General features: G+C 61.9%; 202 protein-coding genes and 3 tRNA genes (2 of these 205 cut by a window edge). 66 read left to right on the top strand and 139 right to left on the bottom strand.

What is annotated here, in order from left to right; all coding sequences use genetic code 11:
• Both ACIQWO_RS15100 and ACIQWO_RS15095 read left to right on the top strand, forming a co-directional pair.
• Positions 1-19 carry the 3' portion of a hypothetical protein gene (locus tag ACIQWO_RS15100; RefSeq protein ID WP_402825320.1) on the top strand. It extends 206 nt beyond the left edge of the window, so 19 of the gene's 225 nt are visible here — the last part of the coding sequence; its start codon lies off the left edge, out of view; it ends in the stop codon at positions 17-19.
• A gap of 146 nt (positions 20-165) precedes the next feature.
• Complete coding sequence (locus tag ACIQWO_RS15095) at positions 166-975, top strand: class II aldolase/adducin family protein (RefSeq protein WP_402825317.1); 810 nt, start codon at positions 166-168, stop codon at positions 973-975.
• A 10-nt stretch (positions 976-985) separates the two neighbouring features.
• On the opposite strand, the gene ACIQWO_RS15090 is transcribed toward ACIQWO_RS15095, so the two are convergent.
• The 3 genes from ACIQWO_RS15090 to ACIQWO_RS15080 form a co-directional block, all read right to left on the bottom strand.
• Positions 986-1,912: a LysR substrate-binding domain-containing protein gene (locus tag ACIQWO_RS15090; protein ID WP_402825314.1), complete on the bottom strand. Its 927-nt coding sequence runs from the start codon at positions 1,910-1,912 to the stop codon at positions 986-988.
• A 120-nt stretch (positions 1,913-2,032) separates the two neighbouring features.
• On the bottom strand, positions 2,033-3,421 hold the full coding sequence (locus ACIQWO_RS15085; RefSeq protein WP_402825311.1) for an MFS transporter: 1,389 nt from the start codon (positions 3,419-3,421) through the stop codon (positions 2,033-2,035).
• Positions 3,422-3,786: 365 nt separating this feature from the next.
• The gene (locus ACIQWO_RS15080; protein WP_402825308.1) at positions 3,787-4,782 is read right to left on the bottom strand and encodes a hypothetical protein; all 996 of its coding nucleotides are present in this window, start codon (positions 4,780-4,782) and stop codon (positions 3,787-3,789) included.
• 266 nt (positions 4,783-5,048) lie between these two features.
• Here ACIQWO_RS15080 and ACIQWO_RS15075 point away from each other — a divergent pair, with 266 nt between their 5' ends.
• From ACIQWO_RS15075 to ACIQWO_RS15050, 6 genes are all read left to right on the top strand, one after another.
• Positions 5,049-6,881: a lysostaphin resistance A-like protein gene (locus tag ACIQWO_RS15075; protein ID WP_402825305.1), complete on the top strand. Its 1,833-nt coding sequence runs from the start codon at positions 5,049-5,051 to the stop codon at positions 6,879-6,881.
• A gap of 103 nt (positions 6,882-6,984) precedes the next feature.
• Positions 6,985-7,656, top strand: coding sequence for a DUF1345 domain-containing protein (locus ACIQWO_RS15070; RefSeq protein WP_402825302.1), 672 nt, complete (start codon positions 6,985-6,987; stop codon positions 7,654-7,656).
• Between the two features lie 260 nt (positions 7,657-7,916).
• Positions 7,917-9,305: a cytochrome ubiquinol oxidase subunit I gene (locus tag ACIQWO_RS15065; RefSeq protein WP_402825299.1), complete on the top strand. Its 1,389-nt coding sequence runs from the start codon at positions 7,917-7,919 to the stop codon at positions 9,303-9,305.
• Complete coding sequence (gene cydB / locus ACIQWO_RS15060; protein ID WP_402825296.1) at positions 9,296-10,294, top strand: cytochrome d ubiquinol oxidase subunit II; 999 nt, start codon at positions 9,296-9,298, stop codon at positions 10,292-10,294. Before ACIQWO_RS15065 ends, cydB begins: the two co-directional genes overlap by 10 nt.
• The gene (locus ACIQWO_RS15055; protein WP_402825294.1) at positions 10,278-10,487 is read left to right on the top strand and encodes a hypothetical protein; all 210 of its coding nucleotides are present in this window, start codon (positions 10,278-10,280) and stop codon (positions 10,485-10,487) included. Before cydB ends, ACIQWO_RS15055 begins: the two co-directional genes overlap by 17 nt.
• Positions 10,488-10,497: 10 nt before the next feature.
• Complete coding sequence (locus tag ACIQWO_RS15050; protein ID WP_402825291.1) at positions 10,498-11,094, top strand: YbhB/YbcL family Raf kinase inhibitor-like protein; 597 nt, start codon at positions 10,498-10,500, stop codon at positions 11,092-11,094.
• 108 nt (positions 11,095-11,202) lie between these two features.
• Here ACIQWO_RS15050 and folE read toward each other — a convergent pair whose 3' ends face one another.
• Positions 11,203-11,769: a GTP cyclohydrolase I FolE gene (gene folE, locus ACIQWO_RS15045; protein ID WP_150663278.1), complete on the bottom strand. Its 567-nt coding sequence runs from the start codon at positions 11,767-11,769 to the stop codon at positions 11,203-11,205.
• A 252-nt stretch (positions 11,770-12,021) separates the two neighbouring features.
• Between folE and ACIQWO_RS15040 the strand changes: the two genes are divergently transcribed.
• From ACIQWO_RS15040 to ACIQWO_RS15025, 4 genes are read left to right on the top strand one after another with little or no spacing between them, the layout of a single operon-like run.
• On the top strand, positions 12,022-13,014 hold the full coding sequence (locus tag ACIQWO_RS15040) for an HlyD family secretion protein (RefSeq protein WP_402825288.1): 993 nt from the start codon (positions 12,022-12,024) through the stop codon (positions 13,012-13,014).
• The gene (locus tag ACIQWO_RS15035; protein ID WP_402825285.1) at positions 13,011-14,036 is read left to right on the top strand and encodes an ABC transporter ATP-binding protein; all 1,026 of its coding nucleotides are present in this window, start codon (positions 13,011-13,013) and stop codon (positions 14,034-14,036) included. Before ACIQWO_RS15040 ends, ACIQWO_RS15035 begins: the two co-directional genes overlap by 4 nt.
• A complete protein-coding gene (locus tag ACIQWO_RS15030; RefSeq protein ID WP_402825282.1) occupies positions 14,033-15,190 on the top strand; it encodes an ABC transporter permease in 1,158 nt (385 codons plus the stop codon). Before ACIQWO_RS15035 ends, ACIQWO_RS15030 begins: the two co-directional genes overlap by 4 nt.
• Positions 15,191-15,194: 4 nt before the next feature.
• Complete coding sequence (locus tag ACIQWO_RS15025) at positions 15,195-16,766, top strand: efflux transporter outer membrane subunit (RefSeq protein WP_402825279.1); 1,572 nt, start codon at positions 15,195-15,197, stop codon at positions 16,764-16,766.
• On the opposite strand, the gene ACIQWO_RS15020 is transcribed toward ACIQWO_RS15025, so the two are convergent.
• Positions 16,738-17,673: a LysR family transcriptional regulator gene (locus ACIQWO_RS15020; protein ID WP_402825276.1), complete on the bottom strand. Its 936-nt coding sequence runs from the start codon at positions 17,671-17,673 to the stop codon at positions 16,738-16,740. The genes ACIQWO_RS15025 and ACIQWO_RS15020 overlap by 29 nt on opposite strands.
• A gap of 168 nt (positions 17,674-17,841) precedes the next feature.
• Here ACIQWO_RS15020 and ACIQWO_RS15015 point away from each other — a divergent pair, with 168 nt between their 5' ends.
• Both ACIQWO_RS15015 and ACIQWO_RS15010 read left to right on the top strand, forming a co-directional pair.
• Entirely contained in the window at positions 17,842-18,261 is a 420-nt protein-coding gene (locus ACIQWO_RS15015) for a VOC family protein (protein ID WP_402825273.1), read from the top strand.
• Between the two features lie 118 nt (positions 18,262-18,379).
• A complete protein-coding gene (locus ACIQWO_RS15010) occupies positions 18,380-19,084 on the top strand; it encodes a fumarylacetoacetate hydrolase family protein (RefSeq protein ID WP_402825270.1) in 705 nt (234 codons plus the stop codon).
• A gap of 672 nt (positions 19,085-19,756) precedes the next feature.
• Here the strand turns inward: ACIQWO_RS15010 and ACIQWO_RS15005 are convergent.
• Positions 19,757-20,728: a LysR family transcriptional regulator gene (locus ACIQWO_RS15005; RefSeq protein WP_402825267.1), complete on the bottom strand. Its 972-nt coding sequence runs from the start codon at positions 20,726-20,728 to the stop codon at positions 19,757-19,759.
• 350 nt (positions 20,729-21,078) lie between these two features.
• On the opposite strand from ACIQWO_RS15005, the gene ACIQWO_RS15000 reads away from it, so the two are divergent.
• From ACIQWO_RS15000 to ACIQWO_RS14990, 3 genes are all read left to right on the top strand, one after another.
• Complete coding sequence (locus ACIQWO_RS15000; protein ID WP_402825264.1) at positions 21,079-22,098, top strand: porin; 1,020 nt, start codon at positions 21,079-21,081, stop codon at positions 22,096-22,098.
• Between the two features lie 88 nt (positions 22,099-22,186).
• Positions 22,187-23,380, top strand: a complete 1,194-nt coding sequence (locus tag ACIQWO_RS14995) for a M20 aminoacylase family protein (protein ID WP_402825405.1) — start codon at positions 22,187-22,189, stop codon at positions 23,378-23,380.
• Positions 23,380-24,693: an MFS transporter gene (locus ACIQWO_RS14990; RefSeq protein ID WP_402825261.1), complete on the top strand. Its 1,314-nt coding sequence runs from the start codon at positions 23,380-23,382 to the stop codon at positions 24,691-24,693. Before ACIQWO_RS14995 ends, ACIQWO_RS14990 begins: the two co-directional genes overlap by 1 nt.
• An 82-nt stretch (positions 24,694-24,775) precedes the next feature.
• Here ACIQWO_RS14990 and glpK read toward each other — a convergent pair whose 3' ends face one another.
• From glpK to ACIQWO_RS14970, 4 genes are all read right to left on the bottom strand, one after another.
• Positions 24,776-26,278 carry a glycerol kinase GlpK gene (gene glpK / locus ACIQWO_RS14985; RefSeq protein WP_402825258.1) on the bottom strand — a complete coding sequence of 501 codons (1,503 nt, stop codon included), beginning with the start codon at positions 26,276-26,278 and terminating at the stop codon, positions 24,776-24,778.
• A 71-nt stretch (positions 26,279-26,349) separates the two neighbouring features.
• Positions 26,350-27,870: a glycerol-3-phosphate dehydrogenase gene (gene glpD / locus ACIQWO_RS14980; protein ID WP_402825402.1), complete on the bottom strand. Its 1,521-nt coding sequence runs from the start codon at positions 27,868-27,870 to the stop codon at positions 26,350-26,352.
• A gap of 215 nt (positions 27,871-28,085) precedes the next feature.
• On the bottom strand, positions 28,086-28,919 hold the full coding sequence (locus tag ACIQWO_RS14975) for a DeoR/GlpR family DNA-binding transcription regulator (protein WP_402825255.1): 834 nt from the start codon (positions 28,917-28,919) through the stop codon (positions 28,086-28,088).
• A 113-nt stretch (positions 28,920-29,032) separates the two neighbouring features.
• Entirely contained in the window at positions 29,033-29,536 is a 504-nt protein-coding gene (locus tag ACIQWO_RS14970; protein ID WP_402825252.1) for a hypothetical protein, read from the bottom strand.
• A 501-nt stretch (positions 29,537-30,037) separates the two neighbouring features.
• Between ACIQWO_RS14970 and ACIQWO_RS14965 the strand changes: the two genes are divergently transcribed.
• A complete protein-coding gene (locus tag ACIQWO_RS14965; protein WP_402825249.1) occupies positions 30,038-31,189 on the top strand; it encodes a glycerate kinase in 1,152 nt (383 codons plus the stop codon).
• Between the two features lie 9 nt (positions 31,190-31,198).
• Here ACIQWO_RS14965 and ACIQWO_RS14960 read toward each other — a convergent pair whose 3' ends face one another.
• Complete coding sequence (locus ACIQWO_RS14960; RefSeq protein WP_402825246.1) at positions 31,199-32,092, bottom strand: LysR family transcriptional regulator; 894 nt, start codon at positions 32,090-32,092, stop codon at positions 31,199-31,201.
• A 164-nt stretch (positions 32,093-32,256) separates the two neighbouring features.
• On the opposite strand from ACIQWO_RS14960, the gene ACIQWO_RS14955 reads away from it, so the two are divergent.
• The gene (locus ACIQWO_RS14955; RefSeq protein ID WP_402825243.1) at positions 32,257-33,513 is read left to right on the top strand and encodes an MFS transporter; all 1,257 of its coding nucleotides are present in this window, start codon (positions 32,257-32,259) and stop codon (positions 33,511-33,513) included.
• A 52-nt stretch (positions 33,514-33,565) separates the two neighbouring features.
• On the opposite strand, the gene ACIQWO_RS14950 is transcribed toward ACIQWO_RS14955, so the two are convergent.
• The 5 genes from ACIQWO_RS14950 to prpB form a co-directional block, all read right to left on the bottom strand.
• Positions 33,566-35,023: a bifunctional 2-methylcitrate dehydratase/aconitate hydratase gene (locus tag ACIQWO_RS14950; RefSeq protein WP_402825240.1), complete on the bottom strand. Its 1,458-nt coding sequence runs from the start codon at positions 35,021-35,023 to the stop codon at positions 33,566-33,568.
• 49 nt (positions 35,024-35,072) lie between these two features.
• Positions 35,073-36,269 (bottom strand): 2-methylaconitate cis-trans isomerase PrpF, encoded by a 1,197-nt coding sequence (prpF, locus tag ACIQWO_RS14945; protein WP_402825237.1) that lies wholly within the window; start codon positions 36,267-36,269, stop codon positions 35,073-35,075.
• A gap of 11 nt (positions 36,270-36,280) precedes the next feature.
• Entirely contained in the window at positions 36,281-38,881 is a 2,601-nt protein-coding gene (gene acnD / locus ACIQWO_RS14940; RefSeq protein WP_402825234.1) for a Fe/S-dependent 2-methylisocitrate dehydratase AcnD, read from the bottom strand.
• A gap of 181 nt (positions 38,882-39,062) precedes the next feature.
• The gene (gene prpC, locus ACIQWO_RS14935) at positions 39,063-40,214 is read right to left on the bottom strand and encodes a 2-methylcitrate synthase (RefSeq protein WP_402825231.1); all 1,152 of its coding nucleotides are present in this window, start codon (positions 40,212-40,214) and stop codon (positions 39,063-39,065) included.
• Positions 40,215-40,241: 27 nt separating this feature from the next.
• Positions 40,242-41,132, bottom strand: a complete 891-nt coding sequence (prpB, locus tag ACIQWO_RS14930; RefSeq protein ID WP_039397405.1) for a methylisocitrate lyase — start codon at positions 41,130-41,132, stop codon at positions 40,242-40,244.
• A gap of 397 nt (positions 41,133-41,529) precedes the next feature.
• On the opposite strand from prpB, the gene prpR reads away from it, so the two are divergent.
• Positions 41,530-43,533, top strand: coding sequence for a propionate catabolism operon regulatory protein PrpR (gene prpR, locus ACIQWO_RS14925; protein WP_402825399.1), 2,004 nt, complete (start codon positions 41,530-41,532; stop codon positions 43,531-43,533).
• Between the two features lie 32 nt (positions 43,534-43,565).
• Here prpR and ACIQWO_RS14920 read toward each other — a convergent pair whose 3' ends face one another.
• From ACIQWO_RS14920 to ACIQWO_RS14905, 4 genes are all read right to left on the bottom strand, one after another.
• A complete protein-coding gene (locus ACIQWO_RS14920) occupies positions 43,566-43,727 on the bottom strand; it encodes a hypothetical protein (RefSeq protein ID WP_174984361.1) in 162 nt (53 codons plus the stop codon).
• 177 nt (positions 43,728-43,904) lie between these two features.
• Positions 43,905-44,705, bottom strand: a complete 801-nt coding sequence (locus ACIQWO_RS14915; protein WP_150739907.1) for a MetQ/NlpA family ABC transporter substrate-binding protein — start codon at positions 44,703-44,705, stop codon at positions 43,905-43,907.
• Between the two features lie 455 nt (positions 44,706-45,160).
• Positions 45,161-45,763, bottom strand: a complete 603-nt coding sequence (locus tag ACIQWO_RS14910; protein WP_402825225.1) for a hypothetical protein — start codon at positions 45,761-45,763, stop codon at positions 45,161-45,163.
• A gap of 410 nt (positions 45,764-46,173) precedes the next feature.
• The gene (locus ACIQWO_RS14905; RefSeq protein ID WP_402825222.1) at positions 46,174-47,121 is read right to left on the bottom strand and encodes a GlxA family transcriptional regulator; all 948 of its coding nucleotides are present in this window, start codon (positions 47,119-47,121) and stop codon (positions 46,174-46,176) included.
• Between the two features lie 227 nt (positions 47,122-47,348).
• Here ACIQWO_RS14905 and ACIQWO_RS14900 point away from each other — a divergent pair, with 227 nt between their 5' ends.
• The gene (locus ACIQWO_RS14900) at positions 47,349-48,176 is read left to right on the top strand and encodes an SDR family NAD(P)-dependent oxidoreductase (RefSeq protein ID WP_402825219.1); all 828 of its coding nucleotides are present in this window, start codon (positions 47,349-47,351) and stop codon (positions 48,174-48,176) included.
• A 70-nt stretch (positions 48,177-48,246) separates the two neighbouring features.
• On the opposite strand, the gene ACIQWO_RS14895 is transcribed toward ACIQWO_RS14900, so the two are convergent.
• Positions 48,247-49,203 carry a LysR family transcriptional regulator gene (locus ACIQWO_RS14895; RefSeq protein WP_039397396.1) on the bottom strand — a complete coding sequence of 319 codons (957 nt, stop codon included), beginning with the start codon at positions 49,201-49,203 and terminating at the stop codon, positions 48,247-48,249.
• A gap of 272 nt (positions 49,204-49,475) precedes the next feature.
• Between ACIQWO_RS14895 and ACIQWO_RS14890 the strand changes: the two genes are divergently transcribed.
• From ACIQWO_RS14890 to ACIQWO_RS14875, 4 genes are all read left to right on the top strand, one after another.
• A complete protein-coding gene (locus tag ACIQWO_RS14890; RefSeq protein WP_402825215.1) occupies positions 49,476-50,822 on the top strand; it encodes an MFS transporter in 1,347 nt (448 codons plus the stop codon).
• Positions 50,819-51,607: an SDR family NAD(P)-dependent oxidoreductase gene (locus ACIQWO_RS14885; RefSeq protein WP_402825212.1), complete on the top strand. Its 789-nt coding sequence runs from the start codon at positions 50,819-50,821 to the stop codon at positions 51,605-51,607. The genes ACIQWO_RS14890 and ACIQWO_RS14885 overlap by 4 nt, the downstream gene beginning before the upstream one ends.
• A gap of 61 nt (positions 51,608-51,668) precedes the next feature.
• A complete protein-coding gene (gene ilvD / locus ACIQWO_RS14880; protein ID WP_402825209.1) occupies positions 51,669-53,411 on the top strand; it encodes a dihydroxy-acid dehydratase in 1,743 nt (580 codons plus the stop codon).
• Entirely contained in the window at positions 53,411-54,313 is a 903-nt protein-coding gene (locus ACIQWO_RS14875; protein ID WP_402825206.1) for an NAD(P)-dependent oxidoreductase, read from the top strand. Before ilvD ends, ACIQWO_RS14875 begins: the two co-directional genes overlap by 1 nt.
• A 92-nt stretch (positions 54,314-54,405) precedes the next feature.
• On the opposite strand, the gene ACIQWO_RS14870 is transcribed toward ACIQWO_RS14875, so the two are convergent.
• The 3 genes from ACIQWO_RS14870 to ACIQWO_RS14860 all read right to left on the bottom strand — a co-directional run bounded on the left by ACIQWO_RS14870 (position 54,406) and on the right by ACIQWO_RS14860 (position 58,248).
• A complete protein-coding gene (locus ACIQWO_RS14870; RefSeq protein WP_402825396.1) occupies positions 54,406-56,028 on the bottom strand; it encodes an ABC transporter substrate-binding protein in 1,623 nt (540 codons plus the stop codon).
• A 150-nt stretch (positions 56,029-56,178) separates the two neighbouring features.
• The gene (locus tag ACIQWO_RS14865) at positions 56,179-57,063 is read right to left on the bottom strand and encodes a hypothetical protein (RefSeq protein WP_402825203.1); all 885 of its coding nucleotides are present in this window, start codon (positions 57,061-57,063) and stop codon (positions 56,179-56,181) included.
• Between the two features lie 270 nt (positions 57,064-57,333).
• On the bottom strand, positions 57,334-58,248 hold the full coding sequence (locus ACIQWO_RS14860) for an IclR family transcriptional regulator (protein WP_402825200.1): 915 nt from the start codon (positions 58,246-58,248) through the stop codon (positions 57,334-57,336).
• 228 nt (positions 58,249-58,476) lie between these two features.
• On the opposite strand from ACIQWO_RS14860, the gene ACIQWO_RS14855 reads away from it, so the two are divergent.
• Positions 58,477-60,846, top strand: coding sequence for a cytochrome P450/oxidoreductase (locus ACIQWO_RS14855; RefSeq protein ID WP_402825197.1), 2,370 nt, complete (start codon positions 58,477-58,479; stop codon positions 60,844-60,846).
• Between the two features lie 91 nt (positions 60,847-60,937).
• Here the strand turns inward: ACIQWO_RS14855 and ACIQWO_RS14850 are convergent, their stop codons facing one another.
• Positions 60,938-61,387, bottom strand: coding sequence for a hypothetical protein (locus ACIQWO_RS14850; RefSeq protein ID WP_402825194.1), 450 nt, complete (start codon positions 61,385-61,387; stop codon positions 60,938-60,940).
• Between the two features lie 149 nt (positions 61,388-61,536).
• Positions 61,537-62,067: a GbsR/MarR family transcriptional regulator gene (locus ACIQWO_RS14845; protein WP_402825393.1), complete on the bottom strand. Its 531-nt coding sequence runs from the start codon at positions 62,065-62,067 to the stop codon at positions 61,537-61,539.
• Positions 62,068-62,202: 135 nt separating this feature from the next.
• On the opposite strand from ACIQWO_RS14845, the gene ACIQWO_RS14840 reads away from it, so the two are divergent.
• Complete coding sequence (locus ACIQWO_RS14840; RefSeq protein ID WP_402825191.1) at positions 62,203-62,664, top strand: thiol-disulfide oxidoreductase DCC family protein; 462 nt, start codon at positions 62,203-62,205, stop codon at positions 62,662-62,664.
• A 25-nt stretch (positions 62,665-62,689) separates the two neighbouring features.
• On the opposite strand, the gene ACIQWO_RS14835 is transcribed toward ACIQWO_RS14840, so the two are convergent.
• Together ACIQWO_RS14835 and ACIQWO_RS14830 are read right to left on the bottom strand one after the other, a co-directional pair.
• Positions 62,690-63,907 carry a multidrug effflux MFS transporter gene (locus tag ACIQWO_RS14835; RefSeq protein WP_402825188.1) on the bottom strand — a complete coding sequence of 406 codons (1,218 nt, stop codon included), beginning with the start codon at positions 63,905-63,907 and terminating at the stop codon, positions 62,690-62,692.
• Positions 63,908-64,093: 186 nt separating this feature from the next.
• Positions 64,094-65,461 (bottom strand): MFS transporter, encoded by a 1,368-nt coding sequence (locus tag ACIQWO_RS14830; RefSeq protein ID WP_402825185.1) that lies wholly within the window; start codon positions 65,459-65,461, stop codon positions 64,094-64,096.
• A gap of 578 nt (positions 65,462-66,039) precedes the next feature.
• Between ACIQWO_RS14830 and ACIQWO_RS14825 the strand changes: the two genes are divergently transcribed.
• The gene (locus tag ACIQWO_RS14825) at positions 66,040-66,720 is read left to right on the top strand and encodes a hypothetical protein (protein WP_402825183.1); all 681 of its coding nucleotides are present in this window, start codon (positions 66,040-66,042) and stop codon (positions 66,718-66,720) included.
• Between the two features lie 55 nt (positions 66,721-66,775).
• Here the strand turns inward: ACIQWO_RS14825 and ACIQWO_RS14820 are convergent, their stop codons facing one another.
• Both ACIQWO_RS14820 and ACIQWO_RS14815 read right to left on the bottom strand, forming a co-directional pair.
• On the bottom strand, positions 66,776-67,054 hold the full coding sequence (locus ACIQWO_RS14820) for a hypothetical protein (RefSeq protein ID WP_402825180.1): 279 nt from the start codon (positions 67,052-67,054) through the stop codon (positions 66,776-66,778).
• Positions 67,055-67,232: 178 nt separating this feature from the next.
• The gene (locus ACIQWO_RS14815; RefSeq protein ID WP_402825177.1) at positions 67,233-68,828 is read right to left on the bottom strand and encodes an EAL domain-containing protein; all 1,596 of its coding nucleotides are present in this window, start codon (positions 68,826-68,828) and stop codon (positions 67,233-67,235) included.
• A 210-nt stretch (positions 68,829-69,038) separates the two neighbouring features.
• On the opposite strand from ACIQWO_RS14815, the gene ACIQWO_RS14810 reads away from it, so the two are divergent.
• Complete coding sequence (locus tag ACIQWO_RS14810; RefSeq protein WP_402825174.1) at positions 69,039-69,356, top strand: hypothetical protein; 318 nt, start codon at positions 69,039-69,041, stop codon at positions 69,354-69,356.
• A 1-nt stretch (position 69,357) separates the two neighbouring features.
• On the opposite strand, the gene ACIQWO_RS14805 is transcribed toward ACIQWO_RS14810, so the two are convergent.
• Positions 69,358-70,260, bottom strand: a complete 903-nt coding sequence (locus tag ACIQWO_RS14805; protein ID WP_402825171.1) for a LysR substrate-binding domain-containing protein — start codon at positions 70,258-70,260, stop codon at positions 69,358-69,360.
• Between the two features lie 203 nt (positions 70,261-70,463).
• Here ACIQWO_RS14805 and ACIQWO_RS14800 point away from each other — a divergent pair, with 203 nt between their 5' ends.
• Complete coding sequence (locus ACIQWO_RS14800) at positions 70,464-71,960, top strand: acetyl-CoA hydrolase/transferase family protein (RefSeq protein ID WP_402825168.1); 1,497 nt, start codon at positions 70,464-70,466, stop codon at positions 71,958-71,960.
• A gap of 250 nt (positions 71,961-72,210) precedes the next feature.
• On the opposite strand, the gene ACIQWO_RS14795 is transcribed toward ACIQWO_RS14800, so the two are convergent.
• From ACIQWO_RS14795 to ACIQWO_RS14785, 3 genes are all read right to left on the bottom strand, one after another.
• Positions 72,211-73,806, bottom strand: coding sequence for a methyl-accepting chemotaxis protein (locus tag ACIQWO_RS14795; RefSeq protein WP_402825165.1), 1,596 nt, complete (start codon positions 73,804-73,806; stop codon positions 72,211-72,213).
• A 232-nt stretch (positions 73,807-74,038) separates the two neighbouring features.
• Complete coding sequence (locus ACIQWO_RS14790; RefSeq protein ID WP_402825162.1) at positions 74,039-74,395, bottom strand: GFA family protein; 357 nt, start codon at positions 74,393-74,395, stop codon at positions 74,039-74,041.
• Between the two features lie 209 nt (positions 74,396-74,604).
• Entirely contained in the window at positions 74,605-76,485 is a 1,881-nt protein-coding gene (locus ACIQWO_RS14785; RefSeq protein ID WP_402825159.1) for a methyl-accepting chemotaxis protein, read from the bottom strand.
• 478 nt (positions 76,486-76,963) lie between these two features.
• Here ACIQWO_RS14785 and ACIQWO_RS14780 point away from each other — a divergent pair, with 478 nt between their 5' ends.
• Entirely contained in the window at positions 76,964-78,139 is a 1,176-nt protein-coding gene (locus ACIQWO_RS14780; protein WP_402825156.1) for a hypothetical protein, read from the top strand.
• Between the two features lie 31 nt (positions 78,140-78,170).
• Here ACIQWO_RS14780 and ACIQWO_RS14775 read toward each other — a convergent pair whose 3' ends face one another.
• On the bottom strand, positions 78,171-79,088 hold the full coding sequence (locus ACIQWO_RS14775; protein ID WP_402825153.1) for an MBL fold metallo-hydrolase: 918 nt from the start codon (positions 79,086-79,088) through the stop codon (positions 78,171-78,173).
• A 298-nt stretch (positions 79,089-79,386) separates the two neighbouring features.
• Between ACIQWO_RS14775 and ACIQWO_RS14770 the strand changes: the two genes are divergently transcribed.
• From ACIQWO_RS14770 to ACIQWO_RS14760, 3 genes are all read left to right on the top strand, one after another.
• Entirely contained in the window at positions 79,387-80,301 is a 915-nt protein-coding gene (locus ACIQWO_RS14770) for an RNA polymerase sigma-70 factor (RefSeq protein ID WP_402825150.1), read from the top strand.
• Between the two features lie 132 nt (positions 80,302-80,433).
• Complete coding sequence (locus tag ACIQWO_RS14765; RefSeq protein ID WP_402825147.1) at positions 80,434-80,868, top strand: cupin domain-containing protein; 435 nt, start codon at positions 80,434-80,436, stop codon at positions 80,866-80,868.
• A gap of 181 nt (positions 80,869-81,049) precedes the next feature.
• Positions 81,050-82,066 (top strand): LysR family transcriptional regulator, encoded by a 1,017-nt coding sequence (locus ACIQWO_RS14760; protein ID WP_402825144.1) that lies wholly within the window; start codon positions 81,050-81,052, stop codon positions 82,064-82,066.
• 86 nt (positions 82,067-82,152) lie between these two features.
• Here the strand turns inward: ACIQWO_RS14760 and ACIQWO_RS14755 are convergent, their stop codons facing one another.
• Positions 82,153-82,632, bottom strand: coding sequence for a carboxymuconolactone decarboxylase family protein (locus ACIQWO_RS14755; protein WP_402825141.1), 480 nt, complete (start codon positions 82,630-82,632; stop codon positions 82,153-82,155).
• 147 nt (positions 82,633-82,779) lie between these two features.
• Positions 82,780-83,706, bottom strand: coding sequence for a LysR family transcriptional regulator (locus ACIQWO_RS14750; RefSeq protein WP_402825138.1), 927 nt, complete (start codon positions 83,704-83,706; stop codon positions 82,780-82,782).
• Between the two features lie 163 nt (positions 83,707-83,869).
• Between ACIQWO_RS14750 and ACIQWO_RS14745 the strand changes: the two genes are divergently transcribed.
• Positions 83,870-84,982 carry an agmatine/peptidylarginine deiminase gene (locus ACIQWO_RS14745; protein ID WP_402825135.1) on the top strand — a complete coding sequence of 371 codons (1,113 nt, stop codon included), beginning with the start codon at positions 83,870-83,872 and terminating at the stop codon, positions 84,980-84,982.
• Between the two features lie 82 nt (positions 84,983-85,064).
• On the opposite strand, the gene ACIQWO_RS14740 is transcribed toward ACIQWO_RS14745, so the two are convergent.
• Positions 85,065-85,141 (bottom strand) — tRNA-Ile (locus ACIQWO_RS14740).
• Between the two features lie 28 nt (positions 85,142-85,169).
• The gene (gene rpoD, locus ACIQWO_RS14735; protein ID WP_402825132.1) at positions 85,170-87,275 is read right to left on the bottom strand and encodes an RNA polymerase sigma factor RpoD; all 2,106 of its coding nucleotides are present in this window, start codon (positions 87,273-87,275) and stop codon (positions 85,170-85,172) included.
• Between rpoD and ACIQWO_RS14730 the strand changes: the two genes are divergently transcribed.
• Complete coding sequence (locus ACIQWO_RS14730; protein ID WP_402825408.1) at positions 87,232-87,867, top strand: hypothetical protein; 636 nt, start codon at positions 87,232-87,234, stop codon at positions 87,865-87,867. The genes rpoD and ACIQWO_RS14730 overlap by 44 nt on opposite strands.
• 20 nt (positions 87,868-87,887) lie before the next feature.
• On the opposite strand, the gene dnaG is transcribed toward ACIQWO_RS14730, so the two are convergent.
• The 4 genes from dnaG to ACIQWO_RS14710 all read right to left on the bottom strand — a co-directional run bounded on the left by dnaG (position 87,888) and on the right by ACIQWO_RS14710 (position 93,504).
• The gene (gene dnaG, locus ACIQWO_RS14725; protein ID WP_402825129.1) at positions 87,888-89,771 is read right to left on the bottom strand and encodes a DNA primase; all 1,884 of its coding nucleotides are present in this window, start codon (positions 89,769-89,771) and stop codon (positions 87,888-87,890) included.
• A gap of 69 nt (positions 89,772-89,840) precedes the next feature.
• Positions 89,841-90,287 carry a GatB/YqeY domain-containing protein gene (locus ACIQWO_RS14720; protein WP_402825126.1) on the bottom strand — a complete coding sequence of 149 codons (447 nt, stop codon included), beginning with the start codon at positions 90,285-90,287 and terminating at the stop codon, positions 89,841-89,843.
• A 377-nt stretch (positions 90,288-90,664) separates the two neighbouring features.
• The gene (locus tag ACIQWO_RS14715; protein WP_402825123.1) at positions 90,665-91,939 is read right to left on the bottom strand and encodes an NAD(P)/FAD-dependent oxidoreductase; all 1,275 of its coding nucleotides are present in this window, start codon (positions 91,937-91,939) and stop codon (positions 90,665-90,667) included.
• Between the two features lie 194 nt (positions 91,940-92,133).
• A complete protein-coding gene (locus tag ACIQWO_RS14710) occupies positions 92,134-93,504 on the bottom strand; it encodes an NAD-dependent succinate-semialdehyde dehydrogenase (RefSeq protein ID WP_402825120.1) in 1,371 nt (456 codons plus the stop codon).
• A 114-nt stretch (positions 93,505-93,618) separates the two neighbouring features.
• On the opposite strand from ACIQWO_RS14710, the gene ACIQWO_RS14705 reads away from it, so the two are divergent.
• Together ACIQWO_RS14705 and tsaD are read left to right on the top strand one after the other, a co-directional pair.
• Positions 93,619-94,089, top strand: a complete 471-nt coding sequence (locus tag ACIQWO_RS14705; protein WP_402825117.1) for a winged helix-turn-helix transcriptional regulator — start codon at positions 93,619-93,621, stop codon at positions 94,087-94,089.
• 99 nt (positions 94,090-94,188) lie between these two features.
• Complete coding sequence (tsaD, locus tag ACIQWO_RS14700) at positions 94,189-95,220, top strand: tRNA (adenosine(37)-N6)-threonylcarbamoyltransferase complex transferase subunit TsaD (protein ID WP_402825114.1); 1,032 nt, start codon at positions 94,189-94,191, stop codon at positions 95,218-95,220.
• 103 nt (positions 95,221-95,323) lie between these two features.
• Here the strand turns inward: tsaD and folE2 are convergent, their stop codons facing one another.
• From folE2 to ACIQWO_RS14680, 4 genes are all read right to left on the bottom strand, one after another.
• Complete coding sequence (folE2, locus tag ACIQWO_RS14695; protein WP_402825111.1) at positions 95,324-96,133, bottom strand: GTP cyclohydrolase FolE2; 810 nt, start codon at positions 96,131-96,133, stop codon at positions 95,324-95,326.
• 199 nt (positions 96,134-96,332) lie between these two features.
• Positions 96,333-98,249, bottom strand: a complete 1,917-nt coding sequence (gene dxs, locus ACIQWO_RS14690) for a 1-deoxy-D-xylulose-5-phosphate synthase (protein WP_402825108.1) — start codon at positions 98,247-98,249, stop codon at positions 96,333-96,335.
• A gap of 248 nt (positions 98,250-98,497) precedes the next feature.
• Positions 98,498-99,394 carry a polyprenyl synthetase family protein gene (locus tag ACIQWO_RS14685; protein ID WP_150578214.1) on the bottom strand — a complete coding sequence of 299 codons (897 nt, stop codon included), beginning with the start codon at positions 99,392-99,394 and terminating at the stop codon, positions 98,498-98,500.
• A gap of 121 nt (positions 99,395-99,515) precedes the next feature.
• The gene (locus ACIQWO_RS14680) at positions 99,516-99,788 is read right to left on the bottom strand and encodes an exodeoxyribonuclease VII small subunit (RefSeq protein ID WP_150578213.1); all 273 of its coding nucleotides are present in this window, start codon (positions 99,786-99,788) and stop codon (positions 99,516-99,518) included.
• Between the two features lie 228 nt (positions 99,789-100,016).
• On the opposite strand from ACIQWO_RS14680, the gene ACIQWO_RS14675 reads away from it, so the two are divergent.
• The 3 genes from ACIQWO_RS14675 (at position 100,017) to ACIQWO_RS14665 (ending at position 103,194) form a co-directional block, all read left to right on the top strand.
• Positions 100,017-101,132, top strand: a complete 1,116-nt coding sequence (locus ACIQWO_RS14675) for an aromatic ring-hydroxylating dioxygenase subunit alpha (RefSeq protein ID WP_402825103.1) — start codon at positions 100,017-100,019, stop codon at positions 101,130-101,132.
• A gap of 280 nt (positions 101,133-101,412) precedes the next feature.
• Complete coding sequence (locus ACIQWO_RS14670) at positions 101,413-102,267, top strand: DMT family transporter (protein WP_402825100.1); 855 nt, start codon at positions 101,413-101,415, stop codon at positions 102,265-102,267.
• A 42-nt stretch (positions 102,268-102,309) separates the two neighbouring features.
• Positions 102,310-103,194 carry a sulfurtransferase gene (locus ACIQWO_RS14665; protein WP_039397336.1) on the top strand — a complete coding sequence of 295 codons (885 nt, stop codon included), beginning with the start codon at positions 102,310-102,312 and terminating at the stop codon, positions 103,192-103,194.
• An 81-nt stretch (positions 103,195-103,275) separates the two neighbouring features.
• Here ACIQWO_RS14665 and ACIQWO_RS14660 read toward each other — a convergent pair whose 3' ends face one another.
• From ACIQWO_RS14660 to polA, 4 genes are all read right to left on the bottom strand, one after another.
• Positions 103,276-104,202 carry a ZIP family metal transporter gene (locus ACIQWO_RS14660; protein WP_402825095.1) on the bottom strand — a complete coding sequence of 309 codons (927 nt, stop codon included), beginning with the start codon at positions 104,200-104,202 and terminating at the stop codon, positions 103,276-103,278.
• An 84-nt stretch (positions 104,203-104,286) separates the two neighbouring features.
• Complete coding sequence (locus ACIQWO_RS14655; RefSeq protein ID WP_402825092.1) at positions 104,287-105,162, bottom strand: dienelactone hydrolase family protein; 876 nt, start codon at positions 105,160-105,162, stop codon at positions 104,287-104,289.
• Between the two features lie 177 nt (positions 105,163-105,339).
• The gene (locus tag ACIQWO_RS14650) at positions 105,340-106,704 is read right to left on the bottom strand and encodes an NAD(P)/FAD-dependent oxidoreductase (protein ID WP_402825089.1); all 1,365 of its coding nucleotides are present in this window, start codon (positions 106,702-106,704) and stop codon (positions 105,340-105,342) included.
• A gap of 206 nt (positions 106,705-106,910) precedes the next feature.
• Complete coding sequence (polA, locus tag ACIQWO_RS14645; RefSeq protein WP_402825086.1) at positions 106,911-109,649, bottom strand: DNA polymerase I; 2,739 nt, start codon at positions 109,647-109,649, stop codon at positions 106,911-106,913.
• Here polA and ACIQWO_RS14640 point away from each other — a divergent pair, their 5' ends adjacent.
• Positions 109,650-110,384 (top strand): TIGR00730 family Rossman fold protein, encoded by a 735-nt coding sequence (locus ACIQWO_RS14640; protein WP_150578205.1) that lies wholly within the window; start codon positions 109,650-109,652, stop codon positions 110,382-110,384.
• A 97-nt stretch (positions 110,385-110,481) separates the two neighbouring features.
• On the opposite strand, the gene ACIQWO_RS14635 is transcribed toward ACIQWO_RS14640, so the two are convergent.
• A complete protein-coding gene (locus ACIQWO_RS14635; RefSeq protein ID WP_402825082.1) occupies positions 110,482-111,714 on the bottom strand; it encodes a YeeE/YedE family protein in 1,233 nt (410 codons plus the stop codon).
• A gap of 354 nt (positions 111,715-112,068) precedes the next feature.
• Between ACIQWO_RS14635 and ACIQWO_RS14630 the strand changes: the two genes are divergently transcribed.
• The 3 genes from ACIQWO_RS14630 (at position 112,069) to ACIQWO_RS14620 (ending at position 114,399) form a co-directional block, all read left to right on the top strand.
• On the top strand, positions 112,069-112,440 hold the full coding sequence (locus tag ACIQWO_RS14630) for a hypothetical protein (protein ID WP_052252618.1): 372 nt from the start codon (positions 112,069-112,071) through the stop codon (positions 112,438-112,440).
• Between the two features lie 144 nt (positions 112,441-112,584).
• Entirely contained in the window at positions 112,585-113,556 is a 972-nt protein-coding gene (locus ACIQWO_RS14625; protein ID WP_402825077.1) for a homoserine kinase, read from the top strand.
• Between the two features lie 30 nt (positions 113,557-113,586).
• Positions 113,587-114,399 carry a BPSS1780 family membrane protein gene (locus tag ACIQWO_RS14620; protein WP_402825074.1) on the top strand — a complete coding sequence of 271 codons (813 nt, stop codon included), beginning with the start codon at positions 113,587-113,589 and terminating at the stop codon, positions 114,397-114,399.
• Positions 114,400-114,481: 82 nt separating this feature from the next.
• Here ACIQWO_RS14620 and ACIQWO_RS14615 read toward each other — a convergent pair whose 3' ends face one another.
• The gene (locus ACIQWO_RS14615; protein ID WP_402825071.1) at positions 114,482-116,800 is read right to left on the bottom strand and encodes a UvrD-helicase domain-containing protein; all 2,319 of its coding nucleotides are present in this window, start codon (positions 116,798-116,800) and stop codon (positions 114,482-114,484) included.
• A gap of 110 nt (positions 116,801-116,910) precedes the next feature.
• On the opposite strand from ACIQWO_RS14615, the gene ACIQWO_RS14610 reads away from it, so the two are divergent.
• Both ACIQWO_RS14610 and galU read left to right on the top strand, forming a co-directional pair.
• Positions 116,911-119,772 (top strand): valine--tRNA ligase, encoded by a 2,862-nt coding sequence (locus tag ACIQWO_RS14610; RefSeq protein WP_402825068.1) that lies wholly within the window; start codon positions 116,911-116,913, stop codon positions 119,770-119,772.
• A 29-nt stretch (positions 119,773-119,801) separates the two neighbouring features.
• A complete protein-coding gene (galU, locus tag ACIQWO_RS14605; protein WP_039397316.1) occupies positions 119,802-120,689 on the top strand; it encodes a UTP--glucose-1-phosphate uridylyltransferase GalU in 888 nt (295 codons plus the stop codon).
• Positions 120,690-120,780: 91 nt separating this feature from the next.
• Here the strand turns inward: galU and ACIQWO_RS14600 are convergent, their stop codons facing one another.
• Both ACIQWO_RS14600 and ACIQWO_RS14595 read right to left on the bottom strand, forming a co-directional pair.
• Positions 120,781-121,008 (bottom strand): sulfurtransferase TusA family protein, encoded by a 228-nt coding sequence (locus ACIQWO_RS14600; RefSeq protein WP_039402727.1) that lies wholly within the window; start codon positions 121,006-121,008, stop codon positions 120,781-120,783.
• Between the two features lie 147 nt (positions 121,009-121,155).
• Positions 121,156-121,686 carry an NUDIX domain-containing protein gene (locus ACIQWO_RS14595; protein WP_402825064.1) on the bottom strand — a complete coding sequence of 177 codons (531 nt, stop codon included), beginning with the start codon at positions 121,684-121,686 and terminating at the stop codon, positions 121,156-121,158.
• 297 nt (positions 121,687-121,983) lie between these two features.
• Here ACIQWO_RS14595 and ACIQWO_RS14590 point away from each other — a divergent pair, with 297 nt between their 5' ends.
• Positions 121,984-123,264 (top strand): chloride channel protein, encoded by a 1,281-nt coding sequence (locus ACIQWO_RS14590; RefSeq protein WP_402825061.1) that lies wholly within the window; start codon positions 121,984-121,986, stop codon positions 123,262-123,264.
• Here the strand turns inward: ACIQWO_RS14590 and ACIQWO_RS14585 are convergent, their stop codons facing one another.
• The 5 genes from ACIQWO_RS14585 to alaS all read right to left on the bottom strand — a co-directional run bounded on the left by ACIQWO_RS14585 (position 123,265) and on the right by alaS (position 129,832).
• A complete protein-coding gene (locus ACIQWO_RS14585; protein ID WP_402825058.1) occupies positions 123,265-124,377 on the bottom strand; it encodes a threonine aldolase family protein in 1,113 nt (370 codons plus the stop codon).
• 103 nt (positions 124,378-124,480) lie between these two features.
• Entirely contained in the window at positions 124,481-124,675 is a 195-nt protein-coding gene (locus ACIQWO_RS14580; protein WP_402825055.1) for a 4-oxalocrotonate tautomerase, read from the bottom strand.
• A 114-nt stretch (positions 124,676-124,789) separates the two neighbouring features.
• Complete coding sequence (locus ACIQWO_RS14575; RefSeq protein ID WP_402825052.1) at positions 124,790-125,560, bottom strand: class II aldolase/adducin family protein; 771 nt, start codon at positions 125,558-125,560, stop codon at positions 124,790-124,792.
• 56 nt (positions 125,561-125,616) lie between these two features.
• On the bottom strand, positions 125,617-126,867 hold the full coding sequence (locus ACIQWO_RS14570) for a YbfB/YjiJ family MFS transporter (RefSeq protein ID WP_402825049.1): 1,251 nt from the start codon (positions 126,865-126,867) through the stop codon (positions 125,617-125,619).
• Between the two features lie 340 nt (positions 126,868-127,207).
• Positions 127,208-129,832: an alanine--tRNA ligase gene (gene alaS, locus ACIQWO_RS14565; RefSeq protein WP_402825046.1), complete on the bottom strand. Its 2,625-nt coding sequence runs from the start codon at positions 129,830-129,832 to the stop codon at positions 127,208-127,210.
• Positions 129,833-130,075: 243 nt separating this feature from the next.
• Between alaS and ACIQWO_RS14560 the strand changes: the two genes are divergently transcribed.
• Positions 130,076-131,299, top strand: coding sequence for a CaiB/BaiF CoA transferase family protein (locus ACIQWO_RS14560; protein WP_402825043.1), 1,224 nt, complete (start codon positions 130,076-130,078; stop codon positions 131,297-131,299).
• A gap of 168 nt (positions 131,300-131,467) precedes the next feature.
• Here the strand turns inward: ACIQWO_RS14560 and ACIQWO_RS14555 are convergent, their stop codons facing one another.
• The 14 genes from ACIQWO_RS14555 to ACIQWO_RS14490 all read right to left on the bottom strand — a co-directional run bounded on the left by ACIQWO_RS14555 (position 131,468) and on the right by ACIQWO_RS14490 (position 146,888).
• A complete protein-coding gene (locus ACIQWO_RS14555) occupies positions 131,468-132,343 on the bottom strand; it encodes an oxaloacetate decarboxylase (protein ID WP_402825040.1) in 876 nt (291 codons plus the stop codon).
• Positions 132,340-133,764 (bottom strand): FAD-dependent oxidoreductase, encoded by a 1,425-nt coding sequence (locus ACIQWO_RS14550; RefSeq protein WP_402825037.1) that lies wholly within the window; start codon positions 133,762-133,764, stop codon positions 132,340-132,342. The genes ACIQWO_RS14555 and ACIQWO_RS14550 overlap by 4 nt, the downstream gene beginning before the upstream one ends.
• Complete coding sequence (locus tag ACIQWO_RS14545; RefSeq protein WP_402825034.1) at positions 133,761-134,378, bottom strand: cysteine hydrolase family protein; 618 nt, start codon at positions 134,376-134,378, stop codon at positions 133,761-133,763. The genes ACIQWO_RS14550 and ACIQWO_RS14545 overlap by 4 nt, the downstream gene beginning before the upstream one ends.
• Positions 134,379-134,400: 22 nt before the next feature.
• Positions 134,401-136,452 (bottom strand): hydantoinase/oxoprolinase family protein, encoded by a 2,052-nt coding sequence (locus ACIQWO_RS14540; protein WP_402825031.1) that lies wholly within the window; start codon positions 136,450-136,452, stop codon positions 134,401-134,403.
• Entirely contained in the window at positions 136,449-138,149 is a 1,701-nt protein-coding gene (locus tag ACIQWO_RS14535) for a hydantoinase B/oxoprolinase family protein (RefSeq protein ID WP_402825028.1), read from the bottom strand. Before ACIQWO_RS14535 ends, ACIQWO_RS14540 begins: the two co-directional genes overlap by 4 nt.
• A complete protein-coding gene (locus tag ACIQWO_RS14530) occupies positions 138,143-138,673 on the bottom strand; it encodes a 3-isopropylmalate dehydratase (protein WP_402825025.1) in 531 nt (176 codons plus the stop codon). The genes ACIQWO_RS14535 and ACIQWO_RS14530 overlap by 7 nt, the downstream gene beginning before the upstream one ends.
• Before the next feature lie 47 nt (positions 138,674-138,720).
• Positions 138,721-139,989 carry a 3-isopropylmalate dehydratase large subunit gene (locus tag ACIQWO_RS14525; protein ID WP_402825022.1) on the bottom strand — a complete coding sequence of 423 codons (1,269 nt, stop codon included), beginning with the start codon at positions 139,987-139,989 and terminating at the stop codon, positions 138,721-138,723.
• A 4-nt stretch (positions 139,990-139,993) separates the two neighbouring features.
• Complete coding sequence (locus tag ACIQWO_RS14520; protein ID WP_402825019.1) at positions 139,994-140,704, bottom strand: ABC transporter ATP-binding protein; 711 nt, start codon at positions 140,702-140,704, stop codon at positions 139,994-139,996.
• Positions 140,701-141,477, bottom strand: coding sequence for an ABC transporter ATP-binding protein (locus ACIQWO_RS14515; RefSeq protein ID WP_402825016.1), 777 nt, complete (start codon positions 141,475-141,477; stop codon positions 140,701-140,703). The genes ACIQWO_RS14520 and ACIQWO_RS14515 overlap by 4 nt, the downstream gene beginning before the upstream one ends.
• Entirely contained in the window at positions 141,470-142,486 is a 1,017-nt protein-coding gene (locus ACIQWO_RS14510; RefSeq protein WP_402825013.1) for a branched-chain amino acid ABC transporter permease, read from the bottom strand. The genes ACIQWO_RS14515 and ACIQWO_RS14510 overlap by 8 nt, the downstream gene beginning before the upstream one ends.
• Positions 142,487-142,509: 23 nt before the next feature.
• Positions 142,510-143,382 carry a branched-chain amino acid ABC transporter permease gene (locus ACIQWO_RS14505; RefSeq protein WP_402825010.1) on the bottom strand — a complete coding sequence of 291 codons (873 nt, stop codon included), beginning with the start codon at positions 143,380-143,382 and terminating at the stop codon, positions 142,510-142,512.
• 4 nt (positions 143,383-143,386) lie between these two features.
• Positions 143,387-144,601: an ABC transporter substrate-binding protein gene (locus ACIQWO_RS14500; protein ID WP_150663356.1), complete on the bottom strand. Its 1,215-nt coding sequence runs from the start codon at positions 144,599-144,601 to the stop codon at positions 143,387-143,389.
• 20 nt (positions 144,602-144,621) lie between these two features.
• Complete coding sequence (locus tag ACIQWO_RS14495; protein WP_402825006.1) at positions 144,622-145,422, bottom strand: GntR family transcriptional regulator; 801 nt, start codon at positions 145,420-145,422, stop codon at positions 144,622-144,624.
• 263 nt (positions 145,423-145,685) lie between these two features.
• A complete protein-coding gene (locus ACIQWO_RS14490; RefSeq protein WP_402825003.1) occupies positions 145,686-146,888 on the bottom strand; it encodes a porin in 1,203 nt (400 codons plus the stop codon).
• 706 nt (positions 146,889-147,594) lie between these two features.
• Between ACIQWO_RS14490 and ACIQWO_RS14485 the strand changes: the two genes are divergently transcribed.
• Positions 147,595-148,104 carry a hypothetical protein gene (locus ACIQWO_RS14485; protein ID WP_402825000.1) on the top strand — a complete coding sequence of 170 codons (510 nt, stop codon included), beginning with the start codon at positions 147,595-147,597 and terminating at the stop codon, positions 148,102-148,104.
• Positions 148,105-148,194: 90 nt separating this feature from the next.
• Here the strand turns inward: ACIQWO_RS14485 and ACIQWO_RS14480 are convergent, their stop codons facing one another.
• Positions 148,195-148,680, bottom strand: a complete 486-nt coding sequence (locus ACIQWO_RS14480; RefSeq protein ID WP_402824997.1) for a hypothetical protein — start codon at positions 148,678-148,680, stop codon at positions 148,195-148,197.
• A gap of 444 nt (positions 148,681-149,124) precedes the next feature.
• Between ACIQWO_RS14480 and ACIQWO_RS14475 the strand changes: the two genes are divergently transcribed.
• The 3 genes from ACIQWO_RS14475 (at position 149,125) to ACIQWO_RS14465 (ending at position 152,548) form a co-directional block, all read left to right on the top strand.
• Positions 149,125-149,199 (top strand) — tRNA-Arg (locus tag ACIQWO_RS14475).
• Between the two features lie 164 nt (positions 149,200-149,363).
• A complete protein-coding gene (locus ACIQWO_RS14470) occupies positions 149,364-150,557 on the top strand; it encodes a tyrosine-type recombinase/integrase (RefSeq protein WP_402824994.1) in 1,194 nt (397 codons plus the stop codon).
• Between the two features lie 440 nt (positions 150,558-150,997).
• A complete protein-coding gene (locus tag ACIQWO_RS14465) occupies positions 150,998-152,548 on the top strand; it encodes a hypothetical protein (protein WP_402824991.1) in 1,551 nt (516 codons plus the stop codon).
• Positions 152,549-152,769: 221 nt separating this feature from the next.
• Here ACIQWO_RS14465 and ACIQWO_RS14460 read toward each other — a convergent pair whose 3' ends face one another.
• Positions 152,770-152,973, bottom strand: a complete 204-nt coding sequence (locus tag ACIQWO_RS14460; protein WP_402824988.1) for a hypothetical protein — start codon at positions 152,971-152,973, stop codon at positions 152,770-152,772.
• A gap of 157 nt (positions 152,974-153,130) precedes the next feature.
• Between ACIQWO_RS14460 and ACIQWO_RS14455 the strand changes: the two genes are divergently transcribed.
• Entirely contained in the window at positions 153,131-154,285 is a 1,155-nt protein-coding gene (locus ACIQWO_RS14455; RefSeq protein ID WP_402824985.1) for an XRE family transcriptional regulator, read from the top strand.
• An 18-nt stretch (positions 154,286-154,303) separates the two neighbouring features.
• Entirely contained in the window at positions 154,304-154,783 is a 480-nt protein-coding gene (locus tag ACIQWO_RS14450; protein ID WP_402824982.1) for a hypothetical protein, read from the top strand.
• Between the two features lie 503 nt (positions 154,784-155,286).
• Here ACIQWO_RS14450 and ACIQWO_RS14445 read toward each other — a convergent pair.
• Positions 155,287-156,234, bottom strand: a complete 948-nt coding sequence (locus ACIQWO_RS14445) for a hypothetical protein (RefSeq protein WP_402824979.1) — start codon at positions 156,232-156,234, stop codon at positions 155,287-155,289.
• Positions 156,235-156,287: 53 nt separating this feature from the next.
• Here ACIQWO_RS14445 and ACIQWO_RS14440 point away from each other — a divergent pair, with 53 nt between their 5' ends.
• Complete coding sequence (locus ACIQWO_RS14440; protein WP_402824976.1) at positions 156,288-156,545, top strand: hypothetical protein; 258 nt, start codon at positions 156,288-156,290, stop codon at positions 156,543-156,545.
• A 205-nt stretch (positions 156,546-156,750) separates the two neighbouring features.
• Here ACIQWO_RS14440 and ACIQWO_RS14435 read toward each other — a convergent pair whose 3' ends face one another.
• From ACIQWO_RS14435 to ACIQWO_RS14350, 18 genes are all read right to left on the bottom strand, one after another.
• Complete coding sequence (locus ACIQWO_RS14435) at positions 156,751-157,152, bottom strand: hypothetical protein (protein ID WP_402824973.1); 402 nt, start codon at positions 157,150-157,152, stop codon at positions 156,751-156,753.
• Complete coding sequence (locus ACIQWO_RS14430; RefSeq protein ID WP_402824970.1) at positions 157,149-157,913, bottom strand: hypothetical protein; 765 nt, start codon at positions 157,911-157,913, stop codon at positions 157,149-157,151. Before ACIQWO_RS14430 ends, ACIQWO_RS14435 begins: the two co-directional genes overlap by 4 nt.
• Before the next feature lie 191 nt (positions 157,914-158,104).
• The gene (locus ACIQWO_RS14425) at positions 158,105-158,608 is read right to left on the bottom strand and encodes a DUF2514 family protein (RefSeq protein ID WP_402824967.1); all 504 of its coding nucleotides are present in this window, start codon (positions 158,606-158,608) and stop codon (positions 158,105-158,107) included.
• A complete protein-coding gene (locus tag ACIQWO_RS14420) occupies positions 158,605-159,093 on the bottom strand; it encodes a hypothetical protein (RefSeq protein WP_402824964.1) in 489 nt (162 codons plus the stop codon). Before ACIQWO_RS14420 ends, ACIQWO_RS14425 begins: the two co-directional genes overlap by 4 nt.
• Positions 159,080-159,355 carry a hypothetical protein gene (locus tag ACIQWO_RS14415; protein ID WP_402824961.1) on the bottom strand — a complete coding sequence of 92 codons (276 nt, stop codon included), beginning with the start codon at positions 159,353-159,355 and terminating at the stop codon, positions 159,080-159,082. Before ACIQWO_RS14415 ends, ACIQWO_RS14420 begins: the two co-directional genes overlap by 14 nt.
• A 3-nt stretch (positions 159,356-159,358) precedes the next feature.
• Positions 159,359-159,661 carry a hypothetical protein gene (locus tag ACIQWO_RS14410; RefSeq protein WP_402824958.1) on the bottom strand — a complete coding sequence of 101 codons (303 nt, stop codon included), beginning with the start codon at positions 159,659-159,661 and terminating at the stop codon, positions 159,359-159,361.
• A gap of 30 nt (positions 159,662-159,691) precedes the next feature.
• Positions 159,692-162,058 carry a right-handed parallel beta-helix repeat-containing protein gene (locus tag ACIQWO_RS14405; RefSeq protein WP_402824955.1) on the bottom strand — a complete coding sequence of 789 codons (2,367 nt, stop codon included), beginning with the start codon at positions 162,056-162,058 and terminating at the stop codon, positions 159,692-159,694.
• Positions 162,059-162,118: 60 nt separating this feature from the next.
• Entirely contained in the window at positions 162,119-164,725 is a 2,607-nt protein-coding gene (locus tag ACIQWO_RS14400) for a hypothetical protein (protein ID WP_402824952.1), read from the bottom strand.
• A gap of 1 nt (position 164,726) precedes the next feature.
• Positions 164,727-166,490 (bottom strand): transglycosylase SLT domain-containing protein, encoded by a 1,764-nt coding sequence (locus ACIQWO_RS14395; protein ID WP_402824949.1) that lies wholly within the window; start codon positions 166,488-166,490, stop codon positions 164,727-164,729.
• A gap of 508 nt (positions 166,491-166,998) precedes the next feature.
• Entirely contained in the window at positions 166,999-169,119 is a 2,121-nt protein-coding gene (locus ACIQWO_RS14390) for a hypothetical protein (RefSeq protein ID WP_402824946.1), read from the bottom strand.
• 1 nt (position 169,120) lies between these two features.
• The gene (locus tag ACIQWO_RS14385) at positions 169,121-169,696 is read right to left on the bottom strand and encodes a hypothetical protein (RefSeq protein WP_402824943.1); all 576 of its coding nucleotides are present in this window, start codon (positions 169,694-169,696) and stop codon (positions 169,121-169,123) included.
• Positions 169,696-170,124, bottom strand: a complete 429-nt coding sequence (locus tag ACIQWO_RS14380; RefSeq protein WP_402824940.1) for a GNAT family acetyltransferase — start codon at positions 170,122-170,124, stop codon at positions 169,696-169,698. The genes ACIQWO_RS14385 and ACIQWO_RS14380 overlap by 1 nt, the downstream gene beginning before the upstream one ends.
• Complete coding sequence (locus ACIQWO_RS14375) at positions 170,121-172,388, bottom strand: hypothetical protein (protein ID WP_402824937.1); 2,268 nt, start codon at positions 172,386-172,388, stop codon at positions 170,121-170,123. The genes ACIQWO_RS14380 and ACIQWO_RS14375 overlap by 4 nt, the downstream gene beginning before the upstream one ends.
• Before the next feature lie 9 nt (positions 172,389-172,397).
• On the bottom strand, positions 172,398-173,018 hold the full coding sequence (locus tag ACIQWO_RS14370) for a hypothetical protein (RefSeq protein ID WP_402824934.1): 621 nt from the start codon (positions 173,016-173,018) through the stop codon (positions 172,398-172,400).
• A gap of 15 nt (positions 173,019-173,033) precedes the next feature.
• Positions 173,034-173,330, bottom strand: a complete 297-nt coding sequence (locus ACIQWO_RS14365) for a hypothetical protein (RefSeq protein WP_402824931.1) — start codon at positions 173,328-173,330, stop codon at positions 173,034-173,036.
• A 1-nt stretch (position 173,331) separates the two neighbouring features.
• On the bottom strand, positions 173,332-173,784 hold the full coding sequence (locus ACIQWO_RS14360) for a Bbp16 family capsid cement protein (RefSeq protein WP_402824928.1): 453 nt from the start codon (positions 173,782-173,784) through the stop codon (positions 173,332-173,334).
• A gap of 56 nt (positions 173,785-173,840) precedes the next feature.
• A complete protein-coding gene (locus ACIQWO_RS14355) occupies positions 173,841-174,839 on the bottom strand; it encodes a major capsid protein (protein ID WP_402824925.1) in 999 nt (332 codons plus the stop codon).
• Between the two features lie 11 nt (positions 174,840-174,850).
• Entirely contained in the window at positions 174,851-175,603 is a 753-nt protein-coding gene (locus ACIQWO_RS14350) for a hypothetical protein (RefSeq protein WP_402824922.1), read from the bottom strand.
• On the opposite strand from ACIQWO_RS14350, the gene ACIQWO_RS14345 reads away from it, so the two are divergent.
• Positions 175,602-175,937, top strand: a complete 336-nt coding sequence (locus ACIQWO_RS14345; RefSeq protein ID WP_402824919.1) for a hypothetical protein — start codon at positions 175,602-175,604, stop codon at positions 175,935-175,937. The genes ACIQWO_RS14350 and ACIQWO_RS14345 overlap by 2 nt on opposite strands.
• Here ACIQWO_RS14345 and ACIQWO_RS14340 read toward each other — a convergent pair.
• The 8 genes from ACIQWO_RS14340 to ACIQWO_RS14305 form a co-directional block, all read right to left on the bottom strand.
• Complete coding sequence (locus ACIQWO_RS14340; RefSeq protein ID WP_402824916.1) at positions 175,919-177,562, bottom strand: portal protein; 1,644 nt, start codon at positions 177,560-177,562, stop codon at positions 175,919-175,921. The two genes, ACIQWO_RS14345 and ACIQWO_RS14340, sit on opposite strands and share 19 nt — an antisense overlap.
• 275 nt (positions 177,563-177,837) lie before the next feature.
• Positions 177,838-179,262 carry a TerL gene (locus ACIQWO_RS14335; protein ID WP_402824913.1) on the bottom strand — a complete coding sequence of 475 codons (1,425 nt, stop codon included), beginning with the start codon at positions 179,260-179,262 and terminating at the stop codon, positions 177,838-177,840.
• A complete protein-coding gene (locus tag ACIQWO_RS14330) occupies positions 179,259-179,780 on the bottom strand; it encodes a terminase small subunit (RefSeq protein ID WP_402824910.1) in 522 nt (173 codons plus the stop codon). Before ACIQWO_RS14330 ends, ACIQWO_RS14335 begins: the two co-directional genes overlap by 4 nt.
• A gap of 384 nt (positions 179,781-180,164) precedes the next feature.
• Entirely contained in the window at positions 180,165-181,964 is a 1,800-nt protein-coding gene (locus tag ACIQWO_RS14325; protein WP_402824907.1) for a toprim domain-containing protein, read from the bottom strand.
• Positions 181,961-182,713, bottom strand: coding sequence for a conserved phage C-terminal domain-containing protein (locus tag ACIQWO_RS14320; protein WP_402824904.1), 753 nt, complete (start codon positions 182,711-182,713; stop codon positions 181,961-181,963). Before ACIQWO_RS14320 ends, ACIQWO_RS14325 begins: the two co-directional genes overlap by 4 nt.
• 639 nt (positions 182,714-183,352) lie before the next feature.
• On the bottom strand, positions 183,353-183,643 hold the full coding sequence (locus ACIQWO_RS14315) for a hypothetical protein (RefSeq protein WP_402824901.1): 291 nt from the start codon (positions 183,641-183,643) through the stop codon (positions 183,353-183,355).
• Positions 183,644-184,599: 956 nt separating this feature from the next.
• Positions 184,600-185,643, bottom strand: coding sequence for a hypothetical protein (locus ACIQWO_RS14310; RefSeq protein WP_402824898.1), 1,044 nt, complete (start codon positions 185,641-185,643; stop codon positions 184,600-184,602).
• A gap of 466 nt (positions 185,644-186,109) precedes the next feature.
• Positions 186,110-186,463, bottom strand: a complete 354-nt coding sequence (locus ACIQWO_RS14305) for a hypothetical protein (RefSeq protein WP_402824895.1) — start codon at positions 186,461-186,463, stop codon at positions 186,110-186,112.
• Between the two features lie 305 nt (positions 186,464-186,768).
• On the opposite strand from ACIQWO_RS14305, the gene ACIQWO_RS14300 reads away from it, so the two are divergent.
• The gene (locus ACIQWO_RS14300) at positions 186,769-188,004 is read left to right on the top strand and encodes a hypothetical protein (RefSeq protein ID WP_402824892.1); all 1,236 of its coding nucleotides are present in this window, start codon (positions 186,769-186,771) and stop codon (positions 188,002-188,004) included.
• Here the strand turns inward: ACIQWO_RS14300 and ACIQWO_RS14295 are convergent.
• The 4 genes from ACIQWO_RS14295 to ACIQWO_RS14280 all read right to left on the bottom strand — a co-directional run bounded on the left by ACIQWO_RS14295 (position 187,997) and on the right by ACIQWO_RS14280 (position 190,120).
• A complete protein-coding gene (locus ACIQWO_RS14295; protein WP_402824889.1) occupies positions 187,997-188,680 on the bottom strand; it encodes a hypothetical protein in 684 nt (227 codons plus the stop codon). The two genes, ACIQWO_RS14300 and ACIQWO_RS14295, sit on opposite strands and share 8 nt — an antisense overlap.
• Before the next feature lie 169 nt (positions 188,681-188,849).
• Entirely contained in the window at positions 188,850-189,206 is a 357-nt protein-coding gene (locus ACIQWO_RS14290; RefSeq protein ID WP_402824886.1) for a hypothetical protein, read from the bottom strand.
• A gap of 131 nt (positions 189,207-189,337) precedes the next feature.
• Positions 189,338-189,571, bottom strand: a complete 234-nt coding sequence (locus ACIQWO_RS14285) for a hypothetical protein (protein ID WP_402824883.1) — start codon at positions 189,569-189,571, stop codon at positions 189,338-189,340.
• 339 nt (positions 189,572-189,910) lie between these two features.
• Positions 189,911-190,120: a hypothetical protein gene (locus ACIQWO_RS14280; RefSeq protein ID WP_402824881.1), complete on the bottom strand. Its 210-nt coding sequence runs from the start codon at positions 190,118-190,120 to the stop codon at positions 189,911-189,913.
• A 483-nt stretch (positions 190,121-190,603) separates the two neighbouring features.
• On the opposite strand from ACIQWO_RS14280, the gene ACIQWO_RS14275 reads away from it, so the two are divergent.
• Together ACIQWO_RS14275 and ACIQWO_RS14270 are read left to right on the top strand one after the other, a co-directional pair.
• Complete coding sequence (locus ACIQWO_RS14275; protein WP_150811114.1) at positions 190,604-191,470, top strand: CsgG/HfaB family protein; 867 nt, start codon at positions 190,604-190,606, stop codon at positions 191,468-191,470.
• Positions 191,471-191,980: 510 nt separating this feature from the next.
• Positions 191,981-192,997: a hypothetical protein gene (locus ACIQWO_RS14270; protein WP_402824877.1), complete on the top strand. Its 1,017-nt coding sequence runs from the start codon at positions 191,981-191,983 to the stop codon at positions 192,995-192,997.
• A gap of 76 nt (positions 192,998-193,073) precedes the next feature.
• Here ACIQWO_RS14270 and ACIQWO_RS14265 read toward each other — a convergent pair whose 3' ends face one another.
• From ACIQWO_RS14265 to ACIQWO_RS14245, 5 genes are all read right to left on the bottom strand, one after another.
• Positions 193,074-193,547 carry a WbuC family cupin fold metalloprotein gene (locus ACIQWO_RS14265; protein ID WP_402824874.1) on the bottom strand — a complete coding sequence of 158 codons (474 nt, stop codon included), beginning with the start codon at positions 193,545-193,547 and terminating at the stop codon, positions 193,074-193,076.
• 163 nt (positions 193,548-193,710) lie between these two features.
• Entirely contained in the window at positions 193,711-193,923 is a 213-nt protein-coding gene (rpsU, locus tag ACIQWO_RS14260; RefSeq protein WP_017231887.1) for a 30S ribosomal protein S21, read from the bottom strand.
• A gap of 488 nt (positions 193,924-194,411) precedes the next feature.
• Positions 194,412-195,593: a porin gene (locus ACIQWO_RS14255; protein WP_402824868.1), complete on the bottom strand. Its 1,182-nt coding sequence runs from the start codon at positions 195,591-195,593 to the stop codon at positions 194,412-194,414.
• Between the two features lie 459 nt (positions 195,594-196,052).
• On the bottom strand, positions 196,053-196,649 hold the full coding sequence (locus tag ACIQWO_RS14250; RefSeq protein ID WP_402824865.1) for a hypothetical protein: 597 nt from the start codon (positions 196,647-196,649) through the stop codon (positions 196,053-196,055).
• A 395-nt stretch (positions 196,650-197,044) separates the two neighbouring features.
• Complete coding sequence (locus ACIQWO_RS14245) at positions 197,045-197,962, bottom strand: LysR family transcriptional regulator (protein WP_402824862.1); 918 nt, start codon at positions 197,960-197,962, stop codon at positions 197,045-197,047.
• A gap of 171 nt (positions 197,963-198,133) precedes the next feature.
• On the opposite strand from ACIQWO_RS14245, the gene ACIQWO_RS14240 reads away from it, so the two are divergent.
• Positions 198,134-199,744 (top strand): MFS transporter, encoded by a 1,611-nt coding sequence (locus tag ACIQWO_RS14240; protein WP_402824859.1) that lies wholly within the window; start codon positions 198,134-198,136, stop codon positions 199,742-199,744.
• Between the two features lie 33 nt (positions 199,745-199,777).
• A complete protein-coding gene (locus tag ACIQWO_RS14235) occupies positions 199,778-200,308 on the top strand; it encodes an NADPH-dependent FMN reductase (protein ID WP_402824856.1) in 531 nt (176 codons plus the stop codon).
• Here ACIQWO_RS14235 and ACIQWO_RS14230 read toward each other — a convergent pair.
• Positions 200,301-201,644 (bottom strand): dihydroorotase, encoded by a 1,344-nt coding sequence (locus ACIQWO_RS14230; protein ID WP_402824854.1) that lies wholly within the window; start codon positions 201,642-201,644, stop codon positions 200,301-200,303. The two genes, ACIQWO_RS14235 and ACIQWO_RS14230, sit on opposite strands and share 8 nt — an antisense overlap.
• A 224-nt stretch (positions 201,645-201,868) precedes the next feature.
• Between ACIQWO_RS14230 and ACIQWO_RS14225 the strand changes: the two genes are divergently transcribed.
• Positions 201,869-202,699, top strand: coding sequence for a metal ABC transporter solute-binding protein, Zn/Mn family (locus ACIQWO_RS14225; RefSeq protein WP_402824851.1), 831 nt, complete (start codon positions 201,869-201,871; stop codon positions 202,697-202,699).
• Positions 202,700-202,741: 42 nt separating this feature from the next.
• Here the strand turns inward: ACIQWO_RS14225 and ACIQWO_RS14220 are convergent, their stop codons facing one another.
• The 21 genes from ACIQWO_RS14220 to ACIQWO_RS14120 form a co-directional block, all read right to left on the bottom strand.
• Positions 202,742-203,416, bottom strand: coding sequence for a GntR family transcriptional regulator (locus ACIQWO_RS14220; RefSeq protein WP_402825390.1), 675 nt, complete (start codon positions 203,414-203,416; stop codon positions 202,742-202,744).
• Between the two features lie 93 nt (positions 203,417-203,509).
• Positions 203,510-204,469, bottom strand: a complete 960-nt coding sequence (locus tag ACIQWO_RS14215; protein ID WP_402824848.1) for an alpha/beta hydrolase — start codon at positions 204,467-204,469, stop codon at positions 203,510-203,512.
• Positions 204,463-204,756 carry a 2Fe-2S iron-sulfur cluster-binding protein gene (locus tag ACIQWO_RS14210; protein WP_402825388.1) on the bottom strand — a complete coding sequence of 98 codons (294 nt, stop codon included), beginning with the start codon at positions 204,754-204,756 and terminating at the stop codon, positions 204,463-204,465. Before ACIQWO_RS14210 ends, ACIQWO_RS14215 begins: the two co-directional genes overlap by 7 nt.
• Positions 204,757-205,088: 332 nt before the next feature.
• Entirely contained in the window at positions 205,089-205,418 is a 330-nt protein-coding gene (locus tag ACIQWO_RS14205; RefSeq protein WP_402824845.1) for a 2Fe-2S iron-sulfur cluster-binding protein, read from the bottom strand.
• A gap of 25 nt (positions 205,419-205,443) precedes the next feature.
• Positions 205,444-206,472, bottom strand: coding sequence for a 2Fe-2S iron-sulfur cluster-binding protein (locus ACIQWO_RS14200; RefSeq protein WP_402824842.1), 1,029 nt, complete (start codon positions 206,470-206,472; stop codon positions 205,444-205,446).
• Positions 206,473-206,486: 14 nt separating this feature from the next.
• Entirely contained in the window at positions 206,487-206,966 is a 480-nt protein-coding gene (locus ACIQWO_RS14195) for a heme-binding protein (RefSeq protein WP_402824839.1), read from the bottom strand.
• Between the two features lie 44 nt (positions 206,967-207,010).
• Positions 207,011-208,465, bottom strand: a complete 1,455-nt coding sequence (locus ACIQWO_RS14190) for an aldehyde dehydrogenase family protein (protein ID WP_402824836.1) — start codon at positions 208,463-208,465, stop codon at positions 207,011-207,013.
• Between the two features lie 83 nt (positions 208,466-208,548).
• The gene (locus ACIQWO_RS14185) at positions 208,549-209,280 is read right to left on the bottom strand and encodes a TenA family transcriptional regulator (RefSeq protein WP_039397245.1); all 732 of its coding nucleotides are present in this window, start codon (positions 209,278-209,280) and stop codon (positions 208,549-208,551) included.
• A gap of 131 nt (positions 209,281-209,411) precedes the next feature.
• Positions 209,412-210,749 carry an MFS transporter gene (locus tag ACIQWO_RS14180; protein WP_402824831.1) on the bottom strand — a complete coding sequence of 446 codons (1,338 nt, stop codon included), beginning with the start codon at positions 210,747-210,749 and terminating at the stop codon, positions 209,412-209,414.
• 63 nt (positions 210,750-210,812) lie between these two features.
• Complete coding sequence (locus ACIQWO_RS14175; protein ID WP_402824828.1) at positions 210,813-212,339, bottom strand: amidase; 1,527 nt, start codon at positions 212,337-212,339, stop codon at positions 210,813-210,815.
• 257 nt (positions 212,340-212,596) lie between these two features.
• The gene (locus ACIQWO_RS14170; protein ID WP_402824825.1) at positions 212,597-212,824 is read right to left on the bottom strand and encodes a hypothetical protein; all 228 of its coding nucleotides are present in this window, start codon (positions 212,822-212,824) and stop codon (positions 212,597-212,599) included.
• 42 nt (positions 212,825-212,866) lie between these two features.
• Positions 212,867-213,127: a hypothetical protein gene (locus tag ACIQWO_RS14165; protein ID WP_150740676.1), complete on the bottom strand. Its 261-nt coding sequence runs from the start codon at positions 213,125-213,127 to the stop codon at positions 212,867-212,869.
• 116 nt (positions 213,128-213,243) lie between these two features.
• A complete protein-coding gene (locus ACIQWO_RS14160; protein ID WP_402824820.1) occupies positions 213,244-214,200 on the bottom strand; it encodes an amidohydrolase family protein in 957 nt (318 codons plus the stop codon).
• A 29-nt stretch (positions 214,201-214,229) separates the two neighbouring features.
• Positions 214,230-215,168, bottom strand: coding sequence for a VOC family protein (locus ACIQWO_RS14155; RefSeq protein ID WP_402824817.1), 939 nt, complete (start codon positions 215,166-215,168; stop codon positions 214,230-214,232).
• A gap of 29 nt (positions 215,169-215,197) precedes the next feature.
• Positions 215,198-216,106, bottom strand: a complete 909-nt coding sequence (locus ACIQWO_RS14150; protein WP_402824814.1) for a fumarylacetoacetate hydrolase family protein — start codon at positions 216,104-216,106, stop codon at positions 215,198-215,200.
• A gap of 56 nt (positions 216,107-216,162) precedes the next feature.
• Entirely contained in the window at positions 216,163-216,564 is a 402-nt protein-coding gene (locus tag ACIQWO_RS14145) for a RidA family protein (protein ID WP_150663397.1), read from the bottom strand.
• 56 nt (positions 216,565-216,620) lie between these two features.
• A complete protein-coding gene (locus ACIQWO_RS14140) occupies positions 216,621-217,694 on the bottom strand; it encodes an Ldh family oxidoreductase (protein WP_402824809.1) in 1,074 nt (357 codons plus the stop codon).
• Positions 217,684-218,106, bottom strand: a complete 423-nt coding sequence (locus ACIQWO_RS14135; protein WP_402824806.1) for a cupin domain-containing protein — start codon at positions 218,104-218,106, stop codon at positions 217,684-217,686. Before ACIQWO_RS14135 ends, ACIQWO_RS14140 begins: the two co-directional genes overlap by 11 nt.
• A 45-nt stretch (positions 218,107-218,151) precedes the next feature.
• The gene (locus ACIQWO_RS14130) at positions 218,152-218,931 is read right to left on the bottom strand and encodes an ABC transporter permease (protein WP_402824803.1); all 780 of its coding nucleotides are present in this window, start codon (positions 218,929-218,931) and stop codon (positions 218,152-218,154) included.
• Positions 218,928-219,752: an ABC transporter ATP-binding protein gene (locus ACIQWO_RS14125; protein ID WP_402824800.1), complete on the bottom strand. Its 825-nt coding sequence runs from the start codon at positions 219,750-219,752 to the stop codon at positions 218,928-218,930. Before ACIQWO_RS14125 ends, ACIQWO_RS14130 begins: the two co-directional genes overlap by 4 nt.
• Positions 219,749-220,780: an ABC transporter substrate-binding protein gene (locus ACIQWO_RS14120; protein ID WP_402824797.1), complete on the bottom strand. Its 1,032-nt coding sequence runs from the start codon at positions 220,778-220,780 to the stop codon at positions 219,749-219,751. The genes ACIQWO_RS14125 and ACIQWO_RS14120 overlap by 4 nt, the downstream gene beginning before the upstream one ends.
• Before the next feature lie 556 nt (positions 220,781-221,336).
• Here ACIQWO_RS14120 and ACIQWO_RS14115 point away from each other — a divergent pair.
• Entirely contained in the window at positions 221,337-222,083 is a 747-nt protein-coding gene (locus tag ACIQWO_RS14115; RefSeq protein ID WP_402824794.1) for a GntR family transcriptional regulator, read from the top strand.
• A gap of 65 nt (positions 222,084-222,148) precedes the next feature.
• On the opposite strand, the gene ACIQWO_RS14110 is transcribed toward ACIQWO_RS14115, so the two are convergent.
• A tRNA-Pro gene (locus ACIQWO_RS14110) sits at positions 222,149-222,225 on the bottom strand.
• Between the two features lie 189 nt (positions 222,226-222,414).
• On the opposite strand from ACIQWO_RS14110, the gene ACIQWO_RS14105 reads away from it, so the two are divergent.
• Together ACIQWO_RS14105 and ACIQWO_RS14100 are read left to right on the top strand one after the other, a co-directional pair.
• Entirely contained in the window at positions 222,415-222,891 is a 477-nt protein-coding gene (locus ACIQWO_RS14105) for a histidine phosphatase family protein (protein WP_039402684.1), read from the top strand.
• 217 nt (positions 222,892-223,108) lie between these two features.
• Entirely contained in the window at positions 223,109-223,936 is an 828-nt protein-coding gene (locus tag ACIQWO_RS14100) for a GNAT family N-acetyltransferase (protein WP_402824791.1), read from the top strand.
• A 179-nt stretch (positions 223,937-224,115) separates the two neighbouring features.
• On the opposite strand, the gene ACIQWO_RS14095 is transcribed toward ACIQWO_RS14100, so the two are convergent.
• From ACIQWO_RS14095 to ACIQWO_RS14080, 4 genes are all read right to left on the bottom strand, one after another.
• Complete coding sequence (locus ACIQWO_RS14095; protein ID WP_402824788.1) at positions 224,116-226,437, bottom strand: TonB-dependent receptor; 2,322 nt, start codon at positions 226,435-226,437, stop codon at positions 224,116-224,118.
• A 138-nt stretch (positions 226,438-226,575) separates the two neighbouring features.
• Positions 226,576-227,583, bottom strand: coding sequence for a siderophore ABC transporter substrate-binding protein (locus tag ACIQWO_RS14090; RefSeq protein WP_402824785.1), 1,008 nt, complete (start codon positions 227,581-227,583; stop codon positions 226,576-226,578).
• Positions 227,580-228,356: an ABC transporter ATP-binding protein gene (locus tag ACIQWO_RS14085; protein WP_402824782.1), complete on the bottom strand. Its 777-nt coding sequence runs from the start codon at positions 228,354-228,356 to the stop codon at positions 227,580-227,582. The genes ACIQWO_RS14090 and ACIQWO_RS14085 overlap by 4 nt, the downstream gene beginning before the upstream one ends.
• On the bottom strand, positions 228,353-229,076 hold the 3' portion of the coding sequence (locus tag ACIQWO_RS14080) for an iron chelate uptake ABC transporter family permease subunit (protein ID WP_402824779.1). 245 nt of this gene lie beyond the right edge of the window; the window shows 724 of its 969 coding nt (coding positions 246-969); its start codon lies off the right edge, out of view; its stop codon occupies positions 228,353-228,355. The genes ACIQWO_RS14085 and ACIQWO_RS14080 overlap by 4 nt, the downstream gene beginning before the upstream one ends.

Below are 229,076 nucleotides of genomic sequence, written 5' to 3'. Positions count from 1 at the left end.
CGAGCCCGTATTAATGTGAACAGACCCTAGCCAGTGACTTTTCGTCGATAGACGTTGCCGCGCGCGTCCGGGGACAATGCCTCGTCAGCCGATGCCACGCCACGCGACGCCACTCAGGGCGCGCCGACGACAGCGGGCACGGTGTCCCCCTTCGACGGAGCGTCCATGAATTCCCCGCACGACAGCTTTGCCGCGTTTGCCATCCCGACACCGCTCGGCGCACCGCTACCCAAGCCCCAAGTGTTTGACAACGTCGCCGTTGAGCGCGCCGACCGGAAGCTGCGACTGGCGGTCGCGTTCCGCATCTTCGCGCGCTTCGGGCTGGCCGAAGGCATCGCCGGGCACATCACCGTGCGCGACCCCGAGTTTCATGACCGCTTCTGGGTCAATCGCTACGCCCAGCACTTTTCCTCGATCCATCCGGACGACCTGATTCTGGTCGACGAGGCCGGAGGCCTGCATCACGGCGAAGGCCCGGTGAACGCCGCCGCCATGGCGATCCACGCGGGCATCCACGCCACGCTGCCCCATGTGACGGCCGCTGCGCACACGCACACCACACACGGACGCGCTTTCTCCGCGCGCACGCGCGAACTCGCCCCCATCAATCAGGAAGCGTGTCTGTTTTACGGCGACCACGTGCTGTTTCGCGGCGACGTGCTGGTGCTAGGTGCCGACGAAGGACGCCGCATCGCGCAGTCGATGGGCCACAAGCGCGCGGCGGTACTGCTCAATCATGGCTTGCTGACGGTCGGCTCGTCGGTCGACGCCGCCGCCTATCGCTTCCTCGCGATGGAGCGTTGCGCGCAAGTGCAGTTGCTCGCCGAAGCGGCCGGTCCGTTGGAAGTCCTCTCCGACGCCGAAGCCCGCGAGGTCTTCCGTCTGCTCGGTTCGGACTACGTTGCATGGCTCGGGTATCAGGGTCTCTATGAGCAGGTGTTGCGCGAGCATCCGGAACTGATGTCGGCACGTTGAGTTCGACGGTCTACCCGCGCTCCACGAGATAGCGGTCGACGGCGTTGCGCAGCCACGCATCGAACTGACGCAGTGGTGCCCAGTCGCGACGCTGCGCGGGGTAAGAGAAGTAGATGGTCTGCGGATTGGCGAGTGTGTGCGCGTGCGCTTGCACCAACACGCCGCTCGTCAGTTCGCGCTCGATCAGCACGCGCGGCAGCAAGGCCACGCCCAGACCGGCCACCGCCGCGTTGATCGCCATCACGAACATGTCATAGCGCTGCGCACTGCGCTGGGGCTTGATCTCGGCCGCGTTCGCACCGCCTTGCAGCCCTTGCGAGGCAAACCAGTCGTCCCACACGCGCGGCAGATCGCGCGGGCAGATCCACGAGTGCTCGGCAATCTGTTCGAGCGACAACGACGCCCTCCCCTCAAGCAGACGCGGCGCCGCCACCAGCATGAGCGAGTCGTCGGTGACGAGCGCCGTACCGGGCATGCCGGGCCATAGGCGCGTGCTGAAGTAGATCGCTGCGTCGAACGCAGAGTCGTCGAAGAAGACGGGTTGATCGCGCCCGAGAATATGCAGACGGACATCGCGCGTGTTGGCGTAGAAGTCGTCCAGTCGTGGAATGAGCCACTGCGCGGCAAACGTCACGCCGACGGCGATTTCCAATTCGGTCTCGCGCCCCTGCTGTACGACTTCCAGCGTATCGCGACGAATCTGATCGAGATGCACGCGAATGCGCTTGGCGTATTCGGCCCCGGCAGGCGTGAGCACGAGCCGTTGCTTCACACGCTCGAACAGCGCCACACCCAGATGCTTCTCCAACTCCCCGACCCGCTTGCAGACGGCACCGTGCGTGAGCGCAAGCTCATGCGCAGCGGTGGCGAAGTTCTGATGACGGGCGCTGGCCTCGAAGGCCTGCAACGCCGAGAGACTGGGAACGCCCAGACGCATGACGACTCCTGCGGGAAAACGATGTTGCCCGACAGTCTATGCGAAGCGTCGCGCGGAAACAAAACGGCCCGTCGAGCCGAGGCGTCGACGGGCCGCAAGCGATGCATCGGTCGATCGCACTTACTCCACGTGCGCCACACCACCCGCGAGGACCGCGCCGCCGGGCACCTCCTTGGGCAACGCCCACGACATCCAGTGCGTGCGCAACACGACCACCAGCACGAACGCGAGGGCGGCCAGCGCACCGAAGGTGGCGAACCCCATCTGATAGCTGCCCGTCGATTCCTTGGCAATGCCCATGATGACCGGCAGATAGAAGCCGCCGATACCGCCGGCCGCGCCGATGATGCCCGACATGAGGCCCGTCTTGCCTTGCCAGCGTTGCGGTACGAGCTGGAACGTCGCACCGTTACCGAGACCGAAGCACAGGTAGACCAGCACCAGCAACGCAATGCCAGCCCCTTGCGGCGGCATCCATGCGGCAAACACGAAATCGATGACGGAGATCGCTGCGAGCAACAACACGAGCGCACGCACGCCGGAAATACGGTCGGCCACCAGACCGCCGATAGGACGCACCAGCGCCCCGAGGAACGCGAGCAGCGACATAAACAGACCGGCTTCCAGACGCGGCATGCCGTAGAGCGAAATCAGCAGCGTCGTGACATAGGACGACATGCCCACGAAGCCACCGAAGGTGATGCTGTAGACGAGCATGATGACCCACGTGTCGCGCTCGCCCAGCACACCGCGATAATGACGCGGCAGCACGGCGATGGCGAGCAACGCACCCAGCACCGGCAGCAGCAGCACCCCGGCCTTGCCTTCGCCGAAAGCCCCCGCGTGCACACACAGCACCAACGCGACGAGACCGAACACCGTGATGAAGAAGCTTGAGAACGCGCGCGGCGCACTGCCCGACTTCACGCCTTGATCCTTCGCCCAGAACACCAGCGCCAACGCCGCGAGCGCCAGCAGCGGGAGCGCCGCACCGGCTGCGTGCGCCCAGCCGTAATGCTCTGCGAGTCCGGGGAACATGAATCCGTCGAGGACTGCACCGACGTTGCCCGCTGCCGCAAGACCGAGCACGAGGCCCTGCACCTTCGGCGGATAGTTGCTGCCTGCCATCGGCAGCGCCACGGCGAAGCTGGCACCGCCGACACCGAGGAACACGCCGAGCACGAGCAGCAGCGTGTACGACGGCGTACCCGGCATCAGCAACAGCACGACCGACGGAATGGCCGAGAGCGTCAGCCCCATCAATGCGATCTTGCGACCGTCGTAGGCTTGATAGAGATTGCCCAGCGTGACGCGCAGAATGGCCGCGCCCAGCACCGGCACCGCGACGAGGAAACCGGTCTGCGCAGGCGTCATCGCGATGTCTTTGCCGATGAACGGGGCCAGCGGTCCGAGCATCACCCAGACGGTGAAACCGGTGTCGAAGTAGAGAAAACACGCAACCAGCGCGCGCCAGTTGCCACTTTTCAACGATTGCGTGAGCGTGCTCATGGATACCCTCGTGTTCGTGTGCCGAAAAAAAAGGCGTCCCGAAGCCGTGCGCCCATGAACGGACGCTTGGCTTCGGGACGCCGTTGCCCCGAAAACCCCGCGTTCGCGGGGCCCTGCATGCGGTGCAGAAAATTCGCTTGTCTTCCACTCAGCCGCCATTGGCCTTATGCAATCTTTAGCAAGTGGCGTGCCAAGTGGGTGTCATGTACGGAGAAAATCGACGCGAAGGTCCGTGCGACGGGGCTTTCGGGGATATCGAGGGGGATGCCGATGGTGGTTGAACGAGTGATGAGATGGAAACACCCGGGCACGGCGGATGGCATCGCAACGGGCACAATGCCGCATCGCGATGCGGCGGCGCACCATTAGCGTGCGTGAGTGGCCACGGTTGCCGTACCGTCCTCGCCCGCGACCTCTGCCGTGTTGTCGGCGCTGTAGTCCAGTGCGATTTGTGGGCAATCGAAGCGCAGATCCATCCGTGTGCTCGCGAACGGACGCGGTGTCTGTGGCGACTCCATCACCATGAACGATTCGACGAAGCCCGCAGATTTGCCATGCGGCGGCACCGTCCACGTATAGACGGCGCTTCTCACGTGCTCGTCTTCCCAGAGGTCACGCTCGTAATAGTTCCGGCTTCGCGGACCTGCCTGCCATTGCACATGGTCCGGCGCCCGTTGAAAGGTACTCTGAAGCGAACGTATCGCATCGAAGCGCATATCGCGCGCCGGTGTTGTGGCAACGTGCGCCGCGACGCCCACGATGCGAGCGTCGCGTAACACGATGCAAACGGGCCTCACAGTACTGAATGCGCCGAACCGCCCAAGGTCCAGACGGTCTACCACCACCATTTCGTTCGCCCCCATTGGCGAGCCGATACGCGCATTGGTCAAGTGGCGGAAACACGGCGTTCCGTCCGGCCCCCGATAGCTGCGCTGGAGTGTTTCGCGCACGCTCGGGCACTCGGGTGCATTGAGCGGATCGCCAAGACGGTAATCCAGCAATTCCGCGCCGTCGCTCATCGGATGGAGTAACGACAGGGCAGGCGGAGGTGGTTTGGGTGGTGTGATCACCAAGCTGGCGATCAGAAGGAATATTGCGACAACCAGCACAACTGTCCCGATGAACAACGCCAGCGTAAAGAGCCATCCATATCGGAACATCCGGGCGAGGATGGAGCCGACAACGGCGAGCTTGCCGAACACAAACATGCGCTCGACGACGTTCATGTCCTGTCCGGCTGTAGCAAGACACGCCACGCCGAGCATGATCACCATTACCGTGCCGTAATACACATAGTCCGATGCGCCGTTCTCGTGCCGGTGTCGCCACCAGACCGCCAGTTCCGCCCACTTCGCGCCCATGCCGATCGACCTCGTTGTTATCAACCCACTTATCGGTCCATCTCCCTTGCCTGCGACTGCGCCGTCAGGCGACGCCTATCATGCGCCGCGCCCGAGGTACCGACAAGCGGCCCGGCAAGGTCAATGCCGAGGACTTCCTCCAAGCGCGCAGCCGTTTCCGAATAGCCGGTGTACTACAGTTCAGGCACACTCCGGTCGTTAAGCCAAATGACGCGGACCGCTTGCGCTGCGGTCGGCAAAAACAACAACATTCCGGGAAATCTCGCGTGTCTCGCTTCTTTCTTTGTCTGACGCTGGCGGTGCTCGGCCTCCTGCCGCTCTCCCCTGCTTTCGCCGCGCCTTCGGCTGCCTCCACCCCATCCCCGGCAAGCAACCCGCTGCTCAATCAGCAAGGCATGATGCAGCGTGTCGACGACGCCTCGTATGCCAAGTACCGGGAGATCGTCGCCACGTTCGACGCCGCCGTCCGTGCGCAGTCGGGCGACGCAGCACTCGCGCTTGCACGCTGCCAGTTCATGCGCAATTACGCGTGGTCCGGAGACCTGCAATGGGCCGAGAAGGCGCAGTCGGACCTGACGACCTGCCTGCAAAATCTGAAAGAGAAATTCACCGACAACCCGGAAGTATCGGTGTCGCTGATGGAGAACATCTACGGCAAAGACGCCGTGGCGCAAGGCGAAGCACTGCTGCCCAAGGCCAAGAACTGGCCGGTGGAGTATCGCGTGCGTCTGCACGCCGCGCTCTCCAATGCGTATCAAGGCACTCAAGACAAACGCAACGCCGGTATTCAGGCCGTGGAGGCAGCGGAACTGTCGCTCGACACCCCCGTGCTGCTCACCGCCGTGCGCCATCTCGCCACGACCGGGGAGAAGACGGAGGCACGGCGTCTGCTGATGGACGCCCCCGCACCGAAGATCGTCTGGCAAGCCACCGGCCGCATCAACGCTGCGCTCGATGTACTGCCAGGCCCCACGGCGCGCGACCTGCTCTTGCGCATGCAAAAGGCCGGGCTGAAGATCGATCCGTACACCAGCGCTCGCGCCTTCCTTCAGGCCGGTGACGCCGCCAGCGCACAACGGGCGCTCGCCGAGACAAAGCCCGACGCACCGGAGTCGGCGCAGAACCGCGCGTTGCGACTCTCGGTCGCGCTCGCCGCGCGCGACGGAAAGTCAGCCGCCTCCGCGATCCAGTCGTCGCTCGAACACGACAAGGGCAACCGTTGGCCGCTGGCACAGTCGTATGCCGTGCTGATGAGCATCGACCCGGCCGCCGGGATGCGTTTCGCCTTCGCCGGGCTAATGGTCACGCTGCTGACTGCCGGTCTGTGCATCGTGCTGTTCCCCGGTCTGCTGATGTTCCCGGTGCATTACGTGGGCACCGTGCGCGCTCGCAAGGGGCGTCCGACGCCGCCGATCTTCGAACGCATCGGCTTGCGGCACGCGTGGTATGGACTGGCGGTGCTGTGTTTCGCCACGTGGGTCATCCCCGCGTTCGTCGCGAACCAGTCGACGCAGACGCATGCTGGCACAGCCCCCGTCATGGACACCCTGCTGCCTAAACTCGCGCTGGCGCACTTCGCGGCACTCGGCGTCGCCGTTCTGCTGCTGTCGCGCACGATGTGGCGGCTGGGCCGACGTCAGTGGACCGGCTACGGCGAGTGGAAAGCGCGCTGGTTCATCTGGCCCGCCGTACTGCTTCTGACATCGATGCTCGCCGCGTGGTATCTGGCGCATCACACGTCGCTGCGCAGCGCGGAATTGCAGGCGTGGAACGAGTACGTCGTAAAAGGCGCGATGCAGTTGGGCGGCACAGGTCTGGCTCTCCTGTTGGTCGCCGTCGCCGCGCCGTTCGTCGAGGAGTTCGTGTTCCGGGGATGTCTGCTCGGTGGCCTGACCCGGCACATGGGTTTCATCGCCGCCAACCTCTGGCAAGCGGTGATCTTCGCCTCCGTCCACTTCGACCCCAAACACTTCCCGTTCCTCGTGATGTTCGGCCTGACGACTGGCTGGCTGGCCAAAAAGACCAACGGTCTGGCCGTGCCGATTGCCATGCACATGCTCAACAACGCGATCTTTGTGCTGGTAGTGATGTCGCGTTGAGAAAGTAGGTCCGAAACGCTGCCCCGTCCCGTACCAATGCCGCGTGGGCGATAATCGACACACTCGTTTGCATTGCCGCCCGGCTGCGGTACGGACATCGCCCATGAATACGAAGCTCTTCCCGCATCTCGTTCGCTTTCACCCGCGACTGCTCATCGCTATCGCCATCGGCGTGCTCGCCGGGCTGTTCGTCCAAGTGGTCGTGAGCGGCGAGTTCAGCACCATCACCCGAATCCTGATCGGCTGGAACGCGGGCGCGTGGTCGTATCTCGCGATGATCTGGTTCATGATGGTCACCGCCCCGAAGCGCAGTATCGAACGCTTTGCCGAGCAGGAAGATCAGAGCGCCGCTGTCGTACTCTCGGTCGTCAGCCTGTCGGCGATCGCGAGTGTGGCCGCCATCATTCATGTGCTGGCAAGCGCCAAGGCGGGCGGCTCGCATCACGCTTCTGAGCATGTGCTGTTTGCCGCCGTCACGCTCATCGGCGGCTGGTTTCTCGTGCCGACGATTTACACGCTCCACTACGCCCGTCTGTACTTCACCGACACCGAAGCCCCTTACGCCCTCGCCTGGCCCGACAAAGACTGCGATCCGGATTACTGGGACTTCCTGTATTTCTCGTTCACCATCGCGGTCGCATCGCAAACCGCCGACATCGGCCTGAAGTCGCGACGCATGCGACGCGCCACCCTCGCGCAAGCCATCCTCTCTTTTTTCTTCAATCTGGCCGTTCTCGGCCTGTCGATCAACATCGGCGCCGGGCTGCTCAGCTAAACGTCTGCACGCACTTGCCGCTTGCGGCAGGTGCGTCGCCCTGTGGCATGTCGCCGCACCACTTGCGGACATAAACACCTTTAAAAACATACAAGTAGATCGCACCATCGACGGATCACATCCCGCGTCAATGCGCCACATGTGACGACTTGTCACGCATGGTGCGCCGCAGCAACGCCTAATATGCATGCAAACAAGCGGTGATATTTCGCTAATGTCACCATACAAGACAGGGTTTAATTGCATACATAGAGCGCAACATGACTGCCGTTCCGGATGCCCTCGACCTCGCACGCCTGCAATTCGCGTTCACGGTCTCGTTTCACATCGTTTTCCCCGCCGTCTCCATCGGTCTGGCAAGCTTCATCGCCGTCCTTGAAGGTCTCTGGCTCAAGACGCGTCAACAACACTATCTCGATCTGTGCCGCTTCTGGTCGAAGGCGTTTGCCGTGTGCTTCGGCATGGGCGTCGTGTCCGGCGTGGTGATGGCCTATCAGTTCGGCACGAACTGGTCGGGCTTCTCCAGTTTCGCGGGCGCTGTCACCGGGCCGTTGCTGACCTACGAGGTCATGACCGCGTTCTTCCTCGAAGCGGGCTTCCTCGGCATCATGCTGTTCGGCTGGAACCGCGTAAGCCCGCGCGCGCACTTCGCCGCCACGCTGTGCGTCGCCATCGGCACGCTGATCTCGACGTTCTGGATTCTCGCGTCGAACAGCTGGATGCAAACGCCGCAGGGGTACGAAATCGTCGACGGTCGCGTGGTCGTGCTGTCGTGGTGGGACGTGATCTTCAACCCGTCCTTCCCCTACCGTCTCGCGCACATGAGCATTGCCGCGTTCGTGGTCGCCGCGCTGGTCGTGGCTGGCACCGGCGCATGGCACTTGCTGCGCGGACGCCGCGATCCCGCCGTCAGGACCATGTTCTCGATGGCCATGTGGCTTCTGCTGATCTTCGCGCCGCTGCAAGCGTTCGTGGGCGATCTTCACGGCCTGAACACGCGTGAACACCAACCCGCGAAACTCGCCGCCATGGAAGGTCTGTGGGAGACGAAGACGGGTGGCACGCCGCTCAACCTGTTCGGCTGGCCCGATATGGAGGCCGAGACCACACGCTATGCGCTCGAAGTCCCGCATCTGGGCAGCCTGATCCTCACGCATAGCTGGGACGGCGAAGTGCGCGGCCTGAAGGAGTTTCCGAAAGACGAGCGTCCCAACGTGCCGTTGGTGTTCTGGAGCTTCCGCATCATGGTCGGTCTCGGTCTGGCGATGATCGGTGCAGCGCTCGCGGCACTCTGGCTGCGCCGTCGCGGCACGTTGTTCGCGTCGCGCAACTTCGCCCGTGTGATGTTGGTGCTTTCGCCGACCGGCTTCATCGCCCTGCTCGCCGGATGGGTGACGACCGAAGCCGGACGCCAGCCATGGGTGGTCTACGGTGTGATGCGCACAGCCCACGCCATGTCGCCCGTCAGCGCGCAGCAGGTACAGGTCTCGCTGCTGGTGCTGGTGCTCGCCTACTTCCTCGTGTTCGGCACCGGCGTCTATTACCTGCTCAAGATTCTGCGCAGCGGCCCGGTACTGCCGGGGCAATCGAACGACGACGCATCGCATCCCGACGCCCCTCAACCCAAGCGAGAACTCTCATGGATCTGACGTTAGCCTGGGCCGCCATCATTGCGCTCGGCCTGTTTCTGTACGTCGTGCTCGACGGCTTCGACCTCGGCATCGGCATTCTCTTTCCGTTCTTCCCCGACGCCCGTGAGCGCGACACGATGATGAACTCCGTCGCCCCGGTGTGGGACGGCAACGAAACGTGGCTCGTGCTCGGCGGTGCCGGGCTGCTCGCTGCGTTTCCGATGGTCTATTCGGTGCTGCTCTCGGCGCTCTATCTGCCGCTCGTGCTCATGCTCGTGTGCCTGATCTTCCGTGGCGTGGCGTTCGAGATTCGCGGCAAGTCGCGCCGCACACGTCAATGGTGGGATCTGGCGTTCATCGGCGGCTCGGCGGGCGCAACGTTCTTTCAGGGCGTCGCGCTCGGTGCCTACCTGTCGGGGATTCCTGTCGAGAACGGCCAGTTCGCGGGCGATGCCTTCGCCTGGGTCACCGCCTTCAACCTCTTCACCGGTCTAGGCCTGCTCGTAACGTACGCCCTGCTCGGCGCATGCTGGTTGATCGGCAAGACGGAAGGCGATCTGCAACGTCGTTTGCGCGTGGTCGCGTGGCCGCTGACGCTTGCGCTCGTCGGCACGATGGCGGTCGTCTCGCTCTGGACACCGCTGCGGCTGCCGCTCGTGGCGGAACGCTGGTTCGACGGCGAATGGTTCTGGCGCTGTCTGCCGGTGCCGTTCGTGGTGGCGGGCGCAACGTTCGCGATGCGCCGCGTGTTGCAGCGCGCGCACGACGCCACGCCGTTCTGGCTCGCCATCGGTCTGGTGTTTCTCGGCTACAGCGGCCTGCTCATCAGCGCCTACCCGTACGCGATTCTGCCGGGCATCACGCTGTGGGACGCCGCAGCGCCCCACTCCAGCCTGTCGTTCACGATGTGGGGCGCGGCCTTCATCATCCCTGTGATCCTCGCCTACACGATGCTGGCGTACTGGGTCTTTCGCGGCAAGGTGGCCCACGATGCGCACTATCACTGATCTGGTCAGGCCCGGTGTGCGCCGTCAACGCGAGGCCACGGCGACAACGCAGACGATGCGGCCAAACGTCCGCACGACGTGGCAACAACGGCTGACAGGCTGGGGATGGTTTATTGCGTTATGGTGTGCGGGTGTGGCAGGTACCGCACTCCTCGCACTCCCGTTCAAACTGATCATCGCCACGGCCAAATAGGAGACAGCTTATGAATCGGCTTTCATCTCAGGACGCAACCCGCACGAAGGGCGTCAGACGCATGGCAGGCGCTACGGCACTCCTCTGCGGCCTCGTCGGATTTGCAGGATTTGCCGGGACGGCGCATGCCGAAGGCATGAGCGTTTCGTCCAGCGCATTCAAGGACGGCGGGTTGCTACCTGCCGAGTACGCGGGCGCGAACGAATGCGGCGGCAAGAACACCAGCCCGCCGCTGGAATGGAAGAACCTGCCGCAGGCCACGCAAAGCGTCGTGATCCGGATGACGGACCCTGACGGTGCCAAAGGTGGCGGCGTGGTCCACTGGATCGCTTACAACGTTCCGGCCTCGGTGACGTCGCTGGCGGCCGGTGCGGGCAACAAGTCGGGTGACGGCATCACGGTCGGCAAGAACATTTCCGGTGCCGAAGCCTATCGCGGCGCTTGCCCGCCGGTGGGCGATACCCCCCACCACTACAGCATCACGGTGACGGCGACCGACATTGCGCCGGGCAGCCTGCCGCCGGGCCTCGACGCCGCCGGACTGACGGTCGCGCTTGCCGGTCACACGCTGAACGGGTCGACCATCGTCGCGCGGTACGGTCGCTGACCGGCGGGCGCTTCGATGCAACGATAAAAAAACGCCAGCGGGATATTCCGCTGGCGTTTCTCGTTTTACGGTGCGAACAACACTCGCCCGGCGCAGCCTTACACGCGATTACCTCTCACGGGCAAGCGCGAGGAATTCGGTGCGCAGCGCCAGATTCGGCTGCAATTCGCCGAGCATCGCCGACGTCACCGTCTCTTCGCCTGCCGTGCGAATGCCACGGCTCTCCATGCACATGTGACGGCACGACACCACGACACCGACGGCCTTCGGTTGAAGGTGCGTCATCAGCGCTTCGGCGACCTGCGTCGTCAGACGCTCCTGCACTTGCAGGCGACGCGCAAAGCAATCGACCAGACGTGTGAGCTTCGACAGGCCGACGATCTTGCCGTTGGGCAGATAGCCGATGGTCGCCTTGCCGAAGAAAGGTGCGAGATGGTGCTCGCAGTGGCTATACACCGGAATGCCGCGCACCACGATCAATTCGTTGTATTGCTCGGCCCCGTCTTCGAAGACCTTGAGCACTTCGGCCGGATCCTGGCCGTAACCTGCCGTCCACTGACGCCACGCTTTTTGCACGCGCGCCGGTGTTTCATGCAAACCGGAACGTTCCGGATCTTCGCCGATGTGTTTCAGGAATCGCTTCCAGTCGTTTTCGTCGAACGTGTCGTGAGACATATCAATCAAGCTCCCATGCATTGGGTCCGAAGCGCTGCGCCGCTACGTCTCGCGCATCCCCGCGCCGCCGGACATGTGCGCACAATAACAGAGAGTCACATCGCACGCATGCGGCTTCCCGGTTGTAGGCCCGGTTGTAACGCCAGTTGCAAAGCCGGTTCGGAGCCCACTGGACACGGCCCACCCCGATTGCCGCCGGGCTCGCTTTTGCGCTAAGGTGGCGACGGACAACCGCAACGCACGAGGCGCGCCATGTCGGCACTCCCACGCATGTGCAACAAAGCGATGACCCCTGCCATGCCCACGGCGCTTACCGCCATCGTGGCGCTCGCGCTGCTGGCCGGTTGCGGCAACCGTGGTCCCGAGCCCTGGCAAGGCTATGTCGAAGGTGAGTTCGTCTACGTCGCCTCCTCGCAGGCGGGCACCTTGCGCTCGCTTGCCATCGCGCGCGGCCAGGAGGTGAAAGCGGGCGATGTCCTCTTCGATCTCGAGTCCACCTTCGAACAGGCTGCTCAGGCCCACGCACGTGAGACGCTCGCGAGCGCCGAGGCCCAACTGCGCGACCTCGGCACCGGCAAACGTCCCGACGAAATCGACGTCTCAAAGGCCCAGCTCACGCAGGCCATCGCCGCCCGCGACAAGGCGCGCAGCCAGTTCGACCGCGATCAGGCGCAGTACGCCGCTGGCGGCATCTCCCGCGAACAACTCGAAGCCAGCCGGGCCGACGCCCGCACCACCGACGCACGCGTGCAGGAATTGCTGGCCAGTCTGGCCGTGGCCCGTCTGCCCGGCCGCGAGGCACAACGCCAGTCGCAAGCGGCACAGGTCGACGTAGCACGTGCGTCGCTCGCGCAGGCCGACTGGCAACTCTCGCAGAAGCACGCCGTCGCGAGCGCCGCCGGTCGCGTCTACGACACGATGTACCGCGTCGGCGAGTGGGTGGCGGCGGGCAGTCCTGTCGTGCGTCTGCTGCCGCCCGCGAACATCAAGGTGCGGTTCTTCGTGCCCGAAACGGCGCTTGGCGAACTGCGCGCCGGGCAGACCGTGCACATTGCCTGCGACGGCTGCGGTGCAGGCGTGGATGCGCGCGTGACCTATGTCGCCAATCAGGCGGAATACACGCCGCCCGTCATCTATAGCAACGACACGCGCGACAAGCTCGTCTACATGATCGAGGCCCATCCGTCAGCGGCAGATGCCGTGAAGCTAAACCCCGGCCAGCCCGTGCAGGTGACGCGCCGATGACCGCCCCTCATCACACGGATCACGCAGCCGATGCGCAGCGGAACGCGTTGCCGTCGCCCGAGCGGGGACAGCAGGACGTTCCGCAGGACGACGACACGCTCGCCATCGACGTGCGCGGCCTGAACAAGCACTTCGGCGACAAACACGTCGTCAAGGACCTGTCGATGCAGGTGCGACGCGGTGAGATTTTCGGCTTTCTCGGGCCGAACGGCAGCGGCAAGACCACCTGTATTCGCATGATGTGCGGCCTGCTTACGCCCGACTCGGGCAGCGGCACATGCCTCGGCTTCGACATCGTGCGCGAGTCCGCGCAGATCAAGCGGCACGTCGGCTACATGACGCAGCGCTTCTCCTACTGGGAAGACCTGACGATCCGCGAGAACCTCGATTTCGTCGCCCGTGTCTACGGCATGCCCAACCGGCGCGAGGCCGTCGAACACGCCATCGAGCGCCTCGGTCTCAAAGCGCGCGCGAAGCAACTGACCGGGTCGCTCTCAGGGGGATGGAAGCAACGGCTCGCGCTCGCGGCGTGCATGCTGCATGAGCCGCAAGTGCTGCTGCTCGACGAACCGACCGCCGGTGTCGACCCGACGGCGCGACGCGACTTCTGGGAGGAGCTGCACGAACTGGCAGCCCAAGGTATTTCAGTGCTCGTCAGCACGCATTACATGGACGAGGCGGAACGCTGCCACAAGCTGGCCTACATCTCGTACGGCGAACTACTCGCGCAAGGCTCGGCGACCGAGGTCATCGAGAGCCAGCATCTGTCGACGTGGACGGTGCATGGCGACAACCTCGTCGATCTCGCACGCGAATTGCGCGAACAACCGGCCGTCGCACAAACGGTCGCGTTCGGCAGCGCCTTGCATGTGAGCGGCACCGACGCCGACGCACTGGAGAAGCTCCTGCGTCGCCTGGAGACCGAGCGCGGGCTGCGGGCGACGCCCATCGAGACGAGTCTGGAAGACGTCTTCATCTATCTGATGAGTCACGCGAAAGACAACTTCGGAGACGGCTCATGAGCGCACCGCTGGGCTTCTCCGTCGCGCGTTGGTGGAGCATCGTGTGCAAGGAATTCCTCCAGTTGCGCCGCGACCGGGTCACGTTCGCCATGATCGTCGCCGTGCCGCTCGTGCAACTGACGCTCTTCGGCTTCGCCATCAACACCGACCCGAAGCACATGCCCACGGCAGTGCTGATGCACGACGACAGCGAGTTCACACGCAGCTTCACCGCCGCCATGCAGCACTCGGGCTACTTCCGCTTTACCGAGACGCTCACGAGCGAAGAGGCCGGACGCGCCGCGCTCGCGCAGGGCCGCGTGCAGTTCGTGCTCAACATTCCGACCGACTTCACACGCCGTCTTCTGCGCGGCGAGCGCCCGGCGCTGCTCGTCGAAGCCGATGCCACCGACCCGATGGCTATGGCGTCGGCGCTCGGCGCGTTGCCCGCTATCGCACAGTCCGTCGCGCAGAAGGATCTGACGGGGCCGTTGGCGTCGCTGGGCGGGTCCAGTTCATCCTCGGGCAACGCCCCGTTCGACGTTCAGGTACATCGGCTCTACAACGCCGAGGGCATCACGCAATACAACATCATTCCCGGGCTGATGGGCGTGATCCTCACGATGACGCTCGCGATGATGACCGGTCTGGCCATCGTGCGCGAACGCGAGCGCGGCACGATGGAGAATTTGCTCGCCACACCGGTGCTGCCCATCGAGGTGATGACGGGCAAGATCGTGCCGTACATCGCCATCGGTCTGATTCAGGCGAGCATCATCCTGATCGCGGCACGCTTCGTGTTTCACGTGCCGTTCGAGGGCAGCGTAATCGCGATCTATTTGTCGGCACTCGTCTTCATCGCCGCCAATCTGACGGTCGGCATCGCGTTGTCGTCGTTCGCGCAGAATCAGTTGCAGGCGATGCAACTCACGGTCTTCTACTTCCTGCCGAACATGCTGCTCTCCGGCTTCATGTTTCCGTTTCGCGGCATGCCCGCGTGGGCGCAGGCCATCGGCAACGTGCTGCCACTCACGTATTTCAACCGGCTCATTCGCGGCATTCTGCTCAAAGGCAATGGCTGGGCCGACGCCTGGCACGACCTGTGGCCGCTACTTGTCTTCTGTGCCGTGCTGATGACGGTGGCCGTCAGGTTCTATAAACGCACGCTCGACTAGCCCCATGCGCGCCCTCCGCCCACCGCTCTCTCGCTTCGCGCCGCTCAAGCTCGGTCTGTTGATCGGGCTGACCGGTGCGCTGTCGGCCTGCGCCGTCGGCCCCGACTTCCACACGCCCGATAGCCCGGCCGTCGCGCAGTACACCAGCGGGACGCAACCGGTCACGACAGCCGGGACTTCGGGGGATGAGGCAAATCAAGGCGGGCCGCAACTGCTGACCACCGGCGACGAAGTGCCCGTCGAATGGTGGACGCGCTTCGGCTCGCCCACGTTGAACGCGTTGGTCGCTCAGGCGCTCACCGACAGTCCGACACTGCGGCAAGCCGAGGCGAAGCTGCGTCAGGCGCAGGAGGACTATCGCGCGCAGGCGGGCGCGCGCCTGCTGCCGTCCGCCGATCTGAAGCTCTCCGGCACGCGCGAGCAGGTCGATCTCGCGTCGTTCGGCATCACCAGCGTGCCGAGTCCCGGCCCGTTTACGCTGTACAACGCGAGCGTCGATGTGTCGTACACGCTCGATGTCTTCGGCGGTAATCGTCGTGCGCTTGAGGGGCTTGCCGCGCAGATCGACTATCAACGTTTCGAACGCGACGCCGCCCGCCTCTCGCTCGCGGGCAATGTGGTGACGGCCGCGTTGCGACAGGCTAGCGCCCGCGCCCAACTCGCCGCGCTGGACGGCATGCTGAGCGCGCAGCGTCAGCAGCTCGACATCACGCGTGCACGGGAACGGGCGGGCGGCGTCGCCACGCTCGATGTCCAGAATCAGGCCGCGCTGGTCGCACAAACGGCGGCGCAATTGCCGCCCCTTCGTCAGCAAATCGCGCAGTACGACCATCAGTTGGCACGCTGGGTCGGTCAGCCGCCGGGCGCGTTCACGTCGCCGACGATCGACCTGACCGCATTGCAACTGCCGCAAACGGTGCCGGTATCGCTGCCCTCGACACTGGCCAGCCGACGCCCCGACATCCGCGCAGCACAAGCGCTATTGCACAAGGCCAGTGCCGACGTGGGCGTCGCAACCGCGAATCTGTATCCGCAATTCACCTTGTCCGGCAGTTTCGGCACGCAACGCATGCGCACCGCCGATCTGGGTAACGGCATCAACATCTGGAATATCGGAATGAACCTACTGCAACCGCTCTTCCGTGGCGGCGAGTTGCGGGCGCAACGTCGCTCGGCTGTAGCCGCGTATGACGCAGCGTTGGCGTCGTATCAGGACACGGTGCTGCTCGGCCTCGCGCAAGTCGCCGATGCAATGCGTGCGCTCGACGCCGATGCCGACAAGCTGGTCGCACAGGCGGATGCCGCACAACGGACCGAGAACGCCTACCGCATCGCCGAGGCCCGCTATCGCGCAGGTGGCATCAGTCACCTCGCCCTGCTCGACGCGCAACGTCAGGCGCTCGACGCCACCCGCGCACGGCTGGAGACGCAAGGCGCACGGCTGGCCGATACTGCGGCGCTTTGGCAAGCGCTGGGAGGCGCGGCCATCGTGCCGTCTGCCGAGGATGATGCCAACGCCGGTGCGGGCGACACGTCCCATGCACCGGTTACCCCCGCGACGCCGCCTCCTCGCTGAGGCATTTCATCAATGCATTGACCGGCGCGCGCTTGAGCGCCGACTGACGCGCTAGTACCCCAAGCTCACGCGTGAGCGGTGCGCCCGACAGCGGCAGCACCTGAACGCCCACGCCTGCGGACTTGCCGGACTTACCCTGCTTAGGCGTCGTGCGCGCCATGTCGCCGTCGACTGGCAAACCGATGAGTGTCGCGGGCACGATGGACCAGCCCAACCCCGCGCGCACCATGCGCAGGATGACTTCCGGCTCGTCCAGCTCCACGCCCTCGCGCACCCAGAGCCGATGCCGTCGCAGATACCGCTCGACGAGATCACCGCCGTACGAGCGCCGGTTGTAGCGCACGAACGGCAGCGTCGCGCTCCAGTCGGCGACCGCCCCGCGCGTGCCTTTCGGCGCGATGGCCACATACGGCTCGTGCATCAGCGTGAGCCACTTCATGTCGACGGGCACGCCGATGCGCGGACGAATCATCACGGCCAGATCCAGTTCCCGGGCGTCGAGTTGAGCCAGCAGTTGCACCGACATCCCCGGCACGATGTTCAGATGGGGCATAGCTCCCAGCGCTGTCCAGCGTTGCACCGCGCCCGGCAGCAGCCCCAACTGCACGGTCAGAATCGCACCGACGTTGATCGGCGCGAGCGCCGCCTGCCCCCCGAATGCACCTGCCTCGCCGCGCATGGACTGGTAGCCCGCGATCACGCCCTGCGCCTGCGACAGCAGACGACGGCCATCGTCGGAGAGCGATACGGCGCGTCCGGTGCGCTCGAAGAGCTGCACGCCGAGGTCGTCCTCCAGACGCTGGATCTGCGCGCTCACCGCCGACTGCGTGAGTCCGAGACGCGCGCCCGCTGCCGAGAACGACGCGGTTTCGGCTGCCGTGACGAAGGTTTTGAGATATCGGATCATTAATCGAAAATTTCGTTTCTGAGCGGTCGAATTATTCGTTTCTTATTATTTTTATCGATGGATAGAATTTACCGGAAATCGGCGCGTGCAGGTGACGCGTCATAACACGGGCCATCGCACCGAAAAACCGCCCCCCGAATTCAACCCCACATTGCACCGGAGACTCTCATGGCAACGCCGCTGTTCCACCTCGCCTTCCCCGTCCACAATCTTGACGCCGCCCGCCAGTTCTACGGCAACGTGATGGGCTGTGCAGAAGGCCGCAGCTCGGACCACTGGATCGACTTCGATTTCTTCGGCCATCAACTGGTCGCGCACCTCTCGCCGGACGAGGCAGGCAAGCGCATCACGAACCCGGTCGATGGCGACGAAGTTCCCGTCCCGCATTTCGGCGTTATCCTTGACATGCCCGCATGGCACGCACTGGCCGATCGCCTGCGTGCCGCAGGCACCCGCTTCGTGATCGAGCCGCATATCCGCTTCGCGGGACAGGTCGGCGAACAGGCGACGTTGTTCTTCTACGACCCGTCGGGCAACGCATTGGAATTCAAGGCGTTCGCGGATATGTCGCAGGTGTTCGCCAAGTAATTTGAAGACGGCACGAAGTATCGGAATTCCCACGTCGTCCGGCGCTTGATCGTCGGACGACGTTTATTTGTTTTTGTTTGTTGTCGGTTTTCGTCTCACATCAGTCGAGAGTCTTCTCATGAGCCAATTCGTTATTTCGGCCCCGCCCCAGGCGTCGGTCGCAGTTGCTGGCAGCGATGCCCGTTTCCCCGTGCGCCGCGTGTTCTGCGTTGGCCGTAACTACGCCGCGCATGCCCGCGAAATGGGCAGCAATCCGGACCGCGAGCCGCCGTTCTTCTTCATGAAGCCCGCCGACGCCGTAGTCGCCGCCGAGGGCACGCTGCCCTACCCGCCGCTCACCAGTGAGCTGCATCACGAGATCGAACTGGTGGTCGCCATCGGTGCCGACGGCGAGAACGTGGATGCGGGCGACGCGCTATCGCTGGTGTGGGGTTATGGCGTGGGTGTGGATCTGACGCGTCGCGATCTGCAACAGCAGGCGAAAGACACGCGCCGTCCGTGGGACTGGGGCAAGGCGTTCGACGCCTCGGCACCGTGCGGCCCGCTGCATGCCGTGGACGACGTCGGCCATCCGAACGAAGGTCGTGTGTGGCTCGACGTGAACGGTGAAAACCGTCAGACCGGCGATCTCAACGAACTGATCTGGTCGGTGCCCGACCTGATCGCCGAGATTTCGCGCAGCGTGAAGCTCGCCGCAGGCGACCTGATCTTCACGGGCACGCCCGCTGGCGTCGGTCCGTTGGAGCCGGGCGACAAGGTGAGCGCCGGTGTCGCCGGTGTCGGTGAAATCACGTTCACCGTCGGCCAGAAACCGGCCGCCTGAGTTCGCCGCAAACCTTACCTCTGACGGCAAGGATATCCACAGCAACTGTTGATAACCCTTTGCATAAGTACCATGCCGACGGCGCAATCGCCCGTCGGCATTGGCTGTCAAGTGCATTGCCTAAATTGCCGTCAGACGCGTCACGTATTTTTCTTCGCCGCCCCTCGTTCGCCTTCGTTCATTCCTGAAACGTTTTTCGCTGCATAGCGGCAAATCCCCCGTTTCATTCATCGAACTCCCCTGTCGATTCAATGGGTTGCGTGCTGTGGCACGGTTCTCGCATTAGGGAAGAGGCAAGCCGTCCGCCCTCGGGGAAGTCTCTTCGCCTGGCCGACCGCCTCGGGAATCAAGCCATGCACGCCACATGGCCCCGGCACGCCCGATGCCTATCCCCTCGCCGGGAGCGCCCCGGGTGCGGACGGATTGCACCAGTGACCGTCGCGTGAAGAGACGGATCGTACGTTGGGAATATTCGGGGAGAGGATCATGCAAATGCGCCGCACCGGGCCTTGCGCCCTAAGTCCCTGCGTCAGGTCGCTCGCGCCTGCGAGTCCTGCCAAGTCAGCCCGACGTCACCCCCGCGAACGATGTGCGAGTTGGCGGCACCGTCGGCATGACGCCGCAGGAGACCGCCGTCATGTTGCGCCCGGACGGGCGCTGCGTTGACACGGTTCACGACGATACGACCTCGGCGTCCGCCGCCTCCACCATACAGAAGATGCGACGGGTGAGACCGTCCTCCGAGGCTGCCGCTTCGCGTGCCACGCGCAGAAACGTCTCCAGAAACGTCGACGCTGCGCCCTGTAGCGGTTCATAGCGACGGGTCACGAGACAGGTCGTGCTGTCGTCCTGAACCTCGTCGAAATCCAGTACGACAAACCGGTCTCGCATGTCCGGCGTCTCAATCGTCGGCCACGGCACGGCAGTGAGCATGTCGGTGGATCGCACCACGGCCAGCGACGCGTTGACCGAACGAGCAAAATGACAACGCTGCGCCTCGTGGTCGCTCTGCCCCTCCAGCAGCCTTCGGATCGCCTGCGGCGTTCGCTCAAGTGACCGGCTCAATAGCCAGTCGTACCCCGAAAGCTCGTCGAGAGACGTCGCCCCCGCTGCCGGATGCCCCGGCCGACAAACGACCGCCAGCGAATACGAATACATCGGACGAATATCGAGCAATCGCTCTTGCCCCGCGTCCGGACGTGGCCCGAACGCGAAATCCAGATGGCCGTTGCGCACCGCCGTGTAATCGCCCCCAAGGTGTTCCGCGATGTCCAGACGAACGTCCGCACGCGTGCGCCGAAACTCTCTTACCGCCGCTGGAAGCACACCATGCACGAGCCACGGTGTGATGGCCATCCTGACCGTGCCGCCCTGGCGCGCCCCTGCCAGCACGACATCTTCGGACGCACGGCGTAGCTGTCCGAGGATCAGTCGCGCATGCGCGAGCAGCGCTGTGCCCGCCGCGGTCAGCGACACCCCATCCGAGCGCCGTTCGATCAGCACCACGTTCATCGATTGTTCCAACTCGCGCAGCGCGTTGCTGACTGCCGTGCCTGAGCGGCCCAACTTGGTTCCGGCGGTGCGCACGCTGCCGTGATCGGCCACCGCGACAAGACATTCGAGCTGATGCAGTTTCAGATCCATAGGTCGGGTGCGAGGCTCAGTGAGGGTCGTCGGCGTTCGTTGCACCGGTTGCATTGAATCATCAACAGTCTCAGGACAGGCGTCAACCTGCGGTTGACACGCAAATTTGACGTTGATATCCGCCCCCTGGCGTTGTGACTACGATGCGTTCACGCCTGCCCCACTCGGGTAAGCGTGCCAAGGAAAGCGCCAAAGCGAGCGCCACGCGGTAAGGCATCGACATCACACAAAAACGCGGCCGAATGCCGAATTCGCGCCGCAATAACCAGCAGGGCGGAGGGAGACATATGAACATCGGCCACATCGGGTCCGGGGCAAAGCGCCCCCGGTCACACACTGCAACCCGCGCAATGCTCGCCACCGGCATGTTGCTCGGCATTCTCGGCATTGCTTGCACCACGGCACACGCGCAAGTCCAGCTTTACGGCGCGATCGACAACTACGTGAGCTACGACTCGGGTGGCAAGGGTGGTTCGACGCAAGTCGGCAGCGGCGCAGGTGCCACATCGCGTTTCGGGTTCACCGGCACGGAAGATCTTGGGGGCGGCCTGCAATCGGGCTTCCGGCTGGAGTCCGGCCTGAACACGGCCAACGGCACCCTGCAATCGACGAACACGATCTTCAACCGCGAAGCCAATCTCTGGCTCAGTTCGCACGAACTCGGCATGCTCAAGATCGGGCGGCAGTTTCCGACCATCTTCCCGCTGTCGGCACAGGTCGATCCCTTTGCGCTGACCAAGTTCTCCCTGCTGTCGAACATGGTGTATCAGACGTCGGACCTCGGTGGCGGTGCCGTCGGCATCGATTCGCGTGTGCCTAACGCCGTCAGTTACACCACGCCCGATTTCGGCGGCTTCACAGCGCAAGTGCTTTACGCGACGAGCACCGCGACACCCAGCGGCTCACCGCCTCACACCACCGGTGTCCTTGGTCAATACGACGATGGCCGTCTGTACGTCGGTGCCTCGTACAACCTGGTACGCAACGACTTCTCGCAAACCACCGACCACTACGGCGCGGGCATGTCCTACAAGCTCGGCGCGACGGTGCTCTCGTTTGCGTGGAACCGCATCGTGCCGCGTGAGGCGACGGGCCGGATCGTGAGCGCCTATCTGCTCGGCGCAACCATCCCGTTCGACGTCCACGTCATCAAGATCTCGCTGGTCGAGCGTCTGGTGGCCGGTGGCGGCAACCACGCGTTCGGCGCCTTGGGCGGCTACGAATACCTTCTGTCGAAACGCACGGCGCTGTACACGCGTGTGGGCTGGATCGACAACAACGGCGCATCGGCGCTCACGCTCGACAACGCACAAGCCGCAGCGGGCCGCGATGTCTTTGTGACCGCGCTCGGCATCACGCATCGCTTCTGATGCCTGCGCCACGCTGAATTCCTGCATCCCCGGAGATACCATGCCTCACGATTTTTCCCAGCCCACCATCACGCCCCTCACGTCGCTCATGCCGCCCGCTACGCCGGACGTGCCCGCCGACATTCTTCAATACGACGCCGACATGCGGGCCGTTCGTCACCAGATTCACGCGCACCCGGAACTGGCTTACGAGGAGTTTCAGACGAGCGATCTCGTCGCACGGATGCTTACCGAATGGGGCTTCATCGTGACGCGCGGGATCGGCGGCACGGGTCTGGTCGGTACGCTGAAAGTCGGCGACGGAGACCGCGCCATCGGCATTCGTGCCGACATGGACGCCCTGCCGATCCGCGAAGCCACCGGCAAGCCGTACGCCAGTGTGTACGAGGGCAAGATGCACGCCTGCGGTCACGACGGACACACAGCGACCTTGTTAGGTGCCGCGCGGCATCTCGCTGCGACCCGCAACTTCGACGGCACGGTGCACCTGATCTTTCAGCCCGCAGAAGAGGGACTGGCCGGTGCGCGCGCGATGATCGAAGACGGACTGTTCGAGCGCTTCCCGTGCGATGCCGTTTTCGCGTACCACAACATGCCGGGCATGCCCGTCGGCATGTTCGGTTTTCGTGCAGGTCCGGCCACGGCGTCGTCCGACACGGTGAAGCTCAAGGTTCACGGGCACGGTGCGCATGGCTCCACGCCGCACGAAGCCGTCGATCCGGTCCTGTGCGCAGCGCACATCGTGTTGGCGTTGCAGTCGATCGTGTCGCGCAACGTCGACCCGCGCCGCATGGCCGTGATCACGGTGGGTGCGATTCACGGTGGCGACGCGCCCAACGTCATCCCCGACACGGTCGACCTGGCGCTGTCGGTACGCGCCCAGCATCCGCAAGTGCGGACGCAGTTGCGCGAACGCATCGTCGATGTCGTCAATGCACAGGCTGAGGTTTTCGGCGCGCGCGTAGACGTCGATTACCAATGGCGTTACCCGGTCCTCGTCAACGACGACGACATGACCGAGCTGGCTCGGCAGGTGGCGCTCGACTGGCTGGGGCCGCAGGCGGTGGTCGACAATTTCGAGCCGCTCACGGCGAGCGAGGACTTTTCATTCATGCTGCAGGAGTGCCCCGGCAGCTTTCTGATCATCGGCAATGGCGACGGCGCGGGTGGTTGCATGGCGCACAACCCGCATTACGATTTCAACGACGCACTGCTGCCGATCGGTGCGACATACTGGACGCGTCTGGTCGAGCGTTTTCTCAGCATCGGAGGTAACGCGTAATGTCGGGACTCAGAACCACCCCCAGCAGCGCTGCGGCGACAGACGGCACCGTCCGGCCGGTGTCGCTCAGGAAGAAAATCGCCGCCATTACCATCGGTAATGGACTCGAATTCTTCGACTTCGCGATTTACACGTATTTCGCGACCATCCTCGGCAAACTGTTTTTCCCCTCCGCGTCGCCGTTTGCACAACTGCTGCTCTCGCTTGCGACGTTCGGGGTGGGCTTCGTCGTGCGTCCGATCGGCGGCATTGTGATCGGGACGTATGCCGATCGCCACGGCCGTAAGGCGGCCATGACACTCACGCTCTGGCTCATGGCCGCAGGCTCGGTGGTATTCGTCGTGGCCCCGACCTATGCGCAGATCGGCATCGCCGCACCGATTCTGCTGATCTTCGGCCGTCTCGTGCAGGGCTTTGCCGTCGGTGGCGAAGTCGGGGCGTCGACGTCGATGCTGCTCGAATATTCGAACCCAAACAATCGCGGACTTTTTGCCAGTTGGCAGGCGTTCAGTCAGGCGCTTTCCACGTTGCTCGGCTCGTTGGTCGGACTCGCGCTGACTGCCGTGCTGACCAGCGAGCAACTGATGTCCTGGGGCTGGCGGGTGCCGTTCCTGATCGGCATGGCGCTGATCCCGGTGGGCACGTATATCCGTCGTCATCTGGACGAGACGCATGAAGCCAATCTCGCCAAACGACCGACACGCAGTCCTGTCGTCGAGCTGCTGACGACGCATCGCCGTGCCGTCGTGCTGGGCATCCTCATGACGGCGGGCGCGACATCGTCCAACTACATCTCGCTGCACTACCTGACGAACTATGGTGTCGGCGTCCTCAAGCTCTCACTGACCAGCGGACTGCTGGCGTCGTTCGTGGCGGGCGGGCTGCAATTGGGACTGGCGGCGATAGCGGGTATGGCAAGCGATCGATGGGGACGTAAGCGAGTCGTCACGATTGCGCGCGTCGTGCTGCTCGTCGCGATTGTCCCGGCATTCATGTGGCTGACGGCGGCACCGGATACGGGGCGTCTGCTGGTGGTGGCCGCGGTGCTGACAATCCCGACGGTATTCATTTCCGTGACGACCATCACGATGATCACCGAGGTCTTTCCTCGCGCGACCCGGGCCACCGGGCTGGCCATCGTCTACGGTGTGGGGGTGTCGGTCTTCGGTGGCTTCGCGCAGTTCATCGCTACGTGGCTCATTGGCGTGACCGGCTCCAAGCTGGCACCGGCCGGATACGTGATCGCGGTCAGTCTGGTCTCTTTGATCGCGGCACTGATGGCGCGCGAAATGGCGGGCAAACCGCTCGATTGAGTTAGCGCGACCGACGCGCATACGTCGATACGCGCCGGGCGGCTCCCCCTTGCCGCCCGGTGCCGGATCGGCTTGCTTCCGATCAGACTTCTTCCGCCCAGACCTTCGCCGCACGCACCGCGCGCTGCCAACCGGCGACCGCGCGTGTAACCTCGTCCTCGGACAACTTGCGCGAAAAGCGCCGCTGCAATTGCCATTGACGCTGCAACGTGTCGATGTCCGGCCAAAATCCCACCGCGAGTCCCGCCAGGTACGCCGCACCCGCTGCTGTCGTCTCGATCACCTTGGGACGAACGACGTCTGCGCCGAGCAAATCGGCCTGCCATTGCATCAGCAGATCGTTGGCCGCAGCCCCCCCGTCCACACGCAATTCCGAGACATGCAGACCGGCGTCGGCTTCCATCGCGCGCAGCACGTCGAGCGTCTGGAACGCGATGCTGTCCAGCGCGGCACGCGCCACATGAGCGGCAGTCGTGCCCCGCGTCGCGCCGAATAGCGTGCCGCGTGCGCGCGGCTGCCAGTGCGGTGCGCCGAGTCCGGCGAACGCGGGCACGAGCACGACGCCGTCGGCATCGGGCACGCTGGTGGCGAGCGCTTCGACATCGCGCGAGTGACGGATGATGCCCAGCCCGTCGCGCAGCCACTGCACCACCGCGCCGCCGATGAAAATACTGCCCTCCAACGCGTAGTCCACCCGATTACCGATTTTCCAGGCGACCGTCGTCAGCAGGTTATGGCTCGACGCCTGCGGCTTGTCGCCGGTGTTCATCACCATGAAGCAGCCGGTGCCGTAGGTGTTCTTCACCATACCTGGCGACAGACACATCTGCCCGAACAGCGCCGCCTGCTGATCGCCCGCGATGCCCGCAATCGGCACGGGTGCGGAGAACAGCGGTGTGGCCGTGTGCCCATAGACTTCGCTTGACGAACGGACTTCGGGCAGCATGCTGCGCGGCACGTCGAGCAACGCCAGCAGTTCGTCGTCCCATTCGAGCGAGTGGATGTTGAAGAGCATCGTGCGCGACGCATTCGACACGTCGGTCACATGCAGCTTGCCGCCGGTCAGATGCCACACGAGCCAGCTATCGACGGTGCCGAACGCGAGATGCCCCGCGTCGGCCGCTTCGCGCGCACCGTCGACGTTATCGAGAATCCAGCGGATCTTGGTGCCGGAGAAGTACGAATCGATGCGAAGACCGGTGCGTTGCGCGACCATCGCTTCGTTGCCCTGCGCGCGCAAACCGTCGCAGAAGTCGGCCGTGCGGCGATCTTGCCAGACGATGGCGTTGTACACCGGCTCGCCCGTGCGACGGTCCCACACGACGGTCGTCTCGCGCTGATTCGTGATGCCGATGGCCGCGATGTCGCTGCCACCGACGCCCGCGTGCGTGAGCGCTTCGGCGGCGACGCCCGCCTGAGTCGACCAGATTTCACGGGGATCGTGCTCGACCCAGCCCGGATGCGGGTAGATCTGACGGAATTCCTTCTGTGCGGTCGCGACGACATGACCGTCGCGATCGAACAATAGCGCTCGCGAACTGGTCGTGCCCTGATCGAACGCGAGGATGTAGGCGCCTCCTGCCATTGCATTCGTCTCCTTGATACAGCTTATTTTTTGACCTGCTCTTGCGATATTGCGATGACTTCGTACGACGCTCAGGCAGCCATTTCCAGATGCTGAGCAAACCATTGCTCGACGCTGGCCGCCCCTTCTTTGCCGACGTGCAGACCGAGTTTGGTCCGTCGCCACAGGACGTCCTGCGCCGTGCGCGCCCACTCGTACTGCACCAGATAGCGCAATTCGGCTTCATAGAGATCGCCGCAAATGCGGGTGCCGAGGCCGTCGAGCGAGTTCGCGTCGCCGACCAGCACATGTGTGCGCGTGCCGTAGGTGCGCGCGTAGCGATGAGCCAGCGCCGACGGCAGCCAGGGCATCTGCGCGCGCAGTGAGGCCTCGAAGACGCCTGCGTCGGGCTCGGCCATATCGCCGCCCGGCAGCGGTGCGCCCGCCGTCCAGTCGCCATGCGTGAAGCCCAGCGCACCATGCAGATGTGACATCGCTTCTTCCGCCAGACGTCGGTACGTCGTGATCTTGCCGCCGAACACGGAGAGCAGCGGCGCACGCGTGCCGGGGGCGTCGAGTTCGAGCTTGTAATCGCGCGTGACCGCCGACGGGTTCGACACCTCTTCCTCCATCAGCGGACGCACGCCCGCATACGTCCACACCACGTCGGCGGGCACGATCGGCTTGGTGAAGTACTCGCTGGCGGACTTGCAGAGGTAAGCGATCTCGTCTTCATTGATCTCGACCTTCGCCGGGTCGCCGAGGTACTCCAGATCGGTCGTGCCGATCAGCGTGAAATCGCGCTCGTACGGAATGGCGAAGATGATGCGCTTGTCGGGGTTCTGGAAGATGTAGGCGTGGTCGTGATCGAACAGCTTGCGCGTCACGATGTGACTGCCCTTGACGTTGCGGATGCGATGCGTTGCCGGTTGACGCAGCACGTCGCCCAGCAGATGACCGACCCACGGTCCCGCTGCGTTGACGATGGCGCGCGCGCGCACAGTCTGGCGCTCGCCGGTGGTCGACTCCAATTGCGCCGTCCACGAGTGCTCGCCGCGCTCTGCGCCGACCAGACGCGTGCGCGTAAGGACAGTCGCGCCGCGCTCTGCGGCATCCTGTGCGTTGAGGACCACCAGTCGCGCGTCCTGTACCCAGCCGTCCGAGTAGACGAAACCGCGTTTGAGGTCCTGGCGCAACGGCGCGCCCGCCGGATGCTGACGCAGGTCGATGCCGCGCGAGCCGGGCAGAATTTCACGACGCGCCAGATGATCGTAAAGGAACAGCCCCGCGCGGATCATCCAGGCGGGACGCAGGTTCGGCATGTGCGGCATGACAAAGCGCAGCGGCCACATGATGTGAGGGGCCGCGCGCAGCAACACTTCGCGCTCTTGCAGCGCTTTGCGCACCAATCCGAATTCGTAGTACTCGAGATAGCGCAGACCACCGTGGATCAGCTTGGTGCTGGCCGACGACGTGTGCGACGCCAGATCGTCCTGCTCGACGAGCAACACGCGCAGACCGCGACCGGCAGCGTCACGCGCGATGCCGGTGCCATTGATGCCACCGCCCACGACCAGCAAATCGTAAGGGGCAGAAGTGGGGGCCGATGCCAAAGGGGTCGAGCCGTTGTCCGATGGCGTTTGAGCGGGTGTCTGCACGTCTTCACTCCCAGCGATGGGGGTCAAATCAGGGAAAGTTCGAAAATGTTCGCTTTGATGCGTCTAAATGTTCGTTTACGAACATCAGCATTCGAATTCTAACAGATCACGCGCCATGAGTTTCGAATTCGCACATTTCAATGGGCTGATGTGCGAATTCGCGCCAACGATCAATCCGCGACGTGAACCAGCGTGCCCGCCTCGGCAATCACGGCGTCCATGCTCGCAGGCACCGGACGATCGGTGAACAGCGCGTCGACCTGAGAGAGATGTCCCAGCCGCACCAGCGCCTGGCGTCCGAACTTGCTGTGATCGGCCGCCAGAAACACAGTGCGCGACTGCGCGATGATGGCCTCGGCCACACGCACTTCGCGGTAATCGAAGTCGCGCAGCGTGCCGTCGGCATCGATGGCGGAGATACCGACGATGCCGAAGTCGACCTTGAACTGGCGGATGAAATCGAGCGTGGCCTCGCCCGTCACCCCCTGATCCCGGGCGCGCACCACGCCGCCCGTGACGATGACTTCGGCGTCGGCATAGCCGCTCATCATGGCGGCCACATGCAGGTTGTTCGTAATGACGCGCAGCCCCCGGTGACGCGACAACGCGCGCGCCACGGCTTCCGTTGTGGTGCCCAGATTGATGAAGAGGGAGGCGTGATCGGGGATTTGCTCGGCGAGGCGCACCGCGATGCGGCGCTTTTCGTCGGCCAGTTGCGTCTGACGGGCGTCGTAAGCTTCGTTCTCAGCGCCGCCGGGCAGGCCGACACCGCCGTGATAACGACGCACCCATTTGCGCTCGGCGAGGAAATTGATGTCGCGCCGGATGGTTTGCGGCGTGACGTCGAAGCGTGCGGCGAGTTCGTCGACCGTGAGAAAGCCGTCGCGGCGCACTGCGTCGAAAAGCGACTGCTGACGCGGGTTCAGCGACGCCTGGCCAGCATCGCCAGCCGCAATCGGACCTTCGGAGACATCGACGGATTCGGCGGATTCGGTATGAGACATCGGCACGCACGCAGAGAAAAACCATCGCGCAGCCCGGCTGGCTGCGCGTTCGCCGTCATGATACCCCGTCGTTGTATGACACCACCGTGACCGGCGTGTGTCCGGTCACGCCCTCAAAGGCATTGGCGTACGGCGTCGGCGAGCGATTGCGGGCCGGTCGAGCCGAGATAGAGCGAGCCTTCGCTACCCGGCTTGCGCGGTGCGAGGTCGAGGATGGCGAGAATGCCGTCGTCGTTCGAGGAGAGTTCGAGGGTCTGGCCCACGCCCGCCTTCACACGTTGCAGACGCGCGTAAGGCAGTTGCTTCTTCCACAGCCGTGCCGTGCAGGCGCTCACGCGCGCGAATGCCTTCTTGGACGATCCCTGCCAGACGGCGCCGTTACCCCGCGCGTCGTCGATGGTGTCGCGGTAGGCGGGCAAGGTCTCGACTTTGACGTTCTCGGGGGCCACATCGGCGACGCTGCCCACGGGCGGATCGTCATGCGCGGCGACCGGTGCGGTCTGTGCGCACCCGGCGAGCAGCGCAGCGAACGTCAGGCCCGCTGCGGCGAGCGCGCTTGCCACACGCCGCTTCGCCCCGCGCGCCGTGTCGGAATTCGTGTTGATGCCCCGGTCCATTGCCCCGCTCCACACATGCTGGTATCTGATCCCGGCGCGCGATGGTGCGGTGGCCAGAGGATGTCTTGATGCATCCGTGCGAAGCCATCGCGCGCGCCGTCTTGGTCTTGTTGGTCGACCCGTCGTCCCGAATACCGCCAAATCGCGATCTGCAAGACGACCGGCCCGGCACACACCCGCACATGTCCCGCGCTTCGATTGCGCGAGCCTTGTAGCCTATCGGGCGACGTACCGCCAGTTGGCGCTCATCTTACTCGCGTTATTCATAGCATGGCAATTCGCGCAATGCGCGCAGGCCCGAATCGCGTATATTGCTGGTTTCTGTCACACTCGCCGCACCGCCTCGCGCCCCATCCGGCAGCGAGTCAGCGTGTGCTCTGCCACCGGTTTGCGGACAACTTACCGCCTCGCCGGAACGCCATAAGCGATAACAACAAGCGGACAGCGAGCACGCGTGACGCCAGCCAACCCGTTTCACTTTTTGCGACTGTCCCGATTTCCATGTCCAGCAATGCGCAAGCCCCGATCATCGTCATCGCCCCCGATTCGTTCAAAGGTTCGCTGAGCGCGCCTGAAGTGGCGCAAGCCATCGCCGCAGGCATCGCCCGCGTGCTGCCTCAGGCCGATCTGCGCTTGCGCCCGATGGCCGACGGTGGCGAAGGAACGCTCGACGCCCTGCTCTCCGCAGGCGGGCGACGCGTGCCGTTGTCCGTGCGTGGTGCGGGCAAGGCGTCCGTGACGGCCGAGTACGGCGTGATGCCCGACGGCACCGGCGTGCTGGAAAGCGCCAACGTGGTGAGCATTACCGACCCGGTCGGCATGCAGACGCCGGTGGCCGAGCGCTCGACCGTCGGCCTTGGCGAGCTGCTGCGTGCCCTGCTCGACACCGGTGCGCGCCGCGTGCTGATCGGTCTGGGCGGCAGCAGCACGAACGATGGCGGCGCAGGTCTGCTCGTCGGGCTCGGCGCGCGTTTGCTCGACGAAGCCGGTGAAGAAGTGCAACCGGTCCCGGCAGCGCTGCATCGCGTGGCGTCGATCGATCTGAACGGGCTTGACGCACGTCTGAAGGATTGCGAACTGGTGGCCATGTCGGACGTCAACAATCCGCTGAACGGTCAGCAAGGTGCAACGGCCATTTTCGGCCCGCAGAAAGGTGTGAGCGAAGCGCAGGTCGAACCGCTCGACCGCGCCATCGCCCACTTCGCCGGGCACGCACATCGCGCGTTCAACGCCAGCGAAGCCGCGAGCCGCACAGGCGCAGGCGCGGCGGGCGGTCTTGGCTTCGCACTGCATCTGCTGGGCGCGCAGTTCCGCTCGGGCGCTGAAGTGGTGGCCGAGCGCGTAGGACTTCCACAAGCGGTGGAAGGCGCCGACTGGCTGATCACCGGCGAAGGCCGCAGCGACGGTCAAACGCTCTCGGGCAAGACCCCCATGATCGCCGCACAGGTCGCCATCAAGGCCGGTGCAACGGCGTCGCTGCTCTCAGGGGCCATCGACCGCACGGCGCTGGAGAGTCTGTCGCGCGTCTTCTCGGGCTGCTTCTCGCTGACGTTCGGTCCGACCACGCTGGAGAAAGCCATTGCCGACGCCGCCGGTCTGCTGACCGATAGCGCCGAACAAATGGCCCGGCTGCGTTACACGCACAAGGGTTAAGCGCAACGATCAGGCAATCCGCGCCCGTAGACGTGGCGCGGCAAAGTCGAGAAATGCACGCAGCTTCAGGGGCAACGGCGTTTGCCCCTTGTGTACCAGATTGACGGGAAGCGGGGTGGCTTCGAAGTCGTCCAGCACCACCCGCAGCGCATCGTCGCGCACGGCTTGCGCCACCTGATACGACAACACCCGCACGAAGCCCACACCGAGCACCGCCGCCGAGATCGCCGCTTCGGCGGTATTCACCGCGAGCCGCGAGCGAATCGGCACCGACTGCCCGGTTCGCCCCTCGCCGAACTCCCACGCACGACGCGACGCCAGCACCTCGAACGTAATGCACGCCTGAGCGGCGAGGTCCTGTGGCTTCTTCGGTTCGCCATGCGCCGCCAGATAGTTCGGACTGGCACAGACAACGCGTCGCACAGTGCCGATGCGCGACGCCACCATCGAGCTATCCGGCAAGTGACCGATGCGCAGTGCCACGTCCGCCTGCTCGTCCATCAGATGCACCACGCGGTCGGTCAGCAGGAGACTGACGTCGATCTCCGGATACTGCGCGAGGAATTCCGCCACGACCGGCAGCACGTGCAGACGACCGAAGACGACGGGCGCGGTCAGCACCAGTTCGCCTTTTGGCGTTGCATATTCGCCCGTCGCCGTACGCTCCGCTTCGCCGATCTCTTCGAGAATTCTGCGACACGATGCCACGTACGCACTCCCGGCTTCGGTCAGCGACAACTGACGCGTCGTGCGATGCAGCAGCCGCGTTTTCAGATGCGCTTCCAGCTCCCCGACTTTACGGCTGACAGTCGCCAGCGGCATGCCGAGGCCGCGTGCGGCCGCCGACAAACTCCCCGCATCGACCACCGCGATCAGGATCGACATGGATTCGAGTCGATTCATGGACCCTACCAAATTTTGGAAAGATGATTCCTGATCTTGATGAATTCTCTACGTGGATGCAACCACGTAATGTCGAGACCTGAGCGGGATGAGGCGTGGTCGTCGCTAGTCAAAGACCCCAACGGCCTCTCCCGCACCGGTCATCGTCATCTCAGGAGAGCATCGTGCGTCCGCCCAATTCCCCCACCGCCCCTTCCAACACTACCGCCCCGCCACAAGCGGCACAGGAAATCGCCTCGCGCAGCAAGATCGTGATGATGGGGGTGATTGCCGGTGCGGTCGTCACCAACATTTACTGCACGCAGCCGATCCTGCCGTTGATTGCTGCGGACATGCGCGTCGATCTCGGGACGGTGGATCTCGTCGCGGCGGCCGCGTTGCTTGGCTTCTCCGCCGGACTCGCGTTGTTGCTGCCGCTGGGCGACCGGTACGACCGTCGCAAACTTGTGCTCGTACAAATTGCGCTGGCCTTCTGCTTCGCACTGGCCGCGACATTTGCCCCGGGCATCTGGGCGTTGATCGGCGCATCGTTCGGTCTGGGCATCGTGTGCTGTGTGCCGCAGCAACTGGTGCCGTTCGCCGCCGTCATGTCAGAGCCGAGTCAGCGCGGCCGGGCGGTCGGCACCGTCGTGAGCGGCATCATGATCGGGATTCTGCTCGGACGAACGATTGCGGGCATTGTCGGCGAAGGCTTCGGATGGCGCACCGTCTACGGCGTGGAAGCGGTCTTCATGATCCCGGTATGGATCGCTGCCGCGATGTTGTTGCCGAAGGGTCGTCCCAGCACGGACCTCTCGTATGGCCGTCTGTTGGCGTCACTGTGGCCGCTCGCTCGCGACCATCGCCCCCTGCGCGAGTCGATGACGATTCAAGCGCTGCTCTGGGCGTGCTTCAACGCGTTCTGGGTCAATCTCGCCGCCCTGCTTGCCGATGGCCCGTGGCATCTCGGCAGCGCGTGGGCGGGCGCGTTCGGCATCATTGGCGCGGCCGGTGCGTTCGCTGCGTCGTTCGGCGGACGCGCCACCGACAAGCTGGGGCCTCGCGGTGTGGTCGGCGTGAGCATCGGGATCGTCACGCTCAGCTACGTGCTGCTCGGGGGCGCGAACCTCTCGCTGGCGTGGCTCGTGATCGGGGTGATCGTGCTCGACATCGGTGTGCAGGCAGGTCTTGTGTCCAACCAGACGCGCGCTTTCGCGGTCGACCCGAAGGCACAGGGGCGAATCAATAGCCTCTATATGACGGCAACGTTCTTTGGCGGCGCAGTGGGCGCGACGGTGAGTGGATGGCTGATGGCGCGGTTCGGATGGACAGGCGTCGTGAGCTTGGGCATCACGCTCGGTGTGTTGGCCTTAACGCTTCACTGGCTGGGTGGCGTTCGCCGCATCGGTGGCGTGGCGGATAGCGAAGCTTCAGCGCAGTGAGATGAACTGATCAGGCGGTTTGATACATGGCGTGGCGCTTGCCACGCCGCGCTCACACCATCAAGTCCACAAACTGATGGACGGGCATGGTTTCGAGCCGTTGCTGATCCAGCACCACGTCGAGAATGCGCGCCTGCGCTCGTGCAGCGAACCGTCGTGCCAGATTCGTTTTGAACTTCTCTACCAGCAACGGGATGCCTTCGTCGCGACGTCGTCGATGCCCGATCGGGTACTCCACAAGCACTTCGTCGATCACCGTGCCGTCGTTCAGCGTGACGGTCAGGCCGTTGGCAATCGAGCGTTTGTCGGGATCGTGATAGTCGCGCGTGAATTGCGGATCTTCCTCACATACGATGCGCGCGCGCAATGCATCGATACGCGGGTCGGCCGCCACATCGTCTTCGTAGTCGGCCGCCGTCAACCGTCCGAACAGCAGCGGCACGGCCACCATGTACTGGATGCAGTGATCGCGGTCTGCCGGATTGGCGAGCGGCCCTTGCTTGTCGATGATGCGAATCGCGGCCGCATGCGTGCGAATCTTCACCGACTTGATGTCCTGCGCGCTATGCCCCATCGCCAGCAACTGTCGATGCAAGGTCATCGCCGCCTCCGCTGCCGTCTGCGCGTGGAACTCGGCCGGAAACGAGATCTTGAACAGCACGTTCTCCATCACGTATGACCCGTAAGGCCGCTGGAACGCGAACGGCTTGCCCTTGAACAGCACGTCGTAAAAGCCCCACGTCTTTGCCGTGAGCGCGGACGGATACCCCATCTCACCGGTACGCGCCATGAGCGCGAGACGCACGGCACGGCTCGTCGCATCGCCTGCCGCCCACGACTTTCGGCTGCCGGTATTCGGTGCGTGACGATACGTGCGCAGGCTCTGCCCGTCGACGAACGCCAGCGAGAGTGCTGCGATCAGCTCGTCGCGCGACAGGCCCAGCATTTCGCCGACAACCGCCGTCGACGCCACCTTGACCAGCACCACGTGATCGAGCCCGACCTGATTGAACGAGTTCTCCAGCGCGAGACATCCCTGAATCTCGTGCGCCTTGATCATCGCCGCGAGGACATGCCGCATCGTCAGCGGCGGCTGCCCTTGCGCCACGGCCGTGCGCGAGAGCCAGTCGGCTGTCATCAGAATGCCACCGAGGTTATCCGACGGATGTCCCCACTCGGCCGCCAGCCACGTGTCGTTGAAGTCGAGCCAGCGAATCATCGCGCCCAGACTGAACGCGGCCTGCACGGGGTCGAGCTGATACGGTGTACCGGGTACCTTTGCGCCGTTGGGCACGACGGTGCCCGGCACAATGGGGCCCAGCAGTTTGGTACACGCGGGATAGGAGAGCGCTTCGAAACCGCACCCAAGCGTGTCGATGAGACAGTTGCGTGCGGTGTCGAAGGCGAGATCGCTGCGGATCTCGTAGGTCAGGACGTAGTCGGCAATGTCCGTCAGGACTTTGTCGGGCGAGGGACGCACATTCGCAACGTTCGAAGCACCTGCGGACATTGACGACCTCCTGTGAGGTGAGACGGTTCGGTACCGGATCCGCGTCCGGTCAGAAGGCATCTCCAGGAATGCGCACCCAGCCTTCCATCAGCACGCGCGCGCTACGACTCATGATGGCCTTCGTGACCGTCCATTCGCCGCCTTCCCTGTTGGCTTCTGCCCCGACACGCAATGTGCCGGACGGATGACCGAAGCGTACAGCGTTACGCTCGCCGCCGCCTGCCGCCAGATTCACGAGCGTGCCCGGAATCGAGGCCGCCGCACCGATACACACGGCCGCTGTCCCCATCATCGCGTGATGCAGCTTGCCCATCGACATCGCGCGCACGAGCAGATCGACATCTCCGGCATTCACCGCCTTGCCGCTCGACGCCGTGTAGCCCGCAGGTTTCGCCACGAACGCGACCTTCGGCGTGTGCTGGCGCGTGGCCGCTTCCGACACATCCTTGATCAGTCCCATGCGAATCGCGCCGTGTGCACGAATCGTCTCGAACATGGCGAGCGCCTTCGGATCGCTGTTGATGGCGTCCTGCAACTCGGTGCCCTTGTAGCCGATCTCCTCGGCGTTCAGGAAGATGGTCGGGATGCCCGCATTGATCATCGTCGCCTTGAACGTGCCCACACCGGGCACTTCGAGATCGTCAACGAGATTCCCGGTCGGGAACATGGCGCCACCGCCACCATCACCCTCTTCTTCGGCGGCCGGATCGAGAAATTCGAGCTGCACTTCGGCGGCCGGGAACGTCACGCCGTCGAGTTCGAAGTCGCCCGTTTCCTGCACCGCACCGTCCGTCATCGGCACATGGGCGACGATTGTCTTGCCGATGTTGGCCTGCCAGATGCGAACGACGGCCACGCCATCGCGCGGCACGCGCGCCGGGTCCACCAGTCCGCCGCTTATCGCGAACGGGCCGACGGCCGCTGACAGATTGCCGCAGTTGCCGCTCCAGTCGACGAACTTCTGGTCGATGGAGACTTGCCCGAACAAGTAGTCCACATCGTGCCCGGGCCGCTCGCTCTTCGCGATGATGACCGTCTTGCTGGTGCTCGACGTCGCGCCGCCCATGCCGTCGATCTGCTTGCCGTATGGGTCCGGACTGCCGATCACGCGCATCAGCAACGCGTCGCGGGCCGCACCGGGTGTCTGCGCGGCGGCGGGCAGGTCCTGCAAGCGGAAGAACACGCCCTTGCTCGTGCCGCCACGCATGTACGTGGCGGGAATGCGAATTTGTGGCTGATGCGCCATCACATCTCTCCTCAGGCGGCTGCCTGCGACGATTCCAGAAAGTCCTGCGCGAAGCGCTGGAGCACCCCGCCCGCCTCATAGATCGAGACTTCTTCTGCAGTATCGAGACGGCACGTCACCGGCACCTCGACGCGCTCACCGTTCTTGCGATGGATGACCAGCGTCAAGTCGGCGCGCGGCGTGCGCTCGCCGATCACATCGAACGTCTCGCTGCCGTCGATGCCCAGCGTCTTGCGGTTCGTGCCCGGCTTGAATTCCAGCGGCAACACGCCCATACCGACGAGATTGGTGCGGTGAATGCGCTCGAAACCTTCGGCGACGATGGCTTCGGTGCCCGCCAGACGCACGCCCTTTGCCGCCCAGTCGCGCGACGACCCCTGACCGTAGTCGGCCCCGGCGATCACGATGAGCGGCTGCTTGCGCGCCATGTACGTCTCGATGGCCTCCCACATGCGCGTGACCTTGCCTTCCGGCTCGATGCGCGCGAGCGACCCCGCCTTGACCTGTCCGTCGACCACGACCATCTCGTTCTTGAGCGTCGGGTTGGCGAACGTAGCGCGCTGCGCCGTGAGGTGATCGCCGCGGTGCGTGGCGTACGAGTTGAAGTCCTCTTCCGGCAGGCCCATCTTCGCGAGGTATTCACCCGCTGCGCTGTCGGCCATGATGGCGTTCGACGGCGAGAGGTGGTCGGTCGTGATGTTGTCGCCCAGCACAGCCAGCGCGCGCATGCCTGCGAGCGTACGCTCACCGGCGAGCGCGCCCTCCCAGTACGGGGGACGTCGAATGTAGGTGCTCATCTCGCGCCAGTCGTACAGCGGCTCGGCCCGCTCGCCGTGATCCACCGAGGCGGCAAACATCGGCTCGTACACGCGGCGGAACTGCTCCGGTTTGACGCTGCTCGCAATGATGGTGTCGATCTCTTCGTCGCTCGGCCACAGGTCGGCGAGCCTGATCGGCTTTCCGTTGGCGTCGACACCGAGCACGTCCTTCTCGATATCGAAACGGATGGTCCCGGCAATCGCGTAAGCCACCACCAGCGGCGGCGAGGCGAGAAACGCCTGCTTCGCGTATGGGTGGATGCGGCCATCGAAGTTGCGGTTGCCCGAGAGGACAGCCGTCGCGTACAGGTCACGCTCGACAACTTCCTTCTGGATCACCGGATCGAGCGCACCCGACATGCCGTTGCACGACGTGCACGCGTAAGCGACCACGCCGAAGCCGAGCGCCTCCAGTTCCGGCAGCAGACCGGCCGCTTCCAGATACAGCGTGACGGCCTTCGAGCCCGGCGCGAGCGAACTCTTGACCCACGGCTTGCGCACCAGTCCTGCCCGGTTGGCATTACGCGCGAACAGACCCGCCGCGATCATGTTGCGCGGGTTGTTGGTGTTCGTGCAGCTCGTGATGGCAGCGATGATGACCGCGCCGTCGGGCATCAGCACCGGCTCGTTCTCCACCTTGCCGCTGATGCCGCGTGCGGCGAGTTCGCTCGTCGGCACACGCTTATGCGGGTTCGAAGGACCGGCGATGTTGCGCACCACGCTCGACAGATCGAACGTCAGCACGCGTTCGTACTCGGCCTTCGTCAGCGTGTCGGCCCACAGGCCGGTTTGCTTCGCATAGGTCTCCACCAGCGCGACGAGCACGTCGTCGCGGCCGGTGAGCTTGAGGTACTTGATGGTTTGCGCGTCGATGTAGAACATCGCCGCCGTCGCACCGAACTCCGGCGCCATGTTCGAGATGGTCGCGCGGTCGCCCAGCGTGAGGTTCGCAGCACCTTCGCCGTAGAACTCAAGATACGCGGACACGACCTTTTCCTTGCGCAGGAATTCGGTCAGCGCGAGCACGATGTCGGTCGCGGTAATGCCCGGCTGCGGCTTGCCCGTCAGTTCCACACCGACGATGTCCGGCAAGCGCATCCACGATGCGCGACCGAGCATTACGCTCTCCGCTTCCAGCCCGCCCACGCCAATGGCGATCACGCCCAGCGCATCGACCATCGGCGTGTGCGAATCGGTCCCCACGAGCGTGTCGGGATAGGCCACGCCGTCCGCCACCTGAATCACCGGGCTCATCCGTTCCAGGTTGATCTGGTGCAGGATGCCGTTGCCCGGCGGAATCACGTCGACGTTGCGAAACGCCTTCTTCGTCCAGTTGATGAAGTCGAAGCGGTCTTCGTTACGACGATCTTCGATGGCGCGGTTCTTCGCGAACGCATCGGGATCGAAGCCGCCGCATTCGACGGCTAGCGAGTGATCTACCACCAGTTGAGTCGGCACCACCGGGTTGACCAGCGCCGGGTCGCCGCCTTGCGCTGCAATGGCGTCGCGCAGTCCGGCGAGGTCGACGAGCGCCGTCTGACCGAGAATGTCGTGGCACACCACACGGGCGGGGAACCACGGGAAATCGAGGTCGCGACGTCGCTCGATCAGTTGCTTGAGCGAGTCGGTCAGTGCCGCCGGGTCGCAGCGGCGCACGAGGTTCTCGGCCAGCACGCGCGAGGTGTACGGCAGCGTGTCGTACGCGCCCGGGGCAATGGCCTCGACGGCAGCACGGGCGTCGAAGTAATCGAGCGACGTCCCGGGCAGGGATTTACGGTATTCGGTGTTCATCATGTGAGGAAGGTGTCGGCCCGGCCGGTGACAAGTTGGCGCGCACGGTGTGTGCGATGCGCGCTGCGAATAACGGAGCAGCGACAAAACTGCGACAGAACAACGACGCCCCGGCGTGGACGCGCAACGGCAGCAGGAATCCCGCTGCTGCCGTCCCCGCCGCTCGCCGAGGCGTTGGACAGACTTAACGCTTATCGATCGGCACGAACTGCTGATCTTCCGGACCGGTGTAGTTAGCGCTCGGACGAATGATCTTGTTGTCGATGCGCTGCTCGATGATGTGCGCACTCCAGCCCGACGTACGCGCGATCACGAACAACGGCGTGAACATCGCGGTCGGCACGCCCATCATGTGATAGCTCACGGCGCTGAACCAGTCGAGGTTCGGGAACATTTTCTTGACGTCCCACATCACCGATTCCAGACGCTCGGCAATGTCGTACATGGCCGTGTTCTGCTCGGCCTTCGACAACTCGTGGGCGACTTCCTTGATGACCTTGTTGCGCGGATCGCTCACGGTGTAGACCGGGTGACCGAAGCCGATGATCACTTCCTTGTTCTCGACACGCTGACGGATGTCGGCCTCAGCTTCGTCCGGCGAGTTGTAACGCTTCTGCACCTCGAACGCGACCTCGTTCGCACCACCGTGCTTCGGACCACGCAGCGCGCCGATGGCACCGGTAATCGCCGAGTGCATGTCCGACCCCGTGCCTGCAATCACGCGCGCAGTGAACGTCGACGCGTTGAATTCGTGCTCGGCGTACAGGATCAGCGACGTATGCATCGCGCGCACCCACTGGTCCGACGGCGTCTCGCCGTGCAGCAGATGCAGGAAGTGACCGCCGATACTGTCGTCGTCCGTTTCCACGTCGATACGCACGCCGTTCTGGCTGTAGTGATACCAGTACAGCAGCATCGAGCCGAGGCTGGCCATCAGACGGTCGGCGATGTCGCGTGCGCCCGGAATGTTGTGATCGTCCTTCTCCGGCAGCACGGTGCCGAGCACCGACACGCCGGTGCGCATCACGTCCATCGGGTGAGCGGCGGCAGGCACGGCTTCGAGGGCGTCCTTCACGGCAGCGGGCAGACCGCGCAGCGCCTTGAGCTTGGTCTTGTAGCCACGCAGTTCCGCCACGTTCGGCAGCTTGCCGTAGACCAGCAGATACGCGATTTCTTCGAATTCCGAGGTCTGGGCCAGATCCAGAATGTCGTAGCCGCGATAGTGCAGATCGTTGCCCGAACGGCCCACGGTACACAGTGCCGTGTTGCCTGCGGTCACACCCGACAGGGCGACGGATTTCTTCGGCTTGAAGCCGGTGGCAGTCGTCTCGCTCATGCTCTTTCCTCCAGGATCAGGGGTTCGTTATTTCTGTTGGGCGAACAGGGCGTCGAGCTTCTGTTCGTATGCGTGGTAGCCGATGCTCTCATAGAGCTCGGCGCGCGTTTGCATCGTGTCGAGCACGGCCTTTTGCGTGCCGTCGCGACGAATCGTGTGATAGACGTTCTCCGCCGCCTTGTTCATCGCGCGGAACGCCGAGAGCGGGTACAGCACCAGACCGACCTGCGCGCTCTTGAGTTCTTCCACAGTGAACAGCGGCGTCGAGCCGAACTCGGTGATGTTCGCGAGCACGGGCACCTTCACGGCATCCGAGAACTGGCGGTACATCGGCAGTTCCGTCATGGCTTCCGGGAAGATCATGTCGGCGCCCGCTTCGACGCACGCGCATGCGCGGTCGATGGCCGCCTGAAGGCCTTCGACGGCCAGTGCATCGGTGCGCGCCATGATGACGAAGTTTTCATCGGTGCGCGCGTCGACGGCCGCCTTGATACGGTCGACCATCTCCTGCTGCGTCACGATGGCCTTGCCGGGACGATGGCCGCAGCGCTTCGCGCCGACCTGGTCTTCAATATGCATCGCACCCGCGCCGAACTTGATCAGCGACTGCACCGTGCGCGCAATGTTGAAGGCCGAAGGACCGAAGCCCGTGTCGACGTCCACCAGCAGCGGCAGATCGCACACGTCGGTGATGCGGCGCACGTCGGTGAGCACGTCGTCGAGCGTCGAGATGCCCAGATCGGGCAAGCCGAGCGAACCGGCAGCAACGCCGCCGCCCGACAGATAGATCGCCTTGAAACCAGCCGCCTTGGCGAGCAGGGCGTGGTTGGCATTGATAGCACCGACAACCTGCAACGGTTGCTCGGTCTTGACGGCCTCGCGGAAGGCGGCGCCGGCCGAACGAATGGTTTGCGTCACTTGAATCCCTCGGTCGTGTCTTGCGCGCCGGATGAACGGAATGCCACCGGATCGCATGTGGGTTGAGTAGCAGGCTTCTGAATAGCAATGGCCGTGCCAGCAGGTCGTGCGTGCGCGCATCGACAATCGCTTCGCTGCGCTAACGCATTCATTTATCGACGGAAATTCTTCGCCTGCGTGACGTTTACGTCAAGGTAAATGTCACTTGAAGGCGAACATGGCGGTCGCATAATGTTTCATTTTGAAACGCAAAATGAAACACATCGTCGCAACATGCTACGATTCGGCTCAGATCCTCCTGCCGCCTACCGCCATGCCGAATTCGATACCCACCGAGATGCCGTCCCGCCTGCCCGCGACCGCCGCAGGCGTGGCGCGAGCGCCCACGGTCCCCGCGATGCGAAAGCCGGTGATCTGGGCCGTCGGCATCAGCAAGCTTGGTGAGCTGTATCGCGATATCGTGCCGGACTACGCCGCGCAGGCCGACGTCCACATCGTCGACAAGGGATACGAAGCCGTGATCGAAGCGCTGGAGCGCTTGCCCGCCGGGAGCGTCGACGGCATCGTCGCGGCCGGATCGAACGGCGATTTCCTACGAGAGCGCCTTGCGTTGCCCGTGGTGCTGGTCAAAGTCACCGGCTCGGACGTCATGCACGCGCTGGCACGCGCACGACGCGCCCTGCCCGCATCGTCCCCCGACTCGCGCATCGCGCTCGTCTCCTACGCACGCCCCGCCGCCGAGTTCGAGCGCTTCAAGAGCGCCTTTCATCTCGACATCGCTCAGCACACTTATGTCGATGCGCAAAACGCCGAAGACCTCGTGCACCGGTTGCGCGACGACGGCATGGCGGTCATCGTCGGGCCGGGTCTCGTCACGCAACTGACCGAGCGCGCTGGGCTCACGGGCATCTTTCTCTACTCGCAGGATTCGGTGCGCGCCGCGTTCGACACGGCACTGGAAGTGGCGCGTCTCGGGCGCATCGAAGCGCAACGGCGCGAGCGTCTCGATACGGTGTTGCGGCATTTGCACGAAGGCGTGGCCGCCGTCGATCTGAACGGACGCATCGAAGCGATCAACGCGTCGATGGCCGGGATTCTCGGCGTCACAGCGGTGGACGCCGTCGGGCGAACGCTCGACACCATCGCGCCCGCACTCGACATCGCCCGCACGCTTGAGAGCGCGAGCGCCGAGCTCGAAGCGATCGTCTCGATGGCGGGCAAGACGTGGGTGATTAACCGCATTCCCCTGCTGGATCAGGGCACGCTCACGGGTGCGCTCGTGACGTGTCAGGACTCGCAGTCGTTCGCCCGCGTGGATCGTTCGTTGCGTTCGCGCCATCGTCCCCGGCATCTCGTGGCACGCTACCGGCTCGACGATCTGATCGGCGACTCGGCGGCGATGACGCAAGTCCGCGCACTCGCACGCCGCTATGCGCAGACCGATTCGACGGTGCTCGTGCATGGCGAGAGCGGCACGGGCAAGGAACTGCTCGCTCAAGGGATTCACAACGCGAGCCGCCGCCGCGACTATCCGTTCGTCGCCATCAACTGCGCCGCGTTTCCGGAGACGCTGCTCGAGAGCGAATTGTTCGGGTATGAAGACGGCGCGTTCTCCGGCGCGCGACGCGGCGGCAAGGCGGGTCTGTTCGAGACGGCACACAACGGCACGATCTTTCTCGATGAAATCGGCGAGATGCCGATGCCGCTGCAAACCCGGCTGCTACGTGTGTTGCAGGAGCGCGAAGTCCTGCGCCTTGGCGCGAACGAACCGGTGCCGTGCGACGTGCGCGTGGTCGCCGCCACGCACCGCGATCTTCGTCAGCAAGTCGCGGCCGGACTGTTTCGCGAAGACCTTTACTACCGTCTGAATATTCTGCGCATGGTGCTGCCCCCGCTGCGCGAACGCATGGACGACCTGCCGCGCCTCACGCCACTGTTCCTCGAGCGCGCGCTGGCCCGGGCGGGCGCGCGCATGAGCGTCGATGCCTTGCAGGCGTCACTATTGCCGCTGCTGGCGAGCTATCGCTGGCCGGGGAACGTTCGGGAGCTGGAGAATTTGCTGGAGCGCATCGCGGTCGTCTGCGCCGATGTGGTCGATGCTCGCGAGATCAGCCGTGCGCGACTGGTCGAGATTGCCCCGGAGCTTGGCACGACGCCGCCACCGCCCGCGTTCGACGTTTCAAAAACGAACGGTGGCCGGATAAACGGAACAACGGGAACGACGAGCGTTGCAGCCGTCGAAGCGCCCGACGCCCCAATGACCGGACGCGAGCGCCGTGCCGCCGAGGAGCTGGCACGCATCCACTCGACGCTGGCTGCCTGCGGCGGCGACCGCAATGCCGCGTGCGAAGCACTCGGCATCAGCCGTTCGACGCTCTGGAGAAAACTCCGCGCCGAGTAATGGACATCGGTAAAACACCCGGCGCGAATACCTCAATGCTGGTGACGAATACGGTCCCACATCTCGTGCCAGTCCAGACGCTTGTGCGCGGCAGGCTCATCGTGATGCGTGACCCAGAAGTGGTCGACGAGCATGCCGATGGCGAAGCCGACGAGCAACGCTACCAGCATCATCGAGACATTGATCATGGACATGGCGGCCTCCCGTCGAAAGGAATCACACTTTCATTCTAGTCAAACGCCGCCGTGCCAGCGGTGCAAAATGTCAGGCTTGAGGACGTAAAAAAACCGGGGTCGAAACCCCGGTTTTTCATTTGACGCGAGCCGTATCTCATCAACGCGCGCGAGACGCATCCGACGGCATTTCAATGCTTACCACGTCGCAATCAGTGCGCCCTTGAATTGCGTGTCGATGAATTGCTTCACTTCATCCGAATGGTAGGCGTCGACCAGTTGCTTGACCCACGGCTTGTTCAGGTCTTGCGTGCGCACGGCGATCAGGTTGGCGTACGGGCCCTTCAGGTCTTCGATGGCGATGGCGTCACGCTTGGGCACCAGACCGGCTTGTGCGGCGAAGTTCGTGTTGATCGACGCGGCGTCCAGATCCGGCAATGCGCGCGGCAGTTGTGCGGCTTCCAGTTCGCGAATCTTGAACTTCTTCGGGTTCTCGATATCGAGCGGCGTGATGTTCTTGCCATCCAGACCCGGCTTCACCTTGATCAGACCTTCCTTTGCCAGCAGACGCAGCGCGCGGCTACCGTTCGACGGATCGTTCTGGATACCGATTTGCGCGCCGTTCGGCAGATCCTTGAGCGACTTGTACTTCTTCGAATAGAAGCCCAGCGGCGACACATAGGTCAGGCCCGCCGTCGTGATCTTGTAGCCACGGTCCTTGACCTGGCTATCGAGGAACGGCTTGTGCTGGAAGCCGTTGGCGTCCAGGTCGCCAGCGTCGAGGGCGGCGTTCGGCTGTGCGTAGTCACTGAATTCGACGATCTTGATGAACAGGCCACGCTTTTCGGCCACCTTTTTCACCACTTCGAAGATCTGCGCGTCCGAGCCGGCCATCGTGCCGACCTTGAGGGGCTTGTCGGCCGTCTGGGCCGAGGCACCGAGAGAGGCCAGCGCAAACGTTGCGCCGAGGAACGCATTGATCAGTTGACGGGACAGCATGTGCGAATTCTCCTTTTGCTTATGTGGTCCGACGCCTGTTGGGCGTCTGTGCGAGGGGGTGCGGGCCTGTTGAGCTCGCAACGGTCACGCGCGACGTAGACATTCCCGCGATACAGCTGCGTGGCCACGTCGGGCGACCCAGACCCCGGATGCTGCCACAACTGCGGGTTTACACGAAATACATAATCGGTATTTCGATATCCCCTGAGCGCATCGATAGACAGCATCCATCAAAAAAACGCCCCCTCGGATCACCGAAGGGGCGCTTCGCCGGGAGAACAGCCTGATCACGGGCCGGGGGGGTGGCACGGCTGGCGGCAATGCCGTCAGCCGGTCGCATCAGGAACCGACGAACAACCTGCGAGACTCGCTACACCATCAAGACCAACCGATGCGAGGGCCAGTGCCTGCACGCGCTGTGCCGAACGCATGCAGGCCCCACGCCCACCACTAGCTCAGGGACATGGCTCCTCGCCAGCCTGGCCGTTCATCGCGCATCCGCCACCACCGCCGAAACCGGCGGGGCCACCGAATGCCGCCAATCCACCTCCGCCTGCAGCGCCGCCAATGCCAAGGCCGCCTGGACCGCTGGCACCACCGCCGCCACCGCTGCTTGCGCCAACACCACCACCGGTGCCGCCACCACCAGTGCCACCGCCGCCGCCAGTGCCGCCGCCGGTGCCACCACCACCGCCACCGCCGCCGCCGCCGCCACCGCCGCCGCCGCCGCCACCGCCACCGCCACCGCCACCGCCACCGCCGCCGCCACCACCGCCACCGCCACCGCCACCGCCGCCGCCACCACTGTGGCCACCGCAGCCGCAACCGCCAGCGCCGCCGATACCAACGCCCACGCCGATGCCGACGCCGGTCCCGGTTCCGCCGGGGCCGCCGAATGCGCCCAATCCACCGAGGCCACCCGCACCACCAAAGCCGATGCCGCCGCCTCCGCCACGCCCACCACCGCCACCACCGGCGGCGTATGACGCGTTAATTGAAATGCCGCAGAGCATCGCTGCCGCTGCCGCCCCTACCAGAGTCGCCTTGAACCTGTTCATGGTCCCCTCCCCGCGCACGCGCACACACTCACTTCGGAACACGCCGGACCCCGCCAGAAGGTCCAACGTTACGACGAGAGCGCGTCAGCAGAAATCGCGGGCAATAGAGGACCCGCCCGTGCTTAACATCACAGGAGTCCCTTGCCAACAGCCTGCGGAGAATCCGGGTTGGCGCTTCGCCATACACGATTCACATACGCGAATTCCGTGCCAGCGCACTCAACCCATTGATTTAAAAGAAACTAATAACTCAATTTACGAGACATCGATACGTCCCCTGCCGAAAACGTATCGTTCGTGAAACGCTTACAACGCAATGCGAAGGTATTCGGCGCTCAACCCGACGGACGATGCCCTCATGAAGCTGGGCTGAAAGACAGATGAGCAGCGCATGAGTCACGGGGGACGGCTCATGCTCGCATGCGTTCGCGCGCCTCGCGCAACAAGGCCTGCGGCGGCTTGCCCAGCGTACGGACGAACGCACGGCGCATACGCTCCTCGTCGCCGAAACCGGTCACGATCGCGACCCGCGCAATCGACGCCTCGCCCGCTTCGAGCAACGCCTGCGCCGCTTCGAGTCTCAACTTCTCGATAGCCTTCGCCGGAGTCAATCCGGTTTGCAGCGTGAATTCACGACTGAAATGGCGAGCACTCCAGTGCACCTGTGCCGCCAATTGCTCGACCGATAACGGCTCTCGCAAATGCTCGCGCGCATAGGCGAGCGCCGCGCGGACCCGGTCGGAGCTCGGTTCGAGCGTGGACAGCGTGGAGAACTGCGACTGACCACCCGTGCGGCGGTAGTGCACCACCAGCAAGCGCGACGTATCGCGGGCGACATCGCTGCCGTAATCGGCTTCGACCAGCGCCAGTGCCAGATCGATACCGGCCGTCATGCCTGCCGACGTCCACACCGACCCGTCGTTGACGTAGATCCGATCGTCTTCGACGATCACGTCCGGGTGCTGCTGCTGTAACGCCGTCGCCTGCCCCCAATGCGTCGTCGCGCGCCGCCCGTCGAGCAGCCCGGCGTCCGCCAACACGAACGCCCCCGAGCAAATGCTCCCGATGCGTCTCACCTTCGGCGCGAGCTGCCGCAAAGCCTCGACCAGCTCCGGCTCTGTCGGCACCACGTAGGTCGCTCCCGCCACCAGCACCGTGTCGTAGCGATGCCTGCCCATAGGCTCCGTGGCCACCGCGATCCCGGCAGAGTCCCGCACCAGCCCGCCTTCGACCGAGAGGGTCTGCACTTCGTACAGCGGCTCGTCGCGCCCGAAGTTCGCCATCTCGAATGCCGACATCGAGGCCAGCGACATCATCTGAAAGTCGGGATAGACCACCAACGCAATTCGTTTCGTCATGACGCAAAGGGCCGCTAAGGCCAAGGGCGGGGGTTCCAGAACAACGGAATGGGAGGACAAGCGGTGACAACGACAGCCACTGCATGACCGATGCGTCGATTGTAGTTGGCGCGAAGGACAGGTGTCGGACACGATTGTCCTAAAAGGTGGTTTTCGTGTCATTTGAGACATCGCGATTGCAGACCACACTGGACGTCATGGCCCCAACAACCGGAACCGTAACAACCATGAACGCATCCACTCAAACCCATCAGCCTGGCGTCGCACTGATTACCGGCGCCTCCTCGGGCATCGGCGCGATTTACGCCGACCGCCTCGCCCGTCGCGGCCACGACCTGATTCTGGTCGCCCGCAACACGGCGCGTCTGCTCGAAGCCGCCCAACGCCTTCACGTCGAGACCGGCCGTCGGGTCGACATCCTGAGCGCGGATCTTTCCACGCGTGAAGGTCAGGCGCTCGTGGAAGCACGTCTGCGTGAAGACACTCGCATCGACACGCTCGTGAACAACGCTGGCTTCGGCGCGGTCGCACCGCTGCTGCAAGCGGACGTCGATCACCTGACCGACATGATCGAAGTCAACGTAACCGCGCTCACCCGCCTGACGTACGCGGCCGTGCCGGGCTTCGTGGCACGCGGGCGCGGCACCATCATCAACATCGCATCCGTCGTCGCCATCGCACCCGAACTGCTTAACGACGTGTACGGCGGTTCGAAGGCTTTCGTGCTCGCGTTCTCGCAATCGCTGCAACATCAGCTCGCCGATACGGGCGTGCGTGTGCAAGCCGTGTTGCCGGGTGCCACGATCACGGAGTTCTGGGATATCGCAGGCAAGTCGCATCAGGAATTGCCGCAGGAATGGCTGATGACGTCCGACGATCTCGTGGACGCGGCGTTGGCCGGACTCGATCAGGGCGAAGCCGTCACCATCCCGCCATTGCAGGATGGCAACGAGTGGACCGCATACGACGCGCTGCGCCGCAAGATGTCGCAAGGACTGAGCAACGCCTCGCCGGGCAAGCGTTACGGATTGAAGGCTGTCGCCAACGCGGCCTGACGCGAACGGGTGTTGAAGCCATGCATGCGTCCCCTGCCAACCTAAGGGGCGCATGCATCGGCGCAGTCCGTCAGTTCGCGTCGATCAACTCCGCCGACGACTCACGCAGGCACGCCGCGAACAGTTGCGACGCGGGCGTAGTCGTGTCTTCACGCCAATACAGAATCGCGTCGCCCAGCGGCCCTAACGGCGGCAGCGGCAGCACGCGCATGGTCCCGCGCTGGGCATAGCGTCGCGCGAGCGAGAGCGGCAGGATCGAGACGAACCCGCCGCCGCGCAGCAGCGACAAATTCAGCGCAAGCGAACTCGACTCGATGGCCGGACGCTGCAACGTCACGCCATGCTCGGCCAGTATCTCGGCCATCGTGGTGAACGCGGGCGAGCCACGCATCGGCGTAATCCAGCGCACGTCCTGCAAATCGCGCCATGAGACGGCCGCCTCCGCAGCACCCAGCGGGTGCTGAGTACCGACGACGAACACGAACGGCTCGTGATGCAGCGACTCGTTGCGCATCACCGCCAGATGGCCGGTCACGCGATTGCGGCCGAGCGCCAGATCGAGATTGCCCTCGTCCATCATCTTGAGCAGACGGTCCAGCGTGGCCTCCACGAACGAGAACGACGCATTCGGCGCGCGACGCGTGAACAACTCGACTGCATGGGCGATCAGGGGCTGGGGAATCGTCACCACCGCACCGAAGCGCACATGCCCGGCCGTCCCGGTGGTCAACGCGCTCACGTCGCGGCGCGCTAGTTCGATCTGCCGCAGGATTTCGCGTCCGCGCTCCACGAGCACGCGTCCGATGCCGGTCAGCTCCACCGCATTGCCCACCCGTCGTACCACCGGCGCGCCCAGCGCCTCCTCGATCTCCCCGATCTGCTTGGAGATGGCGGGCTGCGTGACGTGAAATGCCGCCGCCACGCGCGTGACCTGACGCAGTTCGCCCAGCGTCACCAGCATGCGCAGATGGCCGAGCTTCAGGCCACTGCGAAAAAATCGCTCAATCGAGTTGTCGGTCGTTGTCATGACGGATGCGGAAAGCTTCTGTGGGAACACGCCAAGCCGAGATCATAACCAAACGGTAATGCCGTGTGCGCAAAGTGTGATTTGCCGTCACGCCAACCGCCCCTTACCCTTCGTACGAGCAGCATGGCCGCACAGGGTTATTCGATGCACCGGAGCGACGATTCATCGCACATCGCGGAATCGCCTTCGCATAACCGAATTTCTTCCGGATGCACGTCAGGCTGCCCAATAACTCGACGTGCCACACGGCACGCACCACGGAGACAACACCCATGAGCTCGTCCCCCTCGTCCTACCCGGGCGGTGCACAGCCGCATCCCGGCCACAGCGCTGCCCCTGTGGCGGCTAGTGCCGCGCAGCGCGACGCGCTGTACCGCAAGCTGACCTGGCACATCATTCCGTTCCTCTTTCTCGCGTTCATCGTCGCGTACATCGACCGCGTGAACGTGAGCTTCGCCAAGCTGGAGATGCTCTCCGACCTGTCGCTGTCCGAGACCGTGTACGGCGCAGGTGCGGGCGTGTTCTTCCTCGGCTACTTCCTCTTCGAGGTGCCGAGCAACCTGATCCTGCATCGCGTGGGCGCACGCATGTGGATCGCGCGCATCATGGTGACGTGGTCGATCATTTCCTGCCTGACGATGTTCACGCAGGGACCGATGTCCTTCTACGCGCTGCGTTTCCTGCTCGGCGTGGCCGAAGCGGGCTTCTTCCCCGGCATCGTGCTCTATCTGGCCACGTGGTTCCCGTCGAACAAGCGCTCGCAGATCATTGCGCTGTTCATGGTCGCCATTCCTGTCTCGGGTGCCATCGGCGGCCCGCTCTCGGGCTGGATCATGCAGCACTTCGGCGGCATGCACGGTTACGCGGGCTGGCAGTGGCTTTTTCTGATCGAAGGCATTGCGTCGCTGCTCGTCGGCATCGCGGCGTTCTTCGTGCTTCAGGACCGTATCGAAACGGTGAAGTGGCTGAACGCGGACGAAAAGCGTCTGCTGGCACAAGACCTCGCCGCCGACGACAGCACCCGCGCGCATCACAGCGTGCGTCAGGTGTTCGGTAGCGGCCGCGTGTGGCTGCTCGGCCTGCTGTACTTCTGCATCGCCATGGGCAACTACGGCCTCGTGTTCTGGCTGCCGACGATGATTCGCGCGGCGGGCGTCGCCAACCTCGGCAACATCGGCCTGCTCTCGGCCGTGCCGTCGCTGGTGAGCGCGGTCGCGATGATTCTCGTCGCGCGTCATGCCGACCGGCACAACGAACGTCGCATGCATGTGGCGGTGTGCTGCCTGCTGGGTGCTGCGGGCATGGTCGCCTCGGTGCTGCTCGCGCAACATCTCTGGTGGTCGATGGCGGCACTGATTGTCGCGGCGATCGGCATCAACTCGATTGCACCGGTCTTCTGGGGCATTCCCACGGCGATGATGGGCGGTGCAGGCGCCGCCGCCGCCATCGCGCTGATCAATTCGACCGGCAACCTCGCGGGCTTCGTCAGCCCGTACGTCATCGGTTTTCTCAAAGACAGCACCGGGCAGTTGCTGCCGGGCATGATCGTGCTGGCGTGTGCGCTGGTCGGCGGGGCATGCATCGTGATGTCGCTCAAGCCCCAACGGAGTCATGCATGAGTTTTCCCGTCTGTCTCGTGACCGGTGCCGCTACGGGCATCGGTGCGGCCACCGCCCTGCGTTTTGCGCAGGACGGCTGGGCCGTGGCCATCAACAATTTCGACGACAGCACGCGTGCGGCCGCCGAAGCGGTCGCGGCGCAATGCCGTGAAGCCGGTGCGCAAACGCTCGTCGTCGATGCCGACGTCGGTGACGATGCCGCCTGCCGCCGCATGGCGGACGCCGTCGGCGCGAAATGGGGTCGGCTCGACGCCCTCGTCAACAGCGCCGGGACCACGCGCGTGATCCCGCACGGCGATCTGGAAGCCATCGACGCCGTCGAGTTCGAGCGCATCTATCGCGTGAACCTCATCGGCATGTTCCAGATGACGCGCGCCGCTGCGCCGTTGCTGCGGGAGCAGCCCGCATCTGAGGCATCTGCCGTGTCGGCCTCGGTCATCAACATCTCGTCGCTGGCGTCGCTCAACGGCACGGGGTCGTCGATTGCTTACGCGGCGTCGAAGGGCGCGGTGAACGCGCTCACGCTCTCGCTCGCCCGCAACCTCGCGCCGCAAGTCCGTGTGAACGCCATCGCGCCGGGCATGGTCGACGACGGCCTGCTGCGTCGCGTGCTCGGCGACGAGGCGTACGGTCGCGTGGTTGAAGGCATGCGTGAGAACTCGCCGCTGAAGCGCGTTTCGCAACCGGCGGAAATTGCCGAGCTGGCGTGGTTCCTCGCCGCCCGCGCTCCGGCGATGACCGGTCAGGTGCTCGCCATCGAAAACGGGCTGCTGCTCAATACGTAATGACGTAATCGACCTTGGGTCGACGCAGGCGCAGCCGCCACAAAAGCATAAGGAAGTCCCCATGACAGATCTGCACAAACACCGCTCCCGCACGGTCACCGAAGGCGTCACGCGTACCCCGCATCGTGCCTTCCTGCGCGCGACCGGCCTCGACGACGCCGCCATCGACAAACCTTTCGTCGCCATCGTCGACACGTTCGGCGAGAACACGCCCTGTTCCATGTCGCTGAATCAGATTTCGGACAACGTGCGTCTGGGCGTGGCCGCTGGCGGCGGTGTGCCGATTCGCGGCTCGGCCATCTCAGTGTCCGACGGCACGTCGATGAACCACTCGGGCATGCGCTTCTCGCTGGTCTCGCGCGAGACGATTGCCGACAGCGTGGAGCTGTTCGTGCGTGCGCATTGCTACGACGCGCTCGTCGGCGTGGCCGGTTGCGACAAGACGTTGCCCGGCATTCTGATGGGCATGGTGCGGGTGAACGTGCCCGGCGTGTTCCTCTTCGGCGGCGCGATGCTGCCCGGCGTCGCCCCCGATGGCTCGCAAGCCACCATCCTCACCGCTATCGAAGCGGTCGGCACAGCGCAACGCGGCGATATGTCCGCCGAGACGCTGCGCGGCATCGAAAAGCGTTGCACGCCGACGGCGGGCTCGTGCCCCGGTCAGTTCACGGCGAACACGATGGCGATGGTTGCGGAAGTGCTCGGTCTGGCACCACTCGGCTCAGCGATGGTGCCCGCCGTCTACAGCGAACGGATTGCGATTGCGCGTCGCGCTGGCGAGAACGTGATGCGTGCGCTGCGCAACGGTGGACCGCTGCCGCGCGACCTCGTCACGCGCAAAAGTCTGGAGAACGCCTGTGCTGCCGTGGCGGCGACCGGTGGCTCGACCAACGCGATGTTGCACATTCCCGCCATTGCCCACGAGGCGGGCATCGAGTTCACGCTCGACGACGTCTCCGAAGTCCTCGCCCGCACGCCGCTCATCGGCGACATGCAGCCCGGCGGACGCTATCTGGCCGTCGATCTGCATCACGTCGGCGGCGTGCCTGCGGTGCTCAACGCACTGCTAGCAGGCGGTCATATCCACGGCGACACGCTCACGCAGACGGGCGAGACGCTCGCCGATGCGTTGCGCGCCTTCCCCGGCCCCGACGGACGCGTGGTCAAGCCGCACACCGAACCGCTCTCGCCCAACGCGGGACTGGTCGTGCTGCGCGGCAACCTCGCACCCGATGGCGCAGCGCTCAAGACCGCAGGTCTGAAGCACTTCACGTTCACCGGCACCGCCCGCGTGTTCGAGACGGAAGAGGACTGCATGGCTGTGGTGTCCGCGCAGACGTACCGCGAGGGAGACGTGCTCGTGATTCGCAACGAAGGCCCGAAGGGGGGACCGGGCATGCGCGAGATGCTGAGCGTGACGGCAGCGATCTACGGGCAAGGCATGGGCGAGAAGGTCGCGCTGCTCACCGATGGCCGTTTCTCGGGCGCGACGCGTGGCATGTGCATCGGTTACGTCGGTCCCGAAGCAGCGGCAGGCGGACCGATTCGCCTACTTCGGGACGGCGATACCATCCACATCGACGCAATCAAGGGTAAGCTCGACGTCGAACTCTCCGACGAAGCACTCGCCGCACGGGCCGCAGAGGCCAAACCGTTCGTGCGCGGCCGTCTGGGCGGCGTACTGGAAAAGTACGAAGCGCTCGTGCGGCCCGCCAAGCTGGGCGCGGTGACCCATTCGGGGGCTGTGGAATGGCCCTACGAAGCGTCTATCGGGGAGACGCCAACCCACGAGGACCCGAATTGATGACTACCCCACGCGTAGGCTTTTGCGGCATCGGCCGCATGGGCGAACCGATGACGCAGCGGCTGCTCGCTGCTGGCCATGACGTCGCCGTCTGGAACCGTTCTGCGGCCAAGCTCGGCGCACTGACCGATGCCGGTGCCATCGCCTGCGTAACCCCGCAAGCGCTCGGCGAATGCGTCGACATCGCCCTGCTTTGTCTGGGTGATGGCAAGGCCGTCGAAGAGGTGGTGTTCGGCGAGCACGGGCTCGTGCACGCCGCCACGCCCCCGCGCTATCTCGTCGATCACTCGACGCTCTCGCCCGCGCTCACCCGCAATCTCGCGAAGCGCTGGGCTGAGGTCACCGGCAGCGTCTGGATCGACGCCCCGGTCTCCGGTGGCACGGGCGGCGCACAGGCCGGTACGCTGGCCATCATGGCCGGAGGTCCGGCCGAGGCCATCGAAGCCGTGACGCCGGTGCTGCGTGCGTTCTCGTCACGCGTCACCCGCATGGGCGACATCGGTGCGGGCCAGACGACCAAGCTCGCCAATCAGGCCATCGTCGCCACGACGCTCGCAGGTCTGGCCGAAGCCTTCGTGCTGGCCAAGCGCAGCGGCATCGACACGGCGGCGGTACCGTCGGCATTGCAAGGCGGCTGGGCCGATTCCGTCCTCATGCAGACGCTCTGGCCGCGCATGGTGACGCCGCCCGATTTCGCCACCGGCACGGTGCGCGTGATTCTGAAGGACCTCGACGCGATTGCCGAACTGGCGCACGCGAGCGCGACCGTGCAGCGCGTGCTGCCGGAAGTGCGTCGTTTGCTGAAGGATGCCGCAGAGCGCGGCATGGCGGACTGGGACCTGTCGCAGGTGTTCCGCATCGGCGAGACGGAGAGCAAAGCGGAGAGCGCGCCGGACGCCTGACGTCAGACTCGCCGCGCCATGAAAAAAGCCATGCCCGTCGATGGGCATGGCTTTTTGTCTTTCCGGGACGTCTGCTGCGAGTGTGAGGTGGCTTACTTGACCTTCACCGCCGAGAAGTCCTGACGCCCGAACGGGCTGACCTGATAGCCCGACACGTCGGTGCGTGTGATCACAGCCGCGATCGGATGCGCCAGCGGAATCCACAGCGCGTCGTCCTTGATCGTCTTCTGCGCCGCCTGATACTTAGCGGTGCGCGCCGCGATGTCGTGCGTGCGCTTGCCGTCGCTGATCAGCTTGTCGAGATTGGCGTCGCAGAAGCGGGCGAAGTTCGTGCCCGAGGTGACCGCCGCGCAGCTGAACTGCGGCGTGAGGAAGTTATCCGGATCGCCGTTATCACCCGACCAGCCCATGAACAGCAGGTCATGCTCGCCTGCCTTACCACGACGAATCAGTTCGCCCCACTCCACCGTCTTGATCTGCGCCTTCACGCCGATCTTCGCCAGATCGCTTTGCAGCATCTCGGCACCCACGCGCGGGTTCGGATTGAGTAGGCTGCCTGCCGGACGCGTCCAGATCGTCGTCTCGAAACCTTGCGGGAAACCGGCGTCCGCCAGCAGCTTCTTCGCGCGATCGATGTTGTGCGGATAGTCCGCCACGTTCTTCGCATAGCTCCACGTGTTCGGCGGATACACGTTCACCGCCGGTGTGGCCGTGCCTTCGAACACTTGCTTCACGTAGCTCGGCTTGTCGAACGCGAGGTTCAGCGCCTGACGCACCCGCACGTCGTTCAACGGCTTGTGCTGCGTGTTGATGGCGACGAAGGCCGTCATGAAGGCTGGCGTCTCGACCACCTTGAGCGCCTTGTCGCCACGCGCGGCCTGTACGTCGAGCGGCTTGGGCGACAGCGCGATCTGGCACTCGCCGACCTTGACCTTCTGCGCACGCACGGCAGCGTCCGGCACGATCGTATAGATCAGACGCTCGGAAGCGGGTGCACCGCCAAAGTACGACTTGTTGGCGTCGTACCGCACCACGCTGTCCTTCTGATAGCTACGAAACACGAACGGGCCGGTGCCGATCGGACGCGCGTTGAGCTCATCCGTCTTGTTCGCCGCGACGAGCTTGTCGGCGTACTCGGCCGAATAGATCGACGCGAAACCCATCGACAGCATCGAGAGGAACACGGCGTCCGGTTCGGAGAGCGTGAAGCGCACCGTGTTGTCGTCGACCTTCTGGACCGACTTGATCAGCTTGCCCAGCGACAGCGACTGCGCATGCGGGAAGCCCGACGGCGTGAGCTTGTGCCACGGCGCGTTGTCGTTGAGCATGCGATCGAATGTGAAGACGACGTCGTCGGCATTGAATGCGCGCGTCGGCTTGAAGAGATCGTTGCTGTGGAAGCTGACGTTCGGGCGCAGCGTGAACGTGTACGTGAGGCCGTCAGGCGTCACTTCCCATTTCGTCGCCAGACTCGGCACGACCTTGGCTTGCGCGGCATCGAACTCGACCAGACGGTTGAACACCGGATCGGCGGACGCATTGGTCGTAGTGAGCGAGTTGTAGCGCACGACGTCGAACCCTTCCGGGCTGGCTTCGGTGCAGACGGTGAGCGGTTTGGCGTTCGCGGCGAGCGGAATCAGCGGCAACGCGAGCGCGGTAAGTGTGGCAGCGAGAATGTGGCGAGGATGACGGGATGCAAGCGAGCGACGACGCATGAGCTTCTTCTCCAGGAAGTCGATGACGGGCAGGACGGATGGCAAAACAACGGGCCAGAATAGCGCAAATTCAGGACCCCTGCCTTTGCATCGCAGCATATGCATAGATGGGCACGTGCAAATACCAAAAGGGCACGCAAAAAGGGAAAGTCAGTTCTGCCAACCGAAAGCGCGCATCCGATGGACGATGCTGTCGCGCGCAGCCACCACCGTCAGTCGCGAACTGACGGACATGTCGTAGAGATAGCGCGTTTGCCCGGCGTACGGAACGCTGACATAGGGGTGCGCGAGCAACGGCACATCGCCCCCGGACGTCAACGACTCCCCCTCGCCCGCCAGTCTTGCCAGACACAAGCGATGCGCAGTGTCGCGCGCGACCGCGAACGGATCGAGCGCGCTCGGCGGCTGGCTCGCGGGTGTGATCAGCGGCGCACTGTCGTCGGTGCCGACCGGCGTCGGCGCGTGAGCGGCGAGCGCGACCGGGCCCTGCCCCATCGCGACGAAAAGCCACAGCCCCGCGTGCGCCATATCGATCCACACCTTGCCGTGCGGACCGTCGCACTCCAGCGACGAGACGCCCGGCGTTGCCGTCGGCACGGGTGCCTGCGCAGGCGTGCATCGGAACCAGCGCCCGAAGATCCAGCGCAACGCAATGCGCTCCGACAGGAACCGATGACGCATTTGCGTACGCGGCAACCGGCGCGCCAGCGAATGCTCGGCAGCCGAGAGCCAGGTTGCGCCGTCGTCCGGGCCACCGGCCGCCGCGCCCGTCGCCCCGAAAGGACGACCGGCGAGTAGAAAGCGCCACAGCCAAAGTTCGTCGCTACCGCATTGGGGGGAAGGCGAAACGGCGGCGCGTTGGCCGCCGTCGCCCTGCTTTGCCGCTTCGATGTCGCTACTCGCCAACGCGCGATTCTGCGCGCCACCCGTGAGCTTGCGGTCGCCCTGTCCGAACTGCCCGAGCGGCACGTAAGTCATGGAAGGTGTGGGAATCGATGCTACGCGCGGCGTCAGATCGACCGTTCGTTTCAACATCAACAATGACGACCTCCACAGACGTGATGGCCGACGACTGGCACTGCTTGAGGCTGCGTCATCGGCAATCGCTTATTTGTTAATGAGAATCATTATCAAATAGTAACACAAAGGTCTACGCGAAAGGAGTGACAAAGACGTGGGAATTCGCTTGTTTAAACGGGAGAACGCCCAGACGCGGCCCGCCGCGAAGGCGGCGACCGTATGAGCGCATCGGATTGGGAAATATCGGAGGCTAACCGGGACACCCTGCGGGGCACCCCGGCCGCTTCAGGCCCCGGCGGGCAGCGGTGGCCGGTAGCCCAGCGCGTGGCTTGCCGCCAGCGCTTCACGCCGTACCGCTTCACCGATGGGGCTGTCCATGCGGGCGTCGAACCCGCCCGTCGCTCCGAGCGCGGTGATGACGCCGACGAGGCGGCCGTCGTAATTGAAGACGGGGGCGGCAATTGCGCTGATGCCCGTCAGGTTCGTGTCGCGCACGCTGGCTCCTTGCGCGGCGCGCACCGAGGCCCGTAGCGCGCCGATGGGATCCGAAGCGTCGAGTTGCGTCCGGTGTTCCGGCGTGGCGTGCGACAGTTCGCTCTCGGCCATGGCCAGCACCTGCGGGTCGTCGAGCAGGCCGAGAAAGACGCGACCGGCGGCCGACCAGAGGACCGACATCACCGAGCCGATCCGCACGTTGATCGTCACCGGCAGGCCCGGCTCCTCAAAGCGCACGATGGTCGGCCCCTTGTTGCCCATCACGGCAATGAAGCAGGTCACATCGAAGGCTTCGCGCAGACGCACCAGCGCCGGTTCGGCGGCCCGCACCGGGTCGGCCTGACGCATGGCGGCGACACCGAGCAGCATCGCTTCGAGGCCGAGGTAGTAGTGTTGCGAGTCGGCGTCCTGCGCCACGAGCCCTTCTTCCACGAGGCTCATCAGATAGCGGTGAACCTTGGCGGGACTTTGCTGCACATGCAGCGCCAGCGCCGTCAGGCTCGCCCGGCCGCCCAGACGGGCCAGCCCCTTGAGCACCACCATGCCGGTCTCGGCCGACTGCACGCGCTGGCGGCGGCCGCGCTCGCGGGGCGCATCGAGGGCGTCGCTGGTCGAGACGGCGGCGGTAGCGTCGGCGGCTGCCTCGCGGGAAAGCGCAGCCGCGCTTCGCGGGCGGCCTGCTGTGGGTCGTTTGCTTGTCGTCATCGGCGAGATTTTAAGATGCAAACCAATGTTGCTCGATGTCGACAAGTCTAGAGGTTAACCCCAGTCTACGAATTTACGCTATGCGTATTATATTTACGCTTAACAGATTCAGAGAATGTGACAGGCAACGCTCCTCTACACTTGATTCATTGTGTGCGTCGCCGCACGGCCCTTCGCGGGTCGCTGCCGTATTCTCGCACCGGACTAAACGCCTCAGAGAGCGAGCGGATGAGCCAGACACTTTCCCCCACTTCCAACGCCACGGCAGCCAGCGCTGGCGGATGCCCGTTTCATCAGTCGTCGAATACGTCGACCGAGAAAGCCCCGAACGGCTGCCCGGTCAGCGCCCGCGCAGCCGACTTCGATCCGTTCGAAGACGGCTATCAGCAAGACCCGCCCGAATACGTGCGCTGGGCGCGCGAGCAGGAACCGGTGTTCTACAGCCCGAAACTCGGCTACTGGGTCGTGACCCGTTACGACGACATCAAGGCGATCTTCCGCGACAACCTCACGTTCAGCCCATCGATTGCGTTGGAAAAGATCACGCCGACCGGCCCGGAAGCCAACGAGGTGCTCGCCTCCTACGGCTTCGCGCTGAACCGCACGCTGGTGAACGAAGACGAGCCCGCGCACATGCCGCGCCGTCGCGTGCTGATGGAGCCGTTCACGCCTGAGCATCTGAAGCATCACGAGCCGCTGGTGCGTCAGCTCGCGCGCGAATACGTCGACCGCTTCGTGAACGACGGTCGTGCCGATCTCGTCGACCAGATGTTGTGGGAAGTGCCGCTGACGGTGGCACTGCACTTCCTCGGCGTGCCCGAGGAAGACATGGACAAGCTGCGCGAGTACTCGATTGCGCACACGGTCAACACGTGGGGACGTCCGAAGCCGGAAGAGCAAGTCGCCGTGGCACATGCCGTCGGCAATTTCTGGCAACTCGCAGGCAAGATTCTCGACAAGATGCGTCAGAACCCGGACGGCCCGGGCTGGATGCAGTACGGCATTCGCAAGCAGAAGGACCACCCGGAAGTCGTGACCGACTCCTATCTGCATTCGATGATGATGGCGGGCATCGTGGCCGCGCACGAAACGACGGCCAACGCCACGGCCAACGCGATGAAGCTGCTGCTCTCGCATCCGGACGTCTGGCGCGAGATCTGCGAAGACCCCTCGCTGATTCCGAACGCCGTGGAAGAGTGCCTGCGTCACAACGGTTCGGTGGCGGCATGGCGTCGTCTCGCGACAAAGGACGTCAACATCGGCGGCATCGAGATCGCCGCCGGGTCGAAGCTGCTGATCGTGACGTCGTCCGCCAACCACGACGAAGCGCATTTCGCCGACGCCGACCTGTTCGATATCCGCCGCGAAAACGCCAGCGATCAGTTGACGTTCGGCTACGGCTCGCATCAGTGCATGGGCAAGAACCTCGCCCGCATGGAGATGCAGATCTTCCTGGAAGAGTTCACGCGTCGCCTGCCGCACATGACGCTGGCCGAGCAGCAGTTCACGTACGTGCCGAACACGTCGTTCCGCGGTCCGGAGCACGTCTTTGTGGAATGGGACCCGGCGCAGAATCCAGAGCGTCGCGATCCGGCCGTGCTGGAGCGTCATGCGCCGGTGCGCATCGGCGAGCCGTCGGGCCATAGTGTGACGCGCCCTGTCGTGGTCGAGTCGGTCACGCCGGTCGCCGAGGGCATCGTCAAGCTGCGTCTGGTCGCACCTAGCGGCCGCACCCTGCCGCGCTGGGCACCGGGCTCGCACATCGACATCGAATGCGGCGAGACGGGGCTGTCGCGTCAGTATTCGTTGTGCGGCGACCCGATGGACGCCGCCGCACTGGAAATCGCCGTGCTGCACGAGCCGGAAGGCCGTGGCGGTTCGAACTGGGTTCACACACAGCTCTCGGTCGGCGACCGTCTGCGCATTCGCGGTCCGCGCAATCACTTCCGTCTGGACGAAACAACGCCGCGCGCCATCTTCGTTGCAGGTGGTATCGGCGTCACCCCGATTGCCGCAATGGCGCGCCGCGCCAAGGTGCTGGGCATCGACTACGAGATTCACTACAGTGGCCGCAGCCGTCGCACGATGGCGCTCGTCGACGAGTTGCAAGCATTGCATGGCGACCGTCTACATTTGTGGGTGAAGGACGAAGGGCAACGCGCGGACTACACGACGCTGCTGGCGACGCCGCAGGACGGTACGCAGGTGTACGCCTGCGGTCCGGTGCGCATGCTCGACGGCCTGGCGCAATGCTGCGCCCACTGGCCGGACGACACGCTGCGCGTCGAACACTTCCAGTCGCAACTGGGCACGCTCGACCCCGAGAAGGAACATGCGTTCGAGGTCACGCTGAAGGATTCGGGCATCACGGTGATGGTGCCCGCCGATCAGACCCTGCTCACCGCACTGCGTGCAGCGAACATCGACGTGCAGAGCGACTGCGAGGAAGGCCTGTGCGGCTCGTGTGAAGTGCAGGTGCTGGAGGGCGACGTGGATCACCGCGACGTGGTGCTCACCCGCACGGAGCGCGACGCCAACACGAAGATGATGTCCTGTTGCTCGCGCGCCTGCGGCAAGAAGCTGGTGCTGGCGCTGTAAGACAACGCGAAGGTCGCGCAACAAGCGAAGGGGCGCTGCGATGGCAGCGCCCCTTTTCTTTTGACGTACCACCTGCGTCACATGGACTGAATCACGCCGAGGTGCGCGCAAGGGCTTGTGCCGCTTCCGGCGAGAGCGTAACCGCCGATGTCGGCGAAGCCACTTTCGGCACGACGCCCGGCTTCACCGGCGCAGGACGCTCCGGCTTCGGCACATAGCCATACAGCACCAGCGCCACCGCCCCCACACCGGCAATCACGCCCCACAAGGTGTAGACAAACGTGCCACGAAGCGCGAAGACCATGCAATCGAACGTGTCGGCTTTGCATTCGAGCCGCGACGACGAGGTCATCAGCACGAACAGCAGCGGCGTCGCCATCAACAGGATGGTCGAGATTCGCACCCAGAATTCGGCACGATCGCGTGTGCCGCACAACTCTTCGAGCAGCGCCCGCATTACCGGGCCAAGGTAGCGTGTCAGCAGCACACAAGTCGCGACGGGTACCAGCAGTTGGAAAAGGAAGACGAGCGTGAGGGTCATTTTTATCTCCGATACAGTAATTTCTGTACAAACAGAAATATTCATCTCAAAAAATGCGGACGATGAAGTGAGATCCGTTTCACGTCGTCCGCGTCTTGCGATGCATCTGCTTCAGCCTGCTAAAACTCGCTACAGCCCTTGAATCCGGTTTACGTCTTCTTGCGCCGCATCGTGCGGCTGAGCTTCGCCCCCATGCCCAGCGTCTTCATCAGCGTATCGGGCTTGAGGCGCATCATTTCGTCGGACCACGTCGTCAGCGTCTCCAGGAAGTCGAGCGTGTCGCGCATGCGTTGCTCCGTCTCCTTGCTTTCCGCCGCCATGTCCGGGCTCATCAGCGTGTCGCGCAACATCGTGAGCGTCGGGTCGATTTCACGCTGACGCCGCCCTTCCACGATCAGCTTGAACAACTCCCAGATGTCGGTCGACGTGTCGAAATGCTCGCGCCGGTCGCCGAGCACGTGGACGGTGCGCACCAGCTTCCACGATTGCAGCTCCTTGATGCTCGTGCTCACGTTGGAGCGTGCCACCTGAAGCGTGTCGGTAATCTCGTCGGCCGCCATCGGGCGACCGGCCAGATACAACAGCGCGTGAATCTGCGCCACGGTCCGGTTGACACCCCAGCGCGAGCCCATCTCGCCCCAGTGGAGAATGAATCGTTCGGTGATCGGTGTGAGTTCCATGCGTTGAAATCTAGTCATTTCGGAAATTTCTGTCAAGACAGAAATTTCACTTGACGTGCGCCTCGGCAAGACATAATTTCACTCTTAACAGAAATAACTGAAACAACGGAACCCACCACACGCAGGAGCGACATCATGGCCACCTCGTCACCGATCCCCGAACTCACGCTGTATGTCGACGGCAATTGCCCGATCTGCATGACCGAAGTCGGCCAGTTGCGAGCGCGGGACCACGCCAGGAAGCTGGCGTTCGTGGATATCGCCGATCCGGCGTTCGATCCTGCGCCGCTCGGTGTGAGTCTGGAAGCGCTGGGCACGCTGATTCATGGTTGGACGGCAGACGGCGATTGCGTCATCGGCATCGATGCCCTGATTGCCGCCTATACGCTCACCGGCCGTCGCTGGTTGGTCGCACCGCTGCGCGTGCCCGCCCTGCGCCCGGCCGCCCGGGTGCTGTACCGGACATTCGCGCAGCACCGGATGCGCCTGTCTCGCTGGCTGCGAGTGCGCAATCCGGGGTTGGGGGCATCGGGGCCGTCGTGCACCGATGGTGTCTGTGCAACGAAGATGTTCGGAGAGGGTCGCCGGTCGTCCTGACCGGCCTCGCCGCGCTGCGCTGCGCTTAGTGTGAAAGGCTCTGCGGCTTGCGCAACATCGTCATCAGCGACACGAGCGCCAGAATGGCGAAGCCGCACATCACGGTCACGAGGGGGCGAGGCGAGCCGTCGCCCAGCAGGCCGAGCAAGCCACCTGCCGCGAAGCCGAAGCCGTACTGCACGCTGCCGACGAGCGCCGCCGCGGCCCCGGCGCGCGTCGGGTGATTCGCCAGCGCGCCCGCCACCGAATTCGCCGTGATGATGCCGCGCAGCGACATGAACAGGAACAGCATCGCCACCATCAGCGGCAGCAATACCAAGCCCATCCACACTGCGGCGCATAGCACCGACGTCACGATCGCGCACCCGATGATGCCGATGCGCATCAGCCGGTACGAACCCATCTGTCCGACACGTCGCGAATTGAACATCGTCATCGCGGCCATGCCGACGATATTGATGCCGAACAACACACCGAAGAACTGCGGCGACACATGGAAGTACTCCATGTATACGAGCGGCGTGCCGGTGATGTAAGTGAACGACGCCCCGAAGACAGCACCACCCGCCACCATGTAGCCGACGAAATGCTTGTCGCGCAGCAAGTGCCAGTACGACATGGCGATGGCGCGCGGCCCGCCCGCCTGACGACCGTTCATGTTGCCCGTCTCCGGCAGACGCCACAGCGCCATCAACGCACCCACGCCGAACACCGCGAGAATGCCGAAAATCACGCGCCATGTGGTGAAGCGCAGCATCTGTCCGCCCACCAGCGGCGCGACAATGGGCGCTACGCTCATCACCAGCAACATGATCGAGAAGGCGCGTGCGCTGTTACGCGGACCGTAGACGTCGCGCACGATGGCCTGCGCAATCACCGGCATCGCACAGCCGCCGAGCGCCTGCACGAAACGCCACATCATCATGTGATCGATGCTGTCGGCGAACGCACAGCCAATGCAGCCGAAGATGTACAACGCGATCCCCGCCGCCATCGGCTTGCGACGCCCGAAGCGATCCGCGAGCGGCCCCCAGACCAACTGTCCGAAAGCGAAGCCGAGGAAGAAATATGAGAGGGTCAGTTGGGTGGCCGCAGCGCTCGCCCCCAGTTCCTGACGCATCGTCGGCAGCCCCGGTAGATACATATCCGTCGACGCGGGTGCGATCATCATGAACAGGCCGAGAATGCCCAATAGCACGCGCTCGGATGGCAAGGCAGGAGAGAGTTCGGACGTCGAGGTCATTTATCGTTTTGATTATGCTGTGCGACGCTTGACGCATCGCAGGAGACGTCGCAAAAACGACGACGCCCGCCATGATAACGCTGGCGGGCGTCGCGCTTTCATACTCGATGGTTATCGGACACTTAACCGCTGCTTATGTCGCGGCAACAGTGCCGGTGTCCGCCGATCCACGATGCGCCGTGTCGATCAGCTCGCCGTGGCGGTGCGTAGATTGCCACCGTCGCCGCGCTGGGTGCGGGCAATCGCCAGCACACCGATCAGCGAGACACATGCCGGTACCGCCGCTGCGAGGAACAGCGACGACGACGACCATTGCAGGTGCATCAGCGCGCCGCCCAGCACCGGTCCCAGCACCGAGCCGATACGGCCGATGCCAAGACTCCAGCCGATGCCCGTCGAGCGCAACGACGTCGGGTAATAGGTCGCGGCCAGTGCGTTGAGCGCCGGCTGGCCGCCGATGATCGAGAAGCCCGCGAAGAAGATCGCCACGAACACCGCCACCATCGACACCATCACCACCGGATTGCCGATGGCCGCCGTGGCCGCAATCGCGATCAGGAACGTTACCGCCAGCACGCTCGTGAAGCCCACACGATCGATCACACGTCCGAGCAGCAACGTGCCGATCACGCCGCCCGCCCACAAGGCGGTGCCCGCCATCACGGCGACTTGCGTCGAATATCCAGCGTCGCGAATCACCGTCGGCAGCCAGTTCGACAGGAAGTACATGTCAAGCAGGTTGGCGAAGTTGATGACCCACAGCAGAAGCGTCACACGTGCACGGCCGTCCTTGAACAGTTCGATGAACGGCACACCCTTCGCCTTTTGCTCGTCGAGGACGAAGCGGGCGTCGGCAGGCACGCTCGCGCCCGGCGCGACACGCAGCAACTGCTTGCGAATGCGCGCGTTATCGCCAGGCTTCGTGCCTTTCTTGAACATCAGGAACTGGATCGATTCCGGCAGCGAAACCCACATCAGCAGGCCCAACACCAGCGGAATGGCCCCACCGATGTAGAACACCGCGCGCCAGCCCAGGTCGGGAATGATGGCGGCCGTAATCAGCCCGCCGACCACGCCACCCAGCGTAAAGCCGCACGACACGATCATCATGAGCGAGACGCGGATACGACGCGGGCTGTACTCACCCGCCAGCGCCATCGCGTTCGGCATGATGCAACCCAGACCCAGCCCAGCGGCAAAGCGCCAGACAATCAGCTCGGTAATCGAGTTGGCGAAGCCGGTGACGATCATGCACACGGAGAAGAACAGCGTCGCGCCGATCAGCACCGGACGACGGCCCAGCTTGTCGGCCAGCGCCGAGAACGTCAGCGAGCCAACCAGCATGCCGAACAACCCCGCGCCGAAGACCGGCGAGAGCGTTTCCTTGGCAATGCCCCACTCACGAATGACCACAGGCGCGACATAGCCCATCGCCTGAACGTCGAAACCATCTACGACCAGACACATCGCGCATAGCGCGATCACCCACCACTGATAGCCGCCCAGTCGACTCTCGTCGATCAGCGCGCCCACATTCACTTCTGCTGCTTTCATCCTGTCTCCAAACGTTCTCGCAACTTCGTGGTTTTGCGTCCCGGTCGAGATGCCGGGGAAATTACGCTTTGCGGAAGTTTATATCGCCGAACGTAAATCAATGCTCGGTGTAAACACTTAGATTTCCGGGGGTTGCGAGCGCTGTCGGACGCACCTCGGATGTCAGTCGAAAGCGCGAGAAATATCCGTCGCCTTGGCAAACGGTCGCTATTTTTGTGGTTTTTCTCCATCCGAACGATGGGAGGACGCCTCGGTGATGCACCGAATGGCTATATGGGACGGGGAATTGGGCGATTCGCGGGCAAAAAAGCGACGAATTGTCGCAGATGTGGTTTTTCTACAGATTTTTTTGACAAAGGTTTACCCGTCTAGGGATTTCCCTGATATAGTTGCACCTGTCTCCTCCACCTCCTCCTGGTGGATTTCACGGCCAGCAACGCGCTGGCCGTTTTTTTTGCCTGTCGCATTCGTGACGTCTTCGGCGCATCTCGCCAGAGCGCAGCGGCGCTAATCGAACGTAATGCATGCGGGTGGGCAGCGACATAGCCGACGCACTTTCCTGCGCTACACTCGACGCCATGAAACTCGCACCGCTCACCACCCTGCTTTGTGTTGTGCCGCTGGTCGGCTCGCTTGCCGGCTGTTACGTCGTGCAGTACCCGGGCGGCGCACTGACGCTCTCCCCAACGCCTACTGCGCCGCAAGCCTTGCGCGCTGCGCCGGGAACCGTCGTTAGCAACGATGTCGCCACGGCGCCTGTGCCGACACCGACCGTTGCGTCGACGCCGGTACGCCCCGCGCCCACGCCTGCGCCCGTGTATCCGAACGGCTCACCTGTGCCGCGCGACTTCCAGCCCGGCAACAACTCGCCCGTCCCACCAGACTATCGGCCGCCCGCACCCTCGGGGCAAACAGCACGTCCTGGCGGCTACCCGATTTATCCGAACGGTTCGCCGGTGCCACCCGACTACGTACCGCCGCAGACGTCGCAACCGCCGCAAGGTAACGCCGCTTACTCGTCGTATTCTGCCTACTCGTCGTATTCGCCCGATCCGGGCTTTGTGCCGTACGCCGCCTATCCTGCTTACCCGGCTTATGCGGCCTATCCGACCTACCCCGCCTATGCCGCCTACCCTGCGTACGCGCCGGCCTACCCGGCATACGCCCCATCGCCGTGGCTCAGCAATGTGTCGCTGTCGTTCTCATGGGGACGGGGTTGGGGCGGCTGGGGGGGGCGCTGCTGTCATCGCTGGCGCTGAACGGCCATAGGCCGCTCAGGCAACGTGAGCGTTTGAAGCTTAGAGGATGTCGCGCTTAGTGCGTGGTGTTGTGCGCCGTCTCGTTCTCTCTCGCGACGCGATCCTCGATGCGGCACTCGATACGTTTTCGAATCTGTGCGGCCGCATCGGACGCGCAATCCGCGTCGATGCTCGAAAACTCGCAACGGCCGATGTAATCGCCTTCGCAATAGGCGTCGACTGCGCCGTCAAAACGTTTGTCGGCACGCGGTGTGATGGCACCCATCAGTTCGAACGGACGTCCTGGCGCCGTATTGCTGACATAGTGCCACTGGAATTTGAACGAATCTGTCATATGTCCCCTCTCTCAAGCGACAGCTAAAGGTCTGCCGGCCTGCCAGCCGATGCTGTTTTTTGGGGAATCGTAACATGTTCATCAATTCCGACCGACGTTCGAAAAAAAAAAGCGGCTCGCCAGGGCGGCGAGCCGGATAGTCCGTGGAGGTCGGGGGCACATCAGGACCACGGTGATTTCACTGTAGTCCCGAATCGTTGTCGTTATTCTCGGTAATTTGCCTGATACGCGGACCTGAATCCTCAAGTTCATCGGCCGGTACCGCCTTGCCGAACAACCATCCCTGCCCGATCGCATCGGGGCAAATCGCCAGCATGTAGTCCGCCTGCGCTTGTCTTTCCAATCCTTCCACGATGACCTCGACGTTCAGCAGCGCCGCCATCTTGCAAATCTGGTCGACGATGGCGCTGCCCACCGTATCCGTCCCGATGGCCTGCGTGAACATGCGATCGATCTTCAGCGCATCGACATTGAGCGTCGACAAGTACGCCAGATTTGAAAACCCGGTGCCGAAGTCGTCGATGTGAATCTGATAGCCATCCACACGCAGCCGGTCGAGCGCTTCGCGCAGCCGCGTCATGTTGTCGGTCGAACGTTCGGTCACCTCGAGCGCAATCTGCGCGCGCGGCACTCGCAGCGACGCGGCCGTATGGTTCAGAAACGTGTGGAAAGTGTTATCGACGACGTCGACGGCCGCGAGATTGATGCTGATGTGGAATTCCGGGTCGGCCAATGCCCGCCCGTGCATTTCGATCAGCGCCTGACTCGCGACCTGACGCGTGATCAGACCGATCACGCCGCGCCGTTCGGCAATCGGAATGAACATGTCCGGCGAAATCGGGTTGCCCGCGCTGTCGTTCAGGCGTGCGAGCGCTTCCACGCCGACCGTCTTCCCGTCGCGCAACCGGACCAGCGGCTGATAGACGAGGTGAATACCGCCTGACTCAGCGGCCTGCTGTGTCACCCAGTCGATTGACGTGCGATAACGCTGGCGCAGACGCCACGACTGTCCCATCGCCCCGCCAGCCAGCGCGCCAACGGCTAGCGCCAACAGCAATCCCCACAGGTTGGTCACGATGCGCGACGACGTATAAACCGCCGACGCACAGACATCCACGTTGTTCGAACACCGCGAGAACTGGCGCACCGGTCCGATGTCGAGCCAGCGCGACTTCTGGCCCAGCGTAATGCGTTGCTGGTCCTGGGCGAGTCCTGCGCGCCAGAACACGAATCGCATATCGCTCGTCGATGCCACCGACGCGAAACCCGGCTCCGGTGTCGCCAGCCGCTCAGGCAATACCGGCGGGCTGAAAACGACCACGTCGCCCATGCCCATCGCATTGACCTGGACACCCGGCGTGACGATGCCCGTGAGCGTATGCCAGAGCTTCACGCCGTTGCGCGTTTCATGGTCGGCGGGCGGCAGTGCGGGCGCGGGGTCGAAGCGTCCCGAAACGGCTGAGCACAGCAGTTGCGAATCGTGGACTCGGGCGATGTCGTGGAAATAGGGACTGCGCATGGCGACGCGACGCAGCGCCAGAATGTCCGCGTCGTTACAGGGCACCGCGCCGCTGTACATCGCGTCGTGCAACGCGTTGCGGCTCGACACCGACGCATCGCTCATGAAGCCCATGATGTCCTGCACATAGGCGCGCACGCGAAAATCGTCGATGCGCGTCTGCGCGATCTGTCCAATCAGCAGCATGACCAGCATGCCCGCCATTGCGCCGATGAGCACCGGCAACCAGCGGGTCAACCTTCTGAGCATTTGCATGGAGAGGCGTCCACGGTGGTGCCCCGTTGCGGGGCGTGCAAGCAGTGTAGCCTACCGCCGGTCGGACGCATCGGATTGCCACGCAACGCCCCGCTGGACGCGGCCGCGAAGGGCCTGCTCGCTGGCGCGCCGATCACTGCTTGAGTGGGACGATTTTGGGTCGACGCTGGCGTAACTTGGCGACTTCTTCCCACCGACAGCGAACTCGCCATGACACTCAAATTTCGCAATCCCGCGAACGGTGACGTCGTCGAGATTTCGTATCTGTCCTGCATTGCGGCCTTCTTCCTTGGCCCGCTCTACCTGCTGGCGTACGGCTTCACGTGGCATGCACTACTCTGGGCGGTGCTCGCCATCGGCCCCGCCCTGCTCTGGAATGAATCGCTGCTGGCGATTTCCCTGCCCGCGACCTGCCTGCTCTACGCCGTGATGATTCATCCGCTGCTCATCGGCAGACTGCGTGCGAACGGCTGGGAATCCACTGGCAACGACGCTCTGCCCAGCCCCGGGCAACGCGGCTATCACTGAGTCATTCGGCGTCGCTCGCTGTCGGCATCATCGCAATGAAGCGATCGAGCGCCGCCGAGCCGTGGTCTTCGCGATAGGCGAGACTGATCGGCGCTAGCGGCACATCGCCGCCTGCGGCATCGATAGGCCAGAAGCCCATACCCGGCGTACGAATCTGGCTCACCGACGCCGGTACCAGCGACACCCCGAACCCCGCCGCGACCATCGGCACGATGGATGTGATCTGTGGCGCCTCCTGTCCCAGCTTCGGCCGAAAGCCCGCCGCTTCGCATGCGGCCACCGTGCGGTCGTAGAGCGCCGGGCTGATGTCGCGCGGCAACAGGATGAATTCGTCCTGCGCGAGCGCGGCGAGCGGCACGCGCTCCCGCGCACACATCGGATGCCCCAGCGGCAGCACCAGCACCATCGGTTCGTCCACGACCGGCACGCTGACGATGCCGGGCGGCACGTCGAACGGCGTGCGCACGAACGCGGCGTCGACCGCGTCGTCCACCAGCGCCGTGAGCAAGCTGGCCGTATTGCTCTGCTGTGGATGCAACTGCACATCGGGGTAGCGCGCGCGGAAGTCGCGAATCCACGCCGGAATCCGTGGCTCGAAATACGTCGCACCGGCGAAACCGATGCGAATGTGCCCCGCTTCGCCCCGTGAGATCTGCTGCATGCGCCGCCGGGTGCGCTCCACGCGCTCGAGAATCTGCCGCGCCTCCGGCAAGAACGCCTCGCCCAACTCCGTCTGCACCACGTCACGCGGCAGCCGCACGAACAACGGCCCGCCCAGCTCTGCTTCCAGCTGCTTGATCTGCAGGCTCAACGGCGGTTGCTGGATGCCCACCCGCGCTGCCGCGCGCGTGAAATGACGCTCCTCCGCGACTGCAATGAAATATTGCAGATGCCGCAATTCCATGACCGCTCCTCCGTCAGCCCGATGCCATATGGCTTTGCATCTTCAATACATTAAAAGTATGGAAACTTGATGTTCAATATATTGGAAATGTGACCAATGGGTCAATACACTTCGAGTCAAGCGCAGACCGGCCTATCCATCGCGGGCGCGCCAAGAATCCAAGAGATTCGAATAAGAGATTAGAAGAGACGAGGAGCCTCACGATGTTTGAAGACCGCATTCGCCTGGCGTCGCTGCGCGACCGGGTGATGACTGCCGACGATGCTGCCAAGCTCGTAGGCGACGGCATGGTGGTCGGTATGAGCGGATTCACCCGCGCCGGCGACGCCAAGGACATGCCGATTGCGTTGGCCCGCCGGGCCAAAGCCAACCCGATGAAGATCACGCTGATCACCGGCGCGTCGCTGGGGCATGACTCCGACAAGACGCTCACGGAAGCGGGCGTGCTCGCCAAGCGGCTGCCATTTCAGGTCGACACGACGTTGCGCAGCGCGATTAATCGCGGCGAAGTGATGTTCGTCGACCAGCATCTCTCCGAGACGGTCGAATTCCTGCGCGCGGGTCAGTTCGGCAAGTTGGACGTTGCGGTGATCGAAGCGGTCGCCATCACCGAAGACGGCGGCCTCGTGCCGAGTTCGTCGGTTGGCAATTCGGCGAGCTTCGCGATCCTCGCGGAAAAGGTGATCGTGGAGATCAACCTCGCACAGCCGCTCGCCTTCGAAGGTATGCACGACATCTGGATTCCGGGTCAGCGCCCGCATCGCGCGCCGCTACCGATCGTCGACGTGCGCGACCGCGTGGGCACGAACGTCGTCAAGATCGCGCCCGAGAAGATCGCGGCCATCGTCATTACCGATACGCCCGACAGCGCCTCCAACGCACTGCCGCCGGATGCCGACACGCAACGCATCGCCGGGCATCTCATCGAATTCTTCCAGCACGAAGTCTCGCGCGGACGCCTGCCGCACACGCTGCCCGCCATTCAGTCGGGCATCGGCACCATCGCGAATGCTGTGCTCAGCGGCTTCATCGAATCGCCGTTCGAAGATCTGACGATGTACTCGGAAGTGCTTCAGGACTCCACATTCGATCTGATGGACTCGGGCAAGATGGTGTTCGCTTCCGGCTCGTCGATCACGGTGTCGCAGGCGGTGCAGGACCGCGTGTTCAAGCAGTTGGAGCGCTATCGCGACAAGCTTGTACTGCGCCCGCAAGAGGTCAGCAACCATCCGGAAGTGATTCGTCGACTGGGACTGATCGCGCTCAATACCGCGCTGGAAGTGGACATCTACGGCAACGTCAATTCGACGCACGTCGGCGGCACGCACATGATGAACGGCATCGGCGGCTCGGGCGATTTCGCCCGCAACGCGCGCATGGCGATCTTCGCGACGAAGTCGATTGCCAAGGACGGCAAGATTTCAAGCATCGTTCCGATGGTGCCGCACGTCGATCACAACGAACACGACGTCGACATCATCGTGACAGAGCAGGGACTGGCCGATCTGCGCACCCTCGCCCCGCGCGAGCGCGTGAACCTCGTCATCGACAACTGCGCGCACCCGAGCTACCGCGAAGTGCTGCGCGACTACTATCGCGACGCCCAACGCTATGGCGGCCAGACGCCGCACGCACTTGAGCGTGCGTTCGATCTGCACGTCAACTTGCGCGAGCGCGGCTCGATGCTGGCAGGGAAGTAACTAGATAGGACATCGGTGCCGGACGCCATCGCCGGGGGGCGGGCGGACGGACGCCGATTGGCCGGCATCGACCCGACGTGTCGGTGCCGAGAAGAACGTGAGACGCATGCGGTCTCATGGGCCGGGGCGCTGGTGAGAGCGTTCCGGCATTCACGGCTCGCCGGCGTGCGCGGGCGAGCCGTTTTTTACGCGGTGACGGGTGCGTCTGCATTGAGACGCACCGGGACACACCCGACTTAGCTACTTAGGCTCAGGCGGAAATCCGCTGGACTGCCTGCCCCTGATTGGCCGCGCCGTCGATACGGAAGATCGACACCAGTTCGCGCAGGCCGCTCGACTGTGCCGCCATCGACTGAGCGGCCGCCGAGGCTTCCTCCACCAGCGCCGCGTTCTGCTGCGTCACGGTATCCATCTGCATGACCGCCTGATTCACCTGCTCGATGCCCGTGCGTTGCTCGGTCGACGCGGCGGCGATTTCTGCCATCAGATCGGTCACGCGTTTGACGGCGTGTACCACTTCGTCCATCGTGTTGCCCGCATCGGCGACGAGCTTTGCGCCTTCGCTCACCTGACGCGTCGACGCATCGATCAGTTCCTTGATTTCCTTCGCGGCATTCGCACTGCGCTGTGCCAACGTACGCACTTCGCCAGCGACCACGGCGAATCCACGTCCCTGCTCACCCGCGCGTGCCGCTTCCACCGCCGCGTTGAGCGCGAGGATGTTGGTCTGGAACGCAATCCCCTCTATCACGCTCGTGATGTCCCCCACGCGCGCCGAGCCATCCGAAATCTCGCGCATCGTCTCGACGACCTGACGCACGACTTCCCCGCCGCGTTGTGCGATGTGCGAAGCGTTCGACGCCAGCACATTGCCCTGCTCCGCGTTGTCGGCATTCTGCTTGACGGTCGTCGTCAACTCTTCCATGCTCGCCGCCGTTTCCTCCAGCGACGCCGCTTGCTGCTCCGTGCGTGACGACAGGTCGGTGTTGCCCGCTGCAATCTGCGCCGAGCCGGTGGCAATGCTCTCACTCGTGTTGCGCACCTGACCCACGACCTGCGCGAGCTTGGTGTTCATATCCTTGAGCGAGCCGAGCAGGAGCGCCAGTTCGTCCTGGCCTTGCACGTCGATACGCGAGCTGAGATCCCCGCGTGCGACCGTCTGCGCAATCTCCACACAACGGCCAATCGGTCCCGTGATGGAGCGCGTGATGAGCCAAGCCGTGAATGTCGCCACGGCCAGCGCCAGCAGAATCAGCACAACAGTGGCGATGAACGCGGCGTGATAGTTGGCTGCTGCGGCGTCCGTCGCACCGACGGCACCCGCGCGGTTCACGGCGACGTGCTCGGCCAGCCGGTCGCTAAGCGTCGCGAAGCTCTTGACGGCCTCCGTCATGACGATGGTGCGGGCCTGCGTCTTTGCCTCGTCGTCGCCCTGCTCCAGCGCGGCGACACGATTATCGAGGGCCAGATAGTCGGCCCAGGCGGCCTTCACTGCGTCGTAAGCACGACGGTCTTCGCTCGACGCCACCATGCTGCTGTAGCTGTCGAGCGTCTTGTTCATCAGCTCGATAGACGCCAGACGTTTGCCCTCTTCGTCTTTGCGTGTGCTGTCGACGGTCGTCAGCAAAGTAGCGAGCGTCGCGCGCCGCGCCGCGTTTGCGGCCACTTGCGCGGTGCCGAGCGTCTGTACGCTGGGCAGCCAGTTGTCGGCCAGATCGCGTGTTCCCCCGTAGATGCGTGACGCCTGAAAGACAGCCATGCCGCCCACAATACACAAGAGAATCAGCGTGATGGCGAACCCGACGGTCAGCCGTGTGCCGATTTTGAGACTACCCAAGAACTTCATGCCCGCTCCATATGCGACAAAACGATAACAATCGCATGCGATAACGGGCGACCATTCAGGAAACTTGAGCCAATAAACCCCTGATTCTCACGTTATGGCTTTCAAAATATTTCGAATACCGTAAATCGAAACGCTTTTTCAGAGTTTTATCGCGTCGGTTTTGATGAATAAACCAATGATCACGAAAATATTATTAAATATTCATTGCCATATATTTAATGATCTATCGACGTCATCGACTTGCACCGTCGAAGGGTGTCGGATGGACAGTGTCGAGATCGATGTCGTCGACGCAGCGCACATTCACCGCGGCCATTTTGGACCCATCCGGCATTTGACCAAACGCAAACGCTTCGACGCCGCAATTCGGACAAAACTGGTGACGAATGACGTGCTTATTGAAAAGATATTCCCGCGCCTTTCCTTCGCCAGCTGTTTGCGAAAACTCGGCAATCGGCGTGAAAGCGAGAATCAATCCGCGCTTTTTGCAGATAGAACAATTGCACGTAATTGTTTTGGACAAATCAATATTCGCGGTAAAGCGAAGATCACCGCAATGACAGCCGCCTGAGTATTGCTGATTCGCCATGACGTCTCTCCTTCGAGTTAAGGAAAACGCTACCGGCGGTGGTTCGGGATGGGTAGAACTTCGGGAAGTGCCCGCCGGAATGCGCCCTATTGTGCGACAAATTCCGGCGGGCGGGCAGCGTCCGGCGACGGTGCGCCGGTGCGCCGGTGTGCCAAAGGTGAGGCGGTAAAGCGACGTCAGCGAACGCGTTGAAGCGCTCGCCTGTGCATTTACGCTGCGAGTGCCGGTTCGTCGCGCGAACCACGCCCGCCATGCGGCGTGTGCATCACAGTGACACCGTGACGGCCGTGCTCGCGAAGCTGGAACAGCGCCACGGTCTCGGCGAGGTTGCGTGCCTGCTCGCTGAGCATCGCGGACGCCGCTGCCGATTCCTCGACCAACGCCGCGTTCTGTTGCGTCGACTGATCCATTTCGGCCACGCTGCGGTCGATCTGGCTGATACCGGTGCTCTGCTCCGTCACCGCCGAGTGAATCTCGCCGATCAAACGACGCACGCGGGAGATACCGTCGACGATCTCGCCCATCGTGTCGCCCGCCGCCTGCACGCGTTGCGTGCCGCTCTTGACGTTCTGGACCGAGGCTTCGATGAGCGTCTTGATTTCCTGCGCGGCAGCGGCGCTGCGTTGCGCCAGTGTGCGCACCTCACCGGCCACGACCGCGAAGCCACGTCCCTGCTCACCCGCACGCGCCGCTTCCACTGCGGCGTTGAGCGCCAGGATGTTCGTCTGGAAGGCAATGCCGTCGATCACGCCGATGATCTCGGTAATGCGCTCCGACGACTTGGCGATTTCACTCATCGTGGTAACCGCACCGGTTACGACTTCGCCGCCACGCGCAGCAGCATCGCTGGCGTCGCCCGCCAGACGCGTGGCATGTTCTGCGGCCTCGGCCGTCTGTTTGACGCTGGCCGTCAGCTCGGTGAGCGCCGCCGACGTCTCCTGCAACGTACCGGCCGAAGACTCCGTACGTTGCGACAGATCGCGGTTGCCCATTTCGATTTCGCTGGTCGCCGAGGTCATGCCGTGAACGCCGGAGCGCACGTCGAGCATGACGGTGCTGATCTTGTCGACGAACGCGTTGAACGACGTCGAGATCTGCGCGACTTCGTCTTGACCGACGACGTCCAGACGACGCGTCAGATCGCCGCCGCCGGAGCCGATGGTATCCATAGCGTCACGCACTTGCGACAGACGACGGAACGCTTGCGACGTGAAGAAGCTCGCGATGCCGATGGCGCACAACGTCAGCACGATCAGCGAGATGACCGTGCCGCTCAGCACGCGCGAGAGACCGGCGGTGGCTTCCGCCTTGTCGAGCGCCACGACGAAGAGCCAGTCGGTGCCGGGCACCGGTTGCGCCTTGACGAGCTTCGCTGCACCGCCGAGTTCGACTTCCGTCGGCTCGGTGGCGTGCTCCATCTTGACGAGCGCGTCGGGCGTAAGCGCCGAGGCAAGGTCGCTCGACTGCTTGAGCATGAGCTTCTCATCCGGGTGTGCAATGACGAGACCGTCGCGCGAGACCACGAACGCCAGGCTCGACGGCGTGGGGTGCACGGCCTTGACGACATCCTGCACGGCGTCGAGCGGCACGGCCCCGCTCACGGCGCCGAGCGTCTGCCCGTCACGCAGAATCGGGGCGGCGAACGACACGTACAGCTTGCCCGAGGCGATGTCGGCATACGGCTTGACGACGGTCAGCTTGCCCGCCGCGGTCGCGCCCTTGTACCAGGGGCGTGCGGTCGGATCGTAGTCGGGCGGCGTGGGGCCGCTGGAGAAGTACGACTTGTCGCTCCAGCCGATACTGGAGATCGGGAAACCGTTGGTCGCGCCGAGCAGCTTCGTGAGTGCCACGCCTTGCTCGCCCTTTTCGACGGCTGCGGCGGTGCCGACGACCGACTGGCCCTTGGCAGCCGCCCAGCGTTCCACCGCGAGCGTGTTGCCCCGTGCGACCGCGTCGAGCGTGTTGGAGATGGTGGACATCATGCTGTCGCGCACGATGATGTAAGTGGTAACGCCGGAGAGGATCAGTGCACCAATGACGGTGGCACACGCGATCAGAATGATGCGTGTTCTAAGCGAAGATACTGTCATGCTGTCGAGGCAGGCCTGCGGCTAGGGGGGTCGAAAGACAAGAGACCGGCACCCAGGCTACCGGCTCCACGAGGTGGGAGGTTCCACCTCGGAAATTACGGCAGGCGCAGCAAAAACTTTAGGTATTAACCCGAATCGCTGACCTCACATCGGCTTATCGTTACGGATGGCGAAACGTCAGGGATACGAATGGATATGCGGAGCGTCTCGATTCCTGCGCAGAACCGGGACATGCGACGCACGGGTCGGCTATAGTGCGGTGACCGTCAGTTGTCTCGTTCACTCCTGAATTCAGGTGAATTCCGTGAAACAGCTCGTCGAACGCGCCGAACCCTGTGGCTGTGACCATATCGCGTCGCGGCATCCAATCCAAAAGCGCGCAAATGTCCCGCTCACAGGCATTTCCGACAATCGCCCCGCCGCCTCGCAGCACAGCGCGATTCAGGCGATGGCAGATCGTCATTCGACACGATCCGCTATGCCCGTGTCGAACGCACCGCCGATTCAGCGCGTGGTCACCGGCGGGCGAAACGGACGCCCATATCGAAGCTCCGAAGTCCCGGGCCGCGAATTCCCGACCTACGAACAAGCAAAGGCCGCAGAAGCGCAGGTTCAGCGCGAACGTGCGGAACAGGCTCAGCGGGAACGCCCGCCGGTCAACTTCCAGTTTCAGCCGCCGACGGGGCCAGTGCCGACGCTTGCGAATCCGCTTTCCACCGCGCTGCATCAGTACCCCGCGCACTTCGGTCCGGTGCTGACGACAGGCGGGCAGGTCCATCAGAATCAGGTGGGGTCGGTCATGGAGGGCGGCTCCGCCTTCGTGACCGAGCCGGGCAAGACAGCGTTCAGCGGACAAAATACTTACGCCGTCATCATGACGAACGGGCCTGACGACAATCGACAAGTCTTCAGCCCGACCGGTCAGAGTACGTCGCTGAGCAGCCTTCCCGGAACATCCCCGTTTGCGTTTCACAAACAGAACGTCTTCATGCAAGGTCGGCCGCCGGAAGGTGTGACACTGCCGCCGGGCCGCAAGACAGGTCACGCCGAAGCGCTGGCCGTGCATAGTCAAGGGTTCGAGAAGGCTGTCGAGAAAAACGCAACGGATCTGAACAACATGGCGTCCATGCTGGGGATCGATACCGAGCGAGTCATCCCGGACGATCCGACCGAAGACGATATGGAATACCTTTCGTCAGTCATGGGCATGCCGAGCGTAACGACGGACATCGTCGAGAATCGCGCATCCTGCGGCAAATTCGGCGAAAGCGGCTTCCCCGGCGGATGCAATCAGGAGATGGCCAATACGGTCGGAAAATTCGGTGGCCTGCTCGATCAGCACCTGCCGTCCTCGTTCTCGTTCCTGGCGCAAAATACCGGCCTCGCATCGTTCGGGGTGTCGACGGCCGGGTCATACGCGCACCAGGGCAATCCACTCATCATCACCAATGCCGGCGGCCGCGTCTCCCCGCACAATCCAATCAGTTGGACCACGAGTCAGCCGCGGCACATGGGCGAAGAACTCCAGGCGTACATCGCACGATCCGACCCGCAGAACCACGTCCACGATCACGACCATGACGACGAGAAGGAAGGTGGGATGGACGAGGAGGAGGATGGAAGTCACCTTTCCGAGGAGGACAGCGAGCAGTAAGCACCGCCCCCCTCCCGGACCGTTCAAGTGCTCAGAAATCCCAGATCACGGGCACCCAGCGGTAGGCGTCACCATTGCGCGCGATGCGGCCGAGCGACGGGAACGGCAGGTGTGCCGCCACCAGCAGACCACGGTTCTCCGCGAGTTCTTCGAAGAGTCCGATGCGAACACGCGTCGACTCTTCGGGGTCGTGCTCGAAACCGTTCTGCCACTCGGGATGGTCGAAGCCAACCGGGAACATGGCGTCCCCTGCGAACGTCAGCCGCGCATCCCCCGAGACGAGATCCACCACGCTATGCCCCGGCGTATGCCCCCCAGTGATGCGAACGGTCACGCCCGGCGCGACCTCGCGCGAATGCTCGAACGTCTGCAATTGCTCGCGATAGGCGTCGTAGAAAGCGGTCGCGGTCGTGCGGAGTACGGGCGGGACCGGCGTGGGCATGACCGTGTGCGAGAAGTCAGGCGACGTCCAGAAGGCGACTTCGGTCTCCGACACGTGGATACGAACGTCCGGACGCAGGCGCGACTTGACCTCGGGCACCAGCAGACCACCCACGTGATCCATATGCATGTGGGTCACGATGATGTCCGTGATCGATTCCAGTGCGATGCCAGCGGCCTGGAGTCGCTGCGGGAACAGGCCCGCACGCGGGAAGCCGGGAAACTGACCGCCGAGCCCGGCGTCGATGAGAATGGTCTGGCTGCCGCTGCGAACCGCCATCACATTGAGCGGCCAGTCGAAGGCGTCCGGCGGCATGCACATGTCGTCGAGCCACGCCGCCAGATCGGACGGCGCAACGTTGGTGGCCATCGTCGCGGTCGGCAATGGCAGCACACCGTCGCTGATCACCATCGCCTCGATGTCGCCGATGCGCAGCGCATAGCGGGAGGGCACCAGATCGACGGGGCGGTTTTCGCTGGCGAACAAAGTGTTGTCTGTCGCGGTCATCGTGAATCTCCTCAAGAGCGGCCGGTTGTCGGCCGGATTCCGGGTGGTATGTGGGGGGATGAAATGCCGTGAAGCGACTGCATCGTAGGTGCCGCCCCACGATGGCGGTAGATGGACGGGAGGAAGCGCGTTGTTGTGCTTCACGCACCAATGCGAGAGACGGCGCGTACTTCGGCATGCATGTCGGCGCGGGCCGAATTGTTGTCTCACAGGCAACACCGTGCGTCCTTGTCGAGGGGCATGCGGTGGGGCAAAATGGACCGCCCGAAGCCTTGCCACTGGCGCTATCCCTCCCCTCATGACCGCTCCTGCTTCCGACGCCGACGTCGGCTCCGACCACAACCCGCTGTTGCTATTCGAACGCCATCGCCCCCGGCTGTACGCGATCGCCTATCGCATGCTGGGTGCCGTAGCCGAGGCCGAAGACGTGGTGCAGGAAGCATGGCTGCGCTGGAACGGCACTGAGCGCGCAGCCATCGAAACGCCGGAGGCGTGGCTCGTGACCATCACGACGCGCTTGTCCATCGACCGCCTGCGGGCCGCGAAGGCGGAGCGTGAGCACTACACCGGTGTCTGGCTGCCGGAGCCGATGCTGATGTCCGCCCCCGCGACGCCCGAGCAGGTACACGAGCTGGCCGACGACGTGTCGGTGGCGTTCTTGTACATGCTCGAACGCCTCTCGCCCGATGCCCGTGCCGCCTTCCTGATGCGCGACGTCTTCGACGCCGACTATGAGGACATCGCGCAGACACTCGGCAAGACACCGGCGGCAGTGCGTCAACTCGTGCGTCGTGCACGACAGCAACTGCGCGACGGCGCGCCGCGCGATGCCGTGCCACGCGCTACCCTGCACCGTCTGCTGCTGGCATTTTCCGACGCCATGCAACGCAGCGACTTCCACGGTTTGCACGCGCTGCTCAGCGACGACGCCGAACTCGTGGGCGATGGCGGCGGCAAGGTCAACGCCTTCCGCAGCCTGGTCGGCGGCAAACGGCTGGCGCAACTGTTCTACGCGGGCACGCTCCGGTTCCGCGACGCGATGCGCACCGAAGTGGTCCAGATCAACGGTCAATGGGCGCTGCTGCGTTTCATCGATGGCGAACTGGAATCCGCGCAGTCGTTTGAGACCGATGGCGAACGTCTCACGCGCATCTTGGTGCAACGCAATCCCGACAAGCTCGAACGCATCGCCGCCGCCATCGGGAAACGGTAGTGCACTGATGCACTGAAACAAGCGCACCGGCGTTGGTGCGCGGCAGGCAACATGGCGATCCCCTGCGCGACGCTACCGCCGCGCGGCATGCCCTCATACGATAAGGACCTCTCCCCTTGCCGAGGACAAGCCATGTTGAAGATCACGAAATGCCCCACGCTCGCCAGACTTGCGACCAGCGTCTTAACGCTCGCTGTCACCGGAGCCTTCTTCGGTCCGGTCGCGAACGCAGCGCCGCCGCAGCCCGTCGTGTCGGAACTGATGGAAAAGGCCTTGCCGGACATTCCCGGCAAGGACGCACTGATGCTGACCGTCGACTATCCGCCCGGCGCGCAGGACCCGGTGCATCGCCACAACGCCTATGGCTTCGTGTATGTGCTCGAAGGCAGTATCGTCATGCAAGTCAAAGGCGGTAAGGAAGTCACGCTCACGGCCGGTCAGACGTTCTATGAAGGCCCCGAAGACGTTCACACAGTCGGGCGCAACGCCAGCAAGACGAAACCCGCCAAATTTCTGGTCATGCTCATCAAGCAACAAGGCGCCCCGGCGCTGATTCCGGTCAAATGATCCCGGTACGCTGAACCGCCGCACGCTGCCCCAAACCTTCTGCGCTTCCCCGTGCGCCCTACCGGGTGCGCTTCAAAGCTGGCCTTTCCCCTGGAAGGTCAGCTTTTTTTGCGTTCGATGTCACAGAACGTATCGCCGGGCCGTCTTATCAGCAGGCACAACCAACGGCGGCCCAGTGACCATGTCGACACCTTCATCAGCGTTCTCGATCTCCCAAAGCCCCAAGCGTGCGGACTCGCTGGCCGACAGTTTCGCGACGAGTTATGCGGGCGTCGTGGCGTTCATCGCCGTGGTGGCCGAAGGCAACTTTGCCAAGGCGGGCGACCGGCTGGGCATTGGCCGCTCGGCGGTCAGCCGCAGCGTGCAGAAGCTCGAAGACCAGCTCGGTACGCGCCTCTTTGTCCGCACGACGCGCAATACGTCGCTCAGCGCCGAAGGCAAACGCTTCTACGAACAGTGCCACCCGGGCGTACAGCGAATCGTTCAGGCGATGGACGACATGCGTGAGTTGCGCGAAGGTCCGCCTTCGGGACAACTGCGCGTGTGTTCGACCGTAGACTTCGGGCGCAAGATTCTGGCGCCGCTGCTGGGTGGATTTCGCGAGGCCAATCCGAACATCTCCATCGAGCTGGTGCTCGATGACAGCCCGACCGACTTCACCACGGACGGCATCGACGTGTCGTTTCGCAACGGCCGGATGGAAGACAGCCGGGTCATCGCCAGGAAGGTGATCCCGATGCAGATGATGCTGTGTGCGTCTGCCGACTACGCCGCAAAACACGGGCTTCCGCAGAACGTCGACGAGATCGCCGATCATCGGGGGGTGAATTTCCGGCTGGCGTCGGGTCGGTTGTCGGAATGGGAGTTCAAGATCGACGGGCGAGCGCGCAAGGTTTTGCCGAATGCGATGCTGACCTTCAATGATGAAGACCTCGTGCTGCAATCGGTGCTCGACGGTCAAGGCATCGCGCAAATGGCGGCCTATCAGGTGGGCGATCACCTGCACACCGGCCGTCTCGTTACCTGTTTGCCGCAATATGCGCCAGAGGACCGGGGACACTTCGTGTGCTTTCTGAGTCGTCAGCACTTACCGGCTCGCATTCGCGTGTTCATCGACTACATGACGGCGCAGATCCGCGCTATGGATCTGCATGGCTTGCACGATGACCTGCGGGTGAATCAGGCGCACGCCGCGTAGGGAGGTGCGGATAGCTATCGGACATGCGCACAACGGCCTCCGCCTCGACGTCCTTGGGACGAGAGGCGGAGGCCTCGGATAGCTGCTCAGCTGAAGTTGGCCTTATCCAGCCCGTAAGCCTTGTCGGCCGAGCCGGGAACCGTGCGGAAGCCCACATTGAGGCGATTCCAGCCGTTGATGGCCATGATGGCGAAACTGAGGTCCGAGATTTCCTTCTCCGACAGTTCGCCGCGCACGCGCTCGTAGATTTCGTCGGATACGCCGTGGGCACCGAGCGAGGTAAGCGCTTCGGTCCAGGCAAGACATGCACGCTCGCGTGCCGAGAACAAAGTGGATTCGCGCCAGATCGCAACGTGATGCAGACGCAGTTCGCCCTCGCCGCGAATCTTCGCTTCCTTGACGTGCATGTCGAGGCAGAAGCCGCAACCGTTGATTTGCGAGGCACGGATTTCGACGAGGCTCAGGATCGACGACTCGATGGCGCTCGACTTGAGCAGCATGCCGAATTCGACGAACTTCTTGAAGAGTTCCGGGGATTGGGCGAAGGCGTTCAGACGTTGGCTCATGGTGACTTCCTCATTGGGTTGGCGCGCCCCGTCATCCGCTGACGGGCTTCACGCATACGTGGACAACACCTCAATCGTAGGTCGACACGAACGCCATCAGAAGCCCCCGACCGGGGACTATCGTGTTGCCTCAATGACAACAATGTCTCAGAGCGAGGGCGCCCCGTACGCATCGTTCACATCGCTCATCTGTGCAGCCGTCGCGACGATCCAGTCGAACGCTTGCGTCACGACCGGCGAGCGCGTTTCACCTGCGACGCGCGAAATCCACCACGCGCGCCCCGCGATCCTCGGATAACCGGCAAGAATTCGCAATCGCCCCTGCCGCAGGCATTCGTCCGCGACCAGACGCGATACGCAGGCGATGCCACGGCCACGCAGTGCGGCGTCGAGCAGCAGGCGTTCGTCGTCGTAAATCGCATGCTTGCGCAATGCGGCCAGTTGATTGCGGAAGAGCGAAGCCGTGGCGTCGCGCGTGAAACTCTCCTCAAGGCAGATCAGCGATGTCATCTCTGCGTGCTTCTCAAGCGGGCTGCCGGACAACTGTTCCGCCAATGCCTCACTGGCGACGATCACCCACTCGTCCTGCAAAAGCGGCATCTCCATCAGTCCCGCCTGCTGAAGCGGCCTGTCGCCGATCACGATATCGATGTCGGTCTCGTCGATGAAACGCGCGGATTCGTCCGTCGACAACATCGGGCATAGCGATGGCACGTGCGCGAGCAAGTCGTCGACGCGCGGGCTCAGCCAACCGTGCAGCACTTCTGCCGGACCGGCTATCACGACCAGCCCGGGGTCGAGATAGGTCGCGATGCGGCCCAATCCGCTGCGCAGCGTGTCGATCGAGCGTTGCACGGTGCGCTGCAATACCTCGCCAGCGACGGTCAATTCGACGCCGCGTCCGACCCGCCGGAACAGCGGCTGACCGACCTCCTCCTCCAACTGCTGCACCTGATGGCTGATGGCCGACTGGCTGACGTGCAGTTCATCCGCCGCGCGAGAGAAATTGCCGTGACGCGCCGCCGCCTCGAATCCCATGAGCAATTTGAGTGACGGAATTCGCTGGCGGCTCATCGGACCCTCGCAAGATATGAGAAAAGTTGATTAATAGTAACAAAATATCTCGTTTTTCTTTATCGGTAATGCACCTCAAACTGCGTGCACTGCCTGACTCGCCGACGCACCCGCGGTCACTCGATGGCGAAATCGTGCGAATCATCATCAAGAGAATTGGGAAATGCCGACAAGGCGAGGTTTCATGAAGCAGGGATTACTGACGTCCGGCGCCGCGATGCTGGCCGGGACGTTTGGCGTCGGTTTGACGCGTAACGTCAGTGCCGCCAGCGGCGCCGAGTGGGTCATGCCGGATGAGGGTGATCGTCACGCCGCCACATGGATGGCGTTCGGGCCGAGCGAGGACGTCTGGGGTCGTCGTCTGCAACGCGGCGCGCGTGAGGGTCTTGCCCACATTGCGCAGGCTATCGGCAGCTTCGAGCGCGTCAATATGCTCGTTCGCGAAGACGACTACGACGTGGCCGAGCGCATGTGCGGCAGCAAGGTGAACCTGATCGTGCAACCCATCGACGATCTGTGGATGCGCGATACCGGCCCCGTCTTCGTTCGCTCCCGCAGCGGTAAGAAAGCGGCCGTCGACTTCAACTTCAATGGCTGGGGTGGCAAGCAGTCTTGTGACGACGATGCGGAAGTTGCCGCTTTCGTCGCCGAAAAAGCCGGGGCGCGGGTGTTAGCCACTCGTCTGGTGCTGGAGGGCGGCGGCATCGAAGTCGACGGCGACGGTACGGCCATCATTACGGAGAGTTGTGTGCTCAACCGGAACCGTAACCCGGGCGTCGGTAAGGCAGCATGCGAAGCGGAGCTGATGCGACTTCTGGGGCTGCGCAAGATCATCTGGTTGCCGGGGATCGCGGGCAAGGACATTACCGACGGGCACACCGATTTCTACGCGCGCTTCGCGCGGCCCGGCGTCGTAATTGCGCATCTGGATAACGATACGTCGTCTTACGATCACGCGGTGACGATGCGCCATCTCGACATCCTGCGTCAGGCGACGGACGCCTCGGGACGCAAACTACAAGTGGTTGTGCTTCCCGGCCCGAACAGCGTTCGCAGCACTTACGAGTCCGATGAATTTGCGGCCGGATACGTCAACTTTTACGTGTGCAACGGCGCGGTCATCGCCCCTCAGTTCGGCGATCGTCAAACGGACAACAATACGCGCGACAAGCTGCGCGATCTCTTCCCGAAACGCGAGATCGTGCAACTCGATATCGATGGCATTGCCGGTGGCGGTGGCGGCATTCACTGCACGACGCAACAGCAACCGGCGTGAGGGTCATACCGACTTCCTTCGGATACCAAACGTTCCAACAACAAAAAAGGGCCAGCAGATTTTCGTCTGCTGGCCCTATTCCTGGTAGGCCGTGCTGGACTTGAACCAGCGACCAAAGGATTATGAGTCCTCTGCTCTAACCAACTGAGCTAACGGCCCTAAACTACCGGCGCTCGCTCAGCAGCAATCAATTGCCTTCGAGGAACGACTTGAGCTTGTCGGAACGGCTCGGGTGACGCAGCTTACGCAGCGCCTTGGCTTCGATCTGACGAATACGCTCACGCGTCACGTCGAACTGCTTGCCCACTTCCTCGAGCGTATGGTCCGTGCTCATCTCGATACCGAATCGCATGCGCAGCACCTTGGCTTCACGCGGCGTCAGCGAATCAAGCACGTCCTTCACGACGTCGCGCATACTACCATGCAATGCGGCGTCGGCAGGTGCGACCGTGCCGGTATCTTCAATGAAATCGCCCAAATGCGAATCGTCGTCGTCACCGATCGGCGTTTCCATGGAGATCGGTTCCTTCGCGATCTTCATGATCTTGCGGATCTTGTCCTCCGGCATTTCCATCTTCTCCGCCAGCGTCGCCGGATCCGGCTCAACACCGGTTTCCTGCAGAATCTGACGCGAAATCCGGTTCATCTTGTTGATCGTTTCGATCATGTGCACCGGAATACGGATGGTACGTGCCTGGTCCGCGATCGAACGCGTGATGGCCTGACGGATCCACCACGTCGCGTACGTCGAGAACTTGTAACCACGACGGTATTCGAACTTGTCCACCGCCTTCATCAGGCCGATGTTGCCTTCCTGAATCAGATCCAGGAACTGCAGACCACGGTTCGTGTACTTCTTCGCAATCGAAATCACCAGACGCAAGTTCGCTTCGGTCATCTCGCGCTTGGCCTTGCGGGCACGGCGCTCGCCTTCCGACATCTTGCGATTGACGTCCTTCAACTCGGTCAGCGGCAACACCACACGCGCTTGCAAGTCGATCAGCTTCTGCTGCAATTCCTGAACGGCCGGCACGTTACGCTCAACCACCGAGCTGTACGTCTTGTTGTCCGCCACGACCGTGTAGATCCAGTCGAGATTGGTTTCGTTGCCCGGGAAACGCGACACGAAATCCGCACGCGGCATGCCGCACTTGTCGACCACGATGTTCAGGATCGCACGCTCGATGTTGCGCACTTCGTCCACTTGCGAACGCAGCGTGTCGCACAGACGCTCGACCGTACGCGCCGTGAAGCGGATCATCATCAGTTCGTTCTGGATCGACTCACCCGCCTTCACGTACGACTTGGACTGGTAGCCTTCCTTCTCGAACGCACGACGCATCTTGCCGAACCAGTCGGCGATCACGGCGAACTTGGCGAGCGAGTCACGCTTGAGCTGCTCGACCTGCGCTGCCGAAGCTGCGCCGCCGTTGCTGCTATCGTCTTCCTCGTCGCCGTCTTCCTCTTCCTCTTCTTCCTCTTCTTCTTCCGCATCAGCGTCGAAGTCTTCGTCGTCAGAGGCTGCGGCGGCCGCATTGGCTTCCGCATTCGGATCGATCAGGCCGTCGACCACTTCGTCGATACGCATTTCTTCGCGCTCGACCTTCTCGGCCATCGCAAGGATCTCGGCAATCGTCGTCGGGCATGCGGAGATGGCCTGCACCATGTGCTTCAGGCCCTCTTCGATGCGCTTGGCGATCTCGATTTCCCCTTCACGCGTCAGCAGCTCGACCGTACCCATTTCGCGCATGTACATACGCACCGGGTCGGTCGTGCGGCCGAACTCCGAATCGACCGTCGAGAGGGCCGCTTCCGCTTGCTCCTCAACTTCGTCGTCCGTCGCAGCGTTCGGGGCATTGTCGTTGAGCAGCAGCGTCTCGGCATCGGGTGCCTGCTCGTAGACAGCCACGCCCATGTCGTTAAACGTTGCGATCACGCCTTCCAGCGCGTCGCCTTCGACCACATCGTCGGGGAGGTGGTCATTGATCTCTGCAAAGGTCAGGAAGCCTCGTTCCTTGCCCAGCTTGATCAGCGTCCGCAGCTTGCCACGACGTTCCTCAAGTTCCTCGGCCGTACCGGGCTGGTGCGAGGAAAATGCGTCCTTGAGCAGTGCTTTCTCTTTTGCCCGGCGATCACGCGCCTTCTGCTTTTCCACTTTGGTCTGATCTTCGTTCACGGGTTGATCATTAGTATTCGCTGCGACGTTCTGCTCCCCCGGGGCGGCGGTCTTCGCGGCTCTGCCGCGTGCTTTGGTCGGAACGACCGGCTCGACTGCTGCCGACGTAACCTCCACCACTGCCTCCGGTTTGCTGGAAGCCCCGGTCTTGCGTGGGGCTTTCGTCGCAGGTGTACTGCGGCCCGCCGGGCTCGAAGCCTTGGCGGTAGTTGCGCTCTTCGCGCTTTTTTCAGCGGGTTGTCGGGCCTGCGGTTTCCCGCCTGCCGTCGCCTTCGCGGCCGTTGCCGGCTTGGTCGCCTTGACCGCTTTCGCGGTCGTGACGGGCGGCTCGGACTTCACCGTTGGCCTGGCTGCCTTGGCAGCCCCCACCGTCGCGGCGGTCGCACTCTTGCGCTTGGTGACATCGGTCACCTTCGCAGCTGTATTGCCGGTTGCCTTCGTGGCACCGGCAGCTGCCTTAGTTTGCGTAGTACGTTTCGCCGAACTTGCCTGGCTGGCTGTTTTCTTCGTGGCTTGCGACGCCGCACCGGCTTTTCCTGCAACGCCAGCTTTCGCAGAACGAGACGCCCCCTTCCCACCTGACGCCGCCGCCGCACTGGTCGCGCGTTTAGCTGTCGGTGAAGGGATAACCGTCTTTTTTCCGCTGGTCGTTGTCATCTTTGCCATAGCGATCTCGCTTGCCAGAAAACAGCCCACTGAAAACCTTTAATTATAGCACGCGGGCATACCTCAACTTCGCGCGCCTCCTGTGCTGGCCGTAGCCAGCCACCGCTTCAATTCGTCGCGTTCCCGCGACAGCGCTTGAGCGTGGCGCAATTCATCGGGCGTCAACGACGCCCGCTTGAAAATCGTCTCCAATTCTTCGCACAACCGGTCGTACTGCAAACGCCGGATGGCACTACGCAACTCGGTGAGGCGCAAGGCAATCTGCTCTTCGCGACGCTCGACTTGCGCTTCATCGGCCGGATCGAACAACATCAGATCCCGCGCATTTTCTTCAAATGCGAGAATTTCGCGGATGATGTCGTCGAAACTGGCCCAGTTCGGCGAAATCTTCAGCCGATCCGACATATAGCGGAAATCGGCCTGCACACCCATTTCGCGGCACAGCGTCAGCACTTCCGAGAAAATCTCGCCGTGCTGCCCCATCTCCCGCAAAATCTTGGTTTCTTCTTCGGTTAATTCGTTTCCGAGCGCCGGGAACATTAGCAAGTTCTGCAACGCCCGATGCTCGGTGCCGACCACGCGACGCTTCTCGCGCTTGGCCGGCGCTTTGTCCCACGTGTTCTGACGGCGCGCAGCGCCGATGTGCAACTCGCAAAGCTCCGCGACTTCCTCGACCGAACTACCCACGCGCTCGGCCAGCGCATGAATGATCTGGCCACGCAGCGCGTTCGCGGGCATCTGCTGCAACAGCGGCTTGGCCTCGAACAACGCACGCGCCCGGCCTTCCGGCTGGTGCATTTCCTTGCCCGCCGTCACTTCGCCGATCAGGAACTGCGACATCGGCATGGCGCGCGAGACTTCGTCTGCAAACGCTTGCGTGCCGTGCTCACGCACATAGCTGTCCGGATCGTGCTCGCTCGGCAAAAACAGAAACTTGAAACTCCGGTTGTCGTCGGCGTGCGGCAGGCAGGCTTCAAGCGCACGACGCGCCGCCCGGCGCCCCGCAGCATCGCCATCGAAGCTGAACACCACCGTTTCGGTCTGGCGCAGCAACTTCTGCACATGCATCGGCGTGCACGCCGTACCGAGCGTTGCGACCGCCTGCGGAAAGCCAAGCTGGGCCAGCGCCACGACATCCATATAGCCTTCGACCACCAGCACGTAGCCCGCGTCACGAATACCGATGCGCGCTTCGAACAACCCGTAAAGCTCGCTGCCCTTACTGAAGAGCGGCGTCTCGGGAGAATTCAGATACTTGGGCTCGCCCTTGTCCAGCACGCGTCCGCCGAAGGCGATGACCTGCCCTTTCGTGTTCCGGATCGGAAACATGATCCGGTCGCGGAAACGGTCATAGCGTCGCTTCGTGCTGCCCGGCTCGCCCTTCTCGCTCTCGATGACGAGACCGGCATCGAGCAACTGGTCGTCGCGATAATTCTCGAACGCCGCTTCCAGGTTCTGCCAGGCTTCCGGGGCGTAACCGAGCCCGAAATGCGCGGCAATCTCTCCCGTCAAGCCACGTCGCTTCAAATATTCGATGGCCACCGGCGCGGCGCGCAGCTGCTTGCGGTAGTAGTCGCAAGCGCGCGTCATCACGTCGACGAGGCCGAGGGTCTGCGCACGTTGCGCAGCCGGTGCCGGTGCGCCAGGCAGCGGCGCTTCTCGCGGCACATCCAGCCCGACGTTGCGGGCCAACTCCTCCACGGCTTCGACAAATCCGAGCCCGGCATGCTCCATCAGGAAGCTGATCGCGCTGCCGTGCGCGCCACACCCGAAGCAGTGATAGAACTGCTTGGTGGGACTTACCGTAAATGAGGGCGACTTCTCGTTATGAAAGGGGCACAGCCCCATGAAGTTCGCCCCGCCCTTCTTCAACTGCACGTAACGGCCCACCACCTCGACAATATCGACGCGGTTGAGCAAGTCCTGCAAAAACGACTGGGGAATCACTGGATCGGTGCCATCGCAACGCGGTGCCGCACCGTCGCACAGGCGACAGCGCCGAACCGCACTACCGGATTACGCAGCCAACGCCGCCTTCACTTGCGCGGACACGGCAGTCATGTCGGCACGGCCCGCCAACAGACCCTTGAGCACGCCCATCACCTTACCCATGTCCTGCGGGCCGGCTGCGCCCGTTTGCGCCACGGCCGCCTTCACCGCCTGCGCGACTTCGTCTGCCGAGAGTTGCTGCGGCATGTAGACAATGAGTACTTCGACTTCGGCGGCTTCCTTATCGGCCAGATCGGTGCGGCCAGCGGCCTGGAACTGGCTGATGGAATCTTTGCGTTGTTTGATCAGTTTGTCGACGATGGCAACAGTGGCCGCGTCATCAAGGGTGATGCGCTCGTCGACTTCCTTTTGTTTGATTGCCGCAAGCAGCAGGCGGATGGTCCCCAGTTTGTCGGCGGCCTTGGCACGCATGGCCGTCTTCATGTCTTCGTTAATGCGTTCTTTCAGACTCATGAGCAGGGATTCCGGAATTCGATTACGTTTCAGTGTAGTGCATGCCGCCCCAAAGAAAAGGACGGCGACGGTGTGACACGCACCGCGCTGCGCCGCTGCCGGTGCACTGGCGCAGCGTTCAACGGGGGCACAAAGCACAAAACCCGCTTGCGGAAACGATCACACGTGCGATCACAAGCGGGCTCGCCGGAGAATTAGACCGCCTGGACACCGGCATTGTTCGATGCCTCATGTCGCTGGCGTATCGGACGCTAATCTTCAGGTAATGCGCCGGAGGCGTCGAAAGCTGACTCGAACACCTTCCGAAACGACTGTTACGACAGATACAGCGCCGTCTCCACGAAGGAAAGAGCGTAGCATAACGCTCTAGCGGCCGTCTACGACAGCGCGTCACCTTGGGACGGCCAGGTGCCGTCGCCAACTGCTTTGGCTGCCTGGATGCTTTCGGACATTGCCTGTGCGCATACCACCGCCGAGGCCCAGGCCCACTGGAAGTTGTAACCACCAAGCCAGCCCGTCACGTCGACCACTTCTCCGACGAAATGCAGCCCCGGTTGGGTGCGCGCCTCCAGCGTGGCCGATGACAGCGCACGGGTGTCGACGCCGCCGCGCGTCACTTCCGCCTTGCGCCACCCTTCCGAGCCGCAAGGCTTGAGGGTCCAGCCGGAGAAGGCCTGTGCAAGCGAGCGCAGCGCTTTGTCCGGCAGCTCCTGCACACGCGCTTGCGGCGAGAGGCCACTATTGGCGACCCATGCGTCCGCCAACCGCGCCGGAACCCACTGCGCCAGCAAGTTGCTCAGCTGACGTTTGGACGACGCCTTGGCTTCAAACAGCGCCGCCTCGATATCGGACGTCGGCGCGAGATTCAGCGTAATCGGCTGTCCCGGCGTCCAGAAACTGGAAATCTGAAGAATCGCTGGACCGGACAGACCGCGGTGCGTGAACAACAGATCCTCAAGAAAGCTGCCCGCATCCTTACCTTTGCCCGTGCTGACATCGACTTCCAGCGACAAACCCGACAGTCCGGCGAAGGGCGCCCAGGTCGACGTATCAAACATCAGCGGGACGAGCGCCGGTCGCGGCTCCACGATATCCAAGCCGAACTGACGCGCGATCCGATAGCCCCAGTCCGTCGCCCCAATCTTCGGAATCGACAGCCCACCGGTCGCGATCACGAGACGTTTTGCCGCGATGTGTCCGGCATCTGTCGTCAAGTGATAGCGATGCGCCCCACCGGCCTCGGTGTACGCGACGGTATGGACCGCACATGGCATACGCCAGTGCACATGACCCGCAGCGCACTCGTTTCGCAGCATTTCGATGACGTCTTCGGCACTTTCGTCGCAGAAGAGCTGACCGCGATGCTTTTCGTGCCACGCAATGCGGTGACGCTTGAGCAGGTCGAGGAAGTCACGCGGGGTGTAACGCGCGAGCGCCGAACGGCAGAAACGCGGATTCTCCGACAGGTAGTTCGCCGGGCCCGCATTGATATTGGTGAAATTGCAGCGACCGCCGCCCGAGATGCGGATCTTCTCGGCCAGCCGCGTCGCATGATCGATGAGCACTACACGCAGGCCCAACTGCCCGGCCACTGCCGCACACATCAAGCCGGCCGCGCCAGCACCCACAATCGCTACATCGAACTTTTCCATGGCGCGCATTGTAGCAGCGGGGAACGCAATGCTTAACTGAGTCAGGCGCCCCCGGGGCGCTTTCGCTCGATAGGCGCGACCACACTCATTTGAAGGCGAGCATGGACCTCGCCGAGCTGATGAGAACTGACGCTATTGGCAGCGCGTCGGCGCCATCGACTGTGAAATTTCGCATCCGATGGCACCTTGGACACTTACGCCGCGACACGCACCAGCTTCTGATTAACAAACTCTGCGATGCCAAGTTCGGACAGCTCACGGCCGAAGCCCGAATTCTTCACGCCACCGAAAGGTGCTTCAGGGCTGGTGTGAAAAAACGAGTTGATACAGACCATTCCCGCCTCGATTTTCGACGCGACCCGATTCGCATGCGCAATGTCGGAACCGAACACAGAGGCGCCGAGACCATATTTCGTGGCATTGGCCAATTCCACCGCCTCGTCCTCCGTATCTACCACGTAGAACGACAGCACCGGCCCAAAGGCTTCCTGGTGATAGAGCGGGTTCTCCGGCGTAATGCCAGTGATGATGGTCGGCTCCAGATAGAACCCGGGACGGTCGATTCGCTGTCCACCGAAAACGACACGGGCGCCAGCCTGCTTTGCACCGTCGATTTGTTCGAGCAGCCCATGCAAGGCACGCTCAGAGACAATCGGACCAATGACGCTCTTCGGGTCCATAGGATCACCGACGGTGAGCTTTGAAAACTTGTCGATGAGTTGCGAGAGAACCTGCTCGCCGCGCTCACGCCCGACCACGATCAATCGCTTGGTTGCGACGCAGGTTTGTCCTGCGTTGACGATTCGCCCGATGACACACTGCTCGACTGCCAACGCCAGATCGGCATCTTCCAGCACGATGGCGGGATCACTGCCACCAAGCTCCAGCACGACCTTTTTCAGGTTGGCGCCAGCGCGTTGTGCGACCGCCGCGCCTGCACGCTCGCTGCCGGTCAACGTCACGCCGCGCACGCGGAAATCGTCGATCAGCGTTCCGACCTGCTCCACGCTGCAGAACACATTGGTGTAGACGCCCTCCGGAGCATCGGCCTCCTCGAACAGACGTGCAAACGCCAATGCGCATTGCGGCACGTTTTCGGCGTGCTTCATGATCACAACATTGCCCGCAACGAGTTGCGGACCGGCCACGCGGGCGAGCTGATAGTACGGAAAATTCCACGGCTCGATGCCAAGAATTACACCAATCGGCTCCATCACGAGTGAGCAGCCCGGCGCCTCGGGAACCGCCTTGGGCTGCAGGAACTGCTCAGCTTTTCGTGCGTAATAGTCGAGGATGTTCGCCGCGAGGTCCACCTCGGTCAGGCTCGAAGCCCTCACCCGGCCCATCTCCAGCGTAATGAGGTCAGCATACTCCTCGCGCTTCTCACGCAAAAGTTGCGCAGCTCGCGCAACCACACGCGCCCGCTCGGCCACCGGGCGCAGGCGCCAGTCACTTCGAAAGCGATTGTCGGCGACCTCAAGCGAGCGCGCGAGATCTGCGTCGGATTGCAGCGGAAATTCCTTCACCACTTTGCCCGTGGCCGGATTCAGGGTTTGAAAGCTCATGACATTTCTCCAAGTTTGATGGACCACCTACAGGTTTAAATTTGCAACCCGTGGCAATCCTTACACGAAAGGTTTAAAATTGCAACCTATTAATGTGAGTCGTCAGGAGATGGCGTGAAAGGCAAGAAGACGGACTTGGGTGGAGAGAACTGCGGAATCGCCAGAGCGTTGGATGTCATTGGCGATTGGTGGTCGCTCCTCATCGTGCGCGAAGCGTTCGCCGGTCGGCAGCGCTTCAACGAATTTCAGAAGAGCCTCGGCGCGGCAAAGAATATTCTTTCCGCCCGGCTGAAAAAGCTCGTCGAACAGGGCATCCTGACGATTGAGCCCGGCGAAGGTGCGCGCGTTTCCCATCGCTACGTGCTGACGCCGAAGGGCGAACAATTGGGTGTGGTCCTGATCGCCCTCTGGCAATGGGGCGAGGAGGCGTGCTTTGCGCCCGGGGAGCTTCAGTCAGCGATGGTCGACAATGAAACGGGGCGACCCGTGGCGAAACTTGAGCTTCTTTCGCAGGACGGACGCGCTATCGGCCCACGAGGATTCCATCTTGCGCGTAAAGATGTGCAATCCGCGACGGAACAGTGATTGAAAGGCGCCACAACGTGATAACCGGCAGCCGATGAGGTCGACTGGTATACTTCCGGGTTACCCATCATTGTTGACGCTGCGCGCATCCCATCCGCCATGCTGGTTCTAGGCATTGAAAGCTCCTGCGACGAAACCGGGCTCGCCCTCTACGACACCGAGGCCGGGCTGCTCTCGCACGCGCTGCATTCGCAGATTGCGATGCATCGCGAGTACGGCGGCGTGGTGCCCGAACTCGCGTCGCGCGACCACATTCGTCGCGCCCTGCCACTGGCTGAAGAGGTGCTCGCGCAAGCGGGCAAGCCGCTGAGCGCCGTCGACGCCATCGCCTACACGCGGGGCCCCGGTCTCGCAGGTGCGCTGCTGGTGGGCGCAAGTGTCGCCAACGCCCTCGCTTTCGCACTCGACCGCCCGGTCGTCGGCGTGCACCACCTCGAAGGCCATTTGCTGTCGCCGCTGCTCGCCCCGGACGCGCCCGACTTCCCCTTCGTCGCCCTGCTGGTTTCCGGCGGCCACACGCAGTTGATGGAAGTCCGTGCGTTCGGACAATACGCCATGCTCGGCGAAACGCTCGACGACGCCGCCGGTGAAGCCTTCGACAAGACGGCCAAACTGCTCGGACTTGGCTACCCGGGCGGCCCCGCTGTCTCGCGTCTGGCCGACTTCGGCACGCCCGGACGCTTCGACCTGCCGCGTCCGATGAAGCACTCGGGCAATCTGGATTTCAGCTTCAGCGGCCTGAAGACGGCGGTGCTCACGCAGGTCCGCAATCTCGGCGGCAACGTCTGCGAACAGGAAAAAGCCGACCTCGCACGTGGCTTCGTCGACGCGATTGTCGACGTCCTCGTTGCCAAGTCGATGGCTGCCCTGAAGCAGACCGGCATGAAGACGCTGGTCGTCGCGGGTGGTGTGGGCGCCAACGCCCAACTGCGCGCCGGGCTGAACGAAGCGGCACGCCGCCGTGGCTACCGCGTGCACTACCCCGACCTTGCGTTCTGCACCGATAACGGCGCGATGATCGCCTTTGCGGGCGCGATGCGCCTCAAGCACTGGCCGGACGAAGCGGATAGCGAATACGCCTACACGGTGCGCCCGCGCTGGGATCTGGCCGACATAGTGCGAAGCGTGTGACGCGACGTCGATGACTTGACGATCTGCACATCCTTCGGCGAACGCCCAAGAAAAAACCGCTCCGAGGAGCGGTTTTTTTACGTCTGACGAAAGTCTCGGACGATCACGCCGCCAAGCGCTTATCGCGCTCGATCACGGCATAGGCGCTGTGATTGTGGATCGATTCGAAGTTCTCGGCCTGAAGCACGTAAGCCGCAACGCGCGGCTCGTTGTTCAGACGCGTCGCCACGTCACGCACCAGATCCTCCACGAACTTCGGATTCTCATAGGCGCGCTCGGTCACGTACTTCTCGTCCGGGCGCTTGAGCAGCCCCCACAACTCGCACGACGCTTCCTCTTCCGCCATCCGCACCAGTTCTTCGACGGCGATATCGCCTGCGATCTCCGCGTCGATGGTGATGTGCGAGCGCTGATTGTGCGCGCCATATTGCGAGATCTTCTTCGAGCACGGGCACAGGCTCGTGACCGGCACAAGCACCTTGAGCCACACGCGCGTCTCGCCATTGCGCACGTCGCCGGTCAGCGTGACTTCGTAGTCCATCAGGCTCTGCACACCCGACACCGGCGCCGTCTTGTTGATGAAGTACGGGAACGTCACCTCGATGCGACCGGCTTCGGCTTCGAGCTTATCGAGCATGCTGGCGAGCATCGCGCGGAAGCCCGCAACGTTCATCGGCTCGCGATTTGCTTCGAGCAAGGCGACGAAACGCGACATGTGCGTGCCCTTCTGGTCGGCAGGCAGATGCACGTCGAGATTGAACAGGCCGATGGTGGCCTGCACGTCGCCGTCGGCCAGACGCACCGACAACGGATGACGCACGCCACGCACACCAACGCGCTGAATCGGAATCTGTCGGGTGTCGACGGTGCTCTGCACATCCGGCATGACGAAAGCGGGGTTCATCTGGTTCATCTAATTTCCTTCTTTGCCGGCGAGCCGACTGGGGGGAGGCAATGGGCAAACGTATCCGACACACGGCTCGCGAGCCTCTGCCGAGTGGCGTCGGGAACGTGCCGGAAAACCCCGGCACGGGATGGAGAATGCGTCTTTCAAAACGAAACGATCCGGCGCTTGGGCCGGATCGTTCGGAGACTCGAGACTACCGGACAGGTCAGGCGACGAGCTTCGCCGCGGTCTTGCCGGTTGTCTGAGTGGCCTCTGCCGACGGGAGATCGAAGCGCTCGCAGATCGACTTGGCGATACCTGCGGCGTCGAGACCCACACCGGACAGCAACAATGCCGGGTCGCCATGATCGATGAAGCGATCGGGCAGGCCCAATTGTAGTACGGGTCGATGACCCCCGCTGGCCAACAGGGATTCGGCCACGGCCGAGCCCGCGCCGCCCATGATGCTGCCCTCTTCCACCGTCACGAGGTAGTCGTGCGTTTGCGCCAGTCGTGCAATCAGTTCGTCGTCGATCGGCTTGACGAAGCGCATGTCGGCCACGGTCGCGTCGAGTTGCGCAGCCGCTGCAAGCGACGGGGCCACCATGCTACCGAAAGCGAGAATGGCGACGCGACGTCCGGCTTCCGCCTGGCTTTCGCGACGCACCACGCCCTTGCCGATCGGCAGTGCCGTCATCGTCTGTTCGATCACGGCACCCGTGCCTGCGCCACGCGGATAACGCACCGCCGACGGACCGTCGATCTGCACGCCGGTGTACAGCATCTGGCGGCATTCGTTCTCGTCCGACGGGGCCATCACGACCATGTTCGGAATGCAGCGCATGAACGGAATATCGTACGCACCGGCGTGGGTCGCACCGTCGGCGCCCACGAGGCCCGAACGGTCCAGCGCGAACACGACCGGCAGGTTTTGCAGCGCGACGTCGTGGATCAGCTGATCGTAACCGCGCTGCAGGAACGTCGAGTAGATCGCGACGATCGGCTTCAGACCTTCGGTCGCCATGCCGCCAGCAAACGTCACCGCATGCTGCTCGGCGATGCCCACGTCGTAGTAACGATCCGGGAAACGCTTCTCGAACTCCACGAGGCCGGAGCCTTCACGCATGGCCGGGGTGATGCCCACAATGCGCTTGTCCACCGCCGCGATATCGCACAGCCAGTCGCCGAACACTTGCGTGTACGTCTTCTTGCTGCTCGTGCTCGGCTTGATACCTTCGGCCGGGTTGAACTTGCCCGGACCGTGATACAGGACCGGGTCGGCTTCCGCGAGCTTGTAGCCATAGCCCTTGCGCGTGACGACGTGCAGGAACTGCGGGCCCTTCAGATTCTTGATGTTCTCGAGCGTCGGAATCAGCGAGTCGAGGTCGTGACCGTCGATCGGGCCGATGTAGTTGAAGCCGAACTCTTCGAACATCGTGGCGGGCACGACCATGCCCTTGGCATGCTCTTCGAACTTGCGCGCCAGCTCCAGCACCGGAGGCGCCACGCTCAGCACCTTCTCCACGCCCTTCTTCGCAGCGGCGTAGAAACGGCCCGACATCAGGCGGGCCAGATAGCGGTTGAGCGCGCCGACCGGCGGCGAGATCGACATGTCGTTGTCGTTCAGGATGACCAGCAGCGGCACGTCTTCATGCACGCCGGCGTTGTTCATCGCCTCAAACGCCATACCGGCCGTCATCGAACCGTCGCCGATCACGGCGATGCCGAAGCGGTTCTCACCCTTCGTGCGGGCGCCGAGCGCCATGCCGAGCGCCGCCGAGATCGACGTGCTCGAATGCGCCGTGCCGAACGTGTCGTACGGCGATTCGTCGCGCTTCGGGAAACCCGAGATGCCGCCAAGCTGACGCAGCGAACCCATCTGTTCGCGACGACCCGTCAGGATCTTGTGCGGATAGCTCTGGTGGCCCACGTCCCAGACAATGCGATCTTCCGGCGTGTTGAAGACGTAGTGCAGCGCAATCGTCAGCTCGACCGTGCCGAGGTTGGACGACAGGTGGCCGCCGGTGCGCGACACACTCTCAAGCACGAAAGCCCGCAGCTCTTCGGCCAGCGGCGCGAGTTGGCGACGCTCCAGACGCCGCAAATCGGCCGGGTCATCGATAGTATTTAGAAGTTCGTACATCGTCGTTCCATATATAGGCGTTCTTTACCGGGCAACTCCCCCTGTGAGTTGTTCCCGATCTCCTGCCGATGCGTTCTGTGGGGAGAAACGCGTCGACCCTCCTTGCCCCTTGCTTATCGCTACTGCCAGCAGTCCCCGGATACGCACTGACCCGCGCCCCCGGAACTGCTCAGAAAACTCATTTACCAATGACGCGTCGCGACGTGACTTCCGCCACGCATCGTCGGCTTACGTCTCATCTACGTCGGTCAATTAATGCGATCAACGACGTAATCGGCCAGCGCACGCAGACGATCTGCGTTACCCAGCGACGCACTCGCTGCATGCGCATCGGCACGCAGCTTTTCCGCGTAGCCGCGTGCGCCATCGAGGCCCATCAGCGACACGTAAGTCGGCTTGTCGTTGGCCGCGTCCTTGCCTGCGGTCTTGCCCAGCGTGGCCGAGTCGGCCGTCGTGTCGAGAATATCGTCCACCACCTGGAATGCCAGTCCGACGGCTGCCGCGTAGGCGTCGAGCGCGACCGTTTCGTCGTCCGACAGCGCGCGGCCGCAGATAGCGCCCATGCGCAGCGAAGCACGCAACAATGCCCCCGTCTTCAGGCGATGCATGTTTTCCAGCTGCGACTGCGTGAGCTTGATGCCCACGCTTTCCAGATCGATGGCCTGTCCGCCTGCCATGCCGAGTGCACCCGAGGCCAGCGCCAGTTCGCGCACCAGCGCGAGCGACTGCGCGGCGCTCAGATCGCCCGTCGCCTCGCCCAACAGCGCGAAGGCCTGCGTCTGCAGACCGTCGCCCGCGAGCAGACCGGTCGCTTCGTCGTACTGCACGTGCACCGTCGGCTTGCCACGGCGCAGGTCGTCATCGTCCATGCACGGCAGATCGTCGTGCACCAGCGAATACGCATGAATCATTTCGACGGCGCATGCCGCGCGATCGAGCGCCGTCTCGCTGGCTTGCGTGACCTCGCCCGCAGCGAAGCACAGCAGCGGGCGCACCCGCTTGCCGCCGCCGAGCACGGCATAACGCATCGATTCGTTGAGTCGCGCCGAGCCGCCATCGGCCGCCTTGGGCAGCGCAGCGTCGAGCGCCTGTTCCACACGGGCCTGTACTGCCTGCATCCAGGCCTTGATATTCTGATCCGCCATCGTCTTCGTCCTGCACGTGCCCGTCGGGCCGTGCTTGTTATTGAAGCGCCCCGGTGTCTTGCTGGGGACGCCTTGGGTCGTGGGTCGTCTTGCCGTAATTCGGGTTAGCTGCTCAGGCGACTTAGAACTCGTCGCGCGACGACGCTTCGAGCGGCTTGAGCGTCTCGCCTTCGAGCACCTTCACCTGCTGCTCGACCTTCTCGAGCAGACCCTGGCAGTATTTCACCAGGACGGCACCGCGCCGATACGCGCCCAACGATTCTTCCAGTCCCAGCTCACCGCCCTCCATGCGTCCGACGAGCTGTTCGAGCTCAGCCAACGCAGCCTCATAGGTCTCGGGCAGGTCTTGCGGCACCTCGGGCGCCGCGTCTTGCGACTTTGCAGTCTTGGCCATAAACGCAAAATTCGGGTCGAATGTTCCATTTTACGGCAAAAGCGCATTAGCTCGCAGAGCGTAAATTGCCTGAAATCGGGTCCGGATGACTTTTTTCGGACATTATTTAACGTAAATCATGGACTTAGCAGCCCTCGGATGCTTAGACCGGGTATAATCGTCGGTTCCCCTAAATCGATTTTTCGATGGTTGGGTTGTTCACTGCTTTCAAGCTAGACGGGAGTGGGAATGTCCAATCTAAGCAGCGCTTTGCAACTGAAGCCAGCCTCAAGCCAACTACCGGTCTACACGTATTTCGACGAGGCGCTCCTCGCCCGCGAGCGTGAAGTCCTGTTTAAGCACGGCCCCCGTTACGTGGGCCACGAATTGATGGTCCCGGAAGTCGGCGATTATTTCGCCCTTCCGGCAGAGCAGGAAGGCCGCATGCTGGTCCGCAACGGTGCGGGCGAGCACAACGGCGTCGAACTGCTCTCGAACGTCTGCCGTCATCGTCAGGCGGTCATGCTCAATGGGCGTGGAAACACGCCCAATATCGTTTGCCCGCTTCACCGTTGGACTTACGACACAAAGGGCGAACTGCTCGGCGCGCCGCATTTCCCGGAGAAGCCCTGTCTGAACCTCGGCAAGTTCCCGCTGCAACGCTGGAACGGGCTGCTGTTCGAAGCAGAAGGCCGCGATGTGCAGGCCGATCTCGCACGACTGGGCGTGAAGCACCATCTCGACTTCTCGAACTTCATGTTCGATCACGTCGAAGTGCACGAATGTAACTACAACTGGAAGACGTTCATCGAGGTTTACCTCGAGGACTATCACGTCGTGCCGTTCCACCCCGGTCTGGGCAGCTTCGTTTCGTGCGAAGACCTGAGCTGGGAATTCGGCGACTGGTACAGCGTCCAGACGGTTGGCGTGCATGAAGGTCTCGCCAAACCCGGCAGCCCGATCTACCGCCAGTGGCACGACGTGCTGCTGCGCTACCGCGAAGGCGTGCCGCCGGACTTCGGCGCGATCTGGATGGTGTACTACCCGCATCTCATGATCGAGTGGTATCCGCACGTGCTCGTGGTGTCGTGGCTGATTCCGAACGGACCGCAGAAGACGACGAACATCGTCGAATTCTATTACCCCGAGGAAATCGCGCTCTTCGAACGCGAATTCATCGAGGCCGAGCGTGCCGCCTACATGGAAACGGCGCGCGAAGACGACGAGATTGCAGAACGCATGGACGCCGGGCGTCGCGCCCTGTTCCAGCGTGGCGTCTCGGAAGTGGGTCCGTATCAAAGCCCGATGGAAGACGGCATGCAACACTTCCACGAGTTCCTGCGTCGCCAGATGGGGGATTTCTAAGCCTCCCCGGCCCAAGAAATCTCATCGCATGAGAATGCAAAGCCACTCGGCGGAAGCCCCGCCTGATCGGCCTCGCGGACGCCATGTGGTACCGGCGAGACTCAATTAAATATTTGCCGAAAAAACGCTGAACGGCGGGCCATGTGCCCGCCGTTTTCGTTAGAATCGACGCCATGCTTTCGATATGACCGTGCACTGATCGTTTGTGCTGCACGAGTCGCCTGCGTTCAGCACAAAACGCGCTCGTTCGTCTCCTCGCCGTTATCGGCCACAATTCGCCATGCAATCGCTCTGGATGTTGGTCTCCGCCTTCATGTTCACGTTGATGGGGCTCTTCATCAAATTGGCGGCAAACGAGTACAACACCGGCGAAATCGTTCTCTATCGCAGCCTTATCGGCGTGATCGTCCTTCTGGGGATGGCGCGTTTGCGCGGCCAGACCATTCGTACGCGTCACCTGGGATCGCACATCAAACGCAGCACGGCTGGGGTCATTTCCCTCGGCCTCTGGTTCTTTTCGCTCACGCAATTGCCGCTTTCCACGGCAATGACGCTCAACTACATGTCACCGATCTGGATTTCGCTGATCGTGATGGGGACGGCGGCAATGCGCGGTAGCCTGCGCACCGATTTCAGGCTGGTGGCGGCGATCTTCGCCGGTTTCGTCGGCGTGGCGCTCCTTTTGCAGCCGACTATCGACAGTCAGGCGTGGGTCGCCGGTGTCGCAGGCGTCGTCTCAGGCGTGTTCTCGGCCGTCGCGTACATGCAGGTCAAGGAGTTGGGCGCAGCGGGCGAACCCGACTGGCGCATCGTCTTCTATTTCTCGGCGGGCGGCGTGCTGCTCGGTCTGGCCTGGGTCGCCATCGAAGGCCTGCACCCGATGACCTGGCGCGGTGCCGGTCTGATGCTGGGCGTCGGGATCGCCGCACTGATTGCGCAGACGGCGCTCACCCGGGCGTTCAGTCTGGGCAACACGCTCGTCACTGCGAATCTCCAATACTCGGGTGTAATCTTCGCTACACTGATCAGCATGCTTGTCTGGGGCGACTGGCCTGCACTGGCCGGCTGGATCGGCATGCTGCTCATCGTAGCGAGCGGCATGACCGCACTGCGTCGGCCTTCCCCCTCCGCCTGATCGCCGCCGAACGAATCCCCCACGCCCGTCTGCGGAGACGCCATGATTCATACGCATTTCACCACGCTCATCAGTCCGCAAAATCTCGATGCGCTGATGCAAACCGCCGCCGGTGGCGGCGCCCCGGTGGTCATCTTCGATTGCCGTTTCGATCTCGCCAATCCCAAGGCCGGTGAGGAAGCCTACGTTCAGGGCCATATCTTCGGCGCGTTCTACGCGCATCTCGAACGCGATCTCTCCGGCAAGACGAATGGCAAGAACGGCCGTCACCCGCTACCCGATCGCGACGCCCTCGTCCGACACCTCGCCGCATGCGGCCTGTCGAAGGGCCAACAGGTTGTCGCGTACGACGCGCAGGGCGGCATGTACGCCGCGCGCCTGTGGTGGTTGCTGCGCTGGCTCGGACACGAGTCGGTCGCGGTACTCGACGGCGGCCTGCAAGCCTGGGAAGCCGCAGGATTCAAGCTCGACGCCGCACCGCCCGAAGCGCCGCCTCCCGGCGATTTCGCGCCGGGCGAGCCACTGGCGACGACGGCAGACGCCGCCGCCATCGAGCGCAATCTCACGTCGCACGAGCGTCTGGTGATCGACGCCCGGGCACCGGACCGCTATCGCGGCGAGAACGAAACCCTCGATCCGATTGGCGGCCATATTCCGGGCGCAAAGAATCGCTTCTTCAAAGACAACCTCGGCGCAGACGGCCGCTTCAAACCTGCGGCCACACTTCGCGAGGAGTTCACGCAGGTGATCGGCCACGACCGCCTGCCGGAACGCGTCATCTCGCAATGCGGCTCGGGCGTGACCGCTTGCCACAATCTGCTGGCGATGGAAGTGGCTGGCCTGCACGGGGCGAGCCTTTACCCCGGCTCGTGGAGCGAGTGGTGCGCGGACAAGCGCCGTCCGGTGTCGACGGGCGCGCAACCCTGATTTCAGTAGACCAGTAATGCAAAAGGGCACCCCGATGAGGTGCCCTTTTTTGTACTGCACGATATCGCTCGATGCCGCCTGTTACTCGCCACTCGACTTAACGACGCTTGCCGACATCGCCAGCGCACTTCCGCCTTCGTCATGGCCGTGCCCGTGGTCATGATCGTGGTCATGGCCATTGAGCCACACGACCAACGCCAACCCGACACCGATCAACAGGATCTGCGGCAGGGCGTCGCGCGGCGACGTGCGTCGTTGCATCTGCGGCATGAGATCCGACACGGCAATGTAGATGAAGCTGCTCGCCGCGAGTGCCAGCAGGTACGGGATCAGGCTTTGCAGACGATCCAGCATGAAGTAACCGAGCACGCCACCCAGCAAGGCCGTCAGACTCGAGGCCAGCGTCAGCACCAGCGCCTTGCGGCGCCTGAACCCCGCGTTCAGCAACACCATGAAGTCGCCCAGCTTGTGCGCAACTTCGTGCACCGTGATCGACACCGTCGCAGCAACACCGAGACGCGGATCGGTCAGGAAAGCGGCCGCAATCACCACGCCGTCGGCGAAATTGTGGATTGCGCTGCCCACCAGAATCATCCAGCCGCCCTTGCCCGCTTCGTGTGCGTCGTGGCCATGCTCGTGATGATGTCCGTCGCCTTCGTGATGGTGGCTATGGCGCAGCAACGCCAGCTTTTCCAGCAGGAAGAACCCCAGCAGTCCGCCAAGCAACCAGCGCGTGATGACATGGGCGTCGACGTGCGACTCCAGACTTTCCGGCAGTAAATGCAGCAACGCCGTGCCGAGCAGCACGCCTGCCGAGAAGCTCACCATCTTGTCGATGAGCTTCGAGAGCAGACCCAGCGACAGCGACGCCGCCCCGAAAAGACTCAGCACGCCGGAGGCCAGCGTGGCGATAACGATGAAAAGAAAGATGGCGTCGATGGTGATTCTCCCGCGGGCAAGCCGGGGATTTAACCAGCTTTTACCGTTACAGGCAAACCGTTGGCACATCGAGGCGTGCCGGGCCTACGGAGGTGATCGGGCGGGCCACACGCCGTCGGCATGCCGACGGCTCTCCCCCCCACCTTCCCGCCCTCAAGCGACGCCGTGCTTTCGGAACCAGTCCTGCGCCAGCTTCCAGCCTTCTTTCGCATCGGCCTCGACGTAGCTCGCCCGATAATCCGCGAAGAACGCATGGCCCGAGTTCGGGAACACCTTCAGCTCCGAGCCCTTGGACGCGGCATCGCCCTTGGCCAGTGCCTCACGTGCCTGCTCGACGCTCGCGACCGGAATCCCCGTGTCCTTGCCGCCGTACAACCCCAGCAACGGGCCGTGCAGCTTGCCAGCGATGTCGATCGGGTTCTGCGGGAAGTTCTCGCTCTTGTCGCCGACGATACGTCCGTACCACGCCACCGCCGCCTTCACCTTCGGGTTATGCGCGTCGTACAGCCATGCAACACGTCCGCCCCAGCAGAAGCCAGTAATGCCCAGTCGTTTTTCATCGCCGCCGTTGTCCACCGCCCACTTCACGGTCGCGTCGATGTCGCTCATGACTTGCTTGTCCGGCGTCTTCGCCACGATTTGCGATTGAATCTCGGCAATCGTACCCAACGATTGCGGGTCACCTGCACGCGCGAACAACTCCGGCGCGACCGCCAGATAGCCGAGCTTCGCGAAGCGACGGCAGATATCGGCGATGTGCTGATGCACGCCGAAAATCTCCGAGACGACGACGATCGTCGGCAGATGCGTCTTACCTGCGGGCTTGGCAAAGTACACCGGCATCTTGATACCGGGCACTTCGAGCACGCTCTCGCCTGCGTCCAGTCCTTGCGTGTCGGTGGTGATCGTTTCGGCCGCTACCGGCAGCACCGCCAATGCAAACGCCGAACCGACGGCGGTCTTCAGAAAATCGCGCCGGTTACGCGGCGCAACTTCGGGTACGAGACTATCCAGATCCGCTTGCGACATGTGCACTCCAGGAGAAAGCGTCAAAAAAGAAACGGGACGGGAAGACTGCCGACCCGAGGCCGAACGTTCGGATGTTACTAGAGAGGGAATTCGCCTGCACTCAGCACGAAGCGTGAGAAAAGTCGCGCAAGCAAAGTGCCTGCGCGGCCGGGACTTCAGCGAAATATTGTCGGAACGTCAGTGCAGTTTCACGCGCGGCACGGTCGAACGACGCAGACGGTTGGCCACCGTATCGAGCATCATTCGCCAAACGCCATGCAGCGCCGCCACGTGCATCCGATAGAGCGACGTGTACATCACGCGGGCGAACAGCCCTTCGATGAACATGCTGCCGCCGATCAGTCCGCCCATCAGGTTACCCACCGCGCTGAACTTGCCCAGCGAGACCAGTGAGCCGAAGTCGCGGTACGTGAACGTCGGCAGGCTCTGTCCCTTGAGACGCGCCTCGACAGCCTTCACGAGAAAACTCGCCTGCTGGTGCGCCGCTTGCGCACGCGGCGGCACGAAACCATGCTCCGGCCACTCGCAGCTCGCGCAATCGCCGAACGCGAAAATGTCCGGATCGGTCTTGCTTTGCAGCGTCGGCAGCACTTCGATCTGGTTCAGGCGATTGACGTCCAACCCCAGCGTGCCAAGTACCGGCGGCGCGGTAATACCCGCCGACCAGACCGTGATGTCCGCAGGCAGAATCTTGCCGCTGGTAAGCGTCACTTCGTTCGCGCGCACTTCCGCCACCGAGTCGCCACACAGAATGTCGACGTCCAGCTTGGCGAGCAACCCAGCCACCGCGCCCGACACACGCTCCGGCAACGCCTTCAGAATGCGGGGGCTCGATTCGATGATGGTGATGCGCACGTCCTTACGCGGGTCGAGCTTCAGACCGTAGGAGCGCAACACTTCAGCGGTATTGCGCAACTCGGCCGACAGTTCCACACCCGTCGCACCCGCACCGACGATCACGAGATTGACCTTGGGGCGCTGCGCACCTGGCGGGGACAGCAACGCACCACCGCTCTGCGCCTCGGTCGGGGCAGCCGGTGCCGACGCCTCGGCAGCGCTCTGCGCACGCACGCAAGCCGCCATCAACCGGCGACGGAAACGTTCGGCCTGTTCGACCGTATCGAGGGCAATGGTGTGTTCCCTGGCCCCCGGAACACCGAAGAAGTTGGTCGTGCTGCCGATGGCGAGCACGAGCGTGTCGTACGGCAACGTGCGCTCGGGCAGCAGATCGCCCTCGCCTTCGTCGTCCGCTGCCGGGACGGCTGCCAGACGGATGGTCTTGGCCGCACGATCCAGCCCGATCATCTCGCCCGTCGCGAACTCGAAGTGATGCCAGTTCGCCTGTGCTACGTAAGAGAGCTGATGCGTCGCCGTATCCATGACACCGGCTGCGACCTCATGGAGCAACGGTTTCCAGATGTGCGACAGGGAACGGTCGACCAGCGTTACTTGAACGTCCTTGCCACGCCCGTACTTGTCGCCCAACCGGGTGACAAGTTCGAGACCGCCGGCGCCGCCGCCGACCACAACGATACGATGCACACTCACAATAACTCCCCGTGCTTGGAAAACCGTCCGGCCGGTCAGCATTTGCCAGACCGGCGATAGCGATTACCATACCGCAGAGTGCGGACTTAGGGTATACCCGTCACCCTATTTCCGCTATTGCGTGACCTTGATCGTAGTGGCGGCCGAAGCGTGTTGCAACGTCGGCCGCCTCGCACACTTTGGGCATTTGCCCGGCGCTATCAGTGTGCTTGCTCCCAGTTTTCGCCAACGCCGACTTCGGCTACTAGCGGCACACGCAGCTTGGCCACGCCGCACATCAGTTCCGGCAGACGCTTGCGAACCTCCGCCAGTTCATGATCCGGCACTTCGAGCACAAGTTCGTCGTGCACCTGCATGATCTGACGCGTCTGCAAGCCGCTGTCGTCCAGCCAGCGCTGCACGGCAATCATCGACAGCTTGATGAGGTCGGCGGCAGTGCCCTGCATCGGCGCATTAATGGCAGCGCGTTCGGCACCTTGACGACGCGGACCATTGCCACCGTTGATGTCCGGCAGCCACAGACGACGGCCGAACACCGTCTCAACGTAACCCTTCGCCTTGGCGCTCTTGCGCGTCTCGTCCATATAACGCGCCACGCCCGGATAGCGCATGAAGTAGCGGTCGATGTATTGCTTGGCCGCGTCGCGCTCGATGCCGAGGTTCGCAGCCAGCCCGAACGCGCTCATACCGTAGATCAGACCGAAGTTGATGACCTTGGCATAGCGACGTTGCTCGGAAGACACTTCCAGCGGCGTGACGGCGAAGATTTCCGCAGCGGTCGCTCGGTGAATGTCCTCGCCGTTCGCAAACGCACGAAGCAGGCTTTCGTCGCCCGAGATATGCGCCATGATGCGCAGCTCGATCTGCGAGTAGTCGGCCGAGACCAGTTGGCTACCCGGCGGCGCGATGAAGGCCTCGCGAATGCGACGGCCCTCGGCCGTGCGCACCGGAATGTTCTGCAAGTTCGGATCGTTCGACGCCAGACGGCCGGTGATCGCCACCGCTTGCGCGTAGTTCGTATGCACACGTCCCGTCGACGGATTGACCATCTTCGGCAGCTTGTCCGTGTACGTCGACTTGAGCTTGGCGAGACCGCGATACTCCAGCAGCACCTTCGGCAGCGGGTAGTCCTCTGCGAGCTTCTGCAACACTTCTTCATCGGTCGACGGCGCACCGCTGGCCGTCTTCTTGACGACCGGTAGTTGCAGTTGAGTGAAGAAGATATCGCCGATCTGCTTGGGGGAATTCAGATTGAATTGCTGCCCGGCCAGCGCGTACGCCTCGGTTTCGAGCGTGATCAGCTTGCGTCCGATCTCGTCGCTTTGCGCCGCCAGTCGCGCCGTGTCGACCAGCACGCCGTTGCGCTCCATACGTTGAAGCACGCGCGCCGTGGGCATTTCGATATCGCGATAGACGAATTCGAGCGTGGCTTCGCGGGCGACGTCGGGATACAGCGCTCGGTGCAGACGCAGCGTGATGTCGGCGTCCTCTGCGGCGTACTCCGTCGCACGTTCGACGCTCACGTCGTCGAAGCCGATCTGCTTGGCGCCCTTGCCGCACACGTCTTCGTACTTGACCGTCGTCACGCCCAGATGGCGCGACGCAAGACTGTCCATGTCGTGACTGCGATGCGATTCGAGCACGTACGATTCGAGCAACGTGTCGTGCGCAATGCCGCCCAGAATCACGCCGTAGTTTTCGAGCACATGGGCGTCGTACTTAAGATTCTGACCGACCTTCTTGTGATCGGGACTCTCGAGCCAGTGCTTCAGACGTGCGATCACTTCGTCGCGCGGCAATTGTTCGACTTCCCCCGGCGCACGGTGCGCCACCGGAATGTACGCCGCGCGGCCCGGTTCGCAAGAGAACGACAGACCGACGAGTTGCGCCTGCATCGCGTCGAGCGAGGTCGTCTCGGTATCGAATGCCGTCAACTCGGCGGATTCGATGATCTTCAGCCACGCATCGAACTGCTCCCACGTAAGCACCGCTTCGTACTGACGCTCGATGGTGTCGGCTACCGGTGCGGGTGCTTCCTCACCGGCTTGCGATGCCACCGTCGCTTCCGCTTCGCGCAGCAGTGTCTTGAAGCCGTGGCGCGAGAAGAAATCGCGCAGCACTTCGGCGTCTTCGGGCTGCGTTTGCAGACTCGCTTCGATGGAGGTGACCTGCGGCGCGAGATCGCAATCGAGCGCCACCGTCACGAGCTTGCGCCCCATCGGCAGCCAGTCGAGCGCGCGTCGCAGATTCTCGCCGACGGCACCTTTCACTTCGGCGGCATTGGCGACGAGGTTATCGAGATCGCCGTATTGCGTGAGCCATTTGACGGCCGTCTTCGGCCCGCACTTTTCCACACCCGGCACGTTATCGACGGTGTCGCCCACCAGCGTGAGGTAGTCGACGATGCGCGCAGGCGGCACGCCGAATTTCGCTTCGACGGCAGCCGCGTCGAGCGTTTCGTTCGTCATCGTGTTGACGAGCGTGACACGGTCGTTCACGAGTTGCGCCAGATCCTTGTCGCCGGTCGAGACGACCACGCGCATACCGAGTTCGCTAGCCCGCTTTGCGAGCGTGCCGATGACGTCGTCCGCTTCCACGCCGTCGATCATCAACAGCGGCCAGCCCATCGCGCGCACGGCTTCGTGAATCGGTTCGATCTGCGCGCGCAGATCTTCGGGCATCGACGGGCGATTCGCCTTGTACTCGGGGTACCAGTCGTCGCGGAAGGTCTTGCCCTTTGCATCGAAAACGCAAGCGCTGTACTCTGCATGAACGTCTTTACGCATGCGGCGCAGCATATTGACGATGCCGTGCAGCGCGCCCGTAGGTTCGCCGCCTGGGCCGCGCAAATCCGGCAGGGCGTGATAGGCTCGATACAGATAACTCGAACCATCGACCAATAAGAGCGTCTTACCTTCCAGACTTTGCTGTTCCGACATATGACCAAGAGAAGAAAAGAGATACCGAGTCTGCGCCAGTTGGCAGACCATGAGCGCGCCACCGCCAAGAAGGCGCGCGCGTCGTGGCAGATGTTCACGATTATGGCAGAGTTCATCGAGGCGACCGAGTACCTGTCGGAGATCCGGCCGGCCGTCAGCATCTACGGCAGCGCCCGCATCAAGCCGAAATCGCCGTTCTACAAACTGACGATGACGATTGCCCGCAAATTCTCGGACAACGGCTTCGCCGTCATCTCCGGCGGCGGTCCCGGCATCATGGAAGCGGCCAACAAGGGCGCACACGGTGGCGCGTCGCCGACCGTCGGTCTGAACATCGAACTCCCGCACGAACAGAAGGGCAATCAGTGGCAAGACATCTCGCTGCGCTTTCGCCACTTCTTTACCCGTAAGGTCACCTTCGTCAAGAATTCGGACGCCTTCGTGATCATGCCCGGCGGCTTCGGCACGCTCGACGAATTGTCCGAAGTGCTTACGCTGATTCAGACGCAGAAGTCGCGTCGCGTGCCGGTGATTCTTGTGGGTTCGGAGTTCTGGAAAGGTCTGCTGGACTGGGTGCGCTCGTCGATGCTGCCGATGGGCCTCATCAGCGAAAAGGACCTCGATCTCGTGCAGGTGATCGACGACCCCGATGAGATCCTCAAGGCCGTCTTCGCGTTCTACGACGGCCACATCGAGCCCGAGACGGAAACCAGCGAAAAGATGTTCTACCTGTAAGCGCTGACGTCAACGTCATCTGCAATGCAAAACGGCGCCGCGAGATCATCGCGAGCGCCGTTTTTTGTGGCGGACGTGCGTCCGCCTGAGCGACAAATCAGCAGCCGCTTTCGCGCGGGGTCGTCTCGACTTCCAGACCGAAGAACGGACGCAGGCGCGTGCCGAACACGTTGCCGAAGAACGCCGCCACCAGCCACAGCCAGCCGTGCAGGCTGCCGGAGATGATGCCGCTGAAATACGCACCGATGTTGCAGCCGTAAGCCAGACGTGCGCCGTAGCCGAGCAGCAGACCGCCCACGATAGCCGCGATCAGCGAGCGCACGGGCACCTTCCATACCGGCGCGAACTTGCCTGCCAGCGAGGCGGCCACCAATGCGCCGAGGATGATGCCCAGATCCATGACAGTCGTCACGTCCTGCGAGACCGGCGCATTGAGTACGTTGACCTGCTTGGCCCAGTACGGCCACGACGCGACGTCGATACCCACGGCCATGAACGCCTTCGCGCCCCACAGCGCAAACGCCGACGTCACACCCCACGGGCGACCGGCCAGTGCGAGCGTTGCGTAATTGAGCAGCACGAGCGCGAGTGCGCCCCACACCAGCGGCCACGGACCGCGCAGCAGCGCAGGCTTACCCTTCGCGCTACGCGTCATCGGCACACCGACGATACGGCCGTGGCGACGCTTCTCCGCCCACAGCGTGAACGCGCCGATGGCTGCGAACAGCGCGAGGTTCGCGATCAGCGCAGGCCAGAGGCCCCACGTCTTCACGAGCGAGACGGGCTTGATGTGCGGCAGCGATTCCCACCACGGCAGATGCGCCGTCGCCACGACAGAGCCGACGATGAACGCGGCAAGCGTCACCAGCATGCGCGTATTGCCGCCGCCCGCCGTGTAAAGCGTGCCCGACGCGCAACCGCCGCCGAGTTGCATGCCGATACCGAAGATAAACGCGCCGAATGCCACCGATACGCCGACCGGCGATACGAGACCGACGACCTTATTGCCGAAAAGCGTGCCATCGGCCAGCGCCGGAAAGAACAGCACGACACCGACCGCGAGCATCACCATCTGCGCGCGCAAACCGGCACCGCGACGATCCGAAATAAACACGCGCCAGGCCGACGTAAAGCCGAACGCGGCGTGGTACAGCGCGACGCCGAGCAACGCGCCGACACCCGCCAGCGCAGCCTGTTTCGGTCCGACCGTCGCTTGCAAATACGCAATGCCGACAACGATGAGCACCAGCGCAATCGTCAACGGGCGAGCATTGTAGGAAGAGGGAGAAGGCGACGCCGTTTTGACGGCGGTCGAAGCGGAAGACGACATGACTTTCAGACTCCAGAATGCAGATGGGTGGCACCTGGCCACCCATTGAGACAACTTGGGAGGGTGCCAGAACACGACGTCGATGCGAACGACCGATTTGTGATTTCGTTATAACCAGAAGAAATATAGGCCCGCATTGCGAATCATCCGAAATCTCACATTTCGGACAGAAGCGCTGTCATGAAACGTTCATTGGTGAGGGCAAAAAGGGCTACGGGCAAGCAACCACGGTGCATTCGACGAGATTCCACAATGCGAAGTGGGGTACGTTTGATAGAATGGACAGATTGGAACCCGCTGCGCCGGCCCGGCTTGCCTCTTACGTCGCGGATGCGTTCCCGCCCTCGGAGAATAATGATGAAAACGCGCTTTTCCCGTGCCCTGCCCCTGCTGATCGGTGCCGGCCTGCTGTTCGCCGGTCATGTCTACGCTCAGGACGGCAAGGAAACCGCCGCACAAGCCGCCAAACGTGAAGCCGACGCCCGCGCCGCTGCCACCAGCGTCCAGAACGTCGACGTCAATCAGGAACGCAAGCCGAGCTACTACGTCAACGACCAGGGTACGACCGTGACCGAGTACCGCGATCGCGGCAAGCCCACGGAAATCGACGTCCACTCCCGTTTCGGCACCAACTACCAGTTGACCACGCCGCCCGACAACGCACCGCGTGCACGTGACAACACGTCGCAAAACGACCGTCTGCCGTCCGTCGGCCTGAAGTTCTGACGTCTCTGGTAATCTGACTCTTTTCGCGCGCCCCGGTACTTCCGATACTTCATTTCGGCGCGCGAGCCATCTGTTTGTCTCAAACCAGCGGCCCGCTGCACGCGCACGGGCCGTTTGTCTGAGTCTTATCCACTTAACGCACGCATGGCCGTTTTTACTTCCGTCTCGCCCGAGCAGCTCCAGCAGTGGCTGCAACGCTACGATTTGGGGAATGTTCTCGACTTCCGGGGCATCAGCTCGGGCATCGAGAACACCAACTACTTCCTGACGACCGAGCGCGGCGAGTTCGTGCTGACGCTGTTCGAGAAGCTCACGGCCACGCAGTTGCCGTTCTACCTGCAATTGATGGGCCATCTGGCGCATCACAGCGTGCCGGTGCCCGATCCGATTCCGGATCGCACGGGTGAGATCCTTGGCGAGTTGAACGGCAAACCGGCCACCATCGTCACCAAGCTGTCGGGTCGCTCCGAACTGGCGCCGACGCCCGCGCACTGTGCCCATGTCGGCGCAATGCTCGCCCGCATGCATCTGGCCGGACGCGATTTCACGCTGGAACAGGCCAACCTGCGCAGCCTGCCGTGGTGGCGCGAGGCGGCCCCGGCCGTGCTGCCGTTCCTGAGCGATGCCGAGCGCACGCTACTGGAAAGCGAGATGGCGCATCAGGGGGCGTTTTTCGGCTCCGGCGACTATCGCGCGATGCAAGCCGGGCCGTGCCACTGCGACCTGTTCCGCGATAACGTACTCTTCGACAAGGCCGAAGACGGCTCACCCCGTCTGGGCGGCTTCTTCGACTTTTACTTTGCTGGCTGTGACAAGTGGCTGTTCGATCTGGCCGTGACGGTCAACGACTGGTGTTGCGACCTCGCCACCGGCGAACTCGACGACGCCCGTGTGCACGCAATGCTGCGCGCGTACGAGACGGTGCGTCCGCTGACCGACATCGAGGCGTCGCACTGGCGCGACATGCTGCGAGCGGGCGCGCTGCGATTCTGGCTCTCGCGCCTGTATGATTTTCACTTGCCGCGGGCGGCCGAAATGCTCAAGCCGCACGATCCGGGGCATTTCGAACGAATCCTGCGCAAACGCATCGAAGCCGTTTCCATTCCCTGGCTGTAACCCGACCCCACCCGGAGTCTCTCGAACCCTATGCAATTGCTTGAAGTCCCGCCGAAGAGTGGTTATTTGTGGCTACGCCAGGGCATCTGGCTGTTCCGCAAGAATCCGCTCGCCATCATGAGCCTGCTGTTTGCCTATATGTTCGGCACGTTGTTGATCTCCTTCGTGCCGATCGTCGGCGGGCCCATCTTGCTCGTTCTGGTGCCGGGCCTGTCGGTGGGCTTCATGGCCGCCTGCCGCGACATCATCAAGAACAAGCAGGTGCTGCCGCAGGTGCTGCTCGACGGTTTTCGCGGACACGGCAAGGAAATCGCCCGGCGTCTGCTGGTGCTCGGCGGCTTTTACATGGCCGCGACCGTCGCTGCTTACCTGATTTCTTCGCTGTTCAATGGCAGCGAACTGATCAACAACTTGCTGTTCGACGGCAACGTCAATCGCGACGAGATCATGAACGGCACCGCCGGATTGGTCGCCGCCGTTGCCTTCGCCATCGCATACATCCCGGTGGCGATGTTGTTCTGGTTTGCGCCGGTGCTCGTGGCGTGGCACGACATTACGCCCGTCAAGGCCATCTTCTTCAGTTGGACGGCCTGCACGCGTAACTTCCGCGCGTTCGTCGTCTATGCGCTGTGTGTGATGTTGCTCGCAGCGGGGGCGTCGATGATTCTTACGATCATCATGGCGGTGCTCGGCGTTTTCCAATACGCGATTCTTCTGGTCTCGCCGCTGTCGCTGCTGTTCGCGGCCATCATCTACTGCTCGTTCTACGCCAGCTATCGCGGCTGCTTCGGCGTGCAGGAGATCGGGGCACTCGATCCGAATGTTTCGCCGCCGGAGGCTTGAGTCTGGTTAAATCCGGCATCGACCGACGTCGAAAAAAACAAAGGGCACCCGAAGGTGCCCTTTTTTATTGCCGCGCCAACGATCACTCGATCGGCTGAAGCTTCGCCACGGCCAGCGCCAGCCATTTCTCGCCATGACGGCCGAACTTCACATGCGCACGCGCTTCGTCACCCGTGCCTTCCAGTCCGATGATCTTGCCTTCACCGAACTTGGTGTGGAACACGCCCTGCCCCAGCTTGAAGCCCGTCTCCGACGCGCGCGAGCGGTCGGCCAGCGCCTGCTCCGACTTCGTCGCCGCCCACTCGTCCTTCGGCGCGCTGACTTGCGGACGTGAGAACCAGTCGCGCCCCCAGGCCGGTTCGCTTTGACTCAGACGGGCGCCCGGCTGCGCACGCGGCGTGATGAACTTCAGCACGTCCTCGGGGATTTCGTCGAAGAAGCGCGAACGCACGTTGTAACGTGTCTGGCCGTGCAGCATGCGGCTTTGCGTGAACGACAGGTACAGGCGCTCCTTTGCGCGCGTAATCGCCACGTACATCAGGCGACGCTCTTCTTCGAGCCCGTCCAGCTCCATCGCACTGTTTTCGTGCGGGAACAGCCCCTCTTCGAGGCCGGTGACGAACACCGCCGTGAATTCCAGCCCCTTGGCGGCGTGCACCGTCATGAGTTGAACCGCGTCCTGCCCGGCTTCGGCCTGGTTGTCGCCCGCTTCGAGCGATGCGTGCGAGAGGAAGCCCGCCAGCGGGGTCATCTCCACCGGCGTATCGGCGTCGACCACGCCATCGGGCGACGCCAGCACGTCGGGCGCGCCCGGCAGTGCGGGGCGCATCGCGATCAGACGCGCCGGTGCGTCCAGCCCATAGCCCTCTTCAGCGATGAAGGCCGTGGCGGCATGGACCAGTTCCTGCAAGTTCTCGATGCGGTCCTGCCCCTCCTTCTCGGTCTGATAATGCGTAATCAGGCCGCTCGCGTCGATGACGTGCGTCACCACTTCCGGCAGCGTGAGCCGCTCGGTGGCGTGGCGCATCTGTTCGATCATGCGCACGAACGCCAGCAGATTGGTCCCGGCCTTGCCCGTCATATAAGGCACAGCCGCATACATCGAGCAGTTGTAGAGACGCGCTGCGTCGGCCAACTGCTCCAGCGAACGAGCGCCAATGCCGCGCGTGGGGAAATTGACGACACGGGCAAACGCCGTATCGTCGTTCGGATTCTCGATCAGACGCAGATACGCCAGCGCGTGCTTGACTTCCTGACGCTCGAAAAAGCGCAGGCCACCATACACGCGGTAAGCGATGCCCGCGCCGACCAGCGCATGTTCCATCACCCGCGACTGGGCGTTGCTGCGATACAGAATCGCCACATCCTGTCGCGACAGACCCTGCGCGACCAGCGCCTTGATTTCTTCGACGAGCCAGCTCGCCTCTTGCAGGTCGGTCGCCGCCTCATAGACGCGAATCGGCTCGCCATGGCCCGCGTCGGTGCGCAGATTCTTGCCCAGACGCCGTGCGTTGTTGGAAATCAGCGCGTTGGCGGCGTCGAGAATATTGCCGTGCGAGCGATAGTTCTGCTCCAGCTTGATCATGTGACGAACACGGAATTCGCGCTCGAAGTCAGCCATATTGCCGACGTTGGCACCACGAAACGCGTAGATACTCTGATCGTCGTCACCCACAGCGAACACAGCGGCGTTCGTGCCAGCGAGCATCTTCAACCACGCGTACTGGAGCTTATTGGTGTCCTGGAACTCGTCGACGAGGATATGGCGGAAGCGCGTCTGGTAATGCACGCGCAGCGGCTCGTTGTGCTTGAGCAGCTCGAAGCAGCGCAGCAGCAGTTCGGCGAAATCGACCACGCCCTCGCGCTGGCATTGCTCCTGGTAGCTCGCGTACAGTTCGACGAATTTCTGGTTGAACGCGTCGTTGGCTTCGACTTCATGCGGTCGCAGGCCCTGTTCCTTCGCGTTATTGATGAAATACTGCAGGTTTTTCGGCGGAAATTTCTCATCGTCGACATTCGCCGCCTTCATCATCCGCTTGATGGCGGAGAGCTGATCGGACTGGTCGAGAATCTGGAAGCTCTGCGGCAGCCCAGCGTCGCGAAAATGCGCGCGCAGCATGCGGTTGCACAGCCCGTGGAAGGTGCCGATCCACATGGCGCGCGTGCTGATCGGCAGCATCGCACCAAGCCGGGCCTGCATTTCCTTGGCGGCCTTGTTGGTAAAGGTCACTGCCAGAATGCCCGCCGGGCCGACGTGTCCCTGCTGGATCAGCCAGGCGATACGGGTCGTGAGCACGCGCGTCTTGCCGGAACCCGCGCCCGCGAGAATGAGGGCCGGCTCATCGGGAAGCGTGACGGCGGCCAGTTGTTCGGGGTTCAGATTGGCGAGCAGATCGGGCATGTCGGGGAGGAATTTCGAGTGAAGCCCGATTATAAATCCTGCTGCGGCGCGGAAACGCCACCGAATCTTTTATAATTCAAGGTTTCACGCATTACACGGTCCATCAATCCATGAGCGACAGCGACAATACGCTTGCCAAGAGCTTCGAGCCGCAGGACGTCGAAGCCCACTGGGGCCCCGAATGGGAACGCCGCGGCTATGCCCGCCCGACCCTCGACGACGCCCGCGAAGATTTCAGCATCCAGTTGCCGCCGCCGAACGTCACCGGCACGCTGCACATGGGGCACGCGTTCAACCAGACGATCATGGATGGTCTGACGCGCTACCACCGCATGAAGGGCGCGAACACCCTGTGGGTGCCGGGCACCGACCACGCGGGCATTGCCACGCAGATCGTCGTCGAACGTCAGCTCGACGCCCAGAAGGTCTCGCGCCATGACCTCGGCCGCGAGAAGTTCACGGAACGCGTCTGGGAGTGGAAGGAGCAGTCGGGCAGCACGATCACCCGTCAGATCCGCCGCCTCGGGGCTTCCATCGATTGGAGTCGCGAGTACTTCACGATGGACGAGAAGATGTCCAGCGCCGTGCGCGATGTCTTCGTCACACTGTACGAGCAAGGGCTGATCTATCGCGGTAAGCGCCTCGTGAACTGGGAATCGGTCCTGCTCACTGCCGTGTCCGATCTGGAAGTGGTCAGCGAGGAAGAAGAAGGCTCGCTGTGGCACATCCGCTACCCCCTCGCCGACGGCTCCGGCACGCTCACGGTCGCGACCACGCGCCCGGAAACGATGCTGGGCGACACCGCGCTGATGGTGCATCCGGAAGACGAGCGCTACAAACACCTGATCGGCAAGTCGGCCAAGCTGCCGCTCACGGACCGCGAAATCCCGATCATCGCCGACGACTACGTCGACCTCGAATTCGGTACGGGCGTGGTGAAAGTCACCCCGGCACACGACTTCAACGACTATGCCGTCGGTCAGCGTCATAACCTGCCGCAGATCAACATCCTCACGCTCGACGCGAAGATCAACGAAAACGCCCCGGAAAAATACCAGGGTCTGGATCGTTTCGACGCGCGCAAACAGATCGTGGCCGACCTCGACGCGCTGGGCTTGCTCGAATCGGTCAAGCCGCACAAGCTGATGGTGCCGCGCAGCGACCGTACGGGCACGGTCATTGAGCCGATGCTCACGGACCAATGGTTCGTCGCGATGAGCAAACCGGCCCCCGAAGGCACGTTCCACCCCGGCAAGTCGATCACCGAAACCGCGCTCGACGTCGTGCGCAGCGGTGAGATCAAGTTCGTGCCGGAGAACTGGACGACGACGTACAACCAGTGGCTCGAGAACATTCAAGACTGGTGTATTTCCCGTCAGCTCTGGTGGGGCCACCAGATTCCGGCCTGGTACGACGATGCGGGCAACGTGTTCGTCGCCCGTACCGAAGCCGAAGCCATCGAGAAGGCGCGCGCCGCCGGTTCCACCGGTGTGCTCAAGCGCGACGAAGACGTGCTCGACACGTGGTTCTCGTCGGCGCTGGTGCCGTTCTCGTCGCTCGGCTGGCCGCAAGAGACGCCTGAACTGAAGCATTTCCTCCCGTCGTCGGTGCTCGTCTCCGGCTTCGACATCATCTTCTTCTGGGTGGCGCGCATGGTCATGATGACCACGCACTTCACCGGTAAGGTGCCGTTCAAGACCGTGTACATGCACGGTCTCGTGCGCGACGCCGAAGGTCAGAAGATGTCCAAGTCGAAGGGCAATACGCTCGATCCGATCGACATCGTCGACGGCGTGTCGCTCGACGCCCTGCTCGCCAAGCGCACCACGGGTCTGATGAACCCGAAGCAAGCCGCGACCATCGAGAAGAAGACCCGCAAGGAATTCCCGGACGGCATCGCGCCGTTCGGCACTGACGCCCTGCGCTTCACATTCGCGTCGATGGCCACGCTTGGCCGCAACATCAACTTCGATCTCGCGCGCTGCGAAGGCTATCGCAACTTCTGCAACAAGCTGTGGAACGCCACGCGCTTCGTGCTGATGAACTGCGAAGGTCAGGACTGCGGTCTCGCGCCGTGCGTGGGCGATTGCGGCCCGGAAGGTCAGCTCGACTTCTCGCGCGCCGACCGCTGGATCGTTTCGTTGCTCCAGCGCGTGGAAGCCGACGTGGCGAAGGGCTTTGCCGATTACCGCTTCGACAACATCGCCAGCTCGATCTACAAATTCGTGTGGGACGAGTACTGCGACTGGTACGTCGAACTGGCCAAGTGGCAGATTCAGAACGGCACCCCGGCGCAACAGCGCGCCACGCGCCGCACGCTGCTGCGCGTGCTGGAAACGGTGCTGCGTCTGGCTCACCCGATCATTCCGTTCATCACCGAAGCCCTGTGGCAAAAGGTGGCCCCGCTGGCTGGCCGCTATCCGGCCGACAAGGCGCCGGGCGAAGCCAGTATCATGGTGCAGCCGTATCCGGTCGCCGATACCAGCAAGATCGACGAAAGCGACGAAGCCTGGATGCAGCAATTGAAGGCCGCCGTGGACGCCTGCCGTAACCTGCGCGGCGAAATGAACCTGTCACCGGCGCAGCGCGTGCCGCTGCTGGTTGCGGGCGATGTGGCGTTCCTGACGTCGATTGCCCCGTATTTGCAGACGCTGGCGAAGCTCTCGGAAGTGCAGGTGCTGGCCGACGAAGCCACGCTCGACGCGCAGGCAGCTGGCGCGCCGCTCGCTGTGGTGGGTGCAAACAAGTTGGCATTGAAGGTCGAAATCGACGTTGCGGCCGAGCGCGAACGCCTCGGCAAGGAAGTGAAGCGTCTCGAAGGCGAGATCGCGAAATGCCACGGCAAGCTCTCCAACGAGAGTTTCGTGGCGCGCGCCCCTGCCAACGTCGTGGAACTTGAGAAGCAACGACTGGTCGACTTTGAAGCGGTACTCGGGAAATTGCAGGCACAGCTCGCCCGCCTGCCCGCCTGAGACGCGCAATATCCATCAGGGAGAAACTAATGAAAGCCATTGTGACCAAAGCCGTGTTCCCCGTTGCGGGCCTCGGCACGCGGTTTCTGCCGGCGACCAAGGCGAGCCCCAAGGAAATGTTGCCGGTCGTGGACAAGCCGCTGATTCAGTACGCCGTGGAAGAGGCGGCAGCGGCTGGCATCACCGAGATGATTTTCGTGACGGGCCGTAACAAGCGCGCCATCGAAGATCACTTCGATACGGCATTCGAACTGGAAGCCGAACTCGAAGCGAAGAACAAGCAGGCGCTGCTCGACGTCGTGCATTCGATCAAGCCGCCGCATATCGATTGCTTCTACGTGCGTCAGCCGAAAGCGCTGGGTCTGGGTCACGCCGTGCTGTGCGCCGAGAAGCTGGTGGGAGACGAGCCGTTCGCCGTCATCCTCGCCGACGACTTGCTCGACGGCCAGCCGCCGGTGCTCAAGCAGATGGTCGATCTGTACAACCAGTATCACAACTCGATCATCGGTGTAGAAGAGATCCCCATCGAGCAAAGCCGCTCGTACGGTATCGTCAAGGGCACGGACTGGGGCGAGAAGGCGATCGTCAAGTTGACGGACATCGTCGAGAAGCCCGCGCCGGAAAACGCACCGTCGAATCTGGGCGTGGTTGGCCGTTATGTGCTGCGTCCGCGCATTTTCGACTGCATTCGTGAGATCGATCCGGGTTCGGGCGGCGAGATCCAGCTGACGGACGCCATTCAGAAGCTCATGCAGGACGAAGTCGTGCTCGCCTATCGTTACGACGGCAAGCGCTTCGATTGCGGCAGCAAGCTCGGTTATCTGAAGGCGACGGTGGAGTTCGCTCTGCGTCACCCGGAACTGAAGGATGCTTTCCGCAAGTACCTGCAGGAAGATGTGCAAGGCGACCTGACTTGAGCGTCTGTCACCTGCGCAAATAAAAAAACCGACGGCATGTCCGTCGGTTTTTTTGTGTCTGCCGGGCGGCTACCGCATCGGCATCGATGACTCAGCGACGACGCATCCAGAAGTGGAACGTCTTACCGTCTTCGCGCGTATCGAGCAGTTCGTTGCCGGTTTGCTTGGCGAAGGCGCTGAAATCGCGGCCCGAGCCCGGATCGGTGGCGATGATGTGCAGCACTTCACCGCTTTGCATTTCCGCCAGCGCCTTCTTGGCACGCAGGATCGGCAGCGGGCAGTTCAGGCCGCTCGCGTCGACTTCTTTCTGGAATTCCATGCTCATGTCCCTCTCTTCGGTCTTGTTCGAATCTGTTGCGGCGTTTGCCCCGCAAATCGCGATTCTACCGTAGTCATCGGCAAAAGCCGCCGGCGACGCCCGTTTCAGCGCGTCGGCCCATCGCCCCATCCGCGCTTCATCCGCGCCTCACCCGGCAATCGACATCCGCGCCGATTCGACGTACTCGACCGGCAGATTGCGCCGTCGCAGCCATTCGGCGACCGCGTGCCCGGTCCCTGCGCGCCACGGACGCACGTGATGCGGCGCGACGAGCCGGAACTCCGCCAGCTCCTCCGAGAGCTGAATATCGCCGTCGCATACTGCGTGATACGCGATGATCAACTCGTTCTTGCGCATGAATTCGTAGACACCGAGCAGCGAAATCGCGTCGGTCTCCAGATTCGTCTCTTCCTTGATCTCGCGACGAATACCGTCTTCGGGGGTTTCGTCGCGCTCAAGAAAACCGGTGATGAGCGCGAACATGCCCTCGGTCCACGCCGCATTGCGTGCCAGCAGAATCTGGCCCCGGTATTCCACGAGCCCGGCCACGACCGGCAGCGGGTTGTCCCAGTGGACGAAACCACAAGCCGCGTCCGGACAGGCGCGGCGAATACGCCCGGCGACCTCGCGAGAATCGAGCGACGAGGCACAGCGGGGACAAAAAATAAGTTCGTTCATGATCGTTCTTCAGCGAATCCGAACATATTAAATGAACTCATGACGCGCTGCATATTCGGCAAATTCCGAGACGCGCCCGGACCAAGCCCAGACAGCCCGGGGCGTATAATCGGTGAACGTCTTTCAATTTTCGATCACGGCCCCGTGACTGACATTCCACCGAACGTTCCGCCCGCGTCCGACACCCCACCTTCGTCGTCCTCGTCGTCTGCTTCGCCCTCGTCCTCCGCTCCCGCTACATCGCCCCCACCGCCGCCCTCGCCCACGTCGCTGTCTACCCGGCTGACCCAGCGCGGCATGCGCCGCTCACGGCGTCTGTGGCACAACTACGGCGTGTTCTGGCTCGGTGCAGTGCTCGTCGGTCTGGTGTCGGTGGCCTACGCCAAGCTTGTGGACTTCGGATTCGAGCTCTTCCAGCGCATGCTGGCGCACGGCTTCTGGCTGCCGTTGATCGTCACACCGCTGGGTGCCGCGCTGGCGATATGGCTGACGCAGAAGTTCTTCAGGGGTTCGGAGGGCAGCGGCATCCCTCAGGTGATCGCAACGCTTCAGGACTCGCGTCTGTCGAAATCGTTGCTGACGCTGCGGATCATGTTCGGCAAGATCGCGATCTCGTTTCTCGGCATTCTGTGCGGCTTCACGATCGGTCGGGAAGGTCCGACGGTGCAGATCGGCGCATCGCTGATGTACGCCATGCGACGCGGGTATCGCCGCAGCAGCGTGCACATCGAGCGCCAACTGACGCTGGCCGGGGCGGCAGCAGGTCTGGCGGCAGCGTTCAACACGCCGCTCGCGGGCGTCGTGTTCGCCATCGAAGAGCTGAGCCGCAGCTTCGTCGCACGCAGCAGCGGCACACTCATTACTGCCATCATCTTCTCCGGCATCGTGGCGCTCGGGCTGCAGGGCAACTATCTCTATTTCGGCCAGATCAAGGCCATCAGCGAATTCAACTGGGCGCTCATTCCTGTGCTCATCGTCGCCAGTGTGCTGACGGGTGTGGCCGGGGGGCTGTTCGGCTGGTTGATGCTTAACGTGCCGCGATGGATGCCTGCGCAACTGGTCAATTTGCGTCGCGCACGTCCGGTGCACTTCGCCTTCCTGTGCGGGCTGACGATTGCCGTGATCGGCATTGTCTCGGGCGGCACCACGTTTGGCAGCGGCTATGCGGAAGCGCGGGGTTTGCTGGAGTCGCACGCGGCGCTGTCGCCGTTTTACGCCGTGCTGAAGTTCGCCGCCTTGTGCGTGTCGTATCTGTCGGGCATTCCAGGCGGGATCTTCGCACCGTCGCTGGCGATTGGTGCCGGGTTGGGGAATGTGATGGCGCACGTGACGTCCGTGATACCGCTACCCGCGATGGCCGCGCTGTGTATGGTCGGCTATCTGGCGGCGGTGACGCAATCGCCGATTACGTCGTTCGTGATCGTCATGGAGATGATCGACGGCCATCAGATGGTAATTCCGCTCATGGCCGTCGCACTGCTGGCGACACAGGTCTCGAAGACCATCGCGCCGTCGTTCTATCACACGCTGGCGCACCGCTTCCTGACGCCTACGGTGCCTGCGCCGCGTCAGGCTTGATTAGGCCTTCCCGCTCAGCGCACGGATATCCGCAGCCAGACGCTCTACCGTCTCCACACGAGTATCCCACGCGCACATGAAGCGGCAGCCACCTGCACCGATGAACGTGTAGAAGCGCCAGCCCTTAGCGCGCAGTGCCTCGATGACATGCGGCGGGAGTTCTGCGAACACGCCATTGGCCTGCGTGTCGAACATGATCGACACGCCGGGAATGTCGCGAATGCGGCTCGCGAGCAACTGCGCCATCTCGTTCGCGTGCCGCGCATGGCGCAGCCACGTATCGTTCTCCAGCATGCCGAGCCACGGCGCGGAGATGAAGCGCATCTTCGAGGCCAATTGCCCCGCTTGCTTCACGCGATAAGCAAAATCCTCTGCGAGCGAGCGGTTGAAGAACACCACCGCCTCGCCGACCGGCAGGCCGTTCTTCGTGCCGCCGAAACACAGCACGTCCACCCCCGCACGCCAGGTCACGTCGCCCGGATGACAGCCGAGCGTCGCGACCGCATTGGCGAAGCGTGCGCCGTCCATGTGCACGCGCAGGTTACGGCGCTTGGCGACCGCCGAGATCGCTTTGACCTCATCGACCGAGTAGACGGTCCCAACCTCCGTCGCCTGCGTGAGCGTGACGACCTTGGGTTTCGGGAAGTGGATGTCCGAGCGGCGATTGATCACGGCCTCGACAGCGTCCGGCGTGAGTTTGCCGTTGTTCTCGCGACCGCGCGCAGTGAGCAGCTTCGCACCGTTGGAGAAGAATTCCGGGCCGCCGCATTCGTCCGTCTCGACGTGCGCCAGTTCGTGACAAATGACGGAGTGATACGACTGCGACAGCGACGCCAGCGCAAGTGAGTTGGCCGCCGTGCCGTTGAAAACGAAGAAGACTTCGCAGTCCGTGTCGAAGAGTTGCCGGATGCCGTCGCACACGCGCTGCGTCCACGTATCGTCGCCATACGACACTTCATGACCACTGGCATTCGCTTCGACCAGATAGCGCATGGCCTCCGGGCAGATCCCGGCGTAGTTGTCGGACGCGAAGTGTTGCGGCGTTTGCGCCGCGTCGGCGGACGTGTTCTCGGCATTCGATACAGACGGCGAAACAGACGGAGCTTGCGACATAACGACCTCTTCAAGACGGCGGGAACGCCACGCGACGCCCCCGCTTCAGACTGCCCGGTGACGGTCACCGGCTTACATGATTTGCGACTTCAGATACTCGCGCTCACTCGGGGCGTGGATCCGACCAGAGCGTGCCTGCCGTGGACCAGTTCTCGGGCTTGATGTCGGTGATGATGATATCGACGGACCCCGGCGTGCAACCGATCGTCTCTACTGCGGCTTGCGTAACGGCTTTGACGAACGCGCGCTTTTGCTCGATGGTGCGCCCTTCGAACATCTCGACGTGAAACGTTGGCATTGCGATCTATCTCCTGATGTCGTTATTGGAACCGACGGCGTGGCGCCGACGAACGTCTCCGATGCCCTGCCCGACCGCAGCAGACAAGCCGTCCGTGCGTCCTCCATCGAGCAGTCAATCGCGAAACGAGGCGTCTATTCTATCGAGTTTGCGCAGGAGCGCAGGCCATTCCAGAACGCCTTCAATCGCGCCACCGTCTTCGAGCTGAATCGCCGTCTTGTCTTGCACCGCCGGGCTCGGCAAATTCGGTGCAGCGCCGCCGGTCAGCGCCTGCAACTGGATCTCGCAGGCCTTGATGAGCGTCGCCATCAGCACGAAGGCTTCCGCCACCGTACGGCCGACGGTCAGCGTGCCGTGATTGCGCAGCAGCATTGCAGGGTGTGCGCCGAGCGACGTCACCAGCCGCTCGCCTTCCGACGGCGAAAACGCCAGCCCTTCGTAATCGTGATATCCGATGCGCTCGTGAAAGCGCAGTGCGTGCTGCGAAATCGGCAGCAGGCCGTGCGGCTGGATCGACACCGCGATACCCGCCGTGTTGTGAAGATGCATGACGCAAACGGCGTCCGCGCGCGCGGCGTGCACCGCGCCGTGCAGCGCAAAACCAGTCACATTGACGGGATGCTCGCTCTCGCCCACGATCTCGCCGTCCATCGTGATCTTCACGAGATTCGACGCCGTCACTTCGTCGAACGCCAGCCCGAACGGATTGATGAGGAAGTGCCCTGGCTCGCCCGGCACCATCGCGGAGATGTGCGTGTAGATGAGATCGTCCCAGCCGTTCAGCGCCACGAGGCGATAGCAGGCAGCGAGATCGATGCGCACCTGACGCTCCTCGTCGCTCATGGCTGTGGCGGCCTTGCGGCCTGCCTTCAAGGTAAAAGACATACGCTTCTCTGAGGAAAGTCCGAAGATTGGAGCGAAGGCCTACCGGAGTTGTCGCATCAGGGCGCGCGTTCGAGCGAACGACGCCAGTCCCACACGAAACCGATGGCCCCGAGCACCAGCACCCCGCTGGCACACAGCAGTGCCGTCGTGAACCCGCCGGTCGCGGCGACGAGCGGCGCGGCCACCAGCGGCCCGACGATCTGCCCGATGCCATAGGATGCCGTCACCAGCCCGATCAGACCATTGGCATTGTCCCCACGCAAACGTCGGCACTCGCGCACCGCGTAGACCGTGATCGCCGTGAATGGCAGCCCCACGAGCACGCTCCCCAGCGCAAAGCCCACGACATTCGGCAGCACGATGCCGATGCCCACACCCAGCCCTTGCATGACGTAACACACGGCGAGCAGCAGACGGTTATCCCACGAAAGCGGCGCACGCGCGCCGATGATGGCCCCCGGAATCACCATCAGACCGAGTAGCGGGAAGAACAGGTCGGGCCACGGGGAACCGGGCAACGCCTGACGTGCAATCACCGGCAGGAACGTCGCAGTGATGATGTAGCCGAAGCCAGCGAAGCTGTACAGGATCGTGACCGGGATCACGCTCTCGCCGCTGCCATGATTGATCGAGGGCGCGACGGCGGCCGTAGACTTGGCCGCGTCGGCCGACTTGGTCGCATCGACGGCGACAGGTACATCGGCCACAAACGTCCGCCAGATGACGGCAAGCAACGCCAGCGCGAGCACGCCGCACAGCAACCAGCCGCCGCGCGCAGGCCAGCCGAGCGTGTCGTTCAGGCTCGCGAGCAAGCCCGTCACCACAATGCCCGCACCGGGTCCGGCAAAGATCACACCGCCCAGACTCGGCATGCGCAACTCGGCCAGCTTGCGAAAGCCCCACCCCGCCGAGAACACCATTGCCCATGCGCTCATCACACCCGCGAGCGTGCGCACAACAGCCCACACGGCAAACGATTCCATCAGCCCCATCGCCAACGTCAGCGCGACCGTGGCGGCAAGTGCGAAGCGGATGATGAGCGTCGGCGTGAAGTGCAGCCACATGCACGACAGCGCGCCGATAAAGTACCCCGCGTAGTTCAGCGACGCGAGCCAGCTACCGTGCTGAATATCGGTGAGATGCTCATGCAGCATGAGCGGCAGCATCGGCGTGAAAGCGAAGCGGCCGATCCCCATCGCAATCGACAAGGCGAGCATGCACGACAGCGCAATGCGCCATGCCGCCCGCTCCGGCGATGGCTGACGCAGCTTCGTGACATTGTCGGAATCGGCGAGAGTAGCTGGCATGGCGATGGCTGGCCCGCAGGCAAATATGAATGGGTGGAATCGTGGCAGAACTACGCGCGCCGTTTCGCGTGGCGTCTTATGGGTTCTGCGTGTCTCGTTTGATTCGTTGATCTGCGTTCCCGGTGTCTTGTGCACCCGGTGTCGCTCGCATGCAGACAACATGCGGAATACTTTACATGCAAACCATTACCGAAGGGGCGGGTTCCCCTGCGCGCGACAGGGCAATGTTGCGTGCGATCCGACCAGAAATGCAAAACGCGCACCGAAGTGCGCGTTTTGCCCGGGTCAGGCGTGATGCGTGCCTGACCGAAGTCGGGGACGAATCCCCGCCATCAAGGTATTACAGCTTGCCAGCCACCCATGCCTGCACGCCAGCGAGCGCCTGCGGCAGTTGCGACGGGTCGGTGCCTCCAGCCTGCGCCATGTCCGGACGACCGCCGCCCTTGCCGCCGACCTGCTGTGCGACGAAGTTGACGAGTTCGCCTGCCTTGACCTTGGCCGTCGCGTCCGCCGTCACGCCGGCGATCAGCGTGACCTTACCGCCTTCGACGGCAGCCAGCACGATGGCAGCGCTCTTCAGCTTGTCCTTGAGCTTGTCCATCGTCTCGCGCAGCGTCTTGGCGTCGGCGCCTTCGAGTTGCGCGGCCAGCACCTTCAGGCCGTTCACGTCGACAGCCTTCTCGACCAGTTCGTCGCCCTGGCTCGATGCCAGTTTCGACTTGAGCGCCGCCAGTTCCTTCTCCAGCGACTTGACCTGCTCCTGCACCTGCGCGATACGCGGGCTCAGCTCTGCGGGTTGCGTCTTGAGCGCGGCAGCCGCTTCGTTGATCTGGTCGTCGAGCGTCTGGACGAAGCGCACCGAGTTATCGCCAGTGATCGCTTCCACGCGACGGATACCGGCGGCCACGCCACCTTCCATCACGATCTTGAACAGGCCGATATCGCCCGTGCGCGAGACGTGCGTACCGCCGCACAGTTCGCGCGACGTGCCGATGTCGAGCACGCGCACTTCGTCGCCGTACTTCTCGCCGAACAGCGCCATTGCGCCACCCTTGACCGCGTCGTCGAACGACATCAGCGCCGCTTGCGTCGGCGCGTTCGCCAGCACTTCGGCGTTCACGATGTCTTCCACGCGACGAATTTGATCGGCCGTCATCGCAGCGTTATGCGCGAAGTCGAAGCGGGTCTTGTCGGCGTCGACAAGCGAGCCCTTCTGCTGCACGTGGCCGCCCAGCACTTCACGCAAGGCTTTGTGCATCAAGTGAGTCGCCGAGTGGTTGCGCACGGTGCGTGCGCGACGCACGGCATCGACCTGCGCCGTCACCGCTTCGCCGACCTTCAGCTCACCCGACTCCAGCGAACCGTAGTGACCGAACACGTCGGCCTGAATCTTCTGCGTGTCCGACACGCCGAAACGCGCAGCCCCGGCAACGATCAGACCCTGATCGCCCACCTGACCGCCCGACTCGGCGTAGAACGGCGTGGTGTCGAGCACCACAATGCCTTGCTGACCGGCGGTCATCTTGGCCACGCTGGTGCCGTCGACGTACAGGGCCGTAACCTTCGCGCCTTCGAGCGCGAGCTTGTCGTAGCCTTCGAAGCGCGTCTTGTCGCCCGTGTATTCGAGGGCCGTCGCCATCTTGAACTTGCCCGCAGCGCGCGCCTGTTCGCGCTGACGCGCCATCGCGGCGTCAAAGCCTGCTTCGTCCACCGTGATGCTGCGCTCGCGGCAGACGTCCGCCGTCAGATCGAGCGGGAAGCCGTAGGTGTCGTGCAGCTTGAATGCCAGTTCGCCGTCGAGCGTGGTCACGCCCTTCTTAGCCAGATCGGCCAGCGCGCCTTCGAGAATTTCCATGCCGTTCTCGATGGTCTCGCCGAAGCGCTCTTCTTCTTGCTTGAGCACGTCGGTCACGCGCTGCTGCGCCGCCGCCAGTTCCGGATAGGCGACGCCCATCTCGGCGACCAGATCCGGCACGAGCTTGTAGAAGAACGGTTTCTTGCAGCCGAGCTTGTAACCGTGGCGGATCGCGCGGCGGATGATACGGCGCAGCACGTAGCCGCGGCCTTCATTACCCGGGATCACGCCGTCGACGATCAGGAACGAGCACGCGCGGATGTGATCGGCGATCACCTTGAGCGAGTTCGCGTTGAGATCGGTCACGCCCGTCTCGCGGCCAGCGGCCTTGATCAGGTGCTGGAACAGGTCGATCTCGTAGTTGCTGTGAACGTGTTGCAGCACGGCCGCGATACGCTCCAGCCCCATGCCCGTGTCAACGCACGGCTTGGGCAGCGGCGTCATATTGCCCTGCTCGTCGCGGTTGAACTGCATGAACACGAGGTTCCAGATTTCGATGTAGCGGTCGCCGTCTTCTTCCGGCGATCCCGGCGGGCCGCCCCACACGTCTTCACCGTGGTCGAAGAAGATTTCCGAGCACGGGCCGCACGGACCGGTATCGGCCATTTGCCAGAAGTTGTCCGAGGCGTAACGCGCGCCCTTGTTGTCGCCAATGCGAATGATGCGCTCGGCCGGCACGCCCACTTCCTTCGCCCAGATGTCGTAGGCCTCGTCGTCTTCCTTGTAGACGGTGACCCAGAGCTTTTCCTTCGGGAGCTTGTAGACGGTCGTCAGCAATTCCCACGCGTACTGAATCGCTTCGCGCTTGAAGTAATCGCCGAACGAGAAGTTGCCCAGCATTTCGAAGAACGTATGGTGACGGGCGGTGTAGCCCACGTTTTCGAGGTCGTTGTGCTTACCGCCGGCGCGCACGCTGCGCTGGGCCGTGGTCGCGCGCGTGTACGGGCGCGATTCGAGTCCGAGGAAGACGTCCTTGAACTGCACCATGCCGGAGTTCGTGAACAGCAGCGTGGGGTCATTGGACGGCACGAGGCTCGACGAGCGCACGATGGTGTGCCCCTTCGACTCGAAGAAGTTTAGGAATTTTTCCCGAATGTCTGCGACTTTCATAGGCTGCGTGGGAGCGTGGGGACCGGGCAGGCTAAGCCTGGCGGGGTATTTTGCAAACTTTTGATTATACGGGAAATCGACCTCTCTACAGCGTCCCGCCGCTAACCGCAGTGCGAAACGGCGCTGGTCAGCCACCGCGCACGCACCGTAGACTCTCACCCATAAGTTCCGCATTGCAAAACAACGTTCCGCAATAAGTTCGGACCGACGAAGACAAATCGAAACACAAGGAGATAGCGAACGATGGGCGCGCTGAGTCATATCCGGGTACTGGACCTTTCGCGTGTGCTGGCCGGTCCGTGGGCCACGCAGAATCTGGCCGATCTGGGCGCAGACGTGATCAAGGTGGAGCGTCCCGGCATGGGGGACGACACCCGCAGTTGGGGCCCGCCCTACCAGCGCGACGCCGATGGCCACGACACCGCTGAAGCCGCCTATTACCTCGCGGCAAACCGCAACAAGCGCTCGCTCACGCTCGACATCTCCCGTCCGGAAGGACAGGCCATCGTGAAGGCGCTGGCGGCGCAGAGCGACGTCGTCGTCGAGAACTACAAGGTCGGACAACTGGCGAAGTACGGCCTCGATTACGCCTCGCTCAAAGCGGTCAAGCCGGATCTCGTCTACTGCTCGGTCACGGGCTTCGGGCAGGACGGCCCGTATGCCTCGCGCGCCGGTTACGACTTCATCGTGCAGGGCATCGGTGGCTTCATGAGCATCACCGGCGAGCGCGACGCGCTGCCCGGAGGCGGCCCGCAAAAGGCTGGCGTGGCGATTGCCGATCTGATGACGGGCATGTACGCGAGTCTCGCGATCATGGCCGCCCTCACCCACCGCGACCGCACCGGCGTGGGTCAGTACATCGACATGGCGCTGCTCGACACGCAGGTCGCCATGCTCGCGAACATGAACACCAACTATCTGGCCAGCGACAAAGCGCCGGTGCGCTGGGGCAACGCGCATCCGAACATCGTGCCGTATCAGACCTTCCAGACGGGCGACGACGGCTGGATCATCGTCGCGGTCGGCAACGACGGGCAATTCCGCAAGTTCGTGGAAGCCGGTGGCGAGCCCGCGCTGGCCGACGACGAGCGCTTCGCCACCAACCCGTCACGGGTCCGTCATCGAGAGGTGCTGGTGCCGTTGCTCGCGCAAATGGTGCGCAAGTTCGGCAAGGACATCTGGATCGACAAGCTCGAAGCGTCCGGTGTGCCGTGCGGCCCGATCAACACGTTGCCGGAGGTCTTCGCGCACCCACAGGTCAAGGCACGCGGCATGGAAGTCGCGTTGCCGCACGCCTCCGGTGGCGTGTCGCGACTGGTCGCGAGCCCCATGAAGATGAGCGAGACGCCGCCGCTCGCGCGCACCGCCCCGCCAACGCTCGGCCAGCATAGCGACGAGATCCTGCGCGAACGGCTCGGCTTTGACGACGCGAAGATCGCGGGTCTGCGTACCGATGGCGTGGTGTGAGACTGACTGAAGCGCCATCCGGGCAGTCTGCCTGATGTAAAAAGGGCCTGTCGCGAATCTCATCGCGACAGGCCCCGTGTTCCGGCGCTACCCACGTTCCACGCCGAGACCCTGCCAGACGTCACACAGTCATCGTAGACGTCCCTATTCTTTCCCTCGCACCACGAGTCACTCGTACTGCTTGCCCTCGGCCAGCAGTTCAGGGGTGCCGATCACAGCGTTCAGACCGTCGAAATCGAGCATCTGCTCGCGCCACGCCGCCGTCGTGCCCTGTGCGTGCAAATTGGCGTAATAGCCCTGCAACGTATGCGCCACCGCGCGCGCCGTGCCACCGGGGAAGATAACGATGCGAAAGCCGATATCCGCGAGTGCCTGCGCGCTTTGCACGGGCGTCTTGCCGCCTTCGACCATGTTCGCCAGCAACGGCACGCGATGCGCAAAGCGCTCGCAGGCCGCCGTCATCTGCTCGGTCGTGCGTAGCGCCTCGATGAAAAGCGCGTCGGCCCCGGCTTCGAGATACAGCTCCGCGCGGTCTAGCGCGGCATCAAGCCCTTCGACGGCAATCGCGTCGGTGCGCGCGAGGATCAGCGTCTCGACGTCGTGCCGTGCATCGACGGCCGCCCGCACCTTGCCCGCCATTTCCTGAGCTGGCACCACGCCTTTCCCATCGAGATGGCCGCAACGTTTCGGAAATGTCTGGTCTTCCAACTGGATCATGGCCGCACCCGCCCGCTCGAAACCACGGACAGTGCGCTTCACGTTAAGCGCGTTACCGAAGCCGGTATCGGCATCGACGATCACCGGCACCGACACACGCTCGGCAATGCGCGCGACCGTGTCCTCGACTTCCGGGAACGTGGTCAGACCGATGTCGGAGCGGCCAAGCCGCGTGTAGGCAATCGACGCCCCCGAGAGATACAAGGCGTCGAAGCCCGACTGTGCGGCGATGAGGGCCGACAAGGCGTCGTAGACGCCGGGTGCCAGCAGCACACCTTGCGAGAGGCGCTGCCGGAGCGACGGTTGGACAGACGACAAAGCCGTCATGAGGAAATCTCCTGAGTGTTCTTGATGAGGGCGAGTGAGCCAATCACCGTATTCGCCGCGATGTAGCCGCCCGCGACGGCCGAGAGCAGGCCATTGCCGGACAGATAGCCCCACACCGCGTTGCCCGACACGCCACGTGCCGCGCCGCCTGCCGCAAGCAGGTTCGGCATCGGCGCCCCGTCGGGACGCAGCACCCGGCAGGCGGCGTCGATATCGAGTCCGCCCTGCGTGTGAAACAGCGCGCCCGTGACCCGAATTGCGTAATACGGCGCGACGAGCGAGCGTGTGAACCGGCGGCCATCGGCGGTATTCACGCCGGGCGCGACGCCGTCCAACGTTTCGCGCAGTGCCGCCACGTCGCAGCCGATGACACTGGCAAGCGCGTGGACGTCGGGACAAGTCTTGAGCGCACCGGCGGCTTCGGCTTCCTGAAAGTCTGGAAACGTGCGGGCCAGCGCGAGCGTCTGAGCATCGAACACATTCCAGGCGATGCCATCCGTTTGCGCGAGCACGTGCACGGCCGCTTCCGAGTAGCCGTGCGTTTCGTCGTGAAAGCGCCGACCTTCCCGGTTGATCTGCACCCCGCCGTCCATGATGACGGCCCACGAGATCAGCACGCCGTGCGGACTCGCCCACGAACCGTGTCCCTGGTAGCCGCCCAGATCAGCCGTTGCCACGCCGAGCGCCCGGCCCCAGAGCAAAGCGCTGCCGTCGTTGCCTTCATGTCCGCCGTACACAGCGTCTGCCATTTCGGGCAGCAATTCGGTGCGCAACCCGGCATTGCCGCCGAAGCCGTTGCAGGCAAGCAGCAGCGTGTCGCAGCCGAGGTATTCCATCGCGCCATCCGGGCGCACGCAACCCACCGCCTGCACCTTGCCCGACGCATCCACCCACAGCTCGCGCACCAGCGTCTTCGTCATGACGTGGGCGTCCGTCGCCTGCACCGCGCGCTCCAGCGCCGCCATCAACGCCGCACCAGTCCGCTCCGGCAGGCTGTGCATGCGCCGCACGCTGTGTCCGGGGTAAAGGAAGCCATCGAGAATGTCGAACGTCAGTCCGTGGCGCGCGAGCGCATCCATCGCCGGACCGGACGCCTCTGAATACGCCCGCACCAGATGCGCCGCCGCCGTGCCTTCCGTCTTCCCCATGATGTCGGACGCAAACTGCGCAGCGCTGTCATCAATGCTGGCGGCGCGCTGCACCGCGCTACCCGCCGCCGGAATGAACCCCGACGACAGGGCCGTCGAGCCGCTGGGAATGGCGTCGCGTTCAAGCAGTACGCAGTCGATGCCCGCGTCTTGCAGCACCAGCGCGGCAGTCAGGCCGCATGCGCCCGCCCCCACGACCACCACGCTGATCTGAGGCAGATCGTCCACCAGCGGCCGTCCCTGACGAACGACCGGTGTCATGGGAGCGCTCATGACGCGATGCGGCCCGCAAAGGCCTCACAGGTCACGATCTCGCCAACGGTACGGAGGTCGGCCAACGCGGCGTCGTGCGCTGCGATGGTGGGTGCGGCACATCCGTCGGAGAGCACCAGCACACGGTAGTCGCGCATGTGGGCATCGCGCGCCGTACTCGCCACGCCACCGTTGGTCACGATGCCGCACACCGCCACCGTCTCGATACCGGCACGTCGCAGCACCCAGTCCAGTTGCGTGTTGAAGAAGGCGGAGTAAGCGACCTTCCAGACCGACACGTCGACGTGCTTCGCCAGCGCCGCCACGGTGGCATGACCGTCCGTGCCCGCGACGAAATCGCCACGGCGCAGGAACGGCCGCAACTGCTTCAGATGCGGCGAAATCATGGGCTCGCCGCTCGCGTCCGGCCACAACGTGAACTGGCTTGCCGCGACGAAACCACCCGCAGCCTTGAGCGATTGCGCGATGGGTGCGACACGTGCGGGCAACGCCTGCGCTTCAGGGGTCGCAGCACCTCCCCGGTCATAAGCACCGCCGGGCGTGATGAAGTCGTTTTGCAAATCGACGATGACGAGTGCCGTGCGCGCCGGGTCCAGCAAAGAGGTTTGACTCATGTCGTGGCTCCTGTCGCGTGCATCAGGCGTCGCGCGTGATGAGCAGGTTGCCCAGCGCATCGACGCGTCCGGAGAATCCCGGTTCGAGCCAGATCGTCGTGTCCGACTGTTCGAGGATCGCGGGACCGGCAACGCTCGCATCCACCGGCAGATCGAGACGCGCATAACGCACCGCATCCCACCACTGCCCGGCGTGGTACACCCGCTGGCTACCGAGCGACTCGGGCATGGCGCTCGCCTGCGGCGCGAGCACCGCCAGGTCGAACTTCGGACGCACACCGATGCGCGCGTAACGCAGGTTCATGATACGCACCGGAATGCCGTCGAGCGCACGGCCGAAGGCGTCGCGATAGGCGGTCTCGAAGGCGGCGGCAATGCCGTCCCGATCCAGTCGTTCGCGCGCGACCGGCACACGCACGGTGTGGCTCTGCCCCACATAGAGCATGTCGAGTTCGATGATTTCACGCACCGATTCGAAGCGCACACCCGCTGAATCCAGACGCGCCTGACAGGCTTGCGCCAGCCCATCCACACGCTCGGCGAGGTCATCCGTATCGAGCGCGGCGAGCGGCTGATTGAGTGTCTGCACGCTGTCGTGACGCATGTCCGCAATCACGCAACCGAGCGCCGACGTCACGCCCGGATAACGCGGCACGATGCCGGTGGTCGTACCGACTTCGCGCATCATCGCGCAGACGTGCAGCGCACCGCCGCCGCCGAACGGCATGTAAGCGAACTGACGCGGATCGTGCCCGCGTTCGATGGACACCAGACGGATCGCACCCGCCATCTTGGCGTTGGCCACGGTCAGAATCGCTTCCGCCGCAGCATAAGCGTCGAGTCCCAGCGGCTTGGCCACGTGCGTGTCGATGGCTTGTAACGCGAGGTTACCGTCGAGCTTGGCGAGCAATCCGCCTCCCAGCGGACGATCCGCTGCAATCCGGCCGAGCAGCACGTTGGCATCGGTCACGGTCGGGCGCGTGTTGCCGCGTCCGTAGCACGCCGGTCCCGGCACGCTGCCCGCCGACTCCGGTCCGACTTGCAACAGCCCACCCGCGTCGACGGAGGCAATCGAGCCGCCGCCTGCGCCGATGGTCTCGATCTGGATCATCGGCGAGCGCACCACCATCCCGAATTCGATGGACGTCTGCGCCGCTAGCGAGGCCTCACCGTTCGCGACCAGCGAGACGTCGAACGACGTGCCGCCCATGTCACCCGTGACCACGTTGGCGAAGCCCGCCGAACGCGCAATGGCCGCGCACGCGATCACACCCGCTGCCGGGCCGGAGAGCGCCGTGCGCACTGGCACGTCGCAGGCCGTCTGGCGCGACATGATGCCGCCGTTGCTTTGCACGACGAGCAACTCCCCGCCGAAGCCACGCGCCTTTAGATCGCTCTCCAGACGCGTCAAATAGCTGCCCACCACGGGTTGCAGCGACGCGTTGAGCGTGGCCGTCGAGCAACGCTCGAACTCGCGAATCTCCGGCAGCACTTCGGTGGCGGCCGTCACGTTGCCGTTCGGCCAGAGCGCGCGCACCGCTGCGACCGCGCGTTGTTCGTTGGCGGGATTGGCGTAGGCGTTGACGAAGAAGACACACACGGCGTCGCAGCCCGCTTCGAGCAAGACGCGTGCCGCCGCTTCAACCTGCGCGATGTCGACGTCGGTGTGTACGGTGCCATCGGCCAGCACGCGCTCATCGACCTCAAGGCGCAGATTTCGCGGCACAATCGGCGTGAAGTTGCCGCGCAGTCCCCAGGTGGCAGGACGGTCGCGGCGACGCATTTCCAGCACGTCGCGAAAGCCTGTCGTCGTGATGATCCCGGTGCGCGCCACCTTGCGCTCCAGCAGCGCATTCGTCCCGACGGTCGTGCCGTGCACGATGGTCGCGATAGCCGCAGCCCCACGCCCTTGTGTATCGACACGCTCGATGCCGTTCATGAAGCCGCGTGCTTCTTCGCCGCGCGTGGAGGGCACCTTGACGATGCGCGCCACACCGGCTGCTTCGTCGAGGACGAACAAGTCGGTGAAAGTGCCGCCCACGTCGACGCCGACAATCGTTGCTGCTTCGCTCATGCCTGTTGCTCCTTCTTGGTCGTGCCGCGCGCACCGCTCACGGTGTCTTGCGTCGTCACGTAGCCCATCTCACGGTCGTGTGCGCGGGCTGCTTCGTCGCGCTGCGCCGGTGCCCCATATCCCCCGCCACCCGGCGTCTCCAGTCGCACCCGCTCACCCTTGGTCAGCTTGATGCCGAGCATCTTCGAAGCCATGGGCGGCGTGTGCCATTGCCCTTCGTTCTGGTAGCGGAAGACGTTCGGCACCGAGGCCTCACCGCCCGCGATCCCTTGCGGCGCGGAGCGACCGCGCTCGCCAAACACGAACGCTTCCGCGCCGTCTTCGAGCAACTCGATCTCGTAGATGGCGCCCAGACCGCCGCGATGCGCGCCGTCGCCCGCCGAATCGGGACGCAGCGCCCATTGCGTAAAGCGCACGGGATAGGCCGCTTCGAGAATCTCCACGGGCGGAATCGTCGCCGTCGAGATCGGTGCGTTGCCATGCGACAGGCCATCGCCATCGATATGCCCGCCGTGACCGCCCCCGAAGAAGCTGAACATCACCCAGCGCTGGCCACGTCGTGCTTCGTCGGTGCGGTAGCCTGCAATCGACAACGCGTTGATCGTGCCGTAGGCCTGCCCCATCGCGCGCTCGGGCGCGGCCTTCGCCATCGCGCAGAAGATCACGTCGATCATGCGCAGAATGGTTTCCGTGTAGCCACCGACCGGACGCGGACGTTGCGCCGAGATCAACAGCCCCTCGGGCAGTTCGAAGCGCACCGCGTCGAGCACACCGGCGTTGGCCGGGACATCCGGAAACAGGTGCTTGAGCGCGACGTAGCAAGCGGCAATGGCCGTGGCGCGCGAGATGTTGACCGGTCCCATGCACGCGGGGGACGTGCCGGTGAAGTCGAGCGTGAGCAGGTCGCCTTCGACGCGCATGCGCAGCGCAATCGTGAGCGGCTCATCGCGCACGCCGTCGTTATCCAGCGTGTCCTGATAGACGTACTCGCCGTCGGGCAGCGCCGCCACGTGGGTGCGCATCAGCTTGACGGCGCGCTCGCGCAACTGACCGAGCGCGTCCTGCACCGTGCCGTCGCCGTACTCGTCGAGCAGATCCGACAGACGGCGTCCACCGAGTTCGAGCGCCGCCAGTTGACCGTTCAGATCGCCCCACAGGCTGTCGGGCAGACGCGTGTTGGCCTTGAGGATGGCGAGCACGTCGAGATCGAGTTCGCCGCGTCGCACGATGCGCACCGGCGGGATCTGCACCGCTTCCTGCCAGCATTCGGTCGCCGCCGGGTTGTAGTTGCCGGGCACCGCACCGCCCACGTCGTGCCAGTGCGCCGCCGAGGCAAGGAAACAGTACAGCTTGCCGTTGCGGAACACCGGACGCACGAGCTTAAAGTCGTTGGCGTGCGTGCCGCCTTCGTACGGGTCGTTGAAGAGCCACACATCGCCTTCGACCATGCCGCCGCGCTCGGACGCGGCGCGTGCGGCCGCCTGCACCGCGAACGCCATCGCGCCGACGAAGACGGGCAGGCCCGACTTGCCTTGCACGAGGGTTGCGCCGGTGGTGGCGTCGTAGATGCCGTGGCAGGCGTCGTGCGCCTCGGCAATGATCGGGTTGAAGGCGCTGCGGTAGAGCGTCGCGTCCATTTCGTCGGCGATCTGCTCCAGCCGTCCTTTCAGGACCGCCAGCGTGACGGGATCTAGCATGAAGAAACTCCGTGAGATGTCGATGGGGATGCCACACTGCGCTGCTTGAGCAGATTGAGCAGGCCACCGGCGTCGACCATGTCGAGGAGGAACCCCGGCACGGTCTCGCAGGTCAGCCGGCTGCCATCGGCCAGTTCGACGTATCCGTCGCGCGGCGCGAGCGTGAGGGTTGAGCCCTCGGCAATGCGCTGTGCGTCGGCACAGGTCAGCAGCAGCAACCCCACGTTGAAGGCGTTGCGAAAATAAAGGCCATTGAACGACGGCGCGATCACCGCGCGCACGCCGAGATGCACGAGCGCGGCAGCCGCCTGTTCGCGCGACGACCCGATGCCGAAGTTGGGACCGGCGACGAGGACGTCGCCCGGACGCACGTCGGCCGCGAACTCGGGACGCACGCGATGCAGGCAATGGCGGGCGATTTCGTCGATGCCGAACTTCATGTAGGCACCGGGCGCCAGCGCGTCGGTGTCGATGTCGGCACCAACGCACCACGCTCGGCCGGAAGAAGACGTTGGCGTTGTCATGTCAGAAGTGATGAAGTCGAGGAATCGTCGATGAGTCGGTCCGGCGCTCAGGCGAGCAACCCACGCGGGTCGGCGATACGGCCGGTGAGCGCTGCGGCCGCCACGGCGTATGGCGAACCGAGGTAGACCTGCGCCGTCTCTGCGCCCATGCGTCCGCGGAAATTGCGAGCGGTGCTCGACAGCACCGTCGCGCCTTCGGGGATCGAACCGCCATAGCCCGCGCATGCGCCGCAGGTGTTGGCGAGCACTTGCGCGCCAGCGTCGACCAGCACATCCATCACGCCCTCACGCGCGGCCTGCGCCTGATCGCGCGCCGAGGCCGGAGCCACGACGAAGCGCATGCCGTCGGCGACGCGACGTCCCTTGAGCACACGCGCCGCCGCGCGCAAGTCCTCGAGCTTCGCACCCGTGCATGCGCCGAGATAGGCGACGTCCACCGTCACATCGGCAAATTCGCCGATGGCGCGCGTATTGGCCGGGCTGTGCGGTGCGGCGACCTGCGGGGCAAGCGTGCTCGCGTCGAAGGTTTGCACTTCGGCATGCGCACCGGCGTCGCTCTGCCAGCGGTCGATGTCGATGGGATCGGTCACGCCTACCGCGCGCAGATAGTCGACGGTCGTGGCGTCCGGTGCAATCAGGCCGACTTGCGAGCCGAGTTCGGCGCTCATGTTCGAGAGCGTCATGCGCTCCTGCATCGACAGGGCGCGCACGGCTTCGCCGCAGAACTCGATGGCTTGATAGCGTCCGCCGTTCATGCCGAAGCGACCGATCATGTGCAGCATCATGTCCTTGGCGGTCACACCGTCGGCGAGCTTGCCGTCCCAGCGCATCTGAATCGTGTCGGGCACCTTCACCCAGATTTCACCGGACACCGCCACGCCCAGCATCTCCGTGCTGCCGATGCCGAACATGTACGCGCCGAACGCACCGCCCGTGGGCGAATGCGAATCGCCGCCGACGCAGAACATGCCCGGGCGCAGATGACCGTGTTCGGGCACGACCACGTGACAAATGCCCACGGAGTCGTAGACGTTGGGCAGTTGTTGCGCGCTCGCCCAATCGCGTGCGATGCGCACGATACGGCGCGATTCGTCGTCGGTTTCCGGCACGTAGTGATCGATCACGAGCACGACTTTGGACTTGTCCCACAGTTGTGCACCGAGCGATTCGAGCATCGGCTGCAAGCGGCGGGGGCCGCTGGAGTCGTGAAACATGGCGAGGTCGACGCCGCACGTGACGATCTCGCCCACGGCGACTTCGTCACGGCCACACGCCGCTGCCAGCAGCTTTTGCGTCAGAGTTTGAGGCACAGTCATTCCCTTACATTCCGAGGTAGGCTCGGCGCAGATCGCTGCTGGCGAGCAATTCTGCGCAGGTGCCGCGATGGCGGATCGCACCGTTTTCGAGGACGTAGCCGCGCTGACCGGTCTCCAGCGACTGCCCGACGTTCTGCTCCACCAGCAGGATCGACAGGCCTTCGCGTTGCAGACGCGAGATCAGCGAAAACAGCTCTTCCACCATGAGCGGCGAGAGACCGAGCGACGGCTCGTCAAGGATCAGCAGACGGGGTTCGGCCATCAGACCGCGCCCGATAGCGAGCATCTGCTGTTCGCCGCCGGACATCGTCCCCGCTGCCTGATCGATGCGCTCGCGAAGACGCGGAAACAGGTCGAGCATGCGCTCCATCCCCTGCTCGCGCGACGCGCGACCACGGGCGAACGCCCCCAACGCCAGGTTCTCCCGCACGCTGAGGTTCGGGAAGATGCGACGCCCTTCCGGCACCTGAATCAGCCCGGCTTTGACGACATCGCGGTAATGACGGCCGGTGAGATCGTGACCGTCGAAGCGCACGCGTCCCGACCACACGGGATTGATGCCGGAGAGCGTGTTGTTCAGCGTGGACTTGCCCGCGCCGTTGCTGCCGAGCAGCACCACGATCTCGCCTTCGCCGACCGTCAGATCGACGCCGCGCAGCACTTCCACGCGGCCATAGCCGGTATGCAAGCCCTCGACTTCGAGCAGATGGCTCATTGCGCACCTCCCATCGTCATCGGCGTGCCTGACTGCGCAGCGAGTCGCGCGGCGGTACCGTGCCCCAGATAGGCTTCGATCACGGCCGGGTCGGACGTCACTTCGCGCGGCGTGCCCGCCGCGATCAACTTGCCCTGCGCCAGCACCCACACGTGTTCGGCCAGGCTCATGACGGCGCGCATCACGTGCTCGATCATCAGGACCGTCACGCCGCTGTCCGCGATCTCCCGCACGACCGGGATGACTTCGTCGATCTCGCTCGGATTCAGACCCGCGAGCACTTCGTCGAGCAACAAAAGACGGGGTTTGGTTGCAAGTGCGCGAGCCAGTTCGAGACGTTTGCGCCCGCACACGGTCAGGTCGGCCGCGGGCTTGTCGAGCTGCGCTTGCAGATTGGTGCGCAGCGCCACTTCCTCGGCCTCACGCAAGGCGGCACGACGGTCGCGCTGGAGCAGATGCGCGCCGACGGCGATGTTCTCGCGCACCGTCTGCGCACCGAACGGCTGCACGATCTGGAACGTGCGCGTCAGCCCCTGACGCGCCGTGTCGTACGGTGCCTGACCGGTAATGTCGCGCCCATGAAATTCGACGCGGCCAGCCGTCGGCGTAAGAAAGCCGGAGAGCAGACCGAAGAGTGTGGTCTTGCCTGCGCCGTTCGGACCGACGAGCGCCGTGAGCGTACCGGCCTTGACGTCGAGACTGACGTCCTGCACAGCCTTGAGACCGCCAAACGTAATGGACAGGCCATCGGCCCTCAACAAGATGTCAGACACGGGCCTTCTCCTCGCGCGACGCCGTCGGCTGCGCGCCATGCGCCGCGCGCGTCTTTCCGTCCATGCCCAACAAGCGACGCACCGACGCCCCTGCGCCCGTGATGCCGCGCGGCAGGAACATGACAATCAGAATCAGCACCGCGCCGTAGATCACCATCGACAGTCCGGGCAATTCGCCGAACAGGTTGCGGGTGAACTCGCCGAGCGTATACAACACGGCTGCCCCGAAGACCGGGCCCCAGAGCGTGCCCATGCCCCCGACGATCACGCCGACCAGCGCCTCGACCGAAATCGTCGAACCGAAGGCGATGCCAGCATCGATGTACTGGAACATCTGCACGTAGCACATGCCTGCCGCGCTCATGAACGCGCCCGAGAGCGCAATCGCGCCGAGCTTCACTCGCAGCGGATTCACGCCGACGGCGCGCGCCGCGTTCTCGTTGTCGCGCACCGCTTGCAACCATGCGCCAAAGCGCGAATGACGCAGCCAGGCGGTGACCAGCAATGCCGCTATCACGAACACGAGCAGCAGCGCTGCATAGCCGCGCGGCGAGGCGAACTGAAGATTGCCCACGCTCTGGTGCAGCGGCACCATCAGACCGACGCCCGCACCGGTGAATGGCAGCGACACGGCCAGAATGCGGAACACCTCGGCGAACGCCAGCGTCACAAGCGCGAAGTACGATCCCTTCAGGCCATAGCGGAACGTCACGGCCCCGAGCAACACGGCGACCACCGTGCCCGCTGCAATCGCGAATGGCATGGCGAGCCACGGGTTCCAGCCCCATTGCAATTGCGCAATCGCCTGCGCGTAGGCACCGACGCCGAAGAACAGCGCGTGGCCGAACGACAACTGCCCGCCGAACCCGCCGAGAATGTTCCACGATTGCGAAAGCAGCACGGTGTAGAACGTCATCATCAGGAACGACAGCCACACGCCGGACTGGAGCGTGAACAGCAACGCTGTCATCACGACACCGAACAGCACAATCATCCGAAGATCTTTCATTGTTTTTCTCCCGCCGTCTTCCATCAGGCGCGTGCGCCGAAGAGCCCTTGCGGGCGCACCAGCACGACGACGATGAAAATGGCGAAGATGCCCATCTGGCCGAGCGAATCGCCCAGCCACAGACCACCCAGCGACTCGACCACGCCGATGAGCAGACCGCCCACGAGCGCGCCGACGAAACTGCCCATGCCACCGAGCACGACGATCGTGAACGCCACCAGCACGAAGCCGCCGCCGACCTGCGGATTGACGTAATACGTCGGCAACAGGAAGCACGCGGCAGCGCCGACACAGGCCATGCCGATGCCGAACGAGAGCGCGTACACGCGTTCCACATCAATGCCCATGAGCTTCGCGCCGTGCTTCTCCTTCGCGACCGCGCGAATCGCGCGTCCCAGATCCGTCGAGCGCATGATCCAGAACAGCACGGCGGCAGCGGCCAGCGCTCCGCCGAACGCGATCAGCTTGGGCAGCGCGAGCATGACGGGACCAATGTCGACGGTGGCCAGCGTGTACGGCGTATCGATCGTGTGCGTGTCCGACTTGAACACCACCAGCGCGAGGTTCTCCAGCACGATGGCCAGCCCCAGTGTGACGAGCAGAATGTTCTCGTCCTTGCCGTGGCTGGCGCGCTCGATCACCACGCGTTGCAGGGCGTAGCCGAGCGCGAACATGCCCAGCGTGACGAACGGCAGCGCGACGTACGGGTCGATGCCGAGTTTCTCGCGCAGCAGCCAGACGGCGTAGAGGGCCACCATCAACGCCGCGCCGTGCGCGAAGTTGATGATGTGCAGCACACCGTAGACCAGCGTGAGGCCGAGCGCGATGAGCGCGTAGACCGCGCCCGTCGTGAGCCCGTTTAGCACGGCGGAAAGCAGAATGACCGGATCTAGCATTGCGTCAGGCCTTGAGCGGGAAGACCGGTGCAACCTGGCGATAGGTGTCCGGCAGAATCACTTTGATGTCGCCGCCCGAGACTTGGGTGAGCAGCGGCTGCGCGCCCGTGTTCTGTCCGTTCACGAACTTGGTCGGTCCGTACGGCATGATGTGATCCTTAAACGTGCTCGACGCAAGCGCCGCCGTGATCGCTGCGCGGTCGACCGATTTGGCACGCTCGATGGCGTCGGCCAGCAGCATCATGGCCGTGTACGTCATGAACACTTCATAGCTGAAGTAAGCGCCCTTCGCTTCCACACGCTTCTTGAGCGATGCCACGCGCGGGTCTTTCGGGTTGAACCAATGATTGCAGTCGATGATGCCGTCGGCGATATCCGGGAATTCCTTCAGGAATTTATAGCTCGACGCCGCGCCGCCCAGCACCGAGTAGATCGCCTTCGGTCGCACCTTCTGTTGCTTCATCGCACGCAGCAGCAACGCATATTCGTTGTAGTAGTTCGCCGGAATCACGATGTCCGGATTGACCGAGCGCATGCGCAGTACGATGTTGTTGAAGTCGCGCGTCGGGTTCGCGTGCTTGATGACTTCCTTGATTTCGAAGCCTCGTGCGGGCAATTCCTTTTGCAGCAGCGCCGCGGTGCCGGTGCCGAAGAGCGACTCCTCGTGCACGATCATGACGGTCTTCGCGGGCTTGCCTGCGGCGTTGTTCAGCGCGGCAAGATCGTCGACGGCGCGCAGCGAGCACATGCGGTAGCCGGGACCGAAGCGGAACGTGTTGGTCAGGCCGCGCTCGACGATCTGGTCGGCCACACCGACGTCCACCACGTGCGGCAGGCCATACTTCGCGGCGGTTTGCGTCGTTGCCAGACAGATGGCCGAGGCGTAGGCACCGAGAATCGCCGACACACCGGCTTCGTTCATCTTTTCGACTTCGGCCGAACCGGCTTCGGGGCGCGATTGTGCGTCGCCGAGCATCGCTTCGATGGGTGCGCCGCCGAGCGACTTGATGCCGCCTGCTGCGTTGATGTCGTCGATGGCGAGCAGCGCGCCCAGACGGCATTGCTGTCCCGAATAGGCCAGCGCACCGGTGACGGGGTGAAGCACGCCGATCTTGACCGGCTTACCGGCTGCACGCGCGAGCCACGGGGTGCTGGTGGAGGCAGCGGCGAGCGCGGCCATGGCGGTGGACTGACGCAGGAACGTGCGACGCGAACTCATGAAAGATTCTCCGGACGTGTTCAGTGGAATTGGGCGGACAGTTCTTCGCTGACCCAGACCTTGGCGTCGATGTCGCCGACGCGCGAGAGTTGAAGCTGGTATTGGTAGCGATCTGGGCGATACAGGCCTTGCAGCAGTTGCACCGGACGGTCGGCAACGTCGCGCACGAGACGCGTGACCGCGAGCAGTGCGGAGCCGACGGCAATGTCAAGATGGCGCGCCACGACGGCATCGGCCAGACGCGCGGAAATGGTTTGCGTCGCCCCGCCCAGCTCGACGCCCGCTTCTTCGAGCAGCATCAGCAGCGGTTTGCGTTCGAGTTCTTCGCGTCGGATTTGCGCGATGTCCTGCGGCACGTGCGTGGTGATGTACGACAGCGGCCCGGCTTGCGTGCTACGCACACGAATGCTCTTGTAGACGGGGGCACCGGGCGCGAGGGTCAGCGCATCGGCGACCGCGTCGCTTGCACCGACGACCGACGATTCGAGCACAGCGACACTCGTGCGCAGGCCCATGTTGACGATGTTTTCGAGCAAGCCCGTGAGGTGCGCCTTTTCCCGGGAAATGCCGGGCATCTTGCCACCACCGGTGCGCTGACCCGCATGCAACGGCCATGTACCGAGTCCCGGGCGACGCACGACGAGACCATCGGCGACGAGCATTTCCATCGCCTTGCGGATCGTGATGCGCGCGACGCTGAACTGATCGGCCAGCAGATGCTCGCCAGGCACGCCGTCCTGATCGAAGCGCCCCTCCTGCAATTGCTCACGCAGCACGAGGTAGATCTGGTGGTATTTCGAAAGCGGAAGTGGGGTATCCATGCGGCGATTCTGGAAGTGTCATAATGTCCGGTCAATAGAACAAAGGCATAGACAAAATGTCCTATCGGGAAAACACCTAAGCGATTCGGGATATTTGTTCGACGGCCTGAAAACGCAGGTACAGCAAGGGTTCCAAGGTTGCGGCGCAGCATTTTCGGATGCTGCGCCGCTTCCGTTTTTGAGCGTCGCCCCGATGTGTCAGGAAGCCGTCATCTTCGTGTCATCCGACGACGGCGAACGACGGACTCGATTGTTCCGATCGTTTAGAAGCGGTGACGCAGACCGATGTAGTAGCTCATCTGGTTATCGAAGCCGTTGAGCTTCACACCGTTGCCGCCAGTCCAGTTGGTGGTCGTGGTGCCGAACAGACCGCCCCAGCCGCCATCGACGCGCTCGTAGGCGGTGGCGAAGTAGACGTCGGTTCGCTTCGAGAGGAAGTAATCGATCACGCCGTAGAGCGTCTGGCGCTTGCCACTGAAATTGACCGCTGTGGTGTTGTTATACATATAGGCGGCGATGAATTGCCACGACGGGCTGAGCAGATAGGTCGCACCGAGGGTGAAGAACTGATCGCGTCGTGCGGCGGAGAACACTGAGCCGATGGCGGCAACGGTCGTTGGCGTGGCGGCCGTGCTCATGTTGGTGATCGACGCGTAGTCGACGCCGCCGTTGGTCACGTCGAAGCCGGGATCGCGCTGGCTTTGCAGGTAGTCCGCATGGAACTTCCACTGGCCGTAGCTGACTTTGCCGCCGAGCGACCACGTCTTCGCGGTGCGGCTCTGTGAGTCGTGCGTCTGTTGCAACTGGCCGGTGAAGACGTTGCCGTTCTGCTCCCACGACACGCCGCCCGACGCCGACGAGCGCGCGGAACCCTGCCCCGCGATACCGCCGAACGCGTATTGCAGGTTCACGCCGAAGGGGCCGAACTTCTTTGTCCAGGTGAGTGCGTTGTTGTAGCGCTGGCCCGTCAGGAAGACGAGCCACGAGTTCGTGGGCGGTGCGCCGATGAAGATCGGATCGACCATTGAAATGGCGACGACGGCCCCGGTGTATTGACGCCCGAACGCCAGTTCCCCCCATCCGCCTTGCAGTGCGACAAACGCCTGACGTCCGAAGAGTTGTCCTTGCTGGTCGAAGGTACCGGCTTGCGAGTTGAAGCCGTTTTCAAGCACGAAGCGGGCTTTCATCCCGCTGCCGAGATCTTCGATGCCTTGCAGACCGAAACGGCTGGCGGAGAGGAAGCCCTCGCCTGCCTGATTGACGGAGTAGACGCGCCCGCCAGTAGGGCTGGCGTGGTTTTGCGAGACGATGGCCGATTCGATCAGGCCATAGAGCGTGACGCTTGACTGGGCGTGCGCGGGTGTGGCGACGCTTGCGAGGAGTAGAGCGGCACTGGCGACACTAGCGGCACCGGTCGAACCGGTGAAGGGCAGCAGTTTTGACGTTTTGCGCGAGGAGTGCGTCATGAGGTTGGGCGTCTTTCTTGTTGTTGAGGAAAACAGCACCCCACGACGCCGTGCGTCGACCGTTGCGGCGAGTCCGGTGTTGCTTTGGACTCGCTCGCGTCACGTATCGAATCGCGAGGGCGCACGACGCCGCGGCGCGCTCACGAGTGGCGCGTCGTCCGGCATGGGGCGAATGGGGTGAGCGCGGCGGCGTCGGATGCGACTTGTCACAAAGGGTGACCGTGACAAATGCAGAGAACGCACAGATGCGCTGAGTGGCGGCGAGTTACTCGCGCAGCACGCGATGCGTCGCTCGCATACGGGCGGACGTCAGCATAGGCAGGAAGGAACGAGTCATCATGGCGACGACTCTAGGAGGGCCAATTTGTAGCGTCAATGGAACAAATGCCAATCCCGGTTGTTCTATCGGGAAATTCCTGAGGTACGAACTGCGGAGGGTTTTGATGGATGGAAACACGCTTCATGGGGCCGCCAGGAACAACTGAGACACCAACTCGCAGTGCAGAGTGGCCTCGCCTAGCTCAAGTTTTCGTTCCAACGGACGTTATGCCGAAGTGTTGCTTTGTGTCGACGTCGCGTCTCCGCTTTCGTGTTTGCCTCGGACCCTGATTAAAAGCCAGCCCTCCATGCACGGCATTGCTGACTTGGGACATTTGGCGACGCGCTCACGCACCTTAGCGCAATCCCCTTCCGAGTCAAACCTGTCATGCGCAACCTACTCTTGCTCTTCATTCTATCGACCATCATCAATTGCCTGAGCACGTCTGCGGCTGTTGCGCAAGGCACCGCCACGACTGAAGACGAGTTGAAGCGGATGACGGGCGTCGATCCACTCTGGGCGCACATCACTCCGTGTCTCGCGAGATCAACGATTGAGCAGAGTTTGGCGAAACAGCGTTCGGACGGTGTGACTCTGGATCAAATGCGTGACCAGTTTGCCGATCAATTGGCGAGTAATCCCGATTTCGCTCGATTCCTAACCAATTTCTATAAGCTCGATCCGGGCGAAATTCGCGACGAAATTCGACGATCGCACGTTGCCTGTGTCGCACAAATACTCGAAGCCAAGGCGGACCGTGTTGACGCGTGTTATGTGCAAAACTACGCCCCGTTTCTTCAAACGCTGTTTGGACCGAATCCACGAGCAGCTAATCAAATCACCACAAGAGCGGCATATGTCGAGTGTCTGAAAGCCGCACAAGCGGGCGAACGATGATAGAAAAGTCCGACGGCCACGAGATGACGAAGCACGATGGCAAGGCATCGATTTATTTGAAGGGCGTGGACACGGATCGCGCATTCGCATTCACTTCAGTCGAAGCTTCCCAGATTTGCGCAACATCTCGTGATCACGCTTCGTTCGCTCCAATACCGGCGATGAATGACCGTGATCCTCATCAGTCATTCCTGTCCCCAGCCAAAACGCGTATTTCGGCCAGTTGTTGCAAAGTGCGAGAATCGCCTGCTCCGTCGCACGTTGACGTCCCTCATAAATGCTGCGCCAGGTCTGCGCTTGCAGTCCACTCAGTTCCTCTAGCGCCTTGAACCTGCGATGGCGAGGCACGACCGTGTCGATGATTTCTTTGATTCTGTCGCGAATATCAACCTCCTTTAAAAGCCACGAGATTGGGATGCCTGGCGCAATGACCGCACTCGCGTATGTCGCAAAGCAAGCGAACGCTCCATGGCGACTCGGAATCTGCGGGAGAAGTATGACTTCCGGGGAGATCTGGATGAAAAAAGGCCCCGGCAGAAATACACCGGGGCCAAGACTTTCTTCGCAATGACGCATGACAGAGGAGGATCTGCCATGCAGGAACCGAGTGTAGTGAACGATGCCGCCTTTGGGAGGGAGTGGGTCGTTCTGGGGCGGGTCAGGTGGAGGGCACCGTCACGCGATTCGACCGCCACATGGGCGCTCCGGCGCTTCACGCGATGCCGAATGCGGAGCGCGGCGAATTCGAAAATTCGGAAAATAACCAAATGGCGGCGGCCCAACGAGCCAAGCGGCAGTATTCACCGTAGCCGCCCCGCCCCCGGTAGTGCACGAGGATCGCCGGCAGCGGTGCCTTGACCGACACCATATCCAGACCCCGCCTACTTCAGCCGGCACCTCAATTTCGCGTGCCCATGTGGATGCCTGCGCCTTCGCCCGAAACGATTTTGCTATACTCTTGCCCTCACGTCGTGCCTGCAAGAACGAAGCTATTGCGTCCCGCTGGATAACATCCAGTCTCTCCCTGTAGTTCAATGGATAGAACGAGTGCCTCCTAAGCGCTAGATACAGGTTCGATTCCTGTCGGGGGGACCAATTAAGCTCCCAACGTTTCACAAGTTCTACCAAAAAGCCCCGCGCAGCATTGCCTGTCGGGGCTTTTTGCTGCCATCATTGCCCAACGACTCCCAGTAGCGCACAGATTTTTTTGGGGTATCAGTGGGGAGATCGAGTGATACCCCCTTGTTCGATACCCCCAAATGCCAAAAGTCATCGCCCCGCTCACCGACCTACAGGTCAAAAAAGCAAAACCGACTGAAAAGCCGTACCGCCTCGCCGACGGCAAGGGGCTTTATTTGCAGGTAATGCCAAACGGATCTAAGTATTGGCGGATGAAGTATCGCTTCGACGGCAAAGAGAAGGTCGCCTCGTTTGGGATCTACCCAGAGACATCGCTCGCGGAAGCGCGTGAAGCTTGTCTTTCAACCCGACGAGAGCTTTCTACGGGGAGCGACCCGTCGATGCAGAAGAAGGAAGTACGGCGCGCCCGAGCTGTTGCTGCGACCTCGACCTTCGAATCAGTTGCCCGTGAATGGTATGAGAATCAGCAAGTGGGTTGGACTACGGTGTATGCCGAAAAAGTTCTGAAGTCTCTGGAGATCGATGTATTCCCACGTATCGGCGAACGTCAGATCTCATCGATTGAGGCGCTCGACATGCTGGAAATCGTTCGCACAATCGAGTCACGCGGGGTGAGGGAAACCGCGATTCGGGTACTCCAACGTTCGCGCGCGGTCTTTCAGTATGGGATCATGACGGGCCGTTGCGCCAGAAATCCCGCGGCTGACATAGATCCGGAAACAGTGTTGAAAAGAAGTCCCGGCGTAAAGCATATGGCACGAGTTCCCGCGTCCGAAATCCCCAAGCTGCTGCGCGACATCGACGCTTATCAAGGCGATATGGTGACTAAGCTCGCGCTCAAATTCATGGCCCTCACCTTTGCGCGAACAACCGAAATGATTCGTGCAGAGTGGTCGGAATTTACACTCAACGGCAATCCCGAATGGCGCATCCCGCCGGAGCGCATGAAAATGCGCGAACCACATATCGTGCCTCTATCCGAGCAGGCAGTTGCAATTCTCGACGAACTAAGGGCAATTAATGGGCACCGGGCGCATATTTTTTACAGCGTTCAAGGCAGGGGGCCCATCTCGAACAACACGATGCTGTTCGCCCTCTATCGCATGGGTTACAAAGGGAAGATGACGGGGCACGGGTTTAGAGGTCTCGCCGCAACGGTACTGCGGGAGAATGGATTTTCGCGAGATGTGGTGGATAGACAGCTCGCACATGCGGAGCGAAATCAAGTTACGGCCGCATACGTGCACGCTGAATACCTGAGAGAGCGTCGCGAGATGATGCAGTGGTGGGCGAACTACTTGCAGAAACGGTAAGCGGCCACGCCAATGGAGTCGGCACATTGCCGGATAGCAAAGGCTCTGAGGTTCCTAAACGCTTCCTATTCGGCGGCACGACGCCGATCGTAACCGGCGCCATAGCACCGCCGCACAGGTCGGCGAGCGTCTACGGGACGCTTTCCTATCTAGCCCAACTCGATGCGACGAGGCGGCAATCGGTCGCCGCCATACTGGGCATCCGCTTGGCCTAGTAAATGTTCACGCATGGCTGCCTTGAGGATAAGGGATACGGGACGCGAACCTCGGCCCAATCCTTATAGGTTACGGCGTTCCAAAGGAACGCTGGCACAATGCTGGCATTCTGTGTCCAAGTGCGGCCGACACGGGTAGCTTTCGACCAGAACAACACAATCCGCAACGTCCGCCTAGAGCGTGGGCAACGTTGACGTGTGGCGAAGGGGACCAGTAAGAACACCATGATAGAAAAGACCGCGTGGGAAAAGGCAGCATCGTCAGACGGAACGACGGCGTCAGAGCGGGCACTTACCAGCCTCGCACGCAGAGCGTTTCTGAGCCTATGGAGCTATCCGAACGTTTACACGGACGAGGGTCGAGTCAATGGTAAAGGCGATGGAAAGGAACTCTGCGACCTGTTAGTCGTTTTCGGAAACGATGTGCTGCTGTTCTCAGATAAAGATTGCGCATACCAGAGCAAGGTGGACGTGACGGTCGCTTGGCCTCGGTGGTACCGAAGCGCAATCGACAAGTCGGCGAAGCAACTCGCGGGAGCTGAGAAATTCATCAAAGCGTTCCCATGCCGAATTTTTCTAGACAAAGCCCGTCAGTCACCCTCGCCTATCGAACTCCCCGACGCCAGCGTAGCGCGATACTACCTGATCGCTGTGACGCGAGGATCCTACTTCCCGGCAAGACGATTCTTCGGTGGCGGAAGTTCGGGGAGCCTCATGTTGCTCAGCGAATTAGTGGGCAAGACTGCTCACACAAATACACCATTTCATATTGGCTTCCCCCTTGAGAGCCGCCGCTTTGTTCACGTGCTTGACGAGATGACGGTTGATCTGCTGCTTGAGGAGCTCGATACGGTTCCAGACTTGGTTGGATACCTGAAAAAGAAAGAGGCGTTCATGCAACAGCCCGGGGTCATCGTCTCAGTACCCGGCGAGGAGGAGCTACTCGCTCGGTATATGTCCACGATACGCGACGAGGAGCATGCATTCCCAAAAACGCCTAAGGACGTCGACTTCGTCGCTCTTCCGGAGGGCGACTGGAAAACGTACCGAGCAAGCCCCCAATGGCAGGCGAAACAACAGGCGAACGAAATTAGCTACACGTGGGATGCGCTCATCGAACAACAGAGCGGGTTCATCCGCTCTGGCAAAGCTATCACTGTGCCCTGGCAACCGAATATGGGCGACGCAAATCACGAGCGAATCGTTCGAGCTCTCGCCAGCCAAACGCGTCTCGCCCGTCGCAGTCTGTCCGCAGACCTCCTAGTTGCATTGCACCGCAGCGACCCAGGCCACATGTTCGCACGTGTCAAGTTGACCGGCCGCCCTCCCGACAAAGCCTTTGTTTTCCTCACCATTCCTAGGACGGAAGGTGAAGATTACGACACGACTTACCGGCACAGGCGGATGCACAGCCTCATGGTGTACTGCCACGCCGTCAAACACGGAATGCCAACACTGAAAGAAGCTATCGGGGTAGCCAGTGAGCCACTATCGGAGGGGACGTCGTCACAAGATTTCATGTACGTCGACCTGGCCGGGGTTTCGGACGAAGAAATCCAGGACTGGCGGAAGCAAGCGGATGAACTCGACATTCTCCGACCAAAAACCGAAGCAAAACTATTTCGGAACACCGAGTCCGAATTTCCTGCCCCGTTCCGGTTCGTCGCCCCCCCACCGATCTACATTGGCGAAGGAGGAGTTCCAATGAACAGGGCCGCACGACGTCAAGCAGATAAAGCAGCAAAGCGAGAACGGAAAAAGCAACACCAGTCGTAGTCTTGAAAAGGGCAATTTGACCGCAGTGAGCCGGATATCCCTCTTTCCACGGTTGCGTACCCGCCGGGGCAGAGGTCGCCGGAAGCACAAATCCTCTCGCCCCGACCAGAATTGAACCCGCACAGTCATTGGCTGTGCGGGTTTTTTCGTTGGAGTCAATCTGTTGATTCGTACAGCGGAATATTAGGCGATTGCCTAATATCATTTGCGAACGCATGCCCTCACGCTGCGACTTTCGGAGCCGGAGCAGCGCTCATCGTTTTAGCATCCGGCAGCGTCACGAACGACCGCACTTCGTCGATCGAGCGCGCGCCCAGCCAGTCGTCGTAATCGTCTGGCCGGATGATGATCACAGAACGCTTCTCACTGCCGGGTTTGTGGAAGCGCTTCGTCAGCGGGTGATGATCTGCGCTCAATGTGAGCATCGCGAACGCATCGCGAACGACAGCCTCTCCCCGCCATAACGAGCGGGCCGCTGGAGCCGCCCCTTTCCGTTCCAATGATTGACCGAATATCCAGACGCAAAATTGCACAAACCATGAGTTTGCGCAAAAACGCAAACTGGCATATCATCGCCACACCATGAAGAAGATTGCCCCTACCGACTACAAGACCCCCGGTCAGCTGATCGATGCCCTCCTCGCGGAGCGAGGTTGGCACAAGCGTGTGCTGGCCATTATCTTGGGAATCGATGATAGCGGCGTCAATCGTATCGTTTCCGACAAGCGTGCCGTCGACGCCCCGCTCGCCATAGCACTCGAAGAAGTCTTCGATGTGCCTGCCGAGACGTTTCTTGACCTGCAAAAATCATATGACTTGGCTCGTGCTCGCATCACTGCACGCCCAGACCCCAAACGAGCAGCGCGAGCTCAATTGTTTGGCGGTCTGCCTGTAGCGGAGATGATTAAGCGCGGGTGGTTAGAAGCCGAGAATCCTCGCGATGTTGCAGAAGTTGAAAGTGCGATATCCAAGTTCTTTAAGGTAGACACGGACAGTGAAGTGGAGATTCTGCCCCACGCCGCAAAGAAAACTGAGGTACTCGGCTCGGCAACGTTTGTTCAACTCGCGTGGCTCTATCGCGTCCGTGAGATTGCCAGCGAAATGTTGGTGCCCAAATTCACCCAACAAGCCGGTCGGAAGGCCGTAGAGCGCCTCTCCTCGTTGCTCGCCGCTGCGGAGGAAGCGCGACACGTGCCACGAATTCTCGCCGAGAGCGGGATCCGTTTCGTAGTCGTTGAGTCGCTTACCGGCGCAAAAATCGACGGCGCCTGCATGTGGCTGAATGAGCATTCCCCGGTAATTGGGATGTCGATCCGACACGATCGAATCGACAATTTCTGGTTCGTTCTACGCCATGAACTGGAGCATGTCCTACAAGGTCATGGCAGAGAGACGCGTCAAACCATTCTTGATGCAGAGCTGGAGGGCGAGAACGCGGGAACCGGTGCCAATGTTTCCGACGAAGAACGTGTCGCCAACGCTGCTGCTGCAGATTTCTGCGTGCCGCAGAAAAAGCTCGATGCATTCATCGCTCGCAAGGCCCCCTTTTTTGCGGAACGCGATCTTCTTGGGTTCGCGAAGACGATAAACGTACATCCGGGTCTGATTGCGGGGCAGCTGCAACACAGAACGGGAAGGTATGACAGGTTCCGTGCGCACCTGTCCAAGATTCGCTCCATAGTGGCACCTTCCGCTATGGTCGATGGTTGGGGTGATATAGCCCCAGTTGGCTTGTAATCATTACGGGAGCAAGTGGTGACGAAGCACGAAGAAATGCTGCGCCTTATTCGGCTGTACAAGGAGACGACGGGCGAGGCAGAAGTCGACATGCACAAAGTGGCGAAGTTTGCCAACGAGCGCGGGTGGCCGGTACCTCAGCCCAAAGATCCGATGGCTCTCTTGGCGCGAGAGTTCACGCAAGCTGCTCGTCAGGAAATCCGGAAAAATGCAAAGACCGGAAGACCCTATCGAGCGAACCATGCGCTGTATCAGATGCACGGGACTCAGCAAATGGTCTTGTGGGTTGATATCGATGAGGCAACGCGCCCACAGATGCACAAATCCCTTATCAACCGACGGGAACAGATGATCGGTGACGGGCTGCAGCTTACGCTCGACAGTGATCACTGGAATAGCATCCACCCCGAGGAGGAGCCCATTCAGATCCCGATGGACTTTACCGACGACATTGAGTGGAGAAAGAACGCGCCGGACGACGACAAAGAAGCCGCATAAAAAAGGCCCACAACGTTAGCAGCGTTGCAGGCCTTCGGGAAAATGTGAAGCTCAAAGACTCCATGAGCTGCACATCTTGATACTACGGTGCATTGGAAGTGCAACCGAATGATAGGTGGTGCGGTTTACGACCGTCAAGTGCCAAGTTTCATGTTGGAGTCGCATTTTGGAGAATGATTCCAAATGCGAGACGAAGGCGAACAAGTCATCTATCGGATGACCATTACCGTGAAGGGACGGAAAATCCGTCGCCCGAACGGTCAGCCGTTTCGGATTGTGATTCGAAACAAGCGCAGGAAGTAACCACCTCGTCCGGCAATGCCGACGTGCCCGCCTCAACTCTATCTGAGGCGGGCATTTGCGGTGTCAGCCCCCCCCTCCCCCACACCAGCATCGCCGCACCACGTACTTGCTACTGAACAAACGCCGATCAGTACGCGGTAGTTCGTGCACATAGTCACACCACTATCAGTCAGTTCATGAAATGGCGTGAGCCTGTAAGCTCACGAACGCGGCGGGGCCTCAATTTTTGGCGGCTCACGTCGAATTTCCTTCGGCGCATTCTTCAAAATGTCCTCGACTTTCCCGCTCTCAAACGCATTGTCGGCAGCGATCATGATTTTGGCTGCCCTCTGAATCTGTTGCTCGTCATCCACTTTGCCATCCAACATTTGGTGAATCTCTGCGAGCACGCCCTGCTCAAGCTCATCCAACATATAGAAGGACGCCTGCCACCCGATCTGATCAAACAGTGGCTTCTGGTGCGGCAATGCAATCAACGTAGCCGCTTGCATCTGATCGAAATCGATATAAGAGGACGGCATGCCATTTGCCTTGAAATGGATATACATGAGTGCAACAGTGGATATCGAATTGTAGGCGGAAAAATACGCCCATGCCCTCGCTGAGACGTATGGCTGTGCCTGAAACACCGGCACCAGCCCTTCAGAGTATCCTTTGAAATCGTTGTCGAACGCTCTAAAGAACTCCCGGAGGTTGCCTTCGGCGCCCCGCTTCTCCACCTCGTCCAGTTTCAGTCTACAAAGAATTTGCGTCGCGAAACGCCCCCGTTTGCGATAGTGAAGCGCCGCCCAGACTTCATCGACAGCCTTGAGCTTGCGTTCCAGTAGCACACCATTTCGCTTCGTCAGTGCATCGAGTCCGACCCCTCTTATGCCGACAATTTCCCCCTCGCTAATTCGAAGCTTTTGCTTCAATCCTTCTATCTCGACCTCATTTTGGCTGCGCAACTTCTGCATTTTTTCGTCGAACTCGTGACGAACCGCTGCTGTAAGCCTAGTGATGATCAGATTCTTCGCCAACCAAACGCCGGCCAGCACCGCTAGGGTAGTCAGTGGAAGAGTCAAGTATTGGGTCATTGTGGCCCGGCAGAGTTGATGATGACCAAGCAGCATAGCTGCGTAGAGCGCGCCAAAATACTGCGTTTTCATACAGTATTGCGTGCTAGTTTACGTCCCTCACCAGCACCACGAGGGAGGCCACCATGCGAGATTCACACGTCACCCAGTTCATTGTCATCCCCTTCCGGCAAGGGAGTAGCGGCGATCTGCTACCCGTCGAAGTCCGGCCAGCTGGTACCGACGTCGGGGCGATTCGCGTGGCGCACGCGATGCGCGAGCGGCATGTAGGGGTGGCCGCCTACGAAGTCCTGTTCGATCCCGACACGGGCGCGATGGACGCACCGAAGATCCTCTTTCAGCACGGCCGCGTGCCCGTGCTCGACGATCATGCGACGGCATAGCGGCGACGCCCTAGACGTTCAGCTTGCAGGGAATAGTTTGAATGTGAGCGGGTCACAAAACACGCCGTGAACCCGAGAATAGGCGGCCCCGCTCTGCAGAAGCAGGCACCGAAGATGAGTGATGTCCGGTACAAGTCGGGGAGAGGAATCCGTGGAGTCAATCTAGACTAGATTGGGGACAACCCGGCAAGACAGCCGACCACAATTAATCGGTTTTGCTATGCAGATTAGCAACCTCAACGACATGGCGACAAGCCGCGAGAGAGTCGCTCACCTGTAGCTGTGTAATGGGCCGGTGCAGATGGTAATCGGCAGTCACGCGCAAGCTGTAGGTTGGCCGGAGACTCTTTGAAAGAGCCACAGAGATTGTGTGCTTCCTGTTGTTCTTCGATATGCCCGGATTCGCCAATTGCGCAAGAAGCTGCTCGTGCCGACCGCGCGCCTGCATGACGCTTCCGGGTGTGGCAAGCGCTTCATGAAACCCTTTGGCCGCATGATACCCAGCGTAATAGGCTCGACTGGCAACAGCTCGCAACGTCGCCTCACCTTCGTCAGCTTTAAAAATGCGCTCGGCGCACTCCAACAATTTCAGTGCGTCGATAGTCATGCCACGGAAAATACTACATCGAAGAATGGATGCCTTTTGATATCTTGAGCAGACTCTGCCTCTGCCAGTTCACAATTCAATTCGAATATATCGGCAGCGGATCCTGAAATAGGAAATACGTATGTGATTCCCGAAAATACGCCTTCTTCGTGTTGTACGAGGACAACCTGCTCTCCAACGAACAACTGACGTCGCGTCCGCATAACGCCGCCAGCCAAATCGAGGTGAGCAGCGAGATCCTCATCGGTCAGTTCGGCTTGACGTAATAGCTCGGTAGCAATCGAAATTTCATCGATGGACATCACCGCTTGAGGCAGAACAACATCCATATTCATGTCTTTCGCTCGCTTTAGATAGCAATCTGCAGTATTGATACCACCAGTCAAGAGGAGGAAAGGCAAACGATCTGAAGTCATGCCCAGCTCAGGCACACTTGCCTCCTTTGCCAAGCTATACGCTGCCGTGAAATACCCTAGGTTGACTCTGCTTGCAACCCAGTTATTCATAAAAATCGCACCTTTGCCAAGTTGCAATGAAGTGCGAAACCCACGCTCTGCCTCGTCATGGTCGCCAACAATCGACATCAGAGAGCCATACAGTCCCCATCCGAGAGCGGCATCCTGCGCCTTCAACTTTTCCACATCTCGCCCGAGTATCCGCCATTCCAAATCAGTACGCTCAACGTATGCCCCCCCTTTGTGGGTCAGTTGGTTGAGACGCTCGATAATTCGGTTCGTGTCTGGCAAGGCTTGTGCTTTCATGGGTGCAACTATAACACTATCGCACTTGACAAAAGCTCCTAGGGCGTTTCGCAGTTTTCCAACAACGCGTAGGCCACGCGACATCCCCCTCCAGCCCGACGCCAGGCTTGCGTGATGTCCGAACTGGGACGAGTGGTGGGAAAGGCCAAGAGCCTCGACCCGATAAATAGCCAGCGATAGCGTACTCTTACTTATATTTGATTGCTATTGCCGCCTTTTCGCGTCAACGCATCGTAGCTGCGCTCGCAGGCGAGTCCTGCGATGTGGGCAGCGTCAGCGAATCTCGCGAAGTCTCCCGCAGCTTGGTCAGTCCGGCTGAGCAGCCCTGAGAGCAGATCGAGGGGATCTCCGCCGCCGCCGGCTGTCGAGCCTCCACCGGCAGTGGTGGAATGTCGCGCGGCAGTGATGTACTGACCGAGTTGCTTGCGCAGCCCATCAGCAGCGACGTCAGAAGCATGAGCGGCAGCATTTGCGGCGTCAGAGGACTTTTTTGCATCGATCGATATCCCGGCCAGCGTTTGCGTCGTCTGGCGATAGAGGTTGTTGGCGGCGGTCAGATCGTTGATCTGCTTTGCCTGACTGGCTACTGTGGCCGACTGGTCGGCATCATGATGCCCCTTCCAATAACCGCCACCAGCGGCCAGCACCACGGCTAGCAACAAGCCACCCCACACACGAGGATCAAGCAACGTCATACGGCCTCCGCTGCCTTGTAGTGGTTCATGCCCCATTCCGCTGGGCGGGGCTTCCCTGGCTTCCATACGCGCAGGTACAGCGCCCACGAACCCTGAACGTCGTCGACGGCGGGGAGTGGCTTGGGGTCTGTGTAGAGCAACAGGCGTGCACACCCGGCCGCGAGGATGTCGTCGCGCTCGATAGCGCTGTAGATCTCCACCGGGTCATGCGAGACGTTGCGCGCGGCGCACAGGCTTACCAGCGCATCGGCGGTGGTCGGGAACAGGTACAGCCCCCAGATTCCGCCGCGCGACGTGCGCGTGCCCTGCTCGCACTGCCACAGCCCACGCGCCGGGCCAGTTGGCATCTGGCGTCGATAGGTCAGGTGGGATTCCTGTAGGCCGATGGACAGCAGCATGACGCGAGCCTGCGGCGTGTCCATTTTCCCGGGGAGAAGTGAGAGCGCCGGGACGATAGCAGTAGTAAGCGCTTCAGTTGGTGTCATGGCTGAATCCCTTCAGGACGTGCCTCTTGATCTGCACGTGCCAGAACGCCCACAGTGCGGCAAGTGCGATGGCTGCATTCAGCATGACCTCCGGTGCGCTGTGACACGCTGTCGTCGACCCCATGTTTCCGAGGGCGGCAGAGTTCACCAGAAACAGGACGACCGCGCCAGCACTCTTCGTTGGCACGCGATGAGTCAGAACGGCCCACAGTGACAGCGAGAAAATCACAGCGTTGGCCGCGAAATTGATGATCGTGAGCATCGCTTAGCTCCCAAGGAATTTCCGGCGTGCGGCTGCCAGCCATTCAGGGATTTGTTGCATCAGATTGCTGACCATCGATAGACCGAACACGGCGGCGGCTGCGATGGCAAGCATGTGCGTGATGCTTCCCGGAATGACTGAATACTTCTCAGCCACAAATCCACCAACGAGGCAGCCGATTCCCAGACTCGCCCCGAAGGAGAGTCCTCGCTGCCACCAATTCCCCGGAATGAACTTCAGCGAAACTGCGGCCCCAAAAGCGGCAGATCCCCCGATCTTCACCAGCAGTGTCGTTTGATCATCCATAGTCTCTAGTCTGGTGTCTGGTCGTGTGGGTTATGTCTTCGTGATGTATGACGCGTCGAGCGTGATGGTGTATTGATGACCTGGCGTCAAAGCCGGAAACACCGGATCAACTCCGCTTATCGTAGACGTGGTGTTCGTGATCACTTCGGTGCGGCCATTGTTCACAACAGCGGTAGCACCGGACCCAGCCAATACAAGGATCCGTCCGACGAGCATTCCGGAATTTTCAGCCCCTTGAGGAAGGCCACCGGCAAGATAAAGGGTCTGTTGTGAGGCGGTCGAAGCGTTCACCTGTAAAACTGCCCGACATTGGATCTTCACAAGCCGCCCAATCTTCGTGAAGTAGCTTGTCTCACTGACCACGTTGAACGGGTTCGCACCATCCGTTCGCCATTGCCCAGGAAACAAGGTCTCGAAATAGTCATCGAGCATGCGCGCGTCCCCGTTCCTCGGGTCACCGTCCACCTGGCCGAGGAAATGGATCGGCCCCCCGTACGCTCCCAACTGCGGATAAATCGCGCCAAGTTCCCCCGGGCGGAATGTGGTTCCGGAACGAAGGTAGACGCTATTGCTTCCTGTGGAGGCACCGAAGGCGTTGGTAAGAGACGGCACGAGTCCGTATGGATTATTTGCGGCAAGCGGGTCAATCCAGTGGACGGCCTGCGCCGTATAGTCAATGTAGATGAAGTTGTCGATATCCCCGCCGACTAACCACGCGCGGTTGAAATCGAATTTGAATCCAGAGAGGATTCGTACGCCCTTCTGTGCAGCGGTATCACCTGCAATCTGACAGAAATCGAACAGGAATGTGTCGGCCCCGCCTCCGTAGTGCGTCTGCGAGTCGATTACGATTTGGTAGCCGGCCTGGTTTGCGGAGGTCCACGCGATGTACGTTGAGTCTCCACCAATTAGAAACATCCGATTGCCGGTCACCGAAAATTCCGTAGACCCGGTGGTGTACTCCTGATAGTTGTTTTCGAACCAACAGTTGCGAAATGTCAACTGACGCACGGTTGAATTATCGGGACGGTAGATATAGAGCCCGGCCTGATCATTCGACTCAATCACACATCCATCGAAAACGCCGCCAAGCGCCGAACGAATCACAATTCCGAAGTTGTTTTGACGGAAGTTACAGCCCTCCATCGAGAATTTTGTATTCGTTACAGAAGTGACGGTAATACCCGGATACAGATACGGTGCAGCCTGCCATTCAGTAACGGCGAACCCCACGTGAGTGTTAAGAACGAATGAGCAATTTCTAAACTTGTTGGAGTTCACCTGATCGGCCATCACACAACCATAAGGGAACCCCTGAAAGGAAACGTTCTCACAGACCGTGTTATCACTGTCGATAAACAAGCCGTACTGGCAAGTCCCTTCGGCAAATTGGAACTGAACATTCTTGAAGCCGCTATATGCCGACGCACTAATCGTGACACCGGTCGCCGTTCCCTTCAGTCGGGCCACAAATGTAGCGCTCGGCCCGGGAACAAGTTTCACGCTCAGATCCGTACTGGCATATCCGTACCCAGGTGCAGTACCTTCGAATGAGACGTTCTGTGTATCGATTACAAAATCCGTAAGAACGTACGTCCCAGGCGGTATTTCAATCCTCGCCCCTTTGACGGACCCTGCCCACGATTGAGCTCGGATGAATGCTTCCGTATCGTCGACGGTTCCATTACCCCTCGCGCCGAAATCCATAACGGACATGCGCTCGGCATTTACGTCATGTTGCGTTCGAGCAACAGCCCCGGTTGCGGGAGCACGAACACCGACTAGTGCATCGCCAAGTGTAGTGTCAGCCGTATTCGCAAGCAGGCCCATCACAACGTCGCCAGCGCCATCCACGAGAAGATCAGCCATTGCCTTTTGCATGGTTCGGAGGTTGACCACATCCTGTGAATTTTCGGGATCAGCAACGTCGCTGATACGGTTCTGTTGAGCCCGGTATGCACCAGAGCCATTGACGTCCCCCAAGCCGAGCAAGAGCGCGCGGCTTGAAGCATTACTACCAGTGCCGATGATTGACACGAGCATCTGTGCAATCATCGTGAGCTTGTCTAGCGCACGTTCACTGGTCTTGGCGGGGAAAGGATCGTTGGCTTGCCACTCTGTTTCTTGAGTGACCGGAGGAGTGCGGTCAATATGCAGTTCGAAACCGACTGCGATTACCGTTCCGCTAATGAGCTGGAGCGCGCCGCCGGTCTGAACACCCGCACCGGTCACCAGATAGTTCGTCCCAAGAACGAGGGGAGCAGAAATCCCACTGCTGACCTCATACGTATAGACGGTGAGGTCCGTGTCTTTCAGGAAATAGTACGGAATAGGGAATAGCGTAGTTACGCCATCCCCGTCGTACGTCACGCTGGAAATCTGGCTGGATACGGTCATGGCGCGGCCTCATATAGACTGCGCTAATCCTCCTAGTACCAAGGTGCAGATTTCTGCGATTTACCCGGAAGCAGCGACACGCGAAAGATCAGGTCCACGTTGGGGTGCTGCGTCTCCCGGCCGCCAGAAATAATCAGATCCCGTCTCGCGCTTCTGTCGATTGATATTCCGTTGTGTTACGCCAGGCGACAGGTTCTCCGCAATGTTGTCCCACAGCAGCCGGTTCCAGATCGTCTTCCAGTACCAGAGATTCACGATGGGAAGATTGCTCTGTGCAACCTTTGCCAGATCGGCAGAAAGGTGTGTTTCCTTCCCCTGCCCTGCATCCTGCGCAGCGCGAGAGAGCGCACGAACGGGTTGAAACAGAGAGGACAGGACGGGCCCACCGACTACGCTCGAAAGCAGAGAGCCGTAATCCGTGCTGGTCAGGGATGCATTCAGCATGTCCCCGGCGAAGCCTGCACCGCCCCCTGTCGTGAAAGCCCTTGTCCAGAATCGTGCCGCATGTGTAGGGTTGTCGAACGGGGCTTCAGGATCTTGCCCGGCCAGCATGTTTTTCAACTGTACCGTCATCGCACCGATGAGCGTTGTGGACAGCACGAGCGCGGAGCCATAGGCCATCGGGTTCGCAAGCATTGGCGCGCCATCAGGCAGGTTCTGTCCACGCCATCCATAATCGCGCCCCATTTCCGCGATGCGCCCCCAATGTCTCGAAATCATGGCGATTGGGAACGACTTGAACTGGAGGAATGTCTTTTTCAGTTCACCGCCGATGGTGCCGGGCGTCGCTGCTGAAATGACCTTCGTCCGCAGATCAGGATTCAGTACCGCAAACTCGCCCTCTTCGCGCACGAGTGCAAGCAGTTTCGGAACCACATCGTTCGCCCGCGTATCGCCCGTGGCGAAGATGGAATCGGGCGTCAGGTACTTCTCGCCGTTGTAGTCTGCCGGTGTGGCCTTGTTCACCGTCGCCCAATCGTCCGCAGAGAATCCGCCGCGATCTAGCAAAGTGCGGTCCCATGCGTCGAGATCGCCCCACTTGGTGCCCATGATCTTGCCGTAACCTCGCATCATGTTCGCCTGGAAGGCAGTGCGAGTCGCATCGGTCCAACCGGTGACGCCGCCAAACTTCATCGTGGCAGCCGACAGGTTGCGTGCCCAACCCGTCGCGAGGTTATCCGTGCCCCACCGGTTCAGGCCATGTTCCAGCGTCTCGGCAATTAAACCTTGTCCAGTCAGCCATTCGCGGAAGTCCTTAGAGCCTGGTGACATCAATCGCCCGGCGTCGGCCAACGTACGGAAGAATGGCACGCGGTTATAGCCAGCGGATACGAACATCGTACCTACGTCACCAAAGGCCGCGAGAAGCGTGCCCTGCAGCTTGATCGCGCTCGTCGCAGTACGCGTGGTCTCGGCGATCTTAGCGAGCTTCGGATTGACCGGCGCGTTTGTCGCCCCAGTGACGTAATTCCAATACGCCCCGATGGACGTCATGCCACCTTCCAGCGTGCGCAGTTCCGTGTTGTCGTGCACGGCGGTGAGTTGCATCTGCGTCTGCATGTTCCGCGTCGGGTTCGGCCCATAGCGTTCGACCAGAGCGATATTCTTCGCCATGCCGTCGACGTGAGAGATCATCGAGTCGAGCATCGAGCCTTCGCCATACGCAGCGTTGTACGCGATGTGAGCGTCGGCGTCCTTGAAGTGCAGCACGCGGTGCTTGCTCCCTGAGTTGGCACGCGCGGCGTAGCCGGTGCTTTCGCCCGGCACGATCTTGCTGATGCCGCCGTATGCGATGGTGTCCCAGACACCCTGCTGACGCGGCTCGACCTGCCCCTTCGCCGCTGCGCTCCGACGCTCCCACGGCGTACGGTCTTCGCCCACCAGCATGCGGCGCACGGCGGCGTCATCCAGCGGATTGCCAGCGTCGTCCAGATAGCGGGCACGGTCGAGCAGTGGCATTACGAAGTCTGCCCATGCTGCGCGCTGCGTGTCGCTACCGTTGCCCATAACCTTCAGCGCCGAATGGCGGATCGGCACATAACCATAGTCGAGCTGACCGACGTCGCCACCAGCCGCGTTGAAGCGCTTGCGCATCGCATCCGTCGTCGCATTGATCTGCTGCGCAGCAGCTTTCGCCACATCGTTACCGGTGCTGCCGTCGGCGTTGCGGTAAATTTCGCGGATGATGTCTCGTTCCATCGCCGGGTTATCGACGTCGAATGCACGCGAAAGCCAGTTCTGCCCTTCCTTCATCGCGTCGATGGCCCCCATCATGTTGCGCATGTACGACGCCTTGATGCCTCCGGAGATGGCATATGTGTCCTCGATGTCGCCCTTCACGGCCTTCTCGCGAGCGCGCTTCGCGTAGGCACGGTCGGGATTCTCGAAGACGGCTTCACTGATACGGTTCGTGGTCTCGATCTGCTTGGCTACCTGCAACTGCTTACGGGCCTTCGCCAGTTCGGCTTCGTGAACAAGTTGATCACGCGCCCACTCGGCACCGGCACGAATGCGATCTGCCGTTGGGGTAGCGTCCCATGCGGCCGGGTCTTCCAGACGCTTCGCACGCATACCAGCGCGCACGCGGTTTTCAATAGCGTCAGTCTCTGCTTTCGTCAGCGTGCGGCCAGCGGCAGCTTGTACCGCGTCTATGCATTTATCGTGCATCTCAGATCCCTCGGGAGATAAAGCAGTTGGCGGCGACCTCGAACAGTTTCGAGTCTTCCAGCGTGGCAGCATGCTCGTCGTCGATCACTTTCATGACGTCGGCTAGGCGACCCTCGACCTGTCCCTGATTGGCGTCGACGTGGACTCGCGTGTCTGGTTCAAGCTCTTGGAGCGCTCGCAGATTGGCTTCCGTAGATGCGGCGGTCTCAGGCAGAGTAGGCGCGGCATCTACACCTCCCTGACGGATGAGGTCAACTCGCGGCGCTACGTGGATCGGCGCGGCGGCTTCTACGCCCCACACGTCTTGCACAGCACGTGACGCGCGCGGCGCGACGTCATCCGCCCGATATGCCTCCGCTACCTGACGGACGTAATCAGCGATGGGCGCGCGCTTCGTGGCTGGGACGTCCAATTGTGCGCGCTGGTCGCGCATCGCGGAAAGGTTCGACTCGGCGGCAGGCAACTGATTCGCGGCGCGCTGCGCCTCGGCGTTCTGGGCAATCGCACCCTGTAGTCGCTCGAGCCGAGCATCGAAGTCGGCCTGCATCTGCTCGACATGCTTCGTCGCCTCTTTCCGTGCCGCCTTGAACTTCTGGCCCTGCTGCTGGATCTGGTCCGTCAGCGCACGCACCTCGACGTCGCCTGGGCGTGTTCCCATCGAAGCAATCTCGTTGCGCGCCGCTGTTACAACGCCGGGGTCTCCCAGTTGCGCCGCCTGTCCGGCCAGCGTCTGGTAACCGTTCTCAGCGTCAGCGATCATGCCATCGAGCGCCTGAGCACGCAGAGAGTCGGTTTCGGTGATGTACCGAGCGACGTCGGGGAATGCTCCGGCGTTCATCTGCCGGGCGGCGAAGTCAGTCAGAGCCTGATGGGTGTTGTACGCGTCGACGTCGGAGATGCCGAACGGGTGCGCGTCGTCGAGCATGCGTCGCCCGTACATCGTGAGTGCGGCGTCGACCTGCTCGCCGCTCGGCGTAAAGCGCATCTGATCAGGGTTGACGCTGTAGTTGTCGAGGCGTTTGACGTAAGCAGCGGTCTCCGGCTTATTCGGCTCCAGACCGGCCATGACGCGTTTTGCCTGCAAGACGCCGCCGTTGTACTCAGCAGCAGCGGCGCGCACATTGCCGTTATACCGGTTGAGCAGATCACGCGCGTACAGGCCAGCAGCATTGATCGAGGCGACAGGATCGGTCGGGTCCGCGCCCTTGCCGTAAGCGGTCCAAGTGTCGTCGATGAACTGCATGACGCCCTTCGCGCCCTTCGGACTGACCTGATCACTATTCGAACGCTCGCCTGCATTTTTTATGAACAGAAGGAACGCAGGCGGCACACCGTTTTGCTGGGCAACCTGTGTGGTATACGCATCAAGTGATGCATGGTTGTACGGCAGCGCCTTTCGTTCAGCGACCGGCATCGCCGTCAGATCAGGGGGCGGCGCGAGGGAGCCAGCCGGGCGATCCCTGATAGCACGAATACCGTGTGCACCAGCGCCCATCGCGCCAGCCATCAAGGTCGCCGCACCGATGTTCACAGGGTCCAGCGGGTCAATCTGATCGGCAAGCGACTTGTAGTCGGCATTACGCAGAATGGCTTTCTCTGCCACACCCTGCCCAATTGCCATGCCCGGTCCGCCAACAGCGACGAGCCCTGCTGTCCGTGCCACGGTGCCGCCCGCCACCGGTAGCACAGCACCGGCGGCACCGAATGCGCCAGACACCGCGCCAACGGCGGTACGTGTGCCGATGTCAACGCCTTCACGCTTCAATTCCTCGGCGCGGCCCAGACCGAACGACGCACCGCCAACTGCCGCCCCAGCTAGAGGTCCAGCCAGAACGGCTGCAGGAAGGATCTGCGTTAGACCAGAGACTGCCCCCTGCACGACTTGATCAACCCGAGACGAATCAGTCGGGTTCGCCTTGAATGTGTCCGCGAGATCATATGCAGCAGAACCAAGCCGCGATTCGAACAGGTGGCCACCCCGCGCCTTTGCCACCGACTCATTGACGTGCTTGTCCACGAGTTCGGCTGAACCGGGATTCAGGGCGGCCCCGGCTGAAAGCGTTGGATCGACATATGCCTGCGTTGCTCCAGCCGCAAGATCGGATGCTGCGCCGAACAGCGTCGTGACACCCTGCCCCAACCCTCGACCGACTGCGCGCGTCAGAGAACCGATAGAGGTGCCGACGTCAGGACGAGTCACTGGCAATGGTAGTTGATCGGACGTACGGAGGAATTGGCCTGTTGAATCGGCGTAAAGATCATCGATTGGCACATCAACCTCCGAACGGGTTATCTACTTGCGCGGCTGGTGCCACAGCGGTCGGCGTAGCTTGCTGCCCGAGGTTCAGATGCACCGTGACAGGTCGCCCCATCACGTCATTTACGAAATGCTGCCCGGCCTGCACCGCATACGTGCCGCGCACGCCGACGCGCACGAGCTTGTAGCTGGCGAATTTCTTCATGAAGTCCGCTGCCGGTATCTCGTCGCGCCCCACGTACACGGCACCAATGGGGGCACCGTTCACCGTGTTCTCGATGTTGCCGGTGCCCGCAGCTTTCACGCTGTCGGAGAACTGTGATTCCGTCCAGCCATAAGGCATCGCAACTCGGTTCGGCTCACCGTTGAAGCGCGTTCCACCGGTATTCGTAATGCCACCGGTTGCCGCGTTGATACCGTTCTCAATATCGGTGGAGTTCGGCGCGGTACGACCATTGCGCGCGGCGCTACCGATGGCGATGTAATACGCCATACGTTTCGAATCTGCTTCTTGCTCTGCGGGCAGCACTCCGTTGATCTTCGTGGCGATCTGGCTGTTCAGGCCACTTCCGGCGATATCCTCCACCTTCACAGTCTTGTCCTTGATGGCCTGTTGACCAGAAAGAATGAATGCCGACACAGGCGTGCCACTGGTGGTGACAAGCGGATTGCCGTTGCCGCCGCCAGCACCAGCTTTCAAAGCGAGGGACATAGACTCGTCTTTCTCCTTCCATTGCTTGGCCAGATCACCAATTCGGCCAGCACCACCAAACGCACCACCGATCTGATTCACCAACTGTGCACGCTGATCGATAGGCAAGGCGTTGACAGTTCTAAGCACAGAATCTGCCTCGTCATTTGTCAGGAGAGAAACAGGGCGTCCGGCAGCAGAGTCGACCAGCGGGGCTATCGATGCGCGCCCCGCAAGTGACGAAACCAGATTCTGTGGAGAAGTCGTATCGACCGGCGGCAACGTTCCAATTCGGCCCCGATCCAGCGCGGCATTCCACGGGTCCTTCGTGTACGCCTCTACGCTAGCCGTGTAGATCTGCTGACGTTGCTTAATGGCAGCCATCGTCGCCGGGTCTGTCCCTTGTCCCGGAGTATTGGCCGTAGCCTGATATCCATGAAGCTCACCACGCATTTCTGCCAATGACTTCGATGCGAAGCCAGACATGCTGGATGCTTCATAAATCAATTTCTGCGCATCCGCCGAAGACGAGGTGCCAGCCGTTTCCGTAAGTAGCTGGTTCTGAAATTCCGGCGAAAACTGCTTCCCCTGCGTGAACAGATCGAGTGCGGAGTTGTACGTCTTTACGCCCTGCGTCTCACGCGCGTTCTGCTCGGCAACAGCACGATTCTGTATCTGGTTCACCAGCGTATTTGCATGGTTTTGCAAAACGAGCGCGCGCTGAGGCTGCAGGTTGTTAACCCACTCGTAGCCCGCAGGCGGCTTCTGATCAGGAGAAAGAGTCAGGGCCGAGAGTGCGGCCTGCGGATCGTCGTTTACCATGCGAAGGCCCGCAGCATACGCAATCGTGTGCTTGGAGTCCGTCATAAGCTTCTGACGGACGTCGGGCGGCAACTTGGACGTGCTCAAGGTCGCCTGGGCCGATGCTGCGCGATCCAAATAATGACTCGGATCACGGGACACGGCTAAGGCGTCCGCTTCGTTTGCCGACTGATACTGAGACACACGCTGGTCTTGTCGCTGGCCAGCTTCCCAACGAACTGCACTCGCGCCTAGCGTCTGTCGCAGATTGCCGAGTTGCGCTTGATAGTAGCGCTTACTCGCTGCGTCAGGGGCGTTACCAATGGCCTCTTTCGCATAATTGTCGAACTCCGTCAGGAGCGTTGGCGTGAAATCAGGGGCACCGGGACGGGCATTGTTCTGCAGCTCCGTCATGCGGTTCTGCCACTTGACGTAGTCCGTACTGCTAGCCTGCGATACCCATGCGCGAGCATCCTCCTGATTCTGCTGCTCAAGAACGTCTGCCCCGAGTTTCAATGCGCCACCAACCTGCGCAAGTGCTTGCCCGGTGTTGTCCTGAACAGCAACGCCAGGCGCTCTGGAAACCGGGGCATTAAGCGCCGGACCATTCTGCTGCTGGTACTGAGGAATTGGAATCTTCGGCATATCAGGTCAAGTAGGGAATTTTCGCCATGCCATACGGGCCATACAGGGTGGAAAGCCCACTTGACGCCCCAGCACCAGCAGTCGCGGCAGGTGCCGCCATCAGTTTTGCGGCACCTGCACCACCAGCTAATGCGCTAGCGGCCGCACTGACATACGACGCTGTTCTGGCACGAGACGCGGACTGGCGCAACGTATCAGCCTGATACCGGTACATGCGGCCTTCTTGCTCGTAGTTCTGCCCGGTAAGAATCCCCTCATACCTGGTCTGCAAAGCGTCAAGTTCCGCATTTCGTGTGCTTTGAAGTTGGACATCCAGCGCAGAACCACTGCTAGGGTCAACACCAGACTCAGCCGAAGAAGCGCGTTGCTGCCCCAATGCTTGAGCAGCACTACGACGTTGAGCACCCTCTCGCTGCACGCCAGCGGCATAAGCACCGCGTGCTGCAATATCGCTCGAAGTAGCGTTGTAGTCTGCGGCGTCAGCTTGCTGATTAAGACTTTGGGCTTGGTTGGCTCCATTCACAAGGGAACCAACTGTCTGAAATGCGGCGGCGCCGATAAGAAGCGGAATGGCCATTATTTGACCCTCGCAAACAGGAAAATGTCACGACCATCAGTCGTGTACTTGCGCATCAGTCCTTCGCACTCAAAGCCAAGGCGCTTGGCCCAGCGGACGCCTGCATCATGTCTCGCGTCAACCTTCATCTCGATCCTGTTCCACGGCGCTTCAGCAATTACGCCCTGAGCTACACGATGGACATGCCTGAACGTACGAAGCGCGTCGTCCGACAACAACGTCCATGCCTCCGCTCTCCCCGGCCATTGCTCAGCAACTCCACCACACGCGACAGGCTTGCCGTCCTTCAAGACCGTCCAACCAACGCCAGTCTGTCCTGCGATGGTCTCTGCGTACTCTCGAGTCAGCAGCGCTTGCGCGAACGCCTGGGCAGGCTGCAACTCTATGAACAACAAGTGTTCAGCTCGAAGACGCTCAACGATCATCATCGGTCGTCACTCGTCTGAACGATTGGCATAAGCGCAACCAGCGTTGCTGGCAACGGCTGATCGTTGACATACCAAAGTCGTTGGGTTCCGCTGTAATCGCTATCCAGTTCAATTGGGTCAGTATCACCAGTGAACAGTGGCGGGGCTTGATCCATAGCGTTTGAAGGTCGGCGAAACTGCAACTCTTGCAAATTGCTTTCATCCGTTCCAACCTTGCCTCCGAGCGTCCGATGCATCCGAATCACCATATCGGATACACGTTGAGTCTTACCTTGAGCTGTGCCATCCGCCGCACCTGCATTTAGTCGCATCGTGGCCACTCTTGCCGGTGCAGGAATCCCGACGTGGACTACCGACCCTGCTTCCTGCAATTCAATGGTGCCCCCAACGACGACACGCTTCGGATGCGTGGCTCCGTCAACCAATACGTCAACGTTTTGCCCTTCGAGGTGTGACAACCCGGAAATCGTTTCGGTTGGCTCGCCTCGGTAGCTAAGCCCTGAATCCACATAAAAGGCATTGGCCTGCGGTGAGTCATCGTCAAGCGGTGGCTCAAGCCACTCGACGTACCGGACGTCAACGCCGTTGATTCGGCGTCGAATGATTGCCCACAGGTCATCGCTCGTGCCATCGGGCGACGGCATCGTCTCCAATGCCTCAACTTGACCATTGGTAGACGGGCTCCTTGCCCAACCGTACACGTCGCTTCGACCAACTTCCTGGTCATACGTCAATCCGATCAGAACACCATCGGCGCGGCATGCCCAGATGATCGAATACGGTTCCTGCTGGAACGCGATATCGACCACGCCTGTGCTCGTAATGTGGTCAGCCAACTTCGCTGTATCGCTGGAAATGAAGTTGTCACTGCTGTAGTCGTACTGGTAGTCACGCAGCTTTTTGCCGCTTGCCTGAATGAACAGCACGCGGCCGCTCGCCTCGACAGGCTGAATGAGACGAGAGCCGTATGCAGTGCGCTTCACGGCCTGCACATTCCCCGGGCCGAGCGCCTGATTTGCCTGAATCGGTTGGACTACCCATTCGTCGCCGTCGGTGCCGACGAGCAACTGCTCAGACTCAACGAGCCAGACGATTTTGTTGATCTGCTTCGCGTTGAGCGTAAGGCGGATTGCGGCGTCAGCCGCAACCTCACCGTCGATCTTCGAAGAAAAGTTCTCGAAGTCGCCAGACACGGAAATAGCAATGTCTCGACGTCGAGCAAGCACTAGACGCTCGCGCCAGAACGCTCCATGCTCTGGCCAGCCCTCAACGCTGGAGAACAGCGAGTGCGCCCACTTCCACGTTCCGGTACCGGTAGCCACATCGCTAGGGAGTTCGCTCACCACGTTTCCACTCGCATGAGTGGAGTCGGTAACCGTGTTGAGGATTACCATGCCGTAACCAGCATGCAGGAATAGCCACTCGACACCGATAGGACCACGCTGATCGTTATCGATGTCTACACCATCGCCATCCCAAGCCATACCCTGCGTGTGAATTGGCGTACTTGTCCCGGTTACAGGATTCCCACCCGATCCCGTCCCAACGGCAACGCATTTGTAGACCCGTGCGTCTACACGTCGAATATCCCCGACATTCACCTCTTGGTATACCGCCCACGGCTTTGCCGCAGAAAGGTCAGCCGATTCGAGATAGAACAATGTCCCGACGTGACCGGCTTGGAAAATACCTTGTGACGCTACAAGCGTGACGGCACCGAGCGTTGAACTCGCCACGACTGTTGTGCCTTTTGCCGTGTTCACATCCTTGAACGGGCCATTCGCAAACGTGATCTTCTCGAACGTGAACGATGTCGCCGTGACGCGCAAGAGCTTCTGAACCGGATACTTCGGATGGAACACATACATCGTGTCGGCCGACTGAACCGTATGAATCTGGCACATTCCGTTTGCATCAGTCAGATCGGCCCACGAATACGGCGTAACCACTTCAACCGGCGTCGTACCGTCGACAAGAATCCCGCGATCAACATAGAACCGGATGTAGTTACCACCAAACTCCAGCATGTATGAGATGGTCTCGGACACCTGGAATCGGACGAGCCACGCGCGTCCAGTTGAGTCTTTGATGGGATTGACGAAGCGGAACCCACCGCGACGGATCGCCGGACCTTGGACAGTAGGGATGAAATTCTCCAGCCGATAGCACCCGTTCGGGTACTTGGCGATGTCTACTCGGCCTTCCAGTCGAGGGGACAGTTCACCGGCGTCGAAGCTGGTCGTGATCGGGGCGGCCTTTGCCACGCGTTCCTCCTAGCGCCAGCGGCGTTCGTAATCGTAGGTCGAGCCAGCACCACGCGACTCAAGCCATGTGTCATCTGAGAGAGGTTGCGACGGCCGCTCAATGGCATTCATACGAATCGCAGTGCGTACAGCCGCGTCATACTCGCCTGCAGCCAACTGGCGCTTGGTAGCGCTTTGCGTGAGCGCTTCGCATGACTCGACCGCAAGGCGACAAGCAAACGCCTCGATAAAGAGCGCATCGAACAGGTTTGGATCGGTAATCCGCTTGATATAGCGAATGTTCAGCGGAGCGCCAAGGTTCGTGAGGATCTGGCCACCCTCGATGCTGAAGAGGCCACGCGTATCGGTCTTGGGATAGACGATCAGCGCGCCAACCTGAATGAGCGATAGATAATCGGCCGGGAGTTGGAACGCGCTTTCGAAGTCGAACAGCGGAGGCGTAGCCAGCGCGGCAAGCTTGGCGCGAGCCTTGGCGAAATGCCAACGATGCGCACGAAGCTCCGCATCACGCACAGTCTCGAACATGGACGCGATTGTCGTCGCTGACTTCGATGTATCGTCAAGCGAAGTGATGCGCGCTGCACCAATTTTGGTGAGCGCGCGGTTTGCGATGAGGACGTCGGACGCCACGGGATTCCTAGCCGGTTACAGCGACTCGCCTACGCCCTGATCGCCGGGCGTATCGGTCGAGGTCGATTTCTTCACGCGACGCCCACCGGACTCCCCCTGCGCAGTACCGGGAGAGCCAGGAATCTCGGTCGAGGTCTCGTCGTCATCTACTGGGACCATCCATTTCCCGGGCTTTCCCGAGTAGTTGAAGATCTCACCTTCTTCGACGATCTTTACAACCCGACGCTCACCAAGCGCAGAATCCCCACGCTTGGTCGGCTGTACTTCGTCGACGTGGATCTGGCCACGCTGCAGTGCACGGTAGAGTCCCATATCACGCCACCACGAAGCCGGACTTGTACGTCTTGCGGCCTTGCGCGTCCTTCACGATGAACGCCGAAAACTTGCCAGCCGTGAGGGGACCGGTTGCCACCGTGTAGCGAACGCCAAGGTAGCGTTCATAGTCACCGCCCGGGAGCTTCACGCGAACCAGTTCTTTACCGGCCGTCATAGCGGCAAGAGCCAGCGCTGGCGTTTGGTAGTGGACCGTGGGCGATGTCGCGAGGTTTGCCGTACTGTCAGACTCCAGCGAAATCGCTACCGTAGCGGCACCGGCTGCTGCGGCTGCTTCGTCGCACTGAACAACCAGCCATACATCCGGCTCGCCATCGCCCAGATCGACAATCGGGTTTTTGTTAGACGGGTTCGTGTCGATCACGTTCGTCGAAACGGCGGTAGCCGTAACCGCTTGGCTATCCGAGAATTCTTCGGTCTTGTCGAGAATCATTTTTCTCTCCTAGGGAGTGCCGCCGGTAGGCACGCGCCCACCGGCTGGAGCATCGCTTACGAAACGACAGCTTCCGTGTTGAGGATCTGATCGACAGTGCCAATCGGAATGTCAAGGAACGTCGTCTGGAACTGACCGGCTGCTTCGCGAATCGACAGCGCATTGCTCGACTTGTTCAGGGCCATCTTGTCCAGAGCGGCGCGCACCGTACGGTTGCCGTAAAGGCGCGGCATCACGCCATCGAGCGTAGGGAAACGGTGCTTGGCGTCGATCAGAAGGTCGATGAGCTTCTGATTCGCCATCGTGCCCGTACCGGACGACAGATCCGAAACGTCGATGTTTGCGATACGCACGACGTAGCGCCAGTCCTTAACGACCAGCCCACAGTCCCACTGGTACAAATCCATGTAGGCGCGGAACCGATTGTTCGAACCGTCGAATGCGTCACCTTCGCCGAGATCGCGATGCGAAAGGCCCGCCTTCGAATTCTTCGGATAGATACCGAAAACGGTGCGCTTGCCCCAGCCCACCATCCAGATCGACGTATTGTCAGCCCCGCTGCCGCCTGCATTGATGATGTTTTGAGACGTTCCGCCGCCCGCAATCGTCGAGTAACGCGGCGTAAAGCCGTAGAACTGCTCCGGGTTGATCGAGGTGTCGCCGTACAGCAACGCCGTGCAGAAGTCCTGCCCCATCTTCTCGATGAAGGCGTGCGACTCGTCCAGGCGGAACGTAGCCGGATCGTTAGCCATATTCACGGCCTTCACATCGGCTTCGCTGCGGGCTTCGAGCATGCGGCATGTGTCCGTGACTTGAGCCGTGGTGCTCTTCGACGGCGGCGTGCCCTGATACAGCTTGCGCCACACGGTCGCCGGGTAGCCGGTGCGAATGGTGCTCTGATTGCCGGTCGGCAGGTTGCCCTCGACAAACGGAATGTCGAGGACAATCTGATTGCTTTGCGAAAGCATCTCGGCCACATCGGCGGTATCGCCGTTCGGGTCGAGGCGCTTGGCGATGTCGATGATGCCAAGGTTATTGGCGCCGATGATGGCCATGACGTTCTCCTTTAGGACTTAGCCTGCATGCTCGGGAACATTCGGGCAGCTCGTGCAGCATCCGGATCTACCGAACCCGCCTCACTCCCGCCACTACTGCCCGGATTAAGCGTTCCCTCACTCAATCCTTGACCGATCCGCTGAAACACGCGGATGGTCTCCACGTCTCCCAACTGGCCGGAAATCTTGTCGATCGACTCGGGGTTGATGCCAAAGGCTCTCATCGTCCTACGCCCGAGCTCTAGATTCGTTTCGTACTGACCGCCCCATTCACTTTTGAGTGCGGTCATTTCCTGCTGAACCTTCTGTTGGTGCGCGGCTACCTGCGCCGCCTGTGCTGAGTTCCATTCAGCCGTTAGAGCCTTCGCCTGCTCTACAGGAATACCGGCCTTATGAAACCAGCCAGCTGCCTGTTTTGCGAACGCTCCATCTTGTCCATTCGGCACCGGCAACTGATATGCATCTGCCGACTCCGGAATCGTGTATTTGGCCTCGACGTCACGCAGCGCTTTCACTGCTTCGCCAGCATCTTTGAACCCCTTCTGCTCGGCAAACGTCTTAACATCGGCATCGGTGAGAGATTGCAGCCATGAAGTCGCAGATTCCTGCGAACTTGCAGCACCGGCCGCTGCTGCGGAAGCCACGCCACCAGATTCGCCAGAGGCACCAGTTGCAGCCGCGCCAGCAGCTGCGGCGTCGCCTCCACCACCTGCCGCGCCGCCTGCGGACCCTGCATCGCCACCTGCGCCAGATGCCTCGTCCATGAGTACCATTCGTAGAAATCGCTTAATCATCGCTTCGGTCCTTGATTTGGTTGAGTTGCTCTTCGGTGAGATTGAGGTAATAACGAAGTCGATTGAAGACTTCTCGCCGACCCTCGGCCAGCATGGTTGCGTGCGTATCGATCACACGCGAAACAGGAGAGACAACGACCGTCGTCTGATTGACGCGACAGAACCGCTCCAAGTCGCCCATTACGATTGCGGCAGCGGTGGTGAGCTTTCCATCACGGTCGAGGAAGCAGGATCGATACGAGGATCGGCGTGCGGCCATCCGTCGAACGAGGTCAAATATCTTTGTCATATGCGTGCGTTTTGAACGGTGGCATTGGCGTCAGCGAGATCCTTCGCCGCGCCTGCGGCAACAGGAGCAGCCTGCAGCAACGCAGCGGCTTGAGCCTGCTGCTGCGCGGCTTCGTCTTCCTGCTGAACGATTTCTTCGGTATTAACGAACTTCGATGGGACGCTATAGATGTCAGCGAGACCGCGAACGATCTGCTCGCTGTTCATCACGCGTGCTGCGCGAGGATCGGCCTGGATGAACGGGGCCGATGCCTGTTGCCAGCGAAGAACTGATATCCCTTCCTCCGCGCGCATCGCCCGATTCAACGGGCTGTCGTACTCGACCGATACACCGCCGCCAGCCTCGATCAACTCATCCGGCATTTCCGGCAGCAGTCCGGCGTGATAAGCGATGTCAATCTCACGCTCGATCATCGAGCCGAGCATGTCGGACTGAACGCGGCCCATGCTCGGCGCGAGCAAGATGCCTTTCTCTTGGGCGCGCTGCAGGACCTCTGTCGCGGTCATCTGCGGACTGTCTACGAGGATCTGGAACAGGTTCACGTAGAACGCCAGGTTGATCACCTCGCGCTTCTGATTCGTGTAGTCGATGCCGATGTCGACCCGCTGTCCGGTCAGCAATGGCTTGACCAGTTCGTTACCCTTATCGTCCATGCCTCCCCAGTTGAGGGAGCCAGAGCGAAGGTCGAACCCTTCAAGCGCGCCGTCCTCCGGGAGAAGCAACGGTGGGTCAACGGCCTTCTGCGCGCCCTTGATATTGGTGCGCTCCATCTCGTTGACCATGTTGATATCAGGTAGCGCATCCATTGCAGGACTAGCGCCATACTGGCTATCGTCGTCAGCGTAGAAACGAGCAATCGGCACCGGGAATGTCCGGAAACCGCCTCGATTGACGATCTTGCCGCCCTCAATCGCGATCCATAGCGATTCAAACGGCATGTTCTGCGGATCGACCTTCGTCACGTCCCTGTCGAACCGAGGCTGAACGACGTGCAGAAAGTCGAATACCTTCTCCGGCTCGCGCTCAAGAAGGTTGGCCATGCCGACAGGAAGATTCTGTTTCCCGAACTTCCGAGCAGCTTGGCGCACCGTCAGCGGCCAGCACATGTAAGCCTTATCGACAACGCCCTGATCATTCTCGGCGAAGTACAGACGCTGAATAGGCACGCGTCGATAGAGCGCCCCGTTGCTCGATACAGAGTCCTCAATCATCAGACCGCCGGACCCAAATGCCCCCAGCGAGGTATAGACCTCGCCCATGTTCTGCTGGAACGCTGCACGCCACCGATACCGCATCGTGAACAGGACGTTAGTGACCTGTTCCAGATACGCCTTGACGTTCGGGTTGTCGGCAAGCGCCTCGTTCTCAGCCTTCAGCCCATGCCACTTCTGAGTTCGCGGCGTGATCATGGAATCCATCGCCGCCGAGAAATGGCGAAGGCCAAGCGATGCCGTGGCGTCGTACATCTTCGACGTACGCACCGTGCCAGGCTGTCGCTTGCCTCGATTGAACCCAGGGTGACGCGGCAGGACGCGATCAACGACCTGATTCCATTGCTCTTCGAACGCCCATCGGTCGTTCTTGAGTTGGGTTAGCTGGGCGAGCGCCCGACTGACGACGAGCGAATCGTCATTCGTCATGTCGTCACGCCCCCAACAGCGTCTTGGTTGCGACGGACGACGTCGGCACCGTAGCTGTGTCGCCTGCGAGAATGGTGGAAGCAGTGCCGCGTCGACGGCGCAGACGGTCGGCCTCTTGGTCAACCTGCGTCTGAGTGTCCGTCACTGCGGGCGGGGCGGCAGGCTTGGGCGGGTCTGGGAGTGAAGGGCTTCCGCCCCCGAACAGGTTCATGATGCGCGCCTATGTGCTTTGTACCCGCACAATCTAGGCGCGACATCACGCAGAGTTCTGCGATTCAATCAGTGGTAGCGCGTGACGAGCGGTTCACGGATACACGCTTTCTGCCGAGGACTTCTCGATGCTCGCCACCACCGAGCAGCAAATATTGCAGCGACTCGGCAACGTGGGAAAAGGTGTTCTTGTCGGGCTTATCGGCAAACCGCTCCCCCGAAACCTGCAGACGCTTGTAGCAATACCCACCGCTCATTGCCTTGCGCAGCACCTTGCAATCTGGATGCACAAGTAGCCCGGGCTCGCCGTCTATCAACCGCCCGAGAGCACCATCAACTGCCTCGACCCGGATCAAGAAATCATTCGTCGGCGCAGGCTTTGCAACGAGGTCTGCAGCCTTGAGCATCTGGAACGGCGTGCTCTCGTCCGACTGCGCGCGGGAGTCTCCAGCAGGGTCGCCCGTCAGCGTGCCGATGTCGAAGCCCGGATACATCTGGGCCACGTGGCTCTTGATCTCACGGGCAAAAGACTTCGCGCCCATGTTGGTTGCCACCAGCTCAGAACGAACCTTCCATGCCCCCATGAGCGTGCGCTGCCCAAATGTGGCGGCAGGCGTCAGTCCAAAGTCCATGCCGATGAGGATAGGCTGCGACTTGTTCAACTCGAACGCACGGCAGTGAATCGAATCGACGTAGCCTGAATAGATCGGCTTACCGTCCATGACGAAGCCGTATTCATTGGCAAGGTTGACCTTGATCCACTCCTGCTTTTTACCCTGCATGCCGCGCTCGTAATATCTGGGCGGCAGGTTCTTCAGATTCTCTGCGTCCGGATTGACCATCCATCCGTCGCCGTCGCGGATTACCCCTCCTGGCTGGCTTAGGAACAGATACCCCTCTGGCTTTTCTTCTTCGGCTGCCTTGTAGTACCAGTGGTCATTGTCCGGGGCGTTCGTGTCACCGAAGATCCCAAACCACGTAGGACGGACGTTCTTTGGATACCGGCCGACACGCAAGTCCAGCATGTCGATAATCGCCTTCGCCAGTTCCTTGACTTCGTTGACCCATGCGAACGTTGCCTGCAAGCCTCGCAGCTTCCGCTCATGCTCGGGCCTGTCCAGTGCGATGAACACCATCTCAGACTCAACGCGAGTGCCGTCGTCAAGATCGAACGAAAGGTAATGCGTCGGTGGCTCGAGACCACCACCGACAAATCGGCCGAGATCATCGAACATGTCGCGCCAGTCCTTGACCGTGGTCGACAACAGGTCAGGATAGGTATTGCGAACAGCAATCCCTCGACTTCGCCTCACGCCCTCAGAGTCCGGCTCCTGCTCGATCATCGCCGTGAACGCCTTCCAGCAACTGGCGTTCGTCTTCCCCGAACCGAGCGGCCCCTTGATGAATACCCGGGGATCGCGCGACATGATGTAGCGCTCCAAGGTTTCGCCTTGAGGCTTGTAGTGAAACTGAATCTCTTCCTGGCTCATTTGTCCTTGCGTCCCGTCAGATCCTTCACAGTCACCTTCGGACGAAGCGTCAATTGCAACTTGTCGTTGAGCATGCCGAGGTGGCGCATTGCCAGCGCGAGAGCAGATCCCTTGTCGAATACCTTGGCCTTTTTCGTGTATCCAACGTGTTCCCGAGACTCCCCGCTACCGGCGAACTCCTCAGTGACGTCAACGCCAGAGAGAACGGCAGCCGCCTCATCATCCAGTTCATGCGGGGCCTTCATAGATCCGTCTTCGCGATACAGCTTGCGAATGTCGAAGAATGCGATTCGCGCCAATTCTTGCAGTACTCGATCTTGAGTAATCTCCGTCCGGCGTTCACGATCCTTCATCCTTTCGGCTACAGCCTCCGAAATCTGAGGTTTGCTCAGGTTCTCTGCACCAATGGCATATGCCGTCTTTTCGCTGTACCCAGCCCGAATCGCCGCTTGCGTAGCGTTCAGGTCAATCAGGTACTCATCGACGAATCGTTGCTGTTTCTTTGTAAGCTTTGCCACGATTCCCCCGTTAGATCCTTGCCCCGGCTTGATTGCGCAACGGCGCCGGACGCGTCGGCGCTTGCGCCCGCTGCTTCCCGGTCTTGTTTGACCAAAGAGTTAGAAGCATCTCCCCTCTCCAGTGCCCGGGCTGCGCACCGGCGATATAAGTGCGGAGCGCGCTTTCGCTAACGCAGCCGTTCAAAGCACCACAGATCTCCCCGTGATCCATGCCAGTTCGCTTTAGATCGAAGATCAGTTCGGACCAATCGAAGTCTCGTGGCGTGAGCATTCATCTCTCCCAGTCAAAACGTCATCCAATACGTCGGCCAACTATCAGCCCCTATAACCGGGCATTACAGTCGGCGAAGAATGCATTGAGCGGTATCGAAGACTGAATTCTCATCATTCATCTGCCGTTGCGTTCGTCTCGGCGCGGGGGCTCGGGTAGCTCAGATAGGTAAAAGCCGCGCGGCTTGAATTTCTGCTGAACTGTTGAGCCTCGCGATTGAAGAACAGCCATAGGCTACGATGTTGCATGTCCCCGTTACGCTGCTTCCACAGTGTCAACGTCGCATCAGGCTGATCAGTACTCAAGTCGTCCGCCTCTTTCTGGGCAGACCAAACAGCGAAAACGTTGTCGGCCGCATCGGTAATCTTGCTGCTGCCGGACACGTCCATCTTTCCGGGCGAGCGCTTTTCGTCCTGCCCCTTGCGCGGATGGGCGACCAGATGCACATGAACACCCATTTGTCGGGCAAACGCAGTGATCTTCCGCATGGCCTCTTTTTGCGAGCTCATTGCGCCGTGGCCGTCCTCCAGCACGTCAGTCATCATCAGACTGTCGATCACGAACTGCCTAATTCCGTAGCGCTTGAACCCATAAGTGAATACGCTGATCAAGCGGTCAATCGAGGCCGTACCGAGCAGGTCAAACAGCCACATGCGGTCACCCAACCACGCCGCCATATGGTCAAGATATTCGAGCGTGGGACGTTTCAATCCGCCCAACTGCTTCGCGACCCGCTGCCCTTGACGGTCTGGCTTCATTTCTCCCGAGAACACACAGACGCGTTCGCCTTGGAACATCAGGCCAACGAGAACTTGATTGAGCAGGAGCGACTTACCGTGGCCGTTGTAGCCAGTCCAGACAGTAACTTCGCCGGGGCGCAATTCAAACCAGAACTCGTGTTGGCCGCAAAATGAAAGGTAAGGGCCTGCCTGAGCGCCATGGGCCGGATGAAATAACGCCTTCACTCCGCCCCAGAACTGGTCGATAGTTTTGAGTTCGTCGGGATCAAAGGTTCTGCCCGCTTCGAGGCACTGGCAAAAATCCTCAGCTACCGCCCCGGCCAAGAGGAAATCGTTCGCGTCCTTCGCCTCGCCGAACTTAACGATGCGGCACCGCTCGAGCCCGAGCCGGTTAGCAACTTCTCGTGCGCCTTTCTGCCCAGGTTCGTCCGCGTCGTAGCAAAGGTAAATCTCGCTGAATCGCTCCAGACGATCCCAATCGGAATCAATCCATTGGTGGTTCCCCGCGCCAGCGTTGACCGACAGGGCCGGGATCCCCATCTGGTGCAGCGACATTGCGTCGATCTCACCTTCGGCAATCGCGATAGCTCTGCATTTCGGGTCGATCAGATGCCATCCGAACAGGCACGGTTCAGCTCCTCCCTCCTGGCGCATGTCTTTTTTGTCGACGATGTTTCTGGCCTTCGCATTGATCAGTTCACCGTCGCGCATGTACGGGAAAATCACGAAAGTCTTCTCACCGCGCACTTGCTCGGCAACTTTGAAGTCGGCAATCGTCACGTCGTTCAGGCCACGAGCACTGAGCCAATCGCCAACGAGGGACGTGGGCTTGTGGCATAGCGGCTTTGCCGGCCGCTTGTAGCTCGGCATTGGACGCTGGGGCATGTCATCCCGGATACCGAGAAAACGCTTGGCTTCTCGCATCGCATCCGCGATCGACAGGGCACGGCACTCCATCCACAGGTCGAGCAGATCGCCGCCGACACCGGCGTTGAAGTCCTTCCATACGCCGCGCTTTGCTCCGGAGATGCACACGGACAGGCTGCCACCGGATTCGCCCCCGGTACTGCCAGCCTTCCATTCCTTCCCGGCCCTCTTGCCCTGAGGCAGGAGGTGTTCGACGATCTGCGTGACGCTCTCAGCCATCGCTTGGGCGAGCTCTTTCGCGTTCATACCCCGCCCTCCGGCCACGGCTCGACGTAGACACCCGGCAGTTTTCTCATTGGTCGGCGGTCGCGCCAGAGATGCGCGTTACCCGGGACACAGTAGTCGTTGCGGGCCTCCCATTCGCTGGCAAAACCGGCTGTCACCCACCACGCTCCAGGGGAGCCAGCGTCAGTCTCCGACCTACCGGTTGAGGCGAGGCCGCCGAGCTGGCCGAGGTACTGCTCGAATCGCGTGGCGTTGAACAGCGTGCTCGGCCGGAGATACTTCACCATCTCGTGGTCATCGCGCCACTCCGCCACCTTGGCATCAACGACGGCCTTCACCTGATCAACCGTCGCTCCTTCGGCTAGGCGAGCACGGATGAGCTTCGCGTTCACCTCGACCGTGCGAAATGCCTTGCCGGTCTTGGCGTTCAGGTGTGCAATGACTTCGGCGACATCGCCGCCAGCCATGGCGCTTGAATCAACCTCATCGGATTCGGAGTCAGCTTCGTCGTCGAGACGAGAATCGTCGGGTGAGCCCGACAAGGGTTTTGTATTTATTAAATCCTCTCCTCTCCGTTCTATTCCCTCTCCCTTAAGAGCATTTTCCGGCGGAATTCCGGCGGAACCGCCCGGTGCATCATCCATATTTCCAGCGGAAGCTCTTCCGGTTCCGGAGGAAGCTCCACCGAATTCCTCAGGAAAAAGATCAGATTCCAGCGGACACCCACGAGCCACCCATGGGTCTAGCTCTGGGATTTCCAGCGGAAGCATGTGATTTTCCTGACGCCCTCGATTGCGTTTCCGGAGTCGCTCACACAGCTTTGCATGTGCGTGACGATGCTTTGCGTGCCAGGCGTGATTCACCTTTTCAGCGACGACAGAGTGATACAACCGCCCATCGCTGCACTTCACCCATCCGTGAAGCGCGCCATCGCGCACACTATTCCAAGTCTCGTCGAGCTTTCCCTTGTGCCAATAGCCCGTGCGCTTCGCGAGCCATTCATCGTTGTCGGGGAGAGAGCCTGCGGGCACTTCATGCCAAGAGACGCACCACAACAAGACCGCAGACCAACAGGCCTCTGGAGACTCGTCATGTGCGAGGTCGGACCGGAGAAGTCGCGGCACGTCGATTGGCATTTCCCGGAAGTTGCGCAAATCGCAACCAGCGGGAGTCATTGGCGTTGGGGATTCAGACATGGCGGTGCTGTCCATCTCGCTGACTTGAATTGGGTCGGGGCGTACCACGTGCACAGCGAACACATGGCTCGGCTGTACATCCGCTGCCCCGGTTGAAGAAGGTCGGTCAGTGCCGAGAGAGGCCGAATGCGTCATACAACTTCGCGACGATGAGCGGCGGCAAGATGCCGCGGCAGTAGCAGGCCATGAGCAAGCGCTTGAGGGCTGTCTTCATCAGAGCAGCCCCAGATCGACTTCCATGCGGCGAACCTGCCCTGCGCTTCGCTGATGAATCTCGAAACGAATCCGGCGCCAGCAAAGGGATCGAAGAACGCGGTTGGGCGTGCTGATCATCAAGGCGCCGAGCAGCGTGATGCGCCGCTCGCGGGCCTCATCGTTTGCTCGGACCAGATTAGGCATACGTTCACGGTCTTCGACAGACGGACCGAGCACTGAAAATGGAGGTTGAAGGGCGAACGCCGCCCCGCAGCGGCCAACACGGCGCAGCGAAGTTTGAATAGCCATGACGTCCCCGCTTAGGCTGTGGGTTGCGTGTAGCCGAGGGGATCAGCGAAGTACCGGTGACACTCTTCGTTGCTATAGACGGTGCAGCGCGGAGTAAGCCGGATCGCTTTGGGGGCCCGACCTTCGGCGGACATGGCACGCCATGTCTCGCGACAAACGGGGAGAAAGGGCTTGATCTGCGACCAGCGCGAAAAGCCAGTCAGAGGAAGGTCTTTGGGCACAGAAGTGCCAGAATTAGCAGCTTTCGACATACATCATCCCCAAAAATGGGATGCCGAAATCGCCCAAGATTGCAAACGAATAGCCACAACTGCCCATAAAATGCTAGATGCGAGTTGGAAAGTCGTTTACATTCTTCGTAGGTACACGTGCCTACGGATGCTACTCCGTACCATGGGTGCCTACCAGACGCTTCGGCGAATGGTGAAAGGGTTGCGTGCCGTACCCTGAGAAAGTCACACGCTTCCCGCCTTGAAGCCCCGTTCACTGCTACGTGTCCGGGGCTTCGTCTCTTTTTACGGCCCAACTTCTGCCGCCAAATCAAATTTACTGGGCCCATCTGGGCACGCGCCACATTTATTTTGCGTGGCCCGACAACCTTGGCTAAATCTTACACTGGCTTAATGCCCCAGCTGCGCAAGCCAAGAAGATTGCGTTTTGACCGTAGTGGGTCATCAAAAAAACCCCCTAGTGCCCTACCGCAGAAAAGTCCGGGTACTTGCGTCGTGTTGTACACCCCGACAGCCTAGCCCCTTGCATCGTGCTGTCGAAACCGAATGTTGTGCGCAATCTGGAGACCCGTTCTTGCCGCCTCAAGCGGCGAAATTGATGTCGGCACGAATTCCATATTAGGCAACTCGACGTTCCCCAATCAGGTGTATTGGGCAACAATGTGAAACGATGGTATTCCGTTAGGGACCAGATGTGAACGACAACAATCCGTATATTTTTTGCGTTTAATTGACGGCTGATTCATTGACGTCGTTAGCAACCACTCCATGTCGTGGCGCGTCTCGCCCTTCAATCTCTCTTCGCCTGTATTCGCCGCGCAAATCACTGCGTTTCGCGGACGCCGCCGAAATGCGCTCGACGGTTCTTGCGTCTAATCGATTGACAACTCCCTCAACATCCAGCAGTTTCAAAGTGACGTTGGCACGACGCCGCAACCAAAGCCCCATGTTTGCCGCTGTCAAACGAACCACGAGCAAGCGTTCCGGCGATGTTTGGTCACGTCGAAGCACTGGATAAGTGTTGGCCGTGACGTTGGCCTGTGTCACAGCCAGCGCATTTGCGAACGCGACCATTTCGGTCGCCATGTCCGAAAGGTCTTGCATATTCCTATCGGGACGATCAAGAGCGACAATGCGCAGAGCAGTCAAATCCGTATACAACCTCGTGAAATACGGATCCGCCAAGAGTTTGACCATGGCCGAGGCACCGTCATTAATCATTGATATTCTTGATTCTAACTGTCGCCTGTCGTCAAGGATCTTGTCTATGGCATCGTTATGATGGAAATATTCATGGAATGCGCTGAGAACGCGACGGATCCACCGAAGAGCGCTGCCAAACCCGGTGTCTAAGAACCAACTCAGCGTATGATCAAACTTGCGCAACCGACGCCTCTCCGCGTAAGGCGACTCCTCTTCTTCGCCGTCATAGCAAGCCAGCTCAGAGAGATCGCGGAGCCACCACTCAATCATCTCAACCGTCTGCTCTGGGCTTCTCGAAACCAAAAGGGTTGAGAGATTCACCTTAGGCCACAGCCACAGGTTTTGAATCGATGGTTGATCAAGCAGCCAAATAACTGCCGGCTCTTGCGCCACCCTGCTTGCCCGCCGCGCATTGGCCCAAACGACGTCTTCAATGAGCATCCGCACGCGACGCTTGTCGTCCGACATGAACGCTTCAGGCTTTATTGTGGCTCGCATGTGCCCCAAATCGGACGCATCAATTAGAGTGATCGCCGACAGAAAGTCTTCATTCGAAGGAATTGCCAAGATGTTGCTCCTGGAATTTTCTTTGGAAATTCACATGAGGTAGCCCCTTACAGGGGCCACCGTAAGCATGCGAATTAGGATCCAGCGACCTCTCGTTGCGGACGCGCCAGCCAAGGAATCTCCTCTCCTAGCAAATTTGCGGAAGTCTTCGCATCGTCATATATGTGCTCGCAAACCTCATGAAGATGAGCGCCGACAATTTCGAGGGCATTGAGCAAACCCAGATGGGCCCCGGCTCCCAAGGGCTCCGCCCCCGACATCGAAGGCTCAGAGATACTATTGTGCACAAGGCGAGATATTGTTACCACAGCGTTCGAAGCCCGCCGAATATCGGCAACGTTGGCCGTACGAACTAGATAATGTTCTGGCTCGCCGTCAGTCCACCAGTCTTGCGTCAATGCCCCACGAAACGAAGGCTTGAGGTATTCAGCTTCGTTCGTCTTCGGTGGTTCGAATTTCTGCGCGCTCATTGCTCCCCCCCTGCATCGGCTGCTTGATCCATCAGAACATCGGCTACGTCCTCAATTCGCCGGACGAGCGAGTCTGAGGCGTACTTAGCAAGATTAACGAGAGATTCCACCGTTGTGGGCAAGAGCGGCACACCGTCGGCATCGCTGGCGTCGTTTCCAACGAATGAAGTTTCGGTGATGTTGTTGCTCGTGATTGTGAGGACTGTCGATACCCCCGAAGCGACTGTTCTGGCGTCTTCGAGTAGATCGGTGATCCGCTCCAAGCAGACTACGCCAGAGGGAACAGACTGCATCTTCTGAGCGGGAAATAGCCGAAAATCGGCATCGAGAGGATTTTGATTGGCGCACATACGGCCTCCTACGTTTGGTAGAAAGCTCGCCACTCTTTTCCAGGAGGGTGGGCGAGCACATGACAGGGCTGGAAAACCGGAACGTAGGCACCGGCGTGCGCGAACGCACCCCCACCAAGGCCCGCCCATTGATAGGACGTGCAAAGGCTACGGACGTAAAAAAACCGCTCCACGGCGGCTGTCCGCCCACGTTTCCCCGGTTTCCAGGCCGGACCGCTGTTGTTTCAGCGGTAAGTCGAAGATAGTGCATGGGGTAAACGGTTGTCAAGCATCTAAACTAGGCTTCCGATCTCCCAGGAGAATTCATGGCAACAAAAGTGCGTGTGATCACTCGAGCCGAACTATACGTAAAGGTCTGGGCGTCGCCTGTCTCAAAGGTGGCGGAAGAGTTCGGCATGTCGGGCAATGGGCTTCGGAAGCTATGCACTCGAAATAAGGTCCCTTGCCCACAGCGTGGCTACTGGGCAAAACTGCAGGCAGGGAAGGACGTCTCGCGTATCGAACTTCCCCCTCGTCCGGGCAAAGAGATAATTACGCTGGATGAAGTAGCAACCGAATCTCACCGACGCCGCGGCAAGGACATTGTGCAGACCAAAGCGCACTCTTTCGACGTGATCATCACACGAGATCCCGCAGCGCCCCCCCACCCTCTCGTAACAGAGACACAAACATCGCTTCAAAAGACAGACGGCACGATTAGTCGAGAGGCAGTTCACGGCAAGCGGAGAAAGGAACGTCAGGCTCGGGGCGAACTGCGGCAGATCGACGTGGAAGTCGTTAATCGACCACCGCTAATCGACCATGGAAGGGTAATCGGATCAGGAGAACTAAGGCACTGCCTAGTATCGTCGCAGTTGCGCTCGCGTGCACTCGCACTGCTTGAGACATTGATACTGACCGGAGAGTCGGGTGGTCTGTCGTTTGACCTGAGCGGCTCCGCCATGTTCGTCAGCCACAACAGCGAAAAAGCCGAAATTCGGATATTCGAAGTATTGGAAGAACGAAAAAACCCCTCACGCGATAAGCTTGACCAAATACTGAGTCCCATGATCAAAGTGCCGTCGGGTCAATTGCGATTGACGATCCAGGCACCCAGTTTCTTCACACTGATTCGAGTTTCCGATCAACCTAAAAACCCTCTAGAAAATCAGATCGTCGCGGCGCTTAGCAAAACACTTCGAGGTCTCAGTAGGATACCGGCAAGACGAGAAGCCGAAGGAATTAGACTAGAGGAGCTGGCACTGAAATGGGAGGCTGCTAAGCGACGAGAAGATGAGGCCGCGGCACGTCGCGAAATTGAACAGGAGCAGCGGCACCAGGAGAGCGATCGCCAAGCGCAATTTTTTAAGGATGCAGCCCTTTGGGCCGAATGCGAGCGCGCAAGACAATACATCACCGAAGTACTCAGACTAGCTAAACAACGAGGACCAGAGGCCATCATAAAAGCGAATCATTGGGCTGAGTGGGCGACGGGCGTTGTAGATGCAAGAGACCCAGTGCAGAAGGCACTCAGTGATTTCGCCGACGGAGCCGCTACCTAGCGAATACAGCAAACGGCGCACCGAACACACTCGGTTGCCGAGGTAAGAAATTTTCGCAAAAGACTCTGAAGGGTGAGCACCGGAATTGACGTCTAACGCTCCCTGGAGCAGCGACAAAATCGGTGGCAACCTGTTCAATTCCGTCGAACATCGACGGCTGCCTCCCCTCTAAAGCCATCGCTCGTCGCAATCTCACGTCCAGCGTCCGAGGGCGAATTGCAAGGTAACTTGCAAGTTCAGATTTACCGCCATGAAAGTTCTGGAATGTCCGCAGGTACGCCACGGCCTCCGAAAACCGCCCGGAAACAACCTCTTCTTGCTCCCTCTCTCGCTGTTCTCGCTCAAGTATTTCGGCCGGCTCTGTTGATGCGTCGGCAGTCAGGCGTGCAGAGACAGAATTCTCGGCGAACTCGCCATCATCAGCAATCAACTCTTGATCGAGCCTGTATGCGCCTCGGTCCTTGTAATTGGCGTAGAAACCGAATCGCCTCATCAACCGCGTCAGCACGCCCTCCTGAAGCCCTTCATCGTCTGGAGGCACGTAGCCGTTTTCGCCAACGTAAGCGACGGCTTCCAGATATGCCTCAGACTCCAAGTCCTCAGTCTCATATTCGTTTTTCGAGGCTCTAGCGATGCGCCGAAGCGCATCTCGCATCGGGGCTAACAGGTTCGCCAAGAAGGTTCCATCAAGCCTAATTGCCATTCGCAAGCGCACACGCGTCCGTTTGATTGTGGCAATACGCTATGCGAAAACTGATGTGCCGTCTTTAGGAAAATGCTCATTTTGGCCTAGCCAGCGAAGTGACGGGATCGAGCGTCCCAGCGTCCGTCGACCAAAGGCTACCCTACTGAATCGGTGTAGATGGAACAGTTGCATATGCTCCGCACCCCTTCGAAGCACGCAAATCATCCAACGCTACACGCCGTCGATTGGCGCTCTCCATCGCCGAATCCTTTTCCATCATGTTGCCAACGCCAAAATCCCCGAGAAAAGAAAGCACTGACCTCCCATCGAACTGGCTTTCCCGATTTACGTGCTCGATAAAGCCGTTGACCTTGGCCGTTTCGAGATCAATTTCACGGCAGGTCATCGCGCCCTTTTCGTAACCGGTGAGTTCACCCTGGCGTCCATAGTTTTTTGTCGCGCAGCCGGAAACGGCCACGACGGCAAACACAACAAACAGAACGTGCTTCAGCTTCATATTCCCTCAGTCTGAATTGATTTTTTGTATGAACGGCCGAATGTAAACGCTGACAACATCCGACACAACACGCTAAACCAATTCGAGTCCATCGACTTTGGGATAAAGCTTGATTTTCGTGGCGCGCGAGATCAACAACCGACCAAGCGACGGTCAATCGCCAGTTGTATCTCATCGATCAGCGCTGCCTGGATCATGCCCAGCGAGTCCCCCTTAGCCAACTTCAGTTCTCTAGTGCCGAACGGCTCAACGAGCTCTACGCCATCAAACGGCGCGACTCGGATCGTGATTTCCCAAATCGCGGAGCGATCCACGATCTGAATGTCGACAGTGCAACCGCGATACACGAAGTTAAGGGAAGGCATTGGCGGCACTCGTTGAGAGGTAATCCCAGTGCAATGATAGTGTCAACAGCAGCCCACCGGAGCCTTCCGACAATCGCCCCTCCGCCTTAAAATTACTCACGAAGCCGCCCCACACTGGGTTGCGGTTGAGCAACATCGGTGCAGGGGAATACTGTTAGGGGTATTTTTGGGGGTATTTCGCAAAATCCCTACCGGATAAATCCCATCGAATCTAAATATTCGATTCCTGTCGGGGGACCAATTTTGCGTCCCACGTTTCATCAGATTTAGTAAAAAGCCCCGTCCGGCGTTCGTCGGACGGGGCTTTTTTGCATTCACAAGAATTGCAGTGCCAAGGCGTCAATAAGGGGCCCCCGACTTCTTTTCCAGCGATGGCCACTGAACGAAGGCGAACACCCAAATCATCACGAAATTGAGAAGCGGTACAAAAGCGACCAGCACCCACCAGGGCGAGAACCCGGCGCGGCGAATAATGCGCGCATAGGGATACAGGAAAAATATCGAGAACAGCAACACAATCAACCAATGCCAGATGCTTAGGCTACCCATATCTCTCCTCGTTTTTTAGCGTCGTGGAACTACGGTTAATGCTGCACATTGTCTCGCACAACATTGGCAGCGCGGAGCCATTTTTGCGTCCATTTCGCTCACAACATCCGACGTTAGTTCGGCTATCGAATTGTCACGATTCCATACGAAATCATGCCCCGACGCGCCCATAGCTCGCCAGCAACGCATCATCTCGTGGTTTTCCCTTAATCCTTACCTAAGACCTACGAAAGCGGTGCCTTAATCCATTCGTAATCCCCACTATTTTTGATAGGGCATACGCACTTTACGCCCGTGCTAGCATGCGGCGCGGAATGTTCTTACGGAGCATTTCAGCATAGGAGTCCTACCGTAAATCGATTTCACTCCTGCTTTTTTGGACTCCTGGCATTAGGCGGCGTCACCGACTGGGCCAAATCCGTTGCAAAAGCGGGTGCGGCAGCGCCGCCAATTTCCAGAACAACATTCTAAAGAACTAGGAAAATGGCACACCATCTCGTAAAAATCACCGGCCTGCTGCTTGCAGCCGGCATCATGGCGGGTTGCTCGACCATGAACCAGGGGAGCAGCAGCGCCAAAACGGCCGCCACCGGATCCGCCGGCGGCGCGAACTCCGAAAACGCTAACCAAACGCTTGAAAAGTGCGATCGCCCGCTGGGTACCATGGCGGTGATTGAAGACACGTCCGCCCCCTGGTACGGCGTGCTGACCGGCCAGTACAAGCTCGGCTCGACCGTGCCGGTGCTCAAGTTGCTCGTCCAGCAGTCGAACTGCTTCGTGATCGTCGATCGCGGTCGCGGCATGAACACGATCATGGGCGAACGCGCCCTGCAAGAGTCCGGCGAACTGCGCAACAAGTCGAACTTCGGCAAGGGCAAGATGGTCTCCGCCGACTACGCGCTGAGCCCGTCGATCACCTTCACGAACAATAACGCCGGCGGTGCCGGTGCCAGCATCGCCGGCCTTCTTCCGGGCGGCATCGGTGCAGCCATCGGCGCGCTCGCCGGCAGCATGAACTCGAAAGAAGCCAGCACCATGCTGACCGTCATCGACAACCGCTCCAGCGTGCAGATCGCCGCCGCTGAAGGCAGCGCCACCGCCATGGACTTCGGCGCCCTCGGCCGTATCGTTGGCAGCTCGGCCGGCGGCTCGCTCGGCGGCTACTCGAACACCGCCGAAGGCAAGGTCATCGTGGCCGCGTTCACCGACTCGTATAACAACGTCGTGCGCGCCGTGAAGAACTACAAGCAACAAACTGTCGCCGGTGGCCTCGGCACGGGCGGTCAACTCACCGTCCAGGACGACGACGCACCCGCACCGACCAAAAAGGCCGTCCGCAAGAAGAAGTAATCTCGTTTCTGCGATTGGCCGTCCCTCAAACCTGTCTTTTCTGCAGGTTTGGGGGACAGTCTTATGTTCTCCAGCCCGCGCCTCCGGACTCCCCCCCTCGACGCTTGCCACCTCGGCGCTCGCTAACACCCTATCGCATCGCCACACTCAGGCTGGCGCGCCCTACCCCCTCCGAATCGCCCCGCCCAGTCCCACCCGCTTCAATCCTCAAATATTTTGCCGTCCAGCAAACGGATTGGCCCCGTCGGCAAAGGCAACCGCCTAGCCACCAATCTCCGCTCCACTATCATTGCGCACGTGCCCTCCCCCCAAAGTGCCTAAGTTGCTGCCTACGTTTGTGCCTAAGCCATCGCTTGCGCATCACCCAAGCCGTTTGCCTAGCCTTTACCTGAGCAATACCTAAGCACTCATTCGCACGACCCAGGTGTTTCGTAGGTGTTGCGTCGCCGCGCTCGCCGCCCGACCGCGCAATCCCGCTATTCCTTGTCCTCTCTCGATGCCAGGATTCGTATGACGAAGCCTTCGCAGCGCGCTGTCCCGCTTACGACACCCAACGCCGACGACGCCCCCGCCGCCAGCGCCGTCGCTCACGCCTGGGCCCAGGTCGGCGCAGCGCTCAGCCCGCATCCGGACTGCCCGCTCCCCAACTGGACCGGGGGCGGCGATACGCTCCATCAACATCTTCTGGTCATCGGCAACGAGCACGACAGCGATCTGGTCAGCCAGCTCAGGCATCTCGAAGTCGCGTCCGCGCGCTTCGGCAAGGTCGGCTTTGTCGGCCCGGCGAACACGCGACGTCTGGTCGAATGGTCGATGGGGGAGCGCGTCGTCGTGCTTTCGCGCATGCCGCGCGACGTCTCGGACTGGGATCTACGCTGCCCGCTCGCCTCGCTCGCGCGCACGCTGGGCCCGCAAGCCGCACATGCACACGCCGGACGCCCCTTCCTGCACGTAGCCGCCGTCCCCGCGCGACATTGGCGCGACCGGCTGGCAGCCGCGGCACGGCACGGCTTGTGCGTAGGGCTTGCTGGACTGGATGCGCTCGACAGCGTGGGATTGACGGGTACGTCAGCGAACGCCTCACGCCTGATGTCTCTGGCACCGCTGCTGCGCGTGCCAGGCGTTTCCTGGGTGCCGCTGGGTCAGCAGGGAGATGAGGTATCGGATACCGTGCCGCCGGAATCGGTCGACTGGATCGACTGGCGCACGGACTGCGACGATCTGGCCGATGAAGCATCGCTTATCGACAATCTCGATCTGGTAATCGCACTTGATGCCGGACACGCCCATCTGGCCGAAGGCCTCGGGGTCCCGGTGTGGTATTTGGGTGCACCGCGAACGGCACTATCGGCAGTGCGTCATGACGATCGTTACGACACGCACTTCAGCCCGGAGCGCCTAAGTCATCGCGCCGACCTGGACGATTTCCGACCGCCGCCCGTCTCGCAAGACTGGCTCGGCACGGTGGACACCGCTGCAAAAGCACTTCTCGCGATGGCGACTGAGTTTCAGGGCTGGACCCGCTAACTCATCAACGGGGCGACGAGGCCGTTTGCACGCACCACGCCGCCCAGCCGTCAACAAACGTCATGGACGCAGGACGTTAAGCCGCCCAGCGGTCGCCGACCTGCGCCGTCTTGACCCACTCCATGAACGCTGCGGCTTCCGGCGTATCGGCAGGTGCAGACCAGTCGGCGTAGTCCGCCTCGACGAACGGACGATACGGGCCGTGCTTCACCTCGAAGATCACAGCTCCCGGATCGAGCGACAGCACCGTGTGATGCGTCTTGACCGGGCTTTCGATGACGCTCGTGTCTTCGCCGAGCACCTTGCGGTCAATCACAACGCCAGCCTCGTCGAACGTCAACACGACAAAGCGGCCGCGCAGCGCCGTCAGCAACTCCCACGTATGGTGATGCAGGTGCGGACGAATGTACGTCGACGGCTCCATCGCAATCGCCAGGCGCTGGATCGAATCGTCGAGCGACTCATGCAGGTTCTGATTCATGCGCGCGCGGGGCGATTGCGTAGCTTGTTCGGTCAGCGCGTCGAGCGCGGCAAAGGTCAACGTTTTCATCAGCTTATGTGGGGAATGAGGGGTGTTCGCGGCACGAGGCGGCCATTCGCTATGCACGGAAGTGTAGCAAACCGGCTCGCTTCGCCAGCCCATAAAAAAACCCGCCGTGTGGCGGGTTTTTCGACTTCGCACTGCATTGCGCCTGAGCGGCGCAACAGCGTGCTTAGTACATCTTCTTCTTCAGGGTCTGGCTGCGCAGACGCTTACGCAGACGGGCCACGGCAGCAGCCTTCTTGCGCTTGCGTTCAGCCGTCGGCTTTTCGTAAGCAGCGCGTGCCTTGACTTCCTTGATCAGGCCCGTGCCGTCGATAGCGCGGCGGAAACGACGCAGTGCAACTTCAACGGGTTCACCGTCTTTGATAAGAATCTTAGTCATGCAATATCTCGAATAATGTTTCGGCCCCGAAGAGCCGTAAATTTGATTTACCGCGCAAAGACACCATTCCCCGCCCCGCCGGAGATTCCTCCTGCCAGGCGCGACGAACGGACTTGCTACGGACTGCACTGCACCACATCCGGCGGGACCGCGAATCACCTCCTCTGCGATCTCCCGATTGGCAATCGATACCTGGTATCGCGCCTTCCAGACTGGCTGAACGGTTGATTGATGGCGAAGCGGCCGCTAATCGTTCGTCAGTAAGCGCCACTTCCCGCAATGCCCATAATTTGGACAAGGTCGTGATTATACACAGAAAGGACATCAGACGCACACATTTTTGACGTCCCTCCATGTACGACGGGCCCCGCCAGCACGCTGGAGGAGCCCGCCACCGGCAGGAGACGGCATTCGATGCCCTCCCCCGCCAGTCAGGTTTGCACTGCCAGGCGGCGTCGAACACCGCCCTGACGCAGGTAAGAACCGGCTTAGAACTTGTGACGCACGCCTGCGATCACGGCGATCTGCGACTGCGCGCCGGTGCCCGTCGGGCCACCCACGTTGTCGATCGCGGCGACGACAGCGTCACCCGTAGCGCGTTGGTACACGCCGTTCAGGTACGTCTCGGTGCGCTTGCTGAACGAGTAGGTCGTGCCAGCATTGACCTGGAACCAGCGCGGCTTCGTGCCCTTGCTGATACCCGACAGTGCCGTCGCGCCGCTCACGCTGCCATCGCTGTAGACGAAGGCCAGACCCGCCAGCAGACGCGGCGTGAACTGGTACTTGCCGTTCAGTTCGAAGGTGTTCACGCGAATCGACGATTGATTGACGTAGTTCACCTTGGCGTAGCTGTACACGAAGCCGACCGTTGCCGCCTGGATGGCGTACGAAACACCTGCCGCAGCGATGTCGTGCTTGTCGACGGCGCTCGTGTAGAAGATGTCCGTGGCGCTCGAATAGTCGTTCGAGACCGCGCCGTTGGCATTGGTCGTGCCCGGGCTGGACAGGTGCATGTAGCCGAGGGCTGCCGTCAGCGGGCCGTTGGCATAGCCAGCGCCGATGCTGAACGCGTTGTTGTTCGAGAAGCCCGTGCCGCCGCCAGTGTTCGCCTGGTTGCTGAAGCCGTACAGTGCGCCGAACGAGAAGCCGCTGTAGTTCGCGCTCGTGTACTTGACCGAGTTGTTGACGCGGAACGAGTTGTACAGGTTGTCGATGTCGCCGATGTGCGCGCCGTATTGCGTTGCCCACTGCTTGGCCGACGTGATCGGGCTCACGAAGTCGACCACGGAGTCGTACTGGCGACCGATCGAGACCGTGCCTGCCTGTGCGCTTTGCAGACCGACATACGCCTGACGACCGAACATGCGGCTGTTTTGCAGCATCGTGCCGTTCATCAGATTAAAGCCGTTCTCCAGCACAAACACGGCCTTCAGGCCGCCGCCCAGATCTTCCGTGCCCTTCAGGCCCCAACGGTTGCCCTGACCAATGCCGCTCACGGCTTGGAAGTTGTGTGCACCCTTGGCGTTCAGACCGGTGGCGACGTTGTTGACGTAAGCAACGCCTGCGTCGATCACGCCGTACAGCGTGACGTTCGTGCTGCTCTGGGCCATTGCCGGAGCGGCAACGGCGAAGCTGGCAGCAGCCAGGGCCGTGAGTTGGAAGCGCTTCATCTTTATCCTCTTTGATAGTGGTCTTATATTTTTGTCCCGCAGGTGCGGGCGTCCACTGTCAATGTCGGCTGCCTCGATCTGTGCGACGAGGATGCTGCAACCGCATATGCAATGGAGTACTCACCAAATGACACGCGGTGCTTTCCATATGAAGGAAAAGCACCGCGGGTCGTTTGCAAGCGGGTGCATTCTGACACGCTAGCGACACAATTCGCACGCAAGTGGTGCAATTGCAACACATGAAATAACGGACATATGCGACGTGTGCCACGAGGGTTTCGGACACCGTGATAAGTCACATCATGGTCCGGCGATGTCGAGGGCACGCGACAAAGCGCATCGACTATTTCCACGCCGCCCGCACCCAACCGCGATTCAACGATGCAATGAAAAACGGCGCATCACCCGTAGGTATGCGCCGTTTTTCGGCATCGCCTTCGCCGCGCTTGCGGCGTGAATTTAGCGAGCGGGGGCTTTGGATGCTGCCGTCGCCGCGCGCTTGCGCGCCGCTGCCGCAACACCGCCGACCACCGGCTTCGCGACACCGTTCGCCGCCGTTGCGGCACCATTCACCGGCTTCGCTGCGACGGCCGATTTCGCGGGCGCTTTGGCTTTCGTCGGTGCTGCCTTGGCAGGTTTAGCCGCCTTCGGTGCGCCCTTCTCCGCCTTGGCGGGCTTCACCGGCTTAGCCGGTTTTGCAGGCTTCGCGGCCTTGGGTGCCTTGGCGGTTTTATCAACCTTCGCGACCTTTCCGGCATTCGCGCCAGCGGCAGCGCTCGCGGGCTTCGCGGCCGTCTTCGGCGCAGCCTTTGCCGCCGCAGCCAGCTCAAGATCGATGGTGTGTTTGAGGCCTGCGATGACCGGGGCGGCCAGATCGTCGGCAAAGTGATCGAACCAGCGCTTGGCCTGCAACAGCTTCTTTCCGCCAAGACGCCGCTTATGATCTTCGTCGCTGGCGAGCACCTTCGCCGAGAGCCGTGCGCGGCCCTTCGAGAGGCGTTCGAGAACGGTGATGATGGTGAACCCGCGATGCGACGTCTTTTGCTCTGCAGACATACTGGCCTCCTGAAGTTCTCGCCGCGCGGCGAGCCCGGATTGGATCGAAGCCACGATCTGAATCACGTGGATGCGCTCGATCCTACCACGCCGCAATCTCCGTGCCAGCAGGCATGCGGCTTCGAAGCCCTTTGGTGTGTGGTCGGCGCAACCTCGGGCGGCTCCGGTGCCTGTGCGAAATACTGGACGCTGGCCGGTATTGCAAAGCGAATGTCCTCCTCCACGAATGCCCGCATCAACGCGAGATTGATGCCCTGCTGCAAATCCATTAGAGGTTGTAGTCGGGACTGAGCACGAAATAGACGACCTCGAAGTCAAGCGAACTCGCGCCGAATTGCTTATCCAGCCCGATGGCGAGCGACGCAAACAGATCGCTCATCCACACTGCCCCACGCTCAACCACGCGCGCCCTTAAGTCGTTGAAGCGCGTCGCCAAATTCATGAATCAGGAAATCGACCAGTAGTCGAATCCGGGGTGGCACGGGGTTTCCGGGCGCAAATACGACGTAGAGATCGATACTCTGCATCGGGTGAGACGGGAGCAAGCGGACAAGCCGCCCCGACGCGACATCCTCCTCGACATCCCACGCCGCTTCGCAGGAAATACCCTCGCCCGCCAGCGCCCATTCGCGCAACATCGCCCCATCCGCACTGGCCAGCGTGCCGGTGACCTCGACGTCCGACAGCCCCCCGTCCTGCATAAAGCGCCACACCCGCGGGACGCGATTACGTCGGAACAATCGCAGGCAATTGTGAGCGCTCAGTGCGTCCGGGGTTGCCGGGACACCCTGCCGATCCAGGTAAGAAGGCGCAGCAACCAGCAGCATCTCCGACGATGCGACTTTACGGGCGACCATTCCCTCATCGCCCGGCAAGCCAAAACGCAGCACGACGTCGCAGCCGTCGAGCATGTTTTCAACCCCTGCGTCAGACAGGAACAGCGTGATCTCAAGGCCGGGATGGAGGCGTGCAAATTGCGCCAGCAACGTCGATAGCCGACGACGCCCCAAATCGGACGGAGCGCTGACGCGCAACAGACCCCGAGCGACCGTGCCTCGCGAAGACACCTCGGACTCTACGTCCCGAACCGACTCCAGAATCGCCACCGCGCGCTCGTACAGCAACAACCCTTCGTCGGTGAGACTGAATCGTCGCGTGCTGCGATTCGCCAGACAAACGCCCAGACGCGTTTCCAGCTGCCGTAGACGTCGGCTCACCGCAGCCGGAGAGGAACGCAAGGCGACCGCAGCGCGCGAAATGCCTCCGTTATCGACAATCGCCTGAAAAAGCGCCAGTTCAGAAATCGAGTCCAAGGCCGTCTCCCGCCGCGTGATTTAACCGCGAATTTATCGGAAAGGATGCTAGCACCGAAGGCTCCATATTTCCACTTATCGGAAATATGCCATGCAATTCCATAGGTTTCGGCGCTATCCCGAGCGATTCAATATAACGCCTCGGCTTAGCTATTTCCGAATTTCACAAATATGGTGTCACTTTCCCCTCCCCGATCCGGTGCAGTCGACGCGATATCGACGCCCACTCCACCTGCGCCGCTCGCCGACGGGAAACAGACCGGACTTCTCGCCGGTCTCGGACTCGCAGCATGGATGGAGTTCTACACGTTCGACGCCGTCAATCTCGTGCTGCCCGACATGGCCGGCGCGTTCGGCGTATCGCACGATGAAGCCAGTTGGCTCCTGATCGCGTTCAGTGCATCGTTGTTCTGGGGGATGGCCGTTTCCGTCTGGCTCGCAGGCTATATCGGCCACTTGCGATACATCCTCGGCAGCATCGTCGTGTTCGCAATCGCGTCGCTGGGATGCGCGTTCGCCACTGATTTCGGAACGATGCTGGTGTGGCGTACCGTCTCAGGGATTGCCGGGGCAGGCCTGGCGATGTGGTGGCGAGGCAGCGTCTATCTGTTGATTCCCCGGACTCGACGCAGCGTGTCGATGATGCGCATCTCCATCATGATCTATCTGTCGACGGCGGCGGGCTTGCTATTCAGCGGATACGTGACCGACCGATACAGCTGGCGATGGCTTTTCGCGCCAAATATCGTCGTCGCTGTCGCGGCCATTTGGCTACTCGTTCGCCACTATCCCAAGGTTGTCCGCCCAACCGATGTACGCGCCCGCGGCATCGACACGCCCGGACTTCTTCTCCTTGCAGTAGCGCTTGTTTGCACGCAAGTCGTCATGAGCCGAGGACAGGCGAAGGACTGGTTCGGCTCATCGGAAATTCGCGTGTTGGCCTGGGCCGCGATCTCAGCACTCGTCTTGTTCGTCGGATGGCAATTGCATCACCGCAACAACGTCCGCCTGCATCGTCTCGATCTGCTTCGACACCGCGATGTCGCCGCCTCCGTCGTACTGGGCGTGCTGGCTGGCATCATCGTGTCCGGCAGCACATACGCACTGCCCGAGTTCCTGAGAACCGTTTATTCGCCCGGACTCGACGCGACCCACACGGGACGAATTCTGTGTGTGTATGCATTGACGGCTGCGGCCATTCGCCCACTGGTTACGCGGTCAGTCGGCAAATTCGGGCCGCGAAAGGTACTCGCATTCGCCTTTATCCTGTTGACGGTATCCATGTCGCTGATGTCCTATCTGATGACGACGACCACGCCGTATGGATATTTCGCGCTACCGCTCATCCTCTATGCCTTCTGTCTTTCGCCGGTATTGTCCGCGCTCGCCAGCGGGACGGTCGCCCGATTGCCGCAAGATGTACAACTGGACGCGGTCGCCGTGTACATGACGTTCCGCCAGTTCGGCATGTCACTGGGCGTGACCCTCGTGACCGTCGTCTTGGCATGGCGCGAGCAATTGCATTCGAGCCGGTTGTTCGACTTCCTTTATTCGGCGTCCGTGCAAGTCAACGAATGGATGACTTCCGCAACCACCATGCTGATGCAGCGCGGAATGTCTTCGACACAAGCGCGCAGCGCAGCCGAAGCGCTACTCGCCGAAACCGCGATAAGGCAAGCGAGAACCCTCGCCTATGCAGACGCTTTCGTCTTCATGGCGTCTGTCGGGCTGTTAGCTTTGTGCTTCGTCCCCCTGATGTCGCCCACACCGCCCAAAGGATGAACGATGAGAGAAACAAGATTGGTGCTCCTTATCATGGGAAGCACGCGCGCAGGCCGAAACTGCCCCGCGATCGCGCAATGGATTGCCGACATCGGCCAGACGTGTACGGATCTGACTTACGAGATCGTGGATCTCAAAGCCTGGCACCTTCCGCTTGACGACGAGCCTGCACTGCCTGCCACGGGGGCACCCTATGTTCAACCGCACACACGCGCGTGGAGCGAGAAGATCTCTGCCTGCGACGCCGTGGTTTTCGTCACACCGCAGTACAACTGGGGCTATCCCGCAGCCTTGAAGAACGCGATCGATCACCTGTATTTCGAATGGCGGGAGAAGCCCACCGTGATCGTGACCTACGGCGGACATGGCGGCACCAAGTGCGCCAGCCAACTGCGACAGGTCGCTCAAGCACTGAAAATGCGCGTCATGGCGGCGGCCCCCTCCCTCACCCTGTCCGACGATGTCATCCGTCACGGCGGCGTCTTGCATCCGGCTACGGACTTCGCCGAATTTGCTTCGAGTGTCGAACAGGCCATGACAGAGTTGGCCGCCAGTGTCATGTGAAAAACCGTATCGGCGCGCCCTCCGGATGGCCAACGAGCGCCTCGTCGCGCACAACGCACTTCCCTCTGATGACGGTATGAATCGGCCAGCCGGTGACTGACTTGCCGTCATAAGGTGTCCATCCACAGACGCTTGCGATCCACGCATTGCGAACGACACGACGCTCACTCAGATCGACGATGCTGAAATCTGCGTCATAGCCGAGCGCGATCCGGCCCTTCCCTTCAATGCCGAAGATGCGTGCAGGTCCCGCGCTGGTGAGATCGACCAGCCGCTGCAAACTCAGTCGTCCTGCGTTGACGTGGTCGAGCATCGTCGGCAATAAGGTCTGCACCCCAGTCATACCACTCGGAGATTGCGGATACGGCTTCGCTTTCTCGTCGAGCGTATGCGGAGCATGGTCGCTCCCGATCACGTCCACGACGCCCTCGCGGATGCCCTCCCACAATGCCCTCTGGTGTCGTCGCTCGCGTACGGGGGGATTCATTTGCGCCAGACTGCCCAGTGCCTCGTAGCACTCGGGCGCATGCATCGTCAGATGATGCGGCGTGACTTCCACCGAGACCCTGCGTTTGTGCTCAGCCAGATAAGCGATCTCCTCCGCCGTGGAGACATGCAGCACATGAATTCGTCGCCCGGTTTCTGCCGCGATATCCACGATGCGTCGCGTTGCGATCAGCGCGCTCTCGACATCTCGCCAAACGTGGTGGTCCGTCACGTCGCCACTCTGCTCGACAATCGATCTTCGTTCGCGCAGACGGCGGTCGTCCTCGGCGTGAATGGCCATTCGGCGGCGACCATGACGAACGATCCTGCGCAACGCACTTTCGTCATCCACAAGGAGATCGCCGAACGAGCTTCCCATGAACACCTTGACGCCAGCGCATCCGGGCAGATTCTCCAGCGTACTGAGTTGCTCTGCGTTCGATGCAGAACCGCCGATATAGAAAGCGTAGTCGCACCACGCGCGGCCTGATGCCGCGTCGAGCTTGGCTTGCAGTTGGGTAGCGCCCAACGTGAGCGGGTGAGTGTTGGGCATCTCGAACACAGCCGTGACGCCGCCGAGCACCGCCCCACGGGTGCCCGCTTCGAGGTTCTCCTTGTGCTCCAGGCCGGGCTCTCGAAAATGCACCTGACTGTCGATGACGCCCGGGAGCACATGCAATCCCCGCGCATCCAGAACGGTTTGCGCGCCCCACGTGCCCGCGAGTTCTCCAATCGCGACAACTCGGCCGTCACGACATGCAACGTCGACACGCTCCGCGCCGTTGGGCGTCATGACGGTTGCGCCGGTAATCAGCAGATCGGCATAGCTGCGAGAACTTGTGGTTTGCATTCGACAGATCCTTTATGAAACAATATGCAACTCAGTTGCATTTAAGATCATATCGATATTGCGCCTTCCCGTCACGACCGACGAATGTCGCGGTGTCTTTCCCGGAGGAAGTTGAAATGCGTTTTGGTAGGTTTGCCGCATGGCGGCTGATGGTAGGGCTGGCGGCTCTCGTCGGACTCGCCACCCCCGTTTCGTCGTACGCGGCACCGGAGAAGTTAAACGTCGTGGCCTCATTCTCAGTACTCGCCGACATCGTGCAAAGCGTGGGCGGGGATCGCATTAACACCACCTCGCTGATTCCACGCAATCGCGATGCCCATCACTTCGAACCCTCCCCAGCGGACGTCGCCGAAGTGCGCAAGGCTGACCTCGTGTTTGTGCACGGCGTCGCTGGCTTTGAGGGGTATCTGCCGCGCCTGATTGCGGCGTCCGGCTACACCGGTCCGGTAGTGACGGTTTCGGAGGGAGTGAAGTTGCGAACCCGTGTTCGCAAAGGCGTGGCGGGCGACGATCCGCACACATGGAACAATCCGATGAATGCGGTCATCTACGTGGGCCACATCAAGGACGCCCTGGAAGCGAGGGATCCGTCGGGCCGCGCCGAGTATGAAGCCAATGCGGCGCGCTACATTGCTGCGCTAAAGGCCATCGACGCCGACGCGCGCCAACGCCTGGGCAAGATTCCCGAGGCGCAACGCGTGGTGATCTCGTCGCACGCGGCGTTTGGCTATCTCGGCGACGCGTATGGCATCACGTTCCTCTCGCCGATGAGCATCTCAACGGCCGACGAACCGTCTGCGAAGCACATCGCCGCGCTGATCGATCAGATTCGCAAGGAGCGCGTGTCGGCCTATTTCGTCGAGAATTCGAACAATCCGCGCCTCGTGGAATTGGTCGCCAAGGCGACCAACGTGAAGCCCGGCGGCGAACTGTATGCAGAAGCGCTGTCGGCCCCGGGCGGCCCCGCATCGACGTATCTCGACATGCTTCGCCACAACGTCAACACGCTCGCCACGGCGCTGGAGAAAGCGCCTGCGCAGGCCAGCGCAAAGTAGTAGCAATAGCGCGCCGCGTGTCTTAACGCGGCGCGGCTGCGCTCATTTCGGAAGGTTATCGAGATAGTATTGCGCCGCGCGCGTGACGTGGCGCTCGGCAAGCAACGCCGCGAAGGCGGCGTCGCCCATTTGCACGGCGCGCAATATCGCAGCGTGCTCTTCCCACGTAACGCGGACTTCCTCGTCATCTGTCTTGACGAAGACAATGCGCGTCCGATCACGTAGCGAGCGCATCAGATCGGCCAGCATCGCGTTAGCGCCAGCGGCATACAAAAGATCGTGAAAGCGCGCGTTCAGCTCCAGCAGCCCGGACGTTTCACCCGCCGCGACCTTGGCATTGCCTTCCTGCAGGACGGCCTCGATTCGCTGGACAAGCTCCGGCGAACGGCGCTCTGCGGCCAGCCGGGCGTTGAGGCCTTCGAGCGTGGCGCGAATCTGCACAAGTTCACGTGTCGACGCCGGATCGATCGAAGCAACCACCGCCCCATGCCTCGGACGCACCTCCACCAGCCCTTCGACGGCCAGCGCCCGCAGGGCCTCTCGCACCGGGACACGAGAGACATCCAGCTCCTCGGCGATGCGTCCTTCGACAAGCCGGTCGCCGGGTTTGTATTCGCCCTTGGTGATCGACTCGCGCAGACGATCGAATACCAGATCAGACAATTGCTGATGCATGATCGGCGCGCGCCCATTTGCCGCCTTGGCTCCCCGCACCATATTTCCAGTCTCCCCTAACCGCCAATTGCGCAATTCTAGCAGCGCGCGGCATTTCGTAGACTGTACACAATATGAATTTGGGTGCGACATCTATCAGCCCCGGTCCGGGATCGAGGCCATGAACGCGAGCATTTCCCGCCCGAGCCAGTCCTCGCCGGAATTGAAGTGCGCCACGATGGACGTGTGATTGTGCCCGCGTGCCTGCACGAAGCGCGGCGGCGCCCCCCGATGCCGCAGCAAACGCAGGAAGAACTCCGCGCCGTAGTCGTCGAGAAACCGATTCTCATACTCGGCGACCGCGATCATGGTCGGCAGGACGCTTCGGGTGGCGTGCGTCAGCGGTGAGCGCTCGGTATACGTCGATTCATCGGGACCGAAATACGTCCGCACTGGCCCGGCGTTCGGATTTCGAGGATCGGTGTCGGCAAACAGTCTCGCGCTGATGAGCACCAGTCCCGCGATGATCCTGCGCATGTCGTCACCCCGCGCGTGAGCAGGATCGAACAGGCTGCTTGCGGCATGGGTGCCCCCGGCGGAGTGCCCGATCAGGAAGATCCTCTGCGGATCGATGCCCCACTCCCGGGCGTGTTCGTGCACCCACAAGACGGCATCGGCGACGTCGTCCGTGCCACCCGGCCACGGCGCAACATCAGCCAGTCGATATTCGACGTTGACGGCCACGACGCCCTGCCTCGCGAACCAGTGGCAAACGTTGTCGTAAATCTCGCCGTTCACGCTCTTGCTGCCTCGTACGAACGCCCCGCCGTGGACGAAGATCACGGCATCGTGAAAGGCGTCGGGCGAGTCGCCCGCGTTGCGCACAGGGCTGAACACATCGAGTACCTGACGCGCATTCGTGCCGTACGGCAGGTCGCGCGTCACACGCGGACTCTTGGGTGCGGCTGCCACCACCGGCGTGTAGCAATCGATCACGATCTTGCGATTGCCGACGATATCGTCATTCCAGCGCGGGCCGATCTCCCGCATCTGCTGGCGCTGCGCCTCCGGCAATGCGCCGAACGGCTCCATCGCGACGTTGCCCCCATTCACCATGACACGCTCACATCGCCGTTGACGAACGTCTGGCAGGCCATCCGGTAGCCTTCTGAAATCGCTTCATCCGTCAGATGACGGCGTTCTTTGGCCTTGACCGCGTCGGTATGCTCGATACCTGCTTCGACCTTGCATCGACAGGTGCCGCACAGTCCGCCCCCACACTTGAACGGTATACCGCCCTTCTCCCGCAGCGAAACCCGCAACAGATTGCTGTTCGGTGCGGCCTCGACGGTCTTGCCGCCATTCGTCAGAAAGGTGATCTGGACTGTCGTCGCGGCACGCACAGCGTCGTCGCGCCGGGTCAGCCGCGCGGCCGCTGGATCGCCACCGACTAACGACTGTAGTGACGCGAGTGCATCGGGAACGCTCTCGAACTGCTCGAAGAATTTTGTCGGCACGAGGTTGGCGTCACCGCCCGCCTCGTCGACGATGCGCACGCGCGTCGGCGCGTCGAGTCTAGCAACCACGAAGGCTGCGACGTGGCGTTTACCGTAAAAATAGTCGTGCGTTTCCAGCGCGGTGATGCCGGGTGTCGGCTCGCTGCGGTATTGGCCCGGGCGACTCGTCAATACAATGAACATGCGAACTCCTTGTCGCGATGGCGCTACTTCTGCTTCTACTTCGCGCAGACTTCCGGAGCGGCGACGACGACCTCGGCCCCTTGCTCCAGTTCAATATCGTGCTCGATCCACAACTGACACACGAGCCTGTAGCCCTCGGACAGCCGCTCGCCCAGTTGCTTCTTCTCTTTCCAGTTAGGTGCGGGCAAATGCTCGCCGCCCGCCAGCACCCGGCAGGCACACCGCGCACACTTGCCCATCCCACATTCGTAGCGCAGATGCGGGTACGGGAACTGCTTGATCCCCGCGCGCACCACGAGATTGGCGTTCGGCTTCACCTCTTCCTGAAAGGTCTGCCCGTTCTTGTGAAATACGACGACTGGCATGAAGCCTCCTGTCAGATCTGGTGTTTCACGCGGCCGCATCGACCGGCGGCGCGTGGTGAAAGGTGAAGCTGTCGGCGTACAGGTACCGCACGCTTGCCCCGTTCGCGACGAACGATCGGGTCGCGTCGGCAATCATCACCGGCGAACCACACAGATAGATGGCGTGCTCCGACAGATCGGGCTGATCGGAAAGCACCGCGTCTTGCACGTAGCCCCGCACGCCCTGCCAGCCCGAGTCCGCACGCGAGAGCACCGGCACAAAACGGAAGTCCTCGTGCGTGGCTGCGAGCGCTTCGAGTTCTTCGTGCAAATACAGAGCGTCGGCGGTACGCGCGCCCCAATACAACGTGATGGGTGGCGTATCGCCGTCGGCCAGCATCTCGGACAGCATGCTGCGAAGCGGCGCGATGCCCGTGCCGGTCGCGACCATCACGATCGGACGATAGTCGTCCGCGTGATAGCCGAACGCACCGAGCGGCGCCTCGACGTCCAGCGTATCGCCAGCGCGCAGCGTGCCGAGTCGCCGATGCGTGAAATGGCCACCGTCGATGCGCCGGATGTGGAACTCCGCCATCGCGGAATCGTCTGCCAACGGCACTCGCGACGCCATCGAGAAACTACGTGCCCCCAGGTCACCCAGCAGTACGTTCAGGTATTGCCCCGGACGAAACGCGAAGGGTTGCCCATCGTCGAACGTCAGCACGAGACGCGTAACGTCGCCGCTCAGGGGTTCCACACGCAACACCTTCGCCTGACGGCGCTGTGCAGCCGGTGCGTCCAGCAATCGCTCGGTGCTCACGACCAGATCGGAACAGGCACGCGCCTGACAGAGCAACGCGAAGCCAGCATCGGCCTCCTCTTGCGACAACGCGAGGGGCATTTCTTCGTATTGCACATGTCCTTCGCGCAACGTCACGCGGCATGTCCCGCAGCCGCCGAACTCGCATTCCGACGGCAGCACGACGCCCGCCCGGCGCGCCGCCGACAGCACCGTCTCGTTGGGCGACGCATCGAAGCTGCGCTGTGCTTCGATCCAGGTGATTCGATGGGCCACGATTTCCCTCGCCGTCAGAGTTTGATGTCGGCCTGCACCAGCACTTCGCGACCGCTGGCGCCAAGCAACGATTGCAGCGCGGCGAGGCCCTCCAGACCTACTTGCGTGTCCTGCTCGCCGTTCCCCCCGGACAAGCCGATGCCGCCCACGACCTGACCATCGACCACAATGGGGAAGCCACCGACGAACGCGGCAAACCGGCCCTCGAAGCTCCACTGAATACCGAATGCCTCGTTGCCCGGCAGTGCGGGACCGTTCGGCGGTGTGGTGAACAAGTGGGTCGAGCGCTTGTGCCCGGCGGCGGTGAACGCCTTGTTCCAGGCAATCTGCGGGCCTGTGATGCGGCCGCCGTCCATGCGTTCGAGCGCGAGCGGAAAGCCGCCTTCGTCGACCACGCAAATCGATTCGAGCACGCCGATTTCGTGCGAGCGTGCAATGGCCGCCGCGATCATGTGACGCGCTTCGGCCAGTTCAAGTTTGAAAAAAGGTTTCATGTCGAAGTGAAAATCCTGTGTTGATCGGACGTGTGAGCTCGGTCTCAGACGCCGCGATAGATCGTCTTGACCTGCAAATAGAAGTCGAGGCCGTCGCGCCCCGATTCGCGGAACGTCGCCGTGCTCGAACGCTTGAGGCCACCGAACGGGGCATTGATCAGATTGCCGGTCGTCGTGCGATTGATCTTGACGGTGCCGACCTCGATGTCGTCGACGAAGCGATGCATAAGGCGCGCGTCCTGCGTGACCAGCGAAGCGGCCAGCCCGTAGTCGCTGTCGTTGGCCACCGCGATGGCATCCTCATAGCTATCGACATCGATGACGGCGATCACCGGTCCGAAAATCTCTTCGCGGGCGATGCGCGCGCTGCGGGGCACATCGGTGAAGATCGCCGGTGTTACGAAATAGCCGTGCGCAAAGGCACCGTCCACGATCTGTGTTCCGCCGCAAACCAGTTTGGCTTCACCACGACCGATCTCGACGTACTCAAGTACCGTCCGAAGTTGCCCTTCTGTGGCGAGCGGCCCGATATCGTTGCCCGGCTCAAGCCCCGGGCCGATCTTGAGCGCCGCTGTGCGCGCCACCAGCTTTTCGACGAACGCCGCACGAATCTCACGCGCCACCAACACACGGCTCGTCCCCGTGCATGCCTGCCCCGTCAGCGAGAATCCGCCCTTCACCGTGAGATCGACAGCACGGTCGATGTCGCGAGACTCCAGCACGATCAGCGCGTTCTTGCCGCCGAGTTCCATTTGTGTGCGCGTCGACATCGATGCCGCGCGGTGAATCTGCTCGCCTGCCGACGTCGACCCCGTGAAGGAAATCGCTCGGATCTCCTTTGCGCCGACCAGCACCGGCCCGACAGCGCTGGCGCTGCCCGTGACGAAATTCAGCACGCCGCGCGGGATGCCCGCTTCGACGAACGCCTCGACCAGCCGCAGGCCGCTCAAGGGCGCATCCGTGGCGGGCTTGAATACGACCGTGTTTCCGCAGATCAAAGCAGGCGCGATCTTGCGCGCCGGAATCGAGACGGGGAAATTCCACGGGGAAATGACGGTCACGACACCGAGCGGTTCGCGAACGGTATACACCGCCATGTCGGCGTCGTCGTTCGGGAAGGTCTCGCCGCCGAACGACTGGGCTTCGATGGCGTAGTAGCGCAAGGTCTGGGACGCGCGCAGAAACTCGTCCTTAGCGAGCGATTTCTGCTTGCCCTCCTCACGGGCAAGCTCGTCGCCGAATCGCTCTGCGTGACGCTCCAGATACGCAGCAGCGCTCAGCAAGACTTTGGCGCGCGCGCCGGGCGCGGCACGCTTCCACGCGCCGAAAGCCGAGGCGGCTGCCTGAACCGCCGCTGTCGCGTCCGCTTCGCCAGATGCCTGAAAGACGCCGACGACATCGCGTGTGTCGGCGGGGTTACGATTCTCGAAGGTGCGTCCGGTCTGGCTCGCGCACCATTCGCCGTCGATGTAGTTGAAGAACGTGGGCACAGTTGTCATCACTGCAACAGTCCTGCAAAGAAGCCGAGGGGCCGCGCTCCCCTGCCTGTCATGCGTGGCACAGGAGCGCGGTACTACGTCCGTCAGGCCGCCAGCCCAAGTTCCGGCAGCGGCAGCTCCTTCTCCACGTAGTCGTAGTAAAGCGCCGTGGTATACAACAGGCGCATTTGCGCACCGATCTCGCAGATCTTCAGGCAGCGCGCCTGAAGCTCCGGCGTGTTCGCGTTCTCCAGCACGATCTGGTAGCCGCGCTCGCCGTGAATCTCGTCGGACACGATGTGCAGATCGAAGAACTCGACTTCCTCGTCGGTGAACTTGTAGGTGTCGCGCAGCGTAGGCGTCTGCTTGCGGTAGATCGACGGCACCTGCGACTCAAGCCCCACCACCAGCCCCGCCACGGCGACCACAGGGTCTTCGCGCATGGCCACGGCGTAGCACCAGCTTTGCAGTCCGCGCGTTGTCGGCGACATGTTATCCGGATCGACGACACGTTCACGCGTCGTGCCGCAGGCTTCTGCGAAGCGGATCAGCAGATCGGTGTGGCGATCACCGCCAATCTCCTCCTCGTACATGTTCGCGAGCAGGAAGTCCTTCGCCTCCGTCATGTGATCCGGCGTACGCGCATACAGATAGCCGAGATAGTCGGCAAACGGCCCGACGTAGTGGTAGTGGTTCTCGGCCCAGCGGGCGAGATGCGCGCGAGAGAGCTTGCCGCTCGCCCACGCCACGCTAAACGGCGCCTTGTTCGCGCTCTTGCCCTTGATTGCCTCTTCGAGTGCCGCGCGGAAGGTTTCGCGGTCCATCAGCTCTGCCATGTCCAACTCCTTTGATTGCCAGGTGAACGATCCCTAAGCGCTGGATCGGATGATTTTTGTATACGGTATACTGTTTTGCAAAAAATGCCAATACGACGAAACGAGTGAATCAGTAGTCTTTCCGGGAAAGGTCAGTCGGCCGAACGGCCAACGGTGGCGGCCTGCGGTGCGGCATGGGTGCCGATGTGCGCGGCCGGTACTGCAGATGCGTTGTCGCTACCGACGGGTTCAATGGCGTCGAGCGCGATACCGTTGGTCTCGGGCAGCATGATCGCCGCGATGACGACAAGTCCGTAACCGACAGCCGCCACGACGGGAATCGCGAGCGTCAGCGTGGTGTGACCGCTGGCGAGCCAACCTGCCATGAAGGGAAACACGGAGCCGATCACACGTCCGGCGTTATAGGCCACGCCGTAGCCCGTCGCCCGAATCTCATGCGGATACGTCTCGGAGATGGTGGCGGCGACCCCGGCAAACGTCCCCTGCATCAGGACGCCCATCAGGAAACCCAACACCATCATGACCGGCATAGGCGCGGGGATCAGCATGTACGCGATGCTCATCACGAAGGCCCCGATCGCGAACAGGATGTAGGTCGGGCGTCTGCCCAGCTTGTCGGTGCACCATGCGCCCACGGCATAACCCACGATGGAGCCAATGATGGTGATCGCCAGCCACAGTCCAGTGCCCGTCACCGAGAGACCACGCTCGGTCTTGAGCCACGTGGGCATCCACGTTGCGATGGCGTAATACGAGCCGAGCATGCCTCCGGAGAGCAGACTGCACCAGAGCGTGCGGGCTGCGAGTCGCCCCTTGAACACGCCACGAATCGTCGTCAATGGGCTCGTCTGACTGCGCTCGGCCAGCGTGCGCGTGAAGGCTTCCGGCTCTTCGAGATTGCGACGCAGCCAGAACACCAGCAATGCGGGTGCCACGCCGATGAACAAGCACACGCGCCACGCCCATTCCGGCGGAAGCCAGTTGAAAATCGCGCTGTAAGCCAGTGCCGCCAGCGCCCAGCCGAAGGAATAGCTGCTGGCCGTGAATCCCGAGAACTTGCCGCGGTGCGCCGGATTACGGATCGTCTCCATGACCAGCACCATGCACAGCGACGACTCGCCGCCGAAGCCCAGCCCCTGGATGATGCGCAGCACGGCCAGTTGCGTAGGCGAATTGGCCAGCCCGCATGCGAAGCATGCCAGCGCAAAGAGCGCGATCGTCCATCGCAGAATCCTGACCCGGCCGTAGCGGTCTGCCAGCAGGCCTGCGCCGATCGCGCCGACGAGCGAAGCGATCAGTGTGTAAGTGACGATACTGCCCGCCGTTGCCTTGCTCATGTTCCAGGTGGTGAGCAACACCGGAATGAGGAAGGAATAAATCATGAAGTCGTAGACGTCGACCGTATGGCCGATGAACGTGCCCGCAAAGGCGCGCTTCTCGTTTCTCGATAGTGAACTGAGCCAGGACATGGTGGTGTCCTCCTTGAGTTGTCTTGGTTCTGTGGGATCGTCGGTAATGAAAAGGGTGTTGCCTCAGGCCGGTGGAACAAAAGCGTAACCGGCCGCTTCAAGCAGTTCGGCGACGCGGATGGCGCGCAAGTCGTGGTACAGCGGTGCCACGATTTGTACGCCGACAGGCAGACCCTGCGCGGTGCGCCCGGCCGGTGCGACCGTCGAGGGCAAACCGCACAGGCCTGAATGGCCTGCCCAGAAAAGCTGTGTGGTGAGCGGCTGCGCGCGACCGTTCACGTCGAGGGTGCGTTGCCACGGCGCACCGGCCTCGTTCAACGGAAATGCTGGCGTCGCGGCCACCGGACAGAGCAGAACATCCACCTGCTCGAACAGCGTGCGCCACGCAGCGGCATACCCCTCACGCAGCGGTTGCAGACGCAGCCAGTCGCGATGACTCAGCGCCGCGCCGGTGTGCTGGAGCGAGGCGTAGCGCAAATCGTCGTGCGCGACATCCCGCGCCGCCGTCTGTGCGGACGCATAAGCCTCGTCGGACAAATACCCGCAAGTCGCCGCACGCAGCAGCAGCGTGTACACCCGCAGGAGTTCAGCTGCGTCCAGTGCCGGACGCGCGTCCCAAACGACTTGAGCGCCTTCACGCTCAAGCGTCTTGCCCAGATCCACGAGGCATTGCTCGACCGTGGCATCGACCTCCGCAACGGGATGATTCGGGAGAATGCCGAAGCGAACCTGACGCAGGTCGTCGACGTCGCATGACGGAAGCTCGATGCGTACTGCGCAGGCCGCATCGACCGACGGGCCGACGAGCGCACCGAGCACATGGCGCAAGTCGGCCGCACTGCGGGCGAGCGGGCCCGCGACATTGATGTCGGGGAACGTCACCCCGCCGGGCAACCCGTGACCGTCGAGCGGTATGAGACCGTGGGTGCTCTTATGGGAAAAGATGCCGCAATAGTGCGCGGGATTGCGAATCGAGGAACCGATATCGGAGCCCACGTCGAAGAACGCCATCCCGGAACAGACGGCGGCCGCGCTCCCGCCCGACGACCCTCCCGGGGTGCGCGACAGATCGTGCGGATTGCGCGTGGTGCCGTACACGGCGTTGTAGCTCTGCCAGTCGCGCAACCAAAGCGGCACATTGGTCTTGCCGAGCAGGATGGCACCCGCATCGACCAGACGCTGTACGACAGTGGCATGTCGCGTTGCCGTGTTGTCTGCGAACGCGGGATCGCCAACGGTCGTGGGCCAGCCGAGCACGTCGAACGATTCTTTAATGGTGAACGGCACCCCGTGCAGCGGCCCTCGCGCAAGCCCTGCCCGTCGCTGCGCATCACGCTCCCGGGCAGTCAGGTACGCTTGCTCGAAATCGCTCACGACGACGGCGTTGAGTCGAGGGTTGGCCTCACGCCAGACGCTTTCGCACGCTTGCACGAGTTCGACCGAGGTCATGTCGCCGCGATGGAGCGCCGCTTGCACGGCCTCCATTGAGGCGTGGTGCCAGGGGAAACCTGTGCTGGCGGGCCTTGCTGCGGGTTCAGCCAGCGTCGTTCCCAGGGGATGATCGAAAGCGTCAATCGTGAAGTTTGTCATGATGGGGTACGCATTTCAGTATTCTGTATACCATCTGCCGACAAATTACGACTGTCAAGGGACTGGTATATCAGGGTTTGTGCGGAGAGGGCCGCCGGAAGACGGCATTTGAACCGGTCGTTTGCTCATCGAAACGACTCAGGAGAACGGCAGGTCTTGAGGTGACGCGCCCCGCCGACCGGCGGGTGCACAAGGGATGACGGGGTTGGAGGGACTGAAGGGGTCGATGCGCACGGGCTCGCGCGCATCGTCAAACATTAGTGCCAACCGCGATGCCAGCCGTAGCGCGGGTGCCACCACCCCCAACCATAGTGCGGGTGATAGCGCCACGAATAGCCGGGGCCCGGTATCACGCCGACCGGCGCCACATACACGACACCAGCCGGGGCCACCTCTGCCGGTTCAACCGGTGCGACGACGCAACCGGACAATGAGGCCGCCAGCAGCAGCGGCACGACCAGGACGTAACAGGATTTGGTTTTCATGATGGTTCATCCCAACGTTTGCGTCAGAATTCCAGGCAGCAGTTACTGCCAGCCGGGATGCCGTGCTCGATAGTATTCGAGCGCTGCGACACGTTCACGCTCTGCCTGGCGGGCCAGTTCCTCTGCACGCGCCATGTGGCCACCGAACTCGCCACCGTGCTCCATCTGGATGACGTGCATTTCTTCGATGGATCGCTGAAGGTCATGCGTGGCGGCCATCGCCTTGTCGTGAAGCTCGTCTGCGAACGCGGCATTCGCCACCAACGCTGCGCACAGTGCCATGAGAATAGTTGTGGGTTTCATGAGTCGCTCTTCCGTAGTGAGTTGAAATGAGGGGGCGCCTGCTCAAATAAACGCCCGCTCTGCGACTCATGTTGACGCAATGCCTTCGCGAATTTGTAAGCCTGTATTACGCGGAGTTACGTCTCGGCGAGTGCCGATGCATTTCCCATCAGGATGGCATGTCGACGCGACTCGTCGAGTCCGGACAAGTCGTCGTGCGGCTTGAGCAAACCCATCGGGAACGGCCAGTCGGAGCCGAACACGACCTTGTCCGAGCCGAAGACGGACTCACTCAGCGCTAACGCGCCGTCATCGTGCGTAATGGAGTCGACGTAAAAGCGGGAGAAGATGCCACGCGGGGAAGGTAGCGTCACATCGACACCCGGTCGGGACGTTCGATAGCCGCGCTCGTATCGCCCGGCAAGCATCGCCGTAGCGCCACCGCCGTGCGCGAGACAAAAGCGAATGGCCGGATACCGGACCGCCACGCCTCCGAAAGCGAGATGCGACGCCGCGACGGTCGTCTCTATCGGGTTACCCATCAAGTTCTCCAGATAGAACTTGCTCAGGCGGGTGTCGCAGCACTGCCCCGGGTGAAGGAACAGAAAGGCAGATTGCGCATTCAACGACGCCCAGAGTGGCTCGTAAGCGGCGTCAGAGAGCGTTCCCTCGTAGCCCCCCGCCGCCGCCGCGTAGCGAAACGTCCCTTTGTTTTCCAGCACTAGCCGAGTGGCGAGTTCGGGATGTTCGAGCGGCAGGTGCAGCAATGCGGACAGACGCGACGGGAAGCGCTCGCAAACCTCTCGCAACCCGTCATTGACATACGCGCACCACATCGACGACGCGGCTTGATCCAGCGATTGTCGATACATCGGCGGCGGTATCGATACCCATGTTTGCGCGACGCCCTGTTGATCCATCCACTCGATCAGCGCTGCGGGCGAGAACAATGCACTCAGCCCGATCGTGTGACCGTCGAGCGTGAGCCGTCGTGCTGCGCTGTCCCATTGGACGTTCGCCATCGTGGACAGCCGGGCCTCATCGATCGGGGCCAGGTGCGCATGAACATCCAGCGCAATGCGTGTGGTTTCCATGTCGACTCCGAACTCACTACGTCTACCCATCAACTGGGTTCGAGATTGGCGTTCATTTCCTTGCCCCAAAACTCCGGCGACCAACGCGGTCCCCATGTGTAGGGCAAATCGTTCCAGTCGCGGCAAAGCCACCGGTCGGTGATCTTGTCCATGTCCGCGTAGAACTCCACCCAGCTCCCCCACGGATCGCGCACATAGTGAAACAGATTGGAGGCGATCGCATGCCGCCCCGGACCGAAGCCGTCACCGTATCCCGCTTCGCGCATTCGCCACGCACCGTAGCCGATGTCGTCAAAGCTCGGCACCTGGAAGCTCGCGTGTTGGAAGCCCCGGTGAGAGCTGTTGATCAGCCCGAAACAATGATGATCGATGACGCCCTGCCCCGCCGCCATGAACGCGACCTTGCCAGCGGCGCGGTCCGTCGTTCGCAAGCCCAGTACGTCCGAGTAGAACCGCTCGGCACGCGCCCATTCGGGTGTGAAGATGAGCAGGTGCCCGATCCGCAATGGCGGCCTGTCTTTCTCAAGGGTTTGCCACAAATTGATGTCGACGCGATCGGCAGCACCACCGAAATTGAAGGCGGGGACCTCCACACGCGGCAATGCAGCGGCGTTCTCCGGATTCAGGTGAATCCATGTTCCCCACGGATCCTCGAACCAGAGCCCCTCGCGCTGCCATCCGTCCGGGGCGCAGGGATAGCCCTTGATCCCTGCCGCCTCGACACGCTGGGTCATGCCCGCGACCGATGTCGGCGCGATGCGAAAGGAGAGGTGATGCAGCCGCTTCTTCTCACCTTGCATCAACACGATTTCGTTGCTGGATCGTCCCGGGGAATTACACAGAAGCGCCCTGCCATCGTCGGAGCGGCGCACATCCAATCCGAACGTTGTGTAAAAACGTTGGGCGACATCCAGATCGGGTACGGTCATGCCGAAGCCGTTCAGGCCCTCTACAGCAGACGTTGTCATAAGGAACCTCGAAAGGGAAATGCGGTAAATCAGGCACCGATCCGGATGCCGGATTTGCCGTGCAGATCAACGGACGTCATCCGATTTTTGAGTTCGCCGAGGCCGCTCCCACGCACGATCACCTCATCGCCTTCGTGGAGAAATACTTGCGGCTCGCGCGCGTTGCCTACGCCGCTGGGCGTCCCCGTGAGCAAGACGTCACCGGCACGAAGCGTCATACCAAACGACAACTCCGCGATCAGTTCGGGAATCGAGAAGGCCATGAGTCGCGTGCTCGCCGACTGAAGCACCGTGCCATTGACGACGCACTCTAGATGGACGTTCGCGGGATCGACTTCGTCTGCTGGCGTGAGCCACGGCCCCAACGGCATGGTTCCGTCGATACTCTTGCCCTTCAACCATTGCCCGCCATGACGTCGCTGAAGATCGCGCTGAGAGATGTCGTTGGCCAGACAATAGCCCCACACGTAGTCCATCGCATCCTCAACCGGGATGCTCCGTCCGGTCTTGCCGATGATGACCACCATCTCGGCTTCGTAGTCCCATTTGGCGGACAGCGATGCGTCGTACGCGATGCCATCGACCGGCCCGATCACCGTATCCGGCGCCTTAGTGAAGAACGTCGGGGCCGTGGGCGGGGGAACGTCCTGTCCCTCGCGCTTTCCCTTGCCCTCTTCGAAGTGATCCCAGTAGTTCCAACCGGTGCAGAGCACGTCGCGAGAGAAGCGCTGAATCGGCGCGAGAAGATGCGCTTCTCTGTCCGCCACGCGAGGGGCATCGGGTGACGTCGCATAGCGCCGAGCTTGCGCCAGAGCGTCCTTGCCGCCGCCGATCAGTGCCACCATGTCGCCCATCGACGCGGGCAGAACGACCCAATCGTCATCTCGTTTGACGGCGATGCGCTTCTCGCCGTTGTATTGCAGTGTTGCGAAAGCCATGATGCTCCTCAGTGGGTAGTCACGATCTATCGATGCGATGTCTCAGACTTCAGCCATCAGGCCTGCGGCAAGACCGCGATGGCGTTGATCTCGATGAGATAGTCGGGCGAGACCATCTTGGTCACCTCGACCATCGTGGAAGCGGGCAGCGGCGGGTGGAAATACTCGCGTCGCACCTTGTGGATGGCCTCGAAGTGCTCCATGTTGCGCACGTAGACATCGACGCGGCAAACGTCCGCAAGCGTGCCGCCAGCGGCCGTGACAGCACTCTTGATGTTCTCGCAGACCTGACGGGTCTGCGCTTCGATGTCGCCGACGCCCGCGATCGTGCCGTCGGGACGTCGAGCAGTCATCCCGGAGATGAACACGAGCTTTCCCTTCGCTTCGATGGTCGTCGCTTGCGAGAAGTGCCCATTGGGCGTGCGCAGTGCGTCGGTGCTGATTTGCTCTTTCGCCATGATGAAAGTCCTGTCGTTAGCCTGCTGTCGTTAACGTGATGAGGCGGTAGGTTGCTTCAGAGATCTGTCCACGCCGCCGGTGCTTGCACACCCGCGACGCTCGCCAGTCCGGCAAGTTGTCGTGCAACGTCGACGGCGACCGGGCATGTCTGCCCATTTGCCTGAGCGATCTGCCAGCTGATCTCTCCCGGGCTGTAAAGCCGTTCCGTACCGGCCGCGGGGGTCGACGTGCGGACCTTGGCGGCCAAGTCGGATGCGCGCTGTTCGAGCGGCCGTTGCAAACCGAATTGCGAGGCATCGATTGCCAGAAATGCCTGCGCGCTGTTGTACGGGGTAGCGTTGGCGCCGTAGAGCGGTTGCACTTCGTCGGCCACACCACCGTCCGACAGGCCGCCACAAAGCAGATCGATCATGAAAGCCAGACCGAAGCCTTTCGGTCCTGCTGCGGGGAGCAGCATCCCGGCGATGGCCTTGGTTGCGTCGCGAGTCGGCATGCCCTGCGCGTCGACGGCCCAGCCCTCGGGTATCTCTTGCCCTGCCCCTTGCGCGAGACGGATCTTGCCCATGGCGCTTGCGCTCATGGCCATGTCGAGTTCCACCGGAATCTCGTCGGCGTGCGGCATCGCAATCGCCAGTGGGTTGTTGCCTATCACCCGTTGCGCTCCGCCGGGTGCGGGCATCAACGGGCGGGTGTTCGCCATCGCAATGCCGACGCATCCCGCATCGGCCATTTTTCTTGCCCAGAATCCGGCTTCACCGAAATGGAATGCGTTTCGTACGGTGACCATCGCCAGCCCGTAACGTCGGGCGCGTTCTATCGCGAGCGTGATGGCTTGTTTCGCGCTCACCTGGCCAAAGACATTTGCGGCATCGAGTACGACGACAGCCTTAGCGTCATGCGCCACCTGTGCGAATTCCCCCTTGCTGACAGCGCCTGCGCGAATCCGCTCGATGTACATGGGCAGCAGCATGACGCCGTGTGACGCTTTCCCCCCCAGATCTGCGGCAATCAGCGGATCGGCGACCGACCTCGCCACATCCACCGAGACCCCTTCGGCAACCAGCAGACTCACGACCAGTTCACGTAGCGTGTCGGTCGGTACACGGATCGACGAGTTGTCAGTGAGCATCGCGTTCATCCGTGTACCAATCGGGCTTCTGCGGATAGTGCGGACCGTCGTAAATCTCGACAACGACGGTCTCCTCGTGCGCAATCGTCGGGCCGTGAACATTGCCTTTCGGGTTGCAATAGAAGCTGCCGGGCAACAGCGTGACGCCCGTGGACGTGTATTCGTACTTGCCGCTCAGGCAGTACATAAACTGATTGGACGCGTGTGAATGCGGCGCTGGAATGCCCGCGCCCTTCGAAAACTTGATCAGCGCAATCGACGCACCGGTTTCGTCGTCGCGCCAGAACATTTTCTCCGCCACACCGGCAAGCGATTTGTCCCGCCAGGGCATCTTTTCGCTGTGCAGCAGTATCTCGGCCATCGAAGGCATCGGCGCACCGGCCGTCTTTGTCTGCTTGTCGTTACCGCTCATGAAAGTGACTCCCGTTATGTATCGACATCACAAAGGAACGTGTACTCAGACAGCGCCCGCCATCTCTGCCGTATGCGGCAACCACGGACGAAGCGCGAATTCGATGGCGGCAATCGCCAGATAAAGCAGCAGACCGAGCAAAGCCAACGAAATCAGCGCGGCAAACGCGAGCGGCGTATTCAGTTGCGAATTGGCAACCAGCAGCAGATTGCCGAGACCTTCGGTACTGCCCACAAACTCGCCGATCACTGCGCCGATCACTGCAAGCGTCACTGCGATTTTTGCGCCGGAGATTACGTGCGGAAGCGCGGCAGGCATCTGGATCTTGAGAAAGATCTGCATGCGTGTCGCCCTCAGCGACGTGGCCAGTTCGATCAGGTTGACCGGCGTGGTTCGTAACCCTGTGGCGGTATCCACGACGATCGGAAAGAACGCGACCAGCCACACCAGTGCGAGCTTCGATTCGATGCCCGTGCCCAGCCAGACCAGCACGATAGGGGCGAGCGCCACCTTAGGCACCGACTGCATTGCGATGAGGAGCGGATAGAACATCCGGTTCAATATCGGTGAATTCGCAATGGCAAAGGCGATGGGGACGCCAACGATGAACGCCAGCGCAAATCCGTAGACGCACTCCTGAAGCGTGACCCATCCTTGCGACAAGAGCGCCGCCCGGTCGTCGACGAATGACTGCGCGATCTGAACGGGCGTCGGAAGCACTGCAATAGACACGTGGAACATCACCACGTACAGCTGCCAGACGACCAGAAGCAGCACGATGCCGAACGTGGGATACCCGATCACACGAAGGTTCAGTGTCTTCATTTCACGACTCCGAGTGCAGTGCTGGCCTGATGTTCGTAAGCCGTAAATTTCGGCGTGAACCGGAGTGCCTGCGATCTGGGATAGGGGAAGTCGATCGTGATGCGTTCCGCGATTTTTGCCGGACGCTTACTGAACACGAGGACTTCGTCGGACAAATAGACGGCTTCGGAAATGCTGTGCGTGACGAACATGACGGCAGCGCGCGTGTGTTCCCGAACGGACAGCAGGAGATCGTGCATCTCCATGCGCGTGAAATCGTCCAGCGCACCGAACGGCTCATCCATCAATAGCAGCCGTGGCGCATGGATCAACGCGCGACACAACGCCACCCGTTGCTGCATGCCTCCGGAAAGCTCGTGCGGTCGCGCACTGGTGAAGGCGTCCAACCCCACCAGCGTGAGCAACTCGTGCGCTCGGGTCTTGGCGGCTTTGTCGGCCTTCCCGAGGATCTCCATCGGGAACATCACGTTGGCCAGTACATTGCGCCAGGGCATGAGATTAGCGCTCTGAAACACGAAGCCGAAGTCACGCTGGGGGCCGCTGATCGCTTTTCCACGGATCTTGACCACACCCGTCGTCGACTTGGTCAATCCGGCCACGATCCGCAGCAATGTCGTTTTTCCGCAGCCGCTTGGCCCAAGGAGCGAAACCAGTTGTCCGGCGTCGAACGCGCAGCTCACCGCTTCGAGCGCGACCGTCTCGCCGTTCTTGCCACGCGGCGGATAGATCTTGCTGACGTCTTCGATGGAGGCAAACACGGCTTCAGTTGGCGTTACATCGCTCTTGCCGCCTATGCCGGTCGTGTCGAGCCGCGCGTTCATGCCGTCCCCTTGGGCAGGAAGTCGGTCGTGAATAGTGACGCCGCAGAAAGTGGTGCGCCCGGAATGCCGATGTTCTGCGCGATGAAATCGACGCTTCGTTGCATGCGCCCCGCATCGATCCATCCCATACCGAATCGGCGGGTATCGGCACTCTGTGCGAGCACGCTCAGCAGCTTGATCTCGCCGACGACGACTTCGCGATTAATGCCTGGCACGTAGTTCGCCATGATCTCGCTGGCCGCTTGCGGATCCGCAATCGTGTCACGCCAGCCTTGCATGGCAGCCTTGACGAAGGCACGGACGGTGTCGGACCGGGACTTGAGCATGTCCTCTTTGACCAGCAAACCGTTCGCGTAAAGTTCGAGCCCGTGATCGGCAAGCAGCAACGTGCTCAGTTGCCCGCCAGGGAGCACCTTTTCCAACCCGACTTGCGTAAAGATGAAGTTTTCGATGGAGGGCACTTTCTTGCTGAGCAGCATGCCCACGCGCGCTGCGCCATCGACGTTGACGAACTTGACCGAGCCCGGATCCAGCCGGTGCTGCTTCATGAAGCCCTGAATGACCTTGGGCGAAAAACTTCCCGCGCCGCTGGCGATTTCCAGCCCGTTGAGTTGCTCGGGCTTGGTGACGTTCGCCCCTTGAGCGAGCGAGAACACTGCGTAGGGAGCGCTCTGATAGTTCATCGCGACGAACTTCGCGCTGCTCGCGCCGCGCGCTTTCGCCAGCGCGACGGACACCACATCTGAAAACGCGAACTGCGCGATGCCGGATTCAAGTGCCTGGATGGCTTGCGCTGTGCCCTGCCCCGGCACGATCTTTACGTTGAGTCCGGCCTGTTTGAAGTAGCCCTTGCCCAACGCGACATACCACGGTGTGTGACGGCCCAGCGCGGTGAAATCGAGCGACAACGTCAGCTCGCCCTGACTCCGGTCTTGCGCCCCGGCCATCTGCCACCCGCCGGTAGCCCACCCTGCGGCGACAGCACCGAGACTTCTTACGACCTGCCGACGCTTGCTGTTCGTTGCCATTTCCGACCCCTAAGTAGAAATCCATGGATGACGCGGTCAAGCCAACATCCCCCGGAGCCCTCATCGCGGGACGTTGTGTTTGTTCATAAGGCGTAATATAGTTTGTGACATACTGTGTGATATGTTACAGATTCGCAAGTGAAAAAATATTCGGAGCGGAGCCTGTCGATGGATGTGCTGAAGTGGCAGAGGTGGCATCGCTTTTTCACCGAGATGGTGATGCGTCGCTGTATGGCGGCTGCCGTTTATGGAGCGCTATCAGGTCGGGAGCACGTTGGCGCTCGGGTAGAATGCGAGGCCCATCGCGGCCGTGCGCCCGGCGCGCGGGGGTTGATGCGAGGTTTTACTGTGTGCGCTCACCTTCTTGCCCCGATTCGACGCGCAGGCACCGACATCCAGCGCGCGCATTTTCTGTCTCGCGTTGCGCCGACGACGATGCTCAGTGATGAGCCCCCCACACCCGCACCACACGATGCACGCCCGGGTGGCGTGAAACCGCGTGAGGATGCTGAACATGCATAAGATGCAGAAGTTGCGGAAGGAGATACCGTCAGAAATGCCCAAGCCGAGTCCTATCGATCTCGAAGCACCGAACGCAGTCCCGACGCCGTCACCACTTCGACGGATCGCTAAGGGCGCGTCACTCGCGGAACAGGCGTACGTCGAGATCAAGCGGCGCATTCTTTCGCTGGAGTTCGGTCCAGGCCAGTTTTTTAACGAACTGATGATTTGCGAGCTGATCGGCTTCAGCCGCTCTCCCGTGCATCACGCGATCCAGCGGTTGAAGCTTGAGGGACTGATCGACATAATCCCGCGCAAGGGGCTTCAGATTCGTCGCGAGTCGATGGACGAGATACTGGATTTGCTCGAAGCGAGATGGGCGGTGGAAGCCAATGTTGCGGCCTTGGCTGCGCAGCGACGCACAGAGGCGCAGTTGAGCCGGATGCGGGAGCTAATAGAAGCGTCGCGAGACTTGAGTCGAGCGGATGACCGCGACCGGTTCATGCAGATCGATCACGATTTCCACGCGATCATTGCCGAAGCGGCCGGGAACAGCGCGTTGACGGAAATCATGCGTTCGTTGCACGAGCGATCGGCGCGGCTTTGGAAGCTTCGCTTGCTCGCCCCGGGCGATCTCACGCACACACAGGACGAACACACGGCAGTGCTCGAAGCCATTGCGGCTGGCGACGCTCAGGCGGCTGCGAGCGCAATGGGGGCTCACCTGGCGTCGCTTCGTCGTCGGCGCGTCGCCCCTACGTCGTTTAGCGAACCGCTGCCGTTGCATCCGATTGCGGATTAACGTGATGCGTCACCAAAAGAAAAAAGGGGTTAGCCGAAGCTAACCCCTTATTCCTTCTGTCCTGCTGGTCGGAGCGATAGGATTCGAACCTACGACCCTCTGATCCCAAATCAGATGCGCTACCAGGCTGCGCTACGCTCCGACGAAAGAGGACGCATATTAGAGGATTCCTTGCGCCACGTCAAATCTCCGCGCAGACTTTCGGCGTCTTCTGGGCATTTTCCCGATATCGGCTGCACAATCATTACGCAATCATCGCGCCGATGACAGTCACGCGGCCGCCACGAAAACCCGCCATAGTGGGAGGTTCACCATGTCAGAACCCGTGTCGATGAACCTGATTCTCTGGCGTCACGCCGACGCCGAAAACCTGCCCGCCTCCCTCGCGCTCAGCGCTCAAGCCGATCTCGCCCGCGAACTCACCGACCGGGGTCGCAAACAGGCCGAAAAGGCCGCCCAGTGGCTCCGCCCCCGCCTGCCCGACGACGCCCTTATCCTCACCAGCCCGGCCGTACGCGCCGTCCAGACCGCTCAGGCACTCTCGCCCACCCCGCGCATCGTGCGCGACCTCGCGCCCGGCGCAAACGCCGTCACGCTGCTCGGCGCCATCGACTGGCCCGGCACCGCGCAGACCATCGTGCTCGTCGGCCATCAACCCGCCCTCGGCCAGCTCGCCGCACTCCTGCTGAGCGGCCAGGAAGCCTACTGGACCATCAAGAAAGGCGGCATCTGGTGGCTCGCCTCCCGTCGTCGTGAAGACGAGAGCCAGGTTGTTGTCCGTGCTGTGGTCAATCCCGACCTCATCTGACGCTTGATTTGACATTTATCGACGGGCGACGAAATCGCCCTCTCTTGTCCCTCAATGCCCGGAAATGCCCGTGAATCGGACGATGTAAGGCGTCGGTTAGGGAACCTGACTCATGACAACGGACGTTTTGTCATAGAATTGTCGCCTACCGTTCACGGAATCGACATTGATGCTTTTTAAAGTACGTCGCAACGCGACCGTCACAAAAAGGGCTTTTATGCGCGACCTGCCGAACCCCACTATGCCGCTCTCTTCGCTGACCCCTACGTCGCGGAGGCGTCTTCCTCGCCCTGAAACGCCTGTCAAACCGAATCTGGCTGTGGCGTGGGCACGCGACGAAAGCGAGCTTCGTGAAGCGCAGCACCTGAGATATCAGGTCTTCGCCGAAGAAATGGGCGCGTCGGTCAAGGGTCCCGCAGGCCTCGACGTCGACGAATACGACCAATATTGCGACCACCTGATCGTGCGCGATCAGGATTCGCTCAAGGTCGTCGGCACCTATCGCGTATTGCCCCCCTCGCAAGCCAAACGCCTCGGCCGTCTGTACTCCGAAGGAGAGTTCGATCTCTCCCGCCTGGATCACCTGCGCCCGAAGATGCTCGAAACCGGCCGCTCGTGCGTGCACAAGGACTACCGCAACGGTGCCGTCATCATGGCGCTGTGGAGCGGTCTGGCCGAGTACATGCTGCGCAACGGCCTCGAGACGATGCTCGGCTGCGCCAGCGTGCCGATGGCCGACGGCGGTCACTATGCCGCCAGCCTCTATCGCAAGCTGCAAGACACCTCGATGGCCCCGGCCGAGTACCACGCCGTACCCCGTATCGCCCTGCCGGTGGACGAGCTGCAATCGACCCTCGACGTCGAGCCGCCCGCCCTCGTCAAAGGCTACCTGCGCCTCGGCGCCCGCATCTGCGGCGCACCGGCCTGGGATCCTGACTTCAACACCGCAGACTTTCTCACGCTGTTCCGCCTGTCCGACATGAACCCGCGTTACGCGCGTCACTTCCTCGGACCGGAACTCGTCAGCAAACTCCAACAAGCCTGACCGGCAACGATCTCCCCCCCACTGAAATCTCCCGTCTCGGGATGACAACGTTCTGGTAGCAGTTCTCCGGCGTCGGTTAGCAAGACAAACACCGATGCCGCCAGAACGACAAGCGCGCAGCTCATCGCTGCGCGTTTTTCATTTCAGACGTCGAAAGTGCTATCCCGACGGACCTATCGTCAGAAGTCCATCGACGCCGACAACATGAACGTGCGAGGTGCACCCAACGCCAGCGTCGTGAAGTACGGCTTCGCCCAATAGGCTTTGTTGGTCACGTTGGTCACGGCAGCACGCACGGTCACCGCCCGGCCTGTGACCTTCGTGGCGTAACGCGCCCCCACGTCGAACACCGTACGCCCCGGAATCGACAGCGAGTTGTCCGAGCTGATGTACTGCTTGGACGCCGTCGTCGCATTGCCCGTGAGCGTGAAGCCCGGCCCCCACGGGATATCCCACTCCGCGCCGAGCTTGCCCTGCCACTTCGGCAACCCCGTAGCCTGCTTGCCCTGATCGCTCGCGACCGCCGCCTTCGTCACTTCGGCATCCGAATAGGCCACACCGCCCATCAGACGAACGCCGTTAATCGGCGAGCCGAAGAATCCCCATTCCACACCACGGTTGCGCTGCTCGCCACCGAACGAGAAGACGTTGGTGACGGGATCGGTATAGCTGTTCGGACGCGTAATCTCGTAGACGCTGACCGTGTGGGTAAAGTCGCCGAGATCGAGTTTCACGCCCGCCTCCTTCTGCTTGGTCTTGTACGGCGCAAAGACCTCGCCAGCGTTCGTTGCCGTGTTCGGCGCCATCGCGCCCTGACTCAACCCTTCGATGTAGTTGGCGTAGAGCGAGACCTGCTGCGTCGCTCTGACCAGAATCGCGACGGCAGGCGACGTAGCACTCTCGTCGTAACGCGAACCGATGCGTGCCCCGGTCATGCTGTTGAAGCTGTCGTTGACCACGCTCTGACGTCGCACACCGAGCGTCAGTTGAACGCGCCCCTTCGCGAACGACAACGTGTCGGCCAGCCCGAAGCTACTCAGTCGCGTCTGCGTGTTGCTGATCGCCGGGATGTTGGCGGGACGCCCCGGGTCCGGTCCCCAGACCGGGTTGTAGATGTTCGTGATCCAGTCGCGCGACAGCGTATTCCGGAAGCCGTTGAGGTCGTAGTCCTCGTTGTAGTAAGTCGCATTGACCGAGAACTGGTGATCGATGAACCCGGTCGTTGCGCGCCCGGTCACCCCGGCCTCTACCGACTTGCGCAGCACCCGATCCGATACCCCGCTGAAGTTGATACGGAAGTCCCCGGCCTGATTGAAGATCTGCCCCGGCCCCATGTTGGAATCGAATTCCGTCTTGCTGATCCCCGCCGTGGCATAAGCCATCAGCTTGTCGGTCACATCGAACTCGCCACGCACCATCGCGCCTTTGTCGCTGCTGTTGTAGTACGCCCACGGCGGGTTCCACGAGATGTCCGGCTTCGGCGGCGCGGGCACCGCCACGCCCGGCGCGAGCGTCATGCCCCGCGTCAGCCCGTTCGCGTGGTCCTTGCTCTGGTACAGATCGGCGGACAAGCGCACTCGCGAGCCGCGCCAATCCAGCCCGAGCGCCGCCAGCCCCACCTCTTTGTCCTGCTGTTTCACCGACGTCTCACCGTCGCGATAAACGCCATTGAAGCGGATGCCGAACTGCTGGTTCTCGCCAAACCGACGACCCAGATCGATATGCCCGCCGAATTGCGAGTTGGACATGTACGTCGCCGTCAGCCGCGCGAGCGGGTCGCTGCCTGCGCGTTTGGTCACGAGGTTGATCGCACCGCCCGCCGATCCCTTCGGCGGCATGCCGTTAAGCAACGCCGACGGTCCCTTGAGCACTTCCACGCGCTCGAACATCTCCGGCGAGTTGCGGTAGTAGGCGGCCATGCCCGCCAGACCGTTGATCGTCACGTCACCCACATTGGATGGCAATCCGCGAATCGAATAGCTCTCGTTGCTCTCCCCCGGAATCCCGCTGGTGAAGACCGACGGGTCCGTTTTCGAGATCACTTCGCTGATGTCCTTGGCCTGAAGGTCTTCGATGTACTTCTCCGTATAGGAGATGGTGGAGAACGGCGTCTCCATGAAGTCCTTCTCGCCGAGGAACCCGACACGCGAGCCTGTCGCCACCTGATCGCCCGCATAGGGGGCCAGAATCGCGTCAGCCTTGACGTTCACCGCCGGGAGGGCGACTTCTTGCCCATGCGTGGACGTGGATGGCTTAGGCGCCTCGGACGACACCTCTTCACGCGTGCGCACCTCGGCCTCGACCGCCTGCGCCATCACGGGCAGCGCTGTGACGTCTAGCACGCCGAACACCAGCCCGAGCCATAGCGCACGACGCGCCGAGCGCGGCCCACGGCGCGACGCCGCGGCAAGCGTCGATGATGGCGTAGACGAAGACGCGGACGAAACCGCTGAGCGCCGCTCAAAACGCGCGGCAAGTGGGTCGGCACGACGCTGGGTCATGTAATGCTCCTTTCGGTAGACGGCTGGACGCAGAGGCACCCCCGTGCCCCTGCACCAAGACAAGAAACGAAGAAATAAAAAGAATGAGAATCATTCATGAACGAATGCCCGACGAGCGCGCACGGCGCCTCGAACCGTTCAGTTCCGATAGCCCTTGAGGATGTCGTCGATGACGAGCGAGATCGAACTCACGCTCGCGGCGGTCGTGTACCAGGCATCCGGGTCGGCGAAGATCACGCGCGCGTGCTTCCACGCGTTCGTCTGCTTCAGCAGAGGGTTAGCGAGGGTGTCCGCGTTGAGCACCGGCCGACGCTCCATCACGGCCGTGCGATCGACCACATAGATGATGTCGGGGTTGGCTTGCTGGATGAATTCGCTGGAAATCGGCTGACCGTGGAGGCCGGTCTCGTCCGTCGCGGTCGCGGGCTTCACGCCGAGATCGCGGAACACGAATCCGTAACGCGACTGCACGCCGAAGACGCTGAACGCGCCGTTGTTATGCAACACGATCAATGCCCGCTCGGGGCGGTTCTGCGTCACCTGTCGGAGCGCATCGACTTTCGCGTCCAGCTCGTCGGCCTTGCGACGTGCGAGGTCTTCCTTCTCGAAAATCCGTCCGAGCGTGATGAGATGCTCCTTGATTACCTCGATGTGTTCGACGTGACTATCCCGGTAGTCGACGTCGAAATGAATCGTCGGCGCGATCTCGCTCAGTTCCTTGTAATGACTCGCATGCAGCGGCGTGATGAGGATCAGGTCCGGCTTAGCGGCATGCACCTGCTCAAGGTTCGGCTGGACGATGGCCCCCGTGTCCAGCACCTGTGGATCGTCCTTGTAACGTGACAGAAAGCGCGGGACGAAGTCCTTCGGCATACCGGCGACAGGCACGTCCAGTTGATCGAGGAAGTCGACCTCGTTCATGTCGAGCGCCACCACGCGCTGCGGGCGCTTCTCGATCACGGTCGTCCCCAGCTTGTGATGCACCGTCACCGGCGTGTAGGCCTGCTGCGCAGCCTGCGATGCTGCGGCAGACCCGTCTGCGGCCGCCGTCGATCCGCCCGCCTTTTCCCCGCATCCCTGCACCGCGATGGTCGCGGCGAACAACAAAGCGAGCGCGCTTGCCCGGCGCTTTCGATTGGCCATCATTCCAGTTCTCCCGATGGATTGAAGTAGTTGCACATGTATCCCCGTGTTCCGCGTGTGATTTCGAAGTCCAGTCCGTACAGCGCTCGCAACCGGTCCTCGGTCACAATCTCTGCCACAGGCCCGGCGCAATGCACCGCGCCCCCTTTCATCGCGACGATGTGGTCGGAGTAGTTGGCCGCGAAGTTGATGTCGTGCACGACCAGAATCACGGTGCGTCCCTTCTCGTCGCACAGACGACGCAACGCGCGCATGATCTGCACGGCGTGCCGGATGTCGAGGTTGTTCAGCGGTTCGTCGAGCAACAGACACGGGGTCTGCTGCGCAATCGTCATCGCCAGAAATGCCATCTGACGCTGCCCGCCGCTGAGTTCGTCGAGATAAGCGCTGCGAATCGGCGCGAGCGTGAGAAACGCGATGGCGTCGTCGATGGCTCGATGATCCTCGTCCGTCAGCACGCCCCGGCTGTAGGGGAAACGGCCGAAGGCGACCAGTTCATCCACCGTCAGACGCAAATTGAAGTCCGGCGACTGGCGCAGCGTCGCGACTCGTTTGGCGTAATCGCCGATGCGAATGTCGGACGTCTTCACGCCATCGATCAGAATGTCGCCCCGCGTGGGCGACAACAGCCGTGCGATGGTCATGAGCAACGTGGTCTTGCCCGCCCCGTTGGGGCCGATGAGCGACGTCACTTGCCCTGCGGGAAACTGCACGCTGACATCGGACAGCACGGTGCGCTCGCCGTAGGTTTTCGAGAGGTTGTCGACGGTAATCATGCGTTGCCTCGTGCGCGCACCATCAGCATGAGGAACCAGACGCCGCAGACGAGGTTGACCAGAATGCCGACGGTGGTTCGGTAGTTAAAGACGTGCTCGACCGCGAGTTGCGCCAGCAAAAAGAGGCCGATGGCGACGACACACCCCATCGGCAGCGTGACGCGGTGCCTGAACGTGCCCGTGAGCGCATAAGCGATGTTGGCGACGAAGATGCCCATGAAGGCGGTCGGCCCGAGCAACGCGGTCGACACGGCCACCAGCACGGCGACGAGCGCGAGATGAACCCGCACGGTGCGCTCGTAGTCGACGCCGAGGGACACCGCCTGCTCTCGGCCAAGCGAGAGGACGTCGAGTGTCGGCACGGCCTTGAGACCCGCAAGACAGACAACCACCACGAGTACTGTCGACACGATCAGTTGCCCGAACGCCGCCTTGCCGAACGACGCCTGACTCAGGCCCAGCAGCACCGAGAACTCGCCCGGGCTGACCTTGAGCTGCACAAACTGAGTGAACGTGCCGATCACCATCGTCAGGACTAGCCCCAACAGCAGCAGGAAGTACACGTTGCTTCTGCCGTCGCGACTGTCGCCACCCTTGCGGAACAACCAGCGATGCACCGCCCACGAGTAGCCGAGCATCAACACCACCGACAGCAGGAAGTTGCCGTTCGCGCCCAGCACGACAAGGCTCTTCGTGCCCATCGCCAGAATCAACAGCGAT

The sequence above is a fragment of the Pandoraea sp. NPDC090278 genome, assembly GCF_044772185.1.
Lineage (GTDB): Bacteria > Pseudomonadota > Gammaproteobacteria > Burkholderiales > Burkholderiaceae > Pandoraea.
Note: the sequence above shows the minus strand (reverse complement) of the source record. Positions and strands in the feature narration are given on the sequence as shown.

Excerpts from the sequence above, each read along its gene's own strand:
- ACIQWO_RS15095 (WP_402825317.1), top strand. The coding sequence starts at position 166 with ATGAATTCCCCGCACGACAGCTTTGCCGCGTTTGCCATCCCGACACCG.
- ACIQWO_RS15090 (WP_402825314.1), bottom strand. The coding sequence starts at position 1,912 with ATGCGTCTGGGCGTTCCCAGTCTCTCGGCGTTGCAGGCCTTCGAGGCC.
- ACIQWO_RS15085 (WP_402825311.1), bottom strand. The coding sequence starts at position 3,421 with ATGAGCACGCTCACGCAATCGTTGAAAAGTGGCAACTGGCGCGCGCTG.
- ACIQWO_RS15080 (WP_402825308.1), bottom strand. The coding sequence starts at position 4,782 with ATGGGCGCGAAGTGGGCGGAACTGGCGGTCTGGTGGCGACACCGGCAC.
- ACIQWO_RS15070 (WP_402825302.1), top strand. The coding sequence starts at position 6,985 with ATGAATACGAAGCTCTTCCCGCATCTCGTTCGCTTTCACCCGCGACTG.
- ACIQWO_RS15065 (WP_402825299.1), top strand. The coding sequence starts at position 7,917 with ATGACTGCCGTTCCGGATGCCCTCGACCTCGCACGCCTGCAATTCGCG.
- cydB (WP_402825296.1), top strand. The coding sequence starts at position 9,296 with ATGGATCTGACGTTAGCCTGGGCCGCCATCATTGCGCTCGGCCTGTTT.
- ACIQWO_RS15055 (WP_402825294.1), top strand. The coding sequence starts at position 10,278 with ATGCGCACTATCACTGATCTGGTCAGGCCCGGTGTGCGCCGTCAACGC.
- ACIQWO_RS15050 (WP_402825291.1), top strand. The coding sequence starts at position 10,498 with ATGAATCGGCTTTCATCTCAGGACGCAACCCGCACGAAGGGCGTCAGA.
- folE (WP_150663278.1), bottom strand. The coding sequence starts at position 11,769 with ATGTCTCACGACACGTTCGACGAAAACGACTGGAAGCGATTCCTGAAA.
- ACIQWO_RS15040 (WP_402825288.1), top strand. The coding sequence starts at position 12,022 with ATGTCGGCACTCCCACGCATGTGCAACAAAGCGATGACCCCTGCCATG.
- ACIQWO_RS15035 (WP_402825285.1), top strand. The coding sequence starts at position 13,011 with ATGACCGCCCCTCATCACACGGATCACGCAGCCGATGCGCAGCGGAAC.
- ACIQWO_RS15030 (WP_402825282.1), top strand. The coding sequence starts at position 14,033 with ATGAGCGCACCGCTGGGCTTCTCCGTCGCGCGTTGGTGGAGCATCGTG.
- ACIQWO_RS15025 (WP_402825279.1), top strand. The coding sequence starts at position 15,195 with ATGCGCGCCCTCCGCCCACCGCTCTCTCGCTTCGCGCCGCTCAAGCTC.
- ACIQWO_RS15020 (WP_402825276.1), bottom strand. The coding sequence starts at position 17,673 with ATGATCCGATATCTCAAAACCTTCGTCACGGCAGCCGAAACCGCGTCG.
- ACIQWO_RS15015 (WP_402825273.1), top strand. The coding sequence starts at position 17,842 with ATGGCAACGCCGCTGTTCCACCTCGCCTTCCCCGTCCACAATCTTGAC.
- ACIQWO_RS15010 (WP_402825270.1), top strand. The coding sequence starts at position 18,380 with ATGAGCCAATTCGTTATTTCGGCCCCGCCCCAGGCGTCGGTCGCAGTT.
- ACIQWO_RS15005 (WP_402825267.1), bottom strand. The coding sequence starts at position 20,728 with ATGGATCTGAAACTGCATCAGCTCGAATGTCTTGTCGCGGTGGCCGAT.
- ACIQWO_RS15000 (WP_402825264.1), top strand. The coding sequence starts at position 21,079 with ATGCTCGCCACCGGCATGTTGCTCGGCATTCTCGGCATTGCTTGCACC.
- ACIQWO_RS14995 (WP_402825405.1), top strand. The coding sequence starts at position 22,187 with ATGCCGCCCGCTACGCCGGACGTGCCCGCCGACATTCTTCAATACGAC.
- ACIQWO_RS14990 (WP_402825261.1), top strand. The coding sequence starts at position 23,380 with ATGTCGGGACTCAGAACCACCCCCAGCAGCGCTGCGGCGACAGACGGC.
- glpK (WP_402825258.1), bottom strand. The coding sequence starts at position 26,278 with ATGGCAGGAGGCGCCTACATCCTCGCGTTCGATCAGGGCACGACCAGT.
- ACIQWO_RS14975 (WP_402825255.1), bottom strand. The coding sequence starts at position 28,919 with ATGTCTCATACCGAATCCGCCGAATCCGTCGATGTCTCCGAAGGTCCG.
- ACIQWO_RS14970 (WP_402825252.1), bottom strand. The coding sequence starts at position 29,536 with ATGGACCGGGGCATCAACACGAATTCCGACACGGCGCGCGGGGCGAAG.
- ACIQWO_RS14965 (WP_402825249.1), top strand. The coding sequence starts at position 30,038 with ATGTCCAGCAATGCGCAAGCCCCGATCATCGTCATCGCCCCCGATTCG.
- ACIQWO_RS14960 (WP_402825246.1), bottom strand. The coding sequence starts at position 32,092 with ATGAATCGACTCGAATCCATGTCGATCCTGATCGCGGTGGTCGATGCG.
- ACIQWO_RS14950 (WP_402825240.1), bottom strand. The coding sequence starts at position 35,023 with ATGTCCGCAGGTGCTTCGAACGTTGCGAATGTGCGTCCCTCGCCCGAC.
- prpF (WP_402825237.1), bottom strand. The coding sequence starts at position 36,269 with ATGGCGCATCAGCCACAAATTCGCATTCCCGCCACGTACATGCGTGGC.
- acnD (WP_402825234.1), bottom strand. The coding sequence starts at position 38,881 with ATGATGAACACCGAATACCGTAAATCCCTGCCCGGGACGTCGCTCGAT.
- prpC (WP_402825231.1), bottom strand. The coding sequence starts at position 40,214 with ATGAGCGAGACGACTGCCACCGGCTTCAAGCCGAAGAAATCCGTCGCC.
- prpR (WP_402825399.1), top strand. The coding sequence starts at position 41,530 with ATGCGAAAGCCGGTGATCTGGGCCGTCGGCATCAGCAAGCTTGGTGAG.
- ACIQWO_RS14920 (WP_174984361.1), bottom strand. The coding sequence starts at position 43,727 with ATGTCCATGATCAATGTCTCGATGATGCTGGTAGCGTTGCTCGTCGGC.
- ACIQWO_RS14915 (WP_150739907.1), bottom strand. The coding sequence starts at position 44,705 with ATGCTGTCCCGTCAACTGATCAATGCGTTCCTCGGCGCAACGTTTGCG.
- ACIQWO_RS14910 (WP_402825225.1), bottom strand. The coding sequence starts at position 45,763 with ATGAACAGGTTCAAGGCGACTCTGGTAGGGGCGGCAGCGGCAGCGATG.
- ACIQWO_RS14905 (WP_402825222.1), bottom strand. The coding sequence starts at position 47,121 with ATGACGAAACGAATTGCGTTGGTGGTCTATCCCGACTTTCAGATGATG.
- ACIQWO_RS14900 (WP_402825219.1), top strand. The coding sequence starts at position 47,349 with ATGAACGCATCCACTCAAACCCATCAGCCTGGCGTCGCACTGATTACC.
- ACIQWO_RS14895 (WP_039397396.1), bottom strand. The coding sequence starts at position 49,203 with ATGACAACGACCGACAACTCGATTGAGCGATTTTTTCGCAGTGGCCTG.
- ACIQWO_RS14890 (WP_402825215.1), top strand. The coding sequence starts at position 49,476 with ATGAGCTCGTCCCCCTCGTCCTACCCGGGCGGTGCACAGCCGCATCCC.
- ACIQWO_RS14885 (WP_402825212.1), top strand. The coding sequence starts at position 50,819 with ATGAGTTTTCCCGTCTGTCTCGTGACCGGTGCCGCTACGGGCATCGGT.
- ilvD (WP_402825209.1), top strand. The coding sequence starts at position 51,669 with ATGACAGATCTGCACAAACACCGCTCCCGCACGGTCACCGAAGGCGTC.
- ACIQWO_RS14875 (WP_402825206.1), top strand. The coding sequence starts at position 53,411 with ATGACTACCCCACGCGTAGGCTTTTGCGGCATCGGCCGCATGGGCGAA.
- ACIQWO_RS14870 (WP_402825396.1), bottom strand. The coding sequence starts at position 56,028 with ATGCGTCGTCGCTCGCTTGCATCCCGTCATCCTCGCCACATTCTCGCT.
- ACIQWO_RS14865 (WP_402825203.1), bottom strand. The coding sequence starts at position 57,063 with ATGTTGAAACGAACGGTCGATCTGACGCCGCGCGTAGCATCGATTCCC.
- ACIQWO_RS14860 (WP_402825200.1), bottom strand. The coding sequence starts at position 58,248 with ATGACGACAAGCAAACGACCCACAGCAGGCCGCCCGCGAAGCGCGGCT.
- ACIQWO_RS14855 (WP_402825197.1), top strand. The coding sequence starts at position 58,477 with ATGAGCCAGACACTTTCCCCCACTTCCAACGCCACGGCAGCCAGCGCT.
- ACIQWO_RS14850 (WP_402825194.1), bottom strand. The coding sequence starts at position 61,387 with ATGACCCTCACGCTCGTCTTCCTTTTCCAACTGCTGGTACCCGTCGCG.
- ACIQWO_RS14845 (WP_402825393.1), bottom strand. The coding sequence starts at position 62,067 with ATGGAACTCACACCGATCACCGAACGATTCATTCTCCACTGGGGCGAG.
- ACIQWO_RS14840 (WP_402825191.1), top strand. The coding sequence starts at position 62,203 with ATGGCCACCTCGTCACCGATCCCCGAACTCACGCTGTATGTCGACGGC.
- ACIQWO_RS14835 (WP_402825188.1), bottom strand. The coding sequence starts at position 63,907 with ATGACCTCGACGTCCGAACTCTCTCCTGCCTTGCCATCCGAGCGCGTG.
- ACIQWO_RS14830 (WP_402825185.1), bottom strand. The coding sequence starts at position 65,461 with ATGAAAGCAGCAGAAGTGAATGTGGGCGCGCTGATCGACGAGAGTCGA.
- ACIQWO_RS14825 (WP_402825183.1), top strand. The coding sequence starts at position 66,040 with ATGAAACTCGCACCGCTCACCACCCTGCTTTGTGTTGTGCCGCTGGTC.
- ACIQWO_RS14820 (WP_402825180.1), bottom strand. The coding sequence starts at position 67,054 with ATGACAGATTCGTTCAAATTCCAGTGGCACTATGTCAGCAATACGGCG.
- ACIQWO_RS14815 (WP_402825177.1), bottom strand. The coding sequence starts at position 68,828 with ATGCAAATGCTCAGAAGGTTGACCCGCTGGTTGCCGGTGCTCATCGGC.
- ACIQWO_RS14810 (WP_402825174.1), top strand. The coding sequence starts at position 69,039 with ATGACACTCAAATTTCGCAATCCCGCGAACGGTGACGTCGTCGAGATT.
- ACIQWO_RS14805 (WP_402825171.1), bottom strand. The coding sequence starts at position 70,260 with ATGGAATTGCGGCATCTGCAATATTTCATTGCAGTCGCGGAGGAGCGT.
- ACIQWO_RS14800 (WP_402825168.1), top strand. The coding sequence starts at position 70,464 with ATGTTTGAAGACCGCATTCGCCTGGCGTCGCTGCGCGACCGGGTGATG.
- ACIQWO_RS14795 (WP_402825165.1), bottom strand. The coding sequence starts at position 73,806 with ATGAAGTTCTTGGGTAGTCTCAAAATCGGCACACGGCTGACCGTCGGG.
- ACIQWO_RS14790 (WP_402825162.1), bottom strand. The coding sequence starts at position 74,395 with ATGGCGAATCAGCAATACTCAGGCGGCTGTCATTGCGGTGATCTTCGC.
- ACIQWO_RS14785 (WP_402825159.1), bottom strand. The coding sequence starts at position 76,485 with ATGACAGTATCTTCGCTTAGAACACGCATCATTCTGATCGCGTGTGCC.
- ACIQWO_RS14780 (WP_402825156.1), top strand. The coding sequence starts at position 76,964 with ATGCCCGTGTCGAACGCACCGCCGATTCAGCGCGTGGTCACCGGCGGG.
- ACIQWO_RS14775 (WP_402825153.1), bottom strand. The coding sequence starts at position 79,088 with ATGACCGCGACAGACAACACTTTGTTCGCCAGCGAAAACCGCCCCGTC.
- ACIQWO_RS14770 (WP_402825150.1), top strand. The coding sequence starts at position 79,387 with ATGACCGCTCCTGCTTCCGACGCCGACGTCGGCTCCGACCACAACCCG.
- ACIQWO_RS14765 (WP_402825147.1), top strand. The coding sequence starts at position 80,434 with ATGTTGAAGATCACGAAATGCCCCACGCTCGCCAGACTTGCGACCAGC.
- ACIQWO_RS14760 (WP_402825144.1), top strand. The coding sequence starts at position 81,050 with ATGTCGACACCTTCATCAGCGTTCTCGATCTCCCAAAGCCCCAAGCGT.
- ACIQWO_RS14755 (WP_402825141.1), bottom strand. The coding sequence starts at position 82,632 with ATGAGCCAACGTCTGAACGCCTTCGCCCAATCCCCGGAACTCTTCAAG.
- ACIQWO_RS14750 (WP_402825138.1), bottom strand. The coding sequence starts at position 83,706 with ATGAGCCGCCAGCGAATTCCGTCACTCAAATTGCTCATGGGATTCGAG.
- ACIQWO_RS14745 (WP_402825135.1), top strand. The coding sequence starts at position 83,870 with ATGCCGACAAGGCGAGGTTTCATGAAGCAGGGATTACTGACGTCCGGC.
- ACIQWO_RS14720 (WP_402825126.1), bottom strand. The coding sequence starts at position 90,287 with ATGAGTCTGAAAGAACGCATTAACGAAGACATGAAGACGGCCATGCGT.
- ACIQWO_RS14715 (WP_402825123.1), bottom strand. The coding sequence starts at position 91,939 with ATGGAAAAGTTCGATGTAGCGATTGTGGGTGCTGGCGCGGCCGGCTTG.
- ACIQWO_RS14710 (WP_402825120.1), bottom strand. The coding sequence starts at position 93,504 with ATGAGCTTTCAAACCCTGAATCCGGCCACGGGCAAAGTGGTGAAGGAA.
- tsaD (WP_402825114.1), top strand. The coding sequence starts at position 94,189 with ATGCTGGTTCTAGGCATTGAAAGCTCCTGCGACGAAACCGGGCTCGCC.
- folE2 (WP_402825111.1), bottom strand. The coding sequence starts at position 96,133 with ATGAACCAGATGAACCCCGCTTTCGTCATGCCGGATGTGCAGAGCACC.
- dxs (WP_402825108.1), bottom strand. The coding sequence starts at position 98,249 with ATGTACGAACTTCTAAATACTATCGATGACCCGGCCGATTTGCGGCGT.
- ACIQWO_RS14685 (WP_150578214.1), bottom strand. The coding sequence starts at position 99,394 with ATGGCGGATCAGAATATCAAGGCCTGGATGCAGGCAGTACAGGCCCGT.
- ACIQWO_RS14680 (WP_150578213.1), bottom strand. The coding sequence starts at position 99,788 with ATGGCCAAGACTGCAAAGTCGCAAGACGCGGCGCCCGAGGTGCCGCAA.
- ACIQWO_RS14675 (WP_402825103.1), top strand. The coding sequence starts at position 100,017 with ATGTCCAATCTAAGCAGCGCTTTGCAACTGAAGCCAGCCTCAAGCCAA.
- ACIQWO_RS14670 (WP_402825100.1), top strand. The coding sequence starts at position 101,413 with ATGCAATCGCTCTGGATGTTGGTCTCCGCCTTCATGTTCACGTTGATG.
- ACIQWO_RS14665 (WP_039397336.1), top strand. The coding sequence starts at position 102,310 with ATGATTCATACGCATTTCACCACGCTCATCAGTCCGCAAAATCTCGAT.
- ACIQWO_RS14660 (WP_402825095.1), bottom strand. The coding sequence starts at position 104,202 with ATGTGCCAACGGTTTGCCTGTAACGGTAAAAGCTGGTTAAATCCCCGG.
- ACIQWO_RS14655 (WP_402825092.1), bottom strand. The coding sequence starts at position 105,162 with ATGTCGCAAGCGGATCTGGATAGTCTCGTACCCGAAGTTGCGCCGCGT.
- polA (WP_402825086.1), bottom strand. The coding sequence starts at position 109,649 with ATGTCGGAACAGCAAAGTCTGGAAGGTAAGACGCTCTTATTGGTCGAT.
- ACIQWO_RS14640 (WP_150578205.1), top strand. The coding sequence starts at position 109,650 with ATGACCAAGAGAAGAAAAGAGATACCGAGTCTGCGCCAGTTGGCAGAC.
- ACIQWO_RS14635 (WP_402825082.1), bottom strand. The coding sequence starts at position 111,714 with ATGTCGTCTTCCGCTTCGACCGCCGTCAAAACGGCGTCGCCTTCTCCC.
- ACIQWO_RS14630 (WP_052252618.1), top strand. The coding sequence starts at position 112,069 with ATGATGAAAACGCGCTTTTCCCGTGCCCTGCCCCTGCTGATCGGTGCC.
- ACIQWO_RS14625 (WP_402825077.1), top strand. The coding sequence starts at position 112,585 with ATGGCCGTTTTTACTTCCGTCTCGCCCGAGCAGCTCCAGCAGTGGCTG.
- ACIQWO_RS14620 (WP_402825074.1), top strand. The coding sequence starts at position 113,587 with ATGCAATTGCTTGAAGTCCCGCCGAAGAGTGGTTATTTGTGGCTACGC.
- ACIQWO_RS14615 (WP_402825071.1), bottom strand. The coding sequence starts at position 116,800 with ATGCCCGATCTGCTCGCCAATCTGAACCCCGAACAACTGGCCGCCGTC.
- ACIQWO_RS14610 (WP_402825068.1), top strand. The coding sequence starts at position 116,911 with ATGAGCGACAGCGACAATACGCTTGCCAAGAGCTTCGAGCCGCAGGAC.
- galU (WP_039397316.1), top strand. The coding sequence starts at position 119,802 with ATGAAAGCCATTGTGACCAAAGCCGTGTTCCCCGTTGCGGGCCTCGGC.
- ACIQWO_RS14600 (WP_039402727.1), bottom strand. The coding sequence starts at position 121,008 with ATGGAATTCCAGAAAGAAGTCGACGCGAGCGGCCTGAACTGCCCGCTG.
- ACIQWO_RS14595 (WP_402825064.1), bottom strand. The coding sequence starts at position 121,686 with ATGAACGAACTTATTTTTTGTCCCCGCTGTGCCTCGTCGCTCGATTCT.
- ACIQWO_RS14590 (WP_402825061.1), top strand. The coding sequence starts at position 121,984 with ATGCGCCGCTCACGGCGTCTGTGGCACAACTACGGCGTGTTCTGGCTC.
- ACIQWO_RS14585 (WP_402825058.1), bottom strand. The coding sequence starts at position 124,377 with ATGTCGCAAGCTCCGTCTGTTTCGCCGTCTGTATCGAATGCCGAGAAC.
- ACIQWO_RS14580 (WP_402825055.1), bottom strand. The coding sequence starts at position 124,675 with ATGCCAACGTTTCACGTCGAGATGTTCGAAGGGCGCACCATCGAGCAA.
- ACIQWO_RS14575 (WP_402825052.1), bottom strand. The coding sequence starts at position 125,560 with ATGTCTTTTACCTTGAAGGCAGGCCGCAAGGCCGCCACAGCCATGAGC.
- ACIQWO_RS14570 (WP_402825049.1), bottom strand. The coding sequence starts at position 126,867 with ATGCCAGCTACTCTCGCCGATTCCGACAATGTCACGAAGCTGCGTCAG.
- alaS (WP_402825046.1), bottom strand. The coding sequence starts at position 129,832 with ATGAAAGTCGCAGACATTCGGGAAAAATTCCTAAACTTCTTCGAGTCG.
- ACIQWO_RS14560 (WP_402825043.1), top strand. The coding sequence starts at position 130,076 with ATGGGCGCGCTGAGTCATATCCGGGTACTGGACCTTTCGCGTGTGCTG.
- ACIQWO_RS14555 (WP_402825040.1), bottom strand. The coding sequence starts at position 132,343 with ATGACGGCTTTGTCGTCTGTCCAACCGTCGCTCCGGCAGCGCCTCTCG.
- ACIQWO_RS14550 (WP_402825037.1), bottom strand. The coding sequence starts at position 133,764 with ATGAGCGCTCCCATGACACCGGTCGTTCGTCAGGGACGGCCGCTGGTG.
- ACIQWO_RS14545 (WP_402825034.1), bottom strand. The coding sequence starts at position 134,378 with ATGAGTCAAACCTCTTTGCTGGACCCGGCGCGCACGGCACTCGTCATC.
- ACIQWO_RS14540 (WP_402825031.1), bottom strand. The coding sequence starts at position 136,452 with ATGAGCGAAGCAGCAACGATTGTCGGCGTCGACGTGGGCGGCACTTTC.
- ACIQWO_RS14535 (WP_402825028.1), bottom strand. The coding sequence starts at position 138,149 with ATGCTAGATCCCGTCACGCTGGCGGTCCTGAAAGGACGGCTGGAGCAG.
- ACIQWO_RS14530 (WP_402825025.1), bottom strand. The coding sequence starts at position 138,673 with ATGACAACGCCAACGTCTTCTTCCGGCCGAGCGTGGTGCGTTGGTGCC.
- ACIQWO_RS14525 (WP_402825022.1), bottom strand. The coding sequence starts at position 139,989 with ATGACTGTGCCTCAAACTCTGACGCAAAAGCTGCTGGCAGCGGCGTGT.
- ACIQWO_RS14520 (WP_402825019.1), bottom strand. The coding sequence starts at position 140,704 with ATGAGCCATCTGCTCGAAGTCGAGGGCTTGCATACCGGCTATGGCCGC.
- ACIQWO_RS14510 (WP_402825013.1), bottom strand. The coding sequence starts at position 142,486 with ATGAAAGATCTTCGGATGATTGTGCTGTTCGGTGTCGTGATGACAGCG.
- ACIQWO_RS14505 (WP_402825010.1), bottom strand. The coding sequence starts at position 143,382 with ATGCTAGATCCGGTCATTCTGCTTTCCGCCGTGCTAAACGGGCTCACG.
- ACIQWO_RS14500 (WP_150663356.1), bottom strand. The coding sequence starts at position 144,601 with ATGAGTTCGCGTCGCACGTTCCTGCGTCAGTCCACCGCCATGGCCGCG.
- ACIQWO_RS14495 (WP_402825006.1), bottom strand. The coding sequence starts at position 145,422 with ATGGATACCCCACTTCCGCTTTCGAAATACCACCAGATCTACCTCGTG.
- ACIQWO_RS14490 (WP_402825003.1), bottom strand. The coding sequence starts at position 146,888 with ATGACGCACTCCTCGCGCAAAACGTCAAAACTGCTGCCCTTCACCGGT.
- ACIQWO_RS14485 (WP_402825000.1), top strand. The coding sequence starts at position 147,595 with ATGCGCAACCTACTCTTGCTCTTCATTCTATCGACCATCATCAATTGC.
- ACIQWO_RS14480 (WP_402824997.1), bottom strand. The coding sequence starts at position 148,680 with ATGCGTCATTGCGAAGAAAGTCTTGGCCCCGGTGTATTTCTGCCGGGG.
- ACIQWO_RS14470 (WP_402824994.1), top strand. The coding sequence starts at position 149,364 with ATGCCAAAAGTCATCGCCCCGCTCACCGACCTACAGGTCAAAAAAGCA.
- ACIQWO_RS14465 (WP_402824991.1), top strand. The coding sequence starts at position 150,998 with ATGATAGAAAAGACCGCGTGGGAAAAGGCAGCATCGTCAGACGGAACG.
- ACIQWO_RS14460 (WP_402824988.1), bottom strand. The coding sequence starts at position 152,973 with ATGCTCACATTGAGCGCAGATCATCACCCGCTGACGAAGCGCTTCCAC.
- ACIQWO_RS14455 (WP_402824985.1), top strand. The coding sequence starts at position 153,131 with ATGAAGAAGATTGCCCCTACCGACTACAAGACCCCCGGTCAGCTGATC.
- ACIQWO_RS14445 (WP_402824979.1), bottom strand. The coding sequence starts at position 156,234 with ATGAAAACGCAGTATTTTGGCGCGCTCTACGCAGCTATGCTGCTTGGT.
- ACIQWO_RS14440 (WP_402824976.1), top strand. The coding sequence starts at position 156,288 with ATGCGAGATTCACACGTCACCCAGTTCATTGTCATCCCCTTCCGGCAA.
- ACIQWO_RS14435 (WP_402824973.1), bottom strand. The coding sequence starts at position 157,152 with ATGACTATCGACGCACTGAAATTGTTGGAGTGCGCCGAGCGCATTTTT.
- ACIQWO_RS14430 (WP_402824970.1), bottom strand. The coding sequence starts at position 157,913 with ATGAAAGCACAAGCCTTGCCAGACACGAACCGAATTATCGAGCGTCTC.
- ACIQWO_RS14425 (WP_402824967.1), bottom strand. The coding sequence starts at position 158,608 with ATGACGTTGCTTGATCCTCGTGTGTGGGGTGGCTTGTTGCTAGCCGTG.
- ACIQWO_RS14420 (WP_402824964.1), bottom strand. The coding sequence starts at position 159,093 with ATGACACCAACTGAAGCGCTTACTACTGCTATCGTCCCGGCGCTCTCA.
- ACIQWO_RS14415 (WP_402824961.1), bottom strand. The coding sequence starts at position 159,355 with ATGCTCACGATCATCAATTTCGCGGCCAACGCTGTGATTTTCTCGCTG.
- ACIQWO_RS14410 (WP_402824958.1), bottom strand. The coding sequence starts at position 159,661 with ATGGATGATCAAACGACACTGCTGGTGAAGATCGGGGGATCTGCCGCT.
- ACIQWO_RS14405 (WP_402824955.1), bottom strand. The coding sequence starts at position 162,058 with ATGACCGTATCCAGCCAGATTTCCAGCGTGACGTACGACGGGGATGGC.
- ACIQWO_RS14400 (WP_402824952.1), bottom strand. The coding sequence starts at position 164,725 with ATGCACGATAAATGCATAGACGCGGTACAAGCTGCCGCTGGCCGCACG.
- ACIQWO_RS14390 (WP_402824946.1), bottom strand. The coding sequence starts at position 169,119 with ATGCCGAAGATTCCAATTCCTCAGTACCAGCAGCAGAATGGTCCGGCG.
- ACIQWO_RS14385 (WP_402824943.1), bottom strand. The coding sequence starts at position 169,696 with ATGGCCATTCCGCTTCTTATCGGCGCCGCCGCATTTCAGACAGTTGGT.
- ACIQWO_RS14380 (WP_402824940.1), bottom strand. The coding sequence starts at position 170,124 with ATGATGATCGTTGAGCGTCTTCGAGCTGAACACTTGTTGTTCATAGAG.
- ACIQWO_RS14365 (WP_402824931.1), bottom strand. The coding sequence starts at position 173,330 with ATGGGACTCTACCGTGCACTGCAGCGTGGCCAGATCCACGTCGACGAA.
- ACIQWO_RS14360 (WP_402824928.1), bottom strand. The coding sequence starts at position 173,784 with ATGATTCTCGACAAGACCGAAGAATTCTCGGATAGCCAAGCGGTTACG.
- ACIQWO_RS14355 (WP_402824925.1), bottom strand. The coding sequence starts at position 174,839 with ATGGCCATCATCGGCGCCAATAACCTTGGCATCATCGACATCGCCAAG.
- ACIQWO_RS14345 (WP_402824919.1), top strand. The coding sequence starts at position 175,602 with ATGAGTACCATTCGTAGAAATCGCTTAATCATCGCTTCGGTCCTTGAT.
- ACIQWO_RS14350 (WP_402824922.1), bottom strand. The coding sequence starts at position 175,603 with ATGGACGAGGCATCTGGCGCAGGTGGCGATGCAGGGTCCGCAGGCGGC.
- ACIQWO_RS14340 (WP_402824916.1), bottom strand. The coding sequence starts at position 177,562 with ATGACGAATGACGATTCGCTCGTCGTCAGTCGGGCGCTCGCCCAGCTA.
- ACIQWO_RS14335 (WP_402824913.1), bottom strand. The coding sequence starts at position 179,262 with ATGAGCCAGGAAGAGATTCAGTTTCACTACAAGCCTCAAGGCGAAACC.
- ACIQWO_RS14325 (WP_402824907.1), bottom strand. The coding sequence starts at position 181,964 with ATGAACGCGAAAGAGCTCGCCCAAGCGATGGCTGAGAGCGTCACGCAG.
- ACIQWO_RS14320 (WP_402824904.1), bottom strand. The coding sequence starts at position 182,713 with ATGCTTCCGCTGGAAATCCCAGAGCTAGACCCATGGGTGGCTCGTGGG.
- ACIQWO_RS14315 (WP_402824901.1), bottom strand. The coding sequence starts at position 183,643 with ATGGCTATTCAAACTTCGCTGCGCCGTGTTGGCCGCTGCGGGGCGGCG.
- ACIQWO_RS14305 (WP_402824895.1), bottom strand. The coding sequence starts at position 186,463 with ATGTGCGCCAATCAAAATCCTCTCGATGCCGATTTTCGGCTATTTCCC.
- ACIQWO_RS14300 (WP_402824892.1), top strand. The coding sequence starts at position 186,769 with ATGGCAACAAAAGTGCGTGTGATCACTCGAGCCGAACTATACGTAAAG.
- ACIQWO_RS14290 (WP_402824886.1), bottom strand. The coding sequence starts at position 189,206 with ATGAAGCTGAAGCACGTTCTGTTTGTTGTGTTTGCCGTCGTGGCCGTT.
- ACIQWO_RS14285 (WP_402824883.1), bottom strand. The coding sequence starts at position 189,571 with ATGCCTTCCCTTAACTTCGTGTATCGCGGTTGCACTGTCGACATTCAG.
- ACIQWO_RS14280 (WP_402824881.1), bottom strand. The coding sequence starts at position 190,120 with ATGGGTAGCCTAAGCATCTGGCATTGGTTGATTGTGTTGCTGTTCTCG.
- ACIQWO_RS14275 (WP_150811114.1), top strand. The coding sequence starts at position 190,604 with ATGGCACACCATCTCGTAAAAATCACCGGCCTGCTGCTTGCAGCCGGC.
- ACIQWO_RS14270 (WP_402824877.1), top strand. The coding sequence starts at position 191,981 with ATGACGAAGCCTTCGCAGCGCGCTGTCCCGCTTACGACACCCAACGCC.
- ACIQWO_RS14265 (WP_402824874.1), bottom strand. The coding sequence starts at position 193,547 with ATGAAAACGTTGACCTTTGCCGCGCTCGACGCGCTGACCGAACAAGCT.
- rpsU (WP_017231887.1), bottom strand. The coding sequence starts at position 193,923 with ATGACTAAGATTCTTATCAAAGACGGTGAACCCGTTGAAGTTGCACTG.
- ACIQWO_RS14255 (WP_402824868.1), bottom strand. The coding sequence starts at position 195,593 with ATGAAGCGCTTCCAACTCACGGCCCTGGCTGCTGCCAGCTTCGCCGTT.
- ACIQWO_RS14250 (WP_402824865.1), bottom strand. The coding sequence starts at position 196,649 with ATGTCTGCAGAGCAAAAGACGTCGCATCGCGGGTTCACCATCATCACC.
- ACIQWO_RS14240 (WP_402824859.1), top strand. The coding sequence starts at position 198,134 with ATGGTGTCACTTTCCCCTCCCCGATCCGGTGCAGTCGACGCGATATCG.
- ACIQWO_RS14235 (WP_402824856.1), top strand. The coding sequence starts at position 199,778 with ATGGGAAGCACGCGCGCAGGCCGAAACTGCCCCGCGATCGCGCAATGG.
- ACIQWO_RS14230 (WP_402824854.1), bottom strand. The coding sequence starts at position 201,644 with ATGCAAACCACAAGTTCTCGCAGCTATGCCGATCTGCTGATTACCGGC.
- ACIQWO_RS14220 (WP_402825390.1), bottom strand. The coding sequence starts at position 203,416 with ATGGTGCGGGGAGCCAAGGCGGCAAATGGGCGCGCGCCGATCATGCAT.
- ACIQWO_RS14215 (WP_402824848.1), bottom strand. The coding sequence starts at position 204,469 with ATGGTGAATGGGGGCAACGTCGCGATGGAGCCGTTCGGCGCATTGCCG.
- ACIQWO_RS14205 (WP_402824845.1), bottom strand. The coding sequence starts at position 205,418 with ATGCCAGTCGTCGTATTTCACAAGAACGGGCAGACCTTTCAGGAAGAG.
- ACIQWO_RS14195 (WP_402824839.1), bottom strand. The coding sequence starts at position 206,966 with ATGAAACCTTTTTTCAAACTTGAACTGGCCGAAGCGCGTCACATGATC.
- ACIQWO_RS14190 (WP_402824836.1), bottom strand. The coding sequence starts at position 208,465 with ATGACAACTGTGCCCACGTTCTTCAACTACATCGACGGCGAATGGTGC.
- ACIQWO_RS14185 (WP_039397245.1), bottom strand. The coding sequence starts at position 209,280 with ATGGCAGAGCTGATGGACCGCGAAACCTTCCGCGCGGCACTCGAAGAG.
- ACIQWO_RS14180 (WP_402824831.1), bottom strand. The coding sequence starts at position 210,749 with ATGTCCTGGCTCAGTTCACTATCGAGAAACGAGAAGCGCGCCTTTGCG.
- ACIQWO_RS14175 (WP_402824828.1), bottom strand. The coding sequence starts at position 212,339 with ATGACAAACTTCACGATTGACGCTTTCGATCATCCCCTGGGAACGACG.
- ACIQWO_RS14170 (WP_402824825.1), bottom strand. The coding sequence starts at position 212,824 with ATGAAAACCAAATCCTGTTACGTCCTGGTCGTGCCGCTGCTGCTGGCG.
- ACIQWO_RS14165 (WP_150740676.1), bottom strand. The coding sequence starts at position 213,127 with ATGAAACCCACAACTATTCTCATGGCACTGTGCGCAGCGTTGGTGGCG.
- ACIQWO_RS14160 (WP_402824820.1), bottom strand. The coding sequence starts at position 214,200 with ATGGAAACCACACGCATTGCGCTGGATGTTCATGCGCACCTGGCCCCG.
- ACIQWO_RS14155 (WP_402824817.1), bottom strand. The coding sequence starts at position 215,168 with ATGACAACGTCTGCTGTAGAGGGCCTGAACGGCTTCGGCATGACCGTA.
- ACIQWO_RS14150 (WP_402824814.1), bottom strand. The coding sequence starts at position 216,106 with ATGGCTTTCGCAACACTGCAATACAACGGCGAGAAGCGCATCGCCGTC.
- ACIQWO_RS14145 (WP_150663397.1), bottom strand. The coding sequence starts at position 216,564 with ATGGCGAAAGAGCAAATCAGCACCGACGCACTGCGCACGCCCAATGGG.
- ACIQWO_RS14140 (WP_402824809.1), bottom strand. The coding sequence starts at position 217,694 with ATGCTCACTGACAACTCGTCGATCCGTGTACCGACCGACACGCTACGT.
- ACIQWO_RS14135 (WP_402824806.1), bottom strand. The coding sequence starts at position 218,106 with ATGAGCGGTAACGACAAGCAGACAAAGACGGCCGGTGCGCCGATGCCT.
- ACIQWO_RS14130 (WP_402824803.1), bottom strand. The coding sequence starts at position 218,931 with ATGAAGACACTGAACCTTCGTGTGATCGGGTATCCCACGTTCGGCATC.
- ACIQWO_RS14125 (WP_402824800.1), bottom strand. The coding sequence starts at position 219,752 with ATGAACGCGCGGCTCGACACGACCGGCATAGGCGGCAAGAGCGATGTA.
- ACIQWO_RS14120 (WP_402824797.1), bottom strand. The coding sequence starts at position 220,780 with ATGGCAACGAACAGCAAGCGTCGGCAGGTCGTAAGAAGTCTCGGTGCT.
- ACIQWO_RS14115 (WP_402824794.1), top strand. The coding sequence starts at position 221,337 with ATGCCCAAGCCGAGTCCTATCGATCTCGAAGCACCGAACGCAGTCCCG.
- ACIQWO_RS14105 (WP_039402684.1), top strand. The coding sequence starts at position 222,415 with ATGAACCTGATTCTCTGGCGTCACGCCGACGCCGAAAACCTGCCCGCC.
- ACIQWO_RS14100 (WP_402824791.1), top strand. The coding sequence starts at position 223,109 with ATGCGCGACCTGCCGAACCCCACTATGCCGCTCTCTTCGCTGACCCCT.
- ACIQWO_RS14095 (WP_402824788.1), bottom strand. The coding sequence starts at position 226,437 with ATGACCCAGCGTCGTGCCGACCCACTTGCCGCGCGTTTTGAGCGGCGC.
- ACIQWO_RS14090 (WP_402824785.1), bottom strand. The coding sequence starts at position 227,583 with ATGATGGCCAATCGAAAGCGCCGGGCAAGCGCGCTCGCTTTGTTGTTC.
- ACIQWO_RS14085 (WP_402824782.1), bottom strand. The coding sequence starts at position 228,356 with ATGATTACCGTCGACAACCTCTCGAAAACCTACGGCGAGCGCACCGTG.